Below are 230,686 nucleotides of genomic sequence, written 5' to 3' on the forward strand. Positions count from 1 at the left end.
AGGGGAGGATAAAACAGATGATTCACAAGCAGTCCCAACGGCAGGAAACTAAAAGATCCCCCTTCCTGGGGAGTAGAGCTCTCTCCCAGGTGGTATCTAAAACACCCAGCCTGGCAGATATTCTAGCAGACCCCTGCCGTTCAAAATCAACCTAAATTTAGGGGTCAAGCTCTTAAATTTTAAGAATACGGAGCTAACTGGCAATAGATCTAGGAGTTTACTTAATCCTGGAAACTTTCCGATAGCGTCTTATTAGTAGCGGGATCTCAACCTTCTATCAACGGTCGGTAATGCAACCAGAGCAATACTCAGAGGGAGGCTTTCTAAAGAAATGGCACACGTCCTCGTCGATCCTAGGAAAATTAAAGCAACACCAGCATGTGGCGCCTGGGCTAGCGATTATTGTCTCTTTGTAGTGAGAGCAAACTCTGAGGGACTCCCCTTCCCTACTGTGATGATGTTGCTGCCTTTTGTGTCTTTTATGTATCTCTCCTCTCCATAGCTCTTGAACAGGAAAGATGTCTAACAGATACTATGCCGGTCGACTAGTCTCTCCCACGTAAAAAGAAACTATCATTCTGATGACAGACTAGAGGTAGAGGAAAGCCCTGATATATGTGGCTGCTGCCTTTTCTCCTCCACGGTGCTTCACATCCCTCTCACCCCTTTTTCCCATGGGGAGAGGACATGAGAGGTCACCGCGGTACAAGAGTGTGCGATTAAAAGGAATGTCGGTAGTGGTAACCGAGAGTAAATTTGCAGAACATGGAGGATGAACGGAACGCACCGCTCCTGAGAGCGATCCGTGTCGTGGAGATCTTTTCTACTGTGATATCCTACTGCAATAAGTAGATGAATCTAAGAACAAGAGATCCCTCTAAGAGTTTTGAGATACATCTATAACTAAGCATCCGGGCAAATCCAACACAAGGACCGGATTTGCCTATTCCAGAAGAGACAAACAATTATAAGAGAGACAGGTAAGTCGGCTGCATGGATACAGGTAAGAAAATAGGTATCAGAGGAGTGCTGATCTGTGTAAATACCGCAGTCTTTTCTGTATTCTGCCTACTTCCCCATTCAGGGCAAGTATTTGTGGAAAGGTGGTTTGGGTTAAACTTGGAGAGTATACTTTGTGGGGCGGTTTGGCAGGTAGTTACTTACCAATTTGTTCATGCGACTCCCTTTCACCTTTTGGCAAACATGCTGACTCTATGGGTTTCTGGGAGAGTCATGGAATGGAAACTAGGGTTGCGGCAGTTTCTAATTCTTTACTTAGTGGGTGGAGCTGTGGGAGGGATGATGCAACTTATCTTGCAGGATTCAGAAGCGGAAATATTGGGAGCTTCGGCAGCGGTGTGTTCAGTACTTATGGGCTTCTGCACTCTTTATGCGCGACATTACATTACTGCACTGTTCTTCTTTTTTATTCCTCTAAAGCTACCAGCGAGATGCTTAGGTTGGGGCATTGTCTTCATTTCACTAGCATTTGCGATAACGGGCTGGCTTCCAGAAATTGGGCATCTTGCCCATTTGGGTGGGTGTATTTTTGGATTTCTTGTAACGCGTTTCTGGATGAGGAAGACGGTGGTCTAGAAGGCAGTGTGGTTGCGCCATATCCTCCTATAGAACGGGGCGTCTGTCTGTGTTTATTAAGTTTAGCCCTCCAGGGGGGGCTTTACGAGTTTGACTAACCAAGAGGAGATGTTCCTAAAAAGTTACGTGGGGGACGATAAGCATCACGTTCTGCCCTATTTTTATCTTTTCATCCATTAGAACGTGGCATACCGGTATTTGCCTAACTTTCCATAGTCATTGTAGGAACGTGCTTGATGGGAGATCGCGCTTTATGTTGAATGGACCGTCTCTTTGTTTTGAAAAAGATTTCTCGCTTCACGTTGGGGATTGTTCTGTTTACGATCCTGATCGACATGATCGGGTTTGGTATTGTCATACCTGTACTCCCTTTGTATGCCGAAGGGGAGAGGTTTCGGGCTACCTCTTTGCAGTTAGGGTGGTTATTGGGGATGTTTTCTCTGGTGCAGTTGGTGATGGCGCCTCTTGTTGGTAAGCTCTCCGATCAAGTAGGTCGTAAGCCTGTTCTTTTTCTCAGCATGATCTGCACGACTATCGGGTTTATTATCATGGGTGCTGCAACTCAGTTGTGGATGCTGTTCTTAGCGCGGGTTATTGCCGGAGCTAGTGGGGGAAATATTGCTACTGTACAGGCCTGTGTCGCTGATATTACTCCTCCTGATCAACGCTCAAAATCTATGGGACTGGTCGGGGCAGCGTTTGGGCTAGGGTTTGTCCTAGGTCCCGCATTGGGAGGCGTGCTAAGCGCGTGTATTGCTCCGTACGCTCCTTTCTATTTTGCAGCAGTACTTGCCTTTTGTAACGCTCTCTTCATCGCTGTTTTCTTTCCAGAAACCCTTTCTGTAGAGCGCCGAGCACAATCTTATGAGAAAGCTCCCCTTGCAGAGGTATTTGTTGGCAATCAAAGTATCCTTATTAGTACCATTCTCGTTGCCTATTTGGCATCTATTGCTGGATTTGCCATGATGACTACCCTGTTTGCATTGTTCAATGCAAAGCGGCTGGGTTACGGGGTCAGCCAGACAGGCTATTTACTGACCTATGTAGGGGTATTAGGCATCCTGATTCAGGGAGGGTTGTTGCGCTATCTCCTACAAAGGCTTGTCGAGAAGCAATTGGCTGCCATGGGGTCCCTCATCTTGGCTAGTGGACTTTTCCTGCTTCCTTTCTGCGATAATTTTGTGTCCCTCTTGGGAGTGCTTGTCCCTATTGCCCTCGGAAACGGGCTTGTTACGCCCACGCTAAATGGGCTTGCCTCCCGCTGCTCTAGCCCCCAAATCCAGGGGAGAGTTATTGGCCTAATGCAGGCATCTGGAAGCTTGGGGAGATTTTTGGGACCGCTTATAGCCATGGCGCTTGTAGGATGGGACACGCCTTCCCAATATGGGCGGACCCCAATCTGGGTGGGGGCTTCTCTTTCCCTTGTCGCCTTTTGTTTAGCGGTGACTTTCCCTCAAAAGAAGACCCCTCCATCAGCTGCTGCTTTAGCCTAACCCCACTTCCCCCTCTCGCCTATAAGGGAGAGGGAGATCCCTCCAGCTCTTTTGCCGGTTAACTCTAAAGACGGCCATCGAAGGAAAAGGGCACACCCTCTTTCCAGAGACGATCCTCTCCCGGAGAAGGAAAGAAGGATACCACGAGTGGAGAAGCGGGAGCGGCCTTAAAAAAACGCGCTAACGCTTGGAAAACTGGAAGCGCCTACGAGCTCCGGGTTGCCCTGCCTTTTTACGTTCTTTCATACGTGGATCACGGGTCAACATACCTTCCTTTTTTAGGATTTGTCGAAAAGAAGCGTCGGTGAGAATGAGGGCACGAGAAATGGCTAGGCGCATGGCACCTGCCTGCCCCACAATTCCACCCCCTTTAGTTTTGACTGTAAGGTCGAAGGAGTGTACAGAACGTGCTAGCTCCAGCGGACGTAGGACTTCATTTTGCATTGAAATACTAGGGAAATATTCCACAAAATCCTTGTTGTTAACCTTGATGATGCCTTTTCCCGGCTTGATCTGCAGGTGTGCAACGGCAGTTTTGCGACGTCCCGTAGAGGTACAGGTTGAAGAGCTAGTCATAGTCATATAGAAGAACGCTAGACGGGCCTAGGATTCTGCGCAGCGTGTGGATGCGCATTCCCTCGGTAGACTTTTAGCTTGCGATAGACCCCACGTCCCAGGCGATTATGCGGGAGCATCCCTCTGACAGCGTGTTCAATAAGAAATTCCGGACGGCGTTTTCTGTAGTCGCGAAAAGAACGTGACTTGTGTCCCCCAACATATCCAGAGAAGCTCATATAGATCTTAGCAGTTTCTTTCCTTCCGCTTACCTGGACCTTTTCTGCATTAATTACGACGACAAAATCCCCAGTGTCCACGTGAGGAGCAAAGGCTACCTTGTGTTTACCACGGAGCAAACTAGCTGCTTTCACAGCAACGCGCCCCAGATGCTGACTCCCAGCATCGATCACCCACCACTCACGCTTTATTTCCTCGGTCTTGGCAAAATATGTGCTCATTCGACGTACAAAGCAGAAACGGAGCGACAATAATTTGGGATATCCCACATGTCAACAGGCTAATTAGAGCCTAACGAGATATTTTAAACTGTTGTAAAAGCGTACTTGCAAATCTTGTGGAACCCTGGTACCGGTGCTAGCTCTTCTTTTTAAGTAGAATGAAGGAGCCTACCGTGTAAGTTTGCGTAGTGGATCTTGGTATAGGCCTAGCGTTTTGCCACTGAAGCGGTTACCAGAGACTCATTTCATGAGAGGTTTTCTTCATTTTCTGGCTTTTACAGTTGCCGTTTCACTCTCAGCCATGGGGGGGGGTTACCTATGGTGGAACACACAGACGCACGCATCTTTTCGACTTCCATCCCAATCCCCTCCTCTGACATCTGTAAATAAGACAACTCCTGCTGGTAAACTCCAGATTCTCTCCAAAGTTGATCATGAATTCACTGAGCTAGTAGGTCGGGTGATGCCATCAGTTGTAAGTATTACCGCTGTTCAACAGGCAGCTGTCCTTAACGACAGTTTTAGTAAGTTTTTTGGAGTTACTGCTTTGGTTGAGCTCCCTCCTCAACTTGGTTCTGGAGTAATTGTCTCTCAGGAGGGCCATATTGTGACTAATCTGCATGTCATTGGGGGGTCGTTAGTTGTTCGAGTCCACCTTAATGATGGAAAAATTCTCTCAGCAAAAGTTTTGGGGACCGATCCTTTTACCGATTTAGCAATTCTTAAAGTAAAGGGCACCGGCTTCACTCCCCTTGAATTGGGAAATTCAGATGAGGTAAGGGTCGGGCAGGCGGTTATTGCCGTAGGTAACCCTTATGGTCTCCAAGAGACTGTTACGCAAGGAATTATCAGTGCTAAAGGACGACGCGGTTTTAGTGAAACAGTAAACGAGTTTTTCCAGACTGATGCTGCCATTAACCCGGGGAATTCCGGCGGTCCATTGATTGACTCAGACGGAAAAATCATTGCTATTAACAACTCAATTCTTTCCGATAGAGGAGGCTGGCAAGGCATAAGCTTTGCCATCCCTTCTAACACAGTAAAGCGTGTTTTTAACGACATTCGAACACATGGGCATGTAGTCCATACTTGGTTGGGTGTCCTTACTGCTCCGTTGACTGCATCTTTATCAGAATCTCTAGGCATACTTCCAGGTCGCCGTGGGGTCTTCATTTACAGAGTTTTTCAAGATTCTCCTGCTAGGCGAGCAGGAATTAGGCCCGGAGACATCATTATTGGCTTTGGCGGAAAGAACGTGTACGACGGCATTGGACTGAAGAATCGTGTTGCAGAAACCTTGGTAGGCCAGAAAGTTTCCATAAAAATCTTACGCGACCGTTCCGAAAAACAGGTCGAGGTGACCATCGAAAAGAGCCCTAGAACCTGACAGACCAAGTACCCGGACCCACACTATAAGCCGATCCCGTTTCCCTTCTGGTTGGTGTCTATGGTAGTGCTCACGGATGGGGGGAGATTCGAACTCCCGGTGCCGATAAGGCACACACACTTTCCAGGCGTGCACAATAAACCGCTCTGTCACCCATCCCATCCACTTTGCAAGACGAGTTCTAGAGGACTGCGGGGAGGATAGCAACCTTTTAGTTTTTTTCCAAATTAAAGGCACTATGAACAAGGCAAGCAGCTTTTGCAGCAAGTTCTTCGTCAATAATCACGGCAATTTTAATCTCAGATGTTGAAATCATCTGAATATTAATGCTGCCTTGACTGAGGCTCTCGAAGAGCTTCGCAGCGACTCCTGAATGACTACGCATGCCAATTCCCACCACGCTAAGCTTGGCAATCCCATCGTGCTTGACGATTTTTCCAGCTCCAATCGATGATGCCGCAGACTCAAGTGCAGGTCCAATTTTCTCTAGATCTTCCTTGTTCATTGTAAATGAGATATCAGTTGTACCGGCTACGGAGACATTTTGTATGATTATATCCACGACTATATTGGTTGCAGCTAACGTGTGAAAAATATGAGACGCACTTCCAGGACAGTCAGGAACCTGGCAAATAGTCACTTTAGCTTGATTCTTTTCTATGCTGATTCCCCGGACAACGACATCTTCCATACCAGCTGTCTCTTCCTTCACGATAGTTCCTCGGTTGTTGTTTAGACTGCTTCGCACTTCGAATGGGACGTTAAATTTCTTGGCAAATTCTACGGATCGTGATTGCATGACCTTGGAGCCGGAGCTAGCCATTTCTAACAGTTCGTCGTAGGAGATGACCCCGATTTTCTGTGCCTCGGAGACAATACGTGGGTCACATGTAAAAACTCCATCCACGTCGGTGTAAATTTCACAGTTGTCTGCCTTGAGTGCACTAGAAATAGCGATAGCTGTTAGGTCGGATCCGCCGCGCCCAAGTGTCGTAATTTGACCGGAAGGAGTTTGTCCCTGAAAGCCGGCTATAATGACGATGGTGTCTCTTTGAAGGTATTCGTGGATTTGGTTGTGAGGGAGGATGTCGTAAATCCTTGCCCTGGTATGGATGCTGTCTGTGACAATGCCTGCTTGCCAGCCCGTTAGTGGTACAGCATTCCCGCCTATAGCGTTGATTGCCATAGCTGTGAGCGCAGTAGCGACTTGTTCTCCTGTGGCAAGTAGGGCGTCCATCTCTCGTCCCGTTGGGTAACCAGTAATCTCCCTAGCTAGTTGAATCAGAGAATTAGTCGCTCCGGACATAGCAGAAACTACGGCTACAACGGAATGGGGGGTGCGCTGAGTCTCTAGAATATGGCGGGCAACCTTTTTGATGCGTTGCGGAGTACTGACAGAAGTGCCCCCGTATTTTTGAACGATGAGAGACATAGAGTAAGTTTCTACCCTATCTCCAGAATGTTTCGAACTGAATCCACTGTAGCGTCAGACTCAATAGGGCACATGCCAGTTCCTGCCGGGGTGTTAAGATCTTTCAGACCATGCCCGGTTACTGTGCAGACAATGCGAGCACCTTCCTTCAGTCTCCGGATAATGGGCAGTTCTGAATGTTTAGAAACACACTTAAGCAACCCGGCAATGGAAGCAGCACTTGCAGGCTCTACGAAAATCCCCTCCTTCCTGGCAAGCTGAACTTGTGCAGAGAGAATCTCCATATCGGTGACTGCGTCTACGAATCCATGAGATTGATTAAGAGCAGAAGCAGCCAACCTCCAACTAGCGGGGTTACCAATCCGAATGGCAGAGGCAATAGTGTCAGGATCCTGTACAATATGCCCGAAGACTAGCGGAGCAGCACCTAGAGCCTGAAAGCCAATCATTTTGGGGAGGATGCTGCATTTTCCGCAAGTAAAGTATTCACGATAGCCACGCCAATAGGCCGTAATGTTTCCGGCATTGCCAATCGGCAAAAAGTGAAAGTCTGGCGCCTCTCCCAGTTCGTCTACAACCTCGAAAGCGGCAGTTTTCTGCCCCTCGATACGTAATGGATTAATTGAGTTAACAATTTCTACCTTGGGATCTTTGGAAAGTTGTCGGACGATACTTAGGGCATCGTCAAAATTGCCATGCAAGGAAATGATTTTTGCTCCGTAAAGGAATGCCTGGAGCAGCTTACCAGTAGCTATTTTCCCATAAGGCAAGAGGACAGCGCAGGAAATTCCAGCATGAGCTGCATAGGCAGCAGCAGCTGCAGAAGTATTCCCTGTGGAAGCACAGACCACAAGCCGAACATGGCGCTCTACCGCCTTTGAAATAGCAACCGTCATCCCTCGATCCTTAAAAGATCCTGTTGGGTTGAGCCCTTCACACTTAATATATACCTCACTTCCTTCTCCAATGGACTTACTCAGCCAGGAAGAATATACCAACGGGGTTGATCCCTCACCTAGGGATACTACTGGAGTGGAGGCCTTCAGTGGCAACATATCCCGATATCGGTTAATGATCCCATTATCTTGCCAAGTGGACTTCTTCATTTCATACAAAATGCTCAACGCGCAGTAGCACCGGTTTTTCTCTAACACACGGCAATACAGCAATTTGCCGAATTGCCTTTCTGGTTACCCCCACTACCGCTTTTTGGAGCATAAGCACCAGAGAGATCTGATGGCCATCTTGCCCTCCTGATTGGACGAGAGACATAATTCCGATTTTTGCATCCCCAAGAATGCTAGCGATCTGAGTAAGAACCTTTGGCTGACTGTTAACCACTAATCGTAAGTAGAATGGGGCCAGGCAGGAGTCGGGGTTTTTGATGCGGCCATAGAGATTGTGAGGGCCAGGGCTGCCATAGGTAGGGGAAGAAAGACTAAGCGCAGCCTCTGCTAGATTTCCTAGCACGGCACTTGCAGTGGGGGACTCCCCTGCCCCCCGGCCGTAAAAGAGGCTCTCACCGACCATATCCCCTCGGACAAGAATTGCGTTAAAGACACCATTAACGGATGCAAGAATATGGGATGCTGGGATTAAAACCGGACCTACCGAGATCTCAATTTCCCGATCTGGGTGCGAACGGATAGAGGAAAGCAGCTTGATCCTGTAGCCTAATTGGCGGGCAAACCGAATGTCAAGGTTGCTGAAAGTTTCAATCCCTTCCACCTTGATGTCACAAGTACCCACCCAAAACCCATGGGCAAGAGAAGCTAACAAGATAGTTTTATGAGCAGCATCCCACCCATTAAGGTCCAAGGAGGGATCAGCTTCAGCGAAACCGCGAGATTGTGCTTCGCGAAGAGCTTGATGAAAATCCATCTCAGATTCTGTCATCCGGCTTAAAATGTAGTTGCTGGTCCCATTGAGAATTCCGTATATGGACTCAAAGCGATTGCCAATAAAGGCCTCTCGAATGGACTTGATAATTGGTACTCCGCCAGCGACAGCCGCTTCGTAAAAGACAGGCATGTTAGCGGACCGAGATAGTTCGAAGATCTCAGCGCCATGTTCAGCCAGCAAAGCTTTGTTTCCAGTGACAACTAGCTTTCTTGCAGCAAAAGCAGACCGGAGGAGAGCAAGAGGTTCCACAGTACCTCCCATTAGTTCAACGATAATGGAGATTTTAGGATCTGTCATTAAATCCTGCCATCTAGTGGTTACTATCTCTAGGGGAGCAGGAAGGGGTCGGCTTTTGGTGGGATCACGCAGAGCGATGCGCCGTATCTCAAAGTGCGTACCAGTCCGCTGTGCAAGTAAGTCACCATTTTGTTTGAGTGCCCGGAAAACCCCTGCACCAACGGTTCCAAACCCAGCTAGTCCTATGCCAACGGATACCATAAAGTCAGCCTGTGATACTTACCAGACTCGCATAGTGCACGCCCAGAGACTCTGAAAGAGTACCCTTACAAAGCCACGAGTTGGTACTTAACAGGTACAGTAACATGTGATGGACGGAGATATTACGGCTTGCTCCGCCGCCGTAGCTCAGTAAGGCACATACCCTTCCAGCCCACTCAGCGTGGCCTCATCTTCCAAAGATACCAGGAGTGCTGCAAGACTTATTGCTAGAAGAGTCGAAATAGGATAGGTATGGGAACCTCTCAAGGGAGGACAGTTTCTGGATAAAAGTAAAGAGCCATCTCCCATCGAGGGGCTGCCCTTACTGTATACCTCTTCAAGAACTCTTTGAGAGTCCCGCCAGACGTGTATTAATTACTACGCTCTAGCACACCTAGGCATAAACACTCCGCCAGAAATCTAGTGTTAAACAGTGGGCTAAGCTGTGTCACAACAACTACCTGTCCTGCCTGATAATGCCTTCTAAATCACTAACTAATAAAGATTATTGCCGTATACTTAATGATATTGCACTTCTTCTAGAACTTAAGGGAGAGAAGAACCCCTTCAAGATAAGAGCTTATTTGCGTGCCTCTAAGATGTTATCTATGGTTCCTTGGAAGCTTGCTGAGGCTACTAGCGAACAGGTAAAGGCGATTGAAGGAATAGGAAAATCCATTGCCGAAAAAATATCTGAGCTCACACAAACGGGTCATCTTAAGTTCTACGAAGAGCTGTGCGGGGAACTTCCTCAGGATATCCTTACACTCCTTAGCATTCCTGGACTTGGTGTTAGAAAGGTCAAAGTTCTCTATGAGGGATTGGGAGTAACTTCCATTACTTCTTTAGAGAAAGTGTGCCGAGAGGGAAAGCTCATATCTCTTCCCGGGTTTGGAAGAAAAACTTCCAAAAATCTGTTGCGATCCTTGGAGGACAAGCGTCGGAATGCTGGGAAATTTTTATTAGTGCAGGTGTTACCCTTGGCTGTGGGATTGGTTGAGGAATTAAAGAGATTGAGTGAAGTTTCACTGGTTGCCTATGCAGGAAGCATACGCCGAGGTAAGGATATTGTTCATGACATTGATCTTGTAGTGGCTGGAAAAGCCAGCAGGGGGATCCTGTCTTCTTTCTTACTTCATCCATGGGTGGAGAGCGTCTTAGCTAAGGGGGTTACCAAGTGTACCGTTCGACTCAGGACGGGTATTCCTTGCGACTTACGTGTGGTGACGGAAAAAGAATATCCGTTTGCTCTAGCCTATTTTACAGGCAGTAGGGAGCACAACATAAGATTACGCTCGCTAGCCTTGAAGAATGGGTGGTCTCTCAACGAATATGGTTTTACCCCTGCAGAGAAACGCGTCCGGAAACAAGCAGTCCCTAGTGTGGATGATGAGGCGGGCATTTATCAAGCTTTAGGCCTACAGTTTATTCCGCCAGAATTAAGAGAAGATCACGGAGAATTTGCTGCCGCAGCAGCAAAGAACATCCCTCCCTTAGTGAAAATGGAAGACCTCAAGGGAACCTTCCATTGTCACACTACTGATAGCGACGGATACGACTCTCTAGAAAGAGTGGCCGAAGCAGGCATGAAGCTTGGCTTTCAGTATCTGGGAATTTCTGATCACAGTAAAAGCTTAGTGCAAGCAAATGGCCTCAACGAGAGGGCCCTTATGGAGCAGTGTAAGACAATCTCACAGCTGAATGCTACCTATGAGAGGTTTCATCTTTTTTCTGGGATAGAGTGCGATATCCTGAAAGACGGCAGGCTTGATTTTTCAGATGAAGTGCTCGCATCCTTAGATTACACCATAGCCTCTGTCCACACTTCCTTCTCATTATCAGCGGCAGCAATGACGCGCCGTATAATCCGAGCGCTGTCTAACCCATATGTCACTGTACTCGGCCATTTGACCGGTCGTCTGCTCCTCAGGAGATTGCCTTACCAAGTTGACATCCCGGCGGTAATTGAAGCTGCAGCATCGGCGGGCACATGGATCGAGCTCAACGCCAATCCAAACCGTCTAGATATGGAGTATAGCTGGTGGCCACTTGCTCGCGAGAAAAAGGTGAAGTGCGTAATCAATCCAGATGCTCACTCAGCGAGAGATATCCAAGATGTGTCTTTTGGAGTTTGTAGCGCTCGCAGAGGAGGGCTCACTCCACGAGATGTGATGAATTGCCTAACATCTTCCGAGATAGCGATCGCCCTCCAAGCTAAGCGAGTAAAAGTTTAGTAAGATGCCTGCGTCCCTTTCGTGTTCCTCCTTTTAATCCACGGCATCAAAGAACGTAAACGGCTGCCTACCTTCTCGATAGGATGCTCTTCCCCAGCAGCTAATAAAGCCCTATATCTCCTGAGACCAGACTTATACTCATGAATCCAGTCGTTTGCGAATTTCCCATTTTGGATGTCTTTTAAAGCAGCTTGCATCCGCTCTTTCACAGATGTATCAATGATCTTGGGTCCGATAGTTATGTCGCCGTACTTTGCAGTCTCAGAGATCGAAAAACGCATCCCACTAATCCCAGATTCATTAATAAGATCGACAATAAGCTTTAGTTCATGAAGAACTTCGAAGTAAGCCATTTCAGGTTGATAACCGGCCTCGACAAGGGTTTCGTATCCCTTTTGGATCAACGCAGAGACTCCACCGCAAAGCACCGTCTGCTCGCCAAATAGATCAGTCTCTGTCTCCTCCTTAAAGGTTGTCTCAAAAACGCCGGCTCTGGTACTACCAATGCCTTTCGCCCAAGCAAGCGCCACACTCCTGGCGTGCTTGCTGGGATCCTGGTAGACAGCAATGAGTGCGGGTACTCCCTTCCCTTCCACAAACAACTGTCGGACAAGATGACCTGGACCCTTGGGAGCAACCATAACGATATCCATGTTTTCCTCTGGAACAATAGTACGAAAATGAATGGCGAAACCATGGCTAAAAAGCAGCGTCTTGTGCGAATTCAGATGAGGAGAAATATCTTTTTCATAAACATCCGCGATCTTTAGATCGGGTACAGCAATAAATAGGATATCAGCTTTTCGTACAGCTTCTGCAGTGTCGCATACCTCAAACCCGAAGTCTTTCGCTACAACGCGGCTTCTGCTTTCGGGGTAGAGACCAATAATGACACGGATTCCGCCTTCCTTAAGATTGAGCGCATGGGCATGCCCCTGGGATCCAAATCCAATTACAGCAACAGTCCTATCGGAGAGCACCTGTAGGTCTGCATCTTTTTCAGTGTATATCTTGGCTGACATATTGGGAAGTTTAACCAAAAGAGACGCTCTCCTCAAGGAGAACGAGGAAGGGCCACTTTACCGGTTCGAACAAGATCTTCAATTCTAAAATCCTCCATAAGACTGAGAAACTTGGCAATTTTATTTTCCGACCCGGTAAGCTCGATGGTGAGTTCAGTGGGATGCACGCCTACAACCTTTGCACGAAAAGCTTCACAGATTTGTATCAACTCCGCACGGGTTCCAGGACCTGCACACACACGCAAAAGCACCAACTCTCGGTCTATGTATTCCCCACCTCGATGATCCTTAACGCTAATGACGTCCACTAATTTCTCTAGATGATGGGTAACCTGCTCTAATGTCTTGTTGTCCCCACGAACAGCAATGGTCATACAGGAGGTAGAAGAATCTCTAGTAGGACTGACATTAAGGGCATCGATGTTAAAGCCGCGCCCGCTAAACATCCCTACAACCCGGCTGAGCACTCCAAATCTGTTTTCGACAACTACTGTAATAGTGTGACACATGTTCGAGCAAACCCCTACTCTTACTGTAAACACATGATTCGTCAAACCGAAAGCTGAGTTACAGACATAAGGGAGGACTAGTGTAAAACATGGTCGTGGTATATATCTTTTCCTTGCAGAGTCTTGCAAAGGGCGCTGATCTAGGAGGATCTCTTGGCTCTTGAAAGGTCCCCTGAAGGGATAGAACAAAAAGTGCTCGCGTCCATGCAGGAGGCCACAATGGGTAAACAAGCAAGCTCTCCATCCCCATTTTGTCGGTGGAAGATCAAATTTTGCTGCAGAAAAAGACCTTGGGAAAGGAGAGGGGGGCGCTCAGATCGCTTCTATTTTTCTTGAAAGATGTGTGCAGGGTATGAGACCTTCCCCCTTTCGGCCACGGGTTCTGTCTATACTCGGTGGATTGGATGATCAACTTGCCGCATGAGTAACAGTGATATTGGATTAATTGGCCTTGCTGTCATGGGACAGAATCTCGCTCTCAACCTAGAAAGCAAGGGGTTTCTCGTCAGTGTGTTCAACCGCACCCAAGAAGTCACTAAGCGCTTTGCTGAGGGTCGTGCGAAAGGGGGGAAGATTCTACCGACCTATTCCCTCGTTAGTTTTGTTCGATCATTAACAAGGCCACGTAAAATCGTAATTATGGTAAAGGCAGGTGTGGCTGTAGACACCACTATTAACCAATTAGTTCCCTTGTTGGAACCAGGAGACATCATTATTGATGGTGGTAATTCCCTTTGGACGGATACCCAGCGACGCGAAAAGGCGTTGCGCAGGGAGTCTATTCATTTTATCGGCTGCGGAATCTCTGGCGGTGAGGAGGGGGCTCTCAAGGGGCCTTCACTCATGCCGGGGGGTGCTCCAGACTCCTGGGAAGTAATCAGTCCAATTCTGCGGAGGATTGCGGCAGTTGTGGAATCTGAGCCCTGTTGTCTCTACATGGGCCCCGATGGGGCTGGGCACTATGTAAAGATGGTCCATAATGGTATCGAATATGGCGACATGCAGCTTATCTGCGAAGCTTACGCTATTCTTAAGGATGTACTAGGGCTTTCCAATTTAGAGCTCCACGAGGTCTTTTCCAGGTGGAATAATGGGGAGTTGGACAGCTACCTAATTGGAATTACCGCCCAGATTCTTGATAAAATGGATCCGGATACCGGCAGGCCCATTGTGGAGGTTATTCTCGATAAGGCAGGACAGAAAGGGACAGGAAAGTGGGCGATTGCCAGTGCGGTTGACCAGGATGCTACTGCCAGCGTTCTGTATGCTGCGATAGAAGCGCGTATTCTTTCCTCCAAAAGGGAAGAACGCCTGGTTGCCTCCCGAGTTTTATCTGCTCCCCCACAAAGGCCATTTTCAGGTGACCGTGCAGGGCTGGCAAATGCAGTGGAGCATGCACTCTACGCCTCCAAGATTGTCAACTATGCACAGGGCATGGACCTCCTAGCAAAGGCCAGTGAGCACTACCGCTGGAATCTGAACTTTGGTAACATCGTTGCTGTGTGGCGTGGCGGTTGTATCATCCGGGCTCAGTTTCTCAACCGCATAAAACGGGCGTATGAGAATAAGCCCGACTTACGCAACTTGATGCTGGATCCATTTTTTTGTAGTGTCCTATCCAGAAGTCAGGAAGGTTGGCGCTCTGCTATCAGTGTGGCACTGCAGAACGGTGTCCCAGTTCCAGCATTCGGTGCAGGACTGGCCTACTACGACAGTTATCGTAGTCCTAACCTTCCAGCTAACCTTATCCAGGCTCAACGTGACTTCTTTGGAGCTCATACCTATGAACGCGTGGACAAGCCAGGTGTTTTTCACACCAAATGGTAGGGCAAGCTTGCTGGGCAAAGCTTGCCTTGCTTTAGGCTGTCCAAAAAAACATTACAAAAGGCAAGAAGCAAACACCCTGTAAACCTAGCCCCAGTACACTATCCTCAAGCTCAAGTTCTCAAAAGAAGTTCCGAGCCTATTTTTTCTCCACGCTTACTCGGCGACCGCCGCGATCAAAAAGAACCCTTCCGGAAGAGAGAGCAAAAATAGTGTGATCACGTCCTAGTCCCACGTTGTAGCCAGGGTGGAATTTGGTCCCACGTTGACGGACAATAATATTCCCAGCCTGGACGTTTTCCCCACCAAACCTCTTGATGCCGAGCCGCTTACCACAGCTATCCCTGCCGTTCTTAACGCTCCCTTGTCCTCTCTTATGAGCCATTACGTATCTCTCCCTCTAGCAAAGTAATCTCCAAGATTTTGAGACGGGTCATCCGTCTTCTATGCCCTACCGTGCGATGATACCCCTTCCGGCGTTTGAACTTATAGGCAGTAACCTTGCGACCCTTGTACTGCTCAACAACATCGGCCGTAACAGCAGCACCCGAAATCACGGGAGATCCTACAGCAACCTTGCCCCCCACTGCTGTCAAGAAAACCTTGTTGAAGACCACCTTTGATCCAGCCTCTACATCTAGACGCTCCACGTCAACACTCTCCCCCCGGGAGACACGGTATTGTTTGCCGCCGGTCTGGAAAATCGCATACGTCATGATGAAAAACCACGCAGAAACCAGAGCTGAGGTCCCAGCACCAGCCGCCACGCCGGCACTGTGGACTATCCCTCCACTATATTCAAGAAAAATTTTGTCTTGCTGAGAGCTAGCCGGAATGGTGAGCTGATCCAGCGGTCTCATAGAGGCGAGCCTCCTTGGCGAGGAATGGTTTTCTGTGTCGTCTGCTCGGGTGGTGAAATTGGCAGACACGTACGCTTGAGGGGCGTATGCTGTAAGGCATGCGGGTTCGAATCCCGTCCCGAGCAACGGGTGCTATTTGGAGGCACAATACTTCGAAAGCTTTCTTAAATTTGAGCAGTTTTCTTCAGAGTAGCTTCCTAGCAGCAGCGGGCCTTCTACCACTCCCTTTACGAGCGGAGTACACAGTTTCTTCTCAATATCTGTGGAGACTGAGCGCATTTTTCTTTTATGCGGGGATGCTCCGTTGTTTTATCTCTCTCATGCGGAACTCTGTGCGCTCTCATATTCTCAATTTAGTTGCCTATGAGCCAGGAAAACCCATCGAAGAACTTGCTCGAGAAATAGGTTCTGTTCCCGAAAAGATTCTAAAACTTGCATCAAACGAGAATCCATTAGGTCCTTCTCCAAAGGCACTTGGAGCAATGTGGCAAGCCATGGCTCGGTCCCATTTGTATCCTGATGGGGGAGGTTTTTCCCTGAGGGAGGCTATTGCCACAAGATGTAGCTTGGCGACCGAAAATGTTGTCCTAGGGAATGGATCCAACGAAATTATTGAATTATGTGGCCATGCCTTTTTGCGGCCTGGAGATGAAGTGATTACGGCTCAATATAGCTTTGCTATCTACGCACTAGTAGCCGGTCTGTTCGGTGCAAACACGGTGCAAATTCCTTCTCCAGAATATTCCTGCGATCTGGAAGCTATGTACCAAGCTGTTACACCCCACACGCGGCAGCTCTGTATTGTTAATCCAAATAACCCTACTGGGACTACTGTTACACAGGAAGAGATCGATTCCTTCATGAATCGAGTTCCAGGACATGTGCTCGTCATTTTTGATGAAGCATATCGTGAATTTCTAGACTCTCCCCCGGATATTCTGCGCTACATTCGCGAGAATAGAAATGTCGTTATCATGCGCACCTTTTCTAAGGCTTACGGGCTGGCAAATCTGCGGATCGGATATGGACTTGCTCCCGTTCAAGTTGCTAAAGTTCTGCAGAGAATCCGGCAGCCATTTAATGTAAATGGTATTGCCCAAACGGGAGCTTTAGCTGCTCTAGGGGATGAAGAGCACATTCGGGCCACATACAAGCTAGTCTGCGAAGGACGTTCCTACTTGCAGGAGCAGTTTGGTGCTCTCGGACTAAGATACATACCCAGCCAGGCGAATTTTATCTTGGTGCATACTGGCAGGAGTGGGGAAGCCGTTTTTCACGCTCTGCTGCAACGTGGTATTATCATACGCGCGATGCGGAGCTACATGTTACCAGAATGGATTCGCATCTCAGTCGGCACTCCAGAGCAGAACCGGCGTCTTGTTGGCGAGTTAAAAAAAGTCCTGCAATTCCATACAGATTGCTAAGAATGAAAGGGTCTTATATTACCTCCAGCCATGTCGCTCAAGTAAGAAGGCATACACGTTTCATATCATGTGTAGTCCATCTTTTTAGATGGGGAGAAGTGACGTTGCAGGAGTGGCTTGACTTATCCCTCACTTTTGTGCCGGCAGGTTAGGAAAATGCTCTAGAACCTGTATCCTTCCCCAAGCCAAATGACAACGGACAGCGAGATCCATGTAACCCTTGGCAATGTCCACCGCTTGTTCTAGTGGCTTCCCTAAGGCCAGCTGAGCAGTAATAGCGGCAGAAAAAGTACATCCAGTACCATGGGCCATAACATCAGGATGAAAGGGGGATTTGTATTCCCACTCCTCTCCGGCTGGAGCCACAAGGAGATCCCTAGCAACCTTGTCACGTAAGTGTCCTCCCTTGAGAAGGAGTGGAATTCCCCACTCCCTTGAAAGCCTGCGCCCTACTTGCCTCATTTCCGTGTAAGTATTGACCTTTTTTTTAGCAAATACTCCTAGTTCGTCTAAGTTGGGAGTAACAAGAGTGGCTAGAGGAATTAGATCTCTCAGATAAGAGGAACTTATTGTGGTAAATACAAGAGAATCTCCTGTAGAGGTAAGCATCACGGGATCGACCACAATGGGCACACCACGAGCTTTGGCAAGCTGCTTAAGCACTTTTGCAACCATCCGGACAATTGTCGACGATCGCAAAAGCCCCGTCTTGACCGCCCTTATAGGAAACCCTTCAAATAAAACCTTGATTTGACTGGCTACCAACTGAGCCGACAACGTCTTGACTTCCGCTACCCTCTCTGGAGATTCTGCTACGATGCACGTCAACGCCGCTAGGCCATAGCATCCCTGTGCACTGATAGCCTTCAGATCTGCCTGAATTCCCGCACCACCTGAACTATCTGAGCCAGCGATAGTTAAAACACATGGCTTAGCGAAAGTAGAGGACACCCTACTAGTCCCTGGATGAGGGTCGACTAAGAAACAAGTAGATGAGGTTTCCTAAAGAGGCGATGAATGCCGCTACATAAGTGAGCGCTGCTGAGTCCAATACGTCACTTATGCCTCTTGTTTCCTCCCGGCCACCTATAATCCCCATTTGCTGCAGAATTATTTTGGCCCTCGCAGAGGCATCAAACTCTACAGGCAGAGTAATTAGCTGAAACAGAGTTAGAACTAGGTAGCAAATAATGCCGACTGTAATGAGTCCTGTGAAATGAAAGAAAAAGCCACCCAAAATTACGAATGGCAACAGCTGTGACGCTACCTGAGTAACAGGAACGATAGCCATGCGGAGATGAAGAGGGGCGTACGCGCGCGCATGCTGGATAGCATGACCAGACTCGTGTGCAGCGATTCCAGCAGCGGCTACGGATGCTCCCCTATATACATCTGGGGAGAGGCAAAGACGTTTAGAGGACGGATCGTAATGATCGCCCAACATATCCTCAATGGGTAAGACCTCTACGTCGTGAATCCCGGCAGCCGTAAGAATTTCTCTGGCTACCTCTGCACCGGTTAATCCTATTCCAACAGGAACTCCCTTCCAGCGAGAAAACGTACCAGAAACCCTCACCTGGGCATAGATCCCAAGCAAGAAGGGTATCCCAATCAACACGGCATACAGAAAAAAAGAGTCTACTTTCATGAAACGATTACCAGATTCGAGGCGAGGATAACCTTTCCTTCACTTTTTCCAATAGGAATCTTATTCCATGGCATAAAATTCAGCCGGTACATCTGGTACATCTTACTAATATCACTGTGGTTTAGAGCTCGAGGGGTTTATGTAACCGGGTGAGCAATTTACTCCCCTGATTAGTGACCTGAATCACGTCTTCATGGCGTACCCCTCCCAATCCTGGGATGTAGATACCTGGCTCCACAGTAAAAACCTGACTAGGAAGAAACTGGACGCTCGCAAATCGAGGATATTCGTGCACTTCCAGCCCTAATCCGTGCCCAGCACTATGGAAAAATCCACTCCATCTTCCCCCTTGCATTTTTGTAGGATATCCATTCTTGGCAAAGAAGTCCCTAACGCCGCGATGAATGTTTAGGCCAAGCGCTCCAGGCCGTATTTGAGAGAGTATCTGCTTTTGTCCCTGTAGGCAGACTTTCCATAGATGCCGCTGCGCGTCCGAGGCATGCCCCTTTACTACCGTTCTTGTCAAATCTCCAAAGTACCCCGATATTGCGTGACGTGGAAAAATATCGATTATGGTGAGTTGGTTAGCAAAAAGAGGACCGCCCCCAGTTTCATGGGGATTAACAGCTTGACCTCCTCCGGCAACAATGGAACCGTGCGGAACTGTCCCTCCCCGTCTAACAACACAAATCTCTATTTCTGCTCTCAGCCGTTCCGAGGTCAAAGGTGTTCTACCCCAATATAAAATCTTGTGCCTGCCGATCCGAGCACCGCGGAGTACCTCAAAGGCCCGCTTCATGCCCGCTTGAGCAATGCTTAGGGAGCGCTGAAGGTACCGAATTTCTGCAGGGGATTTTTTCTCTCGCTGTGGCCAGAACGGATCTGGGACACATTGTACAGAGATATAGGCTCTCCGCAAACTATCAGCTATAAACAGCGGGAAGGTTGCTGGAACCTCCACCCGAGAAATTCCATGTTTTTTTAGAAAGAGGATCAGTATTCTCGCCTCCTCTGAGGAGGACGAATAAAGAGCCTGTTCCTTTTCCAGTTCCAGGGCCAATTTGCTAGAAGAGATCACACAGTCCACCCGTGCTTCCCTTCTGGCGCGATCTATCTCTAAATCACTGACAATAAGGTATTTTTTTCCAAGGTGGAGAATATAAATAAATGGATCTGGAGCTAAAAACTTCGAGGCATAGAGAATATCAGCATTTTGCTCGCTAGATGCAAATAGTACGCGCGGTGCGGTGGTATCGGACGCTTTCTCCCCACTGAGAGCACAACAATCATTGAAGTAACTCATACCAAGTATTACGCCGCTTAGGCATATAACCAGCACTTTGGATGAGTTCTTCAATGTCGCTGCTGGTCAGATGGAAAGTAGTTCCAGCGCTGCTTACCACATTTTCCTCCATCATTACCCCGCCAAAGTCATTAGCCCCGTATCCAAGAGAAATTTGACCGATTCTCGGCCCTTGGGTTACCCAAGAGCTCTGTAAATTCCTAAAGTTGTCCAGGAAAATCCTAGAAATGGCTTGCATTCGAAGGTACTCTGCCGCGCCCACCGGGCTGGCGCGGAGCCTAGTATGTGCTGCTTGAAATGTCCAACAAATGAAAGCAGTAAACCCGCACGTTTCGTCCTGAAGAGCTCGCAATCGTACCAAGTGCTCCACTCTCTCCTCGAGGGTTTCTACATGTCCAAACATCATAGTAGCGCTTGATCGGATACCCAACTCGTGGGCAGTACGCATGGCCTCTAACCATTGATAAGCGCTGCACTTTAGTGGGGAGATGTGCCTACGCACACGATCCACTAAAATTTCTCCACCTCCACCGGGAATAGATCCCAGTCCTGCCTCATGAAAACGCGCAATTACTTCCCTGATAGGCATTTTGAATACTTCTGCGAAATGATAGAATTCCGGTGGACTGAATCCGTGAATATTTATCCGTGGATACCTTTTACGGATGTGTTCTAGCATGGTGAGATAATAGTCGATTCCAAGCTTTGGGTGATGTCCTCCTTGCAGAAGCACTTGAACTCCCCCAATAGCGTCCAATTCAGCCAGCTTTTGGTCAATTTCTTCCAACGAGAGGACGTAGTGGTCGCTGCTTTTCTCTGTACGATAGAATGCACAAAACTTGCAATAAACGTTGCAAACGTTGGTGTAATTGATGTTTCGATCAACGATGTAAGTCACAATTCTGTCCTTGGGCCTTTCGCTACTACGACACCCTGACTTTGTAAGGTATTTTCTGGCATCAGCAAGCCCGCCTAATATGCTGAGCGGAAGTCTATAAAGAGACCGTACCTCTCTCGGGGAAATACGCTTCCCATTCAAAACTTTACTGATGATGTAGTTTGTAGTACAGCCCATCCAGGAGAAAATTTGTGCTCCGGCAGTAAGGTCATCCGTCACACCGTCACAGTTGCTTCATTTTAACAGACCAGAGACGACACAATGCCGTAATTGCGTCCCGTCGGTGACTTATTTTGTTTTTGACTGCAGTTGGAAGTTCTGCGAGAGTCCTCCCGAAGCCGGTGGGGAGAAAGAGTGCGTCGTAGCCAAAGCCACCGCTCCCCTTTTCTTCTCTTGTGACTCTTCCCTCTACAGTTCCGCTGCTTGTTAGGAGAAGCCTTCCGGATCTGGCTAGGGCAAGTGCGCAGCGAAGACGTGCCGTGCGCCGTTTCTCTGGTACACGCAGATTCTCCAGAAGCTTTAGAAGCAAGGTACGGTTTTGAGCATCTGTTGCCTTCGCCCCGGCAAATCTAGCCGAATAAACCCCTGGTGCCCCATAGAGGGCATCCACCTCTATTCCGGAATCTTCAGCCAGCACCCAACCCGGGAAGAACTTTGAAACTCCTTCTGCTTTCAGCCGTGCATTAATCTCGAAAGTATCTCCATCTTCTTCTATTTCTGGGGCTTCGGAAGCAGCTTCCCTTCTCAGGAGTTCAAAATTTGGCCACATAAGCTCCAGCATTTCCTGGAACTTACCGGGATTTCGCGTGGCCACCAAAACCCGATGCTTAGTGTGGGAAGAAAGCTTCATAGAAATTTCTTCCAGGGATCATGTGAATATTTTCTTCTAAGATGGTGACTATTTTATCCGGTCTTTCTTCCAGGCCACACTTCTTGCTGTCTAGATGTTAATCGGCAGAAGGAGGACTATAGCTGTGGTATCTTTTTGCCCTTTCTGCCCCACATGGACTCGAACCATGAATAACGCCTCCAAAGGGCGCTGTGTTACCATTACACTACAGGGCAAATGAGAGAAACCATGCCATCCATATTCTCCCAGGATTTTTTCCGTAGACTCTACAGGCTCCCATATACTCGTTGACTCTGTAGCTATTTACCAGATTATTTTCCCTAAGTTTCGTAGACTGTGGTTCGTAATTGTACAGTGTCAGCCGACACATCGCTAAGGCGCTGGGACTTTTTTGCGCAAGTAACTTGGCAAGATGGAGAGTTGTACACGGTATTTCGCAACAATACGGCGTGTGGCCAGAAGTCCCCTTCCTCTCAAGAGGGCGACTATCTCTTGATCGCGGAAGGGATTGTATCTATCTTCCCCAGCAACTATTCTTAGGATCTCTTCACGCACACTTTCACTACTAGTGAAACCACCACTCTTGGTCCGATATCCGGAAGTAAAAAAACGTCTCATTGCAAGGACTCCATAGGGGGTATCCATATACTTTCCGGAAACTGCTCGACTAACGGTAGTCTCGTGAACTCCTATTGCTTTGGCTATTTCCCCCATGGTCATGGGATATAAGCCAGTAAAACCTTCCTCAAAAAATTTCTGTTGACGGATAACAATCTGCTCGGCAGCACCTAGGATAGTTTGTTGCCTCTTTTGGATACTGCGAATAAGGAAGAGGCCAGCTCGGATTTTCTTCTGGATGTATTCTCGCACTTCTCTGTTACTTCCCTCTCGTGAGAGTAGTTCTCTGTAGAGAGAATTAATTCGTAGACGTGGCAAACCTGCGTTGTTGAGAATGGGGTGGTACTCTCCATCTCTCCCCTTCCGTACAGTAACTTCTGCAGTTACGAAAGGTTCAACGGAGTCTTCTAATATCCTCCCTGGCCTAGGCTCTAGCTGGGCAATGTGATTAGCTGCCCGACACACTTGTGCAAGAGGGACTTGGAGTACCCTAGCGATTTCTTTGAATCTGCGATGTGCCAGTTGGTTTAGGCACAACTTGACGATTCTACTTTCCAAGTGGGTTGCTTTCCCCTGGCGTCTGAGTTGTAGGAGAAGACACTCCTGCAAATTGCGCGCCGCTATTCCAGCCGGATCTAGACTCTGAACTTGGCGTAACACGGCGTCCACATCCTCTGGACGTGCCTTTGCCAAGCTGGCGATTTCCTCAACGGAAGCTTCTAAATATCCTGCCTCGTTTAGACTGCCTATGATTAGTAGTGCAATACTGATGTCTTCTGCTTTTGTCTCCATTAATACAACCTCTTTCCTCAAAGAGCTCTGTAGTGTACTAGCCTCTATTAGAGAGTTAATCAAATGATGATGCTGCTCTGCAGCTAGAGAAGAAAAGTTGGATTGTACAAAATAGGTATCCCATTCCTCTTGGAGCGAAAAAGGTTCCCCTCCTAGCAGAGAAAAATCCCTTGAGGAGGTCACCTCTTCCAGAGTGGGGTTCACCCTCATTTCATTTCCTACCAGATGTTTAAGTTCACTAAGCGATGCCTGTAAGATCTGGAGGCTCCGTTGCATGAGAGGAGACGGAGCCTGTTGCACAGAAAGGGCATGTGTTTGTTCTATTCCAGGCATACAGGCGCGGGTTAACGATGCGAATACCACAAGTCTCTTAAGTTTCCCATAATCTCTCTCAAGTAGAAGAAAGCCCCTTTCTAATATGCAAAAAAGAACCTACAACGTGGATTGTATTTTATGTCTGACATTGCTTCACTTCAGCCGATCCAACAGGCTAGTCCCTCCTCCCCAGGCCCTCAAGAAAGGGGTGTTTTTCAGGGGATGACTGTTGAGATGGGTGCTACACAGGACGCTATGGGGGACGTCAGTTTCGATTTGCAGGGGATCCTTTCAGAACTCGAGATAGCACAGCAGTACCAGGAAGGACGGAGGGCCATTTTTCTAGGTCAGGTCAATCAGCTATTTGAGAGCGCCAAGGAATCAATTGCATCACAGACACTCGGTGATTTTTCTGGTGTGTACGGTGCTTTATTCCACGACTTCCTCGCTGAGTTAAAGTCCATTCAGAAAAAGAGGGATTATGACCTCTCTAACATTCGGGAACTAAGCAAACGGATATTTGATGACCCATCCGTGCAACATGCAGCTGTTCTCGCTGCTGCGCAAATGGAAAACGGTATGGCTGAGGGCAACAATATGGAGCAGATGCTCCGGCAGTTTGCTCAGATCCTTGTGGAAGAAAATGGGCCTGCCATCCGTGCTGGATATAACATTAACTCTACCATTACACTCTTTGCTGGAGAGCGGGTTGAGCATTTTCGCACGTTGCGCGAGGTGTATCGATCCGTACTACTTTCTGACATGAGTGAAGAGGAAATCTATGATTTTGTTGTGCACACACTACCTACACGCTTCCGTTTCCTCTTTAGACCTAAAGAAAATCCAGACAGCCAGGGGGGAAGGAAAAAATAGACAGATTTATCGACCATGGGTTATGCCCAGGATAAGTTCTTATGCAGACTGACCCTAATGTCTCTGCGTGTCTCTACTTCGCAAAGAGTTCATATAGTGGAACCAAAAAAGATAGGATCTCAGAAATTCCCCGAGGAAGACACTGCCCTAGGATTCATTTACGCATCCATGGATTTTCTTCTTGGTGCTTTAGCAGAGGATCTAAACACGCCGATCCCCAGCAAAGAATCCGCTTTCCTTCATTTACTCAATGATCGCATATGTCTCGTTCGTTCATTGGTAAGGGAGCTAGAGCTTAGCAAACATCTCTTGACTATCATTGATAGGCATTTCTTGAAGGAAGATCTTGCCACTCCCCCCAAAGGAACGGAACTAGATCGCGCAGATGCTTTGTTGTGGACACTCCTCGAAATGCTGAATCGAGACGTACCTACGGCAGAAGCGTTCCACGAGTTGGCGAACCAAGCGCAGATTCCTCCCTCCCCACAAGCCTACATCTATTTTTTTACCCAGCTCTATCAGCTAGTTCATGATTTTCCCATGAGGCTATTCCGTGGCCCGGAGCGCCGAGAAGACATTCTCTGTGCCATTCAGGATGCGCTCGACAACGCGGTCATTCTGGAAGAATGACAAGACTAAGATGTAGGAGAGCTATCCTCTTTGTTTTCTTATGGAACAAGTGCTAAAGGACTTTGGAAATCTGTTAGGGCTGTCCAATTTGGTCCTTCCTCCTGGGAAGTCTGTGCGTCTACGTATAGAATCGTTGGGAGAGCTTGACCTTATCCATAAGGACAGTCATCTCCTGATGCGACTAAGTAAGACTCTACCTTCCTTCAGCAAGGAGACCCTTTTGGAGCTCCTTAGCGCGACTCATTTTTTTTTCCTTTCCACAAGGCCCGTGCGAGTCTGGATTCGAAATCCAGACCGTTTAGGCATTGGGCTTCTCTTTTCTCAGCAAGAAGCCACCGCTCATTGTCTTTATCAAGGGCTAGAGCTTTTAGGTAAGGAATTCAGGAGAATATGTCCGTAATGATGATTGTTGGACAGTAGACTGGATTTACACATAGCTCACCGGAAAGAATCCAGAGGAATAGCTCTCGAAGGTTGTAAACGTGCCTGGAATCGCTCTGCACACTCACTAGTATAAGTTAACACTCAGGTTTCTGGAGATTCTGCAAAAAATTTTCCCAAGGACATAAGAGTTCTCTAAAAACAATGGAACGAAAATGAGAAAAGAACATCTTACACGCACACTTGTTAACATGAATGCCCTATGGAAAACTGCTAACAGTTGATTAGATCTCCAACTGCTGTCTTAGACGGGAAATTATTGTAGCCTTTCCGCCCCTTGTTTTTTCTGACAGCCTCCGTAGGCAAAGCTGCCCTCTAAGGGGAATAACTGAAGAAGATCCGCAACCACTCCCTTTCCGGCAAAGAGCGTACCTCATCACCTTAATGGGGTATGACCTGCATCATCAGATACTTACCACACCTACTATAAAAAACTTCTTAAGTAAGACCCTAGCATTCAACCAACTCACCCTAGAGTGTCGGGCCCTTCCTCCATGAAAGAGCTTTTGACAAAAATACACTCTCTCACACTCAGAAACCAGCGGCGCTACAGCGACATCTACATCGCTGCCATCATCATCTGTATCGTTCTGTTACTAGTAGTACCAGTGCCAGCCTGGTTGTTGGACACGCTGATCACGCTTAATCTCATGCTCTCCGTGATACTCCTAATGATGGCCATTTATGTCCCTAGGGTCCTTTCCTTTTCTACATTCCCCAGTGTTTTACTCATTACGACACTGTTTCGGCTAGCAATTAATATTACTTCAACTCGCATGATCCTCATGGAGGCTTCTGCCGGAGAGATTATTTTTACCTTTGGGAACTTCGTAGTGGGTGGGAATTTTGTAGTAGGTACGGTCTTATTTCTGATCCTGCTTATTATTCAGTTTATTGTCATTACCAAGGGAGCAGAACGAGTGGCAGAGGTGGCGGCAAGGTTCACCTTAGACGCCATGCCTGGCAAGCAGATGAGCATTGATGCTGACATGCGTGCGGGTGCTATTGACATTCGAGAAGCACAGCACAGACGTGGGGTTCTAGAGAAGGAAAGTCAACTGTTTGGAGCTATGGATGGTGCTATGAAGTTTGTTAAAGGAGACGCTATCGCCTCACTCATTATTGTCGCCATCAATATCACTGCTGGTATTTGCATTGGAGTGTTCCAAAATGGCCTGGCGGTAAGCCAGGCAGTTACCACTTACTCCGTATTAACCATTGGAGATGGTCTTATTTCTCAAATTCCAGCACTGCTCATTTCCATCACAGCTGGCATGATCACCACGCGTGTTAGTTCAGACGAACGCAGCAGCCTGGGAAGTGATATCTTTAGACAAATATCTGCAGTGCCTAAAGCTATAATTATTGGTGGAGTCGTACTAGGCGGTTTCTCGATGATCCCTGGGTTTCCCAAGTTACAATTTGCCGTAATCTCGGCTGCCGTTACCGCTCTAGGCATCATTTTGCAGCGCAATGTCAAGACCAAGCCAATAGCGCTCATCATGCAGAAGAAGTCTCCACTTGCTTCCTCGTTTCAAGCAGAAGACCAAGAAGGCGATGAACTTATATTCACCAGGATACTAGTAGACATCGACCAGGATGTTCAACAGCAGACTGCACCACTCGAACTTAGTGCTGAACTTGTTAAAATACGCAAGGCACTCTGCGCTGACCTAGGGGTGCCGTTTCCCGAGATTCACTTTCGCTTTAAGAAATTCCCCAGGAATGGCTTTTTATACCAGGTCCTTTTGCAAGAGGTACCAGTAAGTGGGGGTGCCTTTCAGCCAGAAAGTCTCTATGTCTACGCAGATTCGGACAGACTGCATGGTTTAGGTGTTGATTTTACTCCTGTCGTAGAACTGGTTGATCAGCACCCTGCTAATTGGGTTCCAAAGACCTTCCTCCATAACCTGCAACAGCTAGGCATTACATTCATGAGGCCATCGGAGCTACTTGCCTATCATGTCTCTCTCGTATTGCGCAAGCATGCATGGGAATTTCTCGGCCTGCAAGAGACACGTACCCTCCTCAATAAGATGGAAAAGGAATGTGGAGAGGTAACACGTGAAGTCCAACGGATAGTACCAATACAAAGAATTACCGAAGTGCTTCAACGCCTGGTGCAGGAAGAGATCTCTATCCGAAATTTAAATGCAATCTTCCACGCCTTAGTAGAGTGGGGTAGTAGAGAAAAGGATCCTGCGCTATTGGTCGAGTATGTCCGAATTGCTCTCCGCCGCTACATTAGTCACCGTTTTAGCGGAGGGAAAGGCGTCCTTTCTGCCTACTTGATTGAACCCAAAGTAGAAGAGGAAATCCGTAAGGCAATTCGACAAACTTCAAGTGGGAGTTTTCTTGCCCTAGAACCGACCGTGGCACTTAACATTGTAAACGCGGTGAAAAGCCTGATAGGCAGGACAGCCTCAGCCTATCTAGACGACGCCACGCCTGTCATCCTAACGTCTATGGATATCAGGCGCCACACAAGGAAACTGCTGGAAATTGACCTTCCAACCGTTCCTATCCTCTCGCATCAGGAACTTACCGAGGAGGTCCAAATCCATCCGTTGGGGAAGATCAGTCTAGAATAAAGCTTAACAAGGTTTACAACCCTAATCGAAAGAACAAATCATTTAAGGGCAATTGCAACCCAATTAAAAACTCACCGAATTCCGCGTACTCTGCACTAACTGAATCGAATCGCATCTCATAAACAATTGCCTTAATATCCGACGTAGTGTGTGCAAAAAGAGTGACCCCCCATTCCATGTCATCCAAACCGGTTGAACCGGTGATCAATTGCCGTACCCTTCCCGCGTATGTCCTGCCTAGACGTGCATGTCCGGCCATCAATCTTTTCCTTGTCATAAAGTCTAGTGCATACCAGTTTTTTGAGGGATAGCGCCGCTTAGACATTGGGTAAAAGCAGACCACTGGCCAGTTAGGTAAACAAGGATAGAGACGGTCTTGCGAATACTTTGTCATCCGACTGCGGAAGTCTGCCAGCTTTATCTCAAGCTTTTGGTCACAGGCTCCTGAGCCCCCTTCTCTCTTCAAGTCAACCATATACTCTGCTTCGGTCGTTGTGTACTCACTCAGTTCAGTTACTGACAACCAACTCAGTACGGGTTCCATAACCTGAGGGCCCAACGATCTTGCGAGTTGCTTGGCAAAGTGATCCACCATATGTAGGTCTGGAGAGATAAGAATAAAACCCACATCAGCCTTAGCCCCCACCGTACTCAGAGTAAGCAACTGGGTGTTTGGTTCCAAGCGAATCCTCTGCACTACAGATGAGAAATGCTCTAGGGCTCCAGCATGCCCTCGTTCCGTAAAAGACCTCCATTGTGCATGGTTTATCCGAAAAAACGAATGCGAAACATGCCACCCCTCCTTAGGTACGATAGGTATGATTGCAGAACATGTTGTTTGCTTAGGGAGATCTGTCATGTAAGTAAGAGGTTAAATCTATGGAGAGTAACCGGTAATGCTTGCTTCTTCCCTATTTTAGGCTTACCGTTCCTACCGTGTCTTATTCTTATCTGAGGAAGCATCGACATTTAAACTGAAATGGCTGACTTTAACAATAGGTATCCGGAGAATGTTTCTGGGAGGTTTTACGTGGATGATCAGTGCATCGACTGTGATCTATGTCGGGAAACTGCTCCTGCTAATTTTAAGCGTAATGATGATGAAGGACGCTCCTTCGTCTATAAGCAGCCAGCAACAATTGAAGAGGTTGAGCTTTGCCAGCAAGCCTTGGAGGGCTGCCCAGTAGAAGCTATTGGAGATTCCGGGATACAAGAGTAAAAGCGCGCCTGTGGTTTCTAACGAAATAGCGAGGGAATGGAGGAGAGCGAGTCCACAGAACTGGAGGGCAGCAGGGAAGCCGCAGGCGCGCAGGTTGCGTGTAGTTGCTGAGTGGCGTGGATATCCGGAAGGGCCAACAGAGACTAGCGGGTGCTTTTGCGCAATAGGAGAAATACTCAAAGCATTTCTCGGAAAGCTGAATCTGAGCGAACGCCCGGGTGAAAACACGGTTTTGGAGGCCTGGAAAGAAATGGTAGGGGGCTTCTTTGCTAGTCACTCTACACCTGTCTGTCTAAAATCGGGCGTTTTGTATGTTCAAGTTCATCAATCTTCCGTTCGCTATGAGCTAGACCGTGTTTGGAAACCTCGAATTCTCACAAGGCTACAACAAAGGTTTGGGAAAATGACTGTTCGTGAACTACGCTTCTAGGAGGCTCCCACTGCCGCGACAAGAGCATCCAGGAATTGTGATGCAGGAAGGGGGCTAAGAAAGTTGGAATGCTGGAGTTCCCCGCAGAACCTCAACTCTCCCCATTCTCCGTGTTAGAAGATGATGTCATTCAAATTCAGGGACTCTCCGTCTGCACCCGTATTGGAACAACTGAGGAAGAGCACCTCTTCCATCAGCACCTCCTGCTTGACCTTCAAATACAGCCTCAAAGTCCCTTCTCTGCCCAGAAAAGTACTCAACCATCGGTTGACTATAGCGCCCTTGCACAAAGGATTCGAAGCCTATGCGCCGTGGGCCAATGGCGACTGATGGAAACCCTTGCTGCGGAAATCTCTGACACGTTGCTTCTGGAGTTTCCAGTTAAAAGGCTTACCCTCCGTATTCGCAAGTTTGTCCTTCCCTATGCTGAGTTTGTTGCTGTCCAAACCACACGAGAAAGATAAACGTTGACTTTGACCATAAGTTTTGATCCCTTCTTCCCCTCCCCTCTGGGAGAGGAGCCTAGTATGCGGGTGTAACTCAGCTGGTAGAGTGCAACCTTGCCAAGGTTGATGTCGAGGGTTCGAGCCCCTTCACCCGCTCGGGCTCGGGTTCAAACAGGCGGAGGGAAAATAAGCGAGCAAATTCTTACGGCAGGCCACCCCTCGTGTATCGCCTCCGTTTTAACCGGAGCTGTGCAATAGACTTTTCTAGATTTGCTCGAACGAACGCCAGTTCTTCTTCTTTCATATGTCCTTCACGCATAGCCACTTCTGCACGACGAACTGCTTCCTCTACCTTTTTCTCGTCAATATTTTCTTCTGAAATGGCAAGGTCAGTTAGAATTGACACTTGAGTGGGCACTATTTCTACAAAACCTTCCCCAACTGCTAGCCGATTCTCTGCACCATTTTTCCGGAAATATAATTCCCCTGGGACAATTTCGGTCAATAAGGGGCAATGTCCAGGCAGAATCCCAAGCTCACCTTCTTTTCCTGGTATGACCACTGTATCCACTTCTCCAGAAAAAATACATTCAGAGGGTGTAACAAGCTCAAGTAAAAGTTTCTCCATATTCTATTTAACTTGTTCAATGTTTCCCTTCATGTAGAAGTTGCTTTCTGGTACATCGTCGAGGTTCCCATCTAGGATTTCCCTAAATCCATGAACCGTCTCTGCAATAGGAACATACTGACCTGGCACCCCTGTAAAGACCTCCGCCACATGGAATGGCTGGCTAAGAAACCGCTGAATCTTCCTGGCGCGGAAAACTAGTAGCCTATCCTCAGGGACAAGTTCGTCCATTCCCAGGATGGAAATAATGTCTTGCAGATCCTTATAGCGCTGGAGGACGCGCTGTACACGGTTCGCTACGGAATAGTGCTCCTTTCCGACAGTCTCAGATGCTAATACACTTGACGTAGAAGCCAGAGGATCGACGGCTGGATAAATCCCTAACTCTGCAATTGATCGTTCCAACACGATAGTGGAATCCAAATGCGCGAAGGTGTTAGCAGGGGCAGGGTCTGTTAAATCGTCTGCAGGTACATAAACTGCCTGAAAGGAAGTAATAGACCCCTTTTTAGTAGAGGTAATACGCTCCTGCAAATCTCCCATTTCTGCAGCAAGGGTTGGTTGGTATCCAACAGCTGAAGGAGTACGGCCTAAGAGAGCCGATACTTCAGATCCTGCTTGGGAAAATCTAAAGATGTTGTCAATAAATAGGAGCACGTCCTGATTTTGTTCATCCCGGAAAAACTCCGCTATTGAAAGCGCACTTAATGCTACGCGCAAACGTGCTCCGGGGGGTTCATTCATTTGGCCATACACGAGTGCCACCTTCGACTTACTCGGCTCTTCCTGTACAATAACCCCTGCTGCTAGCATTTCATTGTAAAGATCATTTCCCTCTCGGGTCCGTTCGCCAACCCCAGCAAACACCGAGTGTCCTCCGTGCCCCTTGGCGATGTTATTGATAAGTTCCATAATTACAACGGTCTTTCCTACACCAGCACCCCCAAACGCACCAACCTTGCCTCCTTTCGTAAAGGGACATATCAGATCAATGACCTTAATGCCCGTCTCAAGAATATCTATCCTAGTATTCTGATCGAGAAGCGATGGAGCCGGACGATGAATGGGATAGTGCTTCTCTGCCAAGACGGGCCCACGTTCGTCTACCGGCTCTCCAATCACATTTAGGATACGGCCCAAAACTCCTTGGCCCACTGGTACGGAAATAGGGGCTCCTGTGTTAGTAGCCTCCCCTCCTCGCACCAATCCTTCCGTTGAAGACATTGCAATGGTCCGAACCCAGTGCGCTCCAAGATACTGCTGGACTTCTAAGACCACCCGATGACGCCTACCTTGCAACATGTGAACTATTTCCAAAGCATCATAAATCCTTGGTAATGAGCCCTCAGTAGGGTCAAATTCTACGTCCACGATGGGTCCAATTACCTGAACAATTTTTCCTATACTCATAAAGCTCTTGAAGGAACTATTCTGTTGCTAACTGGGCAGTAGAAATCTCGAGAAGCTCCGTAGTAATGCTTGCTTGGCGCGCTTTGTTATACTCGAGTGTTAGGTCTTTAACAAGATGATGAGCATTGTCGGTGGCGCTTTTCATTGCTACCACCCGTGCGCTGTGCTCAGAGGCACGGGCATCTAATATCATCTGGTAAACCTCAAAATGGACATAATAGGGAAGGATAGCGTCCAACACTTTGTCTGGAGAGGGTTCAAAAAGAAAAAGACTTCCATCATTTACAGAGGAATGTTCTTGTGGCTCCACAGCGACTTTCTCTTTGTTGTAACAATTGGATAGGGGAAGAAGAACTAATTTTCTTGGCCGTTGGGTAAGGGTATTGAGAAACTTAGGAAAGAGGATGCTGACTTGACTGACTTCGGCAGAGACAAATTTCTCAATCATGAATTTTGAAATAGTCTTGGTTTGTAAAAAGGACGGAGTGTCTGGCAGTGAAAACTCTGCAACGAGGCGTCGTTTCGTACGGCCTAGAAATTGGCTGCCTTTCTTTCCAACAGAGATAAATTGCGTTACTTCCCTATTAAGGGCCATAGTCTCACGAAATAGGTTGGTGTTTAGGGCGCCACATAGCCCCTTATCTGTGGTGAGCATCAAGACTAGTTCTTTGTGGAAATTACGCTGGTCCAACAGCGGGTGGTAGGAAAAGTCGGTTCCCTTTTCGGTAAGACGTTCCAGCATACGGCCGAGGAGTTTTGCATAGGGGCGTCCAGCAATGACTTTATCCTGGGCTTTGCGCATTTTGGAAGCTGCCACCAACTGCATTGCTCTCGTAACTTGAGCGGTGTTTTTGACCGACTTAATTCGTCGCCGAATCTCTCGTGTACCTAGCATAGGAAGGTAGCTTCAGAGGAAAAGCTTGGCAAATTCCTCCAGGGCGTGCTTTAGCTCTTCTTCGAGCACATCGTCGATCGCTTGTTGTGTTTTGGAGATTTTTTCTACCAACGCGCTCTTCCTAGAATCCATAAATTCAATAAGTCTGGTGCTATACTCACGGACCTGATCTATCCCTAGGGCATCCAAAAACCCGTTTTTCGCCGCCCAAAGGAAGATGATTTGATGATGCAGGCTAAGCAAGGAGTGCTGGCGCTGTTTGAAAAGCTCTACAATGCGTTGGCCGCGGTTTAGCTGTAGGCGGGTTTTTGCATCTAGATCTGACCCAAATTGTGCGAAGGCAGCTAACTCACGAAACTGCGCAAGATCCCCTCTGATCTTTCCGGCAACTTGCTTCATTGCTTTTACCTGAGCAGCGGAGCCCACACGGGAAACGGAAAGGCCTACAGAGATAGCCGGGCGCACGCCTTGATAGAAAAGCTCAGTCTCTAAATAAATTTGGCCATCGGTAATCGAAATAACGTTTGTTGGAATATACGATGAGACATCGCCAGCTTGCGTCTCAATAATCGGTAATGCGGTTAAAGAACCATTCCCTACTCCTATGTTGAGACGCGCAGAACGCTCTAAAAGGCGGCTATGCAGGTAAAAGACGTCTCCTGGGTAGGCCTCTCTCCCAGAGGGTCTCTTCAGCAGAAGAGAAATTTGGCGATAGGCAACAGCATGCTTAGAAAGATCATCGAATACAACCAGGGCATCCCTACCATTTTCCATAAACCACTCTCCCATACTCATCCCGGCAAACGGGGCAATATATTGAACAGTTGCACTCTCCGAAGCGCTGGCACAGACAACAACTGTATAACGTAGAGCATCTCGCGATTCTAAGATGGAGACAACGCGGGCGATGCTAGCGCTCTTCTGTCCAATTGCGACGTAAATGCTATAGACGGGCCTGAAATTCGGATTGTGGGTGCCCGCGTGATTAATTACAGCTTGATTAAGAATAGTATCCAGAGCGATTGTGGTCTTTCCAGTAGACCGGTCTCCAATGATTAACTGACGCTGGCCACGACCGATTGGTGTCATCGCATCGATGGAAATAATACCAGTTTGTAGAGACTGAGTGACCGGCTGACGCTGGATAATACCAGGAGCATTACGCTCCAGAGGATAGAAGTCCTTGGTGGGGATGGGACCCTTTCCATCGATAGGTATGCCTAAGGCATTTACTACACGCCCTAAGAGGGCTAGTCCAACAGGTATCTGGAGCAGTTTCCCAGTGCAACGGACTTCATCGCCTTCGCGGATACTCGTGTAATCACCCAGTATGATCGCACCAACGCTAGTTTCTTCTAGATTGAGAGCTAATCCAACCTCCCCTCGGGGAAACTCAAGCATCTCGTTGAGTACAGCCTTACTTAACCCTTCAATCTGCGCAACTCCATCACCAATCTCTTGAACCACTCCCACGTAGATTTGCGCCGGACTGATAGTCTTAATGCTTTCAATCTTAGCTTCTATCTCCTGTAAAATTCTACTCATGGCATTTAAAAAATAGGAGTCCCCCTTGTAATGAGAGGTAAAAAGTAGAAAACGGGTGACGGCTAGGTATCTAGATCTAGAAGAAACGAAGAAACACGCCCCAAATAGCTCAGGACTGTACCATCCCATACCTCGCTGCCAATCTGAATGTGTAGGCCTCCCAATACCTCAGCGTTGTCCTCAAACTGTACCTCCAAATCTTTGTCATAAAAGGATATAAGCCTTTTTTTAATGAGTGATCTCTCTCTGGAAGAAAGAGGCACCGCGCTCTGTACCCTAGCTTGACTATCAGCAAGTGCTAAGCGAATCCGCCTCGTCAGTTCACGCAAGATTTGAAGATACTGACGCGGCTTCTCTTTTATCAAAGCATCTACCACTGCAAAAACACAACCCTCCGCCACTTTCCCCTGGTTCACACACAAGAGAAAGAGCTTTCTAGAGAGAATACGACCTGCCTTCTTTACTTTCACAGCTGGGGTACTTTCAATCAACTAGTCACTACACGCAACACCTCTGCAGATAAACGTTTTTGATCTTCGTCAGTTAGCACTTTACCGACAACCTTAGCAGTCGTCTTTACTACTAAAATAGCCGTCTGCTCCTTGACTTCCTTTATCATTCTTGCACGTTCGCCAGCAATAGTTTCCCCTGCTCGTACAATCATTGACTCGGCCTCCTGTTTTGTTTGCTGAAGTGCTCTTTGTGCTTGAATCTTGGAAGCTGCCTGTATCTCCCTAAAAAGGACTTGTGCCTCCTCATTTGCCTTACGAAGAATTGCCTGGCGGTGAAGTTCGGCCTCATCCATGAGGCTTTTTGCCCTCTCTGCATTTAGCTTAGCTTCTTCGATAAGCTTCTGCCGATCAGACAGTATCTTAAGTACAGGTTTAAAAGCGAGTCGATCCAGAGTGAAATAGGCTGTCAGAAAAAGAACAACTTGTGCTGCAAAGTGGGGCCAGTCCACCCCAAACTGCTTGAGAATATGGTCAATTGCGCCCATGGGTCGGGAGGCCCCCCTTCAAGGGAGAAAGCATGGCACCACGTACGATATCTTCTGATCCTCACATTCAAAGCCCACTGGAGTTCTCACTAGCGTCCCTGGAAAGCCAAAATCAAGGCATATATGGCAATAGATTCCGCTAGTGCAATTCCAAGAATACCGAGTGCCAGCACGCGTCCAAAAGTTCCTGGATTGCGGCCAACGGCCTCTACCATTTTGGCACCGATCCAACCGATACCTAACGCTGCTCCAGCTCCTGCCATACCTAGTGTGAGACTGCCAGTGAGTCCTGAAGTAGTAGCTGCTTCTGCAAGAATTTGAGTTAACATAGGATTCTGATGTTTTTAGGGATAAGATTTACGGACTTCAAGCGGTTAAAACGCCTTGAACGCGAAAAACAGCTTGTACAGAAGAATACGCTGACCAACAGCCATAGAAACACTTTCCTCAAAGGGGGAGTCTTAACTGTGTCATTCTGAGTGGACTGTGGAAAGCTGAATATATACCGCAATTAGAAGCGTAAATACTACAGCCTGGAGAAATCCGATTAGCAGTTCCAAAAAGTAAAAGGGAATTGGTACTACTACACTCATTAGGGCAGACACCCACTGTGAGAAGCCAAGGCTGTTCCCCAAGTCCGTCATGGTACGCATCAAGATTTCTCCCGCATAAACATTGCCATAAAGGCGTAAAGACAGGGACATAGGACGGACAAGGATGGAAATAACCTCTAGAACTCCAACAAAGAGAAAAATAGGGCTTAATACAAGAGAAAGTACCCCTTTAACACCACCCTTTACTTCAAAGAGGGCCTTAACAAGACCAAAAAATCCCACTTCCTGGACGGTCCATAGAAACCAGAAGTACATCGCTACTGTAGCTAATCCAAGAGTCATGTTTAGGTCCGCTGTAGTCGGTCGAAGCAGAGGAATTTCCACCTCACTCACAGTTAAAAAACCTGCCTTAGATCCCCATCCAACAGTACCAACGCCGGGTAGCAGGCCGAACCAATTTGAGAAAAGGATAAAGAGAAATAATGAGGCAAGAAATCCGAAAGCTTTCTGTGCCATGCGTCTACCAATAATTCCCTCAATAACATTAAGGGTGATTTCCACTATTGCCTCAAAAAAATTTTGCATTCCTCCAGGAATTACACGCAGCCTGGTAGCAAATCGATAGGCAAATAGAAGTACTGCCCCAGTAACTAGGACAGAAACCAAAATAGAATTGCTAAGCCAGGCAGTGAAGCTTAGTGATTCCGTCGGAAAGAACCGGTAGGCAGATTCCGCCTTCAACGGAAAAGTAGCTACTAAGACCGGCGCATAAAAAGTCATCGTGCTTATATTCTAAAGTTGCGATTAGTACCCCTACTATTTTCTCTGCCAGCAGAGCACGCAGTACAGGTAGGGGTTACGATGTATCTGTTATTCATCTGGGAATGGCAAATATTAAGTTATGGATCACTTCTATCTCAGGCGGGAGGTAGGTTTTCGGCTTATACTCTCACTTCCCTATAGTGTTTGTTACGGTAACGCTGCTTCTCCATAAGTTTCCTGGTTTTTATGCTCCTGATGGGGTTCCCTCTAAACGGGTGGTTAGCACCATGGTGTCACACCAGCGCTGTTTACAGTTGGCAACAGTTGAGGGAGAGAAGAGACCCTCCTTCTTAGAAGAATGCCATGCCATGTAGATACAGTTGGGCTACCTGCGGGGCACTCTACAAAGACTCTCAGAGAATGCTTCTGCTTGTGGACCTGGGAATGTAAAACTAAAGTCGTTATAGCTTCATGGGCTGTTCTTGTAGTTTGCTTGGAAGGCGAAGCGCAAGCAGCCAACAATTTCTTGTTGAACTGTAAAAGTCGACGAATGACCAGAGAAGGTGAAAAACACCTGCTGCACACCTTTGCAATCGGCAATAGCTGAGAATAACCTGGTTATACATAGCTAACGTAGAGCTCTCTTAGTACTTAGGCTTTCTAGCTTTCTATCTACTATGAAAGGTTGACAGAAATAAAAACGTGCCAAAAACATTAGTTTTGTTGAATTCCCTTCGAGGGAAGGATCACACTTACAGTCACCGTCATAACCTGTAGACAGAGAGCTAATGCAAATAGTATATGCAAGATATGCGAATGCGACGCGGCATCCACCTGACGGTGTCAGAATACAGAACACAGTCCACCTTATGGATCACTACAGGATGCCTAAGGCGCTCTCCTCACGCCCCAGGGTGAGAGTTACGGGAAACTTTCCTTTCGCGGCGGGCTTTACTGAAACCCCGAAGGAGGGATATGATGGGGCGCATGGCACACCAAGAGACCAAGAGGCGCCACCACCATATCAGCCCACCATATGGAACCAATGCCCGTAAGCTGCTTATACTGGTAACATGAACCTCAATAGCCTTACCCACGACGTACAAGACCAAACCCACCAAACGAGAAAAAATATACTCACTAGTGAAGTAGAAATCAAAGGTACACTTCACTTTAAGGGTGAGCTAATCTTTGACGGAAAAATTGAAGGTGAAATTGTTTCGGAGGGAGATTTGATTCTAGGGAAAAATTCTTTCATCAAGGGAGAGGTAAGAGTTAAAGCAGCCATTATCCACGGGACTGTAATGGGAAACATTACTGTAACTGAAAAATGTGAATTGAAATCCAGTTCTCAGCTTACTGGTGATCTCATAGCCGCACGCATGCAGATTGAAGAGGGGGCCACTTTTGTAGGGAAATCGGAAGTTAGCCCCAACAAGGCTAGGAAGCCTACTGAAAAACCGGGGAAAACTGCTGAAAAACCAGTAGAGAAAGTCGCAGAGCCTTCTAAGGTCGTCGCTACTGCACTCCCTGCACAACTACAAGACCTTCATCGTAAACCAGTCGTTCCCCAATCTAGAACCTGATTCAATTCCCAATTATCCCGCAGAGAGGATGGGTCATTAGCATAAGCATAACTTTCTCCCTCCTTATCTGCATTTGGAATTAAGCTCTGGATCCAGTTTCGCGCCTCATCGTGTGGGTACCACTGGGTTTTGGCGAATTTTGGCGTCTCGTTGTTTTCAATTCTCATTGTCTTTCCATCGCCCCTCGGTCTTTATCAGTCCTTTCTTACATAACTGTGCCGGTTTTCAGCTTCATTCACGAGCAACGATGGAAGAGATCCCTTTAACGTCTGTTACCAATTGGTGCAGGCGCCATAGGATGAATCCACCTTTTCCCCGGGGGCGCGTGGCCTTTTCGAGGCGCATTTGAAGCACAATTTCTGATACTGGCCAGCTATTTCTCTGTGCTAAGCGCTCCAGAGTGATTCCAGGATAGATCGGGATTCCGTGGGGGTTAATTTTCTGGCTGCGCCACCACTTTAATAGTGTACTAAAACTCCGTGGACCGCCTTCCTTCCAGTACAATTGGGGAGCGATGTAGTCTACCCACCCATGACACATCCAAAAGACTGGGTCCGAATATAAGCAATTTAGTTGATCTAAATCTGCTTCTACCGTAGATGGACTGCCCCTAGTGTAGATACCAAATGGGCTAATACCGAACTTCATACCGGGCCGCTCTTGGTGAATAAGTATGCTTAACTTATGTACTAGTCTGTTGATGTTCTGGCGCCGCCAGTCTCCGATCTCCAATTGTCCCCCTAAGGTACGGTAAGACAGGTAGGCCTGAGCGTCAGGAAAAGGACCAAGAAGCCGGTTTGGGTATGGGTAAAAGTAGTCGTCTAGATGGATTCCTGCCAGATTGTAACGGGAAATGAGGTCCTTCACCACTCTCAGTATATGATTTTGGGCTGCGACACTGGATGGGTCCATCCAAAGGAGGTTGCCTACCCGTCTTATATGAGGCGCTAGAGATTGGCTAACATGTTTTCTGTCGAACGAATTTGTTGCGTTGGTTGCCACCCGATAGGGGTTGATCCATGCATGGACAGCAATACCTCTGAGTTTAGCTTCTCTAATGAAGACTTGAAGCGGATCAAATCCTGGAGTGCGTCCTTGTCTACCAGTTAAAAATCGGCTCCATGGTTCAATAGATGAAGAATACAGAGCATCACTCTCTGAACGTACCTGCACAAAAATATTGTTTAAGCGGCAGCGTGCAGCTACAGCTACGAGGTGACGGATTTCTTTAAGCTGTTCAACCGGTTCCATGTTCTTACGGGAAGGAAAATCTAGATTGTAAACCGAAGGAATCCAAGCCCCCCGCATTTCGGTAGCCCACAGTAGGCTAGAGCTACAGGAAAATGGGCCGTAGGAAGAGACACAGTATACCATCCCAGTGACGCAAAGATTCCAAAATAGATGCATGTCGACTGTCATGAGGCTATGTTTGGGAGGATTATACTCGTTCGAAAGAAATCGATCGCAGCTTTTCGAGAAAAGTATGCAGTGAGCACTTTGCCTAGAAGATTCTGGCTTGCAGCCAATATTTAAGTTTAAACTCGCGAGTATTATGAAGTATCGCAAACTACCTAGTGGGCTCCAAGTAAGCGAAGTTGGCTTTGGAATGTGGACGGTTTCTACAGGTTGGTGGGGGAATTACTCTGACATGGAAGCCATACGGCTTTTGCGCGAGGCCTTTAACCTAGGGATTACGCTTTTCGACGCAGCTGACACTTATGGAAACGGCAGGAGTGAAGATCTTATTCGACAAGCATTTGGGACAGAACGTGAACAAATCGTTATTGCTACTAAGGTAGGTTACAATTTCCTTGAGCATGGTAATGACCGCCGTGGACAGCGTGCAATCCCTCAGGATTTTAAGGCCGAGGCCATTCGGCAAGCTACGGATGCCGCACTTTGTCGTCTAGGTACAGAAACCATTGATATTCTGCAGTTACATAACATCCACATGGAGCAGGTACATGACGACGAACTTTGGGAAACGCTAGAGAACTTGCGTTCCCAGGGGAAAATTCGCCTCTATGGCGTGTCCCTTGGGCCGGCCATTGGCTGGCTGGCAGAAGGTGTTCTGGCAGTTCAGCGCCGTAACCCAGCTGTCCTCCAGCACATTTACAACATTCTGGAGCAATATCCAGGTTCTGCCATCCACAGAGCGGCCCAGGAGGGAAATGCTCAAACTCGTTTTTTTGTCCGTGTCCCCCACTCTTCTGGTATGTTGGAGGGACACTACAGGGAAGATACTGTGTTCCAACCTGGTGATCATCGAAGCCATCGCCCCAAGAGTTGGCTCGTTAATGGAATCAAAAAGGTGGAGCAGCTGCGTTTTCTGGAATTGGAAAACCGTACTCTTGCTCAAGCTGCTCTTCTTTGGTTGCTAGCAGAGGATCGGGTGGCCTCCACTCTGCCCAATATTTATAACGCTGACCAGCTGCATGAGTTTGCGGCCGCCCCCGACTCTCCCTCTCTCACCAGAGAGGAGCTGCAATGCATTCAAAATCTATCTACCACTAACTTTGGTTTAGAACCAGAGCCAGTGAGTTTTAAAGGGACCATGGAAACTATTTCCGCCGCTTGAAACAGTTTACTAAGTTAGTCTCGAGGAGGATCTGCCATAGGTGGCCCCATCGCCCTTTCGATGTTCAAATCCCTAGAAGCCCAAAGCTTCTGGTTTTTGACTTCGACGGTACTATTGCTGATACTTTTCAATCCAGTCTTTGCATCTTCAATGAGATGGCTGCTGAGTTCGGGTATCGTCCACTCCTGGGTAGCGAAGTTGAGGTTGCGAGAGGAATGAATACCCGTCAGTTTATGAGATACTTGGGAATTTCCACAGTGCACCTACCAAAGATTTCTCTCAGGGGCTTTCGGCTGCTCCACTCTCGAATTGAGAACATTCTTCCGATCCGTGGCGTACCAGAACTTTTGCACGAACTTCAGGATCGAGGCATTCCTATGGGGATTCTTACGTCCAACTCTGAGGAAAACGTGCGTGCCTTCCTTCATCGCCACTGTTTGGAAGTTTTCTCATTCACTCACAGCTCATCTCACCTTTTCGGAAAGGCGCGTGAAATCAGAGCCATCCTACGCCGAAACCGGTTGTCTGCTCAGGAAATTATCTTTATTGGAGATGAAACTCGTGACGTAGAGGCTGCTCAGCAAACAAAGGTTCCAGTAATCGCAGTGGGCTGGGGATATAACAGCTACAAAGTGCTACAAGAAAGAAAACCGCAAGCCACCATCGAGTGTCCAAGACAGCTGTTAGAGTTTCTTCCTCCAAAGAGAGTTTCTGTCTCTCCCTGCTTTTATGAAAGTTATGAAGGCCTACTGGATCAGCATGGACTTTAACATCCCTTTCGCCATTTCATCCATTTCGAAGCCGGACGTCATTACAGACCTGGATTTGTCTAGTTGATCCTCTTTAGGAGAGTGGTCAATTTCATCTATGAAGCACCTTCGTTTGGATTCTCTCCTTGTCAGTCGCGGCCTTTTTGAGTCCAAGGAAAGGGCCCAGTGTGCCATTCTAGCTGGTGATGTACAAACGGAGGGATCGCTCCCGCTCCCAGTCAACATTAAACCAGGTACATTCGTTTCTGCAGATATAACCATAAAAATCAAAACTCACCAGCGTTATGTGAGTCGTGGTGGAGAGAAGTTGGAATACGCCCTTGACTATTTTGTGATAGATGCCGGCGGTAAGATCTGCATGGATGTAGGTTCCTCAACAGGAGGCTTCACTGACTGTCTCTTAAAACACAATGCTAGGTTGGTGCATGCCATTGACGTAGGACGGGGCCAACTCCATTGGAGCTTGAGAAAAAATCCTCATGTTATTACCCATGAGGGAATCAATGCGCGTTACTTGCAGTATTCTGACTTTACGGACTCTGTGGAAATCATTGTTGTGGACGTCAGCTTCATATCCCTGACGCTAATTTTACCGCCCGTGCTCAGGATACTTGCATCAACGGGTCATATGATTATTTTAATCAAGCCACAGTTCGAATTAGACAGGAAGCGGGTGGGAAAAGGTGGCATTGTCCGTGATCCAACAGCTCACTTGGAAGCCATAGGGAAGGTTTATGCCTTTGCTACGGGGTTTTCTCGTGCTCGCTGGATGGGAATGACGGAATCTCCTATTGTCGGCAGGGGAGGCAATAAGGAATTTTTTGCCCACCTTTGTCCAGTATGATTGGTCTTATTGCGCACATCCCCAAACCGGAGGCGAAATCGCTTTCACTTATCCAGCAGTTTGTAGAAAACCTAAGAGCGGTTGGAGTAAAATTCCTATTAGAAGAGTCCACAGCTACTGTTATGGGAGAAAAATGTCACGGCAGTACGGAAAAGATTTCCAGATGTGACCTTGTCGTCGTATTCGGAGGAGATGGAACTATTCTGCGGGCTGTCCATCGTATGACACCCCATTTTCCCCCCATATTTGGAATCAACACTGGATCCTTGGGATTTCTCACCTGCCTTGGACCACAAGAAATTAATCGAGCCATTGAATGCATCATCCGTCGAAGTTTTGTGCTCAGCTATCGTTCCATGTTGTCCTTGGAGATCGAAAGTAAAATCGTTTCACAGCCCACTTTTAATGGGATGGGACTAAACGACATTGTAATCAGCAGAGGATCACGTTCTCAACTTGTTCGTCTCACAGTACTTATTAATAATAACGTGCTGACCAATTATTACGCAGACGGTCTGATCATTGCCACCCCGACTGGTTCTACTGCATATTCTCTTGCGGCGGGAGGTCCAATTCTCATGCCAGAATCTGGCGTGTTTGTTATTACCCCAATTTGTCCACATGTGCTGACTAACCGATCTACCGTAGTAAGTGATCATTCAGTGATCGAAGTCCGTCTCCTTATTCCGGAACAGGAGATAAATGTTTCCATCGATGGACAGGCCACTCACCGGATGTCTCCTGGAGAAACACTCCGTCTTACCAAGGCCCACACAGCCCTTCCGCTGGCTATGCTTCCGGAGAGAGACTTCTCTCAGGTACTCAGCCAAAAATTAAAATGGAGCGGCAGCAACCTATAAAGCACGAGCCAAACTTCCAACCAGCTCTCTTTAGAATCCTCCGCCTTGCAGAATAAGCGCGCTCCCTTGTTCCATGAGCACTCCCGAGTATTCGCAACACCTTCGGCAACTCGCCATCCGGATTGTTTCTAGACTCCGACACGCCGGCCACACAGCCCTCTTTGCAGGAGGATGCGTACGCGATCAACTCCTCAGAATCCCACCACACGACTACGATGTCGCTACTGATGCCCGTCCTGATCAAGTACAATCTCTCTTTGAGAAAACACTACCCATAGGCGCTCAATTTGGAGTCGTGCTAGTCGTCGAACAGGGTAGTCCGTTTCAGGTAGCTACCTTTCGCGCAGAAGGGAGTTATGTAGATCATCGCCATCCCAGAGAAATTTCCTTTGGGACTCCTGAGCAAGATGCTTTCCGGAGAGATTTCACTGTAAATGGGCTTTTCGAGGACCCTTTTGAGGGTTGTATCCTTGACTATGTTGGAGGACGGGAGGACCTAGAGAAGGGGATAATTCGTTGCATTGGGAATGCAACAGACCGTTTTGAGGAGGACCGCTTACGCGTTATGCGTGCTATACGTCTCGCGTCAACTTTAGACTTCCAGATTCATTCAAACACGTGGAAAGCATTAACCATCTGTGCTTCCAATCTCAATGAGATTAGCGCTGAACGCATCCGTGAAGAGCTTAACCGGATTCTGCTTTCCCCAAGACGAATGCAAGGCTTCGATCTGTTAGACAAAAGTGGCGTGCTTAGTTTTCTACTCCCTGAAGTAGAAGCTCTAAAAGGCTGCAAACAGCCCCCAGAGTTCCACCCAGAAGGAGATGTTTTTATCCATACGCGCTTAATGCTCGCCTTGCTCCACGCACAAGTGCCACTCCATTTAGCCTTAGCCACCCTTTTCCATGATATCGGAAAGCCTGGTACTATGCAAGAGGACCAAGCTGGGCGCATACGCTTTAACACTCATGAGAAACTCAGTGCTGAAATGGCCTACAAAATCATGAAACGCTTGCGCTACTCTAATACAGAAATTGAGGTCACTCAAACTCTCATTCGCAATCATATGGCTTTTAAAGATGTGCAAAACATGCGTCCTTCTACACTGAAACGCTTCCTTGCGCGACACAGCTTCAAAGATGAGTTAGAACTCCACCGCATAGATTGTTTGAGCAGTCATGGCTCGCTCAGCAACTACGAATTCCTTATCGCGAAGTGCGCAGAGTTCTCCCATGCGCCTCTTGCACCCACTGCATTGATCAGTGGTAAGGACCTCCTCGCTCTTGACTGGAAGCCTGGTCCTCAATTTAGAATAGCACTAGAGGCTGCCTATAATGCTCAACTTGAAGGTCTTCTTTCTTCCAAAGAAGAAGCTATCACCTTTCTTTTGGAAAAATTTTCCGATTTGGGAAGCGATAAGACATCGTCCCGAGGAAAAATATAACGGCATCTTGGGAAAGATCACAATATACTCCCTCATAGGCGGTGGGGGTCTCGAACCCCCGACCTACTGGGTGTAAACCAGTCGCTCTACCGCTGAGCTAACCGCCTGCTAAAAAAGTAAGGGGAATTAGGGCAGTCGATGCATTTTCTCTATCCACTTGGCATGGACAAACGGCGAAATTTCCGACGGTTTGATCTCACTACGACCTCCCCAAAATATATTGGTGTAACGGACGGGGATACCCACGGACTGTAGATGTTGATCGATAGACGTCTTGTGGGCAAGTAGTACCTCCTTGCGCGTACCATGCGCCACGGCCATGATATTTACGTTATTGAACTCTGGACCAGCTTCTCTCCAGTAGCAATGAGTAAGAATTTCGTGGCGCCCTACCTCCGCCCCAGCCCTTTCTTCAAATCCTGCAGGGACCGCCCAGTGGAAGAGGGCATTAAAGCGAGTAACACGCTTGCCACTCTGAGAGGGTTTTACATGTTCAAGAAATGTGGAAAATCGTCCGATAAACTTGCGTGATTCTAAAGACTTAGCTATCCGGAAAAAATCCTCTGCTTTTAGGCCTAGCCGGCAAATCCTCCTTTCCCAGGCAGGTTCGCAAATTTCTTCAGGAGAAAATTCTTCCTTTAGAGCTAAGAGAACTTTCCACTCCAGCGGAGTAACGGGAGATGTAGAAGTCACTAACATCTTTGCCGAGCTGGCAGACTTATCACCAGGCTGGATGGACTTGCGCCGAACATGCCCAACACCAAGAGTGAAGATCCCCTTGGCTCGCATAAGTCGAAAGCTCTCCGCACCCGTCCTACACAAGAGAATATTACAGTGAGATTCTAACGATTCACCAAGAGGGACCTTTAACGTTGTCCAGAGTCGATAGGATCCACCTGGAGTTCCTGCGTCAGCAGAACGGACGACAACATGGCCTGAGAACGGATCTTCTTGGAACATAAAATCAAAGGCAGAATCCAGTTTCTCCCCAGAAATCTTCCAAGCCACAAGCGCCCCCTCTGCTATGCGGTTAGCAAGCAAAGTCTGACGTACCCTGCGGATGGTACCCATCTTCAGCATAGTTCGAATTCTTTCTAGTACAACCGCCAAATCTACACCGCTACGGAGGGAAATTTCTCTAAACGGCTCTCTAAAAAACCCAGAGATTTGATCCTCAGAGACTTCTAAAATCCGAGCGTTTATCGGATCATCATGATCAGACGATACTGTATACATAAATCCACATACCCTCTTTCTATTATTAGCGCTGCCCGATAGGCTTTACCTTTTTCCCAGGAACTGGTCCGGTATACTCGCTTAGCGGCCGATAGAGCCGATTATCCGCGAGCTGCTCCAGGATGTGAGCCGTCCATCCAGCCGTGCGTGCGATGGTGAAGACAGGAGTGAACATATCGGTTGGAATGCCCAGGGAGTAATAGACCGTAGCCGAATAAAAATCAACGTTAGCATGAAGGCCTTTCTTTGCCTTCATGATAGCAGCAATGCGTTCAGACATTTGGATCCACTTCTTCTCGCCCAGCCTATTACAAAGCTTAAGAGCCATTTGCCGTAGATGTGGAGCACGAGGATCTAATGTACGGTAAACACGGTGGCCAATACCCATAATTTTCTTTTTTTGAGCAAGACGCTCCCCGACCCAATCATCCACCCGATCTAGACTCTCGATTTCGAGGAGCATGTGAATGACACCCTCATTAGCTCCGCCGTGGAGAGGTCCCTTGAGAGTACCAATAGCGGAAGTAATAGCAGAGTAAATATCACTCAAGGTAGAAATGGTAACGCGTGCAGAGAAAGTAGAAGCGTTCATACCGTGATCGGCATGGAGCACGTAGGCGAGATCTAATGCATTTACTACCTCAGCTGAGGGCTCCTCTGCATTGAGTAAATAAAGAAAGTGGGCAGCCTCTCCAAGGTCTTCACGAATTGGAGGCAGACTTTTGCCTTGGCGGGCACGGTGAAAGTAAGCGGCTATAATTGCTACCGCAGCTGTGATATCAATAGCCCGCTTCTGATCAGCTTCGGCACCACCCTTCTTCACCCTGTCATAGAGCCCCATCATTGATATGCCTGTACGGAGTATATCCATGGGATTAGCGTCTTTCGGTGCTCCCATAATAAAACTCAGCACTCCTTCAGGTAACCTGCGGCAATGGCTCAAATCAGCCTTGAGGTGATTAAGTTCATTTTGGTCAGGTAATCTCCCGTGCCAGAGCAAATATACCACCTCTTCATAACTGACTTTACCGGCCAGTTCGTTGATATCATACCCAGCATAGATCAGAATTCCTTTTTCTCCCAACACATCACTAATGGTGGTGCTGTTTGCAACGATCCCCTCTAGCCCTTTGGCAGTAGTAATTGTCACGGTAGCGCTGGGACAACCCCCATTATATTATGTAGCATACAACTCTTTCCTAGCCGTGAAGAGCCGAGAGAGTGAAGGAACGCAGGCTGTCGTAAACATGTAAGGGTTTGCTAACACAGCTACTACTTATTAGCTTTTAAGGCCTGAATCAGAGCTTCTGCAATATCCGCAGGTGATCTAGCTATGTGGAAACCAGCCTGTTCTAGGGCCTCTATCTTACTCTGTGCAGTCCCCCTTCCTCTGGAAATAATGGCTCCGGCATGTCCCATGCGTCGCCCAGCTGGTGCGGTTGCACCGGAAACAAAGGCAGCGAGAGGTTTTTCACCATGTTCTTTTGCCCAAGTAGCGGCTTCCTCCTCTGCTGTACCCCCAATTTCTCCAACGAGAACAATTCCTTGTGTCTCTGGGTCATCGTGCAGCATCTTGAGAGCCTCTAGGTGTGAAGTCCCCTGGATAGGATCGCCCCCGATGCCAATACACGTGCTCTGTCCATAGCCACGTCCTGTTAATTGCCAGACAGCCTCGTAAGTAAGAGTCCCGGAGCGAGAGATAATTCCAATGGAGCCTGGTTTGTGGATATAGCCAGGCATAATGCCGATCTTACACTGCCCAGGCGTTATAATGCCTGGGCAGTTAGGCCCGACTAACCGACACTCTTTATCCTTCAATATTGCCATTACTCGTACCATATCCATAACAGGAATACCTTCAGTAATACAGACAATAAGCCTCACGCCTGATGCAGCCGCCTCCAGCACTGCATCAGCAGCAAATGGGCCCGGTACAAAGATCATTGTGGCGTCACATCCAGTATTCTTCCGCGCCTCCTCTACAGTATCAAATATCGGCACTTTAGAATCAAAAGTTTCTCCTCCATGCCCTGGAGTCACCCCAGCCACGACATTGGTTCCATATTCCATGCAACCACGCGCGTGAAAGGAACCAGACTTCCCTGTGATCCCCTGCACCAGCAGGCGAGTATTCTTGTTAATCAAGATTGCCACACTTTTTTCCTAAAAAGGATTCTACGGTTACTTACGGCAAAGGCAGAGATGTTTGGGCCGCCACCACTGCTCTCTGGGCAGCATCAGCCAAGCTATCCGCCGCAATAATAGGGAGGTGGGACTCTACAAGCAATTTTTTTCCAAACTCTCCATGAGTACCTTCCAAGCGGATAATGAGCGGTACAGATAAGCCCACTGTACGCACAGCGTTAAGAATTCCTTGGGCGATAATATCGCATCTCATAATACCCCCAAAAATGTTTACTAGGATTGCCTTGACACTTTTATCACTAATAAGAATTTTGAAGGCTGCTGTTACCTGTTCTTCACTTGCACTACCACCGACATCAAGGAAATTAGCAGGACTACCTCCATAATATTTGATAATATCCATCGTTGCCATGGCCAGCCCTGCACCATTTACTAGACAAGCGACGTTTCCGTCCAGTCTAACGTAGTTTAGGTTAAACCTAGAGGCTTCTACTTCACGGAAATCCTCCTCTGCAAGATCGCGTAGAGCCGTAACATCTGGATGCCGAAAAAGTGCGTTATCGTCGAAGCTGCACTTTGCATCCAAAGCAAGGACTCTGCCATCCATCGTTGATACAAGCGGATTAACTTCTACAAGGGCACAATCAAAGGAAACAAAAAAGTTAAAAAGGCGAAGAAAGAAAGCAGTAGCCTCAGTAATCTTTGAGTGCTTAAAGCCAAGCCGATACGCTAAATTTCGTGCTTGATAAGTCTGTAGACCCATTAAAGGGTGCACAGGCTCACGGAAGATTTTTTCAGAAGATCTCTCAACCATATTTTCGATTTCTACCCCCCCCTCTGGGCTAGCAACTAAAAGCGGAACGCTCGTCTCGCGATCCACGACAATTGCAAGGTAACATTCCTTACTAATCTCCACACTTTCAGCTATAAGCACCTGATGAACAATCTGTCCCTCCGATCCAGTCTGACAAGTAACTAGAGTATTGCCTAACATTTGAGAAGTCACTTCAGCAACTTGTTCCGTTGAGTTGCAAAGGTGGACCCCTCCGCAAAATCCGTTTATAAATACACCTTTTCCACGCCCTCCCGCGTGAATTTGCGCTTTAACAACGAAACGATGCACACCTAGTTCGGCAGCAACTTCACGTGCCTGGTTTGAGGTAGACGCTGGAGCTCCTTTAGGAGTAGCCACTTGGAATTTTTCAAACAACTGTTTGGCTTGGTATTCGTGGATATTCATTCTTCAAAGGTTAGTGCAGAAGAGCAAGTAGAGTTGGGGACAGGAGCGAGGGCGTCAAGTGCTTGTGGAGGAATAAAAATCGCTAGCGCCAAAAATCCTGATTTGCCATTGTCTTCCACACGGAAAGTTACTCTCTCCCAGTTTCTATCAAGAGTCATCCTTTTATTCATACCCTCCCATTGGACGTTAAGGCTTTCCCATTAACACACTCCGCCCCACCCATTAATTAATGGGTGGGGCGCCAGGACCATCCTACCAAAGGGAGGCATCTGTGGCAAGAAGCTGTTATCAGCACTGGGAATTGTTTGCCTTCCGATTGTTATAATAGAACTGAAAACTGTGTTAGCTGCTAGTCGCATCCACAGGAATGGGGTTTCGACAATGCCTGAGGGAAAAGATATCCGCTCAGCGCTTTGGCATCATTATAGGCAGTTACAACTCGCAGGGTATCAGTTTTTGGCAAGGTGACCAAAACATCCAAATTATAGGCCGTCCGTCGTTAACTAAGTCAAAAGACCAAACCTTTCGCCTAACCTGTTCCACCCAGCAGGTAAGATTTCGAAAATGCATCGCATAGCTTTGCAGATGAGGGAAGAGCTAGGAAGAGAACCTAGCAATGGGAGTTAGCAGACGAATTTAGTACGGCCCACATTCTAGATGTCTCTGTTAATGATAACAAAGATGCAATGGAATTTAGCGAAACTGTGCGTGATGCTGAAGCGCAGGCTGCGAGACAAGAATCTTTACGAAAGAGGTGGGAGAACTTAAGATGACTATCTAGAAGACGGTCCTCAGCTGAATGGAGTGGAAAGTGTTCCCTCCTATCAGGATGTCGCTGACGATTACAAGTTGGTCACCTGTTTGAATTAGGCCACGCTGCTTGAGCAGATTCTCTGCATTTGTGACAGTATGGTCCGGGGAGCTTGCAAATGGCATATGGATAGGAAAAATATTCCAATTCAACATCAACTGGCGTACCACTTCCTCGTTGGGGGAGAAGGCAAATACCGAGGTTCCTATCAATCGAAGGTGACTTACGTAGTAAGCCATTACACCACGTCGGGTGAAGACGATCAGCTTTGAATTAGGAAGAGAATTGGCCAAAACTATCGCTGATTTTATCAACTCCTGTTTGCAATCTACAGCGGTCATCTCCTGAGCTCGGAAAGTTTTATTATCACTTTCGACCCGGCAAGCAATCTGATCAAAAGTGCGTACGCATTCCACTGGATACCTTCCTATGCTGGTTTCTCCGCTTAACATGATTGCGTCTACCTGTTCGAAAACAGCGTACGCGACGTCTATGATCTCTGCACGGGTCGGAAGGGGATTTTTAGTCATGGACTCCAGCATATGAGTAGCAACGATCACAGGCCGTCCAATCTGTAAGCAGCGTCTGGTAACACTCCTCTGAATAATAGGAAGTTCCTCCATTGGACACTCAATACCAAGATCACCACGGGCCAACATGATGGCATCTGCTTCACGAATAATTTCATCGATAACCTGTACAGCATGCTGGTCCTCAATCTTCGCAATGATAGAGGCAACACTCCCATGTTGACGGAGGATTTTACGGAGCTCCTGAATGTCGCTTGCTTCCCGACAGAAACTGAGAGCTACAAAGTCTACTCCTATCTCCATGCCTAATTTAATGTCCGCGAGATCCTTCTCGGTTAAAGGTGGTATACTAACTCGAACACCTGGGAGATTGATATGTCTACGCGATCTTAAGATCCCCGGAGTCAGCACTTTGCAACGTATCCTGTTCTCTTGCTTTGCGAGCACTTGCATACGAATCACGCCATTGTCTACAAGGAGAGTACTTCCTACAGATACATCTTGGGCTAAGCCATTATAGTTGACATCCACAGAGTAGACTTCTTTTTTGCTAGTGCCACGAACTGTAAATTCTACGATGTTCCCCATCTTAAGATGGAGAGGACTACTTAAGTCACCAGTTCGAATGGCTGGACCTTGAGTGTCGAGCAGAATGCCAACCACTTTCCCCTTCTTGGTAGCAACCTTGCGGATACTTTGAACTACTTTATACACCCAGCCATGGACAGCGTGGCTCATGTTTATCCTAAAAATGTTGCATCCAGCTTCAATTAGTTCAGAGATCTTTTCTTCAGAATCTGTCGCTGGGCCTAGGGTGCAGACGATTTTTGTTTTGCGCATAGCCTTTGAGCCTTAACCGGAAAGGAAGTGCCATAGTCTGGTGAGTGCCTTTCTACAGGCCACTGATTGCACGAAAGTTATCTAGTTAGTAAGAGTTGCGACGCGTACGATGTGAATACGCTCCCTGCAAACTTATGATCTTCGTGAGCGCTGTTCCCTTTGTCCCTTTGATCTTTTATCGATATTTCCTAAGAAGAAGAAACACTTTGACTTTCGTTTTCCGGAGAAAGCTCTTCGCCAACTGCATAGCGGACAAAACGGCGAATCACAATATTTTCCCCTAGCCTTGCAATTTGTTTATTCACAAGTTCCTGGATAGTAGAATCAGGGTATTTTACAAAAGCTTGTTCAAGCAGACAAACCGTGGAGTAGAATTTGTCTAGTTTTCCTTCTACGATCTTCTCCACCACACGAACAGGCTTACCCTGAACCTGAGCGGCGTAGACTCTGCGCTCGCGCTCAACTATGTGAGTGGGCACCTCCCCACGCTTTAGATAGATCGGATGGGAAGCCGCAATGTGCAGAGTGATGTCTTTTACAAACTCACGAAAGGTTTCATTTTTAGCGACAAAGTCGGTCTCACAATTAACTTCAACAAGCACTCCAACCTTTCCCTGTAGATGGATGTAGGATGCTACAATGCCCTCCTGCACCGTGCGAGAAAATTTCTTTTCGGCAAACGCAATGCCTTTTTCACGAAGAAGGTTTTCTGCCTTAGCAATATTCCCACCTACCTCAACGAGAGCACGCTTGCAGTCCATTATACCTGCATTAGTCTTTTCGCGAAGGTCCTTAACAAGTCTTGCGGTAATTATTTCAGCCATAACGGAATGCGCCGATCCAACCTCCTCCTGCCAATGTGGATACAGGGGAGAGGCCAGAACCATGTAACATCTTCTTAAGTTTATCCGGCAATAGTAGAATCTGGCTCTACGCCGCTTACCTTGCCTCTCAGCTGAGAGGCTTGATAGATGGCGTCCACCAGCATCTGTAAAATCATTCGGACTGATCGGATAGCATCATCATTGCCAGCAATGGGATAATCGATACAGGAGGGATTGCTGTTGGTATCTACAACGGCAACGATTGGAATGCGGAGGCGGTTGGCCTCGGATATGGCAATTTTTTCACAGAGAGTGTCAATAACAACAATTGCATCAGGCAGCGTTTCCATTTCAGCGATCCCGTCGAGATTGGAATGCAGCTTAATGGACTCCCGATGGAGAGCAGAAGCTTCTTGCTTGTTTATTCGAGACCAGCCGGCACTCCCTTCAAGGGCTTCCAGCTTCTGCATACGGGCAACACTTTTCCGAATCGTTATTAAATTGGTTAATGTCCCACCCAACCACCGCTGATTGACAAAAAATTGGCCAGTGGCGATAGCTGCCTCTTTCACAGCTTCTTGCGCTTGTTTTTTTGTCCCCACAAAAAGAACTCTGCCTCCACCTTGCACCACCTGCCCTAAAAAGAGAGAGGCCTGTGCCAACTGCTCGACCGTCTTCTCTAAGTTGATAATGTAGATCGAGTTGCGTTCTTCTAAAATATAGTCACGCATCTTGGGATGCCATCTTTTAGTTTGATGCCCATAGTGGACTCCTGCTTCTAGCAGTTCAGTCATAAGTTCCATTTTCGGTCGAGAAAGAGAGAGGTCATTCATAGAGTCTCGCTAAAGGGAGTCTACCTTTAGGGTTTGATCCTGACTGCATTCCGGAGGATGGGACCCAGTCTGTTCACCAAAAAGGATAAGCTCAAGATCACGGTTGGCCTTAAAGCCACTACCTGCTGGAATGAGGTGTCCCATAATAACGTTCTCCTTAAATCCACGGAGAGAATCTGTTTTACCCAGAGTGGCTGCTTCCGTAAGTATGCGGGTAGTGTCTTGAAAAGACGCTGCCGAAATAAAACTGTCGGTCTCTAGGGAGGCTTTGGTAATTCCAAGTAAAATAGGGGAGGCTTCAGCTGGTTTTCCACCCTGTTCTGTGACTTTGTCGTTTTCCCCTTTAAACTCTAGCCGGTCCACTTGATCACCCCAGAGCATAGAGGTGTCACCTGGATCGGTGATCTTAACCTTTCGTAGCATTTGACGCACAATGATCTCGATATGCTTGTCATTAATTTCTACCCCCTGTAGTCGATACACCTCTTGCACCTCATTGAGGAGGTGTTCCTGTAGCTCTTGAGGACCACACACCTCTAACACCTCATGTGGCACGACGGGACCTTCGGTCAGTTGTTGTCCCTTTTTTACGAAATCCCCCTTAAAAACAATGATGTGCCTGCTAAGCGGAATGAGATGTTCCTCTTCCACGCTTGCTGCCTTGTTGGTAATGATAAGGCGACGTCTCCCACGAACTGTCCCACCAATTTCAACCGTACCGTCTACCTTCGCAATCTCCGCAGCATCCTTTGGGCGGCGTGCTTCAAATAATTCGGCAACCCTGGGTAATCCACCCGTAATGTCCTTAGTTTTGGCGATCTTTCGTGGTGTTTTCGCGAGCAACTGGCCGGCTTGAACAATTCTTCCTTCCGTTACGGTAATGTGGGCCCCAGCTGGAATAGAATAGCTAACGACTACCATCGCCTGGTCATCCAGAATGACTATCTGAGGATGAAGATCTTCCTTGTGCTCGATCACCATCGTGCCCATAAGTCCAGTTGTTTCGTCCACCTGTTTTCGAATGGTGACCCCAGGAATCATGTCTCGAAATTCAATACGTCCCGACTTCTCTGTAATAATTGGCACATTATAAGGATCCCACTGGATGAACGTCCTGCCACGTTTGACGAAAGATCCATCTGCTATTGAGATGACAGAACCAACCACAACGTTGTGACTTTCCAGTTCACGCCCATCCTTCTGATGGATGGTGACAGTACCATTCTTGTTTAGGACAATGAAGTTCTCTTCAAGGGAACGTACAGTACGAAGGTCATTGAAGCGCACCCAACCATCATTCTTAGCCTTGATAATGGGCTGCTTAAACGTTTGACTGGCAGTCCCACCTACGTGGAATGTCCGCATGGTAAGCTGAGTACCAGGTTCTCCGATACTCTGAGCAGCAATGATTCCGACTGCCTCTCCAAGTTTTACCATGCTGCCCGTGGCGAGATTTCTTCCGTAACATTTGGCGCAGATGCCCTGCTTCGATTCACAAGTAAGCGCAGAGCGGATCTTAAGCTGTTCGACCCCCATGTTTTCCAGGGCAGTAGCGATCTCTTCGTCAAGGAGATTTCCAGAGCGAACCAAAATTCTCCCAGTCACTGGATCTTTAACGGCCTCACAACTCGTGCGACCCACAATGCGATTGCTTAGGCTGACTACTTCCTCATCCCCTTCGTAGATAGGACGCACTGTAATACCGTTTGCTGTTTCACAATCATATGAGGTGACAATCACGTCCTGGGCAGCATCAACGAGTTTGCGCGTAAGATAGCCTGAGTCAGCCGTTTTCAAGGCAGTGTCTGCAAGCCCCTTGCGGGCGCCATGTGTCGATATGAAGTATTCCAGTACAGTGAGACCCTCACGAAAATTGGATGTAATGGGACTTTCGATGATTTCTCCAGACGGCTTAGCCATGAGACCACGCATGCCAGCAAGCTGTTTGACCTGCGTGCGGTTTCCACGCGCACCAGAGTCCACCATCATATAGACAGGATTCATTTCATGTCGACCTTCATTATGCTCTAGTGTTCGGAAGAGGGCATTTGCAACCTCTTCTCCCGTGTGAGTCCAGATGTCTTGCACCTTGTTCTTACGTTCACCGTCCGTGATAATACCACGATGGTATTGCTTTTCCACTTCGGTAACCTCTCTATAAGCACGTTCTAGGAGTGGAGTCTTCTCCCTTGGAATAATCATGTCTGTAATCCCGATCGAGATCCCTGCCTTAGTAGCAGCACAAAAGCCTACTTCTTTAAGACGATCAAGCGTCTCTACCGTCTTCTGATGGCCGGCGACCTTATAGCAACACCAAATGATTTCGCTAAGTTGCTTCTTACCAGCCACCTTATTGTAAAAACCAATTTCCTGAGGCCAAATTTGGTTGAAAATCACACGGCCTGCAGTTGTTTCAATGACTTTTGTACTAGAATCTCCGTAGGGGGTCTGCCTTCCAAAATCTGGGTTTTGAAGGCGGATTGTAGTATGAATTTGGATCGCCCCTCCAGAGAGGGCTAACTCAACTTCAGCGTGTCCTGCAAAAAGAGGTGGATGTTCTTTCTCCTTATAAGCCACACTTTGGCGCGGATTCTGTGTAAGATAGTAGCATCCCAACGGGATGTCTTGGGAGGGAGTTGTAATTGGCTTTCCACTAGAGGGAGAGAAAATATTATTGGAAGCTAGCATAAACAGCCGAGCTTCCATTTGCGCTTCTACAGAAAGCGGCACGTGGACCGCCATCTGGTCGCCGTCAAAGTCTGCATTATAGGCAGTGCAAACTAGCGGGTGGATCCGGATTGCCTCACCCTCAATAAGAATAGGTTCAAAGGCTTGGATGGAGAGACGATGCAATGTGGGGGCACGGTTCAGAAGCACAGGATGTCCTCTAGTTACCTCATCCAGAATATCCCACACTTCTGGTGTTTGGCGTTCAATCATCTTCTTGGCACTGCGTACAGTATGCACGTATCCCAATTCTTTCAGCCGTCGAATGATAAAGGGTTCAAAGAGAACCAAAGCCATTTTCTTAGGGAGGCCGCACTGGTGAAGCTGTAATTCTGGCCCAATGACTATGACGGAACGTCCCGAGTAATCCACTCGCTTTCCCAAGAGATTTTGCCGAAAGCGACCTCCCTTACCCTTTAGCATATCACTGAGAGACTTTAGTGGACGATTTGCTGCTCCAGTTACAGCACGGCCATGGCGACCATTATCAAACAAGGCGTCTACCGCCTCCTGAAGCATCCGCTTCTCATTGCGAATAATTACCTCGGGAGTTTTGAGCTGTAAAAGCGTTTTTAGGCGATTATTTCGATTGATAACACGACGGTAAAGATCATTAAGATCTGAAGTTGCAAAACGTCCTCCCTCCAGCGGAACCAACGGACGCAGATCCGGAGGAATTACCGGCAGCACATCCACGATCATCCACTCCGGGCGTGTGCGCGAGGTAGCAAACCCCTGCACAAGTTTCAAGCGTTTGGCAAGCTTTTTACGTAGTTGTTTGCTTCTAGTGGAAGTCATCTGCTTTTCGATCTCATCGTTCAATTTAATGAGCTCAATTTGTTCCAGAAGCTTCTGAATAGCCCTTGCGCCCATAGCAGCGCTGAACGTTGCACCATAACGTTCCTCTACCTCAATAAATTCCGCTTCGGTCAATAGCTGACAAAGTTGCAAGTCGGTGCTCCCAGGATCAATGACAATATAGTCCTCGTAATAAATCACCCGCTCTAGTTGTCTGGAAGTCATATCTAGCATTAGCCCAATGCGTGAAGGCATACACTTATAGAACCAGATATGCGAAACCGGAACAGCTAACTCGATGTGCCCCATGCGCTCACGCCGCACCCGAGCAAGAGTAACTTCCACACCGCAGCGGTCACAAACTACCCCCTTGTGTTTGATCCGCTTATACTTCCCACAAGAGCATTCCCAGTCTCGAGTAGGCCCAAAGATTCTCTCACAGAAGAGACCACCTTTTTCCGGCTTGAAGGTACGGTAGTTAATGGTTTCTGGATTTTTTACCTCTCCCTTACTCCATCTGCGGACAGCTTCTGGGGAAGCGACGGTAATACTGACTTCTTCAAAGGCTTCCTCGCGTGGGTCAAGGAGGACGTCACGAGAAGCAAATTCTTTCATGGTTTCTTATTCATAATGTTGGAGTGCGAAAGAGTGGAATGGAATAGGGCTAGACTGTGTCCACTGTAATTTGTAGTGGTGGCAGAGGAATCTGGGAGCGAGCCGAAGCCTGTACATTTAGGCCCAGACCCTGCATTTCTTTAATCAAAACGTTGAATGATTCAGGAACGCCTGCCTGGAGAGAGTGATCCCCCTTAACAATACTCTCATAAATTCTTGTTCGTCCCTGCACATCATCAGACTTAACCGTTAGCAGCTCTTGTAAAGTGTAAGCAGCACCATATGCCTCCAGAGCCCATACTTCCATTTCCCCAAAACGTTGACCTCCATACTGGGCCTTACCACCTAGGGGCTGCTGGGTAACCAACGAGTAAGGACCAACTGCTCGAGCATGAATTTTATCAGCGACCAAGTGACCCAGCTTAAGCATGTAAATGTATCCCACCACAACTTGTTGGTCAAAGGTATCACCAGTTCGGCCGTCAAACACCGTGGCTTTCCCATTTTCATGGATCCATGTGAAACCCTCCTTATTTCTAGCTTCCCTCAAGTAATGGCGGATGCGCTGCTCTGAAATACCGTCAAAAACTGGGGTGGCAACTTTTAGGTCCAGGGCTTTAGCAGCAACTCCTAAGTGTGTTTCCAAAACTTGGCCGACATTCATACGGCTTGGCACCCCTAATGGATTCAAGATAATGTCCACTGGCGTCCCATCCTCGAGGAAAGGCATGTCTTCTTCTGGAACAATCTTAGCTACCACTCCCTTATTGCCGTGACGGCCAGCCATTTTGTCTCCAACGCTCAGTTTGCGCTTACTGGCAACATAGACTTTAACCTGTTTGATGATTCCTGGATCGACATCATCTCCACTTTCGACACGTCCTAGGTTCTCGTCTCTCTCGCTCTCTAACTCAGTGAATCGATGCTCGTACTGGCTAATAATCTCACGGATCTTATTTCGAATTGGGCTAGGGTCAATTTCTACGTGTTCATAGACGGAAGCTAATTTCCTCAGAAGCTGTTTGGTAATTTTGCGGTTGGCAGGAATAATGATTTCACCACTTTGCGCATTGACCACATCCAAAGGTATCTTTTCGCCAAGGAGAATGTTAGACAACGCTCCTGTTAGCTGTTCATGCAGCTCTTCTTTACGGCGTCTATGATCGTCTTCAATCATCTTCTGTTGCCTTCTAGATTCTGCTACCGTCATCTTCTGGCGCTGGATTTCCTTTTTTGAGGAAACTTTGACATCCATTACAATCCCGTAGGTACCAGAGGGTACAGTTAAAGAGGTGTCCTTTACATCAGCCGCCTTTTCGCCGAAAATGGCCCGCAGGAGGCGCTCTTCTGGAGCTAGTTCTGTTTCGCTCTTTGGGGTAATCTTCCCAACTAAGACGTCTCCAGGTTTAACCTCCGCCCCCACTCGCACCACCCCGTCCGTGCCAAGGTTTTGGAGCACCTCTTCGCTCACGTTCGGGATATCACGCGTAATTTCCTCGGGACCCAGCTTGGTGTCACGAGCGCCAATCTCGAATTCGTCAATGTGGATCGAGGTGTAAACATCTTCCTTAACTACACGCTCAGAAATTAGGATGGCATCCTCGAAATTATACCCATGCCAGGGCATGAAAGCGACCAACACATTGCGTCCTAGAGCCAATTCTCCATTCTCGGTATTAGGACCATCGGCGATTACATCTCCGGCTTCGACTGTTTGCCCTTTATGTACAATAGGCTTTTGGTTGATGCAAGTACTGCTGTTAGAGCGGAGGAATTTACGCAGTTCGTAGACATAGACACCAGATCCAATGTTTGTCCTGAGCTTTTTTTTCCAGTCGGGTAGCCCTCCGTCTCTAGTAATGACAATCCGTGAGGCAGTAACAGATGCTACTTTTCCGTTTCCTTCAGAAACGACTACTGCTAGAGAGTCACAGGCTACCCTTCTCTCTAGTCCAGTTCCAACTAATGGGGCCTCAGAAACAAGTAATGGAACGCCCTGACGTTGCATGTTAGAGCCCATTAGTGCACGATTAGCATCGTCGTGTTCCAAAAACGGAATTAGCCCGGCGGCGACAGAGACAAGCTGTTTGGGAGACACATCCATAAACTCTACACGGTCAGATTCAACCTCTATGAAGTCTCCCCGGTAGCGGGCAGAAACTTTGGCATCAATCAAATTCCCTCTCTCATCTACAGGTGTATTAGCTTGGGCAATATAAAAATTTTCATCTCTATCTGCGCTTAAGTAAACCACCTCATCCTGCACACGACCGTTCTCTACCTTGCGGTAGGGGGTTTCTATGAACCCAAACTCATTGATGCGTGCAAAGGTGCTCAATGAATTGATTAAACCAATATTAGGTCCCTCTGGGGTTTCGATAGGGCAGATGCGCCCATAATGTGACGGATGCACATCGCGAACCTCAAATCCAGCACGATCGCGACTGAGTCCCCCTGGCCCAAGTGCAGAGAGGCGACGCTTATGAGTCAGCTCAGAAAGCGGATTGGTTTGATCCATAAACTGGCTTAACTGAGAGCGCCCGAAGAAATCGCGAATTACTGCACTGAGCGACTTTGGATTAACCAGCTTGGAAGGAGTAATATAGTCGGCGCCGGTGTCATAAAGCGTCATTCTCTCACGTACTAGCCGCTCAGTGCGAGCGAGGCCTACGCGGCACTGGTTGGCAAGGAGCTCTCCTACAGTCCGCACTCGTCGACTACCCAAGTGATCAATGTCATCAGTCATCCCTTCTCCCTTGCTAAGCTCAATGAGGTACTTTATCGCGGCTACAAAGTCCTCCTTATTCAAGGTCCGCTCTTTTAGATCAACTTTGAGACTCAGCTTCTGATTAATCTTGTGTCGACCCACCCGACCAAGGTCATAGCGCTTTGCATCAAAGAAAAGGCGTTTTAGCATGTTGCGTGCATTCTGCACAGTGGGAGGATCACCAGGCCGCAGCTTACGGTAGATATCCTTCAAGGCTTCTTCCTCAGTGCGAGCTGGATCTTTTTTTAGGGACTTTATAATGGCATCACCTTTTTTCGTCTCTACTACTTGAACAGTTTTGTAACCAAGATTTATTAGTTGCCGCACGGTAGTACTGCTAAGGGGCTCAAAAACACGTGCAACAGCAATCTCTCCATCACGAATGTCGGAAACGAGCACCTTAGTGCTGATGATCTCTTCATCTAAATCGTCCGACAAAGTTATTTCCTCAATCTCATAGAAAAGCCGGAGAATATCTATATCTCCCCCGTAGCCTAGTGTCCGCAGGAAGGTAGTTGCAAGGAATTTACGGCGGCGTTTACGGCGATCAAGGTAGACGTATAAGAGGTCATTAGTATCAAACTGTACCTCGATCCAGGAGCCCCGATCTGGAATGATCCGGAATCCATGGAGGAGCTTCCCGTTCACATGAACACTCGTTTCAAAGCAAATACCTGGCGAACGGTGTAGTTGGCTAACCACTACCCGCTCTGCCCCGTTAACGATAAACGTTCCTTGTGGTGTCATGAGAGGGATCTCTCCCATATATACCTTTTCCTCTTTTGTGGATCGCTCGTCCTTATAAGAGAAAGTGACGTAGAGTGGCGCACTATACGTCTGCCCTTCTCGCTGTGCCTCCATAGCACTTACCTTGGGTTCTTCTAGCTCATAGCTAACGAAATCAAGCAAAGACTTTTCCTCAAATCCAAAGATGGGAAAAAATTCCTGAAAGACTGCTTGCAAGCCGACAGCCCTGCGTCTGGAAGGTTCTACTTGCTTTTGGAAAAACTCCTCATATGAATGCACCTGAAGCTCGATTAGGTTCGGTGGCTTGATAACCTCCTGAATATTCCCAAAGTGGATTCTTTCTGACATTTTCAGTTAAATTAAATAATGCTAGAGCTATGACGGAGGGTCAAAAGAAACTATCGACTCACGAAACAAATGTAGAATTCGGGGGAGGGATGCCCCAATGGGTGGAGAAAACTCCAAGAGTTGGGCTAACAAGAAAAAGGTAGTCCACGCTTTCCCTTGAGGAAAGAATGCTCCGTTACCACGGATTGCACTGCTAAGACGGGACACTTTAGAAAGATAATTAAAAGCCCTGGACCTATCCTGCAGACACTTGAGAATGCAAGAAGGGCGTCCTTCTCTGCGGTCGCTGTACCCTAAAACATTGGGAAAAGAGCAATTTTATTAGCTACTTAATTTCTACTTTTGCACCGACTGCCTCAATCTTCCTTCTGATCTCTTCAGCTTCATCCTTGCCTATCCCCTCCTTAATTAATTTTGGGGCAGATTCAACGAGGGCCTTAGCCTCAGCCAGCCCCAGATTGGAAACCGCTGCTCGAACCTCTTTAATAACGGCAATTTTGTTGCTGCCACACTCACTGAGATAAACATCAAATAAGCTTTTTTCCTCCATAGGAGCCGCTGTAGAAGTACCCGGAGAGGAAACAGTTGGAACCATAACAGGTGTGGCGCTAACCCCCCACTTCGCTTCCAGTTTTTTAACTAGATCAGCCATTTCTAAAATAGAGAGCCCACTCAGTTCTTCAATTAAGGTATCAGGATTTGCCATTTGGATTTACTTTGATTTAGTTTTTTCTGTGCTTGAAACCCCCAAAGACTTGACAAAGGTCTCTCCGGTACAGGCGGTGTGACGCGCGTACAGCGTGCAGTCTGTTCCCTTATGTGCCCAGCCTCCCATTTGGTGGGAGCGGCTGTTCCTCAGCTTTTCGTCTTGCTCAGGACCAACGGCACGCACATCTATCTCAGCGGCTTCAACCGTGGTTCGCCCGAATGTCTTCCTGTTCATTCCCCGTTTAATTATCTTTATAGGACACCTCTACAGGGGAGGAACTGACTTATTTGCTTTGAGCCAAAACAGGCGAACCAGGCTTGCTCCAGGTTCAGATAAAACGCGAAGCAAGCGGCCGGCAGGCTCTTTGAAAAGACCAAGAAGCTGTGCGCGCAACTCATCGTATGAAGGTAGACTAGCTAAAACCTCAACCTGTGCAAGACTTAAAGGAACATCACCGAGCATCCCCATTTTTATGGCCGGTTTTTCAAACTCTAAAGCAAATAGTCTGAGAACCTTGGCAGCTGCACACACATCACCATCCCCAGTAATTAGGGCGTTTTGACCACAAAAATCTAGTCCGAATTTCGAGAAACCCAATCCCTGCATAGCACGGAGGAGGAGAGTGTTCTTTACCACACACAGTTTTGCATTCACCGCCTTCAAACGTTTGCGTAACTCATCGAAATGGGCCACCTGCATACCCGCATATCCAACCATAAAAAGAAAGGAAGACTGCTTTAGGCAATTCTGAATATCTGCGGCGATGCTGGTCTTTTCTGGCCTCATAACAATTAGCTCATTAGCCCTTTAGGGAGAAGGATGACTCTATATTCAGTCCAGGGGACATAGTGGCACTAAGGATAATCTTCCTAAAAAACAGACCCTTGGCGGTAGCAGGGCGCGCCCTGAGAAGTGTATCAATTACCGCCCTTCCATTCCCCATGAGACAGTCCTCCAAAAAGGAAAACTTTCCTATTGGAACAGATACGTTTGCGTTCTTATCTAACTTGAACTCTACACGACCGGACTTGACCTCCTTTACTGCCGCAGCGGTATTTTCCACCACCGTTCCGGCCCTAGGATTAGGCATGAGACCGCGAGGACCGAGGATTTTTCCCAACTTCCGCACCTCTACCATGGCTGCTGGAGTAGCGATAGCAACATCAAAACTAGAAAATCCAGTCTCTACCTTTTTTAAAAGATCTTCATAGCCTACGTATTCTGCCCCAGCTTCCCGTGCATCGATAGCCGCCTGACCCGTTGCAAACACCAAAACACATACCAACTTTCCACTTCCATGGGGAAGTAAGCACGTACCTCGGACCATATGATCGGTCCGCTTGGGGTTAACCCCCAACTTAAAGGAAAGGGCAACCGTTTGATCAAACTTAGTAGGAGGCAATTTCTTAAGAAGACTAACCGCCTCCGCCAAGGGATATTTCCTTCTGGGATCTACTAACTCGGCAGCACGCCGGTAACGTTTGCTTGTTTTCTTCTGCATTTTATTCGGCTGGTGAACCACGCGATGTCCTTTTTATCTGTGGGGTACACGCAAACTGCTAGGAACGATGTAACGACTGAAGAACTGCCATGCCTATGCCTTCCCTAGCTAGGTAGAACCTCAATGCCAGCTTGGCGGGCAGTCCCAGCGAGAATGCGAAATGCGGCCTCTTCATTTTCCGTGTTAAGATCCCCCCTTTTAATTTTCACAATCTCCATAACCTGCCTTCTAGTGAGTTTCCCCACCTTTACCTTGTTAGGTTCCTTGGAGCCCAGAGCGATACCAGCTGCCTTTTTGAGCAGGACGGCAGCAGGAGGAGATTTGGTAATGAACGTGAAAGTTTTGTCCTTGAAAACTTGAATGACCACAGTGAGAATGTCTCCCACTTGCCCTTGTGTTGCGGCATTGAACTCTTTACAAAAGGCCACAATGTTTACCCCGTGCTGCCCTAAAGAGGGGCCCACTGGCGGAGCTGGGTTCGCTTGTCCGGCCGGAATTTGCAGTTTAACGGTAGCAACAACCTCTTTTGCCATAAAGATAAGTGGAGAAGACACACGGCCCGAGCGGGGCGTGGCTAGAAGGATCGCACTTCATCACTTTGTAGCTGCTTGATCAAGCAGAAATTTCTAGTTTTTTCGAACATCTCTCCATATTTCTTTTGGAAGACCAAAAAACAGGTACTTTTCATGTAAGTAAGTTTTATTTATCAATGTTCGTGTGTTTCAAATAATTTTTAATGCAATAAGTGCCGCGGAAATGAGCGCCCTTCCGAAAGGGTTACAGTTGGAGCTTCTTGCAGAGTTTCGATTGTTTCCGAAAGACTCTGAGGATACGAAAGGCTGCTTTGGGATGTTACGTCGAGGACATCGCAAGTTATTCCGGTATCGCTCCAAGGACTACCGGATTTATTTTGAGCAACACCCGGAGGGTGTGCTTATTCGCCGCGTTCTCCATAAAAATACACTGCAAGATTTTCTCTTTCGCTCCAGTCTAACTACAGCAGAAGAGGACGAGAGGTTAGGGGCAACTAGTGCCTTTTGGAAATTGATTGAAGAAGGTCAAAAACCACACTAGCCCGCCACCCAACGAAGGGGAGCTTGTCCTTATTTGCCACTCTTCCCCTCCTATAAAGTTAAGCTGACAAGACCGAGCTGGAAGGAAATCTTGGATAGTTCTGGGTAACGCGTCCCAAGAGATCTTCGTAGCGGTTATGATGCTACCCCCCCTATCCAATAGAGACCAATGGAGAAGCTGTGATATTTTGCAGGCAAAAGCTAATCCCGTGCCCACAACGTTATTAGCTTACGAGAAATAAAAAATCTGCCGGCTATCCCCGAGCAACATCCCATCCTACCATATTCAAGAATGTGGAACTCATTAAGTTTCCAATCACAAGCGTTTTTCTGGTGGGAATAATCTGATGGGAGCGCGTTTCTCCCCTCGAGAGGCTCCTAGAACACCAATTCCTCGCAATTACATCTAGCATGATGCAGCCAAGAACTTTTTATGACCGTTGGTCCTATCCTAACTTTCCCGCGTGCGCTGCTGCAGGGCTTTTGCAGGGCTTTGTATAAATTGATGGGTCTTCTTCAGTTGTAAGTCCATGCTAGAAGACAGAGAAGAGTCATAACAAACTCTTTAAGTGGTGGAAGCTTGCGACAGACGCGCATACCCTCCTCTTGCAAGCCTTTCCAGACCCTTTCTTCCTCCCCCCCCTAAGGTTCCTGGGATTTCATCATTTCTATTTCTGTCTGGCAGAAGAGGGATGGACCTTTGACGAACGAGAGAGATCGTCTAACTCCTTCTGGAGGCGAAGGTGCCCTGTAGATGTTCTTGCATACGCAATAGCAAGGAATAATGTGAGGACGAAGAAGATGGCCCCTAAGTACGTCGTAACCTTGGCAAGAACACTGGAGGCCTGTGCTCCGAAGAAGTTATCGGCTGCTCTGCTGCCAAAGGTAGTGCCCAACCCCTCACCTCGGGTTCTCTGCATAAGTACAGCAACAATAAGCAACAAGCAGACTCCTACGTGGAGCGTTAAGAGGACTGGTATAAACAATTTGCCCATAGAAAAGCCTGACCCCGCAGGCGGCAGCGTGCCAAACAAGGTTAGGAATGTAAAGAGAGAACCTTCCGCCGGAATCCCTCTTACTTTTTTGGACCTGAGCGCTTATACGCCACTCGTGTGTAGATGCTTGACCCCTGCTTTAGGGAGAATACAACAGCATTAGAAAATTTTCCTTCCTTTTCCTTCCTCTAGTGGATTCTTACCTTAAAGAGATACGCTCGCTCATCGGTCTAATGAAGAAAAGCGGTATCGTCTTTCTTAAAATGGAGCGAGAGGGGTTTCGGATTACTCTTAGTGCAGCAGACGTTGTTACTCCCGGTTCGGTTACCGTTTTACCTCCGTCTCCATCCCCGTCTTTCTTGCCATCATCGCCCTATCCTGGGGTTGTACAGGAAGCCACTTCTGGGAGCTTTTCCCCTCCCTCCTCCAAGGAAGGCTCAACAAAGACTGTTACCTCACCCATGGTAGGGACTTTTTATGCAGCTCCCTCCCCAGATGGTGTTCCGTTCGTGCAAGTGGGTACCTTGATTACACCGGATACAGTAGTCTGCATCGTAGAAGCCATGAAAGTAATGAATGAAATCAAAGCTGAAGTATCAGGAGTTATTGTAGAAATCCTTGCTGAGAATGGGACGTCAGTCCAGTTTGGACAACCTCTTTTTCGGATAAGCATAAGTGGTGTTTAAAAAGGTTCTTATTTCTAATCGGGGTGAAATCGCTCTGCGTATCATCCGAGCCTGTAGAGAGCTTGGCATCCAAACAGTTGCCGTCTATTCGGAGCCAGATGTTGAGTCCCTCCACGTTCAACTTGCAGACGAAGCAGTTTGTATTGGTCCGGCTGCTAGTTCTGAGAGCTATCTAAGGGTTGACCGTATTATCAGTGCTGCAGAAATTACCGACGTGGATGCTATTCATCCAGGCTACGGCTTCTTGGCCGAAAACGCTCATTTTGCTGAAGTTTGCGCTAGCTGTAACATTACCTTTATTGGGCCCTCGCCAAGGGTCCTTCGCTTGATGGGAAATAAGAGTGCTGCAAAGGAGTATGCAAACAAGACAGGCATCCCTATAATCCCTGGAAGCAAGAGCGCCGTTGATTCCGAGGTAGAAGCGCTTAAGCTTGCTCGGGCTATTGGTTATCCCGTGATGGTCAAGGCTACTGCTGGCGGAGGCGGGCGCGGGATGCGGACCGCGCACAATGAAAACAGCCTAGTTCAGGGCTTTCACAGCGCTCGCATGGAGGCTGAGAAGACCTTCAATGACCCGGCGGTCTACATCGAGAAGCTAGTTCTAAATCCACATCATATCGAATTTCAAATATTCGGAGATAATTACAGCAAGGTGATCCATCTAGGAGAACGCGACTGCTCCATCCAACGTCGTAACCAGAAGATCGTTGAGGAATGCCCCTCTTCTCTCATGACAGAAGAGCTACGAACCCAGATGGGGGAAGCATCGATCCGATTGGCACAAGCCATAGGCTACACCAATGCAGGAACAGTGGAATATTTGGTAGATGAGGAGCTGAACTTTTATTTCGTGGAAATGAACGCTCGTATCCAAGTAGAACATCCCGTTACCGAAGAAGTATATCGATGTGACCTCGTAAAGCAACAGATCAGGGTCGCTGCTGGCGAACGTCTGGGTAACTACATGACCCGTGCCACTCCACGCTATCACGCTATTGAATGTCGTATTAACGCTGAAGATCCCTCGAAAAATTTTCAACCCTCTCCAGGAACTATTAAACTCTACTACGCCCCTGGAGGCTACGGCGTACGCATCGATTCTCACGCCTATGCAGGTTATCCAGTTCCTCAGCACTACGACTCCATGATTGCAAAGCTAATTGTGGCAGCCTCTTCTCGAGAATCTGCTATTTACCGTATGGGCCGTGCCCTCAGCGAATACCTCATTACTGGCGTTCATACGAACATCCCTTTTCAACAAGCTATTTTTAGGAATGAGGACTTCTGCCGTGGAAGGTATAACACCAACTTGGTAGAAAGGATGATACAAGAGATGTCCTTAGCACGTGCGGAGAAATAAAAGGAAAGAGGAGCCTTCTTCCCTAGCGTGAGCCACCACCCGGATAAAACTAATCTCTGGAAACTACGAATGATGGCATTAGAAGGTCTCTAACGTCATGCTTTAAGCAGCATGGGTGTGTCCCCGTATGCGAGCCTAAACACATAGCTCCTTTAGTTCCCCCCCACTCGCTGAATTCATAAAACCCTATGATTCCCATGAAATTGCTTTCTGAATACGTCCTTTACAGTATCCTGTACCTAGGTCAGTAAGGTAAGTTAATAGGGCAAGGAGGGGTATATATAATTCAGCTCCGTGCCCACAAGGGATATCCTCAAAATTAGATCTCTTGCTTGCTCCTTGCCCCCTCTTCTTGCAGATATTCCACTCATCCTCAACGATTATCCTTAGTTGGTAACTGAAACGGGAGTCTCGGGCTTTCCACGTCGGGCAAGAGGACCTCTCGCTCGACGAAGCGCGGATCCCTGCTGGGAGGAAATGCTTATAAGTAAGTGGTTGCTCCACACAGCCTCATCCAGGCACAAACAGCTCCCGCCGCCGAGACGGGATTATATCAGCCCCTTCTTCCCCACAACTTACTAAGCCCTAATTTCTGTATTGGAGGAATTAGACAAGAAAACCTACCCGCTATTATTGAATGCTGCTACCCAACGTGTCGCCATCGTTTCCGGATGTCCTCCAATCTGCTGACATCAAGAGATTTTGTTGAGAGACTGCAAGGCAATATTGGGAGAAAAGCCCTGCAGACCCAATCTATAGCCTCCACCACGGCGTCATAAGGCGGCGCGCACCCCTTCCTCTACTGCAAGAAGGGTGATCGATTACTCACATCAACCGGCATCACTCAATACAACCCTTCTTCATCATACTCATAGATAGTATCGCTGCAACTTGACTCTGTCAGACCGTGAATTTCCACCTAAGTCGACCATCTTAGCTAAGATCAGCCGATGATTCCTTGTCTTCTTGGAGCACAAGCTGTTGCAAGAACCCATGCTCAGCTCGGGCCTATGCGGTTTTTTGGAGCCCCCCTATGGAGGAGGAACAACTCTGTTCTAGATCCAATAGAGTTTGCTTAAAACGACACGTCGCATTCCTGTATACAAACGTGCGTAGTGTACGAAAGGCACAAAAGCAGCACCAGGATTTATTCTAACTGTGTGCGCGACAGACGGCCAAAAAGCTCCTCTGTATGGTTATTGTATAATGCCAGGCAATCTGAGCCTTTCAGATTGACGGCAAATCTTATCTCGCTGGGGAGTATCTCTCCGCACGCGATAAAACGCGAAAAGCGGTAGCTCTACTGCGCGGCAGACATCCGCAGTAATGTTCCAGGGCCTCTAGAGGATTCCCGCCTATTCCTATCCTTTGGCAAAGGTTACTTTCAAATTTAGTCAAAGCGCACAGAGAAGCAGGGGATTTTCGCAGATAGCGTAACCCCCTTCTAAGGAGATCAAATACCTCTGGTGCAGACTCATCTAAAACTGGTAGTACTGCTTCAGCTAGTTCTGAGAAATATGCCGCCAAAACGAAATTGAAATAGGACAAATTTCCTGCCATAAAGGGGAGTAGGGCACGCGCTTCCCTCAAAGAGTACAGATCCGACTTCCGACTTCTCTTGAAACAGATCTCTACTTCATAAAAGAGCTCCAAGCTTCCCTGGAAAGGGCTCCTGAAATTCCTTGCTCCGTGAGCGCTGGTTTTTATCCTTCCGCACCGCTCTGATATCCAAGTACAGAGCAGCGTTGTCTCAGAGAATGGTGTCTTCCGAATAAGAATAGCAGCAGTTCGTTCCAATTGACTTGATATGCCCCGAAAGGTGTGGACGCAGCCTATCGGCTGCGCTTTAGACCATCCTTAGTCGCTTCTATTTGAATTATTAAGATGGATAGTATGAATTCAACCGCCTTATCGCTCGGAAATATAGCACTATGCCCCTCATGTGTATGCCTGAAGCAGCTTTTCGAAGGAAAACTATCCAGCCCCCCCTTTCCCTCTTGTCAAGATAGACCTTTAAGTTTTCCATCTGTAGTTCGTGTTGGTAGCCCTTCTTTGTGATATGCATGTAGCCGTTTGTTGCTACATGTAATCTCCCTCAAGAGGGGAGTCCACGTAAAATAAGGACCAAATTTTGTTCGGGACGACACAAAATCTACTCTGCAGCAAAGGTTATGGCTTACTCACACACAAAAAAAATCCCTTTCAACGAATACGAATCCAGATGGCAACTCTCCTGGATCAGGAACAATTCCTTCAGTGTACCCAACCCTGGAGAAGCGGAATTTGATCCTTGCCGTCCTAAATATTACCTTCTAGACATGTTTCCGTATCCAAGTGGAGAGGGACTCCACGTCGGCCACGTCGAGGGGTATACTGCCACTGACATTCTGGCTCGTTATAAGCGCATGTGTGGATTTCAAGTGCTCCATCCCATGGGTTGGGATGCCTTTGGTCTGCCAACGGAGCAATTTGCCATAAAGACAAATCAGCACCCAGCCGTTACCACCAAAAAAAATATCAACCGGTTTCGTGCTCAGCTCCGATCGCTTGGATTCAGCTATGATTGGAAACGTGAGATAAATACGACTAGCCCTGAATATTTTCGATGGACGCAATGGATTTTCTTGCAACTCTACAATTCGTGGGTCAACCCCTCTACTGGGAGGGCGGAAGCTATTTCTACTTGCCGCGGAAATGATCCAGATTCTATGAGACTTGCCTACGTAGCCGAAGTGCCGGTGAACTGGTGTCCATCTCTTGGTACTGTACTCGCTAAAGAAGAAGTGAAAGGAGGGTATAGTGAAGTAGGAGGATTCCCAGTGGAACGACGCCCAATGAAGCAATGGATACTGCGCATCACAGCGTATGCACAACGGCTGATAGATGACCTAGAAGGTTTAGACTGGCCAGAATCTATCAAACTACTTCAAAGGAACTGGATTGGACGGAGCGAAGGAGTAGAAGTTATTTTTTGTGTAGTTTCCCATACTTGTTCTCTTAGGGTTTTTACTACTCGCCCAGACACTATCTTTGGGGTTACTTATTTGGCTATTGCTCCGGAACATCCACTATCCAGCGCTTTGACAGTTTCCTACCGAAAATCCGAAGTAGAGGCATATTTAAAACTGGTTTCTTCCAAATCCGACTTGGAACGCACTGATTTGAATAAGGATAAAACAGGCATCTTTACTGGATCCTATGCTATTAATCCCGTCAATGGAGAAAAAATCCCGATCTGGATCTCCGATTATGTTCTCATGAATTATGGTACTGGCGCTGTTATGGCTGTACCAACGCATGATGAAGAGGACTTTGAGTTCGCTAAGAAATTCCACCTGCCTATTGACTCTCAGAAATCTGTAGGGAATTACTTCCCCAAAGAGGGTATTGCGGTCCACCCTCCCCTTATTGAGGGGTTGCCGACCGAAAAAGCTAGGGAACGTATTACCACATGGCTTGAAAAACAGGGGATAGGCAGACCGGCAGTTTATTATAAGCTTCGCGACTGGCTATTCTCACGGCAGCGCTACTGGGGTGAACCATTTCCAGTTGTTTGGGAGAGGGGACGACATCGTGCTCTTAAGCCCTCAGAGTTACCTATTCGTCAGCCAGCTGTATCTGACTTTAGGCCCTCCAAGACAGGAGATCCACCCCTTGCACAGGCAAAGGAATGGGTACGCTATTCGGATACAGCCCAGAGAGAAACTAACACAATGCCCCAGTGGGCAGGTTCATGTTGGTATTATCTACGCTTCTGTGACCCACAGAATTCCCTAAATTTCGTTGGAGCAGAAGCAGAAAGGTATTGGATGGGAAGCGGAAAGAAAGCCGGCGGCGTTGACCTTTATGTGGGAGGCACTGAACACGCTGTTTTGCACCTTCTCTACGCCCGGTTTTGGCATAAGGTCCTATTTGATCTAGGATATGTTTCCGCGCCGGAACCTTTTCAACGACTGATCAACCAAGGGATGATACTTGGCTCAGATGGGCAAAAAATGTCCAAGAGCCGGGGCAATGTTGTCAACCCAGAGGATATCATAGCAGAATATGGGGCAGATTCTCTACGCCTATACGAAATGTTCATGGGGCCCCTAGAACAGACAAAACCCTGGAGCACAAAGGGTGTAGAGGGTGTTTACCGCTTCCTAGCACGAGTTTGGCGCCTTGCATTTGAAGAAGACCAAGAAGGCAGCTGGAAAATTTCCTCTGCACTGACTACAGAACAGCCCTGTACCCCCTACCAGTTACGAATAATTCACGCTACCATCAAGAAGGTTACAGCTGACATCGAAGCTTTTTCCTTCAACACGGCCATCGCTCAGCTAATGACTTTTGTTAATGAGTTCACATCTGTTAATCCTCGTCCCGTAGAGGTCATTCAAACTTTACTCCAACTCCTTAGTCCGTTTGCCCCCCATCTTGCTGAGGAAGTTTGGTTCCGACTTGCCTCACGATTCTCGTGCTTTACTTCTAGTGCTTCTACCCAACCTTGGCCTAAGCACGAAGAATCTCTGCTTGCAGAAACTGAAAAAGAACTAGTTGTGCAAATTAATGGAAAAACTAAAGACCGTGTGCATGTCCCAGGTTCTGTCTCCTCCACGGAGGTTGAATTGGTCGCACTTACTCTACCAAAAATCCGCGCAGCACTTGGCAAAAAAACACCTGCCCGCTTTATTCATGTACCTGGAAAATTGGTCAACCTTGTCGTCCACCAATAACGATCCCATATCCAACTGAAAGTGACGCTTTTTTTCACTGGGAGCCGACAGTCGGATTCGAACCGACGACCTGCTGATTACAAATCAGCTGCACTACCGCTGTGCTATGCCGGCACCTAAAACCACCGTGATTTCAGCTACTAGGGATTCTCATAGGCATGAGAACATAAAGGAAGTTCTCCTTAGTTGGTACGCGAAGTACGCTCGGACCTATTTCATCGAAAAAATCCAAGTCAATTTGTTTATCCAAAATATTACGTAGTGGATCCAATAGAAACTCGGGATTAAACGCGATGGAAAAATCTTTCCCATGGTATACGACGGGGAGAGATTCTTTCGCTTCTCCTATTTCTGGAGTAACCGCCGTAATATCCATCTTGTTCTTAGTGAAAGTTAGACGAACTGAGTTCGTCTTGTTTAGGCTCAGTAGGGATACGCGTCTTACTGTATTTAAAAGTACTTCCCGCTCGAGCTTAATTCTTTCACCAGGCTTACCGGGAATGACCCGACGGTAGTCAGGGTAGTCTCCTTCTATCAACTTAGAAATCAGGAAGATAGTTCCTAGATGAAATGCCACGACATTTTGGGTAATGGAGAGCGTCAGATTACCGTCTTCCCTAAGAAGACGCTGCAACTCACTAACAGTTTTAGTTGGTAGAATAAACTCCAATTCTTGTTGATTATGAGGTAGTTGTACTTCTATCTCGTAGAGGGCGAGGCGGCGACCATCTGTTGCAACAAGCGTTAGCCTTTCGTCTCTAATGGAAAAGAGGATACCGTTGAGAATATAGCGAGTCTCATCCGTAGAGATTGCATAAGAAGTGCATTTAAGGCCTTCAAAGAGAGTAGATTGTTCTATAGAAACATGAGTGGCGTCCTTTATCTCAAAAAGTTCTGGAAATTCCTCCTTAGGGAGACCGAATATTCTAAAGAAGCTAGACATACACCGAATAGTAGAGACGTTCCTGGAGTCTGTTTCAATTGAAACATCGCCACCACAGAGTTCGCGGACAATGGCGGCAAGCCGGCGCGCCGGCAGGGTGGTTGCTCCCGGTACTTCTACGGAAGCGGGAACGTGGCATTGGATGGTGGTACTTTGGTCCGTAGTGGTTATCCTTAATCTCTCCTTAGCAGTCTCCAAGAGAGCATTAGAAAGGACTGGCAAAGTTGGTCGTGGACCTACAACATTCTGTGTGCGTTGCAACCCTTCCAGTAGTGCTTCTTTAGTTAGAACGAGTTTCATAGGAAAACATACCGTACGAATGGAAACGACACCCCTATGGTCCTAAAAACCCCCTTTGTCAAAGATAAACTGGGTGAACAGCAGGTGAGGCTGAATTTTGGCGGTCTACTGGTGTGCTAAAGTCGGCTTATCCTTTCAACACAAGTCCGGGTCGTTGCGGCATGTCGGTTTCACAGTGCCCCTTCCGTACCTATATGAGTTTTCCTACCTATTGAGGTAAAAGGGTTATCTTCTGGACCCATCGTAACTCCTCAGTAAACGAGCTCTTTGACGAGGATACGAGAGCATCGTCCGCTGGCTTCGTATTTCTCTCGGCGACTAACTGGCAAATCCTCCGGTTGTGCTACCCTAAATCCTCCCTTTTGCTGGAGGTAGTTAAACGCTTGTGTGGAAAGAGCATAGATTTTCTTTAGTCCCTTTTCTCTTGCAAGAGTTTCGACGAAGGCCATCAATTTACGGCCATGGCCTTTGTTCTCATGGCTGCTATGTACGTACAGACAAGCCATCTCCCCAACAACTTCCTCCGGATAGGTATGTAGAGCCACGCAAGCTACCAGACTGCGGTTAATGTCCAGTACCCAATAGTCTTCCATATGAGCCAGGATCTCACCGCGTGTACGGCGGACTAGTTCTTCGTTCTTCACTGACTGTCGGATAAGATCCAGGATCCCCCGAACATCCTTCTTAAAAATTCCGCGGATCTGTTGATACTCATCTGAGTACACCATGGTGCCGAACCCTTCGTCACTAAAAACCTCCCTAAGCAGCGCCCCATTTACGCTACCATTCAAAATGTGTACCCGCGGTACCCCCTGTCGACACGCGCGAGATGCGCTATCTAACTTAGAAATTAAATTAAGGGGCCAGCGGGTTTGATTACGTATAACGAGTTCTTCTGATTCCGAGACGGAAATTTGCTTGGGAAGTTGGACTTTTGATCCGAAAGCGGCAGTGGAGGCTAAAAAGATAACTTTTGCTGCCTGAAGCTCCCCAGCCACTTCGACAGCAATCGAATCAGAATTCACTCGGTAAGTATGACCTTCTCCATCGAATCCCAGTGGGGGTAGTATTGGAGTGATATCCTCCCTTAGGAGCAGGTCCAACACCTTGCTATCTACCCGCTCTACACGTCCTGTAAATTGGTAATCTTTCCCACCAAGGATGCCTGCTGAATGAGCTATAATGGCATTGACATAAGCAACTCGTAAGTCCACAGCAGACAATCCTTGCATGATTTCACTGGTGAGGCGCATTGCCGCATCAATGCTTACCTGCAAAGAAGCCACGTCTGTCATCCCGATTCCACTGGAGCTGGAAAGCTTGACCCTATATTTATGCGCCAGGCGTTCAATCTGGATACTGGCGCCGTGTACTAAAATCACCTTGATACTTAGTGAACGCAGGACAGCTAAATCCAAAAGGATATTGGAGAAATTTTCAGATCCAGCAACTGATCCGTCAATTGAGATTACAAATATACGCTCCCAGAATTGGGGGATGTATTGAAGAATTTCTCGAAGATAAGCAACATTCACAAGTGCACATAAGAATCAAAAACTGCCACTAGAGAAGAAAATTGTGAAATGAGAGAGCAACAGACTCTTGTCATATGCACCTCCTGTCAAAAGCCGTACAACGATATATGGAATCCCCTTAAGCAGGGAGTATTGCCAAGGAGCTACGGTACCAAGATAGAGGGTAGAAGATAAAGGCGTCCAGGCTCGAGTGCAAAAACATGCAGAAGGTTCAGTTGAACTTTTTGAGTAACCCCTTGACTCAGTCTACTCAGGAATGTTGAGAAAGAAAATTGTACTGTATAGCTGACAATTGAGGCATCGGAGGCACTGCCGAGCTCTTTCGCCTTGGCGTAAGCATCCTCAATATAGCCGAGACTGTCTACTAGCTTTTCGCGATAAGCGTCCTCTCCACTGAGGATACGACCATCTGCGACCCCCTTATAGAGAATGTCAGGGGCTAGGTTTCTAGCAGAGGAGACTACTTGTACAAATCGCCTGTAGGTCTGCATGACGAGTGCTTGGACATAAACCCTTTCTTCAGGAGCCATTTCCCTTGCTGGGTTAAGCATGTCCTTGAATTTTCCGCTTCTAAAAACCAGAGACCGCAGACCGATTTTGCCAAAAAATTCCTGGTAGTTCAGAGTGGAAATTATCACACCAATACTGCCTGTAAAGGTAGTGGGGCTGCACATAATCCAGGAAGCTCCACAAGCGGTGTAATAGGCTCCAGAGGCTCCTATGGAATTGATGTAGTAGACAACTGGTTTCTGTTGCGCAAGGCTACGCAGAGAATGATAAAGAACATCAGATGCTGTTACCTCACCCCCCGGAGAATCTGCAGAGATTACAATGGCTTTGACATCAGGGTCGCTAGCTGCTTGCTGGAAAGCTTCCTTTAGATCATCTACCATAGAGTCGCCTAGTGCATTGGACTGAGAAAAACCAATAGTTCCAACGAGAGGAATGAGCACAATCTTTGAGTTTTCTGCTCCTGGCAGGAGGACAGTTTCACGGTAACGTCTTTCCAGTGCGAAAAGCCCTTTTTTATCAGTAAGAGTTACCAGCAAAAAAATGTTAAAGAAGACGCTCAGGCAGAATAGCAGAAGGAACGCAATACTTAGGAGGCCACCTTTGTTCATTGAGATGGATGCTATAATGGGGAATTTCCTAGCTCACAAGAAACGTTTTCAATAAGTTGAAAGTGGATCTATGAGGAGAAAGGACACTTGGTAGAATGAAATCGGTTCAATGACACTCGGAGAGGTGCGAAGCTATCTCAAGGAACTCGCTCTGGAGCCTATAAAAAGTCTGGGGCAGAATTTCTTGCATGATCAAAATCTTGCTCGATGGATGGTGTCGGAACTCTCCCTAGATTGTAGGGACCATGTAGTAGAATTAGGTCCTGGGTTAGGTGCTCTTACAGAGTACTTGGTGCAAGCTGGAGTGGGGCGGCTGACTGTGGTAGAGAAGGATGGCCGTCTTGCGAGTGCGTTAGTTCGGAGGTTGGGGAATTCTTTCCATGTTATCCAGGCAGATGCAGCACGTGTTGACCTCCTTGGACTTTACGGATTCGGACGAGTGGAGGTCATCGGGAATTTGCCTTATTATGCGACCTCTTCCATCCTTATGCGATTTCTTGACAGGCTCTCACCAGCAACTCGACTGATTTTTGCTGTGCAAAGGGAATTAGCACATCGGCTCGTCGCGGTTCCGCACACTAGAGAGTATGGAGAAATGGCAGTCTATATCCAACATCGTTGGAAGATACGATTCTTGCGCAACCTTCCACCTAGTGTTTTTTATCCTAAGCCTAAGGTAGATTCGGCCATTATCCTTTTCACGCCACGGAAGGTTATCCCCTTCTGTGACGAGGTCCTTTTTGAGAGGATAGTACACCGCGGGTTCTCTGAGCGCAGGAAACAGTTGCGGAAGTTGCTTGGGAATACGAATGGTGTTTGGGAAAAATTTTCTGCCGAGAGGAAAATCTCCCCACTCGCACGGGCAGAAGAACTCTCCCCTACTGATTACGCGGAACTAGTTTTTCGGCTTAGTCCATTCCATCCCCAAACTGTGGCCGCGCATGTGGAGGAATTTGATGTTGTGGATTTCCAGAATCGAGTGGTGACTCGCTCTCCTTGCTTAAAGGTCCACGCAAAAGGGCTTCCACATCGGTCTGTACACATTCTGATACAGAATAGGGCCGGCAAATGGTTTTTACAAAAAAGATCTCTTTGGAAGGACAGCAATCCAGGTAAGTGGGATTCTAGTGTTGCAGGGCATCTCCGAGCTGGAGAAGGTTACGAGACTGCTGCACGTAGGGAGTTGCGCGAGGAATTAGGAATCACAGAATGCAACTGGCTGGGGAAAAAAGGCAGCTTACAAGCCTCTTCGGAAACTGGATGGGAATTCATTGAGGTTTTTTATACCCAACAAGAGGGACCTTTTACTCTTATGCCTATGGAGACTGATACTGGAGCCTTTTTTGAGGAAGGGACCATCCGGAGATGGGTACAGAGAGAGCCAGAGTTGTTTAGTCCAACATTCTTACAGTGCTTTGACTTAGTAGTTAACAACCACTAGTTTTCGTTGCAAAACTGCCGCTGGATAAAGTTATACAGGACCATTTTGCAAGTTCCAATAAGCGCCTCCTCTTAACTGCGTAGCTGTCCCTCTCAAGCGCAAATGCATGCACTTTTCTCAGACTGCCTACACCCCACAAGGCTTGGAAGGGGCGACGGCAATGTTGTTTACCACACACCTGTACTAGTCAACGAGGTGGTTGACTATCTTCGACCATCTCATAAAGCACTTATTCTGGATGGAACACTAGGAGGAGGAGGCCACAGCGCAAGTCTACTCCGGAGTGGGGCTTCCATTATTGCTGTGGATCAAGACCCTGAAGCAATCACTTATTCTAAGGAGCGGCTCGCGCGCTATAGCTCGCGCATTCGCATTGTCCAAGATAACTTCAGAAAGATCCACCACGTACTTTGTTCTCTTAATGTACAGAAGTTGGACGGCGCCCTCTTAGACGTGGGTGTATCCTCCCGTCAGCTGGAAAACCCAAATCGTGGGTTTGCCATTCTCAAAAATGGGCCGCTCGATATGCGGATGGATCCCCTTGCTCCCCTTTCAGCGGCGGACATTGTCAACACAGCCAGTCTCTCGGAACTTGCCCACATTTTTCGTGAATATGGTCAAGAGCCTCACGCTTTTCGCATTGCCTCTCGTCTTGTCGTGCTGCGCAGCCGCCGTCCTGTCAGCACAACCTTTGATCTTGTTTCCATCGTCAAATCTGTTGTCTCTCGATATTGTCACAACTCATACCGGCCAGTAACACGAGTATTTCAAGCCCTACGTATAGCAGTTAATGATGAGTTAGGGGCTCTGCAGGAAGGACTTAGTGCCATCTCCTCTCATCTTGCCTATGGAGCACGCTTTACCGTAATCACTTTCCATTCACTAGAGGACCGCATAGTAAAACATTTCTTTCTGAGAAATAGTATGAAATGGATCAATTATCTCGCTTGGCCTGCTCCGCGTCCCAATCCGTATCGTATCTTCAGACTCCTCACTCCTCACCCCATCAGAGCAAGTAGAGAGGAGATCCATAACAATCCTAGAGCCCGTAGCGCCAAATTGCGTGTCGTTGAGAGTATCCTGAGGGGGAAGAGGGGCCAATGAACACAAAAAAGAGCAGAAACTCTATTGAGCCTCGCCCCATTTTCCAGTGGACTTTGATTGCACTTGTTTTGGGAGGAGTCGGATTGCAAGTAGTCTACCTAAAAAACCAACAGTTTCAACTCGGGCAAAACATTCGGAAACTTGAAAGAAGTCTTTGCGAGGTACACATAAGGAATCAAGTACTTCTGGCTGAAATTGCTACACTTTCCTCGCGTTCTGCTGTCCTGAAAAAGCTAGAATCGATGGCTATTATCATGCATGCGATTCAGGATCAGTGCATTACTCGCCTGCCTGTTCCAGAGGTTTCACGCGACGGCGTACGGACCGCCCTTAACGAAGAGTTACGCCAGTGAGATGGAATGTACAGATTCGCATGACTTGGGCAGGAGTTGGGCTTTCCTTAATTCTCACTGGATACTCTGCCCAGCTAGTCTACATTCAGATTGCCAAGCACCACGAGTTTACGGCTTTAGCTGCACAGAAACATTCCATTCGCCAAATTCTCCATGCTCGTCGTGGACTTATTCTCGATGCCAACAAGGAGATTCTGGCTGCCAATCTCCCGTTGAAAACGGTTGTGGCAGACGGCTCCTTAATCAAGGATGCAAATGCGCTGGCAAGGTGTGCCGCTCCTTTTCTTGCGATTCCTATTGAAGAACTGCTCTCAAAGCTTAAAACGGAACGTAAGTATGTGGTAATCAAGAGAAAATTTCCCGAGGATCAAGCTAGGGCATTAATGAAGGAATTACGAAAGACTTCACTACGTGGTCTGTCTTTTGAGCAAGAGTTACAGCGCATCTACCCTAATGGCGAGCTGCTTTCCCAAGTGCTGGGATTTTTGGATCATAGTGGACGAGGCGTACAAGGCTTGGAGTCTTCTATGGCAGCCTACCTAGACGGTAAAAACGGGTTTCGCCTCATTGAACGTGACCGTGCCGGACGAGAAATTGTGATTTACCGTGGGCAGGAATATCCAGCCCGCAACGGAATTAATGTCCAACTCACTATTGATATGAACCTACAGGCCATTATGGAAAAGGAGGTAGATGCCGCTTATCACGAGCTTAAAGCGGCATACATCAGCTCCATCATGATACGCCCTCAAACTGGTGAGATCTTGGCTATGACCAATCGTCCCACGTTTGATCCTAATAACGTAGGAGCTTCTGGTCCCAATCAGCTAAGGAACTACGCTGTTATGGATATGATAGAGCCAGGATCCACCTTTAAGATCGTCACTACCTCTGGAGTGCTGAACGAAAGACTATTACGTCCGGAAAATACCATTTTTTGCGAGAACGGCGAATTCCACTACGGCGGGACCGTCCTCAAGGACCATAAAGCCTACGAGTATCTTTCTGTACACGACACTTTAGTCAAGTCTTCCAATATTGGTGCAGCCAAGCTAGCGTTTTTATTGGGTAATCAGCGCCTGTACAAATACATTCGAAAATTCGGGTTCGGAGATAGAACAGGCGTTGAGTTACCTAGCGAAGGTAGTGGAATTATCCACCAGCCGCATCATTGGAGTAAGATAAGCATTACCCGAGTCCCTATAGGGTACGAGGTGGCTGTCACTCCCCTTCAGCTCACTGTTGCCATGAGTGCTATTGCCAATGGAGGAAAACTTATGGCTCCGCACATTGTAAAGGCACTTCTTGATGAAAAAGGAAAACCACTTAGTACCATCTCGCCTCACTTTGTTCGACAAGTAATCTCTCCGGAGGCGGCTAAAGCAGTACGGGATGCGCTAACAGAAGTCGTGAGCCAGAAGGGAACTGCGGTGCAAGCACGCGTCGATGGATTTGAAGTAGCTGGGAAAACGGGAACTGCTCAAAAGGTGGATTACAATGGAGGATACCACAAGGGACGCTACGTCGCTTCCTTCGCTGGCTTCCTCCCCAGGGAGGATCCGCAATTTGTTTGCTTAGTCGTAGTGGATGACGCCAGAGTGTCCCCCAGCATGGCTTACGGGGGGTTGATATCCGCTCCAATCTTTTCCCGCATCGCAGAAAGAACGGCCCGTTATATGGATTTACCTCACTCCTCATCAAAGACTGCCTTATTCACCGCCTTTCCAAAAGAGGCATGTAAGCTTAACTCAGTACGATGAAACTAAGTAGGCTCCTTTCTGCGACAAAAGTGCAAGCTATATCCGGTAATTATGACCCACAAATTGCCTCGATTTCTTATGATTCACGGCGAGCAAGTCCTAGGATGCTTTTCTTTGCTCTACAAGGCGAGAAATCGGATGGTGCCTCATTTGCACAAGAAGCCATAGAAAATGGAGCAGTTGCCGTTGTGACTTCCAAACAACTGAAGTTGCAGGTTCCAGTAATTCGTGTAGAAAATCCTAGGCTCTCCCTAGCAGAGGTTGCTTCCATGTTCTATTCCAACCCATCTTCTGCTCTTAAGGTGGCTGGAGTAACAGGTACCAATGGCAAAACCACTACTACTTTCCTAATTCGGCATATTTGCTCGAGCGCTAGATTGCCCTGTGGGCTTATTGGAACCGTCGTTTACGACACGGGAGGCGGCACACTAGAAGCTAGACGAACCACCCCAGAGGCTCCAGATATACAAGAAATGCTTGCTCGTATGCGTAACTATGGCTTGCGTGCCTGTGCATTAGAAGCTTCTAGTCATGCCAGCACTCTTCATAGATTGCACGCTGTAGAATTTGAGACTTTCGTGTTTACCAATCTTACTCAGGATCACTTGGATTTTCATGGCAATATGGAGGCATACTTCAATGCCAAGGTCGAATTTTTCAAGCGCCTCCCTACTCAAACCAAGCGTGCTAAAGCAATCATTAACTGCAACGATCGCTATGGACGTCTGCTAATAGAGCGGTTACAGCAGCACGTTCCCATTATTCGTTATGGACTAGGTGTAGGGGCAGACTTTCGTGCTTTAAGTGTACGTTCTGGTACCATCGGTACGACATATCAACTAGAAGCGCGTGGCCGAAGCTATTTCGTTCGTCTTCCTCTGATTGGTATGTTTAACGTTCACAATTCTCTTGCTGCGCTATCCGCTGCTAGCTCTCTGGGTATAGAGCCTCGTGCTGCGGTGGCCGCTTTAGCATCTGTGCCTCAGATACCAGGTAGGTTAGAACGTGTGCCTGCAAAGCGTAGTTTCCAAGTGTTCGTTGATTACGCTCATACTGCTGATGCCCTGAAAAATGCTCTCCTGACCTTACGAATGCTCCATCCATCTCGACGACTTATTGTCGTCTTTGGCTGCGGTGGAGATCGCGACGGTTCTAAGCGCCCACTCATGGCTCGTGTTGCAAACGATATAGCAGACTGGACCATTGTGACATCAGATAACCCACGTGAGGAGGATCCAGAGGCCATTATCTCTGAGATCAGAGGGGGATTTTTTAACAAGCACTATGAATGCATCACTGACAGAGAAATCGCCATTTTCCGTGCTGTTTCCCTGGCGCAAGCGGGTGACGTCGTCCTTGTTGCAGGAAAGGGCCATGAAAAAGCCCAAGAATTTTCTGGCCGGACGACGCCCTTTGACGATGTAGAGGTGGCTGCGCGTGCCATTGCGGAAAAACCGGTGGGGCTTTGAAATGGATATCTGTACCATCAGAGAAGTTGCAGAGATGTGCGGGGGTGTACTTTTGCAGGGGAACCCTCAGTGTCTCGTCAGCCGACTTTCTCGAGATACTCGCACACTGCAACCGGGCGATGTCTACATTGCATTGCGTGGTGTTCGCTTTGACGGAAACCAGTTTCTGGCTCAAGCGGAAGCACACGGCGCTAGTGCTGCAATTGTGGAGTCCCTTTCCACACTACCTACCAACTCCCAGTTAGCTGTTATTCTAGTTCCGAACTCACTAGTAGCGCTACAGCATCTCGCCGAAAGTTGGCGAGGCAAGATCACGCCAAAAGTGGTTTGTATCACCGGGAGTAATGGTAAAACGACTACCAAGGAACTTACTGCTAGAGTTCTAGCAAGACGATATTCTGTTTCTTACACACAAGGCAACTTTAACAACCACATCGGACTACCACTTACTATTCTTGCTACATCTTCTGCTCACAATGTAGCAGTTTGGGAAATTGGTATGAATCACCGCGGAGAAATCCTTCCTTTAGCCAAACTAGCTCGCCCTCAGATCGGCATTATCACCAATATCGGAGTTGCCCACATTGCAAACATGGGTTCACGCGAAGCAATTGCAGCAGAGAAAGGGAACCTGATTCGCCAGATTGCGCCGGATGGCACACTGGTTCTTCCCGCAGAAGACGATTTTTCTAAAAGTCTGGCCTTTTCCTCACTGATCCGTACTCTCTTTGTCGGATTAGGCTCTGGTGCAGTTACTGCTTCAAATATTGAGGTCCTTTCCAATGGAACTCGTTTTATCGCACACGGTTTTGGGCAACGCGCTCCTGTGACGTTAAGTATTCCTGGAAGGCACATAGTAAAAGACGCTTTATTTGCCCTAGCAGTTGGCCTTGAATTGGGAATTTCTATTCCTGAGGGGGCAACAGAGCTAAGTCATACTCCTCTATTGCACTGCCATCCGCAACTGAAGGCCAAGCGTAAGGTTCAATTCCTAGACGATAGCTATAACGCCAACCCAGATTCGGTGATGACCGCTCTTAACACTCTCTCTGAAATTCCATGTAAGGGACACCGTCTTGCCATCCTTGGAAAAATGGATGAATTAGGAGCCTATGCAAAAAGGGGATATCAGAAGGTAGCCCAAGCGGCAGCAGTCTCCCTTGTAGATACCCTAGTAGCAGTTGGAGAAGAAACTTTCCCACTTATCGAGGAGGCGACAAAAAGAGGGATGCGAAACGTCTATCATATTCCGGATACTCCTGCCGCAGCACAGCTTCTCAACAGCATAACAAATCCTGGAGACTTGGTCCTGATCAAGGGCAGTAATTCAGCACGCATGAGTCGCGTCATTGAGCAATATTAATGCAGTCTATGCTCTACTATTTCTTTGAAATGAGTGAGTGGGCGAAGATCCATGGGATCGAGTGGAGTCTTCTTAAGAAGCTTAACGTCTTTCAGGACATTACTTTTCGTGCTGTTGGTGCCTCCGTCACGGCTTTTCTCCTATCCCTGGTTTTCGGAAATCTTGTTGTTCGCCAACTTGTTTCCCTTGGGCTTGGTCAACCTATCCGTACCCGAGGGGAAACTCGCAAGTTGTTTGAACTACACAGAGAAAAGAGAGGCACTCCTACAATGGGAGGACTTCTTCCACTAGGTACCACCATTATCTCCTCTTTACTATGGGCTCGTCTTCCAAATCCCTTTGTGTGGTTAGCCATTCTTTCTATAGCTTATCTAGGTCTTTTAGGACTTGTGGACGATTATCTGAAGGTCGTCCGGTGCTCTTCTAGCGGTATTAGCAGCCGTTTCAAGTTCGGACTACAATGTTTACTCGCCGCGGCTGTGGTCCTCTTTTTGTTTCTTAATCCTCAGTCAAATGCGCTTTTCCAACAGCTTTATATCCCCTTCTCTTCTGGGAGCCCAACTATCCTCCATCTTGGATGGTTTGCCTTTTGCATCTATCCACTAGTTATTGTAGGAGCTTCTAATGCCGTAAACCTTACAGATGGATTGGATGGGTTGGCTGCTGGCTGCACGGCCGTCGTGGCGGCCTCCTATGGGATTCTGTCCTACGTTGCTGGAGATTTCAAAATTGCTTCCTACTTACAAGTTCCGTTTGTCCTTTATTCCAGAGAGTTAAGCGTGCTTTGCATGGCTTTGTTTGGCTCCTGCCTTGGATTTCTCTGGTGGAACTGTCATCCTGCTCGCGTGTTTATGGGGGATACGGGCTCCCTCGCCATGGGAGGGTTTCTTGGAATAACTGCCATCTGCTGCAAGCAAGAGCTTCTTCTTACCATTATCGGCGGAACCTTTGTTATAGAGGCGTTGTCAGTCATTCTTCAGGTAGCAAGTTTTAGACTTACTGGAAGACGCCTCATTAAAATGTCTCCCCTACATCACCACTTTGAGCTCAGTGGCTGGAAGGAAAGTACTGTTATTGTCCGATTTTGGATAATGTCAGTCCTTTTTTCTCTACTCGGTCTGGCCACTTTAAGGTTGCGGTGACACCGCTTTTGATGAGGAAAAAAGCGGCTATCTTGGGAATAGGATGCAGTGGAGAAGCGGCTGCAAGGCTTCTGCATACTCATGGCTGGTTAGTTACTAGCCTCGATAGCTCTGCTTGCACGTCGATACGTACCCGCATTCAGACACTCCCCAAAAAGGGAATGGCCTTTATTATCGGAGCAGAGGCAGACGTCGATCCTGCTTCCTACGACCTTTGTGTGCTTAGTCCAGGTATTAAGCTAGCAAGTCCGATTGCACAAAATATTCTACGTAAGCAAATTCCCATTATCAGTGAGATTGAGTTAGCTTTTAGGAAATGCCAAGTTCCTGTCATTGCCGTTACTGGAACTAATGGGAAGAGTACTACCGCCAAGCTGATAGAAACCCTACTTAATCGCTGTGGGACCCACTCCCGCGCCTGTGGGAACATCGGACCCCCATTTTCTGAAATTGTCGCCCAACCGCGCTCTGATCTACACGCCGTAATAGTAGAAGTGAGTTCCTTCCAACTAGAGACTATCCATAGTTTCCATCCTCACATTGCCGTATGGTTAAATCTCAGTCGGAACCATTTGGACCGGTACCATAGTATGGAAGAATATCGTCAAGCTAAGCTTCGCATTTTTCTTAACCAAACTTCAGAGGATTTTGCTGTAGTAAACGCCAGGGATAGACTTCCTAATCTTGCAGCAAAGTCGATCACTTTCAGTGCAGAGGATCTCACAGCAGATTTCATTAAGAGAGAGTCTCAGATTCTCTTCCGAGGCACTCCCATACTAGATCAGGGTCATACCCCCCTCCGTGGTAGCCACAACACTGAAAATCTTATGGCTGCGCTAGCAACGGGCTATTGCCTTGGTCTCTCATTTGGAGATATGGCGCGTGCAGCTTGCCTGTACTCACCACTTGAACACCGTTGTGAGTTTGTTTGCCGACTGAATGGTACCTGCTGGATTAATGATTCCAAATCTACAAATTTGGCTGCTTTAGAAAGGGCCATCCAATCCCAAACTGCCCCCCTGGTCCTTATTGCAGGAGGAAAAGACAAAGGATTTGAGTTTGATTTCCTTGCTCCCTTGGTAAGGGAGAGAGTGAAAATAGCCATACTCATTGGAGAAATGCGCCACCGAATCGCAATTTCCTGGCAAGCCACGCCTTCTAAAATCTCAGAAACACTAGAAGATGCTGTCTGCTTAGCGGCAAGACTCTCTGCTCCAGGTGATATCGTTCTGTTTTCTCCTGGAACCTCCTCCACTGATATGTTCTCTAGCTATGAAGAACGCGGAAGACATTTCAAGAAGCTTGTTTACGCCCTACCAGGGCAACCAATTCGTTGTCACGTGTGATGAACCCGAGAGTACCCGTCCGTTTGCAGCCACGTCGCCCATCTGCTCATTTTCTTAAAAAGAAAGCCAACTCCTTACGTCCAGCGACATCTGACTCAGATAAGAGAAGCTTGTACGGAACGGAAGAAAATAACTTAAGACTTGCGCACATTTTTTTTGTCATACTTGTTCTTCACCTTATCCTGGTTATCGGGATTTGCCTCTTTAACTATTTTATGAGGGCTAAGAAAACACTAAAACTCTCGGTAACCTCTCATGATGTGACCTTCTCATATCTTGCGCCTCCTGAAGGAGGCGCAAGGGGAACGTAGCCAAGAGCAATTGCAATCGATTTTACGCATCCCGTTTTCCTATCCAGCAGAGGATGGAGATAGACGGAAAGCTAATCTTCCGGTCGATACTTTATCGACTTCCGCCAATGTCCTATTTCCTACTGCTGCTAGCAAGACACTAAACTCAATACACCACTGTAGATTACCGCTGCCCTTTCCAACATCTTCCCCAACGCTGAACACTTTCGGAATCCCACTAGGAGGACAGATATGGAGGGACCAGCCAAAAAGCAAAGGGTTGCCTCTATCTTCACTTACTGCATACCCTCAAAAGAAGATTAGAGGCAGGGTTTTAGTTACTTAGACATGCCAAGACCCTATAAACTCCAAGTTGGCACAAAACTAAAAGTGCCACCGTGAAAAGAGTACTTAACGCCTCTCCTTGCTTCTGTCATGAACTTCCTCTACAAACGCGGTGCATACATCCTGCTTACTGCGGTTGCAGTGTTATTGGTGCTAGGGATCATTGTATTATTTAGCACCAGTGCCTTTGCCAAGGAGAGCCACGGAGATATGTACTATTTTGTTAAGCGGCAACTCCTATGGTTGGTGATTGGGATAGTACTTTGTGTAATAGCCTCTCTAATAGATTACCACTGGTGGGAAAAAACATGGTGGATCTGGCTAGTTGGAGGAACGCTCCTATTGGTACTATGTTTCGTCCCGCCGGTTGGGATAAAGATCAATGGCTCGTGGCGGTGGGTCAGCCTGCGGATTGTGACCTTCCAGCCTAGCGAAATCGGTAAATTAGCGGTAGCGATTTTTTTGGCCTGGTGGTTCTCCAAATTCAGGTGTCGTTCTGACGATTTACTTGTGGGTTTCCTTTTTCCAGTAGTCATTGCAGGCATTCCCACGGCACTGATTGCCAACGAGGTAGATTTGGGAACTACGGTACTTATTCTCGGTACAGCGTTTCTCATCATGTTTGCGGCTGGGATTAGCCTTTACCGGTTGGTTCCACTCACTATCATCGGATTAGGAGTAGTTCTCTATGTCGCTGTTCATATCCACGAACGTGCAGGTCGTCTAACAGCGTTTTTGCATCCTGAACAATATCGCTTAGAGGAGGGGCTACAGCAGTGGCAGGCTCTAATTGCCTTTGGTTCTGGGGGAATTACAGGGTTAGGATTAGGAGAGGGTCGGCAAAAGTATTCTTATCTCCCATATGCTCACACAGATTTTATCTTCGCTATGATTGGGGAAGAGATTGGCCTCATTGCAACACTTACAATTGTCCTTTGCTACCTCCTTATCTTCCTGTGCGGGGCGCTGATTTCTTTTAACGCTAGGGATTACTTTGGTATCCTTCTTGGGTTTGGACTAACTGTACTCATTACCCTTCAAGCAATGATCAACATAGGTGTTTCTATTTCCCTGTTGCCTAATAAGGGAATGCCCCTGCCGTTTATTAGTTACGGCGGCTCAAATATGGCTATTTGTCTCTCTATGGTGGGCATTTTGCTGAATATCTACCGTATGGGCTACCCTCTTTCTTCCATGTCCCCGTGCCTTCTAGTTACTTCGCATGCCTGTAAAAACTAAATAGGTCCTTGATGAAAATTGCGATTGCATGTGGAGGATCAGGTGGCCACCTATTTCCAGGCCTCGCTGTTGCCAAAGCTTTAAGTGAGCGTCATCATGAGATCCTTTTGCTAATTTCGGAGAAGGAAATCGATTCCGTTGCATTGCAGGCACATTCGGAATTTTCCTTTGAAAAACTACCTTCGATTAGTCTTCCTTCTACTCTTTCTCCAGCACTCATCCATTTTTTGCGGCTTACCTGGAAAGGTCTTGCGAAGTGCCGTAGGATACTTAGCCGTTACCAGCCCAGAGTGGTTTTGAGCATGGGTGGGGGCACCTCTGCAACTTTGGTTATCGCTGCCAAAGCAGCTGGGATTCCGTCTTGTGTCCATGAGTCTAACTCCGTTCCTGGACGAGCCAATCGATTAGGTTCAAAACTTACTTCCCATGTACTATTAGGATTTTCAGAGTGTAGAGCCCACTTTCCAAGAGTGGAGTGCACGGTGACAGGTATCCCCATACGCACAGCTCTCACTAGACCTATCCCCAGAGAACAGGCTCTCACTAACCTCCAGCTGGACCCTTTACGGAAAACACTCTTAGTAGTCGGTGGTAGCCAGGGAGCTTCTAGTATCAATCAACTTCTCTTTCATGCGGCTCCACTTTTGCGTAACATGCGCCTCCAGATTATCCACTTTACTGGAAAGCGAGACGACTACCCAATTGCCTCCAACTACTTGCAGGAAAACATTCCAGCCTACGTGGCTGGCTTCCACCACAATATGGAACAGGCCTTCTCCTGCGCCGATCTCGTTATTTCTAGGGCAGGTGCTTCCACCCTAAGCGAAATTTCCTACTTCGGCCTTGCCAGCATACTTATCCCTTATCCCTTTGCGAGGGACAACCACCAAGAGGGTAATGCTGCCGTCTTCGTCCGTGCAACCGCTGCAGAAATGCTTCTAGAGTCGGATGCCACCCCAGAAACCCTTACTAGGCTCATCGTAAACCTACTGAACGATGAATACCGTAGACAGTGTATGGCCCAACACGCAAGAAAAGTATTTCCTCACAATTCTACTCAACGGATTGTCGATACAATCGAAAAAATTGGGAAATGATTACCACAAGCTACTTAGCCTCTCTTCTCCTCGTGGATGTACCTCTTCGCATCCATCTTATCGGAGTCGCTGGGTCCGGCATGAGTGCGTTAGCAGTCCTGCTCCTGGCATTGGGCCACCGTGTCAGTGGATCTGATAAGGTGGACACACTCGAAATCCGACAGCTAACTCAGTTGGGATTGGTATTTGAAACTCCTCACCGCGCAGAACATGTTCGTGGAGTAGACCTTGTAGCACAATCCTCTGCAGTCAAACCTGGCAACGTAGCATTAGATGAAGCTATTCGTTTGGGCATTCCTATAGCAAGAAGGGCAGATATACTGGCAGCAATCATGACGTACAAGAGAGGCATTCTAGTTTGTGGTATGCATGGGAAAACTACCACTACGGCCATGGCTGCACATGTCCTTCGCCTAGGTGGACTGAAACCTTGCCATTATGTGGGGGCAGACATCCCCATTCTTGGGGCAAACGCACGATGGGACTCTGAGAGTGAATATTTTGTTGTAGAGGGAGATGAAAGCGACGGCAGTCTTACTACCTACTTTCCAGAACACGCTCTTGTACTTAATGTCGAGCCAGAGCATCTTGACTTTTATCAAGATCAGGACGCTATTGACGACGTCTTTTCCCGTTTGATAGCCCAAACCTCCGGTTGGACATTCTATTGTGCAGATGACGCCGGCGCAAGGCGCGTCTGTACGTCTCACCCAAGAACTGTTTGTTATGGTACCAACGCCTCTTGTGACTACTGGATGGAGCTTTTTTCGAGCAGCAGAAATGGCGGGATCCTTACCCAACTTGCTATTTATCACCGTAAAAGCTTTCTTGGCAACATACAGCTAAATGTTCCTGGACGACATAACGCTCTCAACGCGCTTGCCGTAACTGCACTCGCCATGGAGTTAGGAGTGCCTTTCGATCTTATTGCAGCAGCCCTCCGATCCTTTCGCGGCGCAAAACGCCGCTTCGAAATTAAGTTTCAAGATAGCCTACAAATAATAGTAGATGACTATGGACATCATCCAACGGAGATCCAGGCTACACTTTCCACTGCCCGGTCATTCGGATTTCAGAGGATAATCGTTATGTTTCAGCCACACCGTTACTCTCGTACACAGGCGTTATATAGACAGTTTGGCACAGCGTTTTATGGAGCTGACTATGTACTGGTGACAGACATCTATCCTGCCGGGGAAGAGCCAATTCCTGGCATCTCCAGCCAAACCATTGTGGAGGCTCTACAGAAAGCAGGACATCCTCGTGTTCAATCCCATTCCTCCATAGCTACTATCCATCAGCAAGTAGGGAGAAATCTTCTGGAAAGAGATCTCGTTATAAGCCTTGGCGCTGGAGATATTTATGAAGCTAGTAATCGTTTAGCCAAAGATTTGACAATGCGTAAACGTTTGCTTACGGCCATGGGACCAGGTTCCATTCGTCTTTACGAACCTATGAGTAAACACACTACTCTTCGTGTAGGAGGTCCCGCCCAATTCTGGGTAGAACCCCAGACAGAAGAGGGATTCATAGACCTCGTGCGGCTTTGCTCCACTGAGAATATCCCGCTTACGGTGATTGGGAGAGGTTCTAATCTCCTGGTGAGGGATGGGGGTATTCCCGGCGTGGTAGTCCATCTTGGACATGGGCAATTCCTCCAGAGTCAACCAAATGGCCACAGCATCGTAGCAGGTGCCGGAGTGCGTTTTAAGCAGATAAGCTGTATGGCCTATCGCTTTGGCATTGGGGGGTTTGAGTGGATGGAAGGTATTCCTGGGAGTTTAGGAGGAGGACTTCGAATGAATGCAGGTGCCATGGAAGTACAGCTTTTTGACCAAGTCGTTTGCGTTAGATGCTGTGATCAAAAGGGGAACATCTTGATCAAGACCCCTCCAGAACTTAACGTCCACTACCGCAACACCCCCGACTTCGCTTGTCATTACGTTCTTTCTGCAACCCTACAAGGTTATGCTTCTTCTCCAAAAGAGATTGATCACCGGCTGAGAGAGTCAAAAAGAAAGAGGCACCAATCTCAGCCCATTGCAGCTAGTGCTGGTTGTATCTTTAAGAATCCTAGAGAAGTACCTGCAGGGAAACTTATTGAGGAATTAGGACTTAAAAACTTTTCTATCGGCAAAGCACGCATTTCCGAAATCCATGGTAACTTTATTGTCAATGATGGCTCTGCTTCTGCAGGAGAAATTCTGACCCTTATTAAGGAAATCCGTACTATCGCTAAGCGGGAAAGGGGAATTGAACTCCAGACAGAAGTCCAAATCGTTGGAGAAAACCTCTAGGTCCGCATGAGAAATTACCAACGCCTTTTACAAGTAGACCGCTCTTCCCTGAAAGGGATGCATTTTGTTGTTCTCAAGGGCGGTCCTGGAAAAGAGCGGGCAATCTCTCTGCAATCGGGTGCCTCGGTAGCAGATGCTTTGCGCTCGCGACAGTACTATGTTACCGAGATCGATGTCACCAAAGACCTAGACTTACCTAAGGGCACAGATCTTGTTTTTAATACGATTCATGGAACATTTGGGGAGGACGGTTGCTTACAGGATCTCCTTGAGGAAAGAGGAGTTCCGTTTACTGGAGATGGAGCTGCAGGCTGCCGGCTGGCATTCGACAAAATCCTTGCTAAAAGACGGTTTGTTAGAGCTGGAATCCCTACGTCTCCCTTTGAGGTACTGTCTTCTGGAGAACAGCCTTCCTTTGCACCACCCTTTGTACTTAAGCCCCCCTGCCAAGGGTCTTCGATCGGCGTACATGTAGTGCATAACCGGCAACAAATACCCTTAGCTATGGAAAATGTCCTGAAATACGGCGACAAGGTCCTGCTAGAGTCCTTTTTTTTAGGTAGGGAGCTTACTGTGAGCGTTGTTGCGAACACGGTGCTTCCAATAGTTGAGATTGTATCCACAAATGGAGTATACAGCTACGAAAACAAATATGTGTCTGGGAGATCTGAGTATTTCGCACCAGCACGCCTCAGCAGTGATCATACCGCAGCAACTATGGATACAGCTCTAGCAGCCCATCAAGCGCTTGGATTACAACTTTGCTCCCGTGTAGACATTCTTCTTAGCGAGGAAGGAAGATTGAATGTCTTGGAAGTCAACACTATCCCTGGCATGACACCCTTTAGCCTTATGCCACGGGCAGCCGCAGCAATTGGGATCGATTTATCCTTACTCTGTGAGATCATAGCTGTAATTTCCCTGCAAAAGTGGAAAAAAGCGTGAAGCCTCTGCTTTTTTCGTCTCCCTCCCGTGCGCGCCAGAGATCTACTCTATTGAAGGTACGGGTGTGCCGGGAGACCAGTCGCAGGCGTCGTGTAGCTTGGATTTTTAACACTATTTGGAAATTCCTCTTTTTCACGTCTTTGCTAATTGGGGGCTGGGCCGGGACTAGCAGACTGCTTACTAAATTTTTCTACACAAACCCCTGCTATAGTATTTGCCACGTCCATGTTGATTCCGAGAATGTTTTCTCAGATGAGGAAATATTTGCTTCCACAGGGTTCCATTTTGGAGATAACATCTTCTCCGTCGACCTGGAAAGTGCGCGTAAGAAACTGCTTGCCATTGGGCAGATACGAAATGTAATTCTCAGACGTGTATTGCCGGACACGCTGCGGATTTCGATTCGGGTCAGGGAGCCTGTGGCATGGTTGGTTTCTGAGGTGGAAGATCAAAAGAGAATGCCTCGCCACGTCCCTGTCGGCTCACTTCTCTTAGAAGCAGCAGGCACTTTTTATGAGCCGACTCGTGTCCTTCCCAGATATCTTTCTCTGCCCATTATCCAGGGGGTAAACCAGGAACTTTTAGCTTCTGGGGACCCGTTAGTAGCGGAGGATTTGCTCCACGCCCTTGATTTGCTACGCCTGGCCGCGGCGCGGCGCAATCCTCCTATTTCGCTTCGCCTTTTAGATCTATCAGCGGGGTATTGCATCCGAGCACTGGGAGAATCTGATGAAGCCATTACTTTTTCAACTCAAGACTTCGAAGCACAATTAGATCGACTGCAAGAGCTCATGAAGGTCTGTGAACACTCTGGAAGGCGAATTGCAAGTGTTAACCTTTTTGTCCACCGGAATACCCCCGTACGATTTTTCGGAAAATCAGGCAAGTATCCTTTTTTTCCAACAGAATAGAGAGAATAATCATGTTTTCCTCTTCTACTCGTTAGAACGAAACCAGATGGGAAAAAACCAAGTTCTTGTTGGAATAGAAATCGGTACTAGTAAAGTATGCACCGTTGTTGCCGAGGGATGCGGGAACGATGGAGTGCGACTCCTCAGCGTGGGGAAAATACCATCCAAGGGTGTTCGCAAAGGAGAGATCGTGGATTTTCCCACAGCAGTCAGGTGTGTTCATGAGGCACTAGCAGATGCAGAAGAAAAAAGTGATGTAGAAATTGATAGTGTTTGGGCGGCAGTTACTGGGAGCCATATTGTTAGCTTTAACAGCCGTGGAGCTATTAGGATTCCAGAAAATAGGGCAGAAATCGATTTAGAGGACCTTTCCGACGTGGAGACGAATGCTAAGGAAATATGTTTACCTCCACAACATGATTTCCTTCACGCAATTATCCAGCACTACTATGTGGATGGGAAGGATGGCATTCTCGATCCCGTTGGCATGGTTGGAACGTGCCTAGAAGCTGATTTTCATATTGTTCACGGCGTTACTACTCGTTTGCAAAACACTGTCCGGTGTATCCGTGAAGCTGCCGTTGAGGTAGAGAACATTGTCCTGAGTGCCTTAGCATCTGCCCAAACTGTTTTGGCTCCTCAGCAAAAAGAATTGGGAGCTCTTGTCGTAGATATAGGTGGTGGTGTGACGGACTATATCCTTTATGTTAATGGTGTTGTCCGCCACAGTGGGGTATTAGCTATTGGCGGCGACCATGTTACTAGTGATATTTCTATGGGACTCCATATTCCCATTCAGAAGGCAGAAGAGCTTAAGGTAGAGGTTGGTTCCACTTCCTTGGAAGCTGCCCTCCCTGGGGATACTGTACTCTTAAAAAGCAGCTCTGGGTTTCCTGGATGTGAGGTAGAACGGCACGTACTAAATACCATTATCCATGTCCGTGTTAGAGAGCTTTTTGAAATTCTTAAAAAGAGAGTACAGAATGAATGCTCCCTCCATATGCTTGGCGCAGGTATCATTCTCAGTGGGGGATGCAGCCTCCTGCAAGGGATAAAGAGTCTTGCTGAAGAAGTTTTTGAAATACCTGTATACCTTACCCATGCTAATACAGCAGATCACGTCTCCGCTTTTGAAAATCCACGACTCTCGACAGTAATCGGCCTACTCAAGTATGTTCACACTATCCAAACTGGTCTTCCACAACCAACTTTGCTTCAAAGGCTTGGCCGCAGAGTAGGGATGCTTTTTGGGAAACGACGAACACTGGCCTAGGAACAACCTGGCAGTCTTCGGTGGATCGTGTTAGGAACACTGTGGGTACCCTCCCCTTTAAAGGCTTGCTGAGCTCTTTTTTCTGCACGTAATTTTTGTTGCATGTTGGAGATCCAAAAAGCTTCGGAAGCGTATAGCGGAGAGGGAATAAAAGTAAAGATCGTGGGGATAGGAAACGCTGGTATCGATCTTGTAGATCGATTTACTACTGGGCGTGCTGCCCAATGGGAGACTGTTGCGATCAACACTGATTTTCAATCATTGGCTTATTCAATGGCAGATTCCAAGATCCCTATTGGCACAAAGACAACCCACGGTTTGGGAACTGGTAGTAATCCAGAATTGGGGAGGGAAGCAGCCATAGAATCACAAGCCGCCTTTCAAGCCGTTGGAGAGAGCACAACCATGATCATCGTATGCGCTGGGTTGGGAGGTGGAACTGGTTCGGGTGTAGTACCCGTTTTGTTGGAGACAGTACGCGCCCATGGCGCACTTACTGTGGCACTTCTCACCCTACCATTCGATTTTGAAGGCACAAGACGCACGCGACAAGCAATGGATGCCCTTGAAAAAGTCCGCTCCTCTACTGATGCAATCCTGGTTTTTGAGAACAACCGTATGTCAGAGGTCACACAGTCGAGAGCAAATATCGGAGAAACATTCTCCCAATCCAGGGGCTTTCTTGTACAAGCCTGTACCACAATTGCAAGGCTCATTTTTGGCACAGGTCCTATGCAAACTACCCTAGGAGATCTTGCAGTTGTTCTTCGCCCGAACAATGATAGTATCTCTCTCTTTGGTTTTGGAGCAGCCGAGGGAAGTAACCGGGCTCATGACGCCCTTTCCTACGCTTTGGAAAATCCCTTTATGGATCATGGGCGTCTCCTTACTGATGTAGAACGTCTTTTGGTCTACATTGATGGTCCTTCTAATCTTTTACTTTCTGAAGTACAAACTATCGTTCAAAAAGTTTCGAAATCCTGTAACGATTCTGCCCGTATTTTACTAGGAATACAGGCCGCAGGTCTATCCTCCGTTCCTGTTACGGTATCCTTGTTAGGAACGTGCCGTGGTACTCATTCTATACTTCTACCCAAAGGTAGACCCTTTCCTTCTGACACCGCTGTGCCACCAGTTACTCCCTTTATGTCTCAGGAGGTAGCCACTTTAAGTTGTACTACTCTGGCCACTACTTCGAAAGATACCTACCCAGAAGGAAAATTTTCCTCTACACAAACGCAGGCATTTTCCTCTTCCAAAGCTGGCACATTAGAATTCCGGCCAAACAAGGAAGCATGTAAACATTCAATGAAGTCAGGACGGAAACAGTTTCCGTTTAACTTAACAACTCATGGAAGGTTTGAGAAAACTGAGCCTACCCTAGTAGAGGGTGAAGACATTGACGTCCCCACTTTCTTGCGCATGAAAATTAGACTCAAGTAGCACATGTCACCCTGATAGCTTTCTCATAACCACTATGCACCCAGACAAATACACCATTAAAATGCAAGAAGCCTTTAACAGCGCTCTTAGTATTGCTTCTACGTTTGACCACCAGCAGCTTACTCCGGAACACCTCCTTCTTAGTCTTCTAAGACAAAAAAATGGGGTTGCTACTCTACTCCTAGAAAAATTGGGTGTTTATCCCGGTAACCTTGAGCAACAACTGGAGAGGAAGCTTAAAACCCTGCCAAGTGTTTACGGTGGAGTTGGCCCACACATAGGTGATCAGCTGCGCAAGACCATGCAAGTTGCTGAGGAGGAAATGGAAAAACTTCAGGACGCGTTCCTAAGCGCTGAGCACTTCATTCTCGCGCTGATTAATGGTGAATCACAAAGCGGGCACTTGCTGAGAGCAGAAGGTGTAGACCGCCAAAAGATAATGGGAGTGTTGGCAAGTACGCGTGGTTCCCAGAGAGTTATAGATCAAAGCCCAGAGGATAAATATCAGATCCTAGAAAAGTATGGGCGTGATCTTACTGCGCTCGCCAGTCGTGGTAGAATCGATCCCGTCATTGGACGAGACGAGGAAATTCGCCGTACCATGCAGGTTCTTTCTCGCCGTACGAAGAACAACCCAGTTCTCATTGGAGAGCCCGGTGTGGGGAAAACCGCCATCGTGGAAGGTTTGGCACGGCGTATCGCCAGTGGAGATGTACCAGAAGCACTTAAGAACAAAAAAATCATTGCATTGGACTTGGGATCTATGATCGCTGGTGCCAAGTTTCGTGGAGAATTTGAGGATCGTCTAAAAGCTTTTCTAAAAGAAGTGACCACTAGAGAAGGGGGAATGATTCTCTTTATTGATGAACTCCACACTATTGTCGGGGCTGGAGCTACAGAAGGTGCTGTGGATGCTTCTAATCTCCTTAAGCCTCAACTAGCTAGGGGGGAACTCCATACTATTGGCGCCACGACGCTAAACGAATATCGAAAATACATTGAAAAGGACGCTGCTCTGGAGAGGAGATTCCAGCCAGTTATAGTCGATGAGCCTAGTGTTGAGGATACCGTAGCTATTCTCCGGGGATTAAAAGAGAAGTATGAGGTCCACCACGGGGTACGCATCCAGGATGCAGCTTTAATTGCAGCAGCTGTTCTTGCTCACCGTTACATTTCAGACCGTTTCCTCCCTGATAAAGCGGTCGATCTTGTTGATGAAGCAGCCTCTCGCCTCAAAATCGAGCTGGATTCCATGCCTACCGAAATTGATCAAGTTGAGCGGGAGATTATGCAGATGGAGATGGAACAGCAAGCTTTGAAGAAAGAAACAGACATTGTTAGCCAGGAACGCCTCACAAAGCTGGAAAAGGAGCTTTCTAGAAAGAAAGATATAGCATTTCAGCTTAAATCCCGCTGGAAAAAGGAGAGAGAAGAGATTAGGAAGACTCAGGGATTGGCTGAAGAGATCGACAAGCTACGTGGGGAGCTTGAAGTTAGACAACGTCAGAATAACCTCGAGCGTGCCAGTGAAATTCAGTATGGTCTCCTCCCGAAACTACAACGTCAACTTGGGGAGCTGACCGAGAAACAAGGTTCCTCCCCCACTCTTCTTAAGGAGGAAGTTACTGAAGATGATATAGCGGAAATTGTTGCTGCGTGGACAGGTATTCCGGTCTCCAGATTGCAGGAAACTGAAAAGCAAAAACTCCTTAAAATAGAAGAACGTCTTACACAGCGAATTGTTGGGCAAAAGACGGCCATTGTTGCAGTTTCCAATGCCATCCGGCGTGCGCGGGCAGGCTTACAAGATGAAAAGCGACCTGTTGGCTCTCTACTTTTCCTTGGACCAACCGGAGTTGGGAAGACCGAACTTAGCAAAGCTCTTGCTGAACTTTTATTTGACGATGAGAATACAATGGTGCGTCTAGACATGACTGAGTACATAGAAAAGCATAGTGTTTCCCGTCTTATTGGTGCCCCACCAGGATACGTAGGATACGAAGAAGGCGGACAGCTTAGTGAAGCTGTACGTCGAAGACCGTACTCCGTCGTTCTCTTTGATGAAATCGAGAAGGCTCATCGTGACGTATTCAGCATTCTTCTTCAAGTATTGGATGATGGTCGCATCACGGATGGGCAGGGCCATACTGTGGATTTCAAAAATGCCGTCATTATTATGACAAGCAACATCGGCAGCCAGTTTGTCATGGACGACCTACCAGAAGAAGAACGCAATCGCTGCATCATGGAAGCTTTATTCAAATATTTCCGTCCGGAATTCCTTAATCGAGTGGATGAAATCATTATCTTTAATCGACTTTCCAACGCTGACATCGAGAGAATTGTAGACATTCAAATCGCTTGCCTCTCTAGGAGAATGGAGCAACAGAAAATTTCTTTAGATTTAACCCTTGCTGGGCGTGCTTTTCTCGCTCATGAAGGCTACAGCCCGCTCTACGGAGCAAGGCCTCTCAAGCGTGTCATCCAGCATAAGTTGCTTGATCCGTTGAGCCTCGAGATTTTGGATGGGAAAATTCGTGAGGGTGATAGGCTGGTTGCAGATGTCCGAGGCGGCTACTTCTTTTTTTTAAAGAAAAAGTAACAACTACTTCCTTCTATGCTATTCGTTTAGCTTACTATAGAGTTGGCACTGTGGTTTGCCGGACAGCGTGCGGTTCCCTCCTCGGAGAAATTTCACATGAATCGGCTTTTCCAGGAGTCTACAAATTGGCTTTGTGCTCCCAAGTTGGGCCTACCGGTTGCCTTTCTATTGCTCGGGTGGCGGAATTGGCAGACGCGCCAGACTTAGGATCTGGTGGAGTAACAATCCGTGTGGGTTCGAGTCCCTCCCCGAGCATCAGAGTCTTACTCTTCAACTATTGGGCAGGGCTGGATTCGAACCAGCGAAGGCGTAAGCCAGCGGATTTACAGTCCGCCCCGTTTAACCACTTCGGTACCTACCCAAATAGAAAAGCGCCCGAGGTGCTATTGACACAACCCAGCCCGCTTCTAACCTACCAGATTCTCTCCCATAATTTTCTATTTGCTGCGTCCGAGAACGCACCCCACCCTCCCGGACCATGTATGATGCTACAACAAGTAGCTAAGGAATGTCTCGTCCCTTTTTGTGAAGGGAGAACCAAAAGAAGCAGATCACTCTAGTGACGGCTATAAGATAAGAAAGAGTCATCCGAGAAAGTCAATACAGCCTTTAGTTCAGCTATAGTTCAGCTATAGGTTACCCAGAAAGGGAAACTCCTGCCTTCTCAGGGATACCCTCTGCATACTCCCCAAATGGGAAGCAAGAAGAAAGTCCGCTTTATCGGAAAAGAAGAGCGATCCCGCTTTTCAGATAACTCAATGCTACAACCATGCCTAACTCGAAATGAAGAGCAACGGGGGTTAAGGTAACCACACATTGATTGGAATTTGGATCAAGTATTTTTGAGCCAGGAGGCAAAACAGTCCCAAAACCTTCAGAGACAAAACCTACAAGAAGCTGGTTGACACGCCCTATGCTACGTCATGGAGATTACCCCCCTAACATAGCGCATCCCTTGAAAAAATCTATTGCAAACTGGGTCTAGGCCCGCCTCTGCAGGAAACGTTTATCAGAAATTTCACTTCCCTATACTGGTATTCCTTGTGCTAGAATGGCTCGGAGAGCTCTGTTGCGGTCTAGCCGGACTGCGTGAGACTCTAGTGGGAGACGCCGATTTGAGTTGAGGGGACCCACATTGGTCGGTCGATACCAGGGAAACCTAAACGAGAAGCCAAGACGTTACTCTGCCCATGGAAAGCATGAGAGGCGGATTTTCCAAAAATGTGAAAGAGCATGCCGGTATCGGAGATATCCATGATTTGCACATCATCTGATACGATATAACGCTCAAATCGCGCTTTGAGAGAAGACAGCAGACAGCACGCCAGGTCAGCTTATATAACCCATGACCGCTGTGGGCCCCCCTCTGCTTAAATACCCAAGTCAGCAAGGAGCACATGTTTCCTTTAGGGGTCAACAGACAGCAAGGAATAGCCACACCAGCAATTAACCACCTTACGTAGATCATTGCTCAGCTGGGAATGAAGGCATCAGAGACAATTCACCTACAAGCTGAAGCCTCGCCTTTGGAGAGGGAGAAAGAAACCCACCAGACTGACGTAATTCTTTAAGAAGAGCTGCGTTTCAGCCTAGATCAGATCTTTTTCTCTCCAGAAAATCAAAGTAACCAAACTCTAAACAGGGGAGAACTTTCTGTGGCGGATACCCCAATTTCTAATGGAAAAACAGATTCAAACTGAAATCTCCTCTGGGCACAAAACACATCAGAAGAGTCCCTTCTAGGTGTAACGGGAATCCATTTGTAATCCTCTTTCCTAGCTGTTTTGTCAGCATCTAAAACTCCGGTCAGTTGTGAATCGTTTAGCAGCTCTTCCCAGAAGATTTCTAGTACCTCATGGAGTTTTGATGCTTTATGCCTAAAGCACAACTACCAGGACTGCACCTTGGCTGTGTCTCTTTATAGGGATAAAGCTTCACAACTTACGGTAAGGCCTTTCGAAAAGCACCGTGAGAAACTCGAGAGATCCTGAAGAAATGCCATCCCCGCACGCCAATAACTTTGAAACTTTCAGAGATCTACTTCCATTCCACCCACGACATTGGAAGTATGCATCCAGAAGAATTATCCGATGTATTTTCCGATGGCAGACCTCCAGCAGTTCAGGTTCCTCTGAAAACTCATCGGCTGGTTCTAGCTTCCTAGTTAGCATTACACCCTTTATTGACAGGGTCTCTCCAGGCCGCCAACACCGTTCATTGAAGCTGTTTCAGCAAAATCTTTCAGGAAAGGGTCACCAGAAATTTTCTTGCCATCAAATTATCTTTTTAGGAGACTCCCGGCGGGTTTTTGGGACGATGGAGGCCCTCCTCTTGGTCAGGTAAGCTTTCAGGAAAGGACGTCCCAGTTGCAAAGAGATGGCAGAAGATTGTGTACCTTAGTGTGTCTTTTTAAGAAAAGTTGGCAGAGCTTACAAAGCAGAAGGATAGCGGAAGCTTACCACTAATCTGCATTTATAAATAGATAAATAGCCGAGGGAATAAACAGGATTGTCGCTGGAGTCGGGTTATACATTGCTCATGTGGCGGAATTGGCAGACGCGTACGGTTCAGGACCGTATGGGAAAACCCTTGGAGGTTCGAGTCCTCTCATGAGCAGACATAAGTTGATAGGAGGTAATAGAATGGGAGAGTTGTCCCTAATTCTGGCTCAGGAGGAGGTTTGTCTAAACGGACCAACTGCTGTAGGAAGTACGTACCAACCAGAGCAACAGAGCCTTACCTTTTACTCCCACAAATTGTTTCACCTAGATTTTTCCATCTATCTTGGCCTGGTTGGCTTCATATCCTGAAGGGAGAGATGAAGCTGTGTTGGATTTTCCGAACTTCTCACCTCGTTGAAAGAAAAGGATTGCCGCTAAGAAGGTACGCCACTTAGGCTGTCGTTGCATGTAACTTTCCCTTTCCCCTCCCGGAAATGTAGCGAGTGTGGTCTACTATGGTGTGGAAAAAAACTTGTAGGCGTACTGGCTTGGCAAAAACGCTAGGGGGGCTAGCTAGTTCTCCTAGAGCGAGAAGGGTACGCGGAGAAACTGATGGTTATGGTGGTTATTTCATTTCCTTAGGAAAAGTGTGTGGAACAGAAATTGGGTCGCTTGTAATTGCATTCCCAAGATAGACTGAAGGCCCGGCTTCTTGTTGCCTGTCTTTCGTTGACAGTTCGATTTCCTAGGCCCACAGTGGGCGGCATTCTTAGGTATATGGAAGACATCCGGAACGTTGCGATTATTGCCCATGTCGATCACGGTAAGACCACTTTGATTGACCAGCTCCTTCTGCAATCAGGTACCTTTCGTCCTAATCAGAAAATGGACAAACGGGTTATGGATTTTATGGAGATTGAAAGGGAGAAGGGGATCACAATTTGTTCCAAAAATGCTGCCCTTCGCTGGAAAAATTTCCTTATCAATATCGTGGATACTCCAGGCCATGCTGACTTCGGTGGAGAGGTAGAGCGTGTTATGCAAACAGTAGACGGTGTCCTTCTAGTAGTGGATGCCCACGATGGCCCACAGGCTCAGACAAGGTTCGTGCTTCGTAAGGCGCTTACCCACAACCTAAAGCCCATTGTCGTCATAAACAAGGTTGACCGGGAAAATGCGCGTCCTCATAAGGTGTTAGATATGGTTTTCGAGTTGTTTTTGGAACTTGATGTAACTGACGAACAGCTGGATTTTCCTCACGTATATACGAGCGCCAAAATAGGATTTGCCAAAAGAGAATTAGACCACTCCTCCACTGATATGGGACCTCTCTTTGAGGCAATCGTTCGATATATCCCACCCCCTCATCCTTCAGCCAGAAGCTATTTCCAGTTCTTGGTTGCTAGTTTAGGTCACAGCGACTACCTAGGTAGGGTTGCTTACGGGCGTGTGGCTAGTGGTAAAATCCGTGTAGGGAAGCCCGTGTTTCGTCTTTGTCGGGATGGGCGCTGCCTACAAGGGAATGTCACTGCTCTCTTTGAATACAAAGGTCTGGAAAGAATGCAAATCCAGGAGGCTCTGGAGGGTCACATTGTAGGCCTTGCAGGTTTTGAAGATGTCCGTATTGGGGAAACTATTACTGAGTTAGAGGACGGCTGTGCTTTAGCTTTTGTAGATATTGACCCTCTTACCATCAGCATGCGAATCAGCGTTAACGATTCCCCTATGGCAGGTAGGGAAGGTAAATTTCTCACTGCCAGGCATATCCATGAGCGGCTCGTACGCGAAACTCGCGTAAATGTCTCCCTAAAAATGTTAGACACAGGGATGGCTGGACACTTTGAAATTCAGGCCAGAGGAGAGATGCAGGTTGCCGTGTTGGCTGAACAAATGCGTCGGGAGGGTTACGAGCTGATACTTTCAAGACCAGAAGCCGTCTACCAAAAGTCTGCGGACAACCTACTCGAGCCATTTGAGACTGTCCATGTAGACATCCCCTTGGAAAGTCTTGGAGGTATTCTTAGATCTTTTTCTCGCCGGAAGGCCGAAGTTGTTAAAATGCAGCATCATCCCAATTCTGTTTGCATTGAAGCTGTACTCCCGACTCGGGGACTGATTGGCCTTAAAACAGAGCTCGTTTCCCTTACCAGAGGACGTGGCGTGATAACTCACCTTTTTAAGGAGTACAGCTCCCACAAGGGAGAGATCCCTATCCAAAGAAGCGGCGGGGCGCTCATCTCTATGGAAGCTGGGATCTCTACCGGCTACGCGCTTAGCAACATTCAAGAACGTGGAAGACTCTTTATTGGACCACAAGAGGACATTTACATTGGTATGATAGTAGGAGAGCACTCCAGACCCGATGACATTACAGTCAACCCTTGTAAGGTAAAACACTTGACTAACATGCGAAGTCAAGGCGAAGGGAGAGGTCTCCGGCTTGATCCCCCAATAAAAATGGACCTGGAACGGGCTCTCGAATTCATTGGTCCTGATGAATACGTGGAAGTAACCCCAAGATCTCTTCGCCTTCGTAAGAAATCCTTGGGTCTATCTCATCCGTGATGAAGAGGGCGCGTTTTTCGTGTTGCTAGGTTGTGTCGTTTAACTCTTCTCTACGGTGTTTTCTTGTCTTGCACTTATCTTGCTCTTTCAAAAAAAGAGCTTCTCGCTCGAGATTACCCTCGCTCCAGTTCCTTGTTTTTTCCTATTAAGAAGACGGTTCCACCCACTTACCATGTTTGCGAATTAAATCCACGAGACAACTTACAGCCTCCTTCTCGGGGATGTTAAACTTAACTGGGGTCTTCCCAACGTAAAGGTTGACCTTACCAGGGGCACCACCTACATACCCGAAGTCTGCATCAGCCATTTCTCCGGGTCCGTTAACGATACACCCCATGATGGCAATCCGTACACCCTTAAGGTGTGAGGTTGCAGCCTTAACGTGCGATGTTATCTGCTGGAGATTAAAAAGAGTGCGTCCGCAAGAAGGACAAGCTACATAGTCTGTCTTAAATACCCTTGCTCCGGATGCTTGAAGAATATTGTAGGCAAGCCGTACGGATTGTTCGGACTCTTGTTCTCCTTGAACAAGGATAGCATTGCCAATACCGTCACAAACCAGGGAACCTATATGTATAGATGCCTCCAAGAGGGAAGAGAGAGGATCACGCTTGACCAGAGCAGGAAAAAGTGTGTCCTTTAAAAGGATAGGATGATACGCCGGAATGCGTGCGGCAAGTAGACGAAAAGCCCTGATGGGAGATAGGTCGATGCCATCCGCAACGGTGACAAGTCTGGGGGCAGTTTCTTCACAAAGGGCCTCTATGGCACGCTGATCTCTTGGATCTACGCTCTTTATTATCCCGGAATTCCCAAGCACAATCTCTGGCTGGTATTCTCCCATCTGAGGGAGCCGTTCTCTAAGAACATTCCACTTCCCCTCACTGGTAAAAACTCGAATAGGCTCTTCTCCACCCACAGGAACGCCATGAACAAAGATACGGTGCGCGGCCCGCCTACAGTAAGAAAAGTAATCAAAGGATGGCGGAAAGTCTCCAAGAGAGGAGACCTCATCTTTCTTGGAAAGAAAAGGATTAACCAATGCTTTGGCAAAGTGGATCTCATGGACGCTATCCTCCGTCAGGGAAACACGAACAGTATCTCCAATTCCATCGTAAAGGAGACTGCCAATGCCAATAGCACTTTTAATGCGCCCATCTTCTCCATCTCCAGCCTCTGTAACTCCTAAATGAAGGGGGTAATCCAGCCCCACTGCAGAAAGCCGTGTGACGAGGAGACGGTTGGCAGCGATCATCATTCTAGGACTGGACGCCTTCATAGAAAAGACAAAGTTGTGATAGCCAAGCCCCCGAGCAATGTTTGCAAACTCCATAGCACTCTCTACCATTCCAAGAGGAGTATCACCATAGCGGCTCATGATACGATCACTTAGTGATCCATGGTTAACGCCGATACGCATGGCAATCCCACGTGCTTTGCAGAATGCAACAAGAGGCTCAAACAGCTGCCCAACTCGCACCAACTCCATCCTATACTCCTCGTTAGTGTATTCTCGAACAGAAAACTTCTTTGAATCTGCGTAGTTACCTGGATTAATGCGAACTTTTTCTACCCATTTAGCGGCCTCCAAGGCTGCTCCAGGTTTAAAGTGAATATCGGCTACTAGCGGGATGGTACATCCTCTAGTTAAGAGCTTGCTCTTAATTGATCTGAGGTTATGCGCCTCCCTGACTGTAGGAGCTGTAATTCTCACTATCTGAGAACCAGCTGCAGCTAGTTCCATAGCTTCCCGCACAGAAGCCTCAGTATCCATGGTACCAGCCGTAATCATAGACTGAATACAGAGAGGATACCCTCCCCCAATGGTCACTTGACCCACACTGACCTCTCGTGTGGGCCGTTTCTGGTAGTAGAAAGCGGGAAACGCCTTCATTGGTCTAGTAGGGGGAAGCGGGAAAATTCATTTCTGAGAGGCATTGTGATTATGGACCTTCCATGGAAAGTCCTGAATATCGTAGAAAGTCAGGTAGAGCATAAACCCAATTAACAAGAGGGTAAATACAGCCTGCACCTTTTCCAGAGCACTTTTCTGAATAGGCCTGCGGCAGATCCCCTCAAACAAAGAAAGCAGAATATGCCCCCCATCCAGGGGGGGAATAGGAAGTAGATTGAGAATGGCTACGTTTACGTTAAGTGCCACACTGAACCATAGTGCCATCTTCCAACCCTCTGGGGCCACAAAACTCAGGTAGTACAGGTGCATAATACCGACAAATCCACTTAGATGTTGCATTTTAATTTCCGATTTTTTGGAAGTAATTGCTACTATAGTCTCCCAGATGGTTTGTGCCCCTGCAATCACTTGGTCAATAGGGGTGGGGTGGGATGTGTTCATCCTACCTCGGTTATCCCAAAGAATTCCAAGATATGGTGACTTTCTTCCTTGAAGTATACATGGGATAATGGCTATCCGAAGGGTGTGTTCGGAGCGCTGGACTGTTAATTCTATCGGTTGTATGCCGTGGCCCTTTATAATCTCGGTAAGTTCCATAACACTGTAGACCGTCCGGTTGTCAGCGGCTACGATGGCGTCTCTTTTCCGTAAGCCTGCTAGCCAAGCAGGACTGTTCTCGAAAATATTGGCAATGATGGGAAGCTGAGCAGGGGCAATCCCGATCTGACGGAGAGCCTTTCTCTCCAGGCTATTTGTTCGAGGAACTATAGGCGTAACTTCAAGAGAAATCCGCTCTCCACCACGGTCTAAAGAAATTTGAACAGCAGGCTTTTCGCTCCTCGCTACGTTCCACACTATGGTGTCACTAACTTGCCCTGCGCCAGCAAAACGGCTGACAGGGTGTCCATCCACAGCGAGAATTTTGTCCCCTACGCGGATGCCCGCGCTGGCGGCTGGTCCACCAGGATCCACATAACCTATAACCGTCGTAGTCTCAGGTTCACTTACTGGCCTCCCTAATATCCAAACTAAAACTGCAAAGACAAGCGCCAATAGTAGACTGAAAAGAGGGCCAGAGAGCGCGACAAGGATTTTTCCCCATGGAGAAACTATTGGAAGAAAGTTACCTGGCTTTTCTCTGGTCGACTCCACGGAAGCCATTTGTGGAATGGAGACAAACCCGCCTGCAGGTATACAACCCACCCTATATTCCACACCAGCAATGGTCTTTTTCCATAAGGCAGGACCAAACCAGATAGAAAATTTATCTACTTTTAACCCACATTGCCAGGCAGCAAAAAAGTGTCCCAGCTCATGGACGATGATGATAAAGTTGAAGATCAGTACAACTTCTAGAAGAATGAGGGCGGTCTTTCCAGCCTCAAAGACCATCTCCATGTTAGCCATCTTCATGGGAACGCATCAGATTCATCCAACACCAAAACGAGATGGAAAGTAGCTAATTTTAGGGCACCAGGAGCAGTCTGGCAGGATTCTCCACACAGTCCTTAATGTGGACCAAAAAAGTTGCTGCTTCCTTCCCGTCAATTATACGGTGGTCGTAGCTGAGAGCAAGATACATCATGGGACGAATCACTATCTGCCCTTGCATAACAGCCGTCCGCTCTTGAATCTTGTGCATCCCTAGAATACCACTTTGAGGAGGATTAAGGATCGGAGTGCTTAACAGGGAACCATACACTCCTCCGTTGGAAATGGTAAATATGCCGTCCTGTAAATCTTCAAGGGCCACTTTACCTGATCGCGCCTTCATCGCAAAACTTAACAGCTCCCGCTCAAGATCTGCAAAGGACCTTTGCTCACAGTCACGTAATACAGGGACAATTAGTCCGCGTTCAGTACCTACAGCGACGCCAATATTGTAAAAGTGGTTTTGGATAAGTTCGTCGCCTTCTATGCGAGAATTAACAATAGGTACTGCTCGTAGTGCACTTACTGCAGCTTTAATAAAAAAAGACATAAAACCTAGCTTCACCTTATGTTGCTTTTGAAATTCTCCTTGGAGGTGCTTGCGAATCCTGATAACCGCGCTCATGTCACACTCATTGAATGTAGTTAGAATAGCTGCAGATTGCTGTGAAGATACCAATTGGGCTGCGATTTTCTTGCGGAGTGGAGAAAGGCGTTTACGTGTAATTCGGGAATCCTCCTTTATCTCCACCTCTTTTGGAGGAAAACCATCCTCCTTCTTCTTTTCCCTCTCCTCCTCAGAACTGGCAAATGAGGCAGCCATAGGTGCCTTCTTAGGCTCTGCAAGGGAAGGGGAAGCAGGCACCATCCTAGCAGAGACAACCTCAATGGTTGCAACTACCTGGCCAATTCGCACTTCATCTCCTTCACTTACTAGTGTGCTTACCACTCCAGATTCAGGTGCATTTACCTCGGTGGAAATCTTATCTGTTTCTAGAGAAAAAAGTGCCTCTCCTGCATGAGCCTGTTCCCCATTCTTCTTGTGCCAAACAGACAGAACGCCACTAGAAATCGATTCTCCAACTTCCGGAACTTGAACTTCAATACGCACAGAACTATGAACTTTAAAAGTTTAAAACCCAAACGCTGCCTTAACTAGTTCAGCCTGCTGCTTTTTATGGGTGAAACTAAACCCAGTAGCTGGACTTGCGCTGGCTGGCCGGCCGACATAGGAAATTTCACAGCCAAGCAACCTCCGAAGCTGTGGATAGATAAACGTCCACGCTCCCATGTTACTGGGTTCTTCCTGACACCAGATAACTTGCGCGGTAGAGGGATAACGTTGAAAAACCCTGACGACCTCCTCTTCATCCAGAGGATACAATTGTTCGACCCGAATAAGCACGACCAGCTCTCCTAGTTGGTGGGTCGCTCGGTATTGGAGTAGATCGTAGTAAACTTTTCCAGAACAAAAAACTACCCGCTGAATCTTCTCCGGTTGTTTGTGATCAAGGGGGTTACTTAGGATTTCGAAAAAGCGGGAATTAGTAAAATCTTGGGCTTTTGAGACGGATTGTTCATGACGTAAAAGGCTTTTAGGTGTCATAACGATCAGGGGTTTGCGATACTTCCCGTGGATCTGACGGCGCAAAACATGAAAGTACTGTGCCGGCGTACTTGGGTTACAAACCTGCATGTTTTCTTCTGCGCAGAGCTGTAGATAGCGTTCCAGCCTGGAGCTAGAGTGTTCCGGACCTTGGCCCTCGTAGCCATGGGGAAGTAACATTACGATGGAGCTCTGCCTATGCCATTTGGCCTCAGAAGAAGAGATAAATTGATCGATGATAATCTGTGCACCATTAGCAAAATCTCCGAATTGGGCCTCCCAAAGACATAGTGCGGAAGGGCACTCCATAGAGTATCCGTAGTCAAACCCCAACACAGCATATTCAGAGAGTGGGCTGTTATAGACGCAAAATTCGGCCTGAGAGGATGAGAGATGGTTTAGGGGAATGTAGCGCTCACAAGTTATCTCATCGTGGAGGATACTATGGCGGTGACTAAAAGTACCTCGTTGGCTATCCTGACCTGAGAGTCTTACGGGTATCTTTTCCAACAGGAGTGAGCCAAAAGCAAGAGCCTCCGCAATCCCCCAATCATAGGGACCTCTGGCTTGCCAGATCTGCCGTCTGCGTTCCAGTAGCATGCGGCGGACCTTTGGCAGGACACGAAAATCCTCTGGGACAGTAGTTAGCGCCTGCATAATCTCGTCCAGCATCGCGGATCTAATAGCGGTCTGAACAGGTCTATGGGAGTAAGAAGAAGGCTGAATAGCGGCTGCAGCAGCAGGCCCATTATTAATCCCAGATTTTTCACTAGTGGCACGGCGGTCATCAGCCTTCAGCCTAGACTGGGTCAAGGCTGCTTCCAGCCTCTCTATCTCCTTGTCCTTCCAAATGACGGCTTGTCTGCTTTCAATAATTCCCAACTCTTCGGTCTTTTTCAGGAAAGTGTCACTTAGGAGGGGATGACCTTTAATCTTCTTATAAAGACTAGGCTGAGTAAAAGTAGGTTCGTCTGCTTCGTTATGACCGTGACGACGGAAGCAGATGATGTCAATCACTACGTCTTTCCCAAAATTTTGCCGGAACTCTAAAGCAGTCCTTGTGATCGTATGGACTGCCAACGGATCATCCCCGTTGACATGAAAGATAGGGGCCTCGACCATTTTAGCTACATCTGTGCAGTATCTACTGGAACGAGCATCGGACGGAACTGTCGTAAAGCCGATTTGGTTATTTATGATAATGTGAACCGTCCCCTCTGTTTGGTAACCAGGTAACTGGGAAAGATTAAACGTCTCTGCCACCACTCCCTGAGCTGCAAACGCTGCATCTCCGTGGATTAAAATAGCAAGAACTCCCTTCCCATCCTGATTATCACCCGAGATATTCTGGAGGGCTCGCGTTCTACCTTGCACAATAGGGCTCACTGCTTCTAAATGGCTCGGGTTTGCGGCAAGATGGATCTGCACTTCGTGGCCTGTTTGACCTTTCCAGATCGTATGGTATCCGAGGTGATACTTAACATCACCACCGCTCCCCTCGGTTTTCGGCAGTACATTGTGATCGAATTCGTTGAAGATTGCCTCCAACGGCTTGTGGAGAAGATTGGCTAAAACATTCAAGCGTCCACGATGAGTCATTCCAAGAACAACTTGCCTGATGTCACGCTCCTCACATCCATCTATGAGAGTCTGTAAGCTAACAAGGAGGGACTCAGCACCTTCCAAAGAAAAGCGTTTGTGTCCGACATAATTGGCGTGTAGGAAGTGCTCGAAAGTCTCCGCTTTGTAGAGAGTACGCAAAATACTGCCGCAGTGCGAAGCAACTGCGGCTTCTTCTTTTCCCTGTTCTGATTCCAGACGTTCCGATACCCAATTTCTCCGACACGCATCCTGAATATGCATAAATTCCGCGCCGAGGGAAGAACAGTAAATGCGTTCAAGTACTAGGATCAGTTCGCGGAGCTTAAATTTCTTATCTGCACGGAATAAATGAGAAGAAACTTCCCTCTCTAGATCAGACGCTTTAAAGCCGAGGCTCTCAAGAGCAAAAGCAGCCTGAGCTTGCTGCGGTGGAGGTTCAGAAAAGGGGTCAAGTTTTGCAATAGAATGCCCCAGCACGCGGTACATATGGATTATCCCGTCCACTTTGGTTTGCAACACCCTCTGTTCGTCGATGCCAGGTGGTGATGTGGGAGCTCCATTTTTTGCCGACTGGGTAGTACCAAGCTCAAAACCCTCAAAAAAAGCGGCCCAATCAGAGCCTACTGAGCAAGGGCTCCGCTGCCATTTCTGGTAATTTTCGTCCAATAAAGCCTCGTTCCAACGAGCCGTAAAAGAACAACTATTCATGGAAGATGTGGGGGCAGAATTGAAATTTGTACAAGCTCCACCAACCCCTCATAAACAACGGGGTAACCCTTAGTACGCCTTGTAAGCAGCCGTTGCAATGTCATTTGTCTCCCCCATTGGGATTTTCTTTCGATTCTCGGAAAATAATTGTCTATCTACCTTCTCCCTTTGTGGAACATGATCTAAGGAAGGAGCACGAAAAAGGCTCCAACAATGAGGGTAGGGGCTATCGCTGCTGCAAAAAGATAGACAGGATGTATACCTTCTTCCCCAAAGAATTTTTGAAGGAGATTTTGACCGGCGGGATTAGGGGCATTAGCAATAACAGTTAATCCTCCTCCAGCTACTGCCCCAGCAACCACGGAAAACTTTAGGCAGTTATCTAGGTTGGGCACCAGTGAAGCCAGGTAGGTGATGGCTGCATTATCATTAAAAGCAGTAAGCACAGTAGAGCCGACCATTAGTGGCCAATAACCCAATCCCCGTAGAACGGACTCTAACCACCATTGCTGAAAATCACCGTGAATTACAAGGGCTATCAGAAAGAAGCCCACCAACAGAGGTCCTCGGAAAGGAATTGCTCTCTGGTACTTAGAGGTGAAAAAGACAAATACTAAGAAAAGAAATAAGCTAAGTACTACCACAGTTGGATGATGTGCTGTAAAAACCACCCAAGCGATCATTGTCATGTGGAATGCTGTGACCCAGATAGGGATATGGGTAAGGCGCCGCTCCTTTTCTTTGATTGGAGAGGGGAGAGCAAGCAATTGTCGTCGAAAAATTAGGAAGAAAAGCGTGTTGGAAATTAAAATGCTCAGCACTGCTTTCCACCCAAACGAATAAAACATATGGCCCATCCCCCATCCCCATTTTGAGGCCACCATAACCACTGGTGGGGCTGCAAAGTGGGTTAATGTACCTCCCACAGAAATATTCACGAATAGAAGACCAAGCGTAGCGTATCGTAAGTGGAAGGAAGGTTGGAGGCAAAAAAATCTCTCTGCCAACATCAGCGCACAGATCGTCATGGCAGCAGGCTCAGTAATGAAAGAGCCCAACAAGGGGCCAAGAGTAAGGATGGATAACCACCAAGCGGCTACTGATCCGCCTCCTAGTGAGGCTACGGTAGACAGACATTTTTCTGTAAGGTACAGGATGGGGCTGGATGCCGCCATCATCATAATGACTACGACAAAAACTGGTTCTGCGAAACGAACTCCGCTTAGATAGGTAAAAAGTGTGGGACATCCCTTTGCTAGAGCAATGGCAGCTATGAGAGGCAATAGCCAAATACCGAAAATGACTTCTACCTCACCTAGGAAGTGGAATACAATACTGCGGAGGCGCAGTGAGTTGCGTTCTCTCTTTGCACCGTCCACCTGTTTCAAACGACACATTTCTTCCCAGTAACGACGTGACACGAGCATAAGCCGTGGCGCTGCAAAGGTATGAAGGACTGCTAGAAGGAAAGTCAGCGTAAGGAGACCATTAAGCGGATCAGACCAAAGGCGCTGCCAGAGTTGCACCCCTAGTGCAAGCTTTGTATCAGAGTAACTAGAGAGGGGAAGCGGGAAGACCGCCGGTGGTTCTTGCACTGCAGCGCAGGGCAAGCAGTTGCCTACTATGAAACACTCCACCACAAGAAAACCGAGCAAGATACGCATGGGAAATGACAGAAAACCCTATCTACCCTCCCTGCGTCAATAGTAGGTCTCTTCCTAGAAAAGATATGAGCAATACCTCCTCCCCGAGAACCATTAGGATTTTAAGATTGCGAGAACTTTAAGATTGCAGCTACCGTGCCAAATTGTGTCAGACTTACGTGCGAATTATAGTTGAAGTGAATCCTTCCTTTACAGGGCTGTCCTGTATACTGCAGTTAAACTGCTCTATGAGCTGGTGAAGACCTCCTCCGACCCCCTTTCTCAGCAAAGCAGCGTTCCAATGGATGCCTCCTGGACCTCCAAGCTACAGCTTGGCTGGAGCGGCGAAGCAGTCTCGTAGCTCTTCGCCTTATGTTTCTTGCTGAAGCACGATATGAAGGGAAGCCTGATTTCCAGGAAGCTAGCATGGAAATGTTGGCTGCGGCCGCCACGGATTAGAAGCGTGAGAGGAGAGTTTTAACGCTTTTGCCAGCGCGGAAGAAATCAAAAGAGAAACTAGGTTGGGACTATTATGCTGCTTTTCCACGAAGCAGGAACTCTCTCGGCGCCGTTAGCGTCTCGTCAGGGGACGTTATAAACAATAAACAAAACTGGAGGCTAGCTAGATTCGTGTCAGCACTTATCACAGCTGAAATGGAACAAACGCTTTTTTTTCTCATCAACCAGACTTGGACGAGTCCACAGGCAGATTGGGTTATGGCAACTATTACCAATTGGAATTTTTGGATGCCTTTCCTCCTTTGTATCTCTATCCTTCTTGGGATTTTCGGGAACTTCCACGCACGAGCAGCATTGGTCTGTGCAATAGCATGCGTGGGAATCGCAGACTCCATTGTAAATAGTCTCAAGCATTGTATAGGACGCCCACGCCCTTACATGGTCCTTAAAGGAGTTCGAAAGGTAGAACTAGAGCGTGTTCACCCACAAATTTTAGCTCTGACAAGGCCCTTAAAGGTTTACTATTCACAGTTCAACCCTGTCCGTTCGCATGGGCATTCCTTTCCTTCTGGACATGCAGCCAATAGTTTCGCTATAGCGACAACATTTGCTCTTTTTTTCCGCCGTTTGGGATGGGTATTTATGGCCTCTGCAGCCCTTGTAGCCTACTCTCGCGTTTACGTGGGGGCGCATTGGCCTTTAGATGTAGTTGCTGCTTCCTTAATTGGTGCAGGAACGGCGCTAATGCTAACTATGTGTGTGGAGATGTTCGGGACACGGTTGCGTCGCTTCTTCTCGCAGACGTAGGTGTTACCTCTACTGCAGAAGTGTTTTTTCAGAAAAGGGCGTTCATTTGCTCACTTAAGTTATTAGGCAAACGGCAATCCAAGTAAGAAGATTTACACAATTAAAGAGCTGAAGGAACAGATGCGGCAGACGTGTCCTTATACTGAGATGCTATACAGGATAGGTGGAAGCACATAGACAGTTTTAAGGTAGCCATTCGATTCAAAAAAGACGCCGTGACCTTCTATGGCAAGTCGGCCGACGCACCAAACTCGCTTATACTAAGCGAAAATGTATCCGATTAAATTTACAGTGCAAAGAACCCATAGCTGTCATATGGAGAGGATATGAAATTAATCCTGATATTGGTACCAAACCAGGATGGGACTTCGGCCTTATGCATTGCATGCCCATGTACAAAAAAACCCTCCCTCAGTCCTATGAGAAAAATCCAAAAGGAAACAAAGATTTTTGTGCCTTTTCCATAGTTAGTCGCAATAATATCGGTCAATTTCTTGCGCCAGTGCTGCTCCTATAGACCTAGCAGCTCTACCTCCCCAATTCTTAGTCCCAATGCTTGTTCTGCCACTCTTAAAAAGCCCTCTGCGGAATCCGTTAGGGCTACACGTAGTTCTCCTGTATGTAATTCTCGTGCTATCCCAAAGCTTGTTAACATTTCCTTAACTGCTAAGGCACAGTTTTTCCCAGAATTAACCACAACTATCCTTGGCCCCACTGCCTGTTTAATCGCCTGATAAAGTAGTGGATAATGGGTACAGCCAAGAACTAATGTGTCAATGCTGCTACGCAGCAGGGGCTCTAAGTACCGTTGCAGAGCTAAACGGGTGATTTCGTCTTCAAACATCCCTTCCTCTACTAGTGGAACTAAAAGTGGGCAGGCTCTACTGACTACGTGAGCTCCAATACAAATTTTCTGAATAGCTTGCTTATAGGCACCGCTAGAGATGGTTGCCTTTGTCCCAATGACTCCAATCCTTTTGCCATGGGAAGCGCGCACAGCCGCTATAGCACCCACTTCTACCATACCAATTACCGGAACCGGAAGTAATTCTCTTAAGCGTGACAACGCTAATGCAGAAGAAGTACTGCAGGCCACGACAATTATCTTCGCATGTTCTGCCAGTAACAGCTTGCTGATCTCCACGCTATAGCGTTCAACAGTCTCCTGGCTCTTTCCGCCATAGGGGACCCTCGCTGTGTCTCCAAGGTAAAAAACATCCTCGTTGGGTAGCAAGTGACGCAGCGCTGCTACCACAGTCAGCCCACCGATTCCAGAATCGAACACCCCAATAGGTCCTAGAGAGGGAAGATCCGTTTCCTTTCCATATTGCGCTGGCAACTTCATTTCTCCGAGATCTCACTCGCCCTTTTAGCTTAGCTTTCCTAGACCATCGGACTTCTAGCAAGTATTTTTGACGGACCTCTTGAGAAAATGCTACAGTTTCCGTGTTTCCTTATGTTCGAAATGCCAAAATCATACGAACCTACGGCAGTTGAGAAAAAATGGGGTGCCGTCTGGTTCCAGAGTAGCTGTTTTCAAGCTGACCCATATTCCTCTAAGCCTCCATTTTCCGTAGTTATTCCACCCCCTAACGTTACTGGAATCCTGCATCTTGGGCATGTTTTGAACAACACCATGCAGGATGCCCTTTGCCGCCGCGCGCGCATGATGGGCCATGAAGTACTCTGGCTCCCAGGTACAGACCATGCTGGCATTGCTACGCAAGCCGTGGTGGAAGGATTTTTACATAAAACGCAGGGCATCGAGCGCTGCAAGATGGGACGTGAAAAGTTTCTTGAAGCCGTCTGGGAGTGGAAAGAAAAGCACGGCAGCATCATCACCCAACAACTTAAGCGTCTCGGGTGCTCTTGTGATTGGTCGAGGGAGAGGTTTACCATGGATTCCGATTATTCTCGTACCGTCCTCCAAGCTTTTGTTGATCTCTACCGGGAGGGACTCATCTACCGAGGAAAGCGTATGGTAAACTGGTGCCCTGCTTCACTCACTGCACTCTCTGATGAAGAAGTAGTGATGAAGGCTAACAAGGGTTTCCTTTACACGGTCCGCTATGAGGTCCTACAGCAACCGGGTGCTTTCCTTGAAATTGCTACCACGCGCCCAGAAACTGTAATGGGTGACACTGCCGTGGCTGTCCACCCGGAAGATCCTCGCTACCAAGGCTTTATTGGTCTTTGCTGTCTGCGTCCCTTTCCCCGTGCTCCCATTCCCATTATTGCGGATACCTGCATTGATCGGTCCTTTGGCACCGGCGCACTTAAAGTTACTCCTGCACATGACAAGGCCGATTATGCAATCAGCCAACGTCATCGTCTGGAAATCATTAATGTCCTTCATCCAGACGGTAAGATCAATTGTCCGCAGCTGCCTCAATTAGACGGGCTTGATCGGTTCCAAGCCCGCGAAAAAGCAGTGAAGATGCTTAGAGCAATGGGGTTATTGGTAAAAGTAGAGCCCTACGAAAACCATCTCGGCTACAGCGAAAGAGCAAATGTTCCCATTGAATCTCGCCTTTCTAGGCAGTGGTTTCTGCGTTATCCTGCTGTCCGTGAAGCTTTGGAGGCTGTTCGCAGCGGTGCTGTCCGCTTCTTTCCTTCTCAGTGGGTAAAGGTCTATGAGCATTGGATGGAAAATATTCAAGATTGGTGCATTAGCCGGCAGTTATGGTGGGGACACCGCATTCCTGCATGGTATGGGGAGGATGGAGAAGTTTATGTGGGTCTTGAGCCTCCTCCGACAGATTCAAGAAGTTGGCAGCAGGATCCAGACGTCCTAGACACTTGGTTCAGCTCTTGGCTATGGCCGTTCGCGACCATGGACACACCCACGCGAGCTAAATTTTTTCCCACTACCGTTCTAAGTACCGGGTTTGACATCCTCTTTTTCTGGGTTGCCCGTATGCTTATGGCTGGCTATCGGTTTATGGGGAAAAAGCCTTTCGCCAATGTTGTTATTCATGGCCTTATCCGTGACTCCAAGGGAAGAAAAATGTCTAAGACTCTCGGAAATTCGCCAGACTCTCTTGCCCTTCTGGAAAAATATGGAGTAGACGGAGTACGTTTTGGACTGCTACGTGCTGCGCCGATTGGTCAAGACATTCGCTTCGATGAAAAGCAGCTGGAAGAGGGCCGCAATTTTTCTAACAAACTGTGGAACGCAGCCCGTTTTCGCCAAATGCAAGGACCATTGAATTGCTCCCCTATTTGTCAGAATGAACTTTTCTCTCCTCCTGATATCTGTGTCGCGATAGTGGCAAAGTTTGATCATGTGCATCAACACATCGCATCTGCATGGGAATCATTTCACTTCCAGGAAATCACCGATACTCTTTATGACTTCCTTTGGAGCAGCTACTGCGACGAATTTGTCGAGGCCGCAAAGCCCCACCTACAGAATGTAGATAACCGTGATATGATCCTTCGTACCATGGATTATCTGCTTTCCAACGTCCTTCTTCTTATCCATCCCATTATGCCTTATATTACGGAAGAGCTCTGGAGTTTGCTCGGATTCAGCCGATCTTTAGGATCTTCTATTCTTCTTGCGGATCCCCAAAACTTTCCTCCACACCCTAGTAGGGGGGGGAAAGAGCGTTCTCTTGCAGCAGCAGCGCATCTCTACCAGAGCGCCCACATTGTGCGCGGTCTGCGTGCCGAGTTTAAGATCTCCTCTCGTAAACTAGTACGGCTGCTTATCCAACCCACTGCTTTCTGGAGCTTTGCTGACCAGCTAGCTTTTGCTAGCCTAGTAAAGGCCGAAACCATAGAAACAGTCTCCTCTCCGCCAAAAGGAACGGCAGGAGTAATCACTTCTCTAGGCGAGTTCTTTATCCCACTACTAGGAGTAGACGTCGTTTCTGAACGTCGCAGGCTACTTAGCGAGATAAGCAGAGCAGAAATGGAAATTTCTAAAGCGAGATCCAAGCTAGAAAATGCTGGTTTTATTTCCCATGCTCCAGGTCACGTCGTGACCGAGTATCGTGTTCGAGAGGATAACTGGAAGAAGAAAAAAGAAATTTTGCATGGCTATCTCTCTTCCATGACATAAAGAGGTCACCTCCCCCATGAAGATCCCAATGCAACACCTGGATTCTCTCTATATTTTTATCATGGCTGGAGGAGGAGGTGAGCGGTTTTGGCCGATGAGTCGGTGCCGACTGCCTAAGCATCTTCTCCGCCTTTTCGGGAAGTGCTCTCTCCTAGAAAGGACTGTTGCTCGCATACGAGGAATAATCCCTTCTGAACGGACCTTTATCTTGACTAGCCAGACTCAACTGGAAGCTGTCCGTAGTCAACTTCCTTCTTTCCGCTCCAGCCATGTCATCGCAGAGCCAGTCAAAAGGGATACAGCCCCAGCAGCAGCGCTTGCCACCGCTATCGCTCATTCCAAAAATCCCAATACCATTGTTGCTCTTTTACCAGCAGATGCCATGATCCACAGCGTAGGTACGTTTAGGCGCCAGCTTATCGATGCTGTTACGGTTGCCGCCCGGCAGCCCTGTATAGTAGTTTTTTCCGTTCTGCCTACCCACCCAGCAACTGGGCTTGGCTACCTAGAACTCGGTCCACAATTGCCGCACTCGACTCCCAATGGCTCGGCCGTCTATTGCGTCCAGCGCTTTATCGAAAAGCCTGATAGACAGACAGCCCAAGCCTACCTTAGACAAGGTAGTTTTGGCTGGAACGCCGGCATCTGCATCTGGAAATCCGAGTGTTTTCTCCAAGAATGCATGAAATCTTGCCAACCGCTTGCTGACTTTATTCTCCAATTTCCGGCAGGAAACCCAAATTCCTATATTTCTGAGTATTTCTCTCGTCTACCCAAGAATTCCTTGGACTATGCCATCTTGGAGCAAGCCTCTTCTGTCTTGGTGGCTATTCGCTCTCAATTCGACTGGGACGACATGGGAACATGGACTTCCCTAACAAAGTACCTTGGCCGCGATACTCAAGAAAACTCTTTCCAGGGGCCCACCGCTCTCTTTAACTCTAGAGAAAACATTGTTATTGCCAGTCATCGCACCGTTGCTCTTTGTGGCATTCAAAACCTTATCGTCGTAGAAACTCCGGATGCCATCCTGATCTGTCATCGGGATTCTGTTCAGGACGTAAAAAAAGTTCTACCCCTCCTTTCGGACAGTCTCCGCTAGAAGCCCTAAACCAAACTAGCCCTGAAGGAGGATACTTCCTCCTCCTGCAAGTAGATACTGAATACGAGAATAAGATTTTCAACCTATTTTTCGTCACTGACTTAAGCAGCAACTCTCCCCCTCGCTATATTCCTGTAAAGAGAACCACATAAGCTACAAACCTAGTACTACAGCAAAGATGAGAGGCGCTACTATGGAAGCATCCGACTCAACAAGGAATTTTGGAGTTTCAACGCCCAGTTTGCCCCAAGTAATCTTTTCATTTGGAACTGCACCAGAATAACTCCCATAGCTTGTAGTGGAGTCGCTGATTTGGCAAAAATAACCCCAGAGTGGGACATTCTTTCGGCGCAAATCTTGGTGTAACATTGGCACTACACAGATCGGGAAGTCCCCGGCGATACCACCGCCGATTTGAAAAAAGCCGATGGAACCACAATTTTCCGCTCCAGATAATTGCTGGGCCGTTTCAGAATACCAGGCCGCTAGCGCTTGCATGTACTCGATACCAGTGCGTACTGTAAAGACATTACGCACTGTCTTGTCCAGGCAGTGCCCTGCAAACATGTTACCCAATGTGGAATCCTCCCATCCCGGCACAAAGAGTGGCAGCTTTCTTTCTGCTGCAGCTAGCAGCCAGCTATGGGCTGGATCGATCTGATACTGTAGTTTTCTACAGAGGAGAACACGATAGAGAAACTCATGGGGAAAATATCGTTCGCCCGCTCGGTCTGCAGCCATCCATTCTTTCAGAACAAACGACTCAACCCGACGCACGGCCTCTGTCTCTGGAATACAAGTATCCGTAACCCGGTTCATATTCCTTTTGAAAAGTGCTCTTTCTTCCTGTGGAGTCAGACTGCGGTAATGAGGAACGCGCTCATAAAAATCGTGTGCCACAAGATTGAAAATATCTTCCTCTAAATTAGCACCTGTGCAACAGATGGCATGCACTTTTTGCTGACGGATCATCTCCGCGAGAGAAACCCCCAACTCTGCTGTGCTCATAGCACCTGCAATGGCTACCAGCATTTTCCCACCTTGCTGTATGTGTCGGCAGTAAGCGTTTGCAGCATCTTTCAATGCAGCAGCGTTGAAATGGCGAAAATGATGCGTTATGAAGCTACTCACCGTCCCACAGCGATGACTCTCATCTATTTTCATGCACTTTATCCTGGCCAGACTGCCGTTGTTTTACACCACTTCCACCAACGCTAGCAGCTAAGTCTGAGCCGCCTCAAAGAACCCAAAAGCCCTCCGCGTGTAGTTAAGCTGTAAAGTTTTTCTTGCCTCTTAAATTTACTTACACAGGCCGTGCAAGGATATCTGCTAACGCTCTCCTAGGTCATGCCAATCCGCAGAGTCACCAACCAAATTTTAGCTAAAATCAACTTACACAGTTCTGGGCGGCTAGAACACACTTTCCCTCCGTTGTTCCCTTCTGGAACTTCTGTTTATTTCTTTTGGCCTTTTATTAACTTAGCTATGGTGCCTGTCAATCTCCCCACAAGGCGACTGCCTAGGGATAAAAGTGGAAGAAGGTTCCTGAGAGAACGGAATTTTTCTATGATTAGGGGAGTCACTCAATTGCCTCTTTGGAGATGGTAGCCCTGGGCTCCTTAAGAGAAGGGATTACCTTATCTACCAGACCGTAATCTTTTGCTTCTTGTGCTGTCATATAGTAGTCCCTATCCACATCTCTCTCGACAACTTCTTCCGGCTTCCCTGTATGACAGGAAAGAATTCTGTTCAGACGCTTCTTAAGCTTGAACATAAATTCTACCTGGCGTTCCACATCACTGGCCTGTCCATGCGCTCCACCTGAAACCTGGTGGATCATAATGTCCGAATTGGGTAGTGCATAGCGCTTACCATTAGCCCCCGCAGCTAATAGCACGGCTCCCATGCTAGCAGAAATTCCTATGCAATAGGTAGTTACATCACAAGTCACAAACTGCATTGTATCATAGATAGCTAATCCTGCTGTTACAGATCCACCAGGAGAGTTAATATAGATGTTAATATCTTTCTTCCCATCCTCCATTTGCAAAAATAGCATTTGGGCAATGACTAGGTTCGCAACATTATCATCAATCGGGGTTCCGATAAAAATGATACGGTCTTTTAACAAACGGGAATAAATGTCGTAGCTGCGTTCTCCTCGACCAGTTTGCTCGACGACAATAGGAACGAGGAGACTATTATGAGTGGATGAGTACATAAGCGAAGCCTTGCAATTAATCTACTCTGTAAAACAAACTCTCTTTAGTGATCATCCTCATCTAAGAAAAATTTAGCTGGCCACTGCGGTACAGCAAGTGGCCGTAGCATAGCACTAGCTCCTGGGAAATCAAGAGTTTGCGCGGCTAAAAGCTATTCTCTTCCCGTACTCGATGGAACCTAGAGAGGATTTACTTGCCGTGTGCCTGGCCCATCCTGCAAGGACGGTCTTTCCTGCAAATTTTCCAGATTCAATTCTGGCGTGTGCTTTCCCACTGAAGTGTCTGTGCACAAATGGGTGAAAGCATTTACTAACGATGTAAGGCCCCCATAGTTTACCAGCCCTACGGTCTGATCTAACCCATCCCTTGTCTATTATACCCTGTGGTGGGCCACCACAGGCTCCACTGCATTCCTTCGCAACAAGAATATTACCAGAGGGGTATAATCCCCTCTGCCGTAGAGCTAGCTGGGCCTAGCTACTTGTCATAAGTCACAACATGTGTACCAAAGTTGATGATAATTCAGACAAACGGAAAATTACGAATACACCCTGCTGTCTTTGCATAATGAAGACTTGCTTGGATGGAGGCTAGCACAACCCCTACTGTACAAAGTATAGAGAACGTGTGTACTATCTGCACCATTGCCATCTTATTCCACTTGCTACCTTTTTACTAAACTAGGCAAAACTCCTGAGAGATCTCTCTGCAGGATCTGTCTAGATCTAACAAGGGAGGATTTGGGTCCATCCATTTTTATGAGAACATGCACCCCGCATTCGAGTCCTTAAGGGAGGAGTTTCCAGCTCTCAAGGAATCTGTAAAGGGCAGAAATGTGCAGGTTGCCTATCTGGATAATGCAGCAAGTACTCAAAAGCCGGAAGTAGTCATCCAAAGGATGGCGGAGTTTTCCCGCCACGAGTACGCAAACGTGCACCGTGGAATGCATGAACTAAGCGAACGTGCTACAATCGCCTATGAAGCAGCGCGCTGCCGCGCTGCCCGTTACCTGGAGGCCAAGGAAGAATCTATTATCTTCACATCCGGTACTACCTCAGCGCTCAATCTTTTGGCCAATACCTGGGGGGAATACAATGTCAAGGAGGGTGATACGTTACTCCTTACAGAACTGGAGCATCATAGTAATCTTGTTCCTTGGCTCCAGTTGGCTCAACGTAAGCGTGCCACAGTGGTTTACGCTCCACTTGATCCAGTGACGCAGGTGCTAGACATAGAGCGCCTCCATCGACTCCTTTGTCGAGGACCACGTCTTTTTACCTTTGCACATGTCTCTAATGTCTTAGGATCAATTCAATCTGCAGAGGCGTTTTGTACCCTTGCCAGGGAGCAAGGGGTCACTACAATAGTGGATGCAGCACAGTCTGCTGGACATATGCCACTGAGTACTGCCAAGATGGGTTGCGATTTTCTAGCCTGTTCTGGCCACAAAATGTGCGGTCCCACCGGTATTGGGATACTCTATGGACGTTACGAGCTTCTTCTTGAAATGCCTCCCTGGCAGTACGGGGGAGAGATGGTAGACAGCGTCGACTTTCACTGGGCAACCTTCCGTACCCCACCAGCACGGTTTGAAGCCGGCACTCCCCCTATTATTGAGGCAGTTGGTCTCCATGCTGCTATGGATTTCCTGGATAGTATAGACCGTGAAAAAATCGCTCGTCATTCTGCTGCTTTGGCTGAAGAGGCTGCTGAGGGCCTACGCCAAATGAGGGGACTCCGCGTGTTTGGTCCTCCTTTGGGTCGTGCAGGTTTAGTAACTTTCTCTGTTGAGGGAGTACATGCTCACGATTTGGTTTTTTTTCTAAATTTGCGCGGCCTTGCTTTACGAGCAGGACATCATTGTGTGCAACCCCTGATGCGTAAGTTGGGTGTGCCATCCAGCAGCCGAGCTAGTTTTTATTTTTACAATACCCGTCAGGAGGTCCACAGACTCCTGGAAGGGGTGCAGGAGGCTGTCGCTTTTTTTACCTCTTAATTAATGGATACCGAGATTTATCAGGAAATTATCTTCCAGCATTCCAGGCGCCCAAGGAATTTTGGCTGCTTGGAAACGGCTACTCATAGTGCGAGTGGGCAAAATGCCTCTTGCGGAGATGCAATCCAAGTTCAATTAATTTTGGAAGATAACATAATCCGGGAAATAACATTTTATTCGAGTGCCTGTGCTATTTGTACAGCCTCGGCCTCCATTATGACTAGTGAGGTTAAGGGACTAGCCAAGGCGCAAGCCCTTGGAGTGGTTCTAGATTTTCGAAAAATGGTCGCAGACGGCATTTTGTCGGAGAAGTTTCCAGATCACCTTAAAGCGCTTAGGGGGATACATCAATTTCCTCAACGGGTCAAGTGTGCCACTCTTCCCTGGGAAACCCTAGCTGTTGCACTCCATTCCTCCCCGTCGTAAAAGACCATGCGTGGTCCCTCTTTTGGCACCACCTCGCAAGCAGGCAAGGAAAGCTCTGGAGTACTTCCGTGCCTAGAGCTACCTCATGCCTTCGTCTCGAACTTATATTCTGGCGAATCGTCTCTAGTCGTGTCACTCGTGCCGCTTGCTTTCCTCTTATAAGGTTATCCAGAGCAATTTACTGACCTTGGTTTGGGCATGTTCACTCCCTTTTATCATTAACGCAACGTAATCTAGCTGCGGGCTTAGTACATAGTCACCCTTATCCCACTTTTCTCTCCCTCCCAGTTAGGAAGCCCTATCTTTGCAGAACAAGACGGCAGAGAGCTTCTGACATGAGATAAAGGATAAAAAGGATGGCAGTAATCCAGAAACTGGGTGGCCAGTTTGTCAAACAAGCCATCAGGATACCACACCAGACCGCACTGAGAGCAAAGCATATTCCTGCCAAATTGGCTGTCCAGAATCCATGAAATATCCTGGAAGCAATTCCGGCTGGCCCTACCATTAGGGCAAAGACGAGAAGAATTCCTACAATTTGACTAGCTAGAGTTACAGAGATTGCCAAGATTCCCATAAAGCTCACCGAAAGTGACAAAAGCGAGACGCCGCGCGCTTCGGCAAGATCGGGTCGAACACTGGCAAAAAGCAGTCTCCTGGAAAGGAAGCCTAGGACACAAAGTGCCACCCCAGCTAGGGTAACAATCTGAATAAGTTGCTGTCTAGAGACACCAAAAATATTTCCGAATAAGATTGCTGCGGCCTGTCCAGCAAAACCCTTGTAGAAGGCTAAAAAGAGAGTGCCTACGCCTAAGCAAACGGAAAGTACCATTCCAATAGCCTGTTCACTTTGCTGAATACGGCTACCCGAGATACCCATCCCAACACCTGCTAATAAAGAGACTATCAGCATACCATTAAGCGGATTAATTCCAAAAAGAGCCGCGCCCGTTGCTCCACTAAATCCAATGTGTGCCAGGGCATGTGCCGCGAAGCTGACATTGCGAATTACGACAAAGTATCCTACCACTGCCCCCAGTACTCCTACTAGAGAGCCGGCAATAAGAGCATTGCGTACAAAATCGTACGAAAAATACTCTAGCAAGAGTTTAAGCATGACGAATAGTCTCTGTTACGTTTCCTTCTGCGCTAACAACGAAGATCCTTCCCTTTGCATGGATGACGTGAATTTTCGTACGGTAGAGAGCGCTTAGTACTTCGCTGGTAAACACCTTGCTAACGGGGCCCAGAGTAGCACTTCCTCCCGCTATGTAGAGAACCTGATCCATCACATCAAGTAGAGGATTAACATCATGGGTAATAAAAAGCACAGTAGTTCCAGCAGATTTTCTAATCTTCTGGATACATTGAATGAGACGTATCTGGTTATGTGGATCAAGGTTTGCAAGGGGTTCGTCGAGAATAAGAAGCCTGGGTTTTCCCAACAGTGCTTGGGCAAGTGCAACGCACTGCTTTTCACCATTGGAAAGTATTGAAAAGGGGCGATGAGCATAATTAGCCGCGCCCACTAAATGGAGAGATTTAATTACCTCATTCTTGAGGGCCTTGTCATACCAAGGCAATCCCCAGCGGTTGCCATTTGTAATAGCAGCTACTACCGAGAAGGCACTCAGGGCTGTATTCTCTAAATTATTCTGAGATTGTGGCATGTAGCCAATGTGACGATTCTCCCGTCCAGGAGGACTGCCAAAAACAGAAATTCTTCCTGAAGATAGCGGCAGAAGTCCGAGGATACACTTTACTAAAGTAGACTTGCCAGCCCCATTGGGACCGAAGATTCCAACGAATTCCCCAGCTTTGACTTCCGCGGTAACAGTACTTAGGATCTGGGTGCCTCCTAAACAAACGCTGGCTTCGTTCATTGATAAACTGTTGATCACTACTTAAGACCAAGAACCCTCTCAATCATTGATAATTCCCAAAGCATCCAATCTACGTAACTAGGGAAATGATGCGGTTGAGTCTCTGTAATCCCAACCACGGCTATCCCATGCCTTTTGGCAATAGATTGCATCCGTTTTGCGGAAGGGTTTTGTACCTGGCTGTTATAGAAGAGGACTTTCGCTTGGCCTTCAGTGAGGGCCTTTTCGAAGTTCACACTCTGTCGAAAACAAGGCTCCGCATTGTTCACAACTGTTTGTTGATAGTCGTAATTAAGCATTTTCCACCCCAGAGAGCAGGCCATATACCCAAAAATGGATTCAGTAGCTGTTACTTGCAGGCCAAAAGTCTTCTCCCGAAGGGCGGAAATTTTTTCCCGCAACGGTTGCATAGATTTCTCAAAGGCCTCTACGGCTGCCGATTTATTCAGAATTTGAGCAAGTCGCGCTGCCAACACAGACATGGTTTCCGGATTGTACCAAATATGGGGATTTTTCCCCGTCTCAACCCCAATGAGGTCTGCTACCTTAATAGTCACACAATGTGGCCTCCCGCTCACCCTCAGGAGCCTCTCTACCCAGTCATCGTACCCCAGGCCGTTATAAATAAGAATATCTGCACTAGCAATCGCTTTCACAGTAGCGGCATCCGCCTGAAATTCATGAGGGTTTTGATTGGGATTTCTAAGTATACTAGCAACTGCTACGGAGGAACCTCCAATTTGCTTGGCAATTTTCCCATAGAAGTTTTCTACTGCTACGATCTGGACAGCTGCAAAGATACGGCTGATGGAAAAGAACAAGCTAAAGAGGGTGAGGAAACTTCTTATCATCATGTAGCGAATATTGAGACTCACGAAACGACACAAACCTTAGACCATGCTTGCTTCATCTCTTAAAAGGTCTACTCACCTTTTACAACAGCAATGCAAAAGAGACGCAACTTATGCGATTCCCATGGCTCTTCCTAAGATTTCTGGGTAAGAGAAACCCGCGGGGCTTTTAGTACATTGAACATCCCTTTTAGTAGAGAGAAAGATAGTAATGCCTAGTTAAAATCCTCATAGAACAAGAATATTGTGGCGTTCGCTCTAGAGGTTTCAATATACTGGGACTGGCCTCGTTCTTAGCTGCCTAAGAACTTAGGGGCTGTTTTTAAACCTTAAACCTACAGGCAAACTGGTTCTTACATTAGGTCCTTGAGCCTCTCTAAGGGGATCCGTTCGCCTGCTCATTCAGCAAGTCGAACACACCAAGTCCGCAAGATCCACTAACCCCCCTATCAAGGCAGGGCGACGCGGCTAAGCTTAGTAAGTTAAAGAACAAACAGCCTGCGGGGAGCCCTTCTTGGATGTAAGCCCCTTTCCTTTACAAGGGTAGCGCTGCTCCTTCTCGTCCCATCATACAGAACGCGATATGGGAAAACTCTCGGTATGGAGAAACAATCCAGAAAGTGCTCCAATCGTAATATTCCCTTATCAGGGAATGGGAGAGCTCTTGTCTTGTGATGTCTTCCATCCCTAGAAAGGAAATAAATTTTATGAATCGTCAGCGTCGTGCTCGGCCATTTCATGAAATCGGCGGCTTCGCTCTGCTCGGTGCTGCAGCTTTGCTCTTTTTAGCCTTAATCTCTTATGATCCTAATGACGTTCCGTCCTATATCCCTCTCGTTTCGACAACTACTCCTTATAACCCTCTTACAAGAAATTACGTTGGCTTAGTAGGAGCGGTGTGTGCCGGTTACGGTTATTTTCTTTTTGGATCGGGTGCCTATTTAATTTCTATACTCCTGGTCACATTCGGAATCAGCAAAGCCATCCAACCGCTTTTTTCCCTTAAAGAACGTGCAGGATGGGGCTTGGTCCTTTTACTGAGTTTCTGTGCTCTGGCTGAACGCCAGCCGTGGTTTCTGTACAACTGGAAGGAAGAGCTTGGAATCGAGGGTCCTGGAGGATGGTCCGGGCGCGCTCTTTCTCGGGCCTTTGTCCCACTGGGCACGGTCGGGGCAACAGTAGTACTCTTGGTCCTTTATGCTACTAGCTTAATTTTTGCCACTGGGTTCCGCCCAGTCGACCTTCTCCGAAGAGCAGTCTCGGCCCTTACCTCCTTTTTTCAGAAAGTACGAGAAAAAAGCTTCCGGCAACTGGACGAATTATCTCGGATGGAAGTGCGTAAAAGGGCGCTTGAAAAGCAGGCCAGTAAGCTAGAAAAGAGGCTAAAAAGGCATATCACAAAGGCAACCTCTGTTTTGATCCCCTCAGGCCCCTCTCTTCGAGATCCGAGGGCTACCGACACCTCCGTTTTAATACCCAAGCCAATTCCTTCTAGAGGAAAAAAATCTGATGGTAGCCCAGCCTGTTTAGAGTCAGAAGATTACGTATTGCCCCCTATAGATCTCCTTGATACTCCAAGCATGCGGGGAATCCCCACTGATCCTACAGAACTACTGGACACGCAAAGAATTATTCTTCAGGTGCTTAGGCAGTTCTCTGTTGAAGCAAGACCAGGTGAAATCACAAAAGGGCCTGTCATTACCCGATACGAAATTTATCCCGCCGAAGGTATCCGTGTGGACCGCATTCTCAGTCTAGAGAGGGACATTGCTCGTGCCACGTGCGCTGAAGACATCAACATCCTAGCCCCAATCCCAGGTAAAGATACCGTAGGTATTGAAATCGCTAATGCTGAAAAGATGAATGTCACCCTACGTGAGCTTTTGGAAACACAAACCTGGCTTCAGTCCAAGGCAAATCTTCCCATTGCTCTCGGCAGGGATATCTACGGGAATACCCTGTTAGCTGATCTGGCAAAGATGCCACACCTTCTCTTAGCAGGTACCACAGGTAGTGGAAAAAGTGTCTGTATTAATGCGATGATAGCCAGCCTTATCTTTCGCCACCCCCCTGAAAATCTGCGCTTCATTATGGTTGATCCCAAAGTAGTCGAGCTGCAAAGTTTTAACTCACTTCCCCACCTAATCACACCTGTAATTACAAACCCCAAGTATGCTCTCACCGTACTTCGCTGGCTGGTTGGAGAGATGGAAAATCGATATCGAATTTTTGCTGCATGTGGGGTGCGCAACATCCAAGGGTTCAACTCACGCTCTAAGACTAGGTTACCAGAAAGATCAAGCCCCAAATTAGGTCGAACTTCAGATGGTGTGAGGACCATGAACACGTCTGGAAAAGCTCGTACTTTTCAGAAAAATGGGATGGAATTGCCGGAGCATTTAGGGTACATCGTGCTCATCATCGATGAGCTAGCTGATCTGATGCAAGCAGCACCCTCTGATATGGAGAGTATTATTGTCCGCATCGCTCAAATGGCTCGTGCTGCTGGTATCCACTTAATTGTCGCCACCCAAACTCCACGAGTAGGGGTAGTAACTGGACTTATCAAGGCGAATATTCCGTCCCGAATTGCATTTCAAGTGGCTTCGAAAATTGATAGCCGCGTGATTTTGGATGAAAACGGCGCAGAAAGGCTGCTAGGGCAAGGGGATATGCTCTATTTGCCCACAGGCTCCTCTAAATTGCTTCGTGCTCAAGGAGCGTTAGTTACCGATGAGGAGGCTCAGCGTTTGGTAGATTTTGTTTCTTCTCAATTATCCCCCCACTACGATCGTTCCATTCAAGAAAAGTTAGAAGAGGAATCTGCCGGCCATGAGGAAGGCCTCATAGAAGAAGATAAAGCACTAGTCCAAAAGAGCATCTCAATCATCCGGCAAGAACGAAAGGTATCCATTTCCATGTTGCAGAGGCGGTTGCGGCTTGGCTATACGCGAGCTGCAAGAATAGTAGATTTCCTAGAAAGAAGTGGTATTCTCGGACCGAAGCATGGAGGAAGAGATAGGGAAATTCTTGTGGACCCTGGTGCTTTGCAAAAGAAACAGCAAGAGGTCAGTGTAAAACCATCCGACACAAGCTTTTTGGGAGAAAAAGGCTCCTAGTTAACCCACCTTTTCCATGAGGCCCACACAGCAGGACATCCATTGTTATTTGCTGGTGGTAAAATCCAGCAGAGAAAGTGAGGGGACGCTACTTTCTCTTAATCGAAAAGCCGTCTAATCTTCCATATCCAGCTCTATTGCCTTCCGTCTTGGATGCTCTATATCCCTCTCATAATTTTTAGGAGCCCTTTTTTGTTGTAGCCCCCAGCCTATGCTAGAACTGCGCTCCTGTGTGAGCTGGAGAACCGAGAATGCTGGAAAAAACTCTTTGTGAGCTTTTTAGCACGGTACGAGCCTAAAACGTAGGTAAGGTTTCCCTCGTTGCAAGTTTGGGAGCCCGTTGTCTGTCACACACTCTTTCACGCTGCTTTCGAAAAGCGCTTTGCTGACAAAGTGTCTAGAGCAAGTTATACGCTACGCCGGTGGACTCTCTTCTCATTTCTAGAAAATGGAATGCACGCCCACGCTTCATGCCTCGTCTTACGACTGTGTGTTCTGCCTGTTGCGCGAAGCGCTCTTCCGTGTGCACCCTATAGTGGTCCAAATGCTTTAGACGGCGTAGTTTTTTGTAGCATCCAGAATTTTTGGAATGCGTCCAGTTGCATTTCGGTTGGAATTGGCGCGCAAAATTCCATAGAAACCCTTTTAGTAGGGTGGAAAAAGCTGAGTTTCCAGGCATGTAAAAGGTGGTGCGGAAAACTTCTGCGCTCCCCGTAGATTGCGTCTCCTAACACGGGGTGCCCTAAGTACTTTAAATGGACTCGGATTTGGTGGGTGCGTCCAGTTTGTGGGAAACAAACCACTAGACTGGTTCCACGGGCACTGGAAAGGACCTGATAGTGGGTTACTGCGTCACGCCCCTTAAGAAGGGGAGCGACGGACATTCTTTGGCGATGGATAGGGTGTCTGCAAATGGGGGCGCATATCGTTCCGTCTGTTCTTGTACAAACACCCTGAACAATAGCTAGATAGGTTTTCTTTACCTTGCGTAGGGCGAACTCTCGTGAGAGGCTACAGTGAGTGGCGTCGTTCTTTGCAACTACCAAGCATCCACTGGTTCCCTTGTCCAGCCGATGGACAATTCCTGGGCGCTCTGCTCCACTAACCTTAGAAAGGTTGCGACAACGAGCTAAAATGGCTCCAGCAAGAGTCCCCTTCCAATTTCCAGATCCCGGATGAACTACTACCCCAGCTTCTTTGTTAACTACGAGTAGATCTGTATCCTCGTACAAAACATGCAGTGGCATCGTAGGTTCTGGAACTAAACTCGTAGAAGCAACTGCTACTGGCCTACAAACGAATAAGATATCTCCAGTTCGGACCTTTTCGGAAGGCCTTGCTGTTCTCCCTCGAAGACGAACACAGCCGGAGTGAATTAAAGACTGCACACAGGTACGGGAAAGGGAGGGAAGGATCGCTACTGCAAAACGGTCCAGCCGCCACCCAGCGTAGGGTGAACCTACAACGGTTGAAGTAGGAGGTATATTCATCTCTTACTTATACATAAAAATGCTTTAAATGAACTGCATATGGAGCGAGAATGCCGCTGTTTGGCATGAATGAACCCAAATTACCTTCTCCAGAAGAGATTCAGAAGAGATTGTCTGAGGTGTTGCAGGCTACCTTTGGAGGGAAGCAGTCGGTCGTATCTCAACCTTCCGGACAGAGTAAGTCCTCTTCTGGTGGCGGCAACAGGGGGCTACATCCTCTTCTTTCCAAGTTCCGTCATACGCCACGTGACATAAAGGAGTATCTGGACCGCTTTGTTATCCGGCAAGAGGAGGCAAAGAGAGTACTGAGTGTTGCTGTCTGTGACCATTATCATCATGCTAGAGAAGCCTTAAATGGTGAGAGTTTTCTGGAATACGCTAAACAAAATATCCTCTTGATTGGTCCGACAGGCGTGGGAAAAACTCATTTAATTAGGCACGTTGCCGACTTAGTCGGTGTGCCGTTTGTTAAAGCAGACGCTACCAAGTTCAGTGAAACAGGTTATGTGGGTGGGGATGTAGATGACCTTGTCCGCGAACTGGTAGAGCGCGCGAAGGGAGATATCTCACTAGCCGAAATTGGCATCGTTTTTCTCGACGAAATTGATAAAATTGCCACCTCTTCGAAGAATCCAGGCCGTGACGTAAGTGGGCGTGGTGTCCAAACCGGGTTGCTTAAACTAATGGAGGAAACCGAAGTTTCCCTAAAAAATCCCTCAGACATCCAGTCACAGATTCAGTCTGTCATAGAGATGCAAACACAACGTGGCCGTGGCTCTATGCACAGAGAGACCATCAATACCAGACATATCCTCTTTATTGCGAGCGGTGCCTTTGAGGGATTGGACCGCATCATCCATCACAGAAGGAAACAGTTACGGGTTGGTTTTTGCACCAACACAACCGCCTGTGCTTTAGAAAGCAATGTTTTACAAACTGCTAATACTCAGGATTTCATAGAATATGGATTTGAATCTGAATTCATCGGCCGACTTCCAGTTCGCTCTGTCTGTCATCTTCTAGAGGTTGAAGATCTTTTTCGGATTATGAGGTATTCAGAGGATAGCATTATTCGTCAGTACGAACGCGCTTTCCGCCCTTATGGCATTAAGATACATTTCGAGGAGGAGGCTCTGAGAAAAATTGCCGCTTCGGCCTTCCAGGAAGGAACCGGAGCACGAGGCCTGCTTACCGTTTTGGAGAGACTCTTGCGGGACTTCAAGTATGAACTTCCGGACTCGGGTGTCACGTCGTTTACCGTGAACCCTGCCCTGGTAAAAGAACCCCGTACTTGTCTTACCTGTCTACTTAGGCATGGTTCTGCCGAAAAAGAACGTGCATTGATCATCGCAGCTAGGCAGTTTATGCAGCAGTTTAGCGAACAACACAAGGTTCAAGTGGAGGCCTCTGAGGCTGCGCTTATACGACTTGCACAACAAGCGATTAGAGAAAGAATCACGATGCGTGAGCTTTGCGGGAAATTATTTAAGGACTACCAATTTGGCCTGCATCTTATCCAGGAGGGCAAATTAGAAACCACTAAGCTGGTACTTCCAGAGGAAGCCATCGATAATCCAGAAGAATACTTGAGTAAGTTAGTAGCCCAGTCTTACCATGACGGGGAGGGTCTGCAGAAAGGTTGATGGCCCTGTTCGTTAAAGTGGATGCCTTATAAGCTCCCTTAAACCTGATTGTCTTTAGTGGCTTTACCTGCCTTCCTCCCACTTACCCTTTGTCGTGAGTAAAGTTTATTACCCTGCACCGTATTTGCTTCTTACAGACGAGTTACAGCGTTTACCTGGGATTGGTCCTCGTAGTGCGGAGCGTATTGCCCTCTGGCTGCTCCAATCTCGTGGTGCCAACCCTACTCGACTTGCCAATGCTATCCAAGAGGCCTCGCAATGTCTAAGGACTTGCAAGCTGTGCGGTTTCTTCACGACGGAAGATCTCTGCCGAATCTGTAGTGCTCCGGAGCGCCGTGTTCATCCTATTTGCGTAGTGGAAACTGCCATCGATATCATCGCCATTGAACGCGCCAGTGTTTTTTTAGGTCGTTACCATGCTTTGGGGGGGAAATTTTCTCCGCTGAATGGCATTGGTCCTGAACAACTGCGAGTCACATCCCTTTTGGCGAGGGTGAAGTCCGAGCGTCCGCAAGAGATTATTTTTGCACTAAGTGCTGATGTGGAAGGAGAAGCAACTACGCACTATCTGGCTCGTCTCTTTTCTGAACAAGGAGTCCTAGTGAGTCGCATTGCCCATGGACTTCCAGTTGGGGGAGGGTTAGAATATGCCGACGCAGGTACACTCTCTTGTGCCATTTCTGGTCGAAGCAGAATCTCACTAGAGTAAGTTGGTTTGCGGTGGGCTAAGCCGCAGGGCATAAGTCCCGAGGGCTCTGAAAAAAAACCCTTGCCTTGAATTGAACTCTACATTCTCCAAAATAATGCCTCCAAGGATTAGTAACTCTACATTGCACCAAACTCGGAAGCCAACCTGGATCAAAGTTCGCCTTCCTTCTAACCCCGTGTTCTTCTCCACTAAGGGGCTAATTGCTGATCTGAAACTTCATACAGTCTGTGAGAGTGCCCAGTGCCCGAATCGCTGGGAATGCTGGAGTCGAGGAACTGCTACCTTTATGATTGCCGGGGATCGTTGTACCCGAGCTTGCCGATTCTGCGCTGTGTCTACCGCTAAACCCCTGCCTTTAGAAGAGGATGAGCCAAGGCGCATCGCTGAGGCCGTTCGGCGTATGAATCTCAAACATGTTGTCATTACAGCTGTTGCTCGCGACGACTTAAAAGATGGCGGTGCCAGCCATTTTGCTCACGTCATTCGGGCGGTCCGTGCAATCGATCCTTCTCTTGTTGTTGAGGTTCTCACGCCCGACTTCAATGGAAAGGAGTGGGCCCTACAAATCGTACTAGATGCCAAGCCTCACGTCTTTAACCATAACTTGGAAACTGTAGAGCGACTAACTCCACTTGTGAGGTCTCGAGCCAAATATCGCCTCTCTCTGGAAGTGCTTGCCATGGCTAAACGTCTTCGGGCTAACCTTGTTGCTAAAAGCGGTTTAATGCTGGGGCTAGGAGAAACTGAATCTGAGCTCCTCCAGGCCATGGATGACTTACGTGAGACAGGCGTCCAAGTACTCACTTTAGGCCAGTATCTTCGTCCAAGCCCTCAACATTTTCCGGTAGTGGAATACATCCTTCCGGCCATCTTTGATTACTATAAGGACGTCGCCCTTTCCAAGGGTTTTGAGTTTGTGGCTAGTGGGCCATTGGTACGCAGCTCTTACCACGCTGCTGACTTCAGCCCTTTAACTTTCCCCAACTTTTCAAAAAACACTAACCCAGGCTGAGTTATTCGTTCCTAACAAAGCCCGCTTCCACTTTCTTACTCTCTCCAGTTCGAAAGATACAGGAAAAGCCGATCTAGCAAGCCTCGTATATTCCTGGGTGGCTGGCGTACACCGATGCGTGGCAAAGTGAATGGATCCATGATATTGGTGCAGATGCCGGGGTTAGTTGTTACGCCGGTTTTATATCCAGCCTCTTCCACTAAATCTCGCACCCACACCTTCCAACTGCCATAAGGATAGCAGAAATGTTGAACAGCTATCCCAAACATATCCTCCAGCTTTTTCTTACTAGAGGTAATTTCTTCTCTGGCTCGCCGTCGACCTAAATGCGTTAGATGCGGGTGCGTTAAAGTATGGGCGCCGATCTCATGGCCAGCAGATAGCCAAGTGCGTACTTGGCTCTCGTCCATGAGGGGATCCTCCGCTTCGCCAAGTAAAGTGTCCCACTCATTTCTTCCGCCGATATGCCCTGCAACTAGATACTGGATTGCAGTAAAGCCTAACTTTTGGAGTGGGACCATGGCATGTTGAAAAACGGTCCTGCTTCCATCATCAAAAGCGATTACCAAACGTCTGTTATTTGGCTGAGTAAAATCTTTATGCCCTTGCAACTGGGTGGTATGGAACCCCTCCTTCCAGAGTTCTTCTACTTGCCTTCTAAACAGATTTAGTTGGACATAGAGGTCTTTCTTACGTACCCCTTGGGGGGGTGTTCCTAGCTTGTGGTAGGTTAGGATGGGTACTCCTTCCTGAAAAATGCGGTTGTATGTGGCGAGCCTTGAATAGTACACTAGCCTACCCTGGAAGATATGGTGCATAAAGGCTTCTGGATCAAGAGGGATGAAAGGCGCCTTAGCGACAGGGCACTTTGCCAAAGGCAAAAGTTTGGTTGGGACAGTGTTTCACCAGCTAAGAAAGTAAGAACAACGGTCTCCCCCTAAACATGGTTAGGGGGTTGTGGCGACCTACCATTGTAAAATGTTTTGCTTCTCCTATGAGACAGGGAGATGGGATGCATTTCTCTTTGCACGGCGGAAGGTTTCCGGATCGCTCGAGAGGTTGCCGGAATTTTTTAGATCTAGGAAATGACATAGAGGTGTCCAAGCATCTCATGATAGAAAGTGCGCTGGGAGATCCCTGGCAGTTCAATAAGGCAAAACGGCGTATTTTTGTAGCTCCCGTAGTTCAACGGATAGAACGGAGGTTTCCTAAACCTTAAATCTGGGTTCGACTCCCAGCGAGAGCAGTTTTTCTAAAAAATCTCAATACCACGACAGCACCGGAGACTACGAGCTAGGTGGTTTGCCCTATCAAATTGACGAGAGAATGCTTCAGCATTGCTCCTTTGCTTGCAGCCCTACCTTTCAAGGGTCGTCTCTGTTCAATGGAAAGGGTGAAGATTTCACTTATAAATTCAATTCTGTGCCATAAATGACAATGACATAGAGATTCAAGACTTTGCATGGAACCAGCAGGACATAATCATAATTACAACTACAATCGGATCTAACAGAAGACATGGCGCGGAAGGGTTGGGAATACTTGTTTGAATTTGTTCCTCCCTAACTACATAGGCCTAGAAACCCTCAGGGGGCTCGAAGCTTCTCCCTGGAAAGAGGAAAAGGGTGCGTTTCTTCCGAGTGGTTCCGTCTGTGTACCCTCATAAGTTATCATGATGCCCGAGAAACTTGGATCTTGATTATTCTCCAAACCCACGCGAGCTCCTGTGCAAGGTGAACATGAAACGTGTCTCCCCTAGCCTACTTGCAGGAGGTAACTCCAGACAAGGTTTTCAATTATGAAAAGCTCCCATCTTACATGGAAGACTATTGCTGTATTCTGTAGCTACCTGTTACTCACATTCCAGGGTACAGAAGTAGCATTAGCATCCCTCCAGAGCCGAGATCCTAAACGAGTTGTACAAGCTCTTTTGGTTGCAAATTCTTCAACTGTAGTCCCCGGGAAAACCTTGCAGGTCGGACTACTTCTCCGAATACTGCCAGGATGGCATACCTTCTGGAAAAATCCAGGTAACATAGGTATTCCCATAGCCATTGACTGGAAGCTACCTGATGGATTTAAAGCTTCGGCTCTTCGATGGCCCATTCCAGAACACATTATCTTAGAAGATGGCGTCGTGGACTATGGATACAGAGGAGAAATTCTTCTCATTGCCACGATCCAACCGCCAGACCAACTAGATGCGAAAGAGGTCACCATAAATGGGCACGTCACTTGGCTGGCATGCGCTGATAGCAGCTGCGCCCCAGGTGGGGCAGATCTGTCCCTTACTTTTCCGGTATCCACTCACGTGGCGTCAAAAAATGACCCACTTTTCAAGCAATTCGAGCAACTTTTACCCTTCCCTGGTAATCCTCCATTCCCTATAGTCCTCTCCGGATATGCCAGCGGGATAGAAATCCGTGCCCAACCCGGTGATAATGTCAAGAGACTCTTATTTTTCCCTCTTCCAGCCCCTCATCAGTTAATTGGCAAAATCAAGACCTACCACCCCTCCCCAGATAAAAAGGAGTGGGTTATTCGCGTTCCAGTTAATGGACATCTGAGCGGAATCCTAGTCACAGAGGATGTGAACAGCATCCGCAGAGGATACGAGTTCGACAACATTTCCCCAGGTTCCACCCTTTTCCAAGCCATTCCGGTCGGGCGTGCTCAGGCTTCATCTATCCTACTTCAAGCAATTTTTTACGGATTCCTAGGCGGACTCGTCTTAAATCTAATGCCCTGTATCCTCCCAGTCATTTCGCTGAAAATCTTCAGCTTCATCCAACAAGCAGGAGAAAACCGTAGAAGAATTGCCTACCACGGGCTGGCTTTCACGGCCGGAATCTTTTTCTGGTTTTCCTTATTAGCAAGTCTTGTCTTAGCTTTGAAGTACAGTGGAGATATTTCCAATTGGACAGCATTCCAATTTCAAAGTCCTGTTTTTAATTTGGTTGTCATTGTAGTGACGTTTATCCTTGCCCTGAATATGTTTGGAGTCTTTGAAATCTCTATCCCTAGTACAGCAGCAACCGGGCTCGCCCATCTTGCAGAGAGGAAGGGCGGGCTATGGGGAGCTTTTTTCCAAGGAGCCTTCACCACACTATTGGCAACACCATGTACCTCTCCATTTTTGGGTACAGCCTTTAGTCTTTCCTTAGGTCAAAGTAACGTGACAGCATTTGCAGTATTTATGGCTGCAGCATCAGGACTGGCCTTCCCATATTTAATTCTTTCTATCCAAACAAGCTGGATCCGGTTTATTCCTAAACCCGGATTATGGACGGAGTTGATAAAGCAGCTGATGGGTTTTCCTCTGCTTGCTACGACGATCTGGCTTCTAGCTGTGCTAGGCAACCAGCTAGGAGTATCAGCGATAGTTGCCACACTCGCATTTCTCTTATGTCTAGCTATCTGTTGCTGGTCATTAGGAATCTTTAAAAACGATGGAAGAAACTTCCGACAGCACAGTTCATCGCCACCCTGGTGGCTACTTTTAGCCTGCCTAGCTATAGCAGTTTCCGCCACTTATTACTTGGCATGGCCATACGTTGTGAAACCCTACGCTACTAGAGCGCAAGCCAGCAAATATTCAAAAATTCCCTGGATCCCCTACTCTGAGTCCGTCCTACATAGAGCGCATACTGTTGGCTATCACGTTTTTGTAAACTTTACTGCAGACTGGTGCCTTTCCTGCAAATTTAATGAAAAAACCGTTTTGGATCGCCCAGCTATCGTCGCCGCATTTCAATCCAAGGGGATTGTGCCACTTAAGGCAGATTGGACCAACTGGGACCCCATAATTTGTGCTGCTCTACACTCCTTTGGTCGTGTTAGCGTTCCTCTATATGTCCTCTATTTAGCTAAGAAATCTGAGGCTCCTATTATCTTGCCGGAGTTTCTTACAGAAGCTGAGGTTCTTGACGCTTTGGAGGGGATACAAACGGTAGAAAAAGCTCTACCGTTTTGAATCTCACTTTGGAGAAAGTAACTCAAAACCTTCTCTATCTATCACACATCTTAAGGAGGAGCGGTCCTGACGTAAGAGAGGTAGCAATACCGTATTTGGGGGGATTACGAACACCATCAAGAGATCGGGGGATATTCCATCTAGATGGGTGGGATTGCTGTGACCTTCTGCATCCACCGGAGTATGTAAAAACATGGAGACGGGGGGAAGGCCGCACATTTCAAAACCGTCATGAAATAGCTTGACTCCTGACTTAGTGCTGGGCAGTGCAAGTCGACTCATTACAGTATTTTTTTGCTCCGACTTTAGCTAGAAAGTGGGATAAATCTTCCTATAACACCACTTGCTGCTTACCAACATGTCTTCGTTTTGCTAGGCACTGGGATTTGTTTGAGCATCCAGTAAGGACGGCTATTTTCCTAGCGCCGGTCCGGAATGACCCATACAGTCGCTGCACATTACGTAACCCCCCCTAGTCACAGAAACCTCCTTTCTGCCTTTTCAGCCTGAATCTATCCTAGTATAGAGTCTACCAGTAAGGATGTTGGATTATGAAGTTGCTCCTTTCTCATATTAGTAGAGCGGCATCGGAGGGTTATCTTCTAGCCTCTACGGTAGAAAATATCCGCCTCTTGCTAGAGGAAGATAGTACTTCCCTTACCAGTGAATCTGTCGCGGAACTTGTAAAAAGGCACCAATGGAAAGAATTAAACGACAGATTCTTTTGCATGCTTCATTTTGGCACCGGTGGATTGCGCGGAAACACAATTCGCTCCATTATCACTCACAGTGAGCAAGGCGCCTCTTTGAGAGGGGAATGTCCCCAGTTCCCCAGTGTAGGGACCAATATGATGAACGATTTTAATATTACGAAAGCTGCAAAAGGACTCGCTGACTATGTGAAGGAAGTTTTTGGTAAGGAAAGACAGGAGGAACGCCCTAAGATTTGTATCGCATACGACACGAGATATTTCTCACGCCGATTTGCAGAGCTTTGCGCGCGCACCTGTGCGGAAAAAGGCTGTGATGCTTTAGTGTTTTCTTCTCCTAGATCTTCCCCGGAGCTTTCCTTTGCTGTACGTTATTTGCATGCGGCAGCTGGGGTAAGTATCACTGCCAGTCACAATCCCCCAGAGTATAATGGACTCAAGGTTTACTGGACAGATGGAGGTCAGGTCATGGAGCCTCATGCTAGCCGAATTATTCAAAAAGTTCGTCAGGTGCTGCCATGGGACACTCCTTCCCTCTATGATGAGGGAGAAGTAATTACGTTGGGTGCGGAAATTGATTTGGCTTACCTTGAGCGCCTTCAGACATTGATCTTGGATCAAGAACTAGTAGCTCGTCAGGCGGCTGCAACGAAGATTGTGTATACTCCCCTCTATGGAACAGGAATCGCAATCATCCCCCATTTACTACGTAAGTTCGGTTTTTCCGTTGCGATTGTGGAGGCTCAAAAAAGTTCAGATGGACAATTTCCAACTGTGACGTCACCCAATCCAGAGGAACCAGCAGCTCTCAACTTAGCAATAGAAGATGCAAACCGGTTGGGTGCCGAGGTGGCAATTGGCACTGATCCAGATGGGGATCGAATGGGAGTGGCAGCTAGGGATGAGGCTGGAAAAATGCGCTTACTGACGGGCAACCAGATTGGAGCCCTTCTGCTTTGGTATCGAATTACCAAGCTTTTTGAGCTGGGAGTATTAAATGCCAACAATCTTACACGCACTGTATGTCTTAAGAGCTTTGTTACCAGTGACTTACAGAAATCCATCTGTAAGCGTTTTGGGATCCGGTGTGTTGAGACCCTGACTGGATTTAAATACATTGGGGCGAAACTGCACAAGTATGAGGAACAGATTCCTGCAGACAAGCGGATAGGCTATACGGAGCTTAGCGAGCAGGAAACACGTGTGCTGCGGTTATCTGAGTCTACTTACTACATTTTTGGTGGGGAAGAAAGTTACGGCTACAGCGCATCCGACTTTGTACGCGATAAGGATGCCAACGGTTCTGCTCTCCTTTTTGCAGAGCTAGCATCGTATGCCAGAGAAAGATCTATCACTGTGCACGAGATATTAGATGAGATTTTTAGAACCTACGGGCTTTACCTAGAACAAACCGTGTCGATGCTATTTGAAGGTGCAGAGGGTGCTTCTAAAATCCAAAGCTTGGTTTCCTCTTATGCATCTTCTCCACCCACGGCCATTGCTGGATCCTTGGTAACCCATGTTTGCGATTTTTCTAAAGAGACAATTACTGATGTCGAGGGGGATGTAATACCGAAGACGGCGATGATGGCGTTTGAGACAGCAAACCATTCCAGGGTCATAGTGCGCCCTTCTGGGACAGAACCAAAAATTAAGTTTTATCTATCCGTAGCGTGTCCTTCCAGTTTGCCTGCTTCCACAGAGACTAGTGAGCTCTCCACTAAAAAGGCGGAGTTAAAGGCACACCTAGACGCCATCTGGAAATTCCTTAACATCGATGCCAAGAGGCGTTTACTCTAAGCAACAGCAGTAATGAGCAAGCAATTCCAGGCACCACTCCCCCCAACAAAATCCCACCATTCCCCCTTCCAATAGAGCGAGGAACGTGCACAAATCCCCCTTTCCATCAAAAAACCCCCTCCGCGTTATTGGTTACTCTGAATTCACCCTTTTGCAGGCCTTCACTGCAATCAAGTACAGAGCCACTCATATGTAAAGGAAGCACTTTTTGAATCGACCGCCACTCGGATCCCGTGAGAATCCACAAGAATATCTCCTTCCACTGGACCATCTGCTTTTTCTATTTTTTCTTTATGAGACTTGTCGTTGCAGCAACAGCTACCAGTGGAGCCATTTATCTCCAGCGGTTACTCGATTACCTGGATACGCTCCCAAGCGATATACCTCACGAAATTCACCTCATCTTTAGTTCTTTTGCTCATCAGGTCATTCATGAAGAAATCAATGAACTACAACTCCCAAAGAGTACAATAATTCGACACTCTAATAGGAATATGAATGCACCGTTTGCTAGTGGTTCCACACGATTTGATGCAATGATCATTATACCGTGCTCCATGGGAACTCTTGGGCGCATTGTAGCAGGCACAAGTGAATCCCTCATTTTGCGCTCTGCAGATGTCTTTCTTAAAGAAAGACGCAAGTTAATTCTCGTAGTAAGGGAAACTCCCTGGAATCTAATCCATGCAAAAAACGTAACAGCAGCGATAGAAGCCGGTGCCATATTTTTGCCAGCGATGCCTTCCTTCTACAGCAAACCGAACACTATTAGGGAAGTAGCAGATACGGTAGTATGGCGCGTTTTGGACCAACTAGGGTTACCTGCCTTAGATGCCTACCGATGGAAAGAAACGCCTCATGCCCTTCCATCCAGATGACTGCCTTCCTCCAAGAGACGGCTTTGTGTAAGGAAGAAAGGAAAGAAGGGATTCCGGAGGGGAAGCCACAAGTGAGGCCCTAAGGCATTGCAGACAGCGTATACTCAAAAATCTCTTCCTTCCGGAAGAAGTGTTTGAGTTCACTTTCAGCCTGTTCTGATGAGTCTGATGTGTGAATGACATTGATCATAACATTTTTTCCGAAGTCCCCGCGAATAGTTCCTTTCATTGCTTTTAGCGAGTCGGTGGGACCAGCTAACTCCCGTACGCAGGCAACCACGCTCTCGCCTGCTAAGGCTAAAGCAATAACAGGTGTGGATTCCATAAAGGCCTGTACCTCTCGGAAAAACGGTTTATCGGCAATATGCGCGTAGTGTTTGTAAAGAATCCCAGCGTTGAGCTGCAGCATTTTGATCCCACAGATGCGAAAGCCACTCTCCTCAAAACGAGAAAGGACGGCTCCAACATGTCGATTTAAAAGACAATCCGGCTTGAGCAAAACTAGCGTCATCTCCATGTCTACTTATAGCTACTTACAGCAGAGGATCTTCACCCTTCCAGCAAGCCGGCACACCATCCCAAGTCTAGACGACAACACCAACACCCGGCGAGACCTTAGAAATCTGACAAGGGAGAAGGCCGCGTCGGCATATCGACAAGAAGACAGCTATGCGACAGAAGAAACCTGATCCTGCTGCCTTCCTCGCGCTTTCTTAATCAAGTCACGCACCGTTTGAGAAGGCTGAGCGCCCACCCCCAGCCAGTACTCCACCCTGCTAAGCTCAACGGAGAAATCACTTTCTCGACTCCTGGGGTTGTATCTGCCGACAATCTCGATAAACCTGCCATCTCTCGGATGACGCCGGTCAGTCACCACGACCCTGTAGAAGGGGCAGTTGCGGGTCCCTTCGCGTTTCAATCGAATTCTTACTGCCATAGCATCTGTTCTCTCTTCTTCCGCACCTCAGCCAACACATTTTGTGATAAGGCCTAATGCTCTGCTCCTACGAAACACCACATGTGCCCAACTGTCTGCCTTTTAGACTAAACCCTGTTAGCCTCCGCCCCCACACACTCTTCCTCCCACCGCTCCAGCTTGCCAAGCGACCCCGTTGTGAGGGTAGGTCATTTCTGGGTAGAATCCAAGAAGATTTTTTAAAGAGCCACTGGATCCTTATATGAAAAGCCGTAGTGACGGACTGAGAACTTACAGTAGAAATATATCTCCCCCAACATAGCAAGTCCTGGGGCTGTAATTCATCTTGAAAATCCTGAGCCGCTGACTGAGACAGGTTCGTTCTCACCAAGTATTTCCTCTTTTGCAGAAACTTCGGCCAGTGGACGCATCCGAGGAGACAGATGCGTGGATGGAAAAACACGCTTGACCGTAAAGTCTCCCTACCTAGGATGAAGCTTAATCCACGCCAGGATAGCTCAGCGGTAGAGCAGGGGACTCATAAGCCCTTGGCCGGGAGTTCGATTCTCCCTCCTGGCAAAAAGGTACATATCTAGATCCAATTTTCATGGCTAATACTAAATCTGCTGCTAAGCGAGCGCGCCAGAGCGTTCGTAACGCCTCCCGCAATGCAAGCGTCCTGAGCACTCTTAGGACTCAACAAAAGAAGCTTCTCTTGGTTGCTACGGAGGGAAATAAAGCAACCATCCATAAGGCCTCTATGGCCTTATCTTCCTTGCTTGATAAGGCTGTCAAGCAAGGCGTTATCCATAGGAACCTGGCTAACCGCAGGAAGTCGCTCGCCTCTAGTAAGAACTCCTAACTGAGGAGACTGCCCGTCAGTGACGTTGGCATATTATTTATACTGCATGTAGCATGAGCTCATCCTTCTTGTGATAGGTGGATACCATTGATAGCGTCCATCACTCGCTGACCAATCCGCTTATAAGTCTCTCTATTAGCGGGCTGTACATCTCCAGGTAAGAAGTGAATTGCTTCTCCAACTACAGTGGTAATTTTCGTAGGGTACAGTACTTTCCCTCCTAATGGGAATGCCCTGTTAGCACCAAAAATCCGCAATGGAAGGACGGGACAAAGCGTCTTTGCAACGATAAGGCCTATGCCAGGTCGTGCCAGCTGCAGGGTGCCGTCTCTAGAGCGCGTGCCCTCGGGAAAAAGTACTACTGCATTTCCTCTGCGGATCTTTTGGATAACAACCCTTAGAGCCATTCCAGCTACCCCATCTCGATCTACTGGGATAGTATTCATACTCGGAAATAAAGGACCTAGAATGGGCCATTCTAAGAGCGTCTTTCGAGCAAGAAAATATACATCTCGGCGTGAGCAGATACCGACAAGAGGAGGGTCAAGATAGCTTGTGTGATTAACTGCCAAAACTACCCCACCTTTCTCAACCATTCGTTCTGGATGCACCACCCGGTAACGAAATAGGATTGCCGCAGTTAACCTACAGAGCCAATAGCCGGCCCTATAAATGAGTGTCATAGCGAGAAATGGAAGCCTTGTATTTTAAGCAACCGCAAAATTTGCTGTACTACCTCTTCTCGTGTTAGGTGAGTAGTGTCAACGAGCCACGCTCCTACTGGGACAATCAGCGGTGCTATTTCTCGAGTGGAATCCAGTTGGTCACGCTCTCTAATCACCTCTATAATCCCTTGCATTTCTCGACGGTGCTGGCGTTCTTTCTCAGAAGCATCCAAGTAGAACTTATAAGGAGTTTCTGGGAAGACAACTGAACCAATATCGCGACCCTCCATTACTAGAGGAAGGCGTCTACCCAAATCCCGAAGCGGCTCAAGCAAGACCCGACGAAATTCAGGAACCCTAGAAAATCGGGAGATGTACTGTCGAACAAGCGTATCACTCAGGTGCACGGCACAGTCTACACCATTAACAAGGAAAATAGCCTTTCCAAAGAGGAATTTACTCGAAATTCGGAGCTGAAAAAGAAACTTGCTAAGCATTTCTTTCGACTCTGCGGATATGCCTGATTCTAATGCCGTCCAAGTGACTGCTCTGTAAAGTTCGCCAGAGCTGACAAACATAAATCCCAGGTGTCGCGCTACTGCTCGCGAAACAGTGCTCTTCCCCACCGCCGCTGGGCCATCAATAGAAACGACTGGGTGATTATCCATACACACAAAACCCATAGCAAGTTTTTACTCCATCAGTCTTAACTTAGGACTAACAGATTACTATGCCTTTTGAAAACCGCTGTAAGGTCTTCTCAAAACCCGGATAGGAAGTTGCAATACAACTTGTGTCTTCAATAACAGTTTCTCCTGTAGCAAATAAGCCAGCTATAGAGAATGCCATTGCAATCCGATGGTCGCCAAAGCTCTTTACATGCGTCCCTATAAGGGAATCTCTGCCTTGAATTTCCATGCCATCCTCATGCTCTATAATCCCCACACCCATAGCTCGTAAATTAGCCGTTAAGGCAGTAATGCGATCAGTTTCTTTTACTCTTAGCTCCTGTGCGTTACGGATAACAGTCTTCCCTTGAGCGAGTGCTCCAGCTACTGCAATAATAGGTATTTCATCAATTGCGTTGGAGATTTCCTCACCCTGGATAGTGGTTGCACGCAGTTGCGTTCCAGTAATTTCAAGAGAACCAGATGGTTCTCCAATCTCTACTTGCCCTATTGACGTTTCCCGAATGCACGCTCCCATTCGGGATAAAATATCCAGGACAGCTCTACGAGATGGATTTAACCCCACATTCTCAATGAGGAGATTCGCTCCAGGTTGAGCTGCTACGGCCACTGTCCAAAACGATGCGCTCGAAATATCCCCAGGGATGCAAAAGTTGCGAGCCTGTGGAACAGACGGCCCTTTTAATGAAATCTCTCTCCCATGTCTTTGGATAGCAACTGCGAAGTCCTGCAACATGCGCTCTGTATGGTCACGGCTTCGTGCGTATTCAATTACAGTGCTTTTTCCTTGGGCAAATAGTCCAGCTAGAAGGATGGCACTCTTAACCTGTGCGCTAGCCACTGGCATTTGGTAAGTGATAGGCTGCAGTGGCTTCCCTTCAACCAAGAGGGGTGGAAAATTGTTCCCTTCTGCTGACAATTTTGCCCCCATAAGCGACAGGGGTTCTATGATACGCTTCATTGGGCGTCTTGAAAGGGAAGGATCCCCAACGAGTCGAGAACAGAATGGTTGAGCGGCCAGGATGCCAGCAAGTAACCGCATAGTGGTGCCAGAGTTGCCACAATGAATATCTCCTTTTGGAGCACGAAGTTTCCCACTACATCCATGGACCACAGCGGAACAGTGCTCAGGGAACAGTTCAATGGAAACCCCTAGCCCGCGTAGAGCCTCCACCGTGTGGAGGCAGTCCTCCCCACAAAGCAGATTCGTAATCTCACAAGCCCCGTCAGAGAGAGCAGTAAGCATTAACACTCGATGAGAGATACTTTTGTCCCCGGGTACCGTGATTGTATTATGGGTGGGCGCACCACGTTTAATTTTCAGCATGGCTTCAATTCTTGAGTAGAGACCTAGCTACGCTCGCTTTCTCAAGAAAATTGTACAGGCCGTCTGTATCTGACATTTTCAGGAGATGAGAAAGGGTTTGGAGCTGGTTATCGTAGTGGCAAAGGGCCGCCAAGATGGCCTCCCGATTTTCTAGTAGCACATCTAACCATAGATCCGCAGACCCTTGTGCAACGCGCGTTGCATCTCGATATCCTCCGCCGGCGATTTCTTGCAGGGATAGAGGCTGAGAACAAACAGTGCTTACAAGAGCGACGGCGGCGACATGCGGCAGATGACTAACAAACGCCACAGCTGTATCGTGCTGCTCCGGTGTCATTTCAAAAATTCGGGCTCCTGCGGAGGTCCATAAGTTACGTACCTTTTCTAGGTGTGAGACGACTGTAGGGTGATGGACAGGGCTCAACGGTGTTAAAATACACGGAGCTTGCAGGAAGAGATCCCATCGGGCTGCCTCTAAGCCACTTTGCTCAGAACCAGCCATTGGATGCCCTCCCAAAAAACGATCTCCTAAAATGGGAACTAATTCACGCATGACAAAAACCTTGATACTCCCGACATCAGTGACCACTGCATCTACGTCAAGAAAGGGCTGGATTTTCCTAGCCAATCTCCCCATAGCAGAAACGGGGGAGCAGAGAACTATCACCTTGGCACCAGGAATGACCTCCTCAAACTGTAAAGACGCCTTCAGCGGCTGAAGCAACATCTTTGCTTTTCGAAGAGATGTCTCTTCTCGAGCCCAAACGTGGATCTTCCACTCTCCCCCTCGGGCTAATGCCAAGGCCAGTGATCCTCCAATGAGTCCAGGAGCTAGAATAGCCACTGTCTTTAGGGGACGCGGAAAAGTTTGCCTGTATAAGGGCATTTTACCTCCTGTCCAGGTGGATAACCACGAACATCTACATATCCTGCGTAAGGTGCATGTGGGCTGGTTACCAGACCCTTTTTGCCGGGTACTGGAGCTGCATAAGGAATCTCCTGCGACGCCCTTGTAGCACTAAGGAGGTTGGAGGGGAAGTGTGTAGCAGCCTGCTGACTGTTGCTGTCAGCAGTCTCGGAGGGTGGTCGGATCCTAGGAGGAGATTCTACCGAGCCTCCATTGCTTTGAGCATTGGGAGAAGATCTGCTCTCTATGAGCTGCCTATCCCGCTCGATAGCACTCGAAAAACCCACGGTACCATCCCCACCAGACCGGTTCCGACCCACGGAATTCATTTGGCTTGTCATCCTTCCGCAGGCAAAAAGCAACGCCGTTATCACGGCAAGCATGATCCACCGAAAATCTCTCATGGTTAACCTACAGATCGCATCAATTAAATTCACTTTTCGTTCAGACATCAACTAAACACATCGACTATGTACTCTTGGCATTCTGCAGCCACTAAAGGTGGAAGAAACGAAGTAAATTACGTAAGCAACATTCCGTCCTTATTCAAGCCACATCAGCTGGCAAGCACATAAAGGGGTATAACCTAGCTGTATTTCCCCTACCCGCTATTGTTCCGCAGGTATTGTTACCACTGACTCTAGAAAAGGACGCAATAACCTCGTTGAAAAAAGTCAGGTATGCACCTTGCACAACATGCAATCCAGGAAACTTCACAGATTGCGTCTACACGAACAGACTACGGCTTTTTATGGGCACGAGCAGAACATAATCGGTAATGCATTACGTAACCAACGATAGCAATTATTGGGAGGAGAAAGAGAGGCCAATAACTAAGCAGAGGGGAAGCAGGTGGTGCTACATATAGTATTCCATTTACTAAGCCTCGTGCACCGTTAGACAATACCTCCACTTGCACTTCCCACTTACCAGCTGCCGGAAAAACTGTCGTGACGGCGTATAACAGTTTGTTCGTTGCCGCCGTATGAGTAGCCTGGTACCTAGCTAGATTAGGTTTTGTCCGACAACAGGGAGGCGTCCAGATCTCTGCGATAGTTGCCGGATGTTTGTCTAGACGCTGAAATGAAAGACAGACTTTAGCATTTAACAAAGGCTGATGAGTAAAGTGGTTCTGCACCAATACGCTAACATCCTCTAATCCTGCGCGTACAATGGCGGAAGTAGTAAAAACGGTGATCCGAAATGGGCCGGCTTTTTTGGAAATCTGCACGGTACCTCCGTCGGCAAAAATATCTCCCCTCAGCACGAGAAGTAGGAAGGCAATTAGGGCAGGCTTCAATCGTATAACATTGGTGAAAAGGCAAAACAATGCGTAGTGTGGACAGGAGGATTTTCCCTAGACAGAGCGGAAACGTTATACCTCCCCCGGAGCTGGACCCTCGTCAGTCGTTTGACTCACGACGGGAGCTATCGCCTGTAGCTTCTCTTTCGCCTGCAGATTAATCAACTTTACTCCAATGGTGTTACGCCCAGCCTCACGAATTCCCAGGATATGGGTGCGGACTAACTGGCCCCCCGTGGTGATCAACATTAACTCGTCTCGATCATTGACGGCAAGTGCACCCACTACATAGCCTGTTTTATCTCCGGTCTTCATCGTAATGACTCCTTTACCGCCACGGGATTGCAGCCGATAATCACGGAAAGGGGTGCGCTTTCCGATTCCATTTTCCCCAGCAACAAGTAGCGTGGCGCTAGGTCGGACGATAGCGACGCCAACCACAGCATCTCCCTCTTCTAACCGAATACCCAGAACTCCGACTGTATCACGTCCTTGATCCCTTAATTCCTCCTCATGGAAACGGATGCTCATTCCCCTACGAGTAACAAGGATCACCTCGCTATCACCGGTGGTAAGCACAGCATCGATTAACTGGTTTCCTGGTTCAATCCTGATTGCAATAATTCCCCCCTTACGGACGTTGGAAAAATTGACAAGGTTAGACTTCTTGACGATACCACTTTCTGTGGCAAAGAGGATGTATAGGGAAGCGTTCCAAGTGAGATCTACTGCTACGGCACCAGAATTTATGGTCTTAGACTGAATTCGCAGTGTAGCAGCGATACTCTCTCCAGGCTGGAGGTTAAGAAGATTGGCAACGGAGCGTCCCTTGGAGGCACGTCCCATCTCTGGTATCTCATACACCTTCTCGACATAGCATCGCCCTGTCTTGGTGAAGAACATCAGATAATCATGAGTGCTGGCTGTAAATAAATGTTCGACGAAATCTCCTTCCTGACCGCTACCCACAGTATCCCGCGTAGCCATGCCGATAACTCCTTTTCCACCACGACGCTGGGCGCGATAGGCGCTCACAGGCGTACGCTTAATAAAGCCACCATAGGTTACCGTGATGATGCATCCCTCATTGACAATGAGATCCTCGATGTGGATTTCACTTTCTTCAGATACAATTCCAGTAAGACGGGCAGTAGCGTATTGCTTCTGGACAGCACGCAATTCAGACCGAATGATACTCAACACACGGGATTCGCTAGCCTGAATGTTCTTCAGATCCTCAATATTTTCTAGAAGTTCCTGATACTCTCCCTTGATCTTTTCTTGCTCAAGACTAGTAAGTTGATAGAGACGTAATTCTAGGACTGAGTCCGCCTGCGTTGCGCTAAAGGGATAGCTCCCATTGATTAGGCGGGCTACACTTCGAATGCAAATGCCAATGGATTGTACTCGGTCCTGTGCCAGTTTATATGCCATAAGGCGGGTCTTGGCTTCCTCCCTGTAAGTAGCTTCTCGAGCAATGCGAACAAAATCATCCAGGTGAGCAAGCGCTATGAGGTAGCCTTCAAGTTTTTCTGCACGTTCTTCTGCTTGACGAAGTAGAAAACGCGTGCGCCTTAAAACCACCTCGCGCCGATGCTCGGTGTAACACTGTATTACTTCCTTCAGGGAGAGTAACTTTGGTTGGCCATGATCAATAGCCAACATGTACACAGGAAAAGATGTCTCCAGCTGAGTGTATTTAAAGAGGTGATTAATAACAACCTTTGGCACTGTGTCCCGTTTTAGCTCGACAACCACGCGAGTATTTTCGTCTGACTCATCTCGCACTGCACTGATCTCTGTGATCACCTTCTGGCTAACAAGCTGAGCGATGCGCTCGACAAAAGCGGCACGGTTAACATTGTAGGGAATTTCTGTGATTACGATCTGCTCACGACCGCCCTTAATTTCCTCAACCCCAGCCTTTCCTCGCACCTTAACCGAGCCACGCCCGGTTTTAAAATATTGCCGGATTCCGGAAGTGCCATAAATCTGACAGCCAGTAGGAAAATCAGGCCCTCTGATATGGGTTGACAATTCGTCGATCGTAATATCAGGATTGGTAATCATGGCGCAGGTAGCCTCAATTGCTTCCCCGAGATTATGGGGCGGGATGCTCGTTGCCATACCAACGGCGATCCCCATGCTGCCATTGACCAGCAGGTTTGGGAATGCAGCTGGGAAGACTGTTGGTTCGGTCAGGCGCCCGTCATAGTTGGGAACAAAGTCTACCGTTTCTTGGAATATGTCATCCATGAGGGCTGCCCCAAGAGGCGTTAGGCGCGCTTCCGTATAGCGCATCGCAGCTGGGGGATCGCCTTCCACCGACCCAAAATTACCTTGCCCTTCCACTAACCTCTCCCGCATGGCCCAACGCTGGGCCATATGAACAAGTGTTGGGTAAATTACCATTTCGCCATGCGGATGGTAGTTCCCACTTGTGTCACCACAGATCTTCGCACACTTAACATGCTGGTGACTCGGGAAGAGCCGCAGGTCATACATGGCGTTAAGGATACGCCGTTGAGCAGGCTTCAAACCGTCACGAGCGTCCGGAAGAGCTCTAGAAATAATAACAGACATAGAGTAGTCGAGAAAAGATCGCGACATCTCCTCAACTACATCTACTAATTCGGCCTTCCCGTTCTGTGTATACATCAAATTCAGATATCCAGGTTGCGGACATTTAGAGCATTGTCCTCAATAAAATGCCTCCGTGGCTCTACCATCTCCCCCATTAAAATGGTAAATGTTTTATCTGCTTCCACCGCGTTGGTTTCATCCAACCGAACCTTTAGGAGCCTACGTTTTCCAGGATTCATTGTGGTCTCAAAGAGCTCTCTAGCATTCATCTCTCCCAATCCTTTAAACCGCTTGATTTGGACACCTCTTCTGCCAATTTCCATAACGAGCTCCAAGATGCGAGGAATCGCGAATATTGCATGGTGAATTTGTCGGTCTCCTACAGTACCTTCCGCTAGGATGAAAATGGGGTTTTTTTGGACTGAGTAGTGCTCAGCACGAAAACCCCATTTAAACAATTCACGGATAAGCTTTTCAACTCCAGCGGACTCATGGATTGTCATCAACCGGCAGCGGCGATGGTGCTGATTTCCAGAAACCAATCCTACCCCATTGTTTGTTTCTACTTTTTCCTCAAAAAGCGCTAGATCCTGATTGGTGGCTGCGAAGTCCCTCAATTCCTCTTCATCGTGGAAAAACCTAACGGTTTCATTGTTTCCGTCGCGAATTTGTACTAGATGTGTGGGGAGAGTCCCTCTTTGAGGGTGCATCGATGCGAGGTAAGCCCCAAAGTCTCCACCAAGCTTTCGAAGAGTATTTCCGTGCCTTTCTAGGCGTTCCAATAGCGCTAGAATTTCCTTAAGCTGGGGCTGCGTAAATTCCCTATTGTTATCTGCCAAATCCACAAGACGCACTTCCTCAGCACCAAGTGTAAGGAGAATACGATTAAGCTGGACATCGTCTTCCACGTACTCCTCATGCCTCTTACGCTTAATTTGATAGAGGGGAGGCTGAGCGATATAAACGTAGCCGCGGCGTACCAGCTCTTGCATCTGGCGAAAAAAGAATGTGAGCAGTAGAGCCCTAATATGGGAACCATCCACATCGGCATCAGTCATGATGATAATACGTCCATAACGAAGCTTCCCCAAGTTGAAAAATCCCTCCCCCTCTCCGACTCCAATGCCTGTTCCAATTGCGGTAATCACAGCCTGGATTTCAGTATTTTGAAGGACCCTATCTAGGCGGGCCTTCTCGACGTTAATTAGCTTACCGCGGATAGGGAGAATAGCCTGATAGCGACGATCCCTACCCTGCTTAGCAGATCCTCCAGCGGAATCCCCCTCAACGATGTAAAGTTCGGTAAGGGAAGGATCCCGTTCTGAACAATCGGAGAGTTTACCGGGCAACCCTCCTCCAGTAAGAATGCCCTTACGAACAGTTTCCCTGGCCCGTCTTGCTGCATCTCTGGCTCGCGCGGCCATTAGGCATTTTTCCACGATCCACCTAGCGACTGTAGGAGCTTCATCAAAGTAGCCCATCAACCCTTCATATATGACGGAATGGACAATTCCTTCTACCTCAGTATTAACGAGTTTGACTTTGGTTTGAGATTCAAATCTTGGATTGGTCAGCTTAACGCTCAAGATGCAAATGAGCCCTTCACGGACATCATCACCACTTAAAAAAAAACTCCTCTCTTTAAGTAGGTTGTTGGCTTTCACGTATTGATTGACAGCCCGTGTAAGCGCCGTGCGAAATCCGGTTAAGTGTGTTCCACCATCCGGGTTGGAAATTGAATTACTGAAGCAGAGAATTTGGTCCGAGTAGGAGTCATTATACTGTAGGACTGCATCCACAAAAACATCTCCGCGTCGACCAGAAACAGCAATAGGGTTTGGATGGAGAAGCTGCTTATTCTCTCCAAGCTGACGGACGAATTCACTTATGCCGTTTTTGTAAAGGAATGTCTCAGAGCGAGGTTTTCGGACTTCATCTTCCCTCTCGTCGGAGAGGGAAATTTCAATGCCAGGATTAAGGAAAGCAAGTTCACGTAAACGCACGGCCAGTCGTTCATACTTAAACTCTGTAGTAGTTATAAAAATTTCTGGATCAGGCAAAAATGAAACTACTGTTCCAGTTTGCCCCCTATCTTTAAGATCTCCGAGAACCGTCAACTGTTGCATAGTTTTACCGCGTTCAAAGGCCATACGGTACACCTTGCCATCTCTTAGAACGTCCACTTTAAACCATTCAGAAAGCGCATTAACACATTTAGCCCCCACACCATGTAGACCACCACTATACCTATACGCCCCCTGACCAAACTTACCACCTGCATGGAGATTGGTAAGGACAAGCTCCAAGACGGGCATTTGCCACTTTGGGTGACGCTCTATTGGAATACCACGACCATTGTCACAGATAGATACTGACCCATCGCTGCGGATGGAGACCTCAATCCGAGTGCAGAACCCCGCAAGATGCTCGTCGATAGAGTTGTCAAGGACCTCAAAAACACAATGGTGCAACCCACGTTCGTCAGGGTCGCCGATATACATGCCAGGCCGTTTGCGTACGGACTCTAATCCCTCTAGCCTATCGATCTGTCTCCATCCGTACTCTTGAGTCTTTAGGTCCTTTAGGTCGCTGTGCAAGTCTGCCATGAGTAGTACATTAGCACATTACGTCGTGGGACACCAAGCCCCATCCTCCACTATAAACGAAGGTAAGGAAAGTAGGATAAGAGGTACAGCTTTTTGTTCGTCGCTTTCTGTCTAGCGTATGGGTGTATGGGGAAAGAGTTTTTTAGAAAAAGTCCTTGCTCTGAGACTTTGACTACTACTACAAGGTAGCATTTCGGAGTATGTGCGTTTCCCTTATGCACCGGTAGCTCAACGGCAGAGCAGTTGACTCTTAATCAATTGGTTGAAGGTTCAAGTCCTTCTCGGTGCAGTAGGATCGCTTCTTCTCTTCTTGAGGCTTACCACGAAACTCTACCAGGCTCATGGTAAGTGTGGAGGATGTTTGTCTAGGGGGATAGTTCTTTTTGCTTCCCTCTTGTCTTTCGCGATAGGAGCTCTTGGAGAGCCCTTGGTCTGACCATAGGATACAGCACATCTGGCGTGTTCTTCTTACTGATGGGTGTTTTCTGCTGCCTAGCCTGTAGTCTCGCTCAGAATGGAATTGATGGTATCATAAAGTTGGATCTGCTTCTATGTGGAGAAAGGGGGACCACTAAGAACGTAAAAAGTGGCAGGAAATAGTGTAGTATGACCAAATTCCGCTACGATCCATGTGGATTCTTCTTCTCGGTCCGCCTCACCTCTGGCATGCCCCCCTTAGGTAGCGTATAATTCGCATTTGCCTGTTTTCTCGAATAAATGCCTTCGTACTAAACTCCTTCTCAAAGGGTGGAAAAAAGGTGTCTCCCTCCAAAGAATCATAACCCTTCACGTGGGTAATAAGGATCTCGCTGCAGAACGGCAGCAGAGCTTGATAGATACACGCTCCCCCAACCACAAACACTTCTCTCCCACCTTTTTTTTCTGCTTGCTTGCATAATCGAACAGCCGCCTTCAGATCAGAGAAGCAGAGCACCCCATCTCCCGCCGCTTTAAATCTTTTGCGTGTGAGAACAACATTTAGCCTTCCTGGCAGAGGATGCCCAATGGAATCATACGTTTTGCGGCCCATGATCACAGTAGTACCCCATGTAATTTCCCGAAAAAATCTTAGGTCCTCTGGAAGTTTCCAAGGAATTCCCCCCCTGTACCCGATGATGCGATTTTCTGCTATTGCAACAATAGCTTTCATACTGAGACAGGAGCTTTAATAGTAGGATGCGGATGGTACCCAACGAGGTAAAAATCTCTAAAGCGAAATGCGTCAATCTCATGTACGTTAGGATTAAGACGCATTTGAGGCAAAATCCTGCAGTCCCGTCGGAGCTGGAGATATGCCTGTTCCAAATGACTTTGATAAAGGTGCAGATCTCCGAAGGTATGGACTAGCTCTAGAGGGCGAAGATTGCATACCTGCGCTACCATAAGTGTCAGCAATGAGTAGGAGGCAATATTAAATGGAACTCCGAGAAAGAGGTCTGCGCTCCTCTGATAGAGATGGCAAGATATCTCACCATCTTGAACATAAAATTGAAAAAGGGTATGACAGGGAGCCAAGGCCATTTGATCAAGTTCACCAGCATTCCAGGCGGATACTACCAAGCGTCGACTACTTGGGTTGGCGCGAATTTGGTCAATCACCGACTGTATCTGGTCGATAGCTGTCCCTTCCGGGGTACGCCAACTACGCCACTGGGCTCCGTAAATACGCCCTAAACTCCCGTTAACATCAGCCCACTTGTCCCAGATGGTTACTCGATTCTTGTTTAGATATCGGACGTTGGTATCTCCTCTAAGGAACCAGAGAAGTTCATAGATAATTGAGCGCACATGCATCCTCTTTGTGGTAAGAAGGGGAAAGAACTCCCGCAGATCAAACCGTTCCTGCACGCCAAAGACGGAAAGGGTACCAGTGTTTGTGCGGTCCAATCTCCACTTTCCTTTTTTGAGAACTAAACGGAGGAGTCGATGGTATTGTTCCATTCAATTTCTACTCCAGATCTAGCCTGATAGAGGGAAAACAGGCAAGGACCGATGCGGTCACAAGGGGCTATTCTACATTCCTGCAGCAAGCTGCAGGCCATCCCGCAGATAAAATCAACTAACTCCCTCCTCTATGCTCTCCCATCAGGCACCATAACCAGGCAGGGTTTCTCTATCTAAGATTAAACAAGGGAGGATAACTGAAACGAAATAGAAGGCGCTTACTTAGGCACGCTAGGGGCCTACTACCTCATAGGGAAATACGTTGCGATACACGAGGGCCCGACTGTTCACATGAACTTCATCAGTAAAAATCTACTGCAACTTTGATGCTAAGGAAAAAGCCAGAAACAAGATACCTGCCCCAATACTGACAAAGAAACAGAAAGGCAGGAAGAGAACCGTCAAGGCGGCACGCCATCCCTCAATCTGGTTAACTTTCTTGAGACCTATGATCAGCAATAAAATGTCAAGCACAAAGGTAACTAGAATTCCCAAGAATGGAAGCAGGCGAAAAATGGCGGCTGTAGCATCTGAATAGCAGATAATTCGAAACGTAGACTCAAACCCCTTGTTCGCGCCGCCTACAAGGTACAAAACAAGGTGCAAGAAGCCCGCGCGGAGTAAACTACCCAGCGTGGCCAGGACTGGCATAAGCGTGATCGCCATCGCAATGCTTGCCAAGCTAAGAGAGTCTACCTCAAAGAAGCTCATATTCAGTGTATTAACACCAGGAAAACTACGTACCAATCTCCTAAACACCGCCGCATAAAGTGTACTGTAGGGTAGGGTACAGACCCCCACTCCCACCGTTAAGGTGATAACGTAAAGGAGAGGGGAAAGATAGTCACCCCTAGTAGGCATTTTTGAGAAAACCTCGGCAGGATTTACCAGGATCCCTCTAATAGTTTGGAACAATGCTTGTAGAATGCCGACCTCATGCCTTTTTTCCCACAGGGGTTCAAGTAATAAAAACGCAGGGGGAGACGTTCCTAATTCCTGTAACGGAGGCGGGGGGGGTAAATCCTGAAATTCAGAAAGCGGTTCCCAAGCCTCCATTCCTGCGGTCCAGCCTAAGTCAGTCGGAAGAAAACGTCCGGATGCTAAACCAGCAGACACTTCTTCCGGAGAGAACTGGCCAAGAGAATGTCGGTTTCTGTTGATATGAACTGGATGGATAAGGTACGTCACAACCGCTTGCCTAGCCAAACACTCCTTTCAGGTCAACACTCAACAAAACCTCTTAATGAAAGAGTTGAGTCCTTCTCCTTTTTTTGGCACCCTCCTCTCATGCCTACCATTGCTAATGACTCCATACCTATCGGTCACTTTCTGCCTTCCTTTGCACTTCCAGACGTTGTGAGAGGCACACTTGTTTCTCATCAAGAAGTTTGTGGTAAAAGGGCCGTTTTGATCATGTTTGTCTGTCGGCATTGCCCCTACGTTGCCCATGTGTTAAAGGAGCTTATACGGCTTGCTTCAGATTACCAGTCTCGTGGAGCTGCCTTCATAGCAATTAGCTCCAATGATGGCGAGAAATACCCTGAGGATGCACCAGCTATGCTTCGACAAATGGCCATTGAGCATGCCTTTCCCTTCCCATTGCTTTTTGATCAATCCCAAGAAGTTGCTAAGGCATTTGCCGCTGTGTGCACACCGGATTTTTTCCTATTTAATTCCAAAGGACAGCTGGTTTATCACGGCTGTCTGGATGAAAGCACTCCAAGCAATGGCCTACCAGTTACTGGGGAGAACTTACGTGTAGCCCTGGAAGCTACCCTGGCAGACAAGCCCATACCTGAAAGGCAAATACCCAGCATTGGATGTAGCATCAAGTGGCTGCAGTAAGGTTGGTACGAAGCTAACCGTAGATGAGAATCGGAATGCTGTCGGGAAGGTTAGCGGCGACTTGTGAGGCCACGTTACCCTTGAGGACTTTGTCCATAGTAGAGCGATTGGAAGAGCCTAAGATGAGGAAATCTGCCCCCAGAGTTGCTGCCAAATCCACAATGATTCCGGCTGGGGCAGCAGCACTGGCAAAGACAGGTACCACCGAGATGCCACGCTCTTTACCCATGCCAAGGGCAGTGTTAAGGATAACGCTTGCCTGAGGATCCTCCTCCCAACGTGAAGGGGCTGTGTGCATTCCTGGATATAGCACTACCACCTCCCGTACATAGAGTACATAGAGTTCAGCACGACGTAGCAATGCTTCATCGAAGGCAAACTCTAATGCCGATGTTACTCCACGTAAACAAACTAAAATCCTTTGAGAAGCGGCCCGGAATCGTAGCACTTTTTCAATTTCCTCTGACTCGGCAATGTCCGCTATCTCCCTAGATATTGTTACCGTGCGCAACCCAGAAAGCTTCTGTACATAGGCCCGTAGGGAAAGTCCTACAACTAAGACACAAAGGACAAAAAAGAGCGCATCAGGTTTGGTTCGAGCTAATGTGAGCTCGACGGCAACCAATACCAAAAAGGTAATAAACATGATCCATCGCTCGGAAAGATTCATTGTTAGGTTCCAGTTTAAGGAGCACGATCCCAAGTTCACACAGATAGCACCCACCACTCCAATTGCGTAGAGCCCAGCTAAGGCCTCAAAGCTATTAGTGGAAATTAGGACTAGACAAGGGAGAGCAACCGCAATTGCCAAGGGGGCAATGGGCACTCCATGAGAATTTAAACGCAGAAAAGCCCGTGGCATTTCCCCATCTCTCGCGGTTATAAAGAGTAAACCGATAAGAGCAGTTACTGCCGTATTCACGGCACTAAACAAAAGGAGAGAAAAAATGATACCTACCGCAAACCCATAGATCTTGGAAAATGTAGCCCCCAACGCTAACCCTCCGTAAAACTCAGCTATAAAGCGAATCATATCTTCCCCCCGTCTGAACATTTCCTGAGAAAGTTCCTCCGGTATGGAAAGCATCGCCCAACCTAACAAAGCGGTTCCTACACTTACCTCAATAGCAACTGGCAGAATTGCCTTGAAGGCTGTTCTACCAATTTGCGGTCTAGCTATAGACGAGCCCTTGTCTAGCTTTAGGATCCCTGTTAGATTCGCGATAGCCTCTACACCGCTCAGAGCGAGAATAACACTCACAAAGGAACTCCAGGTGCGCTCTATCCCCATTTTGTGGATAGGTAGTTGCATAGAGAGGTAAGGTACGCTTAGCAAAAAAGTCACCACCACCACTAGAATGGTAGGAGCAGCAAGGATCACGGCCAAACTCCCACTAGGGCGAGGGCCAAAATAGTTAAGGATTCCAACGGTCAAAATCACGGTAATGGTCCCAGCAAGAACGTACTGACTTGGCACTTCTAGATAACTCAACGCTGCCCATCCGCTTAGGGCCGCCGTTACCGTTAAGTCAGCAACCAAGAGGAGTGCTCCAATTATTGCAAGCAGACGGGACTGACTCCGGGCCGAGGAATATACTCCACCTCCTTCTGGAAAACACCGACAGATTACCACATAATTGGCACCCACAAGCGCTGTTAAACTACACACAGCCAGAATAATTGGCAAAGAGGAGAATCCAGATGTTACAAATGCCAAGCCTAGTACATAGGCCTTACTTGTTCCCCAATCCCCATAGAGAAGTGCTGCTGCACGTGGCCAATCGAGATTCCTTGGCCTATGAAATTCAATGGTCTCCACGACGAATATTTATCAATGGCGAGACAACAAGTGTCCTTTGAGAACACTTTGAGGCAAGTGATAGAAGAAATTCACTACCAATTTGAGCGGCGTCAATATATTTAAAGTATTTTGATTGTCACTAGCCTCCTTTTTCCCTATCTTCCCTGCAGGAAGGGCGGGCAGGGGATGGCCGCTTTATCTCTGAGTTGATGAAGAGGAAAGTCCGGACACCAAAAGGCAGCATGCCATGCAAAGAGAAGCGCATGGGAGTGTAGTACGCAAGTTCTACGCGACGGAGAGTATCACAGAGAATAGACAACCAGCCTGTTGGGGGCTTCTTAGGGCCGTACTCAACTCGTCTGGAAATGGTGAAAAGGCGGGGTAAGAGCCCACCACCCCGAGCGTAAGCAAGGGGGTACGAAAAACCCCATGCGGTGCAAGACGAAATAGGAGGATGGGTCGCCTGCCCGATGAGGGTCATTCCCTTAGAAACTCCGGGTATTAGGTCGCACCTGACAGAGGTCGGGGTTTTGTCCTGCTGGACAAAACAGAGAAATGGTCATCGCATCAGCACCTTGGCTAGGGCTGGGGAGCTGTTGTACAGAATCCGGCTTACAACTGCCCCTCCTTCCGCTGGATTGTTGCATTCTTACTGCCTGCTAGCTTCTGCGACCCATTAAGGAATCACACAACTAACAGTCAGCATCGTCAGTTTTTTATTTGGCTACTTACCTCTTATGGGATCCTCTCTAAAGAGGTAGAATTTGTAGTTATCATTTCTATCTTTGTAGCAACGGAGGCTAAACAGATGCTATGGTGATAGCTACATTATTCATGCATGATCCTTCCTTATGCTATTTGTTGATAGACATTAGTAACACATTTACAAAAATTGCTTTGAGTTCCATGAGGCGACTAAAGACAATCCGTCGCATTGCCACGGCTAAACTGACAGCGTATCGCCTTAAAGCTATTATTGCTAATTGGTCCTTTACCCATACGGTCATAGCATCAGTTGTACCTTCTCGAAATCTAGTGGTTGCTAGCGCTCTGTCTGTCCCCATTCTCTGGGTGGACCCAGAAGTTAACTTAGGTATCGGTATCGACTATCCTCATCCAAGACACATTGGAGCCGATCGGCTTGCAAATGCCGTTGCCTGCGTCGCACTTTACAGAATTCCAGCTATTGTGGTAGACTTCGGGACGGCTGTGACTTTTGATGTGCTCTCTACGGCCGGAAATTATGTGGGTGGAGTCATTGCACCAGGACTTACTGTATTTAGCGAGTACCTCCACCAAAGAACCGCCCTATTGCCTCGGGTACGATTGTGTGAGCCACGTTCTGTCTTGGGAAAGTCTAGTGAGGAAGCCATACGTTCTGGCGCTGTGATTGGCTATCGAGGTCTGATTCAGGAAATTCTCTTTCAAATCTGTCACGAAGTCTTCAGCGAAGGACTTACCCCATCTATCATTGCAACTGGTGGCGATGCTAAACTAATCGGTAGTCGTTTATCGCTCTTCGACACCGTCAATCCGAAGTTAACCTTGGAGGGGCTTCGGCTGATTGCTACTAGAAGCTTTAAAAGCTGAGAACAGTTTCACCCTTCACCCTTTTAAATCGACGATTGATCATGCCTGTTATTTAGCTTCCTTTATGGCCAATCCCGAAAAGTACTTAGACCATCTGACAGAACTCCTCAAAACGATCCAATCCTGTTTTAATTATATCCATACTGGCAGCATAGCTAATCCGGATAGTTCGATCATTTCCAAAGGCAATTCCTGGAATTGCAACGACATTTGTCTTACTTAGCAGGCGATCTACAAAATTTTGAGAACCTAATCCTAGTTGACCAATGTTGATAAGCACATAAAAAGCACCTCGAGGTATAACGGTTGTCACCCGAGGGATTTTAGAAATACGGCTTAGTACATATTTTCTACGGAGATTAAGCTCTTCCCGCATATCAGCTACACATTGCTGACTGCCCTTCAATGCAGCGATAGCTCCTCTCTGAGAAAAGGAGCAAGGATTAGAAGTGCTGTGACTTTGTATGGAATCAACTGCGCAGGCTATTGGTTCAGGGGCTCCCAAATAGCCGAGACGCCAACCGGTCATAGCATAGGCTTTACTGAAGCCGTTGACAGTGATAGTTAGTCCGTATGCTTCTGAAGTCAGCGAAGCGATGCTTACATGCTCGGCGCCGTCATAAATAAGTTTCTCGTAGATCTCATCCGAGAGAATATAAATTCCCTCTTCCACAGCTACTTTAGAAATTGCATGCAATTCTTCAACGGTATAGACAGAGCCCGATGGATTACCCGGCGAGTTTACAATGATCATTTTTGTTTTAGGCGTCATAGCGTTCTCAAACTCCGAAGCAGTAAGTTTCCATGCGCTTTCTTCTCTGGTAGGAACCACAACGGGTATACCGCCTGCTAGCCGAACCATTTCCAGATAGCTCAACCAATAGGGGGCCGGGATGATCACTTCATCGCCTTCTTCAATGCAAGCCATGATGGCATTATAACAGGATTGCTTGGCACCGTTGCTAACTACGATCTGACTGTCAGGGTTGTATTCTAGATGGTTGTCTAGCCGAAATTTTTCGGAAATGGCCTTGCGTAGCTCAAAAAGCCCAGAACTAGTGGTGTACTTAGTGCATCCCTCCTCCAAAGCAGAAACAGCAGCAGCCTTAATATGCTCTGGAGTGTCAAAGTCAGGCTCGCCGGTACCAAAACCATAAATGTCGATGCCTGAGGCTTTCATAGCTTTAGACTTACTATCAATAGCAAGAGTGAGAGACGGAGCTAGTTCTTTAAGGCGGGACGAGATATCCATAGAAAAAAATTAATCCTTTGAGTTAGAGCCAAATGGTGGACAGGAGGAAAACACTAGCCGCATGTTTATATAGATAAACCACTTTATCCCATCGGGAGGCGTATTTTACGCCAGAAATAACAAGAAAAATCAATTAGGACCAAAATACCAGTAACGGACGCATTATCCAATGGGAAGGGGAGATAAGAAGTTACCAATCCGGCGGCGCCTTTCAGAAACCTCTTCTGGGAAAGAGCCAAAGTGATATCACTGCAGACCAGATCAACCACCTCAAGAAGAATCCCTCTCCAGACATGCCTTTCAGTTCTGAAAGGCAGACCTCCATGTCCTTTTCCCACCGCCCAGGGTGAGAGACCACAAGCGAATGCTCCTCTGTTCAAGGGAACGAGGAGAGACTCCCCTCATTAGGGTGCAGGTGCATAAGCACCGCGCTAGGCCGCGACGGATTTTCCGATATCTCCCTCCTAAAAGGGGTATGAGGAGACACCCGGCCCAGGGACACATCCACACCTTTTCTTCCGGGGAAGAAAAGGCCCCAAAAACCCCCTCGCCAAGTCTGAAGCTTTAGTAAGTTGGAAAGGTCCTCCATAATCTATCCACCAGCGATTGCAGGTAGAATACTGACTTCATCCCCATCTGTGACGGGTGTAGCCTTTTCCTGGAGGAACCGAATATCTTCACCATTGACAAAAACGTTAATAAAACGGCGAATGTTTCCCTCTTTATCGCAAATGCGTTCTCCAATGCCCGGATAGGTCTGATCGAGTCGAATGAGGATCTCAGCGATGGTAGTTCCCTCCATGGTAACAACATCTGCTTCCGCAGTTAGTTTACGAAGCGGAGTGGGGATACGGATATAAATTGGCATAGGAGAAGACTGCAAAAATCAAGGCGTACAGAAAAGAACTATTTGTGAGTTAGCCTGACATAAAACAATTATCGAACGCGGAGATAGAGGGGTCGATGACATGAAACGTCTTAGATTTTCCATCGAGAGCTTCCTGAGTTTTCAGTCCATTCCCAGTGATGCAAAGGACAATTGTGCTATTGCGAAAAATGCTGCCGTTTTCAATGAGTTTCTTGGTACAAGCGATGGTAACACCTCCTGCAGGTTCAGCAAAGATGCCCTCGTATTCTGCAAGAAACTGTATACCCTGGACGATTTCTTCATCAGTGACATCCTCGCAGCCCCCTCTGGTCTTCCACATGGCGTGGATGGCGTAGTAGCCGTCAGCCGGAGTGCCAATAGCCAGGGACTTTGCAATGGTTTGAGGATGAGCAACCGGTCTAACGGTATCGGTATTCTGTCTAAAGGCTGTACTGATGGGAGAACAACCCGTGGCCTGTGCGCCGTGGATAGAAAATGGCGCTTCCTTGACCAGTCCAACGAGAGCAGCCTCTTGGTATGCTTTATAGACCTTAGTAAGTAAAGAGCCGCTAGCCATACAAACTACTGTGTGGTCAGGGATTCGCCACCCGAGCTGTTCTAGAATTTCAAAGCCTATCGTCTTGGAGCCTTCAGCATAATAAGGGCGGAGATTAACGTTAACAAACCCCCATCCATACTTTCCGACGATTTCTAGACAGAGCCGATTCACGAGATCATATGAACCTCGGATGCCGACGACTTGAGTTCCGTAGACGAGGGAAGCAAGCACTTTACCCCGCTCCAGGTTATGAGGAATAAAGACATAGCTTTGCATGCCGGCTGCGGCAGCATGAGCAGCTACTGAATTTGCGAGATTTCCTGTTGAAGCACAAGCAATCACCTGGAACCCAAGTTCTTTAGCACGGGAGAGTGCTACGGATACTACACGATCCTTAAAGGAAAGAGTTGGATAATTAACACTATCGTTCTTAATCCAAAGTTCCTTGACACCAAGGAATTCAGCTAATCGAACAGCGCGGATCAATGGTGTAAACCCTACCTGTATACCAACTGTTGGCTCTCCTTCAATAGGAAGAAGCTCTTTGTAACGCCACATAGAATGTGGCCGACTCTCAATGAGAGAATGACTAAGAGTTCCTCCGATCGCCTGATAGTCATAGACGACCTCCAGTGGTCCAAAATCAAACTCACAGACATGTATCGCTTCTTTTGGATAGAGGCGGCCACACTCACGGCACTTGAGGTTTTTAAAGTAAGGCTTCCCGTTTGGCTTCATAGATGTTGCGTATCCACAATCTGCACTAAAACTAGCTATACCGTTCACACCGCTTAAGACTAGCAGTAAGTAGCAGGCGGACTTTCTTCTGGCACAAGAAAGAAAGCCCAGGGGGAATCTATTGCAAGGCAATCAAAGTAGCAAGCCACTTTCACTGACTCCTGCAAGGAATGAGAATCAGATTACTCACACATTACTGGGCTATTGGAGCTTCTTGAAATGGATGCGCAAGACACGCCGTCCATCTGTAGCGATAACTGTGGCTAGGTAGTTACCAATACGGATATTTTCTCCTTTGAAAGGAATATGGCCAAGTACGGATGTAATGTATCCTCCGATGGTACTTACCTCTGAGGTTCCAAAGTTAAGGTTGGCCATTTCTGCGAGCTCGTAAAGGGCAAGGATCCCGTCTACTGTGAATTCTTGTTCGCTGATTTTCTGAAATTCTTTTTTTCCAGTATCAAATTCGTCCTGGATGGAACCAACAATCTCTTCTAGGACATTATCGAGAGTGACAATACCTACAGCACCACCATATTCATCCACAGCGACAGCCAGATGTGCATGTTTGTTAAGAAAAAGGCGGAGAAGTTTTTCTAGCCCCATTATTTCCGAGACATGGAGAAGATCCCTACGAATTGCCATCCAGTCCGTTTTATTCTCGTACACCGAAGCAAGCAGGTCCTTAATGTGAACAAGGCCAAAGGAGTTGTCTAGATGCCCGCGGCAAAGGGGAAGGCGAGTGTGTCGTGAAGTGATGGCTCGACGTATTTCCTGATTGAAAGGCTCTTCGACATCGAGGTAGACCACGTCCCCACGGGGTGTCATGATGTCCCTGACCACGCGCCTACGCAGGTCTAGTACGTTAATGAGGAATTCCCTCCCCATAGAGGTGACCTCCTCGGATTTTTCACTCTCAGAGAGAATCATGCGCAGCTCTTCCTCACTGTGGACAAGTTCGGAGCCTTTAGCAGGTTGGATATGCAAAATATGTCGCAGAAGTGCGTTGGATAGCCAGTTTAGTAGTTGGATGAAAGGGCGAAAAAGCCAGTAAAACCATTGGAGAGGACGACTAACAAAAAGTGTAATAGGCAAGGCTTTACAAATAGCTAGAGACTTGGGAGTCATTTCTCCTAGGACGATATGTACTACAGTAACCGTAAGGAGCCCAAAAAAAGTTGAAGCACTGTGAACCATTGCTGGCGTTTGAATGCCTGCTTTGTAAATGAGCGGGGCGATTATGCTGGCTAGAAATGGCTCACCGATCCAACCTAGTGCTAGGCTTGCAATGGTAATTCCCAATTGAGTGGCAGAGAGGTAAGCATCCAGGCTAGAGGTGATCTTTTTTGCCTCTCGAGCTGCACGATTGCCCCCTTCCAGTAGGGTTTCCAACTGTGTGGAACGTACCTTAACGATGGCAAATTCTGAGGCGACAAAGAAACTGTTTATAAGGACAAGGAGGAAAATTGCACAGAACTTGAAAAAGATAAGATCCGGAAACTCCCATTCTGTGACAGTCCTTCCCGTGGAATCCGCTGAAAGTAGGTGGGCAATAGCTGGTGGATTCATGAGGGCATTGAGGTGGTGAAGGAGAGTCTAACAGAAAATAGGAGGCGGCTGTAGCCGGTCAGAAGGTTCTTCTTGAGAACTTCCTTGGGGGGCAGCGCTCTGGAGAACACCTAAACATCCAAGTAGAGCACGCAATACTCCCAGAGGTGTTTCGTGATGAACAGGAGTCGCACTACCAACTAGACCTCGTGACCCCCGGAATAAGGCCAGCAGAGGCAAGCTCACGAAAGGTGATGCGAGATAGCCGAAATCTACGAATAAAGGCACGGCGTCGGCCCGTGATCTGACATCGATTTACCAACCGAGTCGGACTAGCATCGCGGGGAAGCTGAGCCAAAGATACATAGTCCTTTTTGGCCTTAAGCTCGGCTCGCAAGGCAGAATACTTCCGGACCGTTCTGAGTTTGCGCTTGTCTCGCTCAAGCCATGATTTCTTCGCCATAATTAATTCTGGCACCATATAAAGAAGCTTTCTCTTCCTTGCAAGGAAATTTTCATAGGGTAAGATTTCATGCAAAAGCATTCTAATAAGAGGTGCTCAGAGTAGATTTTGGGAAGGTGCGTTGGCGCTCCCACACAGGTATCTTCCCCTTGCCAATTTTGGTATGGATGATAGACTCCCTGCAGGGTAGTTAGGCAGCTGAAGCCGTCGCTTAGGGATCGCTTCATTTTGGGTAAGCGATGGGCGACCGTTGCTGCCAGACAGGCTTTGCACGGAGCGGGAAAACTGGGACTGCAAGTCTGCTATGGAGCGAGTGGCAGGCCCAAATGCTTTTGTAAAGCTGGCTACGTAATCCTCCCACTTGTTATGCGGTTAAGGTTAATTATCAGTTACGATGGAGCGCCGTTTCTTGGATGGCAAAGCCAACTAAAAGGGGACACGGTCCAGGGTGTTGTCGAAAGGGCGTTTTTCAAGATCGTTGGCAGGCGTGTTATCGTTCACGGAGCTAGTAGAACAGATGCTGGCGTACATGCCTTGGCACAATGCGCTCACGCAGATATACCGGATGGGCGGATGGATCTTTCTGACTGGCGTCGGGCGCTAAATGCCAATCTTCCGGGGGCAGTTCGGATTTTGAAAGTGTTACAGACTGCTTCCAGCTTTCATGCGCGCTTTGCTTCCATTGGCAAGATCTATCGATACCGTATTTGGAACTCGGAAGTGCTCCCCCCCCTAGAGCGTGGCCGTGTTTGGCATGTACCCAACTTTCTTGATTTCGGGGCATTACGTTCTAATGTAACCCTCTTCGAGGGTCGACACAATTTTGTATCCTTCGCGGTTAATGGAAGCAACAACACAGACAATACTGTACGTACACTGCGCACCGTGCAAATTAGCCGTTGTTCTGGGGGGGAAGTTCGGCTGACCTTTGAGGGAGAGGGATTTCTCTACAAAATGATTCGTGTACTCACTGGGACTCTCGTACGGCTTGGACAGAAAAAAGAGGATATTGGTTGGGTTTCTAGGCTACTGCTAGGTTCTTCGGTGAAAAGAAGGAAAAGTCTATGCATAGCTCCAGCACAAGGGCTATACCTTGTCCGAGTCCTTTATGGAAGGAAACCGAAATGCTGAAAGATTGTATCTGACCTAGCTTCTCCTGCGCTCTGTCGGTCCGCCTTCTCTCTGAAAATGCGGGGAGATCCGGCTGCGAGTTTCTAGAGTTTCTAGATATAAGGTTGCCTAGTTGTGAGTCTTTTCGAGACAGTTTAGTATGTCCCCCCATACAAGGGAGGTAGTAGATTGGAAATACCACCGATGGCCAGAGCGTTTATATGATTGATTGCAAACCCAGTTGGTTCTGGTCTCTGCATAGGTGTCCTTACGAGAGGCAGCCCACTTCCCGTAGAGGTCGCTCTTCCCGACAGGAAATTAAGGATATGAAAGACTGCTCGCCCCAGTTAAGAAGACAGCCCTCTCGCTTTCGGAGGCTCGTGGGGTCTTTTGTGCCTGTCCTGGGTGCGGTAGTTCTTCTGACTGGGAACGCTTCATCCAGTTTTAGACAGGGCGTCCCTTCGGCGTCCTCTCCGGTGGTCCTAAGCGAACAAAAAAGGAAGGAGCTCTTTCTCACAATCAGGAAAGGCGGCCCAGCTTACGTTCCTTTACCACTAACTGCTCTGCCTGCAGTGGCGACACAGCCTTGCCCAAATTTCCGTAAGGGGAGTGTTTTAGCTGCTGGATGGCCAGCAGATTCTTCCGAGAAGGCGCTAAGAGCTCAACCAGCTTCTCCTAGAGTGTCTCCTCGACCTAGAATTCGATCAGCTTTGAAGAAAGATGGCCTTTGTACCACGGTCGCGACTACTCATACTGTCGAATCTATCTTTCAGCAGAAGCCTGTAGTTGCCGGAAGTGCCAGGAGCTCCGGAAAGGAGCGTCGATATTTAACGCCAACTGTGCGCCGAGCTATTGATCGGGCACCTGTAAGGAGAGGCCGGTGGAAGTATATCATCATTCACAATAGCGGAACTCGGAGAGGTAACGCTCGTGCTTTTGATGCTTATCATCGGCGAGTGCGCCGGATGAAGAATGGACTTGCCTACCACTTTGTTATAGGCAACGGTAGGCTCTCTAGAAATGGAGAAATTGAGGTGGGCAATCGCTGGAGGAAGCAGATCAATGGTGGGCATGTAGCAAGCGACTACTTGAATAATATTGCTATAGGGGTTTGCCTGGTAGGAGACTTTAATAGACATGCCCCAACTCCGCAGCAATTGGCTGCTTGCAAGGAGCTTACTTCTTGCTTGCAGGCTCGTGTTGTTGGACACCCCAGGAGACGCCGGGTCATGGTGCTTGGGCATCTGGAGGTTAATTCCAGGCCCACGGACTGTCCTGGTCGGAGATTTTCTCTGCACTGGCTGCATAGGAAATTTCCAAGTAGGTGAAGGCTTTTGCAATGTGGAGGCAAAGTGGGCTTGCTGGACATGCCACTAGTTTATCGCTCAAGGTGTTGGAGTAGGACCAGGGAAGGTAGGCACATCAGGGGGATTTTCTAGAATGGAGTGGTTGCAGATTGCCTGGCCCTAAAGGCATACCGGTGCAGCGCGGACTCTACTGGGGGAAAGAAGAAGGTGGGAAGGAATAATTTATACGGTGCGTGTCCAATTCTCTTTTCGCGCCATAGAGTGACCAGCATTGTAGCTTCTCAGCATTAGTGAGAAATGGAGGAGAGAGGAGGTATTAATTGAGTTGGCTAAACAATGTAGGAGGGTTTGGGCTATTTTATCCGGCCAGGCTCTGTGCCCCACTTGGTCCCTACCGTTCTCTCCTTCTTCCAGACAGAGTTAACATGCTCTTCCCGTATGGTCTCTGCAAGTAGATGTTGCCCCATCTGAATTCATGTCCGAAATAGTACAAGTTTCCTTAAAAAATCTCTCTTTTACCCAAGGGATTTCCAAGTTGACACTAGGTGAGAATGTCTTCACGCTGCTACCCATCGATTTCCTTTTTTCATGAAACGTACTTATCAACCATCCAAACGCGCGCGCAAGCGGCAGTTTGGTTTTCGGGCACACATGAAAACAAAGGCAGGCCGGTCCATTTTAAGCAGTCGGCGTCAACGTGGACGCAAACGCCTGCTGCCAAAAGGAGCTGAAGTTCCCTACCAACGGCATACTAAAGCCTAAGGTGGAGAGTCGGATTTTAGAACCAGTTGCTGACGGCCATAGTCGGCCAAAGGTTGTACGGTTAACTTCCTCTAAGGACTTCCGTAGAGTGACGAAATTTGGTAGAACGATTCGTTCTTCCTTCTTGTGCATCTCGTACCTAGTGACGGAGAGCAGTGGGTGGGGGGATACGTGTCACGGTGGTTTGCGGGTCGGATTAGTAGTATCTAGGAAGGTTGGGGGTGCGGTGGTGCGAAACCGCCTCCGGCGTAGGCTGAGGGAGATTTTTCGTAAGTTCCTCTTGCAAGGTTCCTCTTGCCATTGGATGGTAGTGACAGCACAGTCCGGAGCCGGTGCAATTGCATTTCCTGAACTGGAAAGGGAATGTTTATTTCTTGCACGTAAGCTTTTGATTTTACCTTCTTCCCCGTGAGAAAACTTCTTTTGCTCCCATTGAAGGGGTACCGCTTTCTTGTTTCTCCCTGCCTCCATATTCTTGTGGGGCCTGGCTGTGGGTGCCGGTTTGAGCCTACTTGCTCCCGGTATGCAACAGAAGCTATCCAAGTGCACGGGCTTTTACGTGGGTCGGTATTAACACTCTCTCGTATTTGCAAATGCCATCCTTGGGGCGGATGGGGTTACGATCCCGTTCCACGATTCCGTTCCAGGGCTTCCGTCTCCAAATTGCATGGACCGTAAATCTTGGATCGGGCTTATTTTGTCCATTACCGGTCTAATTGCCTGGGAGTGGTTCTATCTTAAGAACTTTGCTCCCGGACAAGACTACTCGAAAAGTCCTTCCCAGGCAACTTCTGCCCCCTCCTTTTCAGTCCCATCTTCTCCACGCCTCCCCCCTTCTCCCTTACCGATTATCTCCGAGACTGCTATGCTACGTAATTCTACAGCAGATTATTGGTTTACCGGCTTTTTTGGAGGGATTTCCAAAATTGTCGTCCAAAAGCACTTAGGAGATGATCGTACGCCAATTTTGCTCAGTAGTGATTCTAGACTCCCTATCGGGGCCCTCTGGGTAACCCCTACCACCCTCATGGAGGGGTTTGCAATGACAACTGATAGGGCCACGCACTCTGTAACTTTTACTAAAGCCTCTGAAAACGGTATACAAATCACTAAGCGTTTTTTTCTTCTTCCCGATAAAGACCGATCCAATCAATACAGAATCCGGCTTGAGGTTTCCTTTTGCAATCCCACTTCTTCCGATATCTACTGGCCATCCTATTGGATTAGCGTTGGGAATGCGGCTCCCATTCATTCCAGCGATCTCCCGAGTTATACCCAACTCAGTTGGTCAAATGGCGGTAGATTAACTTCCATTAATGTAGACTGGTTCGATGGCTCCAAAATTCCGCTTCTCGGGATCGAAAGGCGTACGCCTGCTAAGCTCTACCAGCGTAGAGTTCCCTCCGTTAAGTGGGCTTCCGTGAGCAACCAGTACTTTTGTACTTTTCTTATGGTGTCTGATTCATCAGGAGACGGTGTGTGGGCGAGTCGGATACCCTTGCGTGGTGATTCGCAGTCATATGGAATTGAGGGAAGGATAGAGCTACCCGGATTTCGGTTGGCATCTGGAAAGACCAGGGTGCAATCCTTCACTATCTACTCTGGCCCTAAGGAATTGAACCGCCTGCAGGTCATGGGTGATGGACAAGAAGGTATCTTGCAATACGGTCTATTCGGATTTGTCAGCGAGCGGTTGCTCTGGATAATGAACTGGTTCTACGGTGTGTTCGGAAACTATGCGTGGGCTATTATTGCGCTAACATTGTTAATAAAACTAGGCCTTTGGCCTTTGCAGAACAGGGCTACACGAGCTATGCGGCAGATGTCTCTGCTTGCACCCAAGGTCACCGAATTACGAGAAAAATATAAGGACGATTCCCAAAAGACGAATGAGGAAATGATGAAACTGTACCGTGAATACGGCGTAAATCCTTTTGGCGGTTGTCTTCCTATGTTGGTACAAATTCCAATTTTCTTCGGGTTTTACACTATGCTGGGTACTTCTATTGAATTGCGAAATAGCTCATTCCTTTGGATTCGTGATCTTTCTCAACCAGACACTGTGTTGCATTTGCTAGGATTTCCGATCAATCTGTTGCCTATTCTGATGGCAGGTACAATGATATGGCAAATGGCTATCTCTCCAAAGAGTGGCGATGTGCTGCAACAGAAGATCTTCTACTTTATGCCACTTATTTTCCTTGCATTTTGTTACAACTACGCCAGTGGGCTAGCGCTTTATTGGACTACTCAGAACGTTTTCTCCATAGTCCAGCTCTATCTGACTAGGAATAGTCCGTTGCCTCAGCTTGAAAGGAAGGTGGCGATAACACGGAAGAAGGAACATTTTGGTAAGTAGTATAATCCTGTCCTAAAAAACAGTGGGCTGGCCTTCCAGCAAGACGTGAATTTGGGTAGCCAAGCCGATCCTGGTTGCCTGCTTCAGCAAGCGCATAAGAGGTTCATCTAAAGGCTCATAGCTAAGTCGGAAAGTACCATAGTGCATGGGGATGAAGATCTGAGCCCCTAACTCTTGGAAAGCCTGTAACGCCTCTTCTGGATTCATGTGCACATCTCTCTGTAGTGGAGGGTCGTATGCGCCGATAGGCAAAAGCGCCACATCAATGGGGCGTCGCTGTGCAATTTTCTTAAAACCATCAAAGTAAGCGCTGTCGCCACAGTGGAAAATGGTACGTCCTCTATACTCGATCAAAAATCCTCCAAAGCCTCGATGGGTATCATGCAGCACACGCGCCCCCCAGTGGGCAGCAGGCGTCAAGGTGATCTGTAACAAACCATGCTTGTAGGACTGCCACGTTCTTAACTCCTGGATTTTTTGAAATCCCAATCCATGGACCAAGTTGCCAACATTAATGGGAACAATAATTGATTGGTCAGCGGCGATGGCTCGTAAAGTCTTGCGATCCAAATGGTCAAAGTGAGCGTGCGTTACCAGTACTAAATCGATAAAGGGCAGGTCATGGAGCTCAAAACCAGGATACCGTACGCGTTTAATGATCTTTAGCCACTTTGCCCAATTAGGGTCAATTAGGATACTATGCTCGAGCGTTTGAATCAAAAAAGAAGCGTGACCGGCCCAGGTTATACAGATCTGGTTCCCAATTAAAGCTGGAAAATGGATAACTCTTCTCCGCAGCCCCCGGCGGCGTTCAAGCAAAGAAGGGATAAGAATATCCCCTAGAAAACTCCTCTTGCGCCGTCCCTCTGCTAACTGCATGCTAGTGCGATTTTAAATAGAAATAGGGCAGGGTAACACTTCCTTGCTGATCGCTTCCTATCTCCATAAATCTTTCAGTTAAGACTTCTTGAAATACTACTAATGCTTTGCCCCACTTGCCAGCCTCCTCATCTCAGAGGGAAGTTATCCAGCTAATTGAGAAGAATGCCAGAAGAACTTGCGTGTAGGGCATGCTCTCTTGAAAAAGACATAGCCCTTCTCCATAGGCAAAAAGCGGAACTGAGAGCTTTTGCGAGGGTGATTCTGACTCAAACGAGTCATTCTGCTTTCCTACTGCGATCGGAAAATATGCGCAACATTCTTTGTGCTTCTCCAGTGTGGAACACCTCCCGCTCCATACTAGCATTTGCTCCTACTATCTCCGAACCAAATCTTTTACCAGCAGACTTTCGGGAAAGGGACATTTTTTGCCTTAAAAGGCTAAATTCACACTATAAACCAGTAGCAATCTACTCCCGTAGGGACCTAAAATTAGGCCCATTAGGAATCCTAGAGCCCAACTCGAAGAGAACCTTCCCTCTAGGAAAAATTGACCTTATCCTAGTCCCTGGGTTAGCTTTTGATCTAAGGGGGGGAAGGCTTGGGCGAGGCGGGGGGCATTATGACAGAATCCTCTCACGTCCGGATTGTGTCGGAAAAGTCATAGGCGTATGCTACGCTGCGCAGGTGGTAGAGTATGTCCCTAGGGAAAGGCATGATCTTCCGGTTGGCGCGTTACTGACAGAAAAAGGGTTAGTCGAAATTACCTCCCCCCTAAATCCCCAGACATTTTGAGGAAGGCTCCAACGAATCATTTTTCAGGCTTACAGAAAATCTAACCGAAGCGACACGCTAGGCGATGGTTTCTTAGGATTTAACTAGGTTGGATCTTTGGTAAGAAGTAAGCGTTCGGTAGTTTCCCAATCCATACAGGAATCAGTGATGGAAACTCCGTACTGAAGTTGAGAAAGGTCCTGCGGGAGAGCCTGGCTTCCAGAGCGTAGATTGCTCTCCAACATCATGCCTATAATATCTCTTCTTCCAGCTGCTCGCTGCTCTAGAACATTCTCCCAAACTAAAGGCTGACGATGTGGGTCTTTACCCGAATTGCTATGGCTGCAATCCACCATAATTGCAAGAGGAAGGCCGGCCTTACGCAGTAGTTCGACCGCAGCAGCAGTTTGGTGTGGCTCGTAATTAGATCCCTCTCGACCACCACGAAGGACGATATGACTATCTGGGTTGCCAGTCGTTTTGATGATACTAGTACGACCATTCTGATCCATCCCTAAAAAGCTGTGTGGGATGCGGGCAGAACGCATGGCATCAATGGCTGTTTGAATGCTACCGTCAGTGCTATTCTTAAAACCAACGGGCATAGAAAGACCGCTAGCTAATTCGCGATGGGTCTGTGACTCTGTTGTCCGTGCTCCGATGGCAGACCAAGAAATCAAGTCACCAATATACTGGGGAATAATAGGGTCTAGAAATTCAGTTCCTGTTGGTAACCCGAGCTCTAGGATATCGATAAGAAGCTTGCGAGCTAAAGCGATACCACGCGCTAAGTCGCACGAATCGTTGAGATAAGGATCATTAATAAACCCTTTCCAGCCGACGGTCGTGCGTGGCTTTTCGAAGTAGACGCGCATGATGATATGAAAACGCTCCGCCACTCTGTGTTTTAACTTAGCCAACCTGGCAGCATACTCCAAAGCCGCTTGTGTGTCGTGAATAGAGCAAGGCCCAACAATGACCATTATACGCTGATCTTTGCCTCGCAAAATACGACGCTCTACTTCTCTGCTCTCTAAGACAAGATGCTGGATGGTTAAGGTGCTAGGAAGCTCTTTTTTAATTTGGACAGGAGCGACAAGACGCGTTAGATCCTTAACGCGCGAGTTCTCTACCGGGGAAGATCCCAGCGGGGAGTGCAAAGATGATGCGTCAGATTTCAATCAAGGGATATGGTACTCTATTTCTTCTAGTTTGTTAATGAATTTAACAGTGGTGGACTATGTATGATATATAGAAACAGGGAACGCAATTAGGAAAACATGGAAACCCGTATAGAAAAAGAATGAGAAAAAATGTAGATGTCGTCTACTTGATGGTGCCGGTTGTGGGAAGACGCAAAAGCTGAAAATTGCAACACCCTATCCACCTCTACATCTCCCTAGAGAAGCTAGCGCCTTTCCAACAAGGAGGGAAGGGAAGTTGCTTGGATAGAAACAATTGTTAATAGAACAAACTGTGGATTGAATCGCTGACTGCAAGAGCAATGGTTGTTGAACGGCTTCATCCAATGTACTTACTTTCCCGTCGAGTGTGCTTCGAGCCTTTTTATCCTAGGAGCATGCTCAAGTTTGATATTCATCAAAATTTATCATAGTGGTGTTCGGTCTATGCCTACAGAGCCTCTTGAGGACTCTTCTAGTGATATTTTGTGTAAGGCTATGCGTGGCCTAGAACTTTCCCCGGCAGAAGTAGCAAAGAAAGCCCAACTGCCTTTGGAACACGTCAACGCTTTGTTAAGTGGCGAAGGAGACGAGTTAAGTTTGCAGCTCGTTGCTACGGTCTTGCATCTTCATCCGAAACGGTTGTTATCCATTCGTCGCAATGAGTATCACCCCCGCATCTCCTGCCCACCAAAAGAGTGGCGTCGATTTCAGACGGACTTTGTAGGCACATTGGTTAATTCGTACCTAATATGGGATACCACAGCCCACTCTGCGGCTGCATTCGATACCGGATCAGATGCTTCGGGACTGCTCAACTGTCTAACTAAATACCAGCTGCAGTTAAAATTTCTCTTCTTGACCCATTCCCATGGCGACCATGTTTTCGATTTGGATCGCATTGTAGAAAAAACCGGTGCTGCTGCGTGGATTGCCGAGGAATTACCAGGGACGCAACTTTTGCAGCCTGGACAAACATTCTTGATGGGTGGTTTTGTAATAGAGGCACGACGAACCTGTGGGCATTCGCCATCAGGGATTACCTATGTCGTCCATAACCAAAAATATTCAGCCGCTTTTGTGGGGGATGCGCTTCTCGCTGGCTCCATAGGGATGCCTAGTTTTTCCTATCAGAAAGCTTTACAAACCTGCGTATTAAGCATCTTTTCCCTTCCCGAGCATACACTTCTGTGTCCTGGACACGGCCCTCTAACCTCTGTTGGAGAGGAAAAGGCTTCCAATCCGTTTTTTCCTTTGGAAGTTCCTGAATACTAGGCAGCCAGTCGTCAGTTAAATCGTAATCGTTTGGCAGATAACAAGTTGCACATATTTCAACACATAGACGTGACTTATGGCATGCTACCGAACAGCCAATGATACTTAAAGGGAGAGAAAGCGCAACGCACCACATGGCCCCTCTTTCCTTAGGGCAATAAAAGAAGCCACCCTCGGACAACGAAGGGTATAGCAGGGGTGAGTGTTCTCCCTGTTTCTCCATTCTATGAGGCACCCAGCATTCCCTTTCTCGCCATCCCTTTGGATCACCATCTGCGCGTTTTTTTTGCAGTCTTGCCAGAAAAAAGTGACGAGAGAATACGGCAAAGAATTCCAAGAATCTATTTGCATTGGAGTCTTCCAGTCCCTTAGTGGGACAGAAGCCTGCTTTGGTCAAGACGCCATGATTGGAATTCAGATGGCAAATGATAGGATAAATGCTCAAGGCGGAATTTTAATAGGCGGAAAAAGTGGGGGGATCCCATTGCGATACCCAATAAAACTTATCGTGCGAGACAATCAATCCAGGGCCGGAGAAACTTCAGCCATCGTTCGAGAACTCATTAGCAGAGACCGTGTAGTGGCTCTCATTGGGGAGGTAGCCTCAGGGCGTACATTGGAGGCCGCTCCTATTGCCCAGCGCTATGGGGTCCCTTTAATTGCCAACGCTGCCTCTAATGACAGGATCACGCAAGGCAAAGATTTTGTCTTCCGTGCAAGTTACAGTGATAGCCAACAAGGACAAGTAATAGCAGAATACATGCGTTCTATAGGGAAAATTCATGCGGCAATCCTGGTGGATGTCAGCAGAGATAGTAGCACGACCATAGCAGACAGCTTTCAAAAACAGTTCGTTGTTCTAGGTGGTTGCATCGTAGCAGACCTGGCCTATAATGGCGGCGATAAGGACTTTCAGGCACAGCTTACCACTGTCAAGGAGTCGGGAGCTGACTGTCTTTTTCTTCCAGGATACTATACCGATTGTGCTACCAGTATGAAACAGGCACAACTTTTGGAGCTAAAACTCGATGTGTTTGGGGCAGATGGTTGGGATTCCACCGACCTTATAAGGGTGGCTAAGGAGTCCGCTGAGGGAGCAGTTTTCGTAAGCGCCTTCTCCGCCGAGGACCCTGACCCGAGGGTACAGGCCTTCGTTCAAAACTACCAGAGAAAACATGGCAAGGGAGAAAGACCTATGGCATTTACTGCAACAGCCTTCGATACATTGATGCTCCTAGCCGATGCCATAGAGCGTGCAAAGATCGATCCACAAAATCTTAACCTTCATGACGTTTCAGAACTGCAAAAGTTCCGCCGAGCTGTTCGTAATGCACTTTCAGAAACCCGTGGTTACAAAGGAATCAGTGGTCAGATTACTTTTGAAGAAAGTCGAGACTCCAGGAAGCCCCTGGTGCTTTTGCGTATCCGGAACGGAAAGTTTCGATTCCTTCAGAAAGTTACACCTGAATAGGAAAACCTGTTAGTCGTTTCTGGAAAAAAACCGCTTTAGCTTTCTCTGCAAGGAGAATTGATGTGGAAGCGAGATGCTCTGGCTACAATCCTAAGAGGCAAATTCTCTGCACAGAGAAACGACGGATAGGCTAGAAGAGCCGACCACATGTATCAGTGTTTTCTTTTTCTTTAGAGGATTTAAGATATTCTTTTCTTGTTTTCCGAATCAGAGATCCTGTGCCTCGAAAAAGCCCTCCAGCTGACGCTTTCTAGTGGGATGGCGCATCTTACGCAGGGATTTCGCTTCAATTTGGCGGATCCGTTCGCGCGTCACGTTGAACTGGCGTCCCACCTCTTCCAGGGTGCGGCTATACCCATCCGTCAGCCCGAACCTTTGCTCAAGGACTTGCCGCTCACGCTCGGTCAGTGTTGATAACACATCCTTAATTTTATCCTTGAGTAGAACAATCGCAGCCATGTCGGCAGGGTTTTCGGCTCTCTTATCTTCAATAAAATCGCCGAAACTAGTATCTTCACTATCCCCCACCGGGGATTGTAAAGAAATAGGCTGCTGGGACATTTTAAGGACGGCCCGTACACGTTCAACTGGGAGCTGAATTTCTTCAGCAACTTCTTCAGGAGTGGGCTCACGCCCATACTCCTGAACAAGCTGTTTTTGCACACGAATGAGTTTGTTAATCGTCTCAATCATATGTACCGGAATACGGATCGTACGAGCTTGATCAGCAATTGAACGCGTAATAGCCTGCCGGATCCACCAGGTGGCGTAGGTAGAAAATTTGTAGCCGCGTCGGTACTCGAATTTTTCTACTGCTTTCATTAACCCCATGTTTCCTTCCTGAATGAGATCAAGAAAGGAGAGGCCGCGGTTCGTGTATTTCTTAGCAATGGAAATTACTAGACGGAGGTTAGCTTCCACCATTTCCGTTTTTGCCACTAACGCTCTCCGATGCCATTGTTTCAGCTCATCGTACTGCACGGCAAATTCTTCTGGGTTCAGCCAGAAGCAGTTCTCCATTTCCTCAAGCTGTCGGATACGTCTCCGATGCTCAGAGGTGTTGTTGCCATTACCATGATGCTTCGCGCCTGTGACTTCACCATGATGAAGACAGGAAAGCGCGTGATGAGTTTCGTCGGCAAGGCTAACAAAATCTTCTACAACTTTCTGCTTAAAATAAAATTTCGGGTATAATCTCCTAAGAAGGACCAAGTTTCTCTCGAAGTCCCTCCAATCTTGCGGAGCTGGGTGGCTGTGCCCAGAAATCTTAGACTGATAGATGTCGGAAACCAATTCAGCTTGTTTGTAGACCTGTTGGCACAGTCTTGGCAGTACCTTCATATAACGCTCTCGGCTCTCAATCTTCTTGTCTAGAATGACGCGATCAAAGCGTTCTCTGGACTCCATCAATTTTTGAGCAAGATCCAGATGGGCTTTTGCAGTAAAGCCGAAGCGATACAGAATACTTTGCACCCTCATCTCGGCCTCCTCAATGCGTTTGGAGATTTCTACCTCTTGTTCACGTGTGAGCAAGGGCACTTGTCCCATTTGTTTGAGATACATGCGCACTGGATCGTCAAGAATATCAAGCTTATTGTCCTGTTTTTCATCCTTTTCCTCTTCTTCATCTGGATCTTTTTTGTCCTTAATGCGATCCACTTCAGAAGATTCGATGATATCAATCTCCACAGCACGCAACTGTCCAATAACGGATTCAAGATTCTCTGGGTCATGAACTGCCGCCTTGGGAAGAGCTTCATCGAGGTCCTCGTAAGTGACATATCCTTGTTCCTTAGCAAGCTTAATCAGCTCACGCACTTTTTCCTGAAGGAGCTTTTGCTGTTCTTGGATACCACTCACCTCAGTAGGGTAAAGTGAAATAGAAAGTGGACTACCATTGCCGGGCGGGCTGTTTTTGTTTTCGGAGCGTAGACGCTTTTTAGCAGAGCTTCTGACGGGCTGGGTAACTTGTACGGCTTGTTTAGCAGGGTGTTTTCCCTGAGAAGACTTTTTTGCCGCGGGAGAGGAAGGCTCGGTAAAGGTCTTACTTCCCTTAGTAGCTGTTGCTCCTTTGACAAAGCGAGGAAACTTACGGAAACTAGGCCGGGCTGGGGGTGTTAGTGAGGTCTTAGGTGCTCCGCTTATCGTGGCAAGCTGCTCACTCCTGTCTTTCCCAGCTGCTTTGGTGTACGTCCCAACTCTAGTCTGGCGGTGGGTCTTTGTGCCTCTAGAAGCGGGCGGCCTATGCTCTGCAGAGGCACTTAGTGAAGGTTGGTCTGCTGTGGTATGCAACTCAGGTGTTTTGTTCTCTACTGTCGCTCTAAAGTTTAGAGGTAGTCTTCAATCCCAGTAGCCTTTTTCTATTACAGGTTGCGCACTGGAAAAGGTGGCGAAATATCTTGTAGTTGCTGCTGGAGGTCAAGGAATTCTTTCTGTGCGACGCGGTGTTCCTCGCTGTTAGGAAGGACACTTTTTAACTTGATCCGTGCAGATTCCTGTCTTGCCTTTAGATGGTGACGTCTCATCCCCCACCAGCAGTCTATGGCAGTTGCAAGGAGGGCGCTTGGCATTTCCTTACGTAAGTCCCACGCTAAAACCGTATTTGCCTCGATAGGATTGAGAGACTCCAAGAAGGCTCCGAACGACAATGGATCATCTAATACAACTTTACTGGCTAGAATTTTCTCCAAAAGAGGGGTGTTGGGGAAGAGCTGTTGGACGGAGGGGCAGGTTTGTTTCGAGAGCCACCTTTGCACCTCCAGTGAAAAAAGCGCAAGGCGGCAGAGTAGTTTCGGCCCTTCTTCTAAGGAAAGCAAAGCGGGAAAAGAGCTAACTTCTTCATTTGGAAGATACCGACAGTGAATATTTTTGGCAAGGAGCTGTGCAAAAGCTTGCGGGGAAACCCCAAGGCGAGATGCAATCTTCGTGGAGAACGCTTCGCGTAAAGCCAGAGTTTCAACCCAGGCGAGCAGGGAAGCAAATTTACGAACCAGAGTAATTTGACTTGTGGGATTGGACAAAGACCCATTCCTAGTAGCTTGATCAATAGCGAAATCAAAGTAATCAGGAGCTTGAGCAAGTAAATCTCGAAAAGCTGTTGGGCCTATTTGCCGGATAGTAGAATCAAGATCTTCTCCCGATGGGATGCGGACAATTTTGACAGATAACTCATGGGAGAAAAGGACTGGGAGGGAACGCTCAATAGCTTGTTCCCCAGCGCAATCAGCGTCGAAGCAGAGCAATACCCGCTCTACATAACGCTTAAGGAGACGTGCTTGATCTTGGGTGAACGCAACACCTTGCGGGGAAACAACGTTACGGACACCTGCTTCAAAGCAAGAAATGAGGTCGATTTGTCCTTCGCATACGACAGCCTCGCCGGATTCGATCAGAGCATGCTTGGCTTTGTCAATCCCAAAGAGAATTCGTCCCTTAGAGAAGAGGGGCGTTTCTGGAGAATTCAAATACTTATTCTCAGAAAAAGCTTTTCCCACGATGCGTCCGCTAAAAGCGATTACTTCTCCTAAACCATTGTGGATGGGAAACATTACTCTTCCCCTAAAACGATCGTAAAGGCCAGAGGATCTCTTTCCTTGAGCAACAAGCCCAGAATGGAGCAGCTCCTGGTATGAAAATCCCTGAGAAATGGCCCATTCTGAAAAAGTATTCCAAGAGGCGGGAGCATAACCAACTTTCCATCTGAGTACTACCTCTTTAGAGAAACCGCGAAACTTTAGGTACTGGCACGCCTGAGCGGATTCTGGGTGCTTGTCAAGCAATTTAGCATGAAACCAACGGGCAGCTTCAGCATGCAGCAGTAGGAGACGTGTGCGTTCGCTTTGGAAGTACTTACTCCTCTTGAGTTCTAAAATAGGGATTCCCGCCCTTTTTGCAAGCTGCTGCACAGCAGTAGGAAAGTCAATTTGTTCGTAGTTCATGATAAACCGAACAACGGTACCGCTTATTCCGCAGCCGAAGCAGCGAAATGTCCTGTAAGTAGGATTAACGTAGAAGGAAGGGTTCTTCTCCTTATGAAATGGACATAGGGCCCGCCAGGAGCTCCCAGAACGCTTTAGTGGAAAGTAGGAGCCTATTACCTCCACAATGTCACTGGCAGCTGCTACTTGGCGAACGGTTTCTTCGGAAATTAATCCCATAAAGCGAGCATATGGAAAGGAAGACATTCGAGTTATCCCCTCCGGGGGAATAACTCTACGGGATTGTAGAGCATCCTGCTAGAATTAACGACAACTAGTAAAAACCTTGCTAAAAACCTTGCTACTTTGCTTTACTTTAGAGAGGATTCCCGCTAAGGTGAGTTAAGTTTTTAGAGCGGTTCGGTTATGTGCGAGCAAAACAAACGATGAAGATTATAGTGGCCTACTCAGGTGGTCTAGACACGTCTATTATTCTCAAGTGGCTAAAGCAGGTTTACTGTGCTGAGGTGATTGCTTTTTGTGCGGACATAGGACAAGAGGAGGAGTTAAAAGGACTGGTGGAGAAGGCCACACAGACTGGAGCAAGCAAGTGCTACGTGGAGGATTTACGGCTAGAGTTTGCAAGGGACTACATCTTCCCGGTTGTGCAGGCAGGTGCCCTGTATGAATGGCAATACTTTTTAGGAACCAGCATTGCACGGCCGCTTATTGCTAAGCGTATGGTGGAAATCGCGCTTAGGGAGAAAGCGCAAGCCGTCGCCCATGGGGCCACAGGAAAAGGGAATGACCAGGTTCGTTTTGAACTCGCAGTTGCAGCGTTGGCACCTAATCTGAAGGTCATCGCTCCGTGGCGGGATGAACGTTTTCGCAATCAATTCCCTGGGAGAGCAGAGCTAATCGCCTATGCAAAGCGAGAGGAAATTCCGGTGACGGTCTCTTTAGAAAGACCGTATTCTACTGATCGCAACTTGTTGCATATCAGCTATGAAGGAGGTATCTTGGAAGACCCCTGGATTGATGCTTCGGCAGACAGTAATAGGAACATGTTTCGCTTGAGCACCTCTCCGCAGGATGCTCCTGATTACACAGAAACCTTAGAGCTCCTTTTCGAAAAGGGCAATTGTATTGGCTTGGCCTATTCAGGATTGCAAGACATCCTATCTTTTATGGGGCATGAAGAGAAAAATGATACAACTCTCAATCCGCTCTTAGTTATGCGTGTACTTAACAGGCTCGGAGGCAAGCATGGGATTGGCCGAGTGGACATGGTGGAAAACCGTTTTGTTGGCATGAAGAGCCGCGGCGTATATGAAACTCCAGGCGGCGCTATTTTACACTTCGCGCATCGCCAAATAGAGTCCCTAACCATGGATAGAGAGGTCATGCATCTGCGCGACTCCCTCATTCCTCAGTACAGCACTCTTATATACAACGGCTTTTGGTTTTCTCCTGAACGGAAGGCTATCCAAGCCTTGATAACTGAATCACAAACACACGTGTCTGGTACAGTACGACTTAAGCTCTACAAGGGCAATGTCATCACAGCAGGTCGAAAGAGCGCTCTTTGTCTCTATAATTCCCGTATTGCCACTATGGAGAGTGGTGGTTCCGACGATGCCTATAATCAATCCGATGCGGATGGGTTCATCCGCCTACACGCGTTGCGGCTGCGGATTGCTTCTAAGGTCTACGGCAAGGACTCCCATCTCTGAGAAAAAAGGGGCCTTGTCTCCTACAAGTCTTCCTTTGTACGCGGGGGGGCCCTCTCCTCGTTTTATAGAGGGGGCTTGCTCCATGCTCATAGAGTAGTTTATTTACGCAAAAAAATACTAACAGGCGTCCCTAGAGGGGTATTCTGGAAGAAGATTTCAGCCATTTTGTTAGGAATCCGGATGCAGCCATGCGAATCTGGCACCCCAGGAAGAAATCCACTGTGGATCCCTATACCACCATACAGGCGCATGAAAAAGGGCATAGAAGCTCCACGAAAAGTGCTTCCATGGGGGGAGATATGCCGGCTACTGATATTGGCTATTACTACTTTTCCATCGACACCTACGAAGTCTCCATACAAAGTAGACATGTGATGTGTTTCCTTTTGCGTCACATGAAAAGTGCCTGTGGGCGTACTGTAACCCTCTTTTCCCGTACAAGTCGGCGCAATTCCAACCAGTTGGTCTCCCTTGTAATAAAAAATCATTTGTTGAGTGAGATCCAAAACCATGGCTGACCTTCCACTTATGCTATCTCCATCCCAATAGGCTTGAGCTTCCAAAAAGGAAGCAGTTTCACCTCCGGTGGAATCTTTCCTGTCTCTGTAGCAGACAGAAAGGGGACGTCCATCATGGAGCATGCAGCTAGGCATAACCAAGCCTAGCAGTCCAGAGGCGGTAACAAAACGTAGTAGGGACCTTTTCATAGAGTTCTCTTTGGAGTTCTCTTGAGCCTCAAGACGAAAAAGGGGGTAAGGGTGAAGGGAAATTGCAAAGAGGATACAATCCCCATATGCGCCACACATCACCGGAGCAGCCCACAACCATTACAGGTTATAGTTATGCCAGCTTAGGAAAAGTTCAAAAAAATAGACTGAACTTGGAAAGGTTTCTCTTTCCATGCAGAGAGCTTCTTGCCATACACATCGAGTAAGAAAGACGGAGGGGATGTAGAGAGAGACACCCGACTCCATGGTGACAGCGGAAAAGTATTGGTAGACAGATCCCCTGCTACCAAAACTTTACACGAGCCCAGGAACCAAAAGCCAAAGCCTAGCTACCAAAAAAAGGAAGCAAAGCACAAAGCATCCTACTTCTGGAGAGACTAACCTGGAGAGAAAATTCCCAAAATTGGGGAGATAGAGGCGAAACTAAGTAGTCTAGTGTGGGGGAGAAATTTTCTAGGTGGGGATAGTCGACGGAGATAAATCGTCCCCGTAGTCGCTCGATTTCGCATAGGGGAGGAGTACTCTGGTATGGAGGGGAGGAGCTTCCTTCCTCTTAAAAGCTTATTTACTTGTGAGAAAGGGGTGGGAGAGGCTAGGCTCTCGCTGTAGGTATGGCTAACGGTTTCACGTAACTAACTCTCTGACCGAGCGGTTGGGGCGTAGCTGTGGAGATGAGACCCTGTTATGACCGGGGGATTGTGTTTCTGCTGAGAATTTCGGAATGCGCTGGCCGACACAGCGCAGATTTAAAAGATCCGGTCAACTGCGTTTCCGAGGACATTAGGGAATGGCTCTTCCCCTGAAAAGAACACCAAATTTCTAAACAATAGAGCAGATCCAGTGCACATATGTCCTGCATCCCACCTACTTTTGGTTTCCCGCACAGGCTTTTTCCTCTCTTTTGCAGGAAGAGTGTCCTTCTCCTTATGACTACCACAAGTTCCATCGCTACGCCAACCCCTCCGACTCTCCCCTCTCCACAAGCCTGCGTCTATACTTTCCCTAATGGGATGACTCTTATTACGGACGAGGACCATAATGTCCCTGTAGCGAGTATACAGGTGTTTTGTGCCACCGGCAGCGTTACTGAAGGGAAGTGGATGGGAGCAGGTCTCTCACATATCCTGGAACACATGCTGTTCAAAGGCACCACTACGAGGAGAGTAGGAGATATTGCTCGGCAGGTGCAGGACCTAGGAGGATACATTAATGCCTATACTTGGTATGATCGCACGGTTTTTTGGATTGATGTTCCTTCTGCAGGTACTTATGAAGCGGTTTCCATCCTTGCCGACGCAATGATGAATTCGACTATTCCGGAGGAGGAATATGCTAAGGAGCAGGAGGTCATCCGGCGAGAGTTTGCAATGGGATCTGACGACCCAGACCGCGCAAATTGGCAGCTGATTGCACACACCGTTTTTTCTCAAAGTCCTTATTGCCATCCAATTATCGGATATTTGGATATCTATAACCAGTTAGAGCGGAAGGATGTCTTGGAATATTACAAGCAACGCTATGTACCCAATAACCTAACTTTTGTTGTAGTGGGCGACATTGATGCTGCAAAGATTCGAGAGCAACTCACCTCATTCTTTCAATCTTTCCCCCGCAGACCACTGGAACCCGTTACATATCCGGTAGAACCACCGCAAGTCGGGAAACGATTTGTAGCCGAAGAGTTTCCTACCGAACTGAGTCGAGTCGGATTTTCATGGAGAACTGCTGGGTTAACGGATTCAGATACACCTACCCTTGATGTACTAGCAACTGTCCTAGGTACAGGGAGCAGCTCGATTCTAAACTGCGAACTACGGGAGAGACAGCATCTTGTACACACCATAACCTCGCACGTTTATACCTGGCGTGACAATGGAATGTTTGGCATCACGGCAGTTTGTAACCCAGATAAGCGTAAGCAGGTTGAGTCTTCTATTCTGGCTGTTGTGGAAAGGATACGTTCGAGGGAGGTAAAGGAGCGGGAGCTGCATAAGGCAAAAATGGTATTTCTCTCCTTAGAGCTCCAAAATCTGATGGATACACATGGTCGAGCTGCTCAACTGGGTTCTAGCTGGTTGACTACACATAATCTTAACTTCAGTTATGACTATCTTAATGCTATACAAAAGGTAACTGCATCTAATGTACGTGCAGTAGCACGCAAATACCTACGACCAGATACTCTTAGTATCACTGAGCTAAATCCTAAAGGGACGGCTCAAGCGGAAGCAAATGTGAAGGTGGTCTCAAAGTCCCTGCAACATTCGGTGAGAAAGTTTACCTTGGCAAATGGTCTCCGCGTGTTAATCGGCGAGGATAGGCGTTTACCTCTTGCTATAGCCGTTGCAGCCTTCCGTGGCGGAGTGCTCCTGGAAGATGCTCAATGCAACGGGATTTCTCCTTTACTTGCTTCTACTCTACTGAAAGGGACAAAGACGCGGAGCGCTCTGGAAATTGCTGATGAGGTAGAATCCCTGGGAGGGGCTATCGATAGCAACTCTGGAGACAATTTTATCACTATCAGTGTTGAAATGATGTCCCCCCACTTAGAGCGCGGGTTAAGCGTTCTCTCTGACGTCATAGGGCACGCAAATTTTCCAAAGCAGGAAGTAGAGCTGGAGAAATCTACCCAAATTGCAGCTATTCAATCTAGCAGTGATCGTATCACCTCCATAGCGCGTAATCTCACGCGTCATACGCTTTTTGGAAACCACCCTTATGGAATGCCCATGTTAGGCACCGAAAAAACAGTTTCTGGTCTCACTTCCGCCGATCTGCAAAGGTTTAAGGAGGAAGTCCTTGTAGCTCACAATGGAGTGCTAGCAATATTTGGAGATATAAAAGCTAAGTTAGTGCTTCCGATAGTGGAGAAAATTTTTGGAAGATTACCATCTGGACGATTGGCAGCAGTGTATCCTCCCTCAATTAAACCGCTTTCTTCAAAAGTTCCTGTTGAAAAATTCTCTCCAAAACAACAAGCAGTAATCATGTTTGGATACCATGGAGTAGATGTCGCCAACATAGATCGCCCTGCAATGGAACTCTTGCAGGAGGCAAGTAATGATCTCAGCTCTCGCTTTTTTGAGCGTATTCGTGAAAAAAGTGCACTGGCCTACTACGTGGGCGCCAACCAAATGATTGGGATTGCACCAGGACTCTTTGTGTATTACCTAGGGACAGATCCAAACAAGGTTGAACAGGCTCGGAACGAATTGGCTGAGGAAATCCGTAAAGTGGCCACTGGGGGCTTGACAACAGCTGAGCTAGATCGCGCCAAGAAAAAACTTCTTGGGTTTGAGTCTATTCGATCGCAGAATGTCTTTTCTTTTGCCTCTCTATGTGCGACAAACGAGCTCTTGGGCCTAGGTTTCGATCATTATCGTAGACGTGCCGCCGAGATTCAAGCAGTGACAGTAGAGGAAGTCCAAAGAGTTGCGAGAAAGTATCTGGGAGCGCCTGGCTACGTGGAAGCTGTCGTTCGCCAACGCCCCTGACGTGCTCTATGGATCTTCTCCCAGTTTCCGTGGGCTCTATATTTGACTCCAGAAGCCCTTGTGCTTCTGGCCTCTAATAAATTGAAATGAAAGCAGCCACACCTAACCCTCCTACCTCTAGTCAGCGTTTCGTTGAGTTTGTAAAGATACAAGCCCAACAGGTTCTCCTCTTCCTGGGAAAGATTCCAAACCCCTCCACAGGGAAAGTGGTGCAGAATTTCGAAGCGGCACGTCTGTTTATTGATCAATTGGAAATGCTACAGGAAAAAACCAGTGGAAATCTCAATCTGGAGGAGTCTGAAGTCCTCAATGTGACTCTTTCTGAAGTTCGTTTTGCCTATATTCGGGCGGTCTCCGCCAAACCTACCGTTGAGTCAAGCGCGATGTCATCTCTCTCTTTCTCTCAAGCAAGTGATGAGAGGAGTGGCGCCCAGGAGATTGAGGAAAAGAAGAAAAAATTCTCGAAGAGTTATGGCAGTTAACCCCTCCCCCCTTCTGTGCACCCCACTTTCCCCTGTATATTGTTGTGTTGAGGTAGGAAAATGCGGCTTTCGCCCCTTTTATTGGCAAAGGCGCCCCACTTCCACGGGGCTTCTGGTTTCATTCTCCTAGTTTTTTCTTCAGGTTGGTTAGGCCGGTAGGACCAAAGAAACAATCACCACATAGGTGAGTTCATTCTCATCATTCGTTGATCCAGCACGCGTAAGTTGCTGCTGAGCAACATCTATTTATGAAAAGAGACACGTTGCCTTACAAAGAAACTCACTCCACAGTAACACTCTTGGCAAGATTTCTTGGCTTATCAACATCATGTCCCAATTCAACCGCAATGTAATATGCAAGCAGCTGTAGAGGAATCACTGCAAGGATGGGAGAGATATACTCCGGTGCCTCTGGAATAAACAGGACATCGTCCGCTATGCGAGCTAGAGATTTATTTCCTTCAGTGCCAATGGCTATAACAGGACCGTTGCGCGCTTTGACCTCTTGTATGTTATTAAGGTTTTTTTCTAAGACAGAGTCCTCCGGTGCAATAAAAACAGAGGGGATTTCCGGAGCGACAAGGGCGATGATGCCGTGTTTTAGCTCGGCACTTGGGTGCCCAGAGGCTGCTATGTAAGAAGTTTCAGTGAGTTTTAGTGCCCCTTCTAAAGCAATTGGATAGTTAAATTGACGGCCTAGGAAGAGGAATGACTTAGCATGAGCATATTTACAGGCAATGCGTCTCACCTGTTCATGGAGCTCCAGCGTCTGAGAGATCTTCTCGGGTAATTTTTCCAATTCGGCGATGATGCGCAACCCATCGGTATGCGAAAGACGGCGGATGCGACCAAAGAGGAGAGAAATTAGGGTAAGAATGGTAAGCTGCGAGGTGAAAGACTTTGTGGCCGCAACACCGATCTCCACTCCAGCATGCATGTATACTCCTCCGTCACTTTCCCTTGCAACAGTGCTCGCAACATAGTTGCAAATTCCCAGAGTTCGGTACCCTTTGCGGCGGCTTTCTCTTAGAGCTGCTAAAGTATCTGCGGTTTCCCCACTTTGACTAATGACAAAGACGAAAGTCGTACTAGGAGTCGCTAGCAAGCTACGGTATCGAAGTTCACTGGCAAATTCACACTCCGCAGGAATGTGAGCGAGGCTTTCAATGAGATATTTCCCTACCAGTCCGGCATGAAAAGCAGTGCCACATCCACTCAATATAAGATGCTCCACAGCTCTCAACTCTATGTTGCTTGCCTCTAGCCCACCCAGTTTTGCCGTGGCTTCCTCTAGGGAGAGGCGCCCGCGAATAGCATTACTCACACTAGCAGGCTGCTCAAAGATTTCCTTTAGCATGTAGTGAGGATACTCAGCTTTGCTGATATCCTCTATGGTAAAATCAATCTTGGTAATTCGGTAATCAGATCCCAATCCGGTAAGAGTATTAACCTCAAAACCACCTTCTCCGAGGCATACGATATCACGGTCATTAAGATAAATAGCTTCATGTGTGTAAGGCACAATGGCGCTAGTATCACTGGCAAGCAAATATTCCCCGTTACCAACGCCGAGCACAAGGGAACTTCCATGTCGAGCACCCATAAGCACACCAGGGACATCAGCATGGATGACCGCAATTCCATAGGTACCGACTACCTGCCCAAGGGCTTGGCGGATTGCTTCCATAAGTCCAATTTTTCCCTGCTTGCCATTCTTTCCGAAGAAATAGCCGATTAGATGGGCCATTACCTCAGTATCGGTACTAGAATAAAAGGTTTCTCCTTTTTCAATGAGGTCTCCACGGAGTTCGTGATAATTTTCAATAACGCCATTGTGGACAAGGGCAAGACGCCCACTGTGATCAGAATGAGGGTGTGCGTTTTGTATGGTTACTGCTCCGTGGGTCGCCCAGCGTGTATGGCTAATGCCTATTGTTCCCGCGATTGGGTGTTGGACCAGCAGGCTTTGGAGACTGGAGATATACCCTATCGTCTTTCTAATATTCAAGGTCCTACCGGTAAGGGTAGCAATCCCTGCAGAATCGTAGCCGCGGTACTCAAGTCTACGGAGTCCTTCTACCAATACCGGTGCAGCAGCTGCCCCACCTACATAGGCTACTATTCCACACATCTTTTTAGTTGTGACAAAATAGAGGCGGTGGCGCAAGATGGGATACCTTCCCTCTTCGTATTTTATCTTCGTCCCCTTACTTTTTTAGTAATGAAAGTTGGTCTTAATCTCCTGCCGACCCATAAAACCTTGGCCATTGTTATGGGTGGAGGTGCCGGCACACGGCTCTTCCCTCTTACCGAGGAAAGAGCGAAACCAGCCGTCCCCCTCGGGGGAAAATATCGTTTGGTGGATATTCCCATCAGCAACTGCTTAAATTCTTCAATACGGAGTATCTACGTCCTAACTCAGTTTAACAGCACCTCGCTTCACCGCCACATTAACACAAGCTATAAATTTGACAGTTTTACTCCAAGTTTCGTGGAAATTCTAGCAGCCCAGCAAACTCCAAAAAACTCCAAATGGTATCAGGGAACTGCAGATGCTGTACGGCAAAACCTCCGTTACTTCCTGGAGCAGCCTTATGAATACTTCCTCATCTTAAGCGGGGATCAGCTCTATCGTATGGATTACCGTACTATCTTGCGGCAGCACGTGGAGACAGATGCAGAGATTACCATTGCAACTACTCCTGTTAACCGGGCATCCGCCTCTGGATTTGGTATCATGCAGACAGATGAACAGTGCCACATTGCTCATTTTGTCGAAAAACCTAAGGATCCTGCAATTCTAGATACACTAAAAATCCCACCTGACCTGCTAAGGACGATCGGCCATTCAGAAAATACCGAGCTCTATCAGGCGTCCATGGGAATTTACGTTTTTAATCGCTCCATTCTTAGTAAATGTCTGGACAACGACCTGGAAGACTTTGGAAGGAATGTCATTCCAAGTGCTATCCAGAACCATGTCGTCAACGCCTATATTTTTCAAGGATACTGGGAAGATATTGGTACCATCCATACCTTTTTTAAGGCTAACCTTCACCTTGCTGAAGAATTCCCCTCCTACAGTTTTTATGAGGCCGGCGCACAGATCTATACACACCCGCAGTTTCTTCCGTCTAGCATCATTCGTACTACCTCTATTGATCAGGCTATCATTTCTGATGGTTGTGTTATCGAGCACTCCATTATAGAGCATTGTGTAATCGGTGTTCGCAGCATAGTTAAACCAGGAACAAGAATCCAGAACAGCATCTTAATGGGGGCAGATTACTATGAGACTGATTTTCCCCCTTCTACTACAGGCCTTCCCGCTATTGGAATTGGAAGTGATTGCAGCATTGAGGGAGCAATCATCGACAAAAATGCGCGGATTGGAAATAGAGTGCTGATCAGCCCTCATGGTAAATCCCGGAATCTAGATGGAGAGGGGTTTTATATTCGAGATGGTATCGTAGTAGTTCCGAAAAACAGCGTGATTCCAGCGGGAACTCTGATATAGTTTCCAGTGTGTCTTTCCAACAGGAGAAGTAAGTACAAGTGGACCAGGGTGGTTAGCAGCCAGGATATATCCAGCTCTGTGCGCAAGGGAAGCCTGTTCTCTCAGCTTTTTTTGGGATTATGTCAATACTCCGGACGGATGGGTCTAGCGCTCCGCCACACCTAGCTAGGCAGCTTAGACGTGTAATTTCTTCCATCGTATCCCCTGAGCTCCGCCCAATTCTCAAGAAGGTAGAAAATGGGAGGCGTATCTCTCAGCTGGAAGGGAAGGTCCTGTATAGGACGCAAGATCTAAATGGACTAGGAGCCATTGCTGATCTTGTACGGGAACGTAAGAATGGCAATTTTGCGACTTATCTTCACAACCGCTATATTAACTACTCAAATGTTTGTATCCTCTCCTGCCAGTTCTGTGCTTTTGGTGCCAAAAAACAGGATGCTCATGCCTTTGAGACAAGTATCCAGGCAATTGTACAAAATGTTCAGCAGGCATTATCCAAAGGCATCACTGAGGTTCACATGGTAGGCGGGTTACATCCCACACTGAGAGGAGAATGGTACCTAGAATTGCTTTCTAGTCTTAGGGGACTGAGTAAAATTCTACATATCAAGGCATTTACAGCGGTTGAAATCCGGCATCTTGCTAGGCGTGTCTTTCACCTTTCCATTCAAGGTACCTTGCAACTTTTGCGTGAACATGGTCTGGATTCTATTACCGGCGGTGGGGCAGAGATTTTCGACAGCAGGATACGCAGGAAGATTTGCCATGCTAAGGAAAGCGCAGAAGAGTGGTTAGAGGTCCATCGTACTTGGCATCAAATGGGTGGAAAAAGCACCAGTACCATGCTCTATGGTCACATCGAGACACATGCTCAGCGTATAGCTCACCTAGAGCAACTTCGGGCGCTTCAGGATGAGACGGGTGGATTTACAGGATTCATTCCTTTTGCATTTGTGCCGAATTCCACTGCTATGGCACACGTCCAGCGCATTTCTGCTACCGAAGAGCTAAAGAACCTTGCTATTTCCAGGATCTACCTGGATAACTTCGAGCATATTACAGCCTATTGGGTCAGTTTGGGTCTTCCGGTGGCACAGCTCTCCCTTAGTTATGGAGTGGATGATCTGCATGGCACTATCATGGAGGAGAAAATTTTTCATATGGCTGGTGCTGTCACCCCTCAGGAACAAACAGTGACTTCTCTAAGGAATGCGATTCGCGAAGCTGGCCGCGTTCCCATCGAGCGGGACAGTTTATACCGTCACATAGATCAGCATCAAACTGTTTAAGTAGATTTTTCCAGTTTCAAATGCGGCTTGGGGCAGTTCCATATCTTAATGCACTTCCGTTAAGAGCTTTCATTTCAAAATCTCTAGAATTGGAGGTTCCCTCACGGCTTGTAAGACTCTATGAGTCAGGTTTACTTGATGCGGCTCTTTTGCCTACCTGCAAAATCCTGCAGCAGTCTCACCCTTTAATTGTCGACGGCGTCTGTGTAAGTTCGTATGGCAAAGTTTTTAGTGTGTTTCTTGCACATCGTAGGCCATTAAAGGAGCTTCGAAACGTCTCTTTAGATCCTTCCTCTTGTACTTCTAATGCGCTCTTTCGCTGCCTTTGTGCTGAATTTCTCGGTTTGACCCCAGAGTTTTCCATGCAGTCGCTTGATTATAGTAACGAAGGTCGTATTCTAATCGGGGATCCAGCTATTGATTTTCGGATGTCGGAGCCCGCAGGTTGGCACTTTCTCGATCTTGGAGAAACTTGGACATTCCATACAGGGTTGCCATTTGTGTATGCAGCATGGTCCCTAAGAAGAAAATCGGTTCCGCGGATCGCAGAATTTCTCCGCTCAGTGAAACGAGCAGGGGTGAAAGCCCTAGCAGAGCTTGCTGCTAGAGGTGGTAAACCTGCTTTTAGCCTAGCTTACCTGAACACTTATATCCGCTACGATTTGGGCGAACTGGAAAAGCAGAGCCTTGCTAGGTTTGCTGGACTTCTCTACAAGCACGGCCTTAGTCCAGTCTGTTCCTACAAACCTTCCTTTGTTTAGGAAGGTGGCCTTTCTTACAGGAAGGCCTCTGCTACTGAGTCTGCCACTAAACATCCCTGTCGGGTAAGTCTGATGGTCTCTCCAGAGGCTTCTATCAGTCCTAGTTCAAAGAAAATCTGCAACCTTTCCTCATGTTCTCTTAGCAAATGAGCAGGGACCCCTTCCCTAGTACGCAGGCTAAGTAATACACGTTCTGTTCTCAGCGTAGCTGGGCTAAGCCTTTCTCTGAAATGAACAGCCTCGCCATCTGTGTTCATTCTCTTAATGTACTCCACAGTATCTGCTACATTGTTCCATCGTAAAGTTCCAACAGTAGAAAAGGCACTTGGTCCGAGGCCGATGTAGTCTTCTCCCCTCCAATAGCCCAGGTTATGAAGACATTCCTTCCCGGGAGACGTATAGTTAGAAATCTCATACTGGCAATAGCCCACTTCTTCCAGATAGTTCATTGTTACTTCAAAAAACTCTGCTTCTTTATCGACGTCTTGAGAATATACGCCTCGCATTAGACGGAAAAAGTATTCCGTGTCCTCTTTATAGGTTAGACAGTAGGCGGAGATATGATCTGGGCGGAGCAGGACAGTTTTACTAAGAGAGTCCCTCCACTGCTCTATTCCCTGGCCAGGAATTCCAAAAATGAGATCGAGGTTTATGTTGGAAAAGCCAACCTCTCGGAGAATATCATAGGAACGTTTGCTCTGATCGGTTGTATGTTCCCGCCCCAGGACAGCCAAGAGTCCAGGATCCCAGGACTGCACCCCCATACTAATCCGATTGACTCCCCAATCTAGAAGTAAGCGCCCCTTTTCTGCAGAGACCGTAGCAGGGTTCATCTCAACGGTCCACTCCTTTACTCGACGCAAATCTAAGCAAGTACTTAGTCCTCGAAGGAGGTAATCTAGTTGCTGACAGGAAAGGACGGTAGGTGTGCCACCCCCAAAAAACACAGCCTCAGGCTGGAAGCAAACCTTCTTTGCCTCCATAAGAAGTGCATCCAAAAATGCATATATCCTGTTACGGTTGATTTGCTCTTTATAGAAACTGCAATAAGGGCAAATCTTTGAGCAAAACGGGATATGAATGTACAAATTTCTGACCATAGTAGCCCTTTGGCAAAGGGCACTCACCGTTTGCCAAATAGCAGAAAGAGTAAGCTTTTGCCCTAGTAATGGCCTTTGTAAGTATCAAATCTATGTTGTCAAGCTTCGATCATTTAAGACTCCTACTACCCGGTAGGAAGGTGCCTCTGGTTTCCCAATAGCGGAAGGGAAATTGGCCATAGCCGACTCTTCTTCAGATAGTTATCCATTTGTGGAGGACTGCGGTTTATGTATTAGCCAGTTTTGTTCTCTATGAGATCAGCGTATAACCCTCACCCATCCAAAAGCCATAAACAACCTGACATTAGGGCTTTCCGAAGGCTTGTTATGCTGACTATATCTATTGCTAGCGCGGCTCTAGCCCGCCAGTTTTGTTTGCTAGGATATAACTTTTCTCATGCCCCCTTGGAAATGATGTCACGCGCCCATGTACATTCTGGCAAAACTGGAGAGAAGAGGGGCTAGCAATCGGCCCATGGGGGCTGCCTAACTTTGGACCCCATAATTAGCAACGAACCCGGGCATTCACGAACTGATTGTAGATGAAAGATAGGAAACGTGAAGCTGATTATACATTTAGGCGAATAAACTGGTCTCTAGTGCGAAGTGTTTCCCGCTCGTTGTATCTAAGTTTGCGTTTGCTACCCCGTAGCGTGCGGCCGCAAATTACTCTCGCCTACCTTTTAGCACGGGCATCAGACACAATCGCGGATGCCTCCTTTGGCGAAGAGGCAGATCGCTTAGAAGCGTTGCGACATCTCCGGAAGTCAGCAAGTGATCCAATGGAAAAGTGTGATCCTAGGATGTACCTAGATCTGGCTCGATCACAGGAATATCCTGCCGAAAGGCAACTTTTGGAACAACTGCCTGCATTGGTAGAATGCCTACGAAACCAAGTGGATGCTGATATAATCCGGGAGGTTCTCGATTCTATTATGGAGGGGCAAATTTTTGATCTTGAGGGTCCACATTTTGAACCGTTTACCCGTGAGCAGCTAGATCGTTACACATCTTCAGTTGCAGGTTGTGTTGGTAAGTTTTGGACGCGTATTTGCTGTAGACGAATCCCGCAGTTTACCTCTCTTTCAGTTGAACATATGGAGGAACTCGGTGTCCTCTATGGTAAGGGGTTACAGCTCGTTAATATTCTCAGAGATCGGGATGAGGATGCTACTCTCGGGAGGGTTTATATTTGTGCAAACGACGTGAAGGAACGCTTCTGGGAAGCATGGATGGCAATGCAATCTGGTATCAAGTATGGGAGGGCTATTAGTCATCCCCTTCTGCGCTATGCCACACTACTTCCCGCCTTAATTGGCATGCGCACCCTTGAATTGGTCCGCTCCTGCTCTGGAAAAGTTAAAATTTCCCGCAGGGAGGTTCGCCACATTTTGATCACAACGCTACCTGCTCTTTGGAGGGCGGAGCCGAGATGCCTGCCTTTTACGGAGATTTAGCGCAAACTATCGACAACAAAGTGAGCGGAGAAAAGTATCTTTCCTAAGAGGTCAGGAGAGTAGTTAAGGGTATTGTGGATATTTTGACCTCTTGCAACTCGCTGGTCTTTGTCTTTATCCTGCGACGATGGGAGGAGAGGATGTCAGAAAATTCTTTTGTTCACCTTCATGTACATACTGAGTATTCCCTCTTGGACGGAGCGGTACGTGTTTCGGACCTAGTTGGAACAGCTGCGAAGTACGAAATGCCGGCAGTGGCGATTACCGATCACGGCAACCTCCATGGTGCTATCGAGTTTTATCAGCAGGCTACTAAAGCGGGAGTGAAACCTATTATTGGGTGTGAGCTCTATGTGGCTCTCGATCAACATAGGGAACAAAGCATCTCACTAAGAAAGAGGGCTACCTATCATCTTACCGTCCTTGCGCAGAATGAAGAAGGGTATCGGAACTTAGTAAGGTTAGTTTCTAATGCCCACTTGGAGGGCTTTTATTATAAACCACTAGTAGACAAGGCACTACTTGCTAAGTACTCCAGAGGACTAGTTGCTCTCAGTGGTTGCCTAAGGGGAGAAATAAATTCTCTTCTTGCAGAAGGCCAGGTGGCCTTAGCTAGAGCTGCTGCTGCGACTTATCGAGATATTTTTGGGTCAGAAAATTTTTTCTTGGAGTTACAGGACCATGGCATTGAAGCGCAAACACGCTGCAACCTGCATCTCATAGAATTTTCCAGGGATATTGGTGTGGGACTCGTACTTACCAATGATGTTCACTTTCTTCAACGCTCCCATCATGAAGCCCACGACGTTATGATCTGTATTGGAACTGGCACAATGGTGTACGATGAGAGACGTATACGCTACACCCCAGAGCTTTACCTCAAGCCTCCACAAGAAATGCGGGGCCTCTTTCCGCATCTGTCTCAAGCGGCAGACAACACTTTGAGGGTTGCGGAGCGCTGCAACCTCAATCTGGAGTTTGGACAACCAAAGTATCCAGCCTACAAAGCACCTGCTGGAATTACTCGGGAGGCCTACCTCAGGCAATTATGCAAGGAGGGGCTAGAAAGAAGATTTGGTAAAGATCGAGCTCAACGAGATATTAACCTAAACCGTCGTCTAGAATATGAACTTTCTGTTCTAGAAACGGCAGGATTTGTAAGTTATTTCTTAATCGTCTGGGACTTCATCTACTTTTCAAAACAGCGTGACATTCCAGTTGGGCCTGGGCGTGGATCCGCCGCAGGATCACTTGTTGCCTATGTCTTGGGCATTACTGATCTAGATCCTCTCCACTACGGACTGGTTTTTGAGCGTTTTCTAAATCCAGAGCGCGTAAGTCCCCCAGATATCGACATCGATTTCTGTCAAAACCGGCGCGGAGAGGTAATTGAGTACGTACGGAAGAGGTATGGGGAACGTTCTGTTGCACAGATTATCACCTTCGGCACTATGGGAGCAAAGAGCGTGGTGCGCGACGTAGGACGAGTACTAGGCTGGAAATATGCAGATGTCGACCGTATCGCTAAGATGATTCCTAACGAATTAAACATTACTCTCCAACTCGCATCGGAAAAGAATCCCGTATTGCGTAATACGATAGAGCAGGAACCGCATATTCAACAACTTTGGGATTATGCCTTGGTGCTTGAGGGTATTAGCCGCAACACAGGCATCCATGCTGCTGGAGTAGTAATTGGAGACCGTGACCTCTCCGATGGCTATATCCCCCTCTGCAAAGGAAAGGATAAAGAAATCGTTACACAGTTTCCTATGGGGCCTCTTACAGACCTTGGGATGTTAAAAATGGACTTCCTTGGCCTCAAAACCCTAACCGTTATCCACGATACCATTTCCTTTATTCGTCACCGTCAACCAGGCTTTGATATTACTCAGATTCCACCTAATGACACTCTTACCCTTGACCTGCTGAACCAGGGTAAAACTACCGGCGTTTTTCAGTTGGAATCTAATGGAATGACAAATACCTGCAAGCGTTTTCAAATTCGGAGCATCGATGATATTATTGCCCTCATCGCTCTGTATCGCCCTGGTCCTATGGATCTGATCAACGATTATATTGAGAGAAAAAAAGGACTTAAAAAGATCGAGTATGACCATCCGCTCTTGAAACAAGTTTGTTCGGATACGTTTGGGGTCATGATTTACCAGGAACAAGTACAACAGGCAGCAAGCATTCTTGCTGGATATTCTCTAGGGCAGGCGGATCTTTTACGTCGCGCCATGGGAAAAAAGGACAAGGGAAAAATGGCAGAAGAGCGGCTGCACTTTATAGAGGGATGCAAGCGCACCAATAACATTCCAGAGAAAAAAGCGGATAGTATTTTTGATCTTTTGGAAAAGTTTGCTGGTTATGGATTTAACAAAAGCCACAGCGCTGCATACGGACTCATCTGCTACCAGACTGCTTACCTGAAGGCAAACTATCCCATAGAATTTATGTCTGGGCTGCTAAGTAACGAAATCAATAACACAGACAAGATCTCTATCTTCGTAGCAGAATGCCAGAGGATGCACTTGAAAATATTGCCGCCGGACATTAACCGGAGCGCTTTAAAATTTACTCCTGAGAGTGAACAACAAGCAATTCGTTTTGGGCTCGCTGCTATCAAAAATGTAGGGGAACAGGCCATGTCTTCTGCTATCCAGGAACGTAGTCGCGGAGGAGCTTTCCGGTGTTTGGAAGATTTTTGCGGCCGAATAGGTCCTCGAACTGTCAGCCGTAAAGTTCTGGAGAGTTTAGTCAAGTGTGGAGCTTTCGATTGCTTTGGACACTCTAGAGCTTCTCTGTTTGCACATATTGAAACGGCTATGAAGGGAGCGGTATCTATCCATCGAGACAGATCCAGTGGGCAAACCTCCCTATTTTCTCTAGCTGAAGAAGGGGGTCATTGTACTCCCCAGTGGCCAGTTCCGGAAGTAAAACCGTGGTCATCCCGTGAAACTTTAGCCTACGAGAAGGAGTTACTTGGGTTTTATGTTACTGGACACCCGCTAGATACGTATCGGATGGCTCTCGCAGGTGATCAGCATGTCACAATCGCTGAGATAAGGCAGCTACCCGAAGGCTCCGCCACACTTAGAATAGCCGGTATGCTCATCTCAGTGGAGGAGAAGTTTACTAAGACCGATGGCAGACCATATGCCATTCTAGTTGTAGAAGACTTCACCGGTGCTGTAGAAGTGTCCGCGTGGAATGAGGTTTCCTCAAGATTCTCAGGCCTACTGAAGGTAGGTACAGCCGTTTCCCTCCTGACCCGTGTTATTAAGAGAGAAGAATCCCTGCGTATAACCGTAAGTGATGTTCACCCACTCCAGCCCAGGCCTATCTCTCAACCGATTCGGCTAGGACTTGATTGGCAGTTGATTAATGAAGGGGTGCTTTGTGAGATACTAGACTCTGTGGTCAGACACCCTGGAAACAAAGAGCTTCTTATCGATTTTATCGATACCAATGGTAATTCTTGTACTATCCGCGCCGGTGACGAATTCCTTGTCGGAAACGAGATAGCCATCATAAATGAAATCAACCAATATCTTGTCTCACGTGAAGTAGGCGGATAGAACAACAGGGAATGACTTTGCTCTATCTCCTCATTGGGTTACTTGAGAGGAAATTGTGACTTGACCAAAAAGGGACACGAGCGTCCCACAAACTTCACGCGGGACCTTTTGCGGAGCCGCGCGGTGGTGTCCTTGCCTTTATGGGGGCAGGGCCTTGGGGGAAAAAAGGAAACAACACATCGTTCGGGCCGGCGGGACTTGAACCCGCGACCTCTTGAACCCCATTCAAGCGCACTACCAAACTGTGCTACGGCCCGCAGCGCCCCTTCACCGTTATCAGATGAACGTGAGAGTTGCAAAGGGGGATTTAAAAAATGAACAAACATGGTGATTTCTGTTTTCAGCTGATTTAGCCTTCCGTCCCATGGTACGAAGACGCGTAGGAATAGTAGGGGCAAGCGGATATTCAGGCCAAGAATTATGTGCGTTATTGGCACGCCATTGCGGGGCGGAGGTTGCGGCCATGACCTCCCGTCAGTACGAGGGAATGGTGGTGGGTGCTGTCTTACCAAGGTTGGCAAGATATGAAAGGATTGCCTGCAGCCGTTTTTCCTCTCCATCAGTTTCTGCTCTGCTGGATGCAGGAGTGGAGGTTGTTTTTTTAGCTTTGCCTCATGGGATGGCTGTACAGTTTGCAATACCCCTCCTAGAGGCGGGCATCCAGGTAATTGATATTAGTGCAGACTTCCGTTTACGGGACAGTAGATTGTATCAGAAGTTTTATGGTATGCAGCACCCTGCTCCCCATCTTCTCTTGGAAGCAGTATATGGGTTGCCAGAGTGGCGTGCAGACGCAATTCGTTCAGCCAGATTAGTAGCCTGTCCAGGTTGTTATCCAACAAGTATCTTGCTACCACTCCTTCCCTTGTTAGCACGTAAGTTTTTACAGCTGGAATTCCTCTGTATTGCCAGTGCTAGTGGTGTAAGCGGTGCTGGAAGAAGACCTGAGATTCCCCTTCTTTTCGGAGAGTGCAGCGAAAGTTTTCGAGCCTATGGTGTTCCTCAACATCGGCATCTAGCCGAAATTGAACAGGAGCTAAGTCTTGTTTCTAGAGAAGAAATGCGTGTCTGTTTCGTCCCTCATCTTCTCCCCATACATAGGGGTCTTCATACAACTATTTTTTCTGTTCCAAGCAAGGACGTGGACGCTACACAAATACAGTTAGCGTGGGAGGAGGATTATACTCAGTGCCCTTTTGTTCATATCAGCGCTGTTCTCCCCGATACTAAACATGTGAATAGAACAAACCTTTGCAGCTTGGCTATCCGCACTGATCCGCACACTGGAAAATTGCTTCTTTTTAGCGCAATCGATAATTTGATGAAGGGATCTGCAGGACAGGCCATTCAGTGTTTTAATCTCATGAGTGGGTTTTTGGAAAAAGAAGGGCTTTTACCATGAGTACCTTAAAAAGGGTGAAAGGAGGAGTTTGCGCTGCACGTGGTTTCTCAGCAAGTGCAACTTACTGTGGGATTAAGCCTCTCGATCAGGGTCATGCAGATCTGGCTATGGTATACTCACAGCGCAATTCTGTAGCAGCTGGAGTATTTACTACAAACCAAGTGAAGGCAGCGCCGGTAAAACTTTCCATGAAACACATCCGCTCACGCAGCGCTCGCGCGGTTATACTTAATAGCGGAAATGCCAATGCTTGTACGGGGAGTCAGGGGTATCATGATGCATTACTACTGGTAGGGGAAACCGCTAGTTTGCTTGGCCTACGTAGGCAACAGATTCTAGTATGCTCCACTGGATGTATTGGAGTTCCACTTCCAATGGAAAAGATTAGACCTCGCCTGAAATTGCTAGCTCGGGCCCTTAGTCAGACAGGTAATCAAGCTGCTGCTCGGGCCATCATGACCAGCGATACGTATCCTAAGGAGGCAGCAAGAGAGTTACAAATGGGTGGGATACCTGTGCGTCTGGGTGGTATGGCTAAGGGTGCTGGTATGATTAACCCAAATATGGCGACCATGCTTTGTGTTGTTACCACAGACGCTGCAATTTCTCCACCAAGCCTACTTAGAGCTCTGCGCAAAGCGGTAGAAGATTCCTTTAACCGTATTACTATAGATGGCGATATGAGTACTAATGATACAGTTATTATACTTGCTAATGGAGCAGCTAGAGCTCCCATAGTTAGATCTAACAGTGCAGAATTTAACCTGTTTCTGGAAGCTCTGTATTCTGTATGCCACGAGCTCGCCAGGATGATCGTATTAGATGGTGAGGGAACCGGTAAATTCGTAGAAGTTGAGGTACAGGGAGCTCGAAATAACGTTGAAGCCCGTCATGCCGCTGAGTCTGTTGCCAATTCTCTTCTCCTAAAATGTGCTTGGGCTGGGAATAACCCCAATTGGGGCCGAGTTATGGACGCATTAGGCTACTCCAGTGCTAGAATCCAAGAGGAACGAGTAGATATTTTCCTTAATCAGCTGCCAATGGTAATGGGAGGTGTTGCTGGTCCGGCATCGTCCTCCAGCTTAAGCAGAGTCGCAGCTCGCAGAGCATTTCGCGTGAGCATCCATCTGAACTTAGGTAAGGGGCATTATACGGTGCTAACAACGGACTTAACTGAGAAATACGTGCGCCTTAATAGTAGGGACTAGAAGATCTACTATGGCTCATAACTTGACACTAAACCTTCGCGCCGAGAGCCTAATCGAGGCACTACCCTACATACAGCGCTTCCGTGGGGACACTTTTGTCGTTAAATATGGCGGAAGCTCCATGGAGGATGAAAGTCAAGTAGAATGCCTACTCAGAGATGTAGTTTTTCTCGAAGCAGTGGGGATCAATCCAGTGTTAGTCCATGGAGGCGGGAAGGCCATTACTGCTGCAATGCGTAGAACCGGCCTAACATCCCATTTCATAATGGGGTTACGTGTGACAGATAAAAACTCTATCTCTATTGTTGAAAAAATACTGGATACAAAAATTAATCCACGAATTGTTTCGATCATCAAACATTTTGGCGGTAAGGCGATAGGGTTCTCTGGGAAGGCAATATTCCAAGCAAAGCACCTTCCTCTACTAGCTGTTCCTTCAGGACCCCGAGATACTGGCTTTGTGGGAGAAGTCCACAAGGTACAGACTGAAGAAGTTCAACTTGCTATTAAGAGGGAAGTGGTACCTGTGATATCCCCACTGGGATCTTCCGTGGAAGGGTACGCTCTTAACATCAACGCAGACACTGCTGCGTCAGCTCTAGCTACTGCGCTCAAAGCTTCCAAGCTCATTTTTGTAAGTGACGTGCCCGGCATCATGCTGAACCCCTCCCTCCCCAAGACTCTAGTTCCCTCTATCACTTGTAGAATGGTCGAAAAACTGATCAAAGACGGAACTATCTCGCAGGGGATGGTACCAAAGGTTCAGAGTGCAACTCGAGCTCTTCAAGAAGGAGTTGCAAAGGTCCACCTGGTTTCCGGGGGTCGGAGCCATTGTTTATTACTAGAGATCTTTAGCGACGCCGGTATTGGTACAGAGATCCTCCCCTAGGAGGAGGCTATAAACGAGAGGCCCTGTGTGTTGGGACTTTGTCTCATTCTACGGCAAACTACCTAGCCAGTCCCTCCTCTGTCCCCTATTGCAGTGCATACTAGCTGTCAAACATCAATTACTGACTTCTCTTTGGACGAGTGTCAGTATCTTCGGTCTATATCGGTTTGCACTTTCGATTTCGTTTTTTCTCTGGGAGTTTAGAGAGCAATCATCCCTTGCATACTGATCCGACTGTTTCTGCAATGATGCGGCTGTTCTTCTCGCTAAGAAGGAATTACGTCAAGTACATGCTCATACTCGGAATTCAGAATCACGAATATGACTAATCCTCTCTCTGATATTGCTATTTCTCCTTTTCCGGAAATTTCACCCTGGCTCTAGGAAGCTACACTTCATGCCGATTCACTTCATGCAATTTTCTCTCGAAGAGTTCTGTTAGTGTTGCTATCCTAGCCCCCCACAATAGGACTGCTGCCTCGCAGAGTTTTAATCTGGTGACTTGAGTACGCATTGGCTGTTGCAGACAGGTTCGTCTGCATGAACCAACATCCGAGGGGCGGGGCTGCTCACCAAGCGTTGTTGGTGGTTGCCGCGCTACAAGAGAAACATTGAGTCTTCGAGGCTTTACTACGGGATCGGGCTACGTCAATCGCTACCAGCGGTAGAGGAAAGTTGCACACCTTGCATGAGCTGGCTAGCGCAACTTTTTATTAGCCGGGTGGCCAAGAAAAGAGGCGACCTCCTAGGAGATGTACATGAAGGTGGGAAATCGTTTGTCCGCTTTCCAAGCCGTTGTTGATGACCAACCGAAACCCTGTTCTAGCCACGTCTTCGCTCTCGGCTAGGTGAGCAGCTACTAAAAGTAACTTCCCTAGAAGTGCTGCGTGATGTTCCTTGGCAGAGGCAATACTCGAGATAGTTTCCTTCGGCACAATCAAGATATGGACGGGAGCCTGAGGTCGTGCATCACGAAAGGCAAGTACCTCACTATCTTCCCATATAATTTCAGCAGGAACTTTACGGGAAATGATTTCTTCAAAAAGATTCATAAACTGCCAATAAGGCTGGGCAAAAGTAAGCACGTGTCACACAATCCATCCATTCTCAACCCACGGTGCTCCTAGAGCCCGCCATCCTAAAGCAAAACTTTTTACTCGAGAAGAAGTAGGAGTCGCAAAGGCACTCGCCACTTCCTTACCGCAGGAGAGGAGAAGGGGCTTCATCATGTTCCGAAGAGTTCTGGCCGCGCAGAAGCCCTTGCACCCTTCCCTTCTAAGGACTTGATCTCTTTAATAAAGTCTCCAATTCCCTGAAATTGGCGATAGGTAGACGCATAACGAACGTATGCTATGGGATCTAGTATACGCAGTTTCTCCATCACCTTTGCACCAACAGCTTTTGTGGAAATTTCCTGCCCTTGCCCAGCCTCTAGATCCTGAGTAATTTCTTCTATGCACTGCGTAATCTGCTTGATGCTGACCGGTCGTTTCTCACAGGCTCTCAAGAGACTGCCCTGGAGCTTGTAGCGATCGAACAGTTCATGGCGTCCATCTCCCTTGACTACCAATAGTTCTGATTGCTCGATCTCTTCGTAGGTAGTAAAACGTCTCTCACAACACAGACACTCACGCCGCCGCCGGATACTCTCTCCCTCCTTTGAGGGACGGCTGTCGATCACTTTGTCCTCTACAGATCCGCATCTCGGGCAACGCATTATGATTCCTGGGTTTCTAGCAACAGTGTAACGCCCCAACTATACCGGCCCATTATAGGTAACGCTTGCTTTTCGACAACCGTTTTTCATTCTTGTATTGACTTCCTGAGTAACTCTTTCCAGAAGGAAATTTTAAGGAGGTGGCGCTTGCCATACCACAGAGTGGATTGTGTGTTTTGGTGAGACTGATCTCTGGAGGCAACTCCGCATAGTGGCACCCCCTCCAATAGTTTTATGCATTCAGGTTGACAATATTGAGGTAGCGTATAGCAGAGCTAGAGGTTCCAAGCTACTTGTAAACCCCTTCAGAGTAATTTGTCTCACTCCCCTGGGTTAGGATGCACATGGCTTTTGAGCAATATCGCAGACCACGGCAGTTTCCGATCCTCAACTTCTGTCCAATGCAATTGGTTACAATCAGATTCTCTTCCTATGTTTCTCGGAGGATATGGAGGAAACTTTTCCAGCTTATGAGATTATTTGAAGGTCAAGTTGCAATTGTTACAGGTGCCAGCAGAGGAATTGGGAAAGCTATTGCCAGGCAGCTTGCCACCCTAGGGGCACGAGTTGCGATAATAAGCCACTCTGAGATGTCCTTTAGGAAGGCAGCAGAGGAGATTCGCCAGTTTGGGGGGGATGCTTATACTTATGCCGTCGATGTTTCCGACTATCATGCAGTTCAAGATCTAGGCAAGCGCATCCTAGCAGAATTCCAAAGAGTAGACATTCTTGTAAATAACGCTGGTATTGCGAGGGATGAGCTCATCATGCGTATGAGCCTAGAACAATGGGACGAGGTACTCGATGTTAATTTGAAGGGAGCTTTTAACTTCATTAAGGCCGTTAGCCGTTCCATGATTAAACGTCGTTCTGGTCGCATTATTAACATTACCTCCGTCAGTGGCGTGATCGGAAATGCAGGGCAGGCTAACTACGCTACCTCCAAAGGTGGTCTAATCGGCCTTACTAAAAGCGTTGCTAGAGAATTTGCTAGGCGTGGTATAACTGTGAACGCAATTGCCCCTGGATTCATCGATACAGACATGACTGCTGCCTTACAGGAAGGCCTTCGCGGTAAGATTACCGCGCAAATCCCTATGGGACGCATGGGAAAAGTGGAAGAGGTTGCTTCGGTAGTAGCTTTTCTAGCCAGCTCACAAGCTTCCTATATTACAGGCCAAGTAGTAGCAGTAGATGGGGGTTTAGCTATGTAAAAAGGGAATGGCAGTGATTGATACCGATGTTTAGCGTCTTAGATAAAAAGTTACCCCTAACATAGTTAGAGGCTTGTACCGGAAAGCCCTTCTGTCTTAATGCTAGCTCTGGCTTGGCTGGGGCCACACACCTGTTGTTGTCACAAGGTCTCTTCCTTTGCTGTCCATATAGTGCGGTTTTCCGCTACTGCTATGACTACTAAAATCCTACAGAGTTGGCAATTCATTCAAGATGCTGCTTCTTTAATCGAAAGGGAAGCACACCAGGCCATCAGAGTGCGCAATGAATTTCGCATTGCCCTAAGTGGGGGTAGCACGCCAAAACCCATTTTTGCAGCTTTGGCAAAGCGTGTATTGCATTGGCCTGGTACTGTGGTTACTTTTAGTGACGAACGATGCGTTGAACCAAGCGATACGCGGAGTAACTACTATATGGCATCTAGGGTACTACTCGATCATGTGCCAATTCCTACACAAAATATCCTTAGAATGAAGGGGGAACAGGATCCCGCACGGGCCGCTTCGGAGTATGAAGTTCTTCTGAGAGAACGTACTAGCGACGGAACAGTCTATCGGCATGATCTCCTCCTCCTAGGTATAGGGGAGGATGGTCATACGGCCTCTTTGTTTCGTGGAACTCGAGCTCTGGAAATAACTGATCGTCTAGTGGTTGAAAACTACGTGCCCAAGCTTGGGGCTTGGCGCCTAACCTTTACTTACCCTTTGATCAATGCAGCTCGACATGTGCTGTTTCTAGTAAAAAGTTCGATGAAGAAGGATGAAATACTCCGACAGGTCTTTGGCGGGAAGTCTGATTTTCCCTGTAGCCGCGTCTCGCCTCATCATGGCGAGTTAACTTGGCTATTGGGCAGAGCATAACTGTTCCTTCTTATGAGGGTTCTCTTCCTTACAAACGAGTATCCTCCCAATGTTTATGGTGGTGCAGGTACTCATGTGGACTATCTCAGCCGTTATCTTTCCAAGTTGGTTCAAGTTGAAGTGCGTTGTTTTGGAGACCAAATGCGGCATGCCGAGAGGCTCCGTGTACGAGGTTTTAGCTTTAATGCCTCCGAGCTCTGCTGTCCAAGGTCGCTACGTTCTGTTTTTGGCGCTTTGCAGCGGTGCTTAGATTTTAACACTATCGGGGTGGATGCTGATATTGTGCACTGTCACACTTGGTATGCATATTTTGGGGGGATAGTTGCTAAGCTTAATTACGGGATTCCGTTAGTAATCACCGTCCACTCTCTTGAGCTGTTGCGCCCATGGAAAGGCGAACAACTTGGCCGTGGTTACGATTTTACCTGCTGGCTAGAAGCAACTACCCTGAGAATGGCGGATGCTGTGATTGCCGTTTCCCTGGAAACCAAGAGGGATATTTTGCGTCTTTTTGGTCTTCCTGAACACCATGTTCATGTCGTGTACAATGGGGTTGATTTGGATGAGTATACTCCTATGCAAGGGGTAGGTACGCTGCGGAGTTATGGTATTGATCCATCACAGCCATACGTTCTGTTCATAGGAAGGATCACTCGGCAGAAGGGGATGATTCACTTGGTACGTGCGATCCGCCACTTTGTGGCAGGACTTCAAGTTGTAATCTGTGCAGGTGCCCCTGATACTCCAGAGGTAGAGATGGAAATCCGTTCTGCTATTGCGAGGGTGCAGCAGCTTCGTCAATGGCGGATTCTCTGGATCCAAAAAATGTTGGATGTACGGTCTAAGGTGGAGCTTTATAGTCATGCTTCCATATTTATTTGTCCCTCCATTTACGAGCCTTTTGGGATTATTAATCTAGAGGCAATGGCCTGTGGCACGGCAGTAGTAGCAAGTGCTATTGGAGGTATTAAGGAGGTAGTAGTAGACGGAATAACTGGCTTTCTGGTTCCTTTCAGGCAATCTCCAGATATCCCTGGTCCCATCGATGCAGATCAGTTTGAACTGGATCTTGCTGTACGAGTTAATACGCTAATGGCGGACGCAGTCCTCCGCCAAAAGATGGGAACTGCTGGACGTCTCCGTGCGGAAGGAACTTTTGGTTGGAATGTTATTGCTAGGCAGACACAGGAACTCTACAAAAGGCTCGCTGAGCTCTAGCTACCCGTGTTTATTGACCAGATTCGTATCTATGCAAAGGCAGGAGACGGTGGGACAGGCTGTTGCAGCTTTCGCCGAGAAAAATATGTACCCCACGGAGGCCCAGATGGAGGGGATGGCGGGAAGGGTGGGGATGTCATCCTTTATGCCGACGAGCATACTAACAGCTTGGTTTCTCTCTTTTATGAGCCGTTTCTTCGGTCTATGGATGGTGGAAATGGTCAAGGAAAAAGCAAATGCGGGTGTAATGCTCCTCCCAGAACAATGCAGGTTCCGCTTGGTACCGTTGTACACCGTCTGGCTCCTATCCCTAGTGGTGAAGAAGAGGGCCCCTTCCTTGGTGGAAAGGGGGCTCATCTTACCAAGTTAGACACTGTGGCCGACCTTTCTGAGAAAGGGCAAAAGTTTGTTCTCTGTAGGGGAGGAAGAGGTGGTAGGGGCAATGCGTACTTTAAGTCTTCAACCAACCGGGTTCCACGTCAGCACACACAAGGTCATTCTGGTGAAGAGGGATGGTTTGTTTTGGAGCTGCGTACTATTGCATTTGCGGGTTTGGTAGGATATCCCAACGCCGGTAAATCTACTTTGCTTTCTCGTATCTCCTCTGCACACCCAAAGATAGCTTCCTATCCGTTTACGACGCTACACCCAGTGGTAGGTGTCGTCAAACTCCCAGACTATCATCAAATTACTGTGGCAGACATCCCTGGATTAATAGAAGGCGCCCACGCCAATAAGGGGCTAGGGCACGCATTTTTACGTCACATCCTACGCTGCAAAGTGCTCCTTTTTGTCGTTGATATGGCCGGCAGCGACGGCAGAAACCCCTTGAAAGACTTTCGTGTTCTCCGCAAAGAAGTAGGCCTCTATGATCCACTGCTTGGCACCAAGCCCTCGGCAATCATTGCAAATAAAATGGACTTACCAGGCGCTGACACCAACTTAAAAGTTTTCTGCAGAGAATTTCACAAGATCCCCATCGTACCAACATCTATGGCGAGCAGGAAAAACTCCGGTCTTGTCAGGGAACTCCTAACTACCTTTTTGGAGACCTAACAAGTGCAGCATACGATTTTCTGTGGGTAGGCCAGTAATGAACCCCCGCTCCTTCCCTGTTCTAGAGTTTAAAGACCGTAACACAAGTCTAGACGATTTTTCCACAAACTTTGAGGAGTGCAGGAAGTCGTCAAATAAGGTGAACAAGGCGTTTCCGTTGTTCACGAGGTCCCTCCTCAGCGGCCCTATAGAAAGAAGGAGCCCCTTTGACTCTGAAAGCCAGGAACAAGACACAGGACTGGAACCCCCCCTAATCAAGCTTGGTTGAGCATAGCTTATGAGTATTATAGACACCTCATAAGGGCCCTGCTGCAAATTTTGTTAACTAGCCCCCCTATTTTTTTCCATGAGTCTTCCGATCCCTCCTGCACTCCAGCTTGCTTTATTCCTTGCACTAAGATACCTCAAACCCAGGCGTGCACTCCTCTCTGTTATTACCGCAATCTCAATTACTGGAGTTACCCTCGGTGTGACAGTGCTCATTCTTGTGACTGCTGTGATGGCAGGGTTTGAGCTGGAGCTACGCCGCAAAATCGTCGGATTTGAGCCCCACTTGACTATTACATCACATGGAGCACTCTCTGACTGGCGCAAACTTGCGAAAAGGGCACTCCCCCGCGAGCACGTTACGAGTGTTGCGCCTTATGTTCAAGGGCCAGTTATTGTTGAGTTCAACCGTTTGTGTATAGCCCCTAATATGCGCGGGATGCACCATGATTTCGACCTAATACTTACCAACATACGTAAACTAATTTGCAATGGGAGGTTCAACCTTATGGGTAACAATATTATTTTGGGCCTCGCACTTGCCAATACTCTTGGTGTTAAGGTGGGGGACAAGGTTTCCGTCTGTTCCTCTGCTAGCCTGCATACAGCCCTCTCCGAGCTTGACCGCGCGCACTACCAAAAAAATCATGGAAGTAGTTACAGCGTCCTCTTGCAAAGACTGCAGCATATAATCCGTCCAAAGTCCCTTACCGTGGTCGGCATATTTCAAACAGGTCATTACCTCTATGATAGCGAGTTTGTCCTTGTCCCACTCCATATTGGGCAAGAACTCTATAATTTAGGTGATAATGTCCATGGCCTTGCTGTTAAAATTTCCGATCCATATAAGTCCGGAAAAGTAAAGGAGGACTTCCTACATACTTTTTCCACTGCTGCCAGAATAGATACTTGGATAGAAAAAAACCGAGCGCTTTTTGACGCCATTCGCATGGAGAGGAATGTGATGTTTTTTCTCCTCATGTTCATTATTCTCGTAGCCGCCTTCAGTATTATGAACACTCTGATCACCATCACTGTTCAGAAGACACGTGAGATTGGAATTCTAAAGGCATTGGGTGCACAAACGTGGCAAGTAGTAGGAGTGTTCATTATGCAGGGCATGGTAATTGGACTGCTTGGTACTATGGCTGGGCTGGGCCTAGGAATGTGCCTGATACATTACCGTAATGAAGTCAGCCGTTGGGTAACTTCCACGCTAGGCATTGAAGTCTTTCCAAAGGACATATACCAGTTTGCGGAAATCCCGGCGGAAGTTATTGCCTCCGACGTTTGTACTATATGCATTAGTGCATTCCTTATCTGTGCTTTGGCTGCAGTGTTGCCTGCTTGGTTTGCCGCGCGCCTTGACCCAGCTAGGGCTTTGCGATACGGATAAGGCCTTTGGAGGTGTAGGGCGTGCTTCACAATAAGTAAACGTCCAGGCTTCCTTAGTATCTCTGTCACCCATTTTCTCAGCAGCCGTAGCTCAATTGGACAGAGCATCTGACTACGGATCAGAAGGTTCAGGGTTCAAGTCCCTGCGGCTGCGCTAACAATTAAAACTTACGAGTTTAGTCCAAGCAATATAGCCACCGGCGTTGGCCTCCTTCCGCCAAGGTTCAGTCAACAATTTCCAGCATGCTAGGAGGTCGTAAGGTTTTGGACAATAAGAACCTAATAACTTGCTGAGAGGGGGGATAGAGTCCTATAGGTTGGGAGCCTTTTGGCCTTATTTCCTTTTAGTTGCATAGCATATCCCTTCTGTGGCCTACCTAAGGCAGTGAGTGTAGTTTTTTCAAGGAGCTCCATGTCATCTAAGCTAGTGGGAATGGGATGAATTTTCAGAGGAGGGAAGACCTCTAGTTCCTCTGGAGGAAAATTTGAACCGCTGCCCGAAGAGGTTTCCTAAAAACAGCCCTTTATCTTTCGCCTGAGCCTCTCTAAGGACGCTTTTGACCTTCTCTGCTTTCCTAAAAAGCAGATTTCCAGGTTTTCGAAGTTCCTCATACTACATATCCTGAAGGGTACCCTTAAAAACTTCTAGCGCCTTGCGAATCAGAGGATCATCTTTAAAAGCTGCCGCAGGGTTTTGGGGGGCTGCTGGGGATTGTGTATGATGTAGAATGTCTTCTTTATGGGAAGAGAAACCTTCCAATAGTTCAACAGCAAGACGAGTAGGGACTCCTCTTATTTTTGAAAGGTGTTTCTCTAGTATAGGCTGGATGTCTGCCCAAAAGATGGAATCGAATTGTGCCCTAAAAGGCCTTGGGAAGCACACATGTAATGTGTTTCCTTCGAAGGAAATGGCCCGACCCTCTTCTAACCAACGAAATTTAATAGATCCCTGCTTCATCACCTCTGCAACAACTGTTCCCCAAATGACCTGAGCATTGCTAGGTTGCTGCGTGGTGTCGGACCCGTCCTTCTCCACACAGGGAACACCTTCACTAGGCAGATGGGCACTTTTTTCTTCAGGTCTTTTCGAGCAAGAAAGTGTACTAGGAGGGTGAGAAATGGTTGTCTCTCCAGATAGGGCGGTGAGGGTAGTTAGCACATCATCTAAGCTAGCTCGCTCGAGCAAATGTGCTGCTTTGATAATAGCGATATCCATTTGCAGCTGAGTATCGATGGCCCACTTCATGCGAGATTGCTCTTCTGCCAAGAGATCAAGCAGCTCAAGGAGCTTGCCCTGCTGTACACACAATGCTTGCTCCTGGGCAGCTGGGTGTGTGGAGGAATCTGGTGTCACTTGTTGAATGAGTACATTGCGTAGCCACACAATCCAGCTTTCAAGCAGATGAGAGAGCGAGCAACCTCGATCCGCTTGGTCAGCAGTTAGTTCTAGTGCTTCTTTAGTTCTCCTGTGGAGGACTAAAGATGAAAGATCAACGATCGTATGACTGGATGTCAGTCCAAAAATCGATAAAACATCGGACTCAGTAACCCGGTTATTACAAAAGGCAACTGCTTGGTCTAACATAGACTCAGCGTCTCGCAAACTCCCTTCCGCAGCAGCAGCAATAGCCTTTAGGGCCTCTTCCTCTACATCAATTTTTTCCCTGGAAGCGATAGTTTTTAAATGGGTAGTGATCAGTTGTGCTGGGATACGCCTCAAATCAAAACGTTGACACCGACTAATGATGGTAGGAGGCATCTTATGAACTTCTGTCGTGGCAAGGATAAACTTCACATGTGAAGGAGGTTCTTCCACGGTCTTTAGCAATGCGTTGAATGCCCCAGAGGAAAGCATATGTACCTCATCGATGATGTAGACCTTGAAAGGACCTCGCACAGGAGAAAAGGAAACACCCTCACGGAGTTCTCGGACATTTTCCACACCATTATTACTTGCTCCATCAATTTCCAATACATCCAGCGAGCGGCTTTCTGCAATTTCTATGCAGGAACCACAGACTCCGCACGGGTTTATTGTGGGCCCTGTTATGCAGTTAAGGGCCTTGGCAAGAACGCGAGCAACAGAAGTTTTTCCAACGCCGTGCGGTCCAACAAAAAGATAAGCTTGGGCGAGGCGCTGAAGCTGTATAGCATTCCGTAATGTGTTTACAACATATCCTTGCCCAACGAGTTCTGTAAATGTTTGCGGGCGATATTTTCTGGAAAAGACCTGATAGCTCACCGAATAAAAAGCAGGCAGTGGACCATGGAAGCGGAAGACGCAAAAAGAGCGGGTGTCACCCTAGCAGCTCTTCTGCAAGAAATTCAATGGATAATTGAAGCATGGTAGGGATTAGTCTCTAAACTACTCGGCCTTCAGTACTACAATATGTATGTCATGTGACCAGCCCATATTAGGTAGGTAGGTAGGCCTACACGCTTCAGTGCAAAATAGACTGGAAAATCTCCCGTGAGGGTTTTATAGGACAGGGAAGCCACACGCTACCTTCTTGCGACTTTCTTACCGCTATACTGCTTGATGCATCGTTTCTTCCTGCCTCCCGAAATTTTTCGGCACTCCCCTCCCTCCCTTACTGGGCTAGAAGCCCATCACTGTCTCAATACATTGAGACTTCCGGTGGGGGAGCACGTTACTGTATTTAACGGACGTGGAAGTGAGGCAAAAGTAACCATTTCTTGCATCAAAAAAGATAAGGTGTTACTGAGTTCTCTTACACGCCTTAGCTTTACACCTCGCCCTCCTGTAGAAATTACCCTTGCGCAGGCAATCCCCAAGGCAAGGAGCATGGGTTGGATTATTCAAAAAGCAGTAGAGTTGGGTGCTGCTCGTGTTGCTCCCTTGATCTCCGAAAGAACTGTGGTTCAGATAGATTCCAGAGAAGGGAAAAGAAAACAGTCTAGATGGGAGAGAATCGCCATCAGGGCATGCGAGCAGTGCGGTCGGAATTGGCTCCCACATATTTTGCAGCCAAGTTCTCTCGAGGAATTCCTTCAGTCCATAGGCACGAAGGATTTCCTTTTGATTGCTTCCCTTCAACCGGATGCTTGCAGACTCAAAGAGGTTCTTGCTAGCTACCTCCAGAAATATGGTAAGCCGAGGCATGCTACGATTCTTGTAGGCCCTGAGGGGGATTTTACACTGGGAGAAATAGCTCTGGCCAAGGGTGAAGGATGCCAACCTGTTACGCTAGGTCCTATTGTGTTGAGAACTGAAACCGCTGCGATATACTGCCTGAGCGTTCTTTCGCACGAGCTGGGTCTGTGCTCACCTTACAATGAATAAAGGAGAGCTCCCATTTTTGGGGGCCGCGAGGGGTGTTGTGTCAACTTTAATGGAGGAGCTTTATGCAAAACGATTTGGTCGTTACAATCACGGAATCAAACTTTGAGAGCCTGGTTATTCAGGAAGCTTTGCCGGTCTTAGTGGATTTTTGGGCACCATGGTGTGGTCCATGCCGAATGCTCGAGCCAATAATCAGTCAGATTGCCTTGCAAGTTCAAGGAAAGGCGGTTATAGGGAAAGTGAATATCGATGAAAATCCAAGGGTTGCTGAGCGGTTTCATATACAGGCTGTTCCTCAGATCTTTTTTTTCCGGAAGGGTGAGGTCAGGGACAGGAGTGTGGGCTACATCAGTAAGGCGGCCCTGCTCTCTAAGCTGGATGCCGTCATTCTTGCTGCCGACCCGTAGGTATGGCGGCGGGTTTGCTTTCTGTCGCTGTAGGACTCGAAGATGATGGTATACGCGGTTTTCTCCCCCCCCAAAAACCCCCCCTCAGAGGGGTCTCTCCGTAGTTTCTACGGGGTATATTAAAGCCCCCCGTACAGCAACAGCAAGTTCTCTTCGCTCTGTTTAGCCAGCAGTCTTTGGCTGGAATGCGTATGCTGCCCTGTCTGGCCAGCGTTTCTCATGCTTTGCACATGCATTCCTCAATTTTAAACTCTAGTCCTAGGATAGTCTTGGTGGTTTCAAAGGCCCAAACTGTGGCAGGGCCCTCCTTTGTTTTCCCTGCACGCTCTCCTTAAGGGCCTCTGTGTGGTACGATCTTGGGAGAAAGCTACTTTTTGGAATTCTGAGCCACTGACTTGACCGATCGAGTTTTTGACGGGGGTTTCTGGGGAAAAGAACACAGCCGATGCCAGCGCGGCAAGGCTTTCCAGGCAAGAGGGATGGTAGAAAGAGTGAAAATGCCAATGACTACAATTTCAAAGTTCTTCCTAACAAGGGGAATGTTTCCAAAAATCCACCCAGCAAGTATCGTGGAGGTAACCCATGCGATGGCCCCAGCAGCATTAAAGAGTAAGAACCTCTGATAATGCATTTTTCCCATCCCGGCTACAAAGGGAACCATGGTACGAAGGATGGGTAAAAACCGTGAGATAACTACAGCTTTTCCACCATGCTTTGCAAAGAACGTTGTCGCACTCCATAGATATTTTCCCCTTGGGGAGGTGGCACCTCTCCTGAAGAAAGACATCCCAAACTGCTTTCCAACGCTGTAGTTCACTGCGCCGCCGATAAAAGCTGCTATGGTGAGCAGAGCAATGCAGAGCCTGACGCTAAAATAGTTACGAGCAGCGAGGGTCCCAACGGTAAAAAGCAGTACATCTCCAGGTAAGAAGGGAGTAATTATCAACCCGGTCTCAAAAAAAACAATGGAGAAGAGGAAAGCATAGGTCCAAAATCCATAGTGACTGCGGAGGTGCTCCAAGTAGTAATCTATTTTGAGTAGATGTTCAACAATGCTGTAAATGTAGGAGATGGCAGCTTCCATATCGGAACATCGGCAGGCATAAACTAGCAAGGAAGGTAACAGTAAACTTTATACAGATGCCCGCTCTTGCTTAATCTACTTCTGCTTACCCATTTTTGAATGATCCTATCTTGCCCTGTGGAGGATGGCTCTCCACACTATCAACGATAGCCGTGATACTTTCCCCAGAAAACCTAGTGGCCTTTGCTGAGAATGTGCATCGTCAGGGGGCACGTCTTGTTCTAACAAATGGCTGCTTTGACCTCTTACACGTCGGCCATGTGCGCTACTTACAGCATGCTAGAAGCCTAGGTGACGTTTTGCTGGTAGCAGTAAATTCAGACGCCTCCATTAGGAGCCTAAAGGGGGCAGAACGTCCAGTAAATAGCCAAGAAAACCGAGCGGAAATCTTGGCAGCTATAAGGTGCGTGGACTGTGTTACAATCTTCGATTCTTTACGGGCGACTCAGGTTATTCAAAAAGTACGTCCAGTTTTATATGCAAAGGGAGGAGACTATACTGTAGACACATTAGACCCAGAAGAAGCTACCGCTCTTGTTGAGGTGGGCGCTGAAATTCGGTTTATACCACCGACTCTTGGCTATTCGACGACGTCCCTTATTGGCCGATTACGGTAAGGATGGATCATACAACTGAGGTAAGTAAAGAATGCATCCACACTGCAAGCAGTGTGTAATGGATTTTTCAGACTTCACAAGAACGATTATCTGCGGAGTAGCCTTCATATGACAGCCCGAGCAGACATCATGTTCTATAGGCACCACAGCCTGACCATTTTTACTTTTAAAAAGTCTGGAATATTGATCGAGAAGGTCAACGTCAATACCTGCGCTCAATCTGACATGCGCAGCTTCCAACTCGCGAACGTTAACTTCAAGTGTGGCTATGCGAATGGCCAGTTTTGACAGCTGAGTCTCTAACTTTTTGCGTTCGTCGGTATGGTTTTTTTGAGCTGCCTTCAAGAGAAGATGACTCTTTTCAGCTTCTTCCATAAGTTCAAGTTGACGTTCTTCGATTTTGAGGATTGCCGCCTCAGCTACCAAAATTTCGTGACTTAGTGCTACATATTCCTCGTTTTTGCGAGCTTGAAGTTGGTGCTGTTTGTAACGGGCAATAGCAGCTCTTTTGGCTTGTACATCAAGTTCTAAACGATTCGCTTCCAAGTCAATTTCCCGTGAATGGGTTTTGATATGACTTAATTGTGTAGATGCCTTTGCAAAGGCTGTCTCACTGGCAAGCCTTTGTGCAGGGATAGATACTAGTTCTAGACGAAGTGTGCGTAGTTTTTGGTCGGAATGTTGAAGAATAAGTAATTTTCTGATTTCTGGGATCATCGGTAGATTCAATTTTGACAGGGAGAAACTGGGGACTCCAAGTTGCCCCACAGCAATTTATTCTGGAATAAGGATTAGGATTCCCAGTTCCGCTTTTCTTTTAGGAGGGACGTGTATACCCTGCTTCCCAGGCAGGTGTTGGGAAAAGCTCCCCGAAGAAACCGTCCCTATGAGGGAGATTACTACCATTTGGTTGTAAGTGGCAGCAAAATGCTTCTAGGATACCTGACTACATCGTTTACACCCAGCCTCGCATTCTCCCCTTTAGTTTTTCAGCTATCGCTAACACCAAGAGTAAGTTTAAGCTCTTTAGGAAGCCAGGGACGAAAACTTGCTAAGGCTGCGTAAGCGTCTCGATCTACTCCGCAAGCAGTCAGTATATGTGCAGCGCTTTTTTCTTCCGGAAATCTTAAGGCAGATCGCACTTAATCAGAAAATTGACCTGGGCAAGTAGGGATCCTATAGTCAGCCCCACTGTTCCGTAAGAAAAAAGCTTGTTTCTCTCTATAAATCCGCTAGGGGCAAAAAGTCTTATCCAGAACCATATCCGTACTTTTGTAGTGAAACATGATGTTCAATCACAGATTTACAGCGTAAAGAAAGAGGCAGTGCTATCTTCTGTCGCCAACACGCATACCACGATCCTTCCACAAGTTCGTTCTTGTACAGAGAACTACCAAGTCTTGATTGAATCTAATTCAGGGCTAATGGAGTTCCTTTCCGATATTTCCTCTCTGCTAGATATCGCCTTAGATACGGAAGCCGATAGTCTGCACTGCTATTTTGAGAAATTGTGTCTGATTCAGATCAGTACAAATTCAGCAACGGTGTTAATAGATCCCCTGTCTGAGGTAGAGTTGAAATTACTTTTCAAGGGTCTTCTCAACAAGAGAGTGGTTTTTCATGGAGCGGACTACGACTTAAGGCTGCTAGCGCGCTATGGGGAGTTCAGCCCACATGAGATTTTTGATACTATGATTGCTGCACGCCTCCTAGGTTACAGCCAGTTGGGACTTGCAGCTTTAGTGGAACGTTTTTTTGGTGTAAAGCTTTCTAAAGCTTCCCAGAGGGCAAATTGGGCGTTGCGCCCATTGCCGCAACAAATGATAGAATATGCGGCAAACGATACAAAATTCCTTTTACCTCTGGCAGGGATTTTAGAGGCAGAAATTGTTCGCCTGGGACGCCAGGAGTGGCTACGCCAATCTTTGGAACGTATGTTCCGCCTGACTAAAACTCACAAAGAAAGAGATCCGAACAGAGCTTGGCGTATTGCAGGTTCAGCAGCTCTACAGCCTTATGCTCAAGCGGTGCTGCGAGAACTTTGGAATTGGAGGGAGGTAGAAGCTCGTGAATGGAACCGTCCCCCATTTTATGTCATGAGTAATGAAGATATGCTGAAGATTGCAGAATCGGCAACAAAAGGCGTCTTTTCTTCTCCTCCCCGATTTTCATCTTCTCGTCGCAAGCGCTTTAGGCAAACTCTTGCTAGAGCTCTCCAGATTCCAGAAGATTACTGGCCCTTACAGGATAAGCCAACCAGGTATCTTCCAAGTAAGCAGGCGGTAGAAGAGTTTGGTCGACTAAAAAGGTTGCGTGATGAAATTGCTAGGGAGGAAAAGCTGGATCCAGCGATTATTGCACCAAGAAGCATCTTGGAATCAATCGCTTTCCAGAAAAATCTTTCTGGTCTTATGGATTGGCAAAAGCGCTTGCTTCAGCTTAGGTAGGGCTATCTTTACGTGAGCGGTTTCCTGATTCCACTTGATGTCGGACTTCTCAAGAGAAGCTATTCAGGGCGCTCTATTGGACACAAAATTTATGTGTTTGATCAGGTTTCTTCCACTAATGATGTGGCTTTAAAATGGGGGGAAAGTGGGGAGCCAGATGGATGTGTTGCCATAGCAGAGTCTCAAAGCGCCGGTCGAGGACGCTTTGGGAAAGGCTGGCATTCTGCGTCATGCTGTGGCATTTGGTGTTCCCTGTTGCTGCGTCCTTCATTCTCTCCAGCGCAGGTTACCTGTTTGACCCCGTTTGCTGTAATTGCTGTCGCTTCCTCTATCCGCCACTTACTCGGGTTGGAGGTTGCTTTGAAACTACCGAACGACCTGTACCTTTCCAAAGGGAAGGTCTGTGGACTTTTGATTGAAGCACGCACAGGAGAGCGCTTTTTTGCCGTAGTGGGTATTGGGATTAATGTCAATCAGCACCACAGCGATTTTCCCATAGAGCTTCAAGATGTTGCAACCTCTTTACGGGAAGAAACTGGTACTCTTCATGACCGTACTCAGATTGCCCTAGTTCTGCTTACTGAGTTAGACCATCTCTATGCTCGCCTAGCGGACCACTTTCCTGCAATTCAGTCCCTGTATGAGACCTGGCCACAGTGGAAAGGATATAAGGATATTTCCCCTAACAAGGAAATTTGCTAGGCGTAACTTCTTTTCTTTGTTCCCTTTGTTCCCTTTCAGTAGCGGGTCTCTTGGAAGTTTCCCCATATAGTAGAGTGTATTTCTCCCATATTTATGTTGGCAGGTAATATAGAGAAAGAGGGTTGATCTTTCTGTCTGGGAGGATACAAGCACAGGCGGTCCAGTCTGGAATTTAGACTGTTCCCGTTCGAATGTCTGTTCCCGGATGATGCGGCTCACCTGGGAAGGGCATGGAGCTAATAGAGATAGAGAGGTAGTTTTATCAAAGTGGTAGCTTGCGGGAAGTGAAGCTGCCAAAAGCGACATTTACTAGGTTATGTAAGAACAAGCTGGACTAGAAGTAATCAGGGGCAACCGCGTCAAGAAATCGATTTCGTGTAATATTTATTGGGAGAGGGCAATCCTTCAAACGTCCCGGTGCACAGAGGAAACAACTTCCCAAGGCTGGCTGAACAATTATCCGCCGATACGTGGCTGTTACTGCCGCTCCAGCATGCTGTTCATTTTGTCCTCATTTTATTCCATAGACATAGACCTTCTGTCTATGCTAGGAGGTTCCTCTCTCGTTCGGTGCAGAAATCCCTAATATTCCTTGAGCCTCAATGTCTCTTCTGTTCCTGTTGACTGTGCTTCCAGAACAATTCTAGCTATAGAAACTTCTTGTGATGAAACGGCAGTTGCTCTTCTCCGAGGTTTTGGTGAGGTGCTTTTTAGTGACATAGCTTCTCAAGCGAGTATTCATGCTCGGTACGGAGGGGTAGTGCCTGAGATTGCTTCCCGCAGTCATTTGGATGTTCTGCCACTCTTAATAGAACGGGCGTTTTATGAATCAACAGTGTCCTTGAAAGAAGTGGATTTATATGCAGCGACTGCTGCCCCGGGACTACCATCAGCATTAATTGTTGGGACTTCTCTTACCCGTGGGCTAGCACTTGGAGCTGGTCGGCCATTCGTTCCCATCAACCATATCGAAGGGCATCTTCTTTCTCCATTTTTTGGAGAAGAACGTATTGAGCCTCACATTGCCCTGGTCGTCAGTGGTGGACATACCTTATTATTTGATATTCAAGGGTTTGAGCGCTACAAGCTTCTTGGGGGTACTCGGGATGATGCTGCAGGTGAAGCCTTTGACAAGGTGGCAAAGTTCTTGGGGCTCTCCTACCCAGGAGGTGCTAGGATCGATGCACTTGCCAAGCGCGGGGATGCTTCCTCCTACGCATTCCCTCGAAGTATGTTGCATTCAGGAGATTGGGATTTCAGCTTTAGCGGCCTTAAGACAGCTGTGCGATCCTTTCTAGAAAAGAAAAGTAGTCGAATAAGTCTTCCAGACCTCTGTGCCTCCTTCCAGGAGGCAGTGGTAGACATCTTAGTTACAAAAACTCTCCATGCTGCTTGTGTCTATCGGCATTCACTGATTACTGTAAGCGGAGGGGTAAGTTCCAATAGCAGACTTCAAACTAAGATGAAGGATGCTTGTGCTGATGCTGGCATTTCACTCCGTGTGGCGGGCCCTGAACTACAGACCGACAACGCCCTCATGATCGCCTTCACTGCGGCTCATAAACGCCAATAACCCCCCTCCCACAAACACCATACCTAGAAAACCTAGAAAAGTCGGGAGGGGGACTTTTTCCAGCTTGATTTTTCGGCTCTCGTAGGCTAAGGACCCCCCTGGATCACAGGATACTGTGTAAGTATTCCGGCACCAGAGCGGATAGCCTGTAAGCTCGTATGAAGAGATATCTTCTTGTCTTCCTCATAGCCTCTCTTGCAACAACCCTCCATGCCAAGTTTAGAGAAGAATGGCAGACGGATTATAGAAAGGCTCTCAAGCAGGCAAGGACAGAGCACAAGCAGGTTCTGCTAAACTTCACAGGTTCAGACTGGTGTGGATGGTGTATACGCCTTAAGAAAGAGGTTTTTGACCAGCCTGAATTTATTCGGCTTGCTGAGAAGCATCTGGTCTTAGTCGAAGTGGACTTTCCTCAAAGCGGGTCTCTTCCAAGGAGGGTGCTGGAGCAAAATAAAAAACTGAGAAGGGGGTACTGCGTTGAGGAATTTCCGACCCTTGTGCTTCTTGATTGCAATGGAAAAAAGTTAAAGGAGCGGACAGGTTACATGGAAGGGGGAGTAGCGGAAATAAGGCGGTGGATACACGCACCCCTATTGTGAGGCAGTAGGGGGGGGTAAGACGGCGAAGGAGGAACGGCTGGAGGTAGGGTTGTGATTTTCCCATCAATCTACCTGCCAGTTCTGCCTGATTAGGACTCCGCTCCTGGAAGGTTCCATTAATTTTCCAAAATATTTAACACCAACTAGGGATAATAGTTTTGGTTTCTTTTGTTGCGTCCAATGTTCAGCCTTAACGGATAGAGCAGAGGAAGTCATCATTCCCTGAGGGAATCCTGAGAGGAATAAATAAGAGAACAGATGCTAGCCAAATTGAATGGAGTCCTAGGACCAAACCCCCTTTGGACCTAACCACATCCCGTAGCAGACTAGGTATTTCAGTTGGAAACAAAACACCCGAGGAAGGGGTAGTAAGTAGACAGGAAAAGCGGGTGAAGGGAATCGAACCCTCACTTGAGGCTTGGGAAGCCACCGTTCTACCATTGAACCACACCCGCAGTGTAAAGACCTTGCCTACCACAGCCTTACGAAGGGACTCAATACAAAAAACATACCTGGCTAAGCAAGGCTAAAGCCATGCGCGGTCGCTCAAAGTATGGGTCGAAACGTCCAAAACCTGGAACTGAGAAAGAAGCGCATGGGAGGATGAAAAAAAACTAGACTTTTTTTAAAGCAAAAAGTTGACTTTGAAACGAGTTTAGGTGTAGCGTTGCGCTCGTGGATGTTTCCACCAGGCCGGGGGTTTCGCTAGGAAACAACTGTGTGGGATATGAGTGGAATGGCGCTGACGGTGGCTATAATGGATAACATTCTTGAGTCGAGGGAGCTACAGGTTGAGAGGAAGCACTTCTTTATTGAGTTTCGAGAGAACGATCGGGGGCGTTTTCTGAAGATCACTGAGGAAGCGCATGGGAGGAGGAACTCTGTCATTATTCCGAGTACTGGTCTAGAGGAATTTGGCCAACATCTGAGACAGCTTCTTTCCAATTTCCTATTGCCGGCTGAAAAAAATTGAATTCCTTGTGGCTTCTTACATGCTGAGCCGATGGTGGATGGAATTAGAAGCGGAGGAAAACCTGGGAGGCCTAGGTGACGGCGCCAGGTATTTCGGGTTCGGTGCGTTGTGGACGCCTCCGTTGATAGGTGGGGTGGTGTCTTGTAGTTAATTTCCCGTTATCATGTCCAAAAAAACAGTCACTAAGAACAGCGCGGAGTCCTTTTTTACCAGAGCCGATGGAGAGAGGAAGTTGCGTGCAGAAAGATTACTCGTTGGGAAGGCAACGCCGTTGCCTACCGGGCCAACAGTTTCACTTCGTACTTCAAGCAAACTAGGGGGGAGGAAGTACGTTTTTTCCTTTGGGGACGGCAAAGCAGATGGTAACGGTAGCCTCCGTGCTTCACTAGGTGGAAAGGGGGCAAATCTTGCGGAGATGACGAGAATTGGACTTCCTGTCCCACCCGGTTTTACCATTTCGACTGAGGTCTGTACCTATTACTACAAGCACGGATACGTGTACCCAAGAGCTCTAGAAAGTCAGCTTCGAGCAGCACTGTCAAAAACCGAAAAATCGGTTGGGAAGAGGTTAGGCGACGCAGAAAGCCCGCTACTTCTCTCTGTCCGCTCCGGCGCTCGAGATTCGATGCCAGGTATGATGGATACCATCCTCAACCTTGGAATAAATGATGAGACTGTGGAGGTTATAGCTGCTAAGACTGGTAGCCCTCGATTTGCGTGGGACGCTTACCGCCGTTTTCTCCAGATGTATGGAGATGTAGTCATGGGTGTACAGCGCCATATGGGCGAACACCATGATCCTTTTGAGGAGGTAATCAATGCACTCAAACAAGAAGTTGGGATCGAAAAAGATGACGAGTTCTCTGTAAGGGATCTCAAAAAGCTGGTAGCTTCTTTCAAGGCTTTAATTGAGGAACGGAGTGGAAAAAGTTTCCCACAAGAGCCCTTGGAACAACTTTGGGGGGCCATTAGCGCAGTTTTTCGTTCTTGGCAAAACGATCGTGCGACTGTCTACCGCCGAAAATATGGTATTCCCCATGAATGGGGTACGGCAGTGAATGTGCAGGCCATGGTGTTTGGCAACATGGGAGAAACTAGCGCCACCGGGGTTGTCTTTACTCGTAATCCCGCTACTGGAGAAGAGGCCTTCTACGGAGAGTATCTCATCAACGCGCAGGGAGAAGATGTAGTGGCCGGGGTGCGCACCCCGCAACCAGTGTCTCAGTTGCAGAAGGAAATGCCAACCACTTATCGTCAACTACTGGCTGTACGCCATATTCTGGAGAAGCACTTTAGGGATATGCAAGACTTGGAGTTTACCATTGAAGAGAATCGGCTTTATATCCTCCAAACGCGCAGCGGAAAAAGGACTGGGACCGCTGCAGTAAGGATTGCGGCGGAAATGGTGAAAGAACGCTTAATCACCAAAGAAGAAGCTCTCCTGCGTATTCCTGCTGACTCGCTGAGTCATGTGCTTGCTCCCATCTTTGATCCAGCCTCTAAGGAGAAAGCTCAATTAATTGCTACAGGGCTCCCTGCAGGACCAGGCGCCGCCAGTGGCCATATCTTCTTCCAGGCAGAAGATGCAGTCACTTTTTCTCAGAAAGGAGAAAAAGCTCTTCTGGTTCGTGTAGAAACCTCTCCTGAGGATCTAAGGGGCATGATTGCAGCAGAAGGCATTCTTACTGCCAGAGGTGGAGTATCCTCACACGCGGCCTTGGTAGCACGCCAAATGGGCAAAGTCTGCGTTTGCGGCGCCTGCATGCTTCGCATTGATTACCGCACGAAGACTATCGCTACAGGAAAGATCACCTTAAGGGAAGGTGATTTTATTTCTATCGACGGAACAACCGGGGAGGTTTTTGCCGGTGAAGTTAGGACCTCTCCTTCCGAGGTAGTTCAAGTACTCGTCAATAGGACGCTGGAACCTTCTCGTTCCAAAATCTACAAAAACTTTGCTCTCCTTATGGGTTGGGCAAACAAATACAGCAAGCTGCGCATCCGTGCGAATGCAGATACTCCTGAACAAGTAGCCAATGCCATTGCATTTGGAGCCCAAGGCGTGGGTTTGTGCCGTACTGAGCACATGTTCTTCGAAGGGAACCGAATTGATGCCATGCGAGAGATGGTTCTTGCTGCTAGCCCGGAAGAGCGCCGTACTGCTTTGGAAAAACTGCTACCCTATCAGAGGGAGGACTTTGTTGGTATTTTCCGTGCGCTAAGAGGTTTGCCAGCTACCATTCGTTTATTAGATCCTCCTCTTCATGAATTTCTTCCGCATGACTCTTTGCAACAGAAGAGCCTAGCGGACAGTCTGAATATCCCAGTGGAGACGCTCATAAAGCGCGTTCAGGAGTTGCATGAGTTTAATCCTATGCTGGGGCTGCGTGGGTGTCGCCTAGGTATGGTGTATCCAGAAATTTCTGAGATGCAGGCATGCGCTGTGTTCGAAGCGGCAGCGTTGGTACAGAAGGAGGGTATTAAGGTACACTTGGAAATCATGGTTCCATTAGTTGGATTCTCCAAGGAATTTAAAATACAGAAAGACCTTGTGCAGCAAGTAGCCAAGGATGTTGCCAGGAGACTTCAAACGAAGTTTAATTATCTCATTGGAACAATGATTGAAGTTCCCAGAGCAGCGTTGATAGCCAGTGCAATTGCAGGAGAGGCTGACTTCTTTAGCTTTGGTACGAATGATCTTACCCAGACAAGCCTTGGTATGAGCCGAGATGATGCTGGCTCTTTCCTGCCGGCTTACATGGAAAGGGAAATCCTGCCTGGGAACCCTTTTGCTAGCATCGATCAAGAGGGGGTCGGGCGCCTTATGGAAATAGCCATTGAAGGGGCTCGCAGAACACATCCTGGCATTAAGCTCGGTGTTTGTGGTGAACATGGAGGAGACCCAAACAGCGTGAGATACTGTTATCATCTAGGACTCACTTATGTAAGCTGTAGTCCATTCCGCGTTCCAATTGCCAGGATTGCTGCAGCCCAAGCCGCTTTGGGAGCAAGATAAGGAAAAGTGTGGGAGCCTCTTCTCGGTTACTACATCCATGATCTAAGCCCATTCTTTATCTCCTGGCATGGTTTTGGAATCCGTTATTACGGTCTTTCTTATGCACTGGGGTTTCTCTGCGCATTTTGGCTCTATCGATGGTTGGCTCATCACGGGTATTCCAACATGCAACCTGATCAGGTAGGGAAGCTCATCTTTCTATGGTGTGCATTAGGAGTGCTCATTGGGGGGCGGCTTGGATACCTGTTCCTCTATGAGATATCTTCCTTCCTTTCTAAACCTTGGACGTTCTTTGCAATTTGGCAAGGTGGTATGGCCAGCCATGGAGGTATAGCAGGCGCTGCGATAGCCATCGCTATCTACACTAGAAAGTGCAAGATGTCCCTTCTTAGTACAGGTGATAATATGGCGGTGGTAGCTCCTGTAGGGATCTTTTTTGGACGTTGTGCAAACTTCGTCAACGGCGAACTCTTTGGAAAAGCCACCGAGGTCCCTTGGGCAGTCCAATTCCCCCGAGAACTCCTTTACTGCAGTAATCCACAAAAAATTCGGTCAATTCTCGTGCAAGCCTCTAAAATCCGACCAGATTTTTCTTCCTTGGATACTCTTATTTCTAGCGTTACCACCTCGTCGGAATTACGCTGCTTTCTAGGCCGAATCCTCACTCCTAGACATCCATCCCAACTCTATGAAGCTCTACTAGAGGGAATAGTGCTTTTTACTGTTCTATGGTCATTGCGCACCCGTTTCCGGCTTCCTGATGGTTTGTCGGCGGGCCTGTTTTTCCTGCTTTATGCATCCTTTCGCTTCCTAGCAGAGTCTTTTCGTGAGCCTGATGCACCGCTCATTATAGGGATGTCGCGCGGACAGTTCTTCTCTCTTTTTTTTATCCCTCCTGGGATCATTTTCAGTCTAGTGGCAATTTTTGCACACCGTTACCCTACATTCTTTCACAAAAGCTCCTGAATACAAAACGGGACATACCTCATAGGAATCAGTTCGTATCCTCAAAAACAAAGCAACACTGGTGGAGCTTGCCATTTGCTGGAGCGGAAAGTAGAAATAATCCACATCATGAACGCCAGTCTGGTTACGCCTCTGCTGTGGGTAACGAGTGTTGTCCATGAAAATACGACTAATGGGCCCCAACTTTAGAAGCATTGTCCGTACAGCAAAGGAAGCCTTACTTGTAAATCTTCAAGTCAGCACCTTGGCCGCCCTCCTTTTGGAGGAGCTCTTCCCACAGAATACCGCAGGCGGAGGATCCTAATATTGACTATTGACTAACATTCCTCCACTGTGAGGCATGGTGGATTGCTTAATCCCCTCCTGCCCAGAGGGATGTGGCACACATGGGTGGCGAATTTCTACAAAATGTTTTGATTCAAGTCTCAGCGTTCTGGATGGGAAGAGTGCACTACATACCCGGTAAAGTTACGTTGTTGAACTCGGAGATCCTTCACCAAATTAGTTCGCTTGCATAGCATGAGGAGGGAGACTAGTTACCTTTATTGTCCCTAATGAAAAAGACCTTGTTAGATAAAGTATGGGAAGCGTATACCGTTCGCCCGTTACCCAATGGGCAGACGCAGATCTTCATTGGTGCTCACCTTATCCATGAGGTAACAAGTCCTCAGGCGTTTGGGATGCTGCGGGACCTTGGATTAAAGGTGCTTTATCCAGACCGCACATTTGCAACCGTGGATCATATTGTTCCTACCACCGTAGCACTCTTTCCTGATCCTCTAGCAGAAGAGATGATTCGCGCTTTAAGAACAAATTGTGCTGAGTTTGGAATCCAGTTTTTTGATACCTCGACTGGACGTCAAGGTATTGTGCACGTCATTGGCCCTGAAGAGGGGATTACCCAACCTGGCATTACCATCGCCTGCGGCGATTCTCATACTTCTACCCATGGGGCATTTGGAGCAATTGCCTTCGGTATTGGAACTAGCCAAGTACGGGACGTCTTGGCTACACAAACTATCGCCCTGCACAAGCCTAGAGTACGTCGTGTTAACGTAGAGGGTAAATTGGCTGCTGGCGTTTATGCCAAAGACGTGATTCTCCATATTATCCGCAAATTAGGTGTCAATGGAGGTATTGGTTTTGCATATGAATACGGCGGTAGCACTTTCGACTTCTTCAATCAAGAGGAGCGGATGACTGTATGCAACATGTCCATTGAGGGTGGAGCACGCGTTGGCTATGTCAACCCAGATTCCACTACGTTTGCCTACCTAAAAGGGAAACCATTTGCTCCTCCGCTACAGCAGTGGGTCGCTGCAGTGACACAGTGGGAGTCATTCTCCTCAGACCCAGACGCCAGCTACGATGACATGGTTAGCTTTCAAGCGGAAGAAATACTTCCAACGGTGACATGGGGAATCCATCCTGGACAGTCCATTTCTATCGAAGAAAGAGTTCCAGCTCCGGAGGAGCTGTCCACCAAAGACCGTGCTGCTGCTCGAGAAGCATTGCAACACATGCAGTTGAAAGCTGGACTACCTATTAAAGGAACCAAGGTGGATGTCGCCTTTTTAGGCAGTTGTACCAATGGGAGACTGACGGATCTCCAAGAGGTAGCACGCCACCTTAAAGGCCATAGGGTGAAATCGGGAGTTAAGGCCATTGTTGTTCCCGGTTCACAAAGAGTGGCAGCAGCAGCCGAAGAGTTAGGCGTGGCGGAAATATTTCGAGAAGCCGGGTTTGAATGGCGTGGGGCTGGGTGTTCTATGTGTCTGGCAATGAACCCTGATAAGCTTTCCGGCAGTCAGCTTTGTGCAAGTTCCAGTAATCGCAACTTTAAGGGCCGCCAGGGTAGTCCAAACGGGAGGACTGTGTTAATGAGCCCACTTATGGTAGCAGCGGCAGCCATAAGAGGTGAGATTAGTGATGCTCGGGAGATATTTTCAATTCGGTAAAGAGACTGCACACTGTCAATTTTCTTATCTATGGCTCTGCAGAAGATTCTCACCGTAACTGGAAAAGCAGTTAGCATTCCTAGCAACGATGTGGACACAGATCGCATTATTCCCGCACGTTTTTTAAAGTGCGTAACTTTCGATGGATTGGGGCAGTATGCATTTTATGACGAGAGATTTAGGAAAGATGGTACTGCAAAGCTTCACCCACTCAACGACCCTCAGCATAAGAATTCTAGCATTCTCATTAGTGGTTCCAACTTTGGCTGCGGGAGCTCTAGGGAGCATGCTCCCCAGGCTCTTTATCGTCACGGATTTCGGGCGATTTTAGCAGAAAGTTACGCAGAGATTTTCTTCGGTAATGCAACCATGTTAGGTATGCCATGCCTCTCTCTATCAGCAGAGGCGCTGGATATACTAACTGAGTTTTCAGCGACAAATCCGCTATCCGAATTTATTGTTGATATTGCTTCTAGCAGAGTAGTTATAGGAGAGCAGGTTTTTCACGGGAGCCTTCCTGAACATGCACGAGAGGCATTCATCCAAGGCAAATGGGACCCTATTGTTGATCTTCTAGAAGGTATTTCATTAACCCAAAAGCTTGCAGAAAAAGTCAGCTTTTTTAGGCCGGCAACGAAGCCTGGCACACATACATAAGGGTGTCAGAGCGCGGTCCTTTCTAGAGATAGGAAAGGCTACATATGGGAGTGGGTTTGCCCAAAGTTTGCGTAACTTTGGCGGCTTAGCGGCAGAGTTTGAACAAACTCTGTGAAGCTTGATAAGTTGCCCTTAGGAGAGTCTCAACAGCAGGCGACTTCTTCTGGCTATAAGCTGAGTCTCTTTGTTGGAATGATTCTATGGTATGCAGACTCTAGTTAGCTGTTGGGTGGTTGCAGAAAAAGAAAAGATCACATGCCTCATGGAGGATCTTTTGGTATGTTCCCCATCCCCCTCCTAACGGAGGGAAGGATCCTTCTGTTGTGCAAGCACGGAAGAAACACGTTCCCAATTGCCAATCACACTTCGGGAAGTGTCCCTCTTGCAAAGCTGTAACAAAAAAACCCCATCCAAGGTATCGGCTATATGTTTTCCTCTCTCCTCTAAGTACACATGACACAGCCCCCGAACAGCCTCCACAGCCTTTGAATTACCGGTCATATTCGCAACAAAAGTAGAAAGTCCCAATATGTGTCTTCTCTCCCAGGCTAGTTTTTCGACTGTCAGCCAAACAACAAGGCTAGCGAGAGACGAGAAAAATGATGCGAAAGCGTTGGCAAGTAGGAAAATCCTATACTCTCTGTTTTTTTGCACCGTCCGGCAAATCCGGCAAACTGGAATCCCCATCATCCCCAAGGTCTATTCTTGGGTTCTTTTTTCTAAAGTAGACGGACATTTCCAGGAGAAATGATCCTCCGATGGCTGTTGACCTAGAGAGTGGGAAATATTTGCGGATCGATTAGCTGCCAGATGTTGGAGAATATGAAAAGTTTCTTCTGCATCTCCTCCTATATTCTGTGCAATCTTCTCGGCGTTCATAGGGAGTCCAGAATGGGTCTGGAGGAACGTAAGGATTTTTTTCTGTAATTCAAGAACATGAAAAGCCGCTCGTTTTCCAGCCTCGACACCAGGTTGGTGATAGGCGTTGATGTGAGTTAGGGAACCATAAAAACCTACCGCTCGCTCATAGAGAGCAATCAGAGCCCCAAGGGAAGAAGCATTGAGTTGATTGATGCTAATCGTGAGGGAATCCCGTCCCTTTTCACAGAGCGCACTGCGAGTTCCCCGAAGAAAGCCCTGTAAGTAGTCACCACTAGTAATACCAGGCTCGACCTCTAGTTCTTGGAAAGAGGCTACTTGTCGAACCTCAATAAAAGTGACAAAAAAATTATCTACTCCATCTAGAAGTTGCTGAACATAGGTATGCTGATCCGTGGAACCCTTGTTTCCATAAACAGAAATACCCTGGTGAACAAGCCCACCATCTAGATCGCGTTCTTTTCCTAGGGATTCCATGATCAGTTGCTGAAGATAACGACTCAATAAGAGCAAGCGGTCTTTGTAAGGCAGGATGACCATATCCCCTTTTCCCCTTTTTTCCCTAGCGTAGTACCACATTAGCGCCAGGAGTAGTGCTGCATTTTTGCGT

183 protein-coding genes, 15 tRNA genes and 1 other RNA gene (1 of these 199 running past the window's edge) are annotated in these 230,686 nt (G+C 47.6%); 101 read left to right on the plus strand and 98 right to left on the minus strand.

The window, feature by feature from the left end; all coding sequences use genetic code 11:
* The first annotated feature begins 993 nt into the window (after window positions 1-993).
* Window positions 994-1,596: a rhomboid family intramembrane serine protease gene (locus AMD24_RS01335; RefSeq protein ID WP_062100336.1), complete on the plus strand. Its 603-nt coding sequence runs from the start codon at window positions 994-996 to the stop codon at window positions 1,594-1,596.
* 278 nt (window positions 1,597-1,874) lie between these two features.
* On the plus strand, window positions 1,875-3,089 hold the full coding sequence (locus tag AMD24_RS01340; protein ID WP_158404332.1) for an MFS transporter: 1,215 nt from the start codon (window positions 1,875-1,877) through the stop codon (window positions 3,087-3,089).
* Window positions 3,090-3,269: 180 nt separating this feature from the next.
* Here the strand turns inward: AMD24_RS01340 and rpsI are convergent, their stop codons facing one another.
* Both rpsI and rplM read right to left on the minus strand, forming a co-directional pair.
* Window positions 3,270-3,671, minus strand: coding sequence for a 30S ribosomal protein S9 (gene rpsI, locus AMD24_RS01345; RefSeq protein WP_082382995.1), 402 nt, complete (start codon window positions 3,669-3,671; stop codon window positions 3,270-3,272).
* An 11-nt stretch (window positions 3,672-3,682) separates the two neighbouring features.
* A complete protein-coding gene (gene rplM, locus AMD24_RS01350; protein WP_062100339.1) occupies window positions 3,683-4,105 on the minus strand; it encodes a 50S ribosomal protein L13 in 423 nt (140 codons plus the stop codon).
* Between the two features lie 247 nt (window positions 4,106-4,352).
* Between rplM and AMD24_RS01355 the strand changes: the two genes are divergently transcribed.
* Window positions 4,353-5,492: a S1C family serine protease gene (locus AMD24_RS01355; RefSeq protein ID WP_062100340.1), complete on the plus strand. Its 1,140-nt coding sequence runs from the start codon at window positions 4,353-4,355 to the stop codon at window positions 5,490-5,492.
* 73 nt (window positions 5,493-5,565) lie between these two features.
* On the opposite strand, the gene AMD24_RS01360 is transcribed toward AMD24_RS01355, so the two are convergent.
* The 4 genes from AMD24_RS01360 to AMD24_RS01375 form a co-directional block, all read right to left on the minus strand.
* Window positions 5,566-5,651, minus strand: a tRNA-Ser gene (locus AMD24_RS01360).
* 52 nt (window positions 5,652-5,703) lie between these two features.
* Window positions 5,704-6,924, minus strand: a complete 1,221-nt coding sequence (locus AMD24_RS01365) for an aspartate kinase (protein WP_062100341.1) — start codon at window positions 6,922-6,924, stop codon at window positions 5,704-5,706.
* A gap of 11 nt (window positions 6,925-6,935) precedes the next feature.
* Window positions 6,936-8,030 carry a threonine synthase gene (thrC, locus tag AMD24_RS01370; RefSeq protein WP_062100342.1) on the minus strand — a complete coding sequence of 365 codons (1,095 nt, stop codon included), beginning with the start codon at window positions 8,028-8,030 and terminating at the stop codon, window positions 6,936-6,938.
* Between the two features lies 1 nt (window position 8,031).
* Window positions 8,032-9,324: a homoserine dehydrogenase gene (locus AMD24_RS01375; protein WP_062100343.1), complete on the minus strand. Its 1,293-nt coding sequence runs from the start codon at window positions 9,322-9,324 to the stop codon at window positions 8,032-8,034.
* A 476-nt stretch (window positions 9,325-9,800) separates the two neighbouring features.
* Here AMD24_RS01375 and polX point away from each other — a divergent pair, with 476 nt between their 5' ends.
* Entirely contained in the window at window positions 9,801-11,558 is a 1,758-nt protein-coding gene (gene polX / locus AMD24_RS01380) for a DNA polymerase/3'-5' exonuclease PolX (protein WP_062100344.1), read from the plus strand.
* Here the strand turns inward: polX and ilvC are convergent.
* Together ilvC and ilvN are read right to left on the minus strand one after the other, a co-directional pair.
* A complete protein-coding gene (ilvC, locus tag AMD24_RS01385; protein WP_062100345.1) occupies window positions 11,555-12,580 on the minus strand; it encodes a ketol-acid reductoisomerase in 1,026 nt (341 codons plus the stop codon). The genes polX and ilvC overlap by 4 nt on opposite strands.
* 32 nt (window positions 12,581-12,612) lie before the next feature.
* Window positions 12,613-13,089, minus strand: a complete 477-nt coding sequence (gene ilvN, locus AMD24_RS01390; RefSeq protein WP_062100844.1) for an acetolactate synthase small subunit — start codon at window positions 13,087-13,089, stop codon at window positions 12,613-12,615.
* Window positions 13,090-13,509: 420 nt separating this feature from the next.
* Here ilvN and gndA point away from each other — a divergent pair, with 420 nt between their 5' ends.
* Window positions 13,510-14,916, plus strand: a complete 1,407-nt coding sequence (gndA, locus tag AMD24_RS01395; protein ID WP_062100346.1) for an NADP-dependent phosphogluconate dehydrogenase — start codon at window positions 13,510-13,512, stop codon at window positions 14,914-14,916.
* A gap of 136 nt (window positions 14,917-15,052) precedes the next feature.
* Here the strand turns inward: gndA and rpmA are convergent, their stop codons facing one another.
* The gene (gene rpmA / locus AMD24_RS01400; protein WP_062100347.1) at window positions 15,053-15,298 is read right to left on the minus strand and encodes a 50S ribosomal protein L27; all 246 of its coding nucleotides are present in this window, start codon (window positions 15,296-15,298) and stop codon (window positions 15,053-15,055) included.
* A complete protein-coding gene (rplU, locus tag AMD24_RS01405; RefSeq protein ID WP_320408897.1) occupies window positions 15,288-15,773 on the minus strand; it encodes a 50S ribosomal protein L21 in 486 nt (161 codons plus the stop codon). The genes rpmA and rplU overlap by 11 nt, the downstream gene beginning before the upstream one ends.
* Window positions 15,774-15,816: 43 nt before the next feature.
* On the opposite strand from rplU, the gene AMD24_RS01410 reads away from it, so the two are divergent.
* Window positions 15,817-15,898, plus strand: a tRNA-Leu gene (locus AMD24_RS01410).
* Between the two features lie 171 nt (window positions 15,899-16,069).
* A complete protein-coding gene (hisC, locus tag AMD24_RS01415) occupies window positions 16,070-17,197 on the plus strand; it encodes a histidinol-phosphate transaminase (protein WP_082383075.1) in 1,128 nt (375 codons plus the stop codon).
* 129 nt (window positions 17,198-17,326) lie between these two features.
* On the opposite strand, the gene thiD is transcribed toward hisC, so the two are convergent.
* The 7 genes from thiD to rpoN form a co-directional block, all read right to left on the minus strand.
* The gene (thiD, locus tag AMD24_RS01420; protein WP_062100348.1) at window positions 17,327-18,148 is read right to left on the minus strand and encodes a bifunctional hydroxymethylpyrimidine kinase/phosphomethylpyrimidine kinase; all 822 of its coding nucleotides are present in this window, start codon (window positions 18,146-18,148) and stop codon (window positions 17,327-17,329) included.
* A gap of 4 nt (window positions 18,149-18,152) precedes the next feature.
* Window positions 18,153-18,845, minus strand: coding sequence for a zinc metallopeptidase (locus tag AMD24_RS01425; RefSeq protein WP_062100349.1), 693 nt, complete (start codon window positions 18,843-18,845; stop codon window positions 18,153-18,155).
* A gap of 121 nt (window positions 18,846-18,966) precedes the next feature.
* Entirely contained in the window at window positions 18,967-20,148 is a 1,182-nt protein-coding gene (locus AMD24_RS01430) for a M24 family metallopeptidase (protein WP_062100350.1), read from the minus strand.
* The gene (mqnC, locus tag AMD24_RS01435; protein WP_320408898.1) at window positions 20,132-21,265 is read right to left on the minus strand and encodes a cyclic dehypoxanthinyl futalosine synthase; all 1,134 of its coding nucleotides are present in this window, start codon (window positions 21,263-21,265) and stop codon (window positions 20,132-20,134) included. Before mqnC ends, AMD24_RS01430 begins: the two co-directional genes overlap by 17 nt.
* Before the next feature lie 4 nt (window positions 21,266-21,269).
* A complete protein-coding gene (rdgB, locus tag AMD24_RS01440; RefSeq protein ID WP_062100351.1) occupies window positions 21,270-21,896 on the minus strand; it encodes an RdgB/HAM1 family non-canonical purine NTP pyrophosphatase in 627 nt (208 codons plus the stop codon).
* A gap of 144 nt (window positions 21,897-22,040) precedes the next feature.
* A tRNA-Gln gene (locus AMD24_RS01445) sits at window positions 22,041-22,111 on the minus strand.
* Window positions 22,112-22,268: 157 nt separating this feature from the next.
* Window positions 22,269-23,639, minus strand: a complete 1,371-nt coding sequence (gene rpoN, locus AMD24_RS01450) for an RNA polymerase factor sigma-54 (protein WP_062100352.1) — start codon at window positions 23,637-23,639, stop codon at window positions 22,269-22,271.
* Between the two features lie 120 nt (window positions 23,640-23,759).
* Between rpoN and AMD24_RS01455 the strand changes: the two genes are divergently transcribed.
* From AMD24_RS01455 to sctV, 4 genes are all read left to right on the plus strand, one after another.
* Window positions 23,760-24,494, plus strand: coding sequence for an HrpJ domain-containing protein (locus tag AMD24_RS01455; protein WP_148565168.1), 735 nt, complete (start codon window positions 23,760-23,762; stop codon window positions 24,492-24,494).
* Between the two features lie 15 nt (window positions 24,495-24,509).
* Entirely contained in the window at window positions 24,510-25,124 is a 615-nt protein-coding gene (locus AMD24_RS01460; protein ID WP_082382996.1) for a TyeA family type III secretion system gatekeeper subunit, read from the plus strand.
* A 40-nt stretch (window positions 25,125-25,164) separates the two neighbouring features.
* Window positions 25,165-25,524 (plus strand): hypothetical protein, encoded by a 360-nt coding sequence (locus tag AMD24_RS01465; RefSeq protein WP_062100355.1) that lies wholly within the window; start codon window positions 25,165-25,167, stop codon window positions 25,522-25,524.
* Between the two features lie 535 nt (window positions 25,525-26,059).
* Entirely contained in the window at window positions 26,060-28,156 is a 2,097-nt protein-coding gene (gene sctV / locus AMD24_RS01470) for a type III secretion system export apparatus subunit SctV (RefSeq protein ID WP_062100356.1), read from the plus strand.
* A gap of 13 nt (window positions 28,157-28,169) precedes the next feature.
* Here the strand turns inward: sctV and AMD24_RS01475 are convergent, their stop codons facing one another.
* Complete coding sequence (locus AMD24_RS01475; RefSeq protein WP_062100357.1) at window positions 28,170-29,015, minus strand: chlorite dismutase family protein; 846 nt, start codon at window positions 29,013-29,015, stop codon at window positions 28,170-28,172.
* A 120-nt stretch (window positions 29,016-29,135) separates the two neighbouring features.
* On the opposite strand from AMD24_RS01475, the gene AMD24_RS01480 reads away from it, so the two are divergent.
* The 4 genes from AMD24_RS01480 to AMD24_RS01495 all read left to right on the plus strand — a co-directional run bounded on the left by AMD24_RS01480 (window position 29,136) and on the right by AMD24_RS01495 (window position 30,407).
* Window positions 29,136-29,375, plus strand: coding sequence for a ferredoxin (locus AMD24_RS01480; protein ID WP_062100358.1), 240 nt, complete (start codon window positions 29,136-29,138; stop codon window positions 29,373-29,375).
* Window positions 29,376-29,385: 10 nt separating this feature from the next.
* Complete coding sequence (locus AMD24_RS01485) at window positions 29,386-29,805, plus strand: DUF721 domain-containing protein (RefSeq protein ID WP_062100359.1); 420 nt, start codon at window positions 29,386-29,388, stop codon at window positions 29,803-29,805.
* A 68-nt stretch (window positions 29,806-29,873) separates the two neighbouring features.
* On the plus strand, window positions 29,874-30,269 hold the full coding sequence (locus AMD24_RS01490) for a dihydroneopterin aldolase (RefSeq protein ID WP_062100360.1): 396 nt from the start codon (window positions 29,874-29,876) through the stop codon (window positions 30,267-30,269).
* 65 nt (window positions 30,270-30,334) lie between these two features.
* Window positions 30,335-30,407: transfer RNA gene (locus tag AMD24_RS01495), tRNA-Gly, on the plus strand.
* 46 nt (window positions 30,408-30,453) lie between these two features.
* Here the strand turns inward: AMD24_RS01495 and atpC are convergent.
* The 8 genes from atpC to atpB all read right to left on the minus strand — a co-directional run bounded on the left by atpC (window position 30,454) and on the right by atpB (window position 37,060).
* Window positions 30,454-30,879 carry an ATP synthase F1 subunit epsilon gene (gene atpC / locus AMD24_RS01500; protein ID WP_062100361.1) on the minus strand — a complete coding sequence of 142 codons (426 nt, stop codon included), beginning with the start codon at window positions 30,877-30,879 and terminating at the stop codon, window positions 30,454-30,456.
* Window positions 30,880-30,882: 3 nt separating this feature from the next.
* Complete coding sequence (gene atpD, locus AMD24_RS01505) at window positions 30,883-32,289, minus strand: F0F1 ATP synthase subunit beta (protein WP_062100362.1); 1,407 nt, start codon at window positions 32,287-32,289, stop codon at window positions 30,883-30,885.
* 16 nt (window positions 32,290-32,305) lie between these two features.
* Entirely contained in the window at window positions 32,306-33,184 is an 879-nt protein-coding gene (gene atpG / locus AMD24_RS01510) for an ATP synthase F1 subunit gamma (protein WP_062100363.1), read from the minus strand.
* A 12-nt stretch (window positions 33,185-33,196) separates the two neighbouring features.
* Window positions 33,197-34,729, minus strand: a complete 1,533-nt coding sequence (gene atpA / locus AMD24_RS01515; RefSeq protein ID WP_062100364.1) for a F0F1 ATP synthase subunit alpha — start codon at window positions 34,727-34,729, stop codon at window positions 33,197-33,199.
* Between the two features lie 62 nt (window positions 34,730-34,791).
* Window positions 34,792-35,220, minus strand: coding sequence for a F0F1 ATP synthase subunit delta (locus AMD24_RS01520; protein ID WP_062100365.1), 429 nt, complete (start codon window positions 35,218-35,220; stop codon window positions 34,792-34,794).
* Entirely contained in the window at window positions 35,217-35,726 is a 510-nt protein-coding gene (locus tag AMD24_RS01525) for a F0F1 ATP synthase subunit B family protein (protein WP_062100366.1), read from the minus strand. Before AMD24_RS01525 ends, AMD24_RS01520 begins: the two co-directional genes overlap by 4 nt.
* An 89-nt stretch (window positions 35,727-35,815) precedes the next feature.
* Window positions 35,816-36,055 (minus strand): ATP synthase F0 subunit C, encoded by a 240-nt coding sequence (locus AMD24_RS01530; RefSeq protein WP_062100367.1) that lies wholly within the window; start codon window positions 36,053-36,055, stop codon window positions 35,816-35,818.
* A gap of 141 nt (window positions 36,056-36,196) precedes the next feature.
* A complete protein-coding gene (atpB, locus tag AMD24_RS01535) occupies window positions 36,197-37,060 on the minus strand; it encodes a F0F1 ATP synthase subunit A (protein WP_082382998.1) in 864 nt (287 codons plus the stop codon).
* 1,055 nt (window positions 37,061-38,115) lie between these two features.
* On the opposite strand from atpB, the gene AMD24_RS01545 reads away from it, so the two are divergent.
* Window positions 38,116-38,628, plus strand: a complete 513-nt coding sequence (locus AMD24_RS01545) for a bactofilin family protein (protein WP_082382999.1) — start codon at window positions 38,116-38,118, stop codon at window positions 38,626-38,628.
* A gap of 231 nt (window positions 38,629-38,859) precedes the next feature.
* On the opposite strand, the gene AMD24_RS01550 is transcribed toward AMD24_RS01545, so the two are convergent.
* Window positions 38,860-40,047, minus strand: a complete 1,188-nt coding sequence (locus AMD24_RS01550) for a glycoside hydrolase family 10 protein (RefSeq protein WP_082383000.1) — start codon at window positions 40,045-40,047, stop codon at window positions 38,860-38,862.
* Between the two features lie 133 nt (window positions 40,048-40,180).
* On the opposite strand from AMD24_RS01550, the gene AMD24_RS01555 reads away from it, so the two are divergent.
* The 5 genes from AMD24_RS01555 to AMD24_RS01575 all read left to right on the plus strand — a co-directional run bounded on the left by AMD24_RS01555 (window position 40,181) and on the right by AMD24_RS01575 (window position 45,124).
* Entirely contained in the window at window positions 40,181-41,206 is a 1,026-nt protein-coding gene (locus AMD24_RS01555; RefSeq protein WP_062100371.1) for an aldo/keto reductase, read from the plus strand.
* Window positions 41,203-41,976: an HAD-IA family hydrolase gene (locus AMD24_RS01560; RefSeq protein ID WP_062100372.1), complete on the plus strand. Its 774-nt coding sequence runs from the start codon at window positions 41,203-41,205 to the stop codon at window positions 41,974-41,976. The genes AMD24_RS01555 and AMD24_RS01560 overlap by 4 nt, the downstream gene beginning before the upstream one ends.
* Window positions 41,977-42,073: 97 nt before the next feature.
* Entirely contained in the window at window positions 42,074-42,820 is a 747-nt protein-coding gene (locus tag AMD24_RS01565; protein ID WP_062100373.1) for a TlyA family RNA methyltransferase, read from the plus strand.
* A complete protein-coding gene (locus AMD24_RS01570) occupies window positions 42,817-43,680 on the plus strand; it encodes an NAD(+)/NADH kinase (RefSeq protein ID WP_062100374.1) in 864 nt (287 codons plus the stop codon). The genes AMD24_RS01565 and AMD24_RS01570 overlap by 4 nt, the downstream gene beginning before the upstream one ends.
* Before the next feature lie 73 nt (window positions 43,681-43,753).
* Window positions 43,754-45,124 (plus strand): CCA tRNA nucleotidyltransferase, encoded by a 1,371-nt coding sequence (locus tag AMD24_RS01575; protein WP_062100375.1) that lies wholly within the window; start codon window positions 43,754-43,756, stop codon window positions 45,122-45,124.
* 35 nt (window positions 45,125-45,159) lie between these two features.
* Here the strand turns inward: AMD24_RS01575 and AMD24_RS01580 are convergent.
* From AMD24_RS01580 to rplK, 15 genes are all read right to left on the minus strand, one after another.
* Window positions 45,160-45,231, minus strand: a tRNA-Val gene (locus AMD24_RS01580).
* 19 nt (window positions 45,232-45,250) lie between these two features.
* The gene (locus AMD24_RS01585; protein ID WP_062100376.1) at window positions 45,251-46,360 is read right to left on the minus strand and encodes an Lrp/AsnC family transcriptional regulator; all 1,110 of its coding nucleotides are present in this window, start codon (window positions 46,358-46,360) and stop codon (window positions 45,251-45,253) included.
* Window positions 46,361-46,385: 25 nt separating this feature from the next.
* Window positions 46,386-47,510 (minus strand): citrate/2-methylcitrate synthase, encoded by a 1,125-nt coding sequence (locus tag AMD24_RS01590; RefSeq protein WP_235503200.1) that lies wholly within the window; start codon window positions 47,508-47,510, stop codon window positions 46,386-46,388.
* Between the two features lie 122 nt (window positions 47,511-47,632).
* Window positions 47,633-48,514: a succinate--CoA ligase subunit alpha gene (gene sucD, locus AMD24_RS01595; RefSeq protein ID WP_062100377.1), complete on the minus strand. Its 882-nt coding sequence runs from the start codon at window positions 48,512-48,514 to the stop codon at window positions 47,633-47,635.
* Window positions 48,515-48,545: 31 nt separating this feature from the next.
* Window positions 48,546-49,745, minus strand: a complete 1,200-nt coding sequence (sucC, locus tag AMD24_RS01600) for an ADP-forming succinate--CoA ligase subunit beta (protein WP_062100378.1) — start codon at window positions 49,743-49,745, stop codon at window positions 48,546-48,548.
* Window positions 49,742-49,915 carry a hypothetical protein gene (locus tag AMD24_RS04395; protein WP_158404335.1) on the minus strand — a complete coding sequence of 58 codons (174 nt, stop codon included), beginning with the start codon at window positions 49,913-49,915 and terminating at the stop codon, window positions 49,742-49,744. Before AMD24_RS04395 ends, sucC begins: the two co-directional genes overlap by 4 nt.
* A 607-nt stretch (window positions 49,916-50,522) precedes the next feature.
* A complete protein-coding gene (pyk, locus tag AMD24_RS01605; RefSeq protein ID WP_062100379.1) occupies window positions 50,523-51,926 on the minus strand; it encodes a pyruvate kinase in 1,404 nt (467 codons plus the stop codon).
* A gap of 188 nt (window positions 51,927-52,114) precedes the next feature.
* Complete coding sequence (tsf, locus tag AMD24_RS01610; protein WP_062100849.1) at window positions 52,115-52,750, minus strand: translation elongation factor Ts; 636 nt, start codon at window positions 52,748-52,750, stop codon at window positions 52,115-52,117.
* 80 nt (window positions 52,751-52,830) lie between these two features.
* On the minus strand, window positions 52,831-53,583 hold the full coding sequence (rpsB, locus tag AMD24_RS01615) for a 30S ribosomal protein S2 (RefSeq protein WP_235503201.1): 753 nt from the start codon (window positions 53,581-53,583) through the stop codon (window positions 52,831-52,833).
* A gap of 9 nt (window positions 53,584-53,592) precedes the next feature.
* A complete protein-coding gene (rpoC, locus tag AMD24_RS01620) occupies window positions 53,593-57,723 on the minus strand; it encodes a DNA-directed RNA polymerase subunit beta' (protein ID WP_062100381.1) in 4,131 nt (1,376 codons plus the stop codon).
* Between the two features lie 49 nt (window positions 57,724-57,772).
* Window positions 57,773-61,585 (minus strand): DNA-directed RNA polymerase subunit beta, encoded by a 3,813-nt coding sequence (gene rpoB / locus AMD24_RS01625; protein WP_062100382.1) that lies wholly within the window; start codon window positions 61,583-61,585, stop codon window positions 57,773-57,775.
* 325 nt (window positions 61,586-61,910) lie between these two features.
* Window positions 61,911-62,291, minus strand: coding sequence for a 50S ribosomal protein L7/L12 (rplL, locus tag AMD24_RS01630; RefSeq protein ID WP_062100383.1), 381 nt, complete (start codon window positions 62,289-62,291; stop codon window positions 61,911-61,913).
* A gap of 267 nt (window positions 62,292-62,558) precedes the next feature.
* On the minus strand, window positions 62,559-63,080 hold the full coding sequence (rplJ, locus tag AMD24_RS01640) for a 50S ribosomal protein L10 (protein ID WP_062100385.1): 522 nt from the start codon (window positions 63,078-63,080) through the stop codon (window positions 62,559-62,561).
* Window positions 63,081-63,093: 13 nt separating this feature from the next.
* Entirely contained in the window at window positions 63,094-63,795 is a 702-nt protein-coding gene (gene rplA, locus AMD24_RS01645; RefSeq protein WP_062100850.1) for a 50S ribosomal protein L1, read from the minus strand.
* Window positions 63,796-63,899: 104 nt separating this feature from the next.
* Complete coding sequence (rplK, locus tag AMD24_RS01650) at window positions 63,900-64,328, minus strand: 50S ribosomal protein L11 (RefSeq protein ID WP_062100851.1); 429 nt, start codon at window positions 64,326-64,328, stop codon at window positions 63,900-63,902.
* A gap of 184 nt (window positions 64,329-64,512) precedes the next feature.
* Between rplK and AMD24_RS01655 the strand changes: the two genes are divergently transcribed.
* A complete protein-coding gene (locus AMD24_RS01655; protein ID WP_062100386.1) occupies window positions 64,513-64,869 on the plus strand; it encodes a hypothetical protein in 357 nt (118 codons plus the stop codon).
* 667 nt (window positions 64,870-65,536) lie between these two features.
* On the opposite strand, the gene secG is transcribed toward AMD24_RS01655, so the two are convergent.
* A complete protein-coding gene (secG, locus tag AMD24_RS01660) occupies window positions 65,537-65,854 on the minus strand; it encodes a preprotein translocase subunit SecG (RefSeq protein WP_158404337.1) in 318 nt (105 codons plus the stop codon).
* Between the two features lie 200 nt (window positions 65,855-66,054).
* On the opposite strand from secG, the gene accB reads away from it, so the two are divergent.
* Together accB and accC are read left to right on the plus strand one after the other, a co-directional pair.
* Complete coding sequence (gene accB, locus AMD24_RS01665) at window positions 66,055-66,549, plus strand: acetyl-CoA carboxylase biotin carboxyl carrier protein (RefSeq protein ID WP_256379096.1); 495 nt, start codon at window positions 66,055-66,057, stop codon at window positions 66,547-66,549.
* Entirely contained in the window at window positions 66,542-67,909 is a 1,368-nt protein-coding gene (gene accC, locus AMD24_RS01670; RefSeq protein WP_062100388.1) for an acetyl-CoA carboxylase biotin carboxylase subunit, read from the plus strand. The genes accB and accC overlap by 8 nt, the downstream gene beginning before the upstream one ends.
* 1,245 nt (window positions 67,910-69,154) lie before the next feature.
* Here accC and recO read toward each other — a convergent pair.
* On the minus strand, window positions 69,155-69,706 hold the full coding sequence (recO, locus tag AMD24_RS04475; protein ID WP_158404339.1) for a recombination protein O N-terminal domain-containing protein: 552 nt from the start codon (window positions 69,704-69,706) through the stop codon (window positions 69,155-69,157).
* A 374-nt stretch (window positions 69,707-70,080) separates the two neighbouring features.
* Between recO and leuS the strand changes: the two genes are divergently transcribed.
* Complete coding sequence (leuS, locus tag AMD24_RS01685; RefSeq protein ID WP_062100391.1) at window positions 70,081-72,627, plus strand: leucine--tRNA ligase; 2,547 nt, start codon at window positions 70,081-70,083, stop codon at window positions 72,625-72,627.
* A gap of 42 nt (window positions 72,628-72,669) precedes the next feature.
* Here leuS and AMD24_RS01690 read toward each other — a convergent pair.
* The 4 genes from AMD24_RS01690 to sppA form a co-directional block, all read right to left on the minus strand.
* A tRNA-Thr gene (locus tag AMD24_RS01690) sits at window positions 72,670-72,741 on the minus strand.
* Window positions 72,742-72,760: 19 nt separating this feature from the next.
* Window positions 72,761-73,870 (minus strand): DNA polymerase III subunit beta, encoded by a 1,110-nt coding sequence (gene dnaN, locus AMD24_RS01695; protein WP_062100392.1) that lies wholly within the window; start codon window positions 73,868-73,870, stop codon window positions 72,761-72,763.
* A 251-nt stretch (window positions 73,871-74,121) separates the two neighbouring features.
* Entirely contained in the window at window positions 74,122-75,405 is a 1,284-nt protein-coding gene (gene argA, locus AMD24_RS01700) for an amino-acid N-acetyltransferase (RefSeq protein ID WP_062100393.1), read from the minus strand.
* Between the two features lie 143 nt (window positions 75,406-75,548).
* The gene (gene sppA, locus AMD24_RS01705; protein WP_062100394.1) at window positions 75,549-76,526 is read right to left on the minus strand and encodes a signal peptide peptidase SppA; all 978 of its coding nucleotides are present in this window, start codon (window positions 76,524-76,526) and stop codon (window positions 75,549-75,551) included.
* A 109-nt stretch (window positions 76,527-76,635) separates the two neighbouring features.
* Between sppA and rsmA the strand changes: the two genes are divergently transcribed.
* The 17 genes from rsmA to AMD24_RS01795 all read left to right on the plus strand — a co-directional run bounded on the left by rsmA (window position 76,636) and on the right by AMD24_RS01795 (window position 99,201).
* Window positions 76,636-77,967 carry a 16S rRNA (adenine(1518)-N(6)/adenine(1519)-N(6))-dimethyltransferase RsmA gene (rsmA, locus tag AMD24_RS01710; protein ID WP_062100395.1) on the plus strand — a complete coding sequence of 444 codons (1,332 nt, stop codon included), beginning with the start codon at window positions 76,636-76,638 and terminating at the stop codon, window positions 77,965-77,967.
* Window positions 77,968-78,069: 102 nt separating this feature from the next.
* Window positions 78,070-79,071 (plus strand): 16S rRNA (cytosine(1402)-N(4))-methyltransferase RsmH, encoded by a 1,002-nt coding sequence (rsmH, locus tag AMD24_RS01715; protein ID WP_062100396.1) that lies wholly within the window; start codon window positions 78,070-78,072, stop codon window positions 79,069-79,071.
* Window positions 79,068-79,424: a hypothetical protein gene (locus AMD24_RS01720; protein ID WP_062100397.1), complete on the plus strand. Its 357-nt coding sequence runs from the start codon at window positions 79,068-79,070 to the stop codon at window positions 79,422-79,424. Before rsmH ends, AMD24_RS01720 begins: the two co-directional genes overlap by 4 nt.
* Window positions 79,425-79,444: 20 nt before the next feature.
* Window positions 79,445-81,184 (plus strand): peptidoglycan D,D-transpeptidase FtsI family protein, encoded by a 1,740-nt coding sequence (locus AMD24_RS01725; RefSeq protein ID WP_148565170.1) that lies wholly within the window; start codon window positions 79,445-79,447, stop codon window positions 81,182-81,184.
* Complete coding sequence (locus AMD24_RS01730) at window positions 81,181-82,653, plus strand: UDP-N-acetylmuramoyl-L-alanyl-D-glutamate--2,6-diaminopimelate ligase (protein ID WP_062100399.1); 1,473 nt, start codon at window positions 81,181-81,183, stop codon at window positions 82,651-82,653. The genes AMD24_RS01725 and AMD24_RS01730 overlap by 4 nt, the downstream gene beginning before the upstream one ends.
* 1 nt (window position 82,654) lies before the next feature.
* A complete protein-coding gene (locus AMD24_RS01735; RefSeq protein WP_062100400.1) occupies window positions 82,655-84,016 on the plus strand; it encodes a UDP-N-acetylmuramoyl-tripeptide--D-alanyl-D-alanine ligase in 1,362 nt (453 codons plus the stop codon).
* Window positions 84,017-84,045: 29 nt separating this feature from the next.
* Window positions 84,046-85,158 (plus strand): phospho-N-acetylmuramoyl-pentapeptide-transferase, encoded by a 1,113-nt coding sequence (gene mraY, locus AMD24_RS01740; protein WP_062100853.1) that lies wholly within the window; start codon window positions 84,046-84,048, stop codon window positions 85,156-85,158.
* An 11-nt stretch (window positions 85,159-85,169) separates the two neighbouring features.
* Window positions 85,170-86,504 carry a UDP-N-acetylmuramoyl-L-alanine--D-glutamate ligase gene (gene murD / locus AMD24_RS01745; protein ID WP_148565171.1) on the plus strand — a complete coding sequence of 445 codons (1,335 nt, stop codon included), beginning with the start codon at window positions 85,170-85,172 and terminating at the stop codon, window positions 86,502-86,504.
* Window positions 86,505-87,229: 725 nt separating this feature from the next.
* Entirely contained in the window at window positions 87,230-88,378 is a 1,149-nt protein-coding gene (gene ftsW, locus AMD24_RS01755) for a putative lipid II flippase FtsW (RefSeq protein WP_062100403.1), read from the plus strand.
* Between the two features lie 11 nt (window positions 88,379-88,389).
* Window positions 88,390-89,475 carry an undecaprenyldiphospho-muramoylpentapeptide beta-N-acetylglucosaminyltransferase gene (gene murG / locus AMD24_RS01760; RefSeq protein ID WP_062100404.1) on the plus strand — a complete coding sequence of 362 codons (1,086 nt, stop codon included), beginning with the start codon at window positions 88,390-88,392 and terminating at the stop codon, window positions 89,473-89,475.
* The gene (gene murC, locus AMD24_RS01765) at window positions 89,472-91,772 is read left to right on the plus strand and encodes a UDP-N-acetylmuramate--L-alanine ligase (RefSeq protein ID WP_062100405.1); all 2,301 of its coding nucleotides are present in this window, start codon (window positions 89,472-89,474) and stop codon (window positions 91,770-91,772) included. Before murG ends, murC begins: the two co-directional genes overlap by 4 nt.
* 6 nt (window positions 91,773-91,778) lie before the next feature.
* Entirely contained in the window at window positions 91,779-92,717 is a 939-nt protein-coding gene (locus AMD24_RS01770; protein WP_082383002.1) for a D-alanine--D-alanine ligase family protein, read from the plus strand.
* Between the two features lie 50 nt (window positions 92,718-92,767).
* Window positions 92,768-93,628: a cell division protein FtsQ/DivIB gene (locus tag AMD24_RS01775; RefSeq protein ID WP_158404341.1), complete on the plus strand. Its 861-nt coding sequence runs from the start codon at window positions 92,768-92,770 to the stop codon at window positions 93,626-93,628.
* A 46-nt stretch (window positions 93,629-93,674) separates the two neighbouring features.
* A complete protein-coding gene (ftsA, locus tag AMD24_RS01780; protein WP_062100408.1) occupies window positions 93,675-94,901 on the plus strand; it encodes a cell division protein FtsA in 1,227 nt (408 codons plus the stop codon).
* A 102-nt stretch (window positions 94,902-95,003) separates the two neighbouring features.
* Entirely contained in the window at window positions 95,004-96,344 is a 1,341-nt protein-coding gene (locus AMD24_RS01785; protein WP_062100409.1) for a cell division protein FtsZ, read from the plus strand.
* Between the two features lie 34 nt (window positions 96,345-96,378).
* The gene (gene clpB, locus AMD24_RS01790) at window positions 96,379-98,946 is read left to right on the plus strand and encodes an ATP-dependent chaperone ClpB (RefSeq protein ID WP_062100410.1); all 2,568 of its coding nucleotides are present in this window, start codon (window positions 96,379-96,381) and stop codon (window positions 98,944-98,946) included.
* Window positions 98,947-99,116: 170 nt separating this feature from the next.
* Window positions 99,117-99,201 (plus strand) — tRNA-Leu (locus AMD24_RS01795).
* A gap of 23 nt (window positions 99,202-99,224) precedes the next feature.
* Here AMD24_RS01795 and AMD24_RS01800 read toward each other — a convergent pair.
* Window positions 99,225-99,307, minus strand: a tRNA-Tyr gene (locus tag AMD24_RS01800).
* A gap of 2,173 nt (window positions 99,308-101,480) precedes the next feature.
* On the opposite strand from AMD24_RS01800, the gene AMD24_RS01815 reads away from it, so the two are divergent.
* Window positions 101,481-101,562: transfer RNA gene (locus AMD24_RS01815), tRNA-Leu, on the plus strand.
* A 602-nt stretch (window positions 101,563-102,164) separates the two neighbouring features.
* Complete coding sequence (gene typA / locus AMD24_RS01825; RefSeq protein WP_062100414.1) at window positions 102,165-103,952, plus strand: translational GTPase TypA; 1,788 nt, start codon at window positions 102,165-102,167, stop codon at window positions 103,950-103,952.
* Window positions 103,953-104,097: 145 nt separating this feature from the next.
* Here typA and ispG read toward each other — a convergent pair whose 3' ends face one another.
* The 5 genes from ispG to AMD24_RS01850 all read right to left on the minus strand — a co-directional run bounded on the left by ispG (window position 104,098) and on the right by AMD24_RS01850 (window position 112,878).
* Window positions 104,098-105,846 (minus strand): (E)-4-hydroxy-3-methylbut-2-enyl-diphosphate synthase, encoded by a 1,749-nt coding sequence (ispG, locus tag AMD24_RS01830; protein WP_062100415.1) that lies wholly within the window; start codon window positions 105,844-105,846, stop codon window positions 104,098-104,100.
* A 27-nt stretch (window positions 105,847-105,873) separates the two neighbouring features.
* Entirely contained in the window at window positions 105,874-107,280 is a 1,407-nt protein-coding gene (gene rseP, locus AMD24_RS01835) for an RIP metalloprotease RseP (RefSeq protein ID WP_062100416.1), read from the minus strand.
* A gap of 52 nt (window positions 107,281-107,332) precedes the next feature.
* Window positions 107,333-108,409: a 2-oxo acid dehydrogenase subunit E2 gene (locus tag AMD24_RS01840; RefSeq protein ID WP_062100417.1), complete on the minus strand. Its 1,077-nt coding sequence runs from the start codon at window positions 108,407-108,409 to the stop codon at window positions 107,333-107,335.
* A gap of 21 nt (window positions 108,410-108,430) precedes the next feature.
* Window positions 108,431-111,214 carry a 2-oxoglutarate dehydrogenase E1 component gene (locus AMD24_RS01845; RefSeq protein ID WP_062100418.1) on the minus strand — a complete coding sequence of 928 codons (2,784 nt, stop codon included), beginning with the start codon at window positions 111,212-111,214 and terminating at the stop codon, window positions 108,431-108,433.
* A gap of 182 nt (window positions 111,215-111,396) precedes the next feature.
* Window positions 111,397-112,878 carry a putative Na+/H+ antiporter gene (locus tag AMD24_RS01850; protein WP_082383003.1) on the minus strand — a complete coding sequence of 494 codons (1,482 nt, stop codon included), beginning with the start codon at window positions 112,876-112,878 and terminating at the stop codon, window positions 111,397-111,399.
* A gap of 609 nt (window positions 112,879-113,487) precedes the next feature.
* Between AMD24_RS01850 and AMD24_RS01855 the strand changes: the two genes are divergently transcribed.
* Complete coding sequence (locus AMD24_RS01855; protein ID WP_062100419.1) at window positions 113,488-114,123, plus strand: phosphatase PAP2 family protein; 636 nt, start codon at window positions 113,488-113,490, stop codon at window positions 114,121-114,123.
* Between the two features lie 286 nt (window positions 114,124-114,409).
* Here AMD24_RS01855 and AMD24_RS04400 read toward each other — a convergent pair whose 3' ends face one another.
* Window positions 114,410-114,613: a hypothetical protein gene (locus tag AMD24_RS04400; RefSeq protein ID WP_062100420.1), complete on the minus strand. Its 204-nt coding sequence runs from the start codon at window positions 114,611-114,613 to the stop codon at window positions 114,410-114,412.
* Window positions 114,614-114,634: 21 nt separating this feature from the next.
* Complete coding sequence (gene murI / locus AMD24_RS01865; RefSeq protein WP_062100421.1) at window positions 114,635-115,468, minus strand: glutamate racemase; 834 nt, start codon at window positions 115,466-115,468, stop codon at window positions 114,635-114,637.
* Window positions 115,469-115,579: 111 nt separating this feature from the next.
* Here murI and AMD24_RS01870 point away from each other — a divergent pair, with 111 nt between their 5' ends.
* The gene (locus AMD24_RS01870) at window positions 115,580-118,189 is read left to right on the plus strand and encodes a valine--tRNA ligase (RefSeq protein ID WP_062100422.1); all 2,610 of its coding nucleotides are present in this window, start codon (window positions 115,580-115,582) and stop codon (window positions 118,187-118,189) included.
* Between the two features lie 16 nt (window positions 118,190-118,205).
* Window positions 118,206-119,291 carry a mannose-1-phosphate guanylyltransferase gene (locus tag AMD24_RS01875; RefSeq protein ID WP_062100423.1) on the plus strand — a complete coding sequence of 362 codons (1,086 nt, stop codon included), beginning with the start codon at window positions 118,206-118,208 and terminating at the stop codon, window positions 119,289-119,291.
* Between the two features lie 153 nt (window positions 119,292-119,444).
* Here the strand turns inward: AMD24_RS01875 and AMD24_RS01880 are convergent, their stop codons facing one another.
* Together AMD24_RS01880 and AMD24_RS01885 are read right to left on the minus strand one after the other, a co-directional pair.
* Entirely contained in the window at window positions 119,445-120,455 is a 1,011-nt protein-coding gene (locus AMD24_RS01880) for a deoxyhypusine synthase family protein (protein ID WP_062100424.1), read from the minus strand.
* Between the two features lie 415 nt (window positions 120,456-120,870).
* Window positions 120,871-121,512: an ATP-dependent Clp protease proteolytic subunit gene (locus tag AMD24_RS01885; protein WP_062100425.1), complete on the minus strand. Its 642-nt coding sequence runs from the start codon at window positions 121,510-121,512 to the stop codon at window positions 120,871-120,873.
* A 767-nt stretch (window positions 121,513-122,279) separates the two neighbouring features.
* Between AMD24_RS01885 and AMD24_RS01890 the strand changes: the two genes are divergently transcribed.
* Both AMD24_RS01890 and sufU read left to right on the plus strand, forming a co-directional pair.
* Window positions 122,280-123,509 carry a cysteine desulfurase gene (locus tag AMD24_RS01890; RefSeq protein WP_062100426.1) on the plus strand — a complete coding sequence of 410 codons (1,230 nt, stop codon included), beginning with the start codon at window positions 122,280-122,282 and terminating at the stop codon, window positions 123,507-123,509.
* Window positions 123,510-123,512: 3 nt separating this feature from the next.
* On the plus strand, window positions 123,513-123,935 hold the full coding sequence (sufU, locus tag AMD24_RS01895) for a Fe-S cluster assembly sulfur transfer protein SufU (RefSeq protein WP_062100427.1): 423 nt from the start codon (window positions 123,513-123,515) through the stop codon (window positions 123,933-123,935).
* 298 nt (window positions 123,936-124,233) lie between these two features.
* Here sufU and AMD24_RS01900 read toward each other — a convergent pair whose 3' ends face one another.
* From AMD24_RS01900 to AMD24_RS01910, 3 genes are read right to left on the minus strand one after another with little or no spacing between them, the layout of a single operon-like run.
* Window positions 124,234-125,052 carry a metal ABC transporter permease gene (locus AMD24_RS01900; protein WP_062100428.1) on the minus strand — a complete coding sequence of 273 codons (819 nt, stop codon included), beginning with the start codon at window positions 125,050-125,052 and terminating at the stop codon, window positions 124,234-124,236.
* Window positions 125,045-125,836 carry a metal ABC transporter ATP-binding protein gene (locus AMD24_RS01905; protein ID WP_235503202.1) on the minus strand — a complete coding sequence of 264 codons (792 nt, stop codon included), beginning with the start codon at window positions 125,834-125,836 and terminating at the stop codon, window positions 125,045-125,047. Before AMD24_RS01905 ends, AMD24_RS01900 begins: the two co-directional genes overlap by 8 nt.
* Window positions 125,836-126,669: a metal ABC transporter solute-binding protein, Zn/Mn family gene (locus tag AMD24_RS01910; protein WP_062100430.1), complete on the minus strand. Its 834-nt coding sequence runs from the start codon at window positions 126,667-126,669 to the stop codon at window positions 125,836-125,838. The genes AMD24_RS01905 and AMD24_RS01910 overlap by 1 nt, the downstream gene beginning before the upstream one ends.
* Window positions 126,670-127,376: 707 nt before the next feature.
* On the opposite strand from AMD24_RS01910, the gene AMD24_RS01915 reads away from it, so the two are divergent.
* Entirely contained in the window at window positions 127,377-129,788 is a 2,412-nt protein-coding gene (locus AMD24_RS01915; protein ID WP_158404343.1) for a DNA translocase FtsK, read from the plus strand.
* A 530-nt stretch (window positions 129,789-130,318) separates the two neighbouring features.
* Here AMD24_RS01915 and AMD24_RS01920 read toward each other — a convergent pair.
* Complete coding sequence (locus AMD24_RS01920) at window positions 130,319-131,278, minus strand: RluA family pseudouridine synthase (protein ID WP_082383005.1); 960 nt, start codon at window positions 131,276-131,278, stop codon at window positions 130,319-130,321.
* Window positions 131,279-131,343: 65 nt separating this feature from the next.
* Here AMD24_RS01920 and AMD24_RS01925 point away from each other — a divergent pair, with 65 nt between their 5' ends.
* The 3 genes from AMD24_RS01925 (at window position 131,344) to lipA (ending at window position 134,642) form a co-directional block, all read left to right on the plus strand.
* Complete coding sequence (locus tag AMD24_RS01925; RefSeq protein WP_062100432.1) at window positions 131,344-132,921, plus strand: AAA family ATPase; 1,578 nt, start codon at window positions 131,344-131,346, stop codon at window positions 132,919-132,921.
* Window positions 132,922-133,015: 94 nt separating this feature from the next.
* Entirely contained in the window at window positions 133,016-133,630 is a 615-nt protein-coding gene (gene recR / locus AMD24_RS01930) for a recombination mediator RecR (RefSeq protein WP_082383007.1), read from the plus strand.
* Between the two features lie 94 nt (window positions 133,631-133,724).
* Window positions 133,725-134,642, plus strand: coding sequence for a lipoyl synthase (lipA, locus tag AMD24_RS01935; protein ID WP_062100433.1), 918 nt, complete (start codon window positions 133,725-133,727; stop codon window positions 134,640-134,642).
* Between the two features lie 35 nt (window positions 134,643-134,677).
* Here lipA and AMD24_RS01940 read toward each other — a convergent pair whose 3' ends face one another.
* Window positions 134,678-135,433, minus strand: coding sequence for a polysaccharide deacetylase family protein (locus AMD24_RS01940; RefSeq protein WP_158404345.1), 756 nt, complete (start codon window positions 135,431-135,433; stop codon window positions 134,678-134,680).
* A 383-nt stretch (window positions 135,434-135,816) separates the two neighbouring features.
* On the opposite strand from AMD24_RS01940, the gene AMD24_RS01945 reads away from it, so the two are divergent.
* The 4 genes from AMD24_RS01945 (at window position 135,817) to AMD24_RS01965 (ending at window position 142,003) form a co-directional block, all read left to right on the plus strand.
* Window positions 135,817-135,888 (plus strand) — tRNA-Arg (locus AMD24_RS01945).
* A gap of 552 nt (window positions 135,889-136,440) precedes the next feature.
* Window positions 136,441-138,615 (plus strand): protein-disulfide reductase DsbD family protein, encoded by a 2,175-nt coding sequence (locus AMD24_RS01950; protein WP_062100435.1) that lies wholly within the window; start codon window positions 136,441-136,443, stop codon window positions 138,613-138,615.
* A gap of 551 nt (window positions 138,616-139,166) precedes the next feature.
* The gene (locus AMD24_RS01960; RefSeq protein WP_062100437.1) at window positions 139,167-141,125 is read left to right on the plus strand and encodes a phospho-sugar mutase; all 1,959 of its coding nucleotides are present in this window, start codon (window positions 139,167-139,169) and stop codon (window positions 141,123-141,125) included.
* Between the two features lie 293 nt (window positions 141,126-141,418).
* The gene (locus AMD24_RS01965) at window positions 141,419-142,003 is read left to right on the plus strand and encodes a UbiX family flavin prenyltransferase (RefSeq protein ID WP_062100438.1); all 585 of its coding nucleotides are present in this window, start codon (window positions 141,419-141,421) and stop codon (window positions 142,001-142,003) included.
* A 79-nt stretch (window positions 142,004-142,082) separates the two neighbouring features.
* Here the strand turns inward: AMD24_RS01965 and AMD24_RS01970 are convergent, their stop codons facing one another.
* Complete coding sequence (locus AMD24_RS01970; protein WP_320408899.1) at window positions 142,083-142,514, minus strand: nucleoside-diphosphate kinase; 432 nt, start codon at window positions 142,512-142,514, stop codon at window positions 142,083-142,085.
* A gap of 156 nt (window positions 142,515-142,670) precedes the next feature.
* A complete protein-coding gene (gene rpsP / locus AMD24_RS01975) occupies window positions 142,671-142,940 on the minus strand; it encodes a 30S ribosomal protein S16 (RefSeq protein WP_062100440.1) in 270 nt (89 codons plus the stop codon).
* A 486-nt stretch (window positions 142,941-143,426) separates the two neighbouring features.
* Between rpsP and AMD24_RS01980 the strand changes: the two genes are divergently transcribed.
* A tRNA-Met gene (locus tag AMD24_RS01980) sits at window positions 143,427-143,498 on the plus strand.
* Between the two features lie 28 nt (window positions 143,499-143,526).
* Window positions 143,527-143,781 carry a 30S ribosomal protein S20 gene (gene rpsT / locus AMD24_RS01985; RefSeq protein WP_062100441.1) on the plus strand — a complete coding sequence of 85 codons (255 nt, stop codon included), beginning with the start codon at window positions 143,527-143,529 and terminating at the stop codon, window positions 143,779-143,781.
* A 59-nt stretch (window positions 143,782-143,840) separates the two neighbouring features.
* Here rpsT and AMD24_RS01990 read toward each other — a convergent pair whose 3' ends face one another.
* From AMD24_RS01990 to gyrB, 8 genes are all read right to left on the minus strand, one after another.
* On the minus strand, window positions 143,841-144,464 hold the full coding sequence (locus AMD24_RS01990) for a lysophospholipid acyltransferase family protein (RefSeq protein WP_062100442.1): 624 nt from the start codon (window positions 144,462-144,464) through the stop codon (window positions 143,841-143,843).
* Complete coding sequence (cmk, locus tag AMD24_RS01995) at window positions 144,461-145,114, minus strand: (d)CMP kinase (protein WP_158404347.1); 654 nt, start codon at window positions 145,112-145,114, stop codon at window positions 144,461-144,463. Before cmk ends, AMD24_RS01990 begins: the two co-directional genes overlap by 4 nt.
* Window positions 145,115-145,163: 49 nt before the next feature.
* Window positions 145,164-146,462, minus strand: a complete 1,299-nt coding sequence (gene aroA / locus AMD24_RS02000) for a 3-phosphoshikimate 1-carboxyvinyltransferase (protein ID WP_062100444.1) — start codon at window positions 146,460-146,462, stop codon at window positions 145,164-145,166.
* A 4-nt stretch (window positions 146,463-146,466) separates the two neighbouring features.
* Window positions 146,467-147,348, minus strand: coding sequence for a prephenate dehydrogenase (locus tag AMD24_RS02005; RefSeq protein WP_082383008.1), 882 nt, complete (start codon window positions 147,346-147,348; stop codon window positions 146,467-146,469).
* On the minus strand, window positions 147,312-147,821 hold the full coding sequence (locus AMD24_RS02010) for a hypothetical protein (protein WP_158404351.1): 510 nt from the start codon (window positions 147,819-147,821) through the stop codon (window positions 147,312-147,314). The genes AMD24_RS02005 and AMD24_RS02010 overlap by 37 nt, the downstream gene beginning before the upstream one ends.
* A gap of 287 nt (window positions 147,822-148,108) precedes the next feature.
* A complete protein-coding gene (locus AMD24_RS02015) occupies window positions 148,109-148,699 on the minus strand; it encodes a hypothetical protein (RefSeq protein ID WP_148565174.1) in 591 nt (196 codons plus the stop codon).
* Window positions 148,700-148,744: 45 nt separating this feature from the next.
* Window positions 148,745-151,330 carry a DNA gyrase subunit A gene (gyrA, locus tag AMD24_RS02020; protein WP_062100448.1) on the minus strand — a complete coding sequence of 862 codons (2,586 nt, stop codon included), beginning with the start codon at window positions 151,328-151,330 and terminating at the stop codon, window positions 148,745-148,747.
* Window positions 151,331-151,335: 5 nt separating this feature from the next.
* Complete coding sequence (gene gyrB, locus AMD24_RS02025) at window positions 151,336-153,861, minus strand: DNA topoisomerase (ATP-hydrolyzing) subunit B (RefSeq protein ID WP_062100449.1); 2,526 nt, start codon at window positions 153,859-153,861, stop codon at window positions 151,336-151,338.
* Window positions 153,862-154,078: 217 nt separating this feature from the next.
* On the opposite strand from gyrB, the gene AMD24_RS02030 reads away from it, so the two are divergent.
* A tRNA-Lys gene (locus AMD24_RS02030) sits at window positions 154,079-154,150 on the plus strand.
* Window positions 154,151-154,516: 366 nt separating this feature from the next.
* On the opposite strand, the gene AMD24_RS02035 is transcribed toward AMD24_RS02030, so the two are convergent.
* The 3 genes from AMD24_RS02035 to AMD24_RS02045 form a co-directional block, all read right to left on the minus strand.
* Window positions 154,517-155,011, minus strand: a complete 495-nt coding sequence (locus AMD24_RS02035) for a dihydrofolate reductase (RefSeq protein ID WP_062100450.1) — start codon at window positions 155,009-155,011, stop codon at window positions 154,517-154,519.
* Entirely contained in the window at window positions 155,008-155,802 is a 795-nt protein-coding gene (locus AMD24_RS02040) for a thymidylate synthase (RefSeq protein WP_062100451.1), read from the minus strand. The genes AMD24_RS02035 and AMD24_RS02040 overlap by 4 nt, the downstream gene beginning before the upstream one ends.
* 315 nt (window positions 155,803-156,117) lie before the next feature.
* Window positions 156,118-156,921, minus strand: a complete 804-nt coding sequence (locus tag AMD24_RS02045) for a YIP1 family protein (RefSeq protein ID WP_235503203.1) — start codon at window positions 156,919-156,921, stop codon at window positions 156,118-156,120.
* A 27-nt stretch (window positions 156,922-156,948) separates the two neighbouring features.
* Between AMD24_RS02045 and AMD24_RS02050 the strand changes: the two genes are divergently transcribed.
* Window positions 156,949-157,650: a thioredoxin family protein gene (locus tag AMD24_RS02050; RefSeq protein ID WP_320408900.1), complete on the plus strand. Its 702-nt coding sequence runs from the start codon at window positions 156,949-156,951 to the stop codon at window positions 157,648-157,650.
* Window positions 157,651-157,663: 13 nt separating this feature from the next.
* Here the strand turns inward: AMD24_RS02050 and AMD24_RS02055 are convergent, their stop codons facing one another.
* On the minus strand, window positions 157,664-159,469 hold the full coding sequence (locus AMD24_RS02055; protein ID WP_062100453.1) for a universal stress protein: 1,806 nt from the start codon (window positions 159,467-159,469) through the stop codon (window positions 157,664-157,666).
* 156 nt (window positions 159,470-159,625) lie between these two features.
* Between AMD24_RS02055 and rnpB the strand changes: the two genes are divergently transcribed.
* Both rnpB and AMD24_RS02065 read left to right on the plus strand, forming a co-directional pair.
* An RNA gene (gene rnpB / locus AMD24_RS02060) (RNase P RNA component class A) lies at window positions 159,626-160,082 on the plus strand.
* Window positions 160,083-160,264: 182 nt separating this feature from the next.
* Window positions 160,265-161,041 (plus strand): type III pantothenate kinase, encoded by a 777-nt coding sequence (locus AMD24_RS02065; protein WP_062100454.1) that lies wholly within the window; start codon window positions 160,265-160,267, stop codon window positions 161,039-161,041.
* An 85-nt stretch (window positions 161,042-161,126) separates the two neighbouring features.
* Here the strand turns inward: AMD24_RS02065 and AMD24_RS02070 are convergent, their stop codons facing one another.
* From AMD24_RS02070 to rpsN, 5 genes are all read right to left on the minus strand, one after another.
* Window positions 161,127-162,293 carry a pyridoxal phosphate-dependent aminotransferase gene (locus tag AMD24_RS02070; protein WP_062100455.1) on the minus strand — a complete coding sequence of 389 codons (1,167 nt, stop codon included), beginning with the start codon at window positions 162,291-162,293 and terminating at the stop codon, window positions 161,127-161,129.
* 592 nt (window positions 162,294-162,885) lie between these two features.
* Window positions 162,886-163,161 carry a MoaD/ThiS family protein gene (locus tag AMD24_RS02085; protein WP_062100458.1) on the minus strand — a complete coding sequence of 92 codons (276 nt, stop codon included), beginning with the start codon at window positions 163,159-163,161 and terminating at the stop codon, window positions 162,886-162,888.
* A 49-nt stretch (window positions 163,162-163,210) separates the two neighbouring features.
* On the minus strand, window positions 163,211-164,458 hold the full coding sequence (gene thrC / locus AMD24_RS02090) for a threonine synthase (protein WP_062100459.1): 1,248 nt from the start codon (window positions 164,456-164,458) through the stop codon (window positions 163,211-163,213).
* Between the two features lie 201 nt (window positions 164,459-164,659).
* Window positions 164,660-166,027, minus strand: coding sequence for a hemolysin family protein (locus AMD24_RS02095; protein ID WP_082383009.1), 1,368 nt, complete (start codon window positions 166,025-166,027; stop codon window positions 164,660-164,662).
* Between the two features lie 172 nt (window positions 166,028-166,199).
* Complete coding sequence (gene rpsN / locus AMD24_RS02100) at window positions 166,200-166,469, minus strand: 30S ribosomal protein S14 (protein WP_062100858.1); 270 nt, start codon at window positions 166,467-166,469, stop codon at window positions 166,200-166,202.
* A 228-nt stretch (window positions 166,470-166,697) separates the two neighbouring features.
* Here rpsN and truA point away from each other — a divergent pair, with 228 nt between their 5' ends.
* The 6 genes from truA (at window position 166,698) to AMD24_RS02130 (ending at window position 172,007) form a co-directional block, all read left to right on the plus strand.
* Window positions 166,698-167,600 (plus strand): tRNA pseudouridine(38-40) synthase TruA, encoded by a 903-nt coding sequence (truA, locus tag AMD24_RS02105; RefSeq protein ID WP_158404353.1) that lies wholly within the window; start codon window positions 166,698-166,700, stop codon window positions 167,598-167,600.
* Window positions 167,601-168,259: 659 nt separating this feature from the next.
* A complete protein-coding gene (locus AMD24_RS04405; RefSeq protein ID WP_158404355.1) occupies window positions 168,260-168,907 on the plus strand; it encodes a peptidoglycan recognition protein family protein in 648 nt (215 codons plus the stop codon).
* Between the two features lie 567 nt (window positions 168,908-169,474).
* Window positions 169,475-169,648 carry a 50S ribosomal protein L34 gene (rpmH, locus tag AMD24_RS02115; protein ID WP_062100462.1) on the plus strand — a complete coding sequence of 58 codons (174 nt, stop codon included), beginning with the start codon at window positions 169,475-169,477 and terminating at the stop codon, window positions 169,646-169,648.
* 88 nt (window positions 169,649-169,736) lie between these two features.
* Window positions 169,737-170,060, plus strand: coding sequence for a ribonuclease P protein component (gene rnpA / locus AMD24_RS04340; protein WP_235503206.1), 324 nt, complete (start codon window positions 169,737-169,739; stop codon window positions 170,058-170,060).
* Window positions 170,057-170,326: a membrane protein insertion efficiency factor YidD gene (gene yidD, locus AMD24_RS02125; RefSeq protein ID WP_062100463.1), complete on the plus strand. Its 270-nt coding sequence runs from the start codon at window positions 170,057-170,059 to the stop codon at window positions 170,324-170,326. The genes rnpA and yidD overlap by 4 nt, the downstream gene beginning before the upstream one ends.
* Window positions 170,316-172,007, plus strand: a complete 1,692-nt coding sequence (locus AMD24_RS02130) for a YidC/Oxa1 family insertase periplasmic-domain containing protein (protein WP_062100464.1) — start codon at window positions 170,316-170,318, stop codon at window positions 172,005-172,007. Before yidD ends, AMD24_RS02130 begins: the two co-directional genes overlap by 11 nt.
* 12 nt (window positions 172,008-172,019) lie before the next feature.
* On the opposite strand, the gene AMD24_RS02135 is transcribed toward AMD24_RS02130, so the two are convergent.
* Window positions 172,020-172,886 (minus strand): MBL fold metallo-hydrolase, encoded by an 867-nt coding sequence (locus AMD24_RS02135; protein WP_062100465.1) that lies wholly within the window; start codon window positions 172,884-172,886, stop codon window positions 172,020-172,022.
* Window positions 172,887-173,051: 165 nt separating this feature from the next.
* Between AMD24_RS02135 and AMD24_RS02140 the strand changes: the two genes are divergently transcribed.
* Window positions 173,052-173,681, plus strand: a complete 630-nt coding sequence (locus AMD24_RS02140) for a 5-formyltetrahydrofolate cyclo-ligase (protein WP_062100466.1) — start codon at window positions 173,052-173,054, stop codon at window positions 173,679-173,681.
* Window positions 173,682-173,764: 83 nt separating this feature from the next.
* Here AMD24_RS02140 and AMD24_RS02145 read toward each other — a convergent pair whose 3' ends face one another.
* Entirely contained in the window at window positions 173,765-174,841 is a 1,077-nt protein-coding gene (locus tag AMD24_RS02145; protein WP_269464967.1) for a 3-deoxy-7-phosphoheptulonate synthase, read from the minus strand.
* A gap of 447 nt (window positions 174,842-175,288) precedes the next feature.
* Between AMD24_RS02145 and AMD24_RS02150 the strand changes: the two genes are divergently transcribed.
* Together AMD24_RS02150 and AMD24_RS02155 are read left to right on the plus strand one after the other, a co-directional pair.
* Complete coding sequence (locus AMD24_RS02150) at window positions 175,289-176,116, plus strand: MBL fold metallo-hydrolase (RefSeq protein WP_082383012.1); 828 nt, start codon at window positions 175,289-175,291, stop codon at window positions 176,114-176,116.
* A 226-nt stretch (window positions 176,117-176,342) separates the two neighbouring features.
* The gene (locus tag AMD24_RS02155; protein WP_082383013.1) at window positions 176,343-177,587 is read left to right on the plus strand and encodes an ABC transporter substrate-binding protein; all 1,245 of its coding nucleotides are present in this window, start codon (window positions 176,343-176,345) and stop codon (window positions 177,585-177,587) included.
* A gap of 207 nt (window positions 177,588-177,794) precedes the next feature.
* Here the strand turns inward: AMD24_RS02155 and rpoD are convergent, their stop codons facing one another.
* A complete protein-coding gene (gene rpoD / locus AMD24_RS02160) occupies window positions 177,795-179,447 on the minus strand; it encodes an RNA polymerase sigma factor RpoD (RefSeq protein WP_320408889.1) in 1,653 nt (550 codons plus the stop codon).
* Window positions 179,448-179,950: 503 nt separating this feature from the next.
* The gene (dnaG, locus tag AMD24_RS02165; RefSeq protein ID WP_062100469.1) at window positions 179,951-181,771 is read right to left on the minus strand and encodes a DNA primase; all 1,821 of its coding nucleotides are present in this window, start codon (window positions 181,769-181,771) and stop codon (window positions 179,951-179,953) included.
* A gap of 179 nt (window positions 181,772-181,950) precedes the next feature.
* Between dnaG and AMD24_RS02170 the strand changes: the two genes are divergently transcribed.
* Entirely contained in the window at window positions 181,951-183,237 is a 1,287-nt protein-coding gene (locus AMD24_RS02170; protein ID WP_062100470.1) for an argininosuccinate synthase, read from the plus strand.
* A 98-nt stretch (window positions 183,238-183,335) separates the two neighbouring features.
* Here the strand turns inward: AMD24_RS02170 and AMD24_RS02175 are convergent, their stop codons facing one another.
* Window positions 183,336-183,890: a L,D-transpeptidase gene (locus AMD24_RS02175; RefSeq protein ID WP_158404358.1), complete on the minus strand. Its 555-nt coding sequence runs from the start codon at window positions 183,888-183,890 to the stop codon at window positions 183,336-183,338.
* A 1,001-nt stretch (window positions 183,891-184,891) separates the two neighbouring features.
* Between AMD24_RS02175 and AMD24_RS02185 the strand changes: the two genes are divergently transcribed.
* Window positions 184,892-187,459, plus strand: a complete 2,568-nt coding sequence (locus AMD24_RS02185; RefSeq protein WP_158404360.1) for a M16 family metallopeptidase — start codon at window positions 184,892-184,894, stop codon at window positions 187,457-187,459.
* Between the two features lie 86 nt (window positions 187,460-187,545).
* On the plus strand, window positions 187,546-187,941 hold the full coding sequence (locus tag AMD24_RS02190) for a DUF1844 domain-containing protein (RefSeq protein ID WP_062100474.1): 396 nt from the start codon (window positions 187,546-187,548) through the stop codon (window positions 187,939-187,941).
* 280 nt (window positions 187,942-188,221) lie between these two features.
* Here the strand turns inward: AMD24_RS02190 and glmS are convergent, their stop codons facing one another.
* Window positions 188,222-190,072 (minus strand): glutamine--fructose-6-phosphate transaminase (isomerizing), encoded by a 1,851-nt coding sequence (glmS, locus tag AMD24_RS02195; protein WP_062100475.1) that lies wholly within the window; start codon window positions 190,070-190,072, stop codon window positions 188,222-188,224.
* A gap of 90 nt (window positions 190,073-190,162) precedes the next feature.
* Between glmS and AMD24_RS02200 the strand changes: the two genes are divergently transcribed.
* The 3 genes from AMD24_RS02200 to AMD24_RS02210 all read left to right on the plus strand — a co-directional run bounded on the left by AMD24_RS02200 (window position 190,163) and on the right by AMD24_RS02210 (window position 193,508).
* Complete coding sequence (locus AMD24_RS02200) at window positions 190,163-191,458, plus strand: glucose-1-phosphate adenylyltransferase (RefSeq protein ID WP_062100862.1); 1,296 nt, start codon at window positions 190,163-190,165, stop codon at window positions 191,456-191,458.
* A gap of 119 nt (window positions 191,459-191,577) precedes the next feature.
* A complete protein-coding gene (gene mqnE / locus AMD24_RS02205; RefSeq protein WP_082383015.1) occupies window positions 191,578-192,747 on the plus strand; it encodes an aminofutalosine synthase MqnE in 1,170 nt (389 codons plus the stop codon).
* A 20-nt stretch (window positions 192,748-192,767) separates the two neighbouring features.
* Window positions 192,768-193,508: a menaquinone biosynthetic enzyme MqnA/MqnD family protein gene (locus tag AMD24_RS02210; RefSeq protein WP_062100476.1), complete on the plus strand. Its 741-nt coding sequence runs from the start codon at window positions 192,768-192,770 to the stop codon at window positions 193,506-193,508.
* 14 nt (window positions 193,509-193,522) lie between these two features.
* Here AMD24_RS02210 and hemW read toward each other — a convergent pair whose 3' ends face one another.
* Window positions 193,523-194,608: a radical SAM family heme chaperone HemW gene (hemW, locus tag AMD24_RS02215; RefSeq protein WP_148565178.1), complete on the minus strand. Its 1,086-nt coding sequence runs from the start codon at window positions 194,606-194,608 to the stop codon at window positions 193,523-193,525.
* Window positions 194,609-195,150: 542 nt separating this feature from the next.
* Here hemW and AMD24_RS02220 point away from each other — a divergent pair.
* A complete protein-coding gene (locus AMD24_RS02220) occupies window positions 195,151-196,065 on the plus strand; it encodes a squalene/phytoene synthase family protein (protein ID WP_082383016.1) in 915 nt (304 codons plus the stop codon).
* 140 nt (window positions 196,066-196,205) lie between these two features.
* A complete protein-coding gene (gene dnaE, locus AMD24_RS02225; RefSeq protein WP_062100864.1) occupies window positions 196,206-199,649 on the plus strand; it encodes a DNA polymerase III subunit alpha in 3,444 nt (1,147 codons plus the stop codon).
* Window positions 199,650-199,832: 183 nt separating this feature from the next.
* Here the strand turns inward: dnaE and AMD24_RS02230 are convergent.
* Window positions 199,833-199,906 (minus strand) — tRNA-Pro (locus AMD24_RS02230).
* 107 nt (window positions 199,907-200,013) lie between these two features.
* Here AMD24_RS02230 and argC point away from each other — a divergent pair.
* The 3 genes from argC to argB are packed head-to-tail and all read left to right on the plus strand — an operon-like array spanning window position 200,014 to window position 203,148.
* Window positions 200,014-201,051: an N-acetyl-gamma-glutamyl-phosphate reductase gene (gene argC / locus AMD24_RS02235; RefSeq protein ID WP_062100479.1), complete on the plus strand. Its 1,038-nt coding sequence runs from the start codon at window positions 200,014-200,016 to the stop codon at window positions 201,049-201,051.
* Window positions 201,048-202,259, plus strand: coding sequence for a bifunctional glutamate N-acetyltransferase/amino-acid acetyltransferase ArgJ (gene argJ, locus AMD24_RS02240; RefSeq protein WP_062100480.1), 1,212 nt, complete (start codon window positions 201,048-201,050; stop codon window positions 202,257-202,259). The genes argC and argJ overlap by 4 nt, the downstream gene beginning before the upstream one ends.
* 10 nt (window positions 202,260-202,269) lie before the next feature.
* On the plus strand, window positions 202,270-203,148 hold the full coding sequence (gene argB, locus AMD24_RS02245; protein WP_062100481.1) for an acetylglutamate kinase: 879 nt from the start codon (window positions 202,270-202,272) through the stop codon (window positions 203,146-203,148).
* Window positions 203,149-203,861: 713 nt separating this feature from the next.
* Here argB and AMD24_RS02250 read toward each other — a convergent pair.
* Both AMD24_RS02250 and nrdR read right to left on the minus strand, forming a co-directional pair.
* The gene (locus tag AMD24_RS02250) at window positions 203,862-204,200 is read right to left on the minus strand and encodes a histidine triad nucleotide-binding protein (RefSeq protein ID WP_062100482.1); all 339 of its coding nucleotides are present in this window, start codon (window positions 204,198-204,200) and stop codon (window positions 203,862-203,864) included.
* 173 nt (window positions 204,201-204,373) lie between these two features.
* Window positions 204,374-204,865, minus strand: coding sequence for a transcriptional regulator NrdR (nrdR, locus tag AMD24_RS02255; protein ID WP_062100865.1), 492 nt, complete (start codon window positions 204,863-204,865; stop codon window positions 204,374-204,376).
* Between the two features lie 470 nt (window positions 204,866-205,335).
* Between nrdR and fabG the strand changes: the two genes are divergently transcribed.
* The 6 genes from fabG (at window position 205,336) to AMD24_RS02290 (ending at window position 211,048) form a co-directional block, all read left to right on the plus strand.
* Window positions 205,336-206,079, plus strand: coding sequence for a 3-oxoacyl-[acyl-carrier-protein] reductase (gene fabG / locus AMD24_RS02260; protein ID WP_062100866.1), 744 nt, complete (start codon window positions 205,336-205,338; stop codon window positions 206,077-206,079).
* A 192-nt stretch (window positions 206,080-206,271) separates the two neighbouring features.
* Complete coding sequence (gene pgl / locus AMD24_RS02265; RefSeq protein WP_082383077.1) at window positions 206,272-206,958, plus strand: 6-phosphogluconolactonase; 687 nt, start codon at window positions 206,272-206,274, stop codon at window positions 206,956-206,958.
* 12 nt (window positions 206,959-206,970) lie between these two features.
* On the plus strand, window positions 206,971-208,176 hold the full coding sequence (glgA, locus tag AMD24_RS02270; RefSeq protein WP_062100484.1) for a glycogen synthase: 1,206 nt from the start codon (window positions 206,971-206,973) through the stop codon (window positions 208,174-208,176).
* A gap of 6 nt (window positions 208,177-208,182) precedes the next feature.
* Entirely contained in the window at window positions 208,183-209,232 is a 1,050-nt protein-coding gene (obgE, locus tag AMD24_RS02275; RefSeq protein WP_062100485.1) for a GTPase ObgE, read from the plus strand.
* Window positions 209,233-209,578: 346 nt separating this feature from the next.
* Window positions 209,579-210,895, plus strand: coding sequence for an FtsX-like permease family protein (locus tag AMD24_RS02285; protein ID WP_062100487.1), 1,317 nt, complete (start codon window positions 209,579-209,581; stop codon window positions 210,893-210,895).
* Between the two features lie 79 nt (window positions 210,896-210,974).
* Window positions 210,975-211,048: transfer RNA gene (locus AMD24_RS02290), tRNA-Arg, on the plus strand.
* A 459-nt stretch (window positions 211,049-211,507) separates the two neighbouring features.
* On the opposite strand, the gene dnaX is transcribed toward AMD24_RS02290, so the two are convergent.
* A complete protein-coding gene (gene dnaX / locus AMD24_RS02295; RefSeq protein ID WP_062100488.1) occupies window positions 211,508-213,136 on the minus strand; it encodes a DNA polymerase III subunit gamma/tau in 1,629 nt (542 codons plus the stop codon).
* Between the two features lie 297 nt (window positions 213,137-213,433).
* Between dnaX and AMD24_RS02300 the strand changes: the two genes are divergently transcribed.
* A complete protein-coding gene (locus AMD24_RS02300; RefSeq protein WP_062100489.1) occupies window positions 213,434-214,198 on the plus strand; it encodes a 16S rRNA (uracil(1498)-N(3))-methyltransferase in 765 nt (254 codons plus the stop codon).
* 62 nt (window positions 214,199-214,260) lie between these two features.
* Window positions 214,261-214,605, plus strand: coding sequence for a thioredoxin (trxA, locus tag AMD24_RS02305; RefSeq protein ID WP_235503167.1), 345 nt, complete (start codon window positions 214,261-214,263; stop codon window positions 214,603-214,605).
* Window positions 214,606-214,972: 367 nt separating this feature from the next.
* Here the strand turns inward: trxA and AMD24_RS02310 are convergent, their stop codons facing one another.
* Window positions 214,973-215,689, minus strand: a complete 717-nt coding sequence (locus AMD24_RS02310; RefSeq protein ID WP_062100490.1) for a VTT domain-containing protein — start codon at window positions 215,687-215,689, stop codon at window positions 214,973-214,975.
* 95 nt (window positions 215,690-215,784) lie between these two features.
* Between AMD24_RS02310 and AMD24_RS02315 the strand changes: the two genes are divergently transcribed.
* Window positions 215,785-216,306 (plus strand): adenylyltransferase/cytidyltransferase family protein, encoded by a 522-nt coding sequence (locus AMD24_RS02315; protein ID WP_235503168.1) that lies wholly within the window; start codon window positions 215,785-215,787, stop codon window positions 216,304-216,306.
* Here the strand turns inward: AMD24_RS02315 and AMD24_RS02320 are convergent.
* Window positions 216,298-217,023 carry a zinc ribbon domain-containing protein gene (locus AMD24_RS02320; protein WP_062100492.1) on the minus strand — a complete coding sequence of 242 codons (726 nt, stop codon included), beginning with the start codon at window positions 217,021-217,023 and terminating at the stop codon, window positions 216,298-216,300. The two genes, AMD24_RS02315 and AMD24_RS02320, sit on opposite strands and share 9 nt — an antisense overlap.
* A gap of 560 nt (window positions 217,024-217,583) precedes the next feature.
* On the opposite strand from AMD24_RS02320, the gene AMD24_RS02325 reads away from it, so the two are divergent.
* The 4 genes from AMD24_RS02325 (at window position 217,584) to AMD24_RS02340 (ending at window position 221,627) form a co-directional block, all read left to right on the plus strand.
* Window positions 217,584-218,753: a ribonuclease D gene (locus AMD24_RS02325; RefSeq protein WP_148565179.1), complete on the plus strand. Its 1,170-nt coding sequence runs from the start codon at window positions 217,584-217,586 to the stop codon at window positions 218,751-218,753.
* Window positions 218,754-218,765: 12 nt separating this feature from the next.
* Window positions 218,766-219,455: a biotin--[acetyl-CoA-carboxylase] ligase gene (locus AMD24_RS02330; protein ID WP_062100494.1), complete on the plus strand. Its 690-nt coding sequence runs from the start codon at window positions 218,766-218,768 to the stop codon at window positions 219,453-219,455.
* A 592-nt stretch (window positions 219,456-220,047) separates the two neighbouring features.
* A complete protein-coding gene (tsaD, locus tag AMD24_RS02335) occupies window positions 220,048-221,028 on the plus strand; it encodes a tRNA (adenosine(37)-N6)-threonylcarbamoyltransferase complex transferase subunit TsaD (protein WP_062100495.1) in 981 nt (326 codons plus the stop codon).
* Between the two features lie 158 nt (window positions 221,029-221,186).
* The gene (locus AMD24_RS02340; RefSeq protein ID WP_062100496.1) at window positions 221,187-221,627 is read left to right on the plus strand and encodes a thioredoxin family protein; all 441 of its coding nucleotides are present in this window, start codon (window positions 221,187-221,189) and stop codon (window positions 221,625-221,627) included.
* Window positions 221,628-222,011: 384 nt separating this feature from the next.
* On the opposite strand, the gene AMD24_RS02345 is transcribed toward AMD24_RS02340, so the two are convergent.
* A tRNA-Gly gene (locus AMD24_RS02345) sits at window positions 222,012-222,082 on the minus strand.
* Window positions 222,083-222,354: 272 nt separating this feature from the next.
* Here AMD24_RS02345 and AMD24_RS02350 point away from each other — a divergent pair.
* From AMD24_RS02350 to leuD, 5 genes are all read left to right on the plus strand, one after another.
* Window positions 222,355-222,600, plus strand: coding sequence for a DNA-binding protein (locus tag AMD24_RS02350; protein ID WP_235503169.1), 246 nt, complete (start codon window positions 222,355-222,357; stop codon window positions 222,598-222,600).
* A gap of 163 nt (window positions 222,601-222,763) precedes the next feature.
* Window positions 222,764-225,616: a pyruvate, phosphate dikinase gene (gene ppdK / locus AMD24_RS02355; RefSeq protein ID WP_082383018.1), complete on the plus strand. Its 2,853-nt coding sequence runs from the start codon at window positions 222,764-222,766 to the stop codon at window positions 225,614-225,616.
* Between the two features lie 6 nt (window positions 225,617-225,622).
* Window positions 225,623-226,582 (plus strand): prolipoprotein diacylglyceryl transferase, encoded by a 960-nt coding sequence (gene lgt / locus AMD24_RS02360; protein WP_062100497.1) that lies wholly within the window; start codon window positions 225,623-225,625, stop codon window positions 226,580-226,582.
* A gap of 554 nt (window positions 226,583-227,136) precedes the next feature.
* Entirely contained in the window at window positions 227,137-228,540 is a 1,404-nt protein-coding gene (leuC, locus tag AMD24_RS02365; protein ID WP_062100498.1) for a 3-isopropylmalate dehydratase large subunit, read from the plus strand.
* Between the two features lie 30 nt (window positions 228,541-228,570).
* On the plus strand, window positions 228,571-229,197 hold the full coding sequence (gene leuD, locus AMD24_RS02370) for a 3-isopropylmalate dehydratase small subunit (protein WP_062100499.1): 627 nt from the start codon (window positions 228,571-228,573) through the stop codon (window positions 229,195-229,197).
* 297 nt (window positions 229,198-229,494) lie between these two features.
* Here the strand turns inward: leuD and AMD24_RS02375 are convergent, their stop codons facing one another.
* Together AMD24_RS02375 and AMD24_RS02380 are read right to left on the minus strand one after the other, a co-directional pair.
* Window positions 229,495-229,884 (minus strand): hypothetical protein, encoded by a 390-nt coding sequence (locus AMD24_RS02375; RefSeq protein ID WP_158404362.1) that lies wholly within the window; start codon window positions 229,882-229,884, stop codon window positions 229,495-229,497.
* 12 nt (window positions 229,885-229,896) lie between these two features.
* Window positions 229,897-230,686, minus strand: partial view of a glucose-6-phosphate isomerase gene (locus AMD24_RS02380; protein WP_062100501.1) — the end only. Its footprint extends 830 nt past the window's final position; only the last 790 of its 1,620 coding nucleotides appear in the window; its start codon lies off the right edge, out of view; its stop codon occupies window positions 229,897-229,899.

Origin of the sequence: Candidatus Xiphinematobacter sp. Idaho Grape (assembly GCF_001318295.1) — a bacterium.
Lineage (GTDB): Bacteria > Verrucomicrobiota > Verrucomicrobiia > Chthoniobacterales > Xiphinematobacteraceae > Xiphinematobacter.

Excerpts from the sequence above, each read along its gene's own strand:
- AMD24_RS01875 (WP_062100423.1), top strand. The coding sequence starts at position 118,206 with ATGAAGATCCCAATGCAACACCTGGATTCTCTCTATATTTTTATCATG.
- AMD24_RS01845 (WP_062100418.1), bottom strand. The coding sequence starts at position 111,214 with ATGAATAGTTGTTCTTTTACGGCTCGTTGGAACGAGGCTTTATTGGAC.
- lipA (WP_062100433.1), top strand. The coding sequence starts at position 133,725 with ATGCCTCCAAGGATTAGTAACTCTACATTGCACCAAACTCGGAAGCCA.
- AMD24_RS01465 (WP_062100355.1), top strand. The coding sequence starts at position 25,165 with ATGGAACAAGTGCTAAAGGACTTTGGAAATCTGTTAGGGCTGTCCAAT.
- polX (WP_062100344.1), top strand. The coding sequence starts at position 9,801 with ATGCCTTCTAAATCACTAACTAATAAAGATTATTGCCGTATACTTAAT.
- leuC (WP_062100498.1), top strand. The coding sequence starts at position 227,137 with ATGAAAAAGACCTTGTTAGATAAAGTATGGGAAGCGTATACCGTTCGC.
- rplJ (WP_062100385.1), bottom strand. The coding sequence starts at position 63,080 with ATGAGGCCAGAAAAGACCAGCATCGCCGCAGATATTCAGAATTGCCTA.
- AMD24_RS01785 (WP_062100409.1), top strand. The coding sequence starts at position 95,004 with ATGTTGGAGATCCAAAAAGCTTCGGAAGCGTATAGCGGAGAGGGAATA.
- AMD24_RS01990 (WP_062100442.1), bottom strand. The coding sequence starts at position 144,464 with ATGACACTCATTTATAGGGCCGGCTATTGGCTCTGTAGGTTAACTGCG.
- AMD24_RS02285 (WP_062100487.1), top strand. The coding sequence starts at position 209,579 with ATGAGTCTTCCGATCCCTCCTGCACTCCAGCTTGCTTTATTCCTTGCA.
- rplU (WP_320408897.1), bottom strand. The coding sequence starts at position 15,773 with ATGAGACCGCTGGATCAGCTCACCATTCCGGCTAGCTCTCAGCAAGAC.
- AMD24_RS02135 (WP_062100465.1), bottom strand. The coding sequence starts at position 172,886 with ATGCAGTTAGCAGAGGGACGGCGCAAGAGGAGTTTTCTAGGGGATATT.
- AMD24_RS01920 (WP_082383005.1), bottom strand. The coding sequence starts at position 131,278 with ATGAATATACCTCCTACTTCAACCGTTGTAGGTTCACCCTACGCTGGG.
- AMD24_RS02175 (WP_158404358.1), bottom strand. The coding sequence starts at position 183,890 with ATGCCTAGCTGCATGCTCCATGATGGACGTCCCCTTTCTGTCTGCTAC.
- AMD24_RS01880 (WP_062100424.1), bottom strand. The coding sequence starts at position 120,455 with ATGAAAATAGATGAGAGTCATCGCTGTGGGACGGTGAGTAGCTTCATA.
- sucC (WP_062100378.1), bottom strand. The coding sequence starts at position 49,745 with ATGAATATCCACGAATACCAAGCCAAACAGTTGTTTGAAAAATTCCAA.
- AMD24_RS02185 (WP_158404360.1), top strand. The coding sequence starts at position 184,892 with ATGACTACCACAAGTTCCATCGCTACGCCAACCCCTCCGACTCTCCCC.
- rpoC (WP_062100381.1), bottom strand. The coding sequence starts at position 57,723 with ATGAAAGAATTTGCTTCTCGTGACGTCCTCCTTGACCCACGCGAGGAA.
- AMD24_RS02155 (WP_082383013.1), top strand. The coding sequence starts at position 176,343 with ATGAGGCACCCAGCATTCCCTTTCTCGCCATCCCTTTGGATCACCATC.
- AMD24_RS01885 (WP_062100425.1), bottom strand. The coding sequence starts at position 121,512 with ATGTACTCATCCACTCATAATAGTCTCCTCGTTCCTATTGTCGTCGAG.
- AMD24_RS02310 (WP_062100490.1), bottom strand. The coding sequence starts at position 215,689 with ATGGAAGCTGCCATCTCCTACATTTACAGCATTGTTGAACATCTACTC.
- nrdR (WP_062100865.1), bottom strand. The coding sequence starts at position 204,865 with ATGCGTTGCCCGAGATGCGGATCTGTAGAGGACAAAGTGATCGACAGC.
- ftsA (WP_062100408.1), top strand. The coding sequence starts at position 93,675 with ATGGGAAAAAACCAAGTTCTTGTTGGAATAGAAATCGGTACTAGTAAA.
- rpmH (WP_062100462.1), top strand. The coding sequence starts at position 169,475 with ATGAAACGTACTTATCAACCATCCAAACGCGCGCGCAAGCGGCAGTTT.
- clpB (WP_062100410.1), top strand. The coding sequence starts at position 96,379 with ATGCACCCAGACAAATACACCATTAAAATGCAAGAAGCCTTTAACAGC.
- AMD24_RS01480 (WP_062100358.1), top strand. The coding sequence starts at position 29,136 with ATGGCTGACTTTAACAATAGGTATCCGGAGAATGTTTCTGGGAGGTTT.
- AMD24_RS02375 (WP_158404362.1), bottom strand. The coding sequence starts at position 229,884 with ATGGGGATTCCAGTTTGCCGGATTTGCCGGACGGTGCAAAAAAACAGA.
- trxA (WP_235503167.1), top strand. The coding sequence starts at position 214,261 with ATGCAAAACGATTTGGTCGTTACAATCACGGAATCAAACTTTGAGAGC.
- murG (WP_062100404.1), top strand. The coding sequence starts at position 88,390 with ATGAAAATTGCGATTGCATGTGGAGGATCAGGTGGCCACCTATTTCCA.
- rplM (WP_062100339.1), bottom strand. The coding sequence starts at position 4,105 with ATGAGCACATATTTTGCCAAGACCGAGGAAATAAAGCGTGAGTGGTGG.
- AMD24_RS01530 (WP_062100367.1), bottom strand. The coding sequence starts at position 36,055 with ATGTTAACTCAAATTCTTGCAGAAGCAGCTACTACTTCAGGACTCACT.
- AMD24_RS02350 (WP_235503169.1), top strand. The coding sequence starts at position 222,355 with ATGAGTGGAATGGCGCTGACGGTGGCTATAATGGATAACATTCTTGAG.
- gyrA (WP_062100448.1), bottom strand. The coding sequence starts at position 151,330 with ATGTATACACAGAACGGGAAGGCCGAATTAGTAGATGTAGTTGAGGAG.
- AMD24_RS01575 (WP_062100375.1), top strand. The coding sequence starts at position 43,754 with ATGAGCACTCCCGAGTATTCGCAACACCTTCGGCAACTCGCCATCCGG.
- AMD24_RS01970 (WP_320408899.1), bottom strand. The coding sequence starts at position 142,514 with ATGACGCTAGTTTTGCTCAAGCCGGATTGTCTTTTAAATCGACATGTT.
- ftsW (WP_062100403.1), top strand. The coding sequence starts at position 87,230 with ATGAACTTCCTCTACAAACGCGGTGCATACATCCTGCTTACTGCGGTT.
- AMD24_RS01490 (WP_062100360.1), top strand. The coding sequence starts at position 29,874 with ATGCTGGAGTTCCCCGCAGAACCTCAACTCTCCCCATTCTCCGTGTTA.
- AMD24_RS02130 (WP_062100464.1), top strand. The coding sequence starts at position 170,316 with ATGGACCGTAAATCTTGGATCGGGCTTATTTTGTCCATTACCGGTCTA.
- atpB (WP_082382998.1), bottom strand. The coding sequence starts at position 37,060 with ATGACTTTTTATGCGCCGGTCTTAGTAGCTACTTTTCCGTTGAAGGCG.
- argB (WP_062100481.1), top strand. The coding sequence starts at position 202,270 with ATGGCTCATAACTTGACACTAAACCTTCGCGCCGAGAGCCTAATCGAG.
- AMD24_RS01925 (WP_062100432.1), top strand. The coding sequence starts at position 131,344 with ATGAATGAACCCAAATTACCTTCTCCAGAAGAGATTCAGAAGAGATTG.
- rpsN (WP_062100858.1), bottom strand. The coding sequence starts at position 166,469 with ATGGCGAAGAAATCATGGCTTGAGCGAGACAAGCGCAAACTCAGAACG.
- pyk (WP_062100379.1), bottom strand. The coding sequence starts at position 51,926 with ATGCGCAAAACAAAAATCGTCTGCACCCTAGGCCCAGCGACAGATTCT.
- AMD24_RS02250 (WP_062100482.1), bottom strand. The coding sequence starts at position 204,200 with ATGAATCTTTTTGAAGAAATCATTTCCCGTAAAGTTCCTGCTGAAATT.
- AMD24_RS01730 (WP_062100399.1), top strand. The coding sequence starts at position 81,181 with ATGAAACTAAGTAGGCTCCTTTCTGCGACAAAAGTGCAAGCTATATCC.
- AMD24_RS01460 (WP_082382996.1), top strand. The coding sequence starts at position 24,510 with ATGGGTTATGCCCAGGATAAGTTCTTATGCAGACTGACCCTAATGTCT.
- leuS (WP_062100391.1), top strand. The coding sequence starts at position 70,081 with ATGGCTTACTCACACACAAAAAAAATCCCTTTCAACGAATACGAATCC.
- hisC (WP_082383075.1), top strand. The coding sequence starts at position 16,070 with ATGCTCCGTTGTTTTATCTCTCTCATGCGGAACTCTGTGCGCTCTCAT.
- murI (WP_062100421.1), bottom strand. The coding sequence starts at position 115,468 with ATGAAGTTGCCAGCGCAATATGGAAAGGAAACGGATCTTCCCTCTCTA.
- AMD24_RS02005 (WP_082383008.1), bottom strand. The coding sequence starts at position 147,348 with ATGCCCTTATACAGGCAAACTTTTCCGCGTCCCCTAAAGACAGTGGCT.
- AMD24_RS01550 (WP_082383000.1), bottom strand. The coding sequence starts at position 40,047 with ATGACAGTCGACATGCATCTATTTTGGAATCTTTGCGTCACTGGGATG.
- AMD24_RS02070 (WP_062100455.1), bottom strand. The coding sequence starts at position 162,293 with ATGGATATCTCGTCCCGCCTTAAAGAACTAGCTCCGTCTCTCACTCTT.
- AMD24_RS01900 (WP_062100428.1), bottom strand. The coding sequence starts at position 125,052 with ATGCTTAAACTCTTGCTAGAGTATTTTTCGTACGATTTTGTACGCAAT.
- ispG (WP_062100415.1), bottom strand. The coding sequence starts at position 105,846 with ATGAAGGCGTTTCCCGCTTTCTACTACCAGAAACGGCCCACACGAGAG.
- sctV (WP_062100356.1), top strand. The coding sequence starts at position 26,060 with ATGAAAGAGCTTTTGACAAAAATACACTCTCTCACACTCAGAAACCAG.
- mraY (WP_062100853.1), top strand. The coding sequence starts at position 84,046 with ATGAGTGAGTGGGCGAAGATCCATGGGATCGAGTGGAGTCTTCTTAAG.
- AMD24_RS02340 (WP_062100496.1), top strand. The coding sequence starts at position 221,187 with ATGAAGAGATATCTTCTTGTCTTCCTCATAGCCTCTCTTGCAACAACC.
- rpsT (WP_062100441.1), top strand. The coding sequence starts at position 143,527 with ATGGCTAATACTAAATCTGCTGCTAAGCGAGCGCGCCAGAGCGTTCGT.
- atpD (WP_062100362.1), bottom strand. The coding sequence starts at position 32,289 with ATGAGTATAGGAAAAATTGTTCAGGTAATTGGACCCATCGTGGACGTA.
- AMD24_RS02040 (WP_062100451.1), bottom strand. The coding sequence starts at position 155,802 with ATGGAACAATACCATCGACTCCTCCGTTTAGTTCTCAAAAAAGGAAAG.
- rplL (WP_062100383.1), bottom strand. The coding sequence starts at position 62,291 with ATGGCAAATCCTGATACCTTAATTGAAGAACTGAGTGGGCTCTCTATT.
- cmk (WP_158404347.1), bottom strand. The coding sequence starts at position 145,114 with ATGGATAATCACCCAGTCGTTTCTATTGATGGCCCAGCGGCGGTGGGG.
- dnaN (WP_062100392.1), bottom strand. The coding sequence starts at position 73,870 with ATGAAACTCGTTCTAACTAAAGAAGCACTACTGGAAGGGTTGCAACGC.
- murD (WP_148565171.1), top strand. The coding sequence starts at position 85,170 with ATGAGGAAAAAAGCGGCTATCTTGGGAATAGGATGCAGTGGAGAAGCG.
- AMD24_RS01430 (WP_062100350.1), bottom strand. The coding sequence starts at position 20,148 with ATGAGTTACTTCAATGATTGTTGTGCTCTCAGTGGGGAGAAAGCGTCC.
- atpG (WP_062100363.1), bottom strand. The coding sequence starts at position 33,184 with ATGCTAGGTACACGAGAGATTCGGCGACGAATTAAGTCGGTCAAAAAC.
- AMD24_RS01475 (WP_062100357.1), bottom strand. The coding sequence starts at position 29,015 with ATGACAGATCTCCCTAAGCAAACAACATGTTCTGCAATCATACCTATC.
- AMD24_RS02085 (WP_062100458.1), bottom strand. The coding sequence starts at position 163,161 with ATGCCAATTTATATCCGTATCCCCACTCCGCTTCGTAAACTAACTGCG.
- rsmH (WP_062100396.1), top strand. The coding sequence starts at position 78,070 with ATGCATGCACTTTTCTCAGACTGCCTACACCCCACAAGGCTTGGAAGG.
- AMD24_RS01565 (WP_062100373.1), top strand. The coding sequence starts at position 42,074 with ATGAAGCACCTTCGTTTGGATTCTCTCCTTGTCAGTCGCGGCCTTTTT.
- AMD24_RS01720 (WP_062100397.1), top strand. The coding sequence starts at position 79,068 with ATGAACACAAAAAAGAGCAGAAACTCTATTGAGCCTCGCCCCATTTTC.
- AMD24_RS02190 (WP_062100474.1), top strand. The coding sequence starts at position 187,546 with ATGAAAGCAGCCACACCTAACCCTCCTACCTCTAGTCAGCGTTTCGTT.
- rplA (WP_062100850.1), bottom strand. The coding sequence starts at position 63,795 with ATGCAGAAGAAAACAAGCAAACGTTACCGGCGTGCTGCCGAGTTAGTA.
- murC (WP_062100405.1), top strand. The coding sequence starts at position 89,472 with ATGATTACCACAAGCTACTTAGCCTCTCTTCTCCTCGTGGATGTACCT.
- AMD24_RS01910 (WP_062100430.1), bottom strand. The coding sequence starts at position 126,669 with ATGATAAGAAGTTTCCTCACCCTCTTTAGCTTGTTCTTTTCCATCAGC.
- thrC (WP_062100342.1), bottom strand. The coding sequence starts at position 8,030 with ATGAAGAAGTCCACTTGGCAAGATAATGGGATCATTAACCGATATCGG.
- AMD24_RS01915 (WP_158404343.1), top strand. The coding sequence starts at position 127,377 with ATGAATCGTCAGCGTCGTGCTCGGCCATTTCATGAAATCGGCGGCTTC.
- AMD24_RS01735 (WP_062100400.1), top strand. The coding sequence starts at position 82,655 with ATGGATATCTGTACCATCAGAGAAGTTGCAGAGATGTGCGGGGGTGTA.
- AMD24_RS01525 (WP_062100366.1), bottom strand. The coding sequence starts at position 35,726 with ATGGGCGCAATTGACCATATTCTCAAGCAGTTTGGGGTGGACTGGCCC.
- AMD24_RS02210 (WP_062100476.1), top strand. The coding sequence starts at position 192,768 with ATGCGGCTTGGGGCAGTTCCATATCTTAATGCACTTCCGTTAAGAGCT.
- atpC (WP_062100361.1), bottom strand. The coding sequence starts at position 30,879 with ATGGAGAAACTTTTACTTGAGCTTGTTACACCCTCTGAATGTATTTTT.
- dnaE (WP_062100864.1), top strand. The coding sequence starts at position 196,206 with ATGTCAGAAAATTCTTTTGTTCACCTTCATGTACATACTGAGTATTCC.
- AMD24_RS02035 (WP_062100450.1), bottom strand. The coding sequence starts at position 155,011 with ATGAAAGCTATTGTTGCAATAGCAGAAAATCGCATCATCGGGTACAGG.
- AMD24_RS01960 (WP_062100437.1), top strand. The coding sequence starts at position 139,167 with ATGAAGTTGCTCCTTTCTCATATTAGTAGAGCGGCATCGGAGGGTTAT.
- sufU (WP_062100427.1), top strand. The coding sequence starts at position 123,513 with ATGGATACCGAGATTTATCAGGAAATTATCTTCCAGCATTCCAGGCGC.
- AMD24_RS01850 (WP_082383003.1), bottom strand. The coding sequence starts at position 112,878 with ATGCGTATCTTGCTCGGTTTTCTTGTGGTGGAGTGTTTCATAGTAGGC.
- dnaG (WP_062100469.1), bottom strand. The coding sequence starts at position 181,771 with ATGTCTTCCTTTCCATATGCTCGCTTTATGGGATTAATTTCCGAAGAA.
- AMD24_RS02320 (WP_062100492.1), bottom strand. The coding sequence starts at position 217,023 with ATGATCCCAGAAATCAGAAAATTACTTATTCTTCAACATTCCGACCAA.
- AMD24_RS04395 (WP_158404335.1), bottom strand. The coding sequence starts at position 49,915 with ATGAATAAAAGGATGACTCTTGATAGAAACTGGGAGAGAGTAACTTTC.
- rpsP (WP_062100440.1), bottom strand. The coding sequence starts at position 142,940 with ATGGCAGTAAGAATTCGATTGAAACGCGAAGGGACCCGCAACTGCCCC.
- AMD24_RS01950 (WP_062100435.1), top strand. The coding sequence starts at position 136,441 with ATGAAAAGCTCCCATCTTACATGGAAGACTATTGCTGTATTCTGTAGC.
- pgl (WP_082383077.1), top strand. The coding sequence starts at position 206,272 with ATGACTACTAAAATCCTACAGAGTTGGCAATTCATTCAAGATGCTGCT.
- mqnE (WP_082383015.1), top strand. The coding sequence starts at position 191,578 with ATGTCAATACTCCGGACGGATGGGTCTAGCGCTCCGCCACACCTAGCT.
- leuD (WP_062100499.1), top strand. The coding sequence starts at position 228,571 with ATGGCTCTGCAGAAGATTCTCACCGTAACTGGAAAAGCAGTTAGCATT.
- AMD24_RS02065 (WP_062100454.1), top strand. The coding sequence starts at position 160,265 with ATGGTGATAGCTACATTATTCATGCATGATCCTTCCTTATGCTATTTG.
- AMD24_RS01555 (WP_062100371.1), top strand. The coding sequence starts at position 40,181 with ATGAAGTATCGCAAACTACCTAGTGGGCTCCAAGTAAGCGAAGTTGGC.
- rplK (WP_062100851.1), bottom strand. The coding sequence starts at position 64,328 with ATGGCAAAAGAGGTTGTTGCTACCGTTAAACTGCAAATTCCGGCCGGA.
- AMD24_RS02150 (WP_082383012.1), top strand. The coding sequence starts at position 175,289 with ATGCCTACAGAGCCTCTTGAGGACTCTTCTAGTGATATTTTGTGTAAG.
- AMD24_RS02010 (WP_158404351.1), bottom strand. The coding sequence starts at position 147,821 with ATGTCTGAACGAAAAGTGAATTTAATTGATGCGATCTGTAGGTTAACC.
- AMD24_RS02050 (WP_320408900.1), top strand. The coding sequence starts at position 156,949 with ATGTCGGTTTCTGTTGATATGAACTGGATGGATAAGGTACGTCACAAC.
- rpsB (WP_235503201.1), bottom strand. The coding sequence starts at position 53,583 with ATGAATGACCTCTCTCTTTCTCGACCGAAAATGGAACTTATGACTGAA.
- AMD24_RS01335 (WP_062100336.1), top strand. The coding sequence starts at position 994 with ATGGATACAGGTAAGAAAATAGGTATCAGAGGAGTGCTGATCTGTGTA.
- rseP (WP_062100416.1), bottom strand. The coding sequence starts at position 107,280 with ATGAAGATGGCTAACATGGAGATGGTCTTTGAGGCTGGAAAGACCGCC.
- rdgB (WP_062100351.1), bottom strand. The coding sequence starts at position 21,896 with ATGAAGCTTTCTTCCCACACTAAGCATCGGGTTTTGGTGGCCACGCGA.
- argC (WP_062100479.1), top strand. The coding sequence starts at position 200,014 with ATGGTACGAAGACGCGTAGGAATAGTAGGGGCAAGCGGATATTCAGGC.
- AMD24_RS02170 (WP_062100470.1), top strand. The coding sequence starts at position 181,951 with ATGAAGATTATAGTGGCCTACTCAGGTGGTCTAGACACGTCTATTATT.
- AMD24_RS01545 (WP_082382999.1), top strand. The coding sequence starts at position 38,116 with ATGAACCTCAATAGCCTTACCCACGACGTACAAGACCAAACCCACCAA.
- AMD24_RS01870 (WP_062100422.1), top strand. The coding sequence starts at position 115,580 with ATGTTCGAAATGCCAAAATCATACGAACCTACGGCAGTTGAGAAAAAA.
- AMD24_RS02300 (WP_062100489.1), top strand. The coding sequence starts at position 213,434 with ATGCATCGTTTCTTCCTGCCTCCCGAAATTTTTCGGCACTCCCCTCCC.
- typA (WP_062100414.1), top strand. The coding sequence starts at position 102,165 with ATGGAAGACATCCGGAACGTTGCGATTATTGCCCATGTCGATCACGGT.
- AMD24_RS01355 (WP_062100340.1), top strand. The coding sequence starts at position 4,353 with ATGAGAGGTTTTCTTCATTTTCTGGCTTTTACAGTTGCCGTTTCACTC.
- AMD24_RS02095 (WP_082383009.1), bottom strand. The coding sequence starts at position 166,027 with ATGAATCCACCAGCTATTGCCCACCTACTTTCAGCGGATTCCACGGGA.
- sppA (WP_062100394.1), bottom strand. The coding sequence starts at position 76,526 with ATGAACAAAGGTGGCCTCCTAAGTATTGCGTTCCTTCTGCTATTCTGC.
- AMD24_RS01890 (WP_062100426.1), top strand. The coding sequence starts at position 122,280 with ATGCACCCCGCATTCGAGTCCTTAAGGGAGGAGTTTCCAGCTCTCAAG.
- AMD24_RS02200 (WP_062100862.1), top strand. The coding sequence starts at position 190,163 with ATGAAAGTTGGTCTTAATCTCCTGCCGACCCATAAAACCTTGGCCATT.
- rpmA (WP_062100347.1), bottom strand. The coding sequence starts at position 15,298 with ATGGCTCATAAGAGAGGACAAGGGAGCGTTAAGAACGGCAGGGATAGC.
- AMD24_RS01585 (WP_062100376.1), bottom strand. The coding sequence starts at position 46,360 with ATGTATACAGTATCGTCTGATCATGATGATCCGATAAACGCTCGGATT.
- AMD24_RS02220 (WP_082383016.1), top strand. The coding sequence starts at position 195,151 with ATGAAAGATAGGAAACGTGAAGCTGATTATACATTTAGGCGAATAAAC.
- hemW (WP_148565178.1), bottom strand. The coding sequence starts at position 194,608 with ATGGTCAGAAATTTGTACATTCATATCCCGTTTTGCTCAAAGATTTGC.
- rpoN (WP_062100352.1), bottom strand. The coding sequence starts at position 23,639 with ATGCCTGGAATAGAACAAACACATGCCCTTTCTGTGCAACAGGCTCCG.
- atpA (WP_062100364.1), bottom strand. The coding sequence starts at position 34,729 with ATGAGTAGAATTTTACAGGAGATAGAAGCTAAGATTGAAAGCATTAAG.
- AMD24_RS01365 (WP_062100341.1), bottom strand. The coding sequence starts at position 6,924 with ATGTCTCTCATCGTTCAAAAATACGGGGGCACTTCTGTCAGTACTCCG.
- rsmA (WP_062100395.1), top strand. The coding sequence starts at position 76,636 with ATGACACTCGGAGAGGTGCGAAGCTATCTCAAGGAACTCGCTCTGGAG.
- AMD24_RS01455 (WP_148565168.1), top strand. The coding sequence starts at position 23,760 with ATGTCTGACATTGCTTCACTTCAGCCGATCCAACAGGCTAGTCCCTCC.
- tsf (WP_062100849.1), bottom strand. The coding sequence starts at position 52,750 with ATGGCTGAAATAATTACCGCAAGACTTGTTAAGGACCTTCGCGAAAAG.
- AMD24_RS01725 (WP_148565170.1), top strand. The coding sequence starts at position 79,445 with ATGACTTGGGCAGGAGTTGGGCTTTCCTTAATTCTCACTGGATACTCT.
- ppdK (WP_082383018.1), top strand. The coding sequence starts at position 222,764 with ATGTCCAAAAAAACAGTCACTAAGAACAGCGCGGAGTCCTTTTTTACC.
- rpoB (WP_062100382.1), bottom strand. The coding sequence starts at position 61,585 with ATGTCAGAAAGAATCCACTTTGGGAATATTCAGGAGGTTATCAAGCCA.
- glmS (WP_062100475.1), bottom strand. The coding sequence starts at position 190,072 with ATGTGTGGAATAGTAGCCTATGTAGGTGGGGCAGCTGCTGCACCGGTA.
- glgA (WP_062100484.1), top strand. The coding sequence starts at position 206,971 with ATGAGGGTTCTCTTCCTTACAAACGAGTATCCTCCCAATGTTTATGGT.
- gndA (WP_062100346.1), top strand. The coding sequence starts at position 13,510 with ATGAGTAACAGTGATATTGGATTAATTGGCCTTGCTGTCATGGGACAG.
- rpsI (WP_082382995.1), bottom strand. The coding sequence starts at position 3,671 with ATGACTATGACTAGCTCTTCAACCTGTACCTCTACGGGACGTCGCAAA.
- AMD24_RS01425 (WP_062100349.1), bottom strand. The coding sequence starts at position 18,845 with ATGAAAGTAGACTCTTTTTTTCTGTATGCCGTGTTGATTGGGATACCC.
- thrC (WP_062100459.1), bottom strand. The coding sequence starts at position 164,458 with ATGAAGCCAAACGGGAAGCCTTACTTTAAAAACCTCAAGTGCCGTGAG.
- ilvC (WP_062100345.1), bottom strand. The coding sequence starts at position 12,580 with ATGTCAGCCAAGATATACACTGAAAAAGATGCAGACCTACAGGTGCTC.
- ilvN (WP_062100844.1), bottom strand. The coding sequence starts at position 13,089 with ATGTGTCACACTATTACAGTAGTTGTCGAAAACAGATTTGGAGTGCTC.
- AMD24_RS01770 (WP_082383002.1), top strand. The coding sequence starts at position 91,779 with ATGAGAAATTACCAACGCCTTTTACAAGTAGACCGCTCTTCCCTGAAA.
- fabG (WP_062100866.1), top strand. The coding sequence starts at position 205,336 with ATGAGATTATTTGAAGGTCAAGTTGCAATTGTTACAGGTGCCAGCAGA.
- argJ (WP_062100480.1), top strand. The coding sequence starts at position 201,048 with ATGAGTACCTTAAAAAGGGTGAAAGGAGGAGTTTGCGCTGCACGTGGT.
- gyrB (WP_062100449.1), bottom strand. The coding sequence starts at position 153,861 with ATGGCAGACTTGCACAGCGACCTAAAGGACCTAAAGACTCAAGAGTAC.
- AMD24_RS01375 (WP_062100343.1), bottom strand. The coding sequence starts at position 9,324 with ATGGTATCCGTTGGCATAGGACTAGCTGGGTTTGGAACCGTTGGTGCA.
- AMD24_RS01965 (WP_062100438.1), top strand. The coding sequence starts at position 141,419 with ATGAGACTTGTCGTTGCAGCAACAGCTACCAGTGGAGCCATTTATCTC.
- aroA (WP_062100444.1), bottom strand. The coding sequence starts at position 146,462 with ATGCTGAAAATTAAACGTGGTGCGCCCACCCATAATACAATCACGGTA.
- AMD24_RS01570 (WP_062100374.1), top strand. The coding sequence starts at position 42,817 with ATGATTGGTCTTATTGCGCACATCCCCAAACCGGAGGCGAAATCGCTT.
- AMD24_RS02140 (WP_062100466.1), top strand. The coding sequence starts at position 173,052 with ATGCCAGAAGAACTTGCGTGTAGGGCATGCTCTCTTGAAAAAGACATA.